Origin of the sequence: Flavobacterium sp. GT3P67, assembly GCF_004349155.1 — a bacterium.
In the GTDB taxonomy this organism is placed as follows: Bacteria; Bacteroidota; Bacteroidia; order Flavobacteriales; family Flavobacteriaceae; genus Flavobacterium; species Flavobacterium ranwuense.
Window position 1 is genome coordinate 57,672 of record NZ_SMLF01000009.1, and the last position, 167,391, is coordinate 225,062.

The window sequence follows — 167,391 nt, forward strand, 5'->3', positions numbered from 1 at the left end:
ATTAAAATACTGAATGTACGTGCAGGAAGTTGTCCTAAGGCTTTCATTTCTAATGTGAAAGGAATCGCGCTGGATAATAGAGCGAGCGCTACACCTAAGCCTAAAAGTTGAGGTGTAAGGTTGCTTAACCCATTTCCTAGAATTCCAAAAGGGACAATTAGTATAGAAGCAAAGAGCATTCCTATGGTAACAGCATCACCACCTTTCATTATTTTTGAAATTTTTCCTCCTAATACGATATAAGCCGCCCAAAGGGCACCAGCCAAAAGAGCAAAAAGTACCCCTAGAATATCTAATCCATTATTTGACCATGGAGCAATCAAAACAATCCCAGCTGCTGCAAGAAGTACCCAGAAAAAATCAATCCTGCGGTTTGAACCAAAAACAGCTACTAATAACGGACCTATGAATTCCAGCGTGACAGCAAGTCCAATTGGGATTCTCTCAATTGAAAGATAAAAAATCAAATTCATTGCACCCAAGGACAAACCGTAAGGAATTACCAATTTCCATTGGTCAGCAGTTATCTTTTTTAGGTTTGGCCTGTAAACTGCCAATAATATCAATGCTGAGATACCAATTCTCAGAGATGCAGTTCCGGCAGCACCAATAGCAGGAAAAAGACCTTTCGCTATAGCTGCTCCAGATTGTACGCTTATTATTGCTAAAAGTACGGCGGGTAAGGGGGGAATGTCGATTAGTTTATGTTTCATATGGAGATTCGGATATGGGTTGCAAAACTACAAAATTTATAATTTAAAAAGATGCCAGATCCTTTAATCTACCAATTGTAAATGATATTGATTTTTAGTTTTTAGCCCAACTTACTGAGATAGAATCATTATAATCCGATAATTATAGAGTTTACTTTTTAATGTAATTATAGAATGTCGATAAGCATGGAATAATTATTATAAATTAATTATGACATTCGAAATAATCATAAAAAAAATCCATTTTACTAATTGTAAAATGGATTCCTATAATTGTGAAGTAGAAAGGACTACAGCCGGACGGCTACTAATATTCCCATCTGACAAAAACCTCCATTGCGGCATAATTAGACAATCCTAATTGTACATATAGTTCTGGTGTTTCTGTATTTCTATTTTCAGCTCTCTGCCAGAATTCTCTAGTATCAGATCCTTGGAATACCACACCGTCTTTCTGGATTGGTATTTAAAGATTCCATGTATTTTGGCTAATACCTGATCAGGACTCATTGGTACAGCCATTTCTACTTCATCAATACTCCATTCCTGCCAAGCGCCTCTATATAACCAAACCCAGCAATCCTTCATGGAATCTTGTGGTTTCAATCGTTTCACTGCTTCAAAAATAGCATCCAAACATACTTTGTGTGTTCCGTGTGGATCTGCTAAATCTCCCGCACCATATATTTGGTGTGGTTTTATTTTTTCAATAAGATCCATTGTCAACTGAATATCTTCTGCACCCAAAGGGTTTTTCTCGATAGCACCCGTTTCGTAGAAAGGAAGTTCCATAAAATGAATTTGCTCATCTGGCAAACCAACGAAATGACTCGTGGCACGCGCTTCCCCTTTTCGGATTAATCCTTTCGTATATCTAACTTCCGGAATATCTATTTCGCTATTCTTTTTATTTTTAAGGAATTCTATCGATTTTTTATAAATATTTTCAGCTTCTAAGCTTTTTATTCCAAATTTCTCGTTGTAATCAATTACAAATCTGGCAAATCGTAACGCCTCATCATCAGCAACCGCAATATTTTCTGAAGTTTGGTAAGCCACATGCACCTCATGTCCTTGTTGTTGCAATCTCATAAAAGTACGTCCCATACTGATGATATCATCATCCGGACGTGGACTAAAAATCAACACTCTTTTTCTTGCAGGCTCTGCTCTTTCCGGTCTGTCGGCATCATCCGCATTGGGTTTTCTTCCAGGCCATGCTGTGATTGTATTCTGTAATTTATTAAATATTTTGATATTGATATCGTAGGCAGGACCTGAATTAGCTAACAAATCGCTCATTCCGTTCTCAATAGAATCAGCATCGGTAAGCCTTAAAATAGGTTTCTTCAAATCCAGTGCCAATCCCAATACTGCTTTTCTGGTTAATCTGTCTGTTCAAACAATTTTCTCAACTAACCCAAGGTCTGTTGATTCTTGTCCGTTTTGAAGACGCTTCTTTGTCTAAAACAATAACCGCATTGTTGTGCTCTTGCAAAAATGAAGCAGGAATTAGATTGGTTACTTCGCCTTCGACAGACTTTTTAATAATATCCGATTTTCCTTCACCCCAAGCCATCAAAATAACTTGTTTGGCTTCCATTATTTTTTAAACTCCCAGCGTGATTGCTGTTCTTGGCGTATTGCTTAATCCTGAAAAATATTTGCTTGCCGCAACTCTGGTAATATGATTTAATGCTACCAATCTTGGTTTGGAATTCTGCAAAGAACTGACTCCTTAAACCTGATATGACCGTTTGCTCCAATTCCAAGAATCTGCAAATCAATTCCATCTAAAGCTTCTATTTTAGTTTCATAAATTAGAACAATAATCCGCAATTTCTTCTTTAGATAAAGTTCCATCTGGAATATGATAATTGGCTGGTAAAATATTTACTTGATCCAACAGCAATTCTTTCATAAACCGCACGTAGCTATTTTTGGAATCCGGTTCCATTGGATAATATTCGTCTAAGTTGAATGTAATTGCATTTTTAAAACTTAGTCCTTCTTCTTTGTGCAAACGAACTAATACAGCATACAATCCTTTTGGCGAAGAACCTGTTGCTAAACCCAATATACAGGATTCGTTGTTTTCTTGTTTTGATTTGATAAGTGTTGCGATTTGTTGTGCAAGAGCTTTAGAGGCGCTAGTTGAATTTTAAAAAACTACTGTGTTAATGTCTTCGAATCTTTTTCCGAAACCTGTTGTTTTATCGATACTACTTTTTAACATTTTCAGTTTATTTTTAATTTATTATCGTATCAACATTATTTTTGTGACCAACTTCTGTATTTATGCCCTTTAAATGCATAAAACAGGATCATAAAGTAAGTAGGTAATAATATCAAATATGCAATTTGATTCCCACTTTTAGCAGTCTCAGCTATACCTTCGGCTTCGTTGGCTATATTAATTGTATCTGCCCAAGAACCATACATTAATGGAAAAATAGCACCTCCTATAATCCCCATAATTAATATGGCACCCGCTATTTTTGTATAGCCACCAAGGTCTTGAAGCGCCATTGGCCATATTGCCGGCCAGCAAAGGGCATTAGCAAGTCCTATTAGAGCCACCAAAATAATTACAAGGGGTAAATTAGGAATTCCTCCGGGTAATTGAATCATAATGGCTGGAGAAATCGTAACAATCAATAACACTAAAATAATTCCTAAAAAGCCTGAAGCTTTCAAAGCAGTAACTTGTGAAACATACTTAGGGATTAAGGTAATTCCCAAAATGTAACCAATTACCATAGCTACCATTGTAAACGAAGTAAGTTTTAGATAAAAATCTCCGTTATCTCCATAAACGCCTAGTTTTTTTCCAAAACCACCTATAGAGTCGCCTGCAATTACTTCGCCAGCTACATATAGCATTAGTGTAATGAAACCAAAAACCAGTTGCGGATATTGGAACGCATTTTTAATTTGTTGAAAAACACTTAAATGTTGCACTTGTCCGTCTTCGTCTAAATCGATTTCCGGTAATGGGGAGAATTTTATCAATACTGCCAAAATCAAGATAATGATTCCAATATAGACGTAAGGAGTTTGCAATTGTAAGGCAAGTGCATCAAGTGCTTTTTCTTTTGCACCAGCATCAAGAAGTGCAATTTTTTCAGCAGTATAGTCTTTCATATTTGAAAGTACCAAAGCAGTTAAGGCAATAGGGGCAATAAATCCAGCGAATTTATTTGCTAAACCCAATACACTAATTCTTGCAGCTGCGCTTTCTCGGGGGCCAATCACAACTACATATGGATTTGCAGCTGTTTGCAAAATTGCTAAGCCTGTACCCATAACAAATAATGCGATTAAAAATAACATAAATGTACGTGCTTCGGCAGCTGGATAAAACGTAAAGGCTCCAATTGCGATTACCACTAATCCTAGTGATAAACCATTTTTGTACCCAACTTTTTCTATCAACCAAGAAGATGGTATTGCCATTACAAAATAAGCAATATAAAAAGCAAAAGCCACAAAATAAGATTGAGACTCTGTTAATTCACAGGCAGTTTTAAAAAATGGAATTAACGGCCCATTTAGCCAAGTTACAAATCCGAAAATAAAAAATAATGCGGTTAAAATAACCATTGGAATTAAGGCGCTTCCTTGATTCTTATTTATGGTACTTTCGATTTTTGACATGTTATTTGTTTTTTAGTAATAGTTAAATTTTGCTTGCAACTTTATTTAGTGTGAGTACTTCTACAATCTAGTTTGGTTTAATTACTAGAAAAAAAGTTGAGAAGTACTTTTACTGATTTTTACATTTTATTTTTTAAGATTGATTTTAGATTATTATGCATTCCAATCCAATTGTGGATAGTGTTTTTTCAAATATTCTTTAACTTCTGCAATATCTTCTTTTGCCGTTAAGTCAGGAACATGTTCTGAAAAAGGAATTCCCAAAGCAGTATTTCCATCCTTTTTTAACGAGTTTAAAAGTACCGTAGGCAACTCTTTTTCATCTCTTTCTGGATTAACAGGACAATTTTTAAGGTAAGGATATAAAATTGCGCCATCAAATTTAAAAGCATTCATACTTACTCTTAATATTCCTTCAGCATCTTTATAGCTGTCTAAAACATCAGCCGTTGGCTTTTCAAGAATATCCAAAAGACAATTGTTTTCGTCCAATTTAGCAATAGCAAAACGAGAAATTCGCTCTAAAGGAAACTCTAATGCATCCCGATTATAGCTTATAAAAGCATTTGGACTTGCTGTTTCTCTAAGCGCATATAAAGCCTTTGCTGAATATAAATTATCACTATTGCAAACGGAATAATACAGCGTATTCAATTCTGGATATTGCTCCACAGCCTGAAATAATGCATCGGCAGTACCAAATGGCTTAACTCTTCCTTCTGGAATATATTGAACTGCAAAAGAAATATTTAAACCATGAAAATCATTGTTCTTATCATCGCTTCCGTAAAATTCTTTAAATAAATCTCCCTGTTCCCCAATAATGATGTATATGTTTTTATACCCTGCTTTTTTAGCATTTAATAAAAGGTAATCTAATAAAGGCCTTCCGTTTGGACCAACACCAATTAATCCTTTACTTCTTTCATTGGCTTGCGCAATTTCTTCTTCGCTTAAATTATCTAATGAAACTTGTTTTTTCATTCTGGAAGAAGCACCACCAGCTAAAATAATTAGATTGTCATGCATAATTAATTCTTTAAAATTTTAATGTTTTCTAATATTCTCACTCCAGGATCAACGGTTACAGTATACGCTTCTACTGCACCTGCTGCGAGTATTGCTGCTACTACAGGAGCTTCATTTCCCGGTTCAGCCATTACTACAATGCTGCCGCCGCCGCCTGAACCAACTATTTTAGCACCATAGGCACCAGCTTTTAATGCGGCATTAATCATAGCATCAATTTTAGGTACCGTTATTTTTAATAAATCTCTTAAAACAGCGTGATGTTGATTCATTAAAGCACCAATCTTTTTTAAATCTGGAGTTGGTTTTTCAAATTCTTTTAAAGCCTTTTTCGTATAATGGTAATTTTTGATGGCGGCTTCAAAATAAGGAATTAGTCGGTCCGGTAAATAATTATGATATGTATCTAAATCTTCTATTTCTGACGTATTTAAATCAAAATCTTTAAAATTTTGTTTTATCATATCTATTGCTATCAAGGCATTTCCTTTTAATTCTCCAATCAAACCAATTGTTTCTTTGGGTACTCCGGAAACGCCGGTAATTAGCCCTTTTAATTCGGTACCTATAATGGTATATGAAAATGGATCTTTGGTATTGATGTGAACAATATTACCCACTCCTATACTGTAATGATCCATCATTCCGCCTGGCTCTCCATGCTCTAAAACTTCGGAAGCATATCCCATTTTTGCTATGAATTCAGGTGTAACTTCCTCATCGACTCCAAAAGCGGTAATCAAAAAATTAATCCAAGCCAATAGTAAAGCCGATGAACTTGAGGTTCCTGAATTGATAGGAATATCTCCTTTTATGGTAATATCGTATCCTACATTTGGAATGCATCCATGTCTTCTCAAAACTCTTAAGGAAGACGCAAAATAATCACGAGGTGCTAATTCCGAAAATGTGGCGTGGATATCAATGACCCTGACTTCATTAATATCTTCCATATTTAATCTAAAAACTTCAGTGTCATTTTGCACTGCAGTTAATTTTATGTTTCTATTAATCGCACATGCAATTACCGGTAAACCTAAATAATCTTGATGATCTCCAAAGAGACACGTTCGTCCCGGTGCTAATGATGTAATTTCTTTCACTTCTTATAGGTGTTAAAGCATTGTAATACTGATGGTTATTATATTTTTTGTTTGTACTTCTAACGGTTTTCTTAGTTTTGACTTTACGAAACTATAGATTAAATTCTAATAAACCAAGTAAAAAATAAAAAATGTGCTCGAACACATATTAAAAATATTATCGAGTACATTTTTAAATTAAATATAAAAGGCATTATTAAAAATAGAGTAGTGGTTCAAAATAAAAGGATGTCATTCATCAACTCAATTCTCTTTTGTTAATTAAGTCTTACAAAATGAAATAAACCAAAGTTTTTATATATTTGTCCATTATGGATAAAAAATATACAATAAAAGATATTGCTAAATTAGCTGGCGTTTCAAAAGGTACTGTTGACAGAGTCTTGCATAAAAGAGGAAAAGTGTCACCATTAGCTCTGGAAAAAGTAAACGAAGTTTTAAAAGTAATAGACTACGAACCAAATCTTATTGCCAGAAATTTAAAAAACAATAAAATTTATCGTATTTGTATTGTGCTTCCCGATCCTAAAATTGATCCATACTGGTTACCGTGTCTAAATGGTATTGATGATGCCAGACAAGAGTTTAAAGCCTATAATTTAGTTATAGAGACTTTTTATTTTAATCCGGAAAAAAAGAAATCTTTTTTAAAAACCAATGAAACCGTACTAGGATTATCTCCTGATGCCGTTTTATTAGCGCCTTTATTTCATAAGGAGACTGTAGATGTTATCGAAGAATACCATTCATTAAACATCATTGTGAATACTTTCAATAACCAAGTTGAATCCAGTTTTGTACAATGTTTTGTAGGTCAGGATTTGTTTAGAAGCGGTCGAATTGCAGCAAAATTATTGGATTCGATTACTGATAAAGGTCAAATTGCTATTGTTCATATAGATGAAACCTACAAAAATGCAATTCACATGCAGGAAAAGGAAAGAGGTTTTAGAAATTATTTTGAAGAAAAAGAAAATTCAGAATATACTATCACAACTCTAAAATTAAAAAATCCAAATGTTGAAATTAGTTTCAATAATTTTCTGAATGAAAATCCAGATGTGTCAGGAATATTTATTACTACCTCTAAAGCGTATCAAATTGCTAAAATAATTAGTGCGTTTAAACATAAAAAAATTAGAGTTGTTGGATATGATTTGGTTGATGAAAATGTTTCTTATTTGAATCAAGGAGTCATAGATTTTATGATTCATCAAAATCAGAAAAGACAAGCGTATCTGGGAATAACCTCTTTAGTGGAATATTTCCTTTTTCATAAAGAAATTCCGGAAATGATTCTTTTACCTATTGACATTGTAAATGCTGAAAATGCGGAGTATTATATTGAATAGCGCCATTCTATTCTTTTAAAACAAAAAACCCGAAGGAAGAAGCAATATGAAAATTAGGTATTTCAGTATTCGGGTTTACCCAAGTGATCCAGTTAGGTTCAAAACATCTATTTTGTCTCTTTGTATATTTTGCTCTAAAAACACCGGTTTCTATTTGTATTGTTTTGAATTAGATTAAAACTTTTTAAAGATTCAACGCTAATAGATCCTTCAACTGTGAATGAATTAGTATTTACAGTTGATTTAACTACTAAATCATTCTTGGGCTAATCCAATTAAAATCAAAGTTCTTATTGGGATGCGCCATAAAATCCATTATTCGACCAGAAGTATCTATCTCTAAATAATAATACGGATTCAGCGAATTATCAGGTCTAAAAAAGAGTTCGACTCTATCGGAGTTTCCAATACTTTCAATACTGTCATTCTGTTTTTCTATGTGGATTTCGGTGTCCAAAACAGTAAAATTAAAAAACAACTTTTCTCGATACCAAAGTGCTTTAAATGTAATTTCTGATCCTTTTTCAGTACTCCAAGGGGAATAAAAATCAGTCAAAATCATAGCAGTATCCCATAATTTATCATCTTCATTTCAAGAGATATTCAATTGTTTTTTCTCGATTAAATTCACTTCGTATTCTTTTATTTCTGGAGCCATTTTATGTCGTATTTAATAGTTGTATAAAACTGTATTTGAGCAAATTTTTCGAAATATTGTTAAAAGAAATTTCAATGAGAAATTCTTCTCTTTTTCTAGTTTAATTGAAACTCTTAAAAGTATCCATTTAGCGTTAAATTCTAGTCTAAATAGATAAAAAAAAATGGCTTTAATGTGTTTCGAATAATACACAGAACTGTTGAATTTGTAAAAAAAAGACTTAAAAATTTCGAATTCTATATTTTTTAATCAATACTATCCCTTGGCTAAATAAATAAAGCAAAATTTAGGAGGTTTCTATTATTGAAAAACTAAAATTTTAGTACTAAAAAAACGTTTTGTATAATATTTATGTGTTCGAGAACATAAATATCGTGTGTTCGAACACATTTTTTATGTTTTTCCTTGTTTAATAAAAATATAATCTATAGTTTCGTCACATATTAAAAAATAACACCTCTTTTATTAGATCAAAATTTAATGCTTTAAAGATTAAATAAGAGGATAAAAAAAGTATAAATCCAGAAATGTGAATTGAAAAATCAGGGGATGATTTGAATAAAAAACAGATCGATTAAGAAATTACAAATCAGTTTTTTCAGAATCAATTTTTCTCAACCCAAAAGGATACATACAAAACAAACATCAAACAATTAATTATTAACCAAAATCATTTAAGAGTATGAAATTATTAACCCAAAAAAAACCAAGGGATTTAGGGATAAACAATCTGTCCCACAAAGAAATAAAACTAACAATTCTTTCTTTGTTAGCTTTAACTTTTCAAGTTTCCACTGCTTCGACTATAAAAACGGTTACATTATACGATACTAATGTATCACTAGTTCAGAAAATTGTAAAAGGTAAAGTGACTGATGAAAGTGGTGCACCTCTGCCTGGAGCTAATGTACTTATCAAAGGGACTACAGTAGGAGTTCAGACAGATGCTGATGGTAATTTTTCTATTGAAGTATTGGGAAATAGCAACACTTTAGTTGTTTCGTTCATTGGAATGGAAGAACAAGAGGTTGTCATTGGCGTTGGACCGTTAAAAATTATTTTAAAAGAAACAGGTCAAAAATTAAATGAAGTAGTTATTGTAGGGTATAGTACGATTAAAAAAGAAAGTCTTACGGGCTCATTGCAAACGGTTACTAATAAGAAGCTTACAGATGCAACAACTCCTTCTGTCGAAAATTTATTGGCAGGTAAAGCTACGGGGGTTCAAGTAACTTCAGGATCTGGTCAGCCAGGATCTTCAGGAAAAATAATCATTCGAGGAAAAACTACTGTAAACGGGAGTACCGATCCTTTATGGGTAGTTGACGGAGTTATTATAGGAAGCAGCGCCGGAAATATTAATCCTACCGATATTGAAAGTCTGACAGTGCTTAAAGATGCAGCTTCTACTGCTGTGTATGGTTCGCAAGGAGCAAACGGTGTTATCGTTGTTACAACAAAAAGCGGGAAATCTGGAAAAACAACTATTAGTTTTTCTACAAAAATGGCTGCTACGACTTTGAATACAGGTAATTTTGATATTATGAACGGTGCTGAATTGTATGATTTATACGATTCATTTTCGAATAAACAAGATTTTTCAACTGCTTGGTGGTGGAATCCGGAATTAAGAAACAAAAACTTTGACTGGTGGGACAATGCCACAACAACAGGTTTAGCAACAGATCATAACCTGGCAATAAGTGGAGGTACTGAAAATTTTAAAAGCTACGTTTCTTTGGGGGTGTATGATGAAACTGCTGCTATAAAAGGATATGATTTTAACCGATACAATCTGCTCTTAAAATTCAGCTATAAAGTAAATAATTGGTTGACAATAAAACCTCAAATCAATGCTTCACGGAGAGATGTGTTAAATAAGCAACATTCTGTAGGGGCAATGTATGGCAATATGCCTTGGGACAATCCGTATTTAGCAGATGGCACTTTGGTGGGAAATCAACCAAATCCAACATGGGTAAACACAACTGGATCTAACTATTTGTATGATTTACAATGGAATTACGGCGAATCGCAATCTTACGATGTTAGAAGTAATTTTGACTTTGATATAAAACTTACGGATTGGTTAACATTTGCTTCTGTAAATAACTATATCTTTTCACATTCTAATTCTATGTACTATTCAGACCCACGTTCTTCCAGCGGATTAGCCGTAAAAGGTAGAATTGAAGACTACATGAGTTCTTATAATAGAGCGTATACCAACCAACTATTCAAATTCAATAAGTCATACGGAAAGCATGATTTTAATGCTATCGCAGGTTATGAATGGAATGAATTCAACTCTAAAAACACAGAAGGAATTGCTACAGGATTTGCGCCAGGATTTATAGTGGGTGATGTAGCTTCAATTCCTGAAAAAGTGAAAGGAAGCAGAGCACAATGGGCCGTACAATCATTATTGTCGAATGTTAATTATACGTATGATAATAAGTACTTAGCACAAGTTTCTTTAAGACGTGATGGGGCTTCAAATTTTGGAGTTAATTCACAATATGGAAATTTCTTCTCTGTAAGTGGTGGATGGAATATTCATAAAGAGGACTTTTTTAAAGCAGATTATATTACAAATTTAAAACTTAGAGCGAGTTACGGATCTGTTGGAAATAGACCAAACAGCCTTTATCCACATTATGCATTGTATTCTTTAACGACAGGTTACAATGAAAATCCAGGGGCTATTATCTCTCAAATCGCGAATCCTGATTTAAGTTGGGAAAAAACGTATACAACCGGAGTTGGTTTAGATATTTCGTTTTTAAGAAGATTCAACCTTACTTTAGACTATTATGATAAAGATACCTCAGGTTTATTGTACCAAGTTCCTTTACCTGGAGTAATTGGAGTTACCAGTATTTGGAAAAACGTAGGAGCTGTAAGAAACAAAGGTTTCGAAGCGGCACTTAATGTTGAAATTATTAAAAATGAAGATTGGCAATGGTCTGTTGATGCTAATATTGGCGTGAATAGAAACAAAGTTACGAGTCTTTATGGTGAAAGAAAACAAATCATTGTTGGAGATGGGTCTGGTATTGCCGGTTCAGCCTCTAAACTATTGACTCCGGGAAAAGATGTAGATACGTGGTACCTTACGGAATGGGCTGGTGTAGATCCAGAGACCGGAAAACCACAGTGGTTTGAAACCAATGCAGCAGGAGAACGCGTTAAAACCTTCAGTTATAGTGCTGCTTCAAAAACACCGATTGCTATGGGAGCATATACTCCTTCTTTCTTTGGTGGGTTTTCAACGAATTTGAACTATAAGAATTTTGATCTTGCTGCCATGTTCTCTTATTCAGTAGGAGGTGAAATTTATAATTATGCCAGAGCAGAATTTGATTCAGATGGAGCATATACGGATCGTAACCAAATGAATCTGCACAGCGGATGGAGTCGTTGGGAAAAACCGGGAGATATTGCTACGCATCCTCAAGCGAGTTATAACAATAAAAGTAACTCAAACAAAGTATCGTCTCGTTTCTTAGAAACTGGAACATATCTAAAAATGAGAAGCCTTTCTTTAGGATACAACCTAAATGTTGAGCGGTTGAACATTTCTAATCTTAGACTATTTGTAGCCGCAGAAAACGTATTTACCATTTCTCATTTCTCTGGAGTTGATCCTGAGATACCACCAGCAACTGTAAATGGTCAAACTCAAATTACAGGAGTTGCAACATCAGTATATCCACAGACACGCAAATTTGTATTAGGACTTAATCTTACTCTTTAAAAAAAAAATCATGAAAAAGATATTTATATTATTTATTACAATGAGTTTCTTATCCTCTTGTGAGCTAGAGAGAGAACCGTTTAATGCTTACACCGAGGACAAAATCCTTGCAGATAAGGAAGCAGCTGTCGAAGTGCTTTTGAATGGGTGTTATGCACAACTTAAAGGTTGGTCAGATGTTATGCACAGAGTAGGGGAATATCCTGGGGATAATATTATGATACGAGGAACTTCTACGGATGCGTTCTATTCCTTTATTTCGTACCAACACATACCGGATAACGGAAGATTATCTGTTTTTTGGAACAACAGTTATAAAATTATTTCACAATCAAGTGACTTAATAAAAATTATTTCGGAAGGAGAAAATGCGCAAATTGATCAGCAATTGGGGGAAGCCTATTATTTAAGAGGAATGATTTATTTTTATTTATCTCGTACGTACGGCAGACCCTATGCACAATCACCTGAATCTAATTTGGGAGTGCCAATTGTAAATGGAATGCCTGCTGATATAGATAATTTACATCTTCCAGACAGATCCACAATTAAAGATAGTTACCAACAAGCTATAAATGATTTGAAAAAAGCAGAAGCGCTAATGACAGTAAAACGTAGTGCGACTTACGCAACCAGAGAGGCAGCGCAAGCGATGCTATCAAGGGTTTATTTGTATATGAGCGGAACGTACCAAAGTCCAAATCAAGAATATGCTACTCTTTCTATAGATTATGCTAATAAAGTAATTGCGAGCGGTAATTACAATTTGCTAAGCAGAGCTGATTTTATGAAATACAACACCTTTGCTCCTGATGCAGCCGGACAAACCGAAACCATCTTTGCAGTAAAACGTGTGGCTTCAGAGTTCTCTGGTTTTGATCATTATTACGGGATTGGTGGTATGTATGCCAATATTCAAGGACAAGGTTGGGGCGAAATGTATGCCAGTGCCAAATATTTAGATTTACTGCGCAAGGCAGGTAAGAAAAATGATGCTCGTTGGGCATTTATTGAGCCTCAATATGTGACTGATGCAACCAAAAATAAAACAGAAGCATTCCGTTTTATCCATGATTCGTTCAATACTGGCGGAACACAAACGGGATATAACTACTTGCAGCAACCGCTTAAACGCAATACTGACGGTACATTTTACATAGATATTGCAAATGTTAAATACAATCTGACAGAAGTTAATGCTGCTGAGAATAGTTATTCAATTGTCTATAAAGGGAAAACGTATATAGGTGAAAAAGATTATATGATGTTGTTAAACCGCGTATATCCAATGTACTATGTCACTAAATGCTCTTTACAGGATAATGATTCTCATCTGCATTCTCCTACCATTTCAAGATTAGCAGAAATGTATTTGAATATGGCAGAAGCGTATGCTAAAAAAGGAGATTACACAAATGCTCGCATCAATCTGAATATAGTAAGAGAAAGATCAATTCCTAGTGCTGGATATACTTCATTAACTAGTGCCAATGCGATCCAACTTATAGATGAAGAGCGTCAATTAGAATTAGCTTTTGAAGCACATAGAGGGTATGATGTATATAGAAACGGACAAACAATGAGCCGTCGTTATCCTGGACCACATCCTGCGATGGAAGATGTTCCTGCAACAAGCCCTCGCGTGGTACAATACATTCCTCAATCAGAAATAAATGCATACCCGGGAACTTTAACTCAGAACCAATAATAAATGCGTTAGCTAATAATGCCCAAAGACTCTCTTTAGAATTCCTCTTAAATAGTAATTTAAGAGGATTCTTTGGAAGTCATCAAGTAAAAAATCACATAACATTGCTGATGCCGTTGGATATGCAAACAAAAAGTAGAGAAAAAGTTAAGCTACATTTTTGTAATTAGTTAATTTATTAAATTCTTCAATGGTTTTATAGTTCAAAGCAGAGTGCCTTCTTTTTTTATTATACCAAATTTCGATGTATTCAAAAATTTCAAGTTCCATCTGCTCTTTAGAAATTAGTTTATTTCCATAAATTAATTCTGTTTTTAATGATTTGAAAAAACTTTCAGCAACAGCATTATCCCAGCAGTCTCCTTTAGGGCTCATACTTCTTGTGACAGTTTTATAAGAGTCGAGCATATTAGTAAAGTTTATATTGGCGTATTGTATGCCACTGTCGGAATGGAATATCAATTCATCTGTGATTTTTCGATTTTTAACCACCATTTTCCAAGCTGATAATGTAGTTTGTTTAGTACTCAATCCATTGCTTAGACTCCAGCCAATTATTTTTCTGTCGAACAAATCCAAAATAATTGTCAGATATAAAAATCCATCCTTTGTTTGAATATAAGTGATATCTGAAACCCAAGGCTTAGGAAGATTTTTCACTGTAAACTCTCTTTTTAAAATATTTGGAACAATAAAATGATTATGTTTTGAATTGGTTGTTACTTTAAATTTACTACTCAATTTACTGTACAACCCCAATTGTTTCATGTATTTGGCTACTGTTATTCTGGATATTTGATATCCTATATTTTGCAGCTCTAAAGTAATTCTGGGGCTTCCATACCGCTGTTTAGCATTAAAATATATACAAGTTATTGCCTCTTTTATTAAAACCACTCGTTTTTGTCTTTCTGAAACAACCTGTTTTTTCCATTTATAGTAACTGCTATTGCTTACTGCTAAAACTTTGCACATCTTTTCAATCGAATATATTTTTTCATGGTCTTTTATGAAAAGATAAATCATCGACCTCCCTTGGAAAAGATGCTTATTGCCTTTTTTAAGATATCACGTTCTAATTCTGCTTCTTTTAATTTTTTTTCGAGTTCATGAATTTTTTCTTGTTCAGGACTTAATTTTAAATTGCCTTTTCCAGGAAAACGTCCTGTTCCAAATTCTTGATAATCTTGTCTCCATTTATATAGCAATGCAGATGATACTCCAAGTTCTTTTGCTAGTTGTGAGATATTGTCTCTTTCATAACTTAATTGGACTGCTTTCTCTTTGAAAATGAGGTCGTAAGTTTTACGATTTTCTTTCATGGTCTAAAGTTAAGGTTTTGTTCTTAACTGGAACTCCACGCTTAGTTAGCACATCCATATCTGGGAATAATATCTTTAGTGGAACATTTTCTCTTTCATAAAGAAATTCCAGAAATGATTCTTTTACCTATTGACATTGTAAATTCTGAAAATGCGGAGTATTATATTGAATAACACCATTCTATTCTTTTAAAACAAAGACTCCGAAGGAAGAAGCGATGTGGAAATTTGGGGTTTCAGTATTTGGGTTTACCCAAGTGATCCAGTTTGGTTCTAAACATTCATTTTGTGCCTTTATATACTTTGCTCGAAAAACACCGGCTTCTATTGTATTGTTTTTGATTAGATTAAAACTTCTTAGAGATTCGATACTAATGGATCCTTCAACTGTAAAAGAATTAGCATTTATGGATGATTTAACTATTAAATCATTCTTGGGCCAATTCCAATTAAAATCAAAGTCCTTATTGGGATGCGCCATAAAATCCATAACCCTTGGTGAAGGATCAATCTCCAAACAATAATACGGATTTAGCGAAGCATCAGATCTAAAAAAAAGCTCAACTCTATCAGAATTATTAATACTTTCAATACTATCATCCTGCTTTTCTATATGAATTTCGGTATCAAAAACAGTAAAATTAAAAAATAATTTTTCTCGATCCCAAAGTGCTTTAAATATAATTTCTGATCCATCTTCAGTACTCCACGGAGAAATAAAATCATCTAAAATAATAGCATTATCCCATAATTTATCATCTCCATTTCCGGAAATATTCAGCTGATTTTTATCTATTAAATTTACCTCATAGGTATTCACTTCTTGTTTCATATCACTTTAGTATTAACTTTTTTTAGTACTCAAATATCAATATTACATCCTCTTTTCGAATGAAATTTATTTAAAGCTCACAGCTATTTATACAGTACAATAGGTCTTGATTCAATATCTAAAAACTGCCTGAAATTTTAGCCAAATATAATTAAAAACTATTGAGAAGTGCAAAGTTTTAAGAATCTTAAAATAGCTTTTAAAAAAAGGGATTTGTCGCCTTAAATAATAGCAATGCTTAATTCATTTCTCAAGAAATTACATCGAATTAGAATGAAATAAAAATAAGATTTATGCGACCCGGTTTTATTTTAAAATAAAACTAAACTAATTCAGTATCAATGTAAAAGATGTTGTTTATATTTTACTTCTTTGAGCATCCCTTAATTAAAGACATTAATTAAACAGGCGTTGTGCTAAGTGTTATTATTACGGAAAGGGCAAAAAATTATAAAAAAAAATGTTTTTTATGTTTTTTTTGTGCTCGAGAACAAAATTATTATGTGTTCGAGCACATTTTTCATGCATTTTATTGTTTTGTAATAAAAAAAAATATACTTTCGGCATAATTAAGAGTTTAATCAATAGATTTCAATCTTAAAAATATTGCTTTTTGATTATTTTAATTAGAAAAATTCTGAAAAAGAATGGATTATTTTATAAAGACAAATAGTCCTAAAAAAGGAAGTGAAATAGAAAAGTGATTGACCTTTTTTTATAATACTATCTAATTGTTTTTCGAAAAAAAAACAGCAACTAATTAAATTTTGCTTTAGTTGGATTTTAGAAAAAAGAGAATGTTAAAGCATGTAAAATATAACGAGTAAAAGAACTCATGAATTCATGTCTTTTGAAAATGAGCAACAGTAGTATGGATTTACATTAATCATAAAAGAACCAAACATTAGATAACAACTTTTATTAACCATTAACCAAACCAAATTTATGAAAAGAAAGTTACACTCGGAAGAGTCCGAGAAGTTTACAAGGCAAAAAAAAATAATTCCTTGGACAACAAAAAAAGCGGCATTTTTATGTCTTATATTTTTTAACCTCACTGCCTTCGCAAACAATGAAAATTTTTCTCTTAACCACGGAAAAGACATCATAAAAAGAGGTTTTGAGAGCATAAAAGTAGTACAAGACATCACCATTACCGGAAAAGTAACGGGAGAATTAGGGGAAAACCTTGCTGGAGCTTCTGTTAAAATAAAAGGATCAACAAAGGCGGTGTCTACAGGACAAGATGGAAGCTTTTCCATCGTAGCTAAAGATACGGATGTTTTGGTCGTTTCCTTTATTGGATATGTCACTAAAGAAATTACGGTAGACAACCAAAAAGAAATCAAAATTAGACTTAAACCAGAACAAAACGAATTAAGTGACATTGTGGTTATTGGATATCAAAAGGCGCATAAAAAAAATGTGAATGCTGCAGTTACCACTATAAGTAGTAAACAATTAGAATCGATACCCGTATTAAGTGTATCTGCTTTGATAGCCAGTTTATCCACAGGGGTCCAGACTCCTAGTCAAAGTGGAGCTCCCGGAGGAAGAGGTTCTGTTGTTATTCGTGGTAACTCGAATATGTCAGGAAGTGTTGATGGTACAGGATATAGCAATCCGCTATATGTGATTGATGGAGTGCAAACTTCCTTGGAAGATTTAGCAGGATACAACACCTCTAATACAGACTTTTTGGCTTCATTGAATCCAAATGACATTGAAAGTATCGATTTACTCAAAGACGCCTCTGCTGCTGCCATTTATGGATCTCGTGGTGCTAATGGGGTAATTATTATTACGACCAAAAAAGGTACTGCTTTAGACAAGCCAGAATTTAATTTTTCGATGAATACGGGTATTTCGCCAATTCCTCAATTGGTTCCTATGTTAGTAGGCTCAGCAGAAAGAAATGCTAAAATGGGTATGATTGACAAATGGTGGAAAACACAATATGCACAAGGTACTCAAGTACCGATGGTGCTATCTGACAGTTTGAATCCTGCATTCAATAACAATGTGGATTATCAAGGGATGTTTTATAGAACAGGACTTACTCAAAAATACAATTTAAGTGTGAGAGGTGGATCTGAAACTTCAAATTACAGAGTGTCATTAGGATATGATAACGCAGAAGGAGTAATTCAAAACTCTGGATTTAAGCGCTATACTTTGGCCACGAATTTAAATTCAAAAGTTGGAAAAAGTTTTGAAAACCAACTTCGAATAAGTTTAACTTTTACGGACAATCAAACAGGGCAAGGGAATCCAGATCAAGGTAATTTTCAATTTAACACTACTTTACCAACGGATCCAGCCAGCTTAAACTCCTCTTTGTTTTATATTTCGGATGAAAAAAAGCAATCATTCAGGGGAGAATTGAACGAGAAATTGAATACTGATGAAGCTATTCTAACTACGATTTCGAACTTTTCCAGGTTTAATCTCTATGATGGACTTACATTCAATACCCAATTTAATTTTGTGTACAGTACCGAAAAGAAAAACTATTACGAACCTTCAACGCTTCGTGAGGAAGGAGATGGTTTAGCCAGTTATGCTTTATATACTCGTAAAAATTTATCGTCGGATATTTATTTAAGTTATTATAAAACGGTTAAGGATCACACTTTTACCGGTATTTTGGGTACTAAAACAGATTATAACAAATACGAAGACATGGGTCTTTGGGCTCAAGGTTTTGGTAGTGATGCTATCCAAGTAATCAATGATCGATATACTAAAGGAGAGATGTATGGTTATACGAGTATAGAATCCAACGCATTGCTGTCTTATTTTGGACGCTTCGGTTACCGATTCAAAGAGCGTTATATGATTGATGGTAGTTATAGTATTGATGGATCTTCCCGTTTTGGTAAAGATGTACGTTGGGCAAAATTCCCATCCGTATCTGTGGGTTGGATATTTTCTGATGAGCCTTTCATCAAACGCAATACTTCAAATATTTTAAGTTATGGTAAGCTAAGAGCCAGTTATGGTGTAAACGGGAAACAATTTGACGCCAACTTTTTAAGATATGGGTCTTATGACCTAGGATACGGAGGAAATCCATTATGGTCAAACACAATGAATGTTTCTACTTATGGAGGAGTGACAGGGGTTGTACCTAATTATAATGCCATTGGAAATTCAAAACTGTCTTGGGAAAATTCAAAACAATGGAACATAGGGGTAGATTTGGATTTGTTTGACAATAGAGTAAACGTAACTTTTGATGCGTATAACAAAAAAACAGATAAATTATTTTTTGATGTACTCTTCCCTGCTTATTCAGGTTATAATAAAGCTAAAGCGAATGTTGCCGGGGTAATGAACTACGGATGGGAAACCATGATTAAATGGCAGGTTTTTCCAAGAGCGAATGATTGGAATCTGGAGTTAACAGCTGGTTTTAGCCAAAACAAAAATTTTGTGACCAAACTTCCTAATGGAAACAGAGATTTCTATGGAGTAGATGTCAATGGCAGAGGTTTTGGATATGTTGTTGGCTTACCGCTTAACCTTCCAGTGTTATTCAGAAACGAATATATATTGGATAACATGAGTCAATTGCCGGTGAACCCTTATACAGGACAACCGCTTCATGGTAAAGGCGCTTGGGCAGCAATAGCCCCAGGTTTTCCTATCTGGAAAGATTATAACGGAGATTATCTTCTATCAGATGAGGACGGACTAAAAGATAATATATTAGACACTAAATTTAAACCTACGCCGGATATTATAGGTTCGTTTAATGTGAACTTAAAATACAAAGGATGGTATTTGCAAGCCTATAGTCAATTCTCATTTGGATCTGATATTATGAATACGGTTCTACAGGGTTATATGGATCGATACGATAGAGGAGATACAGAATGGGCTCAAAAAGGTTTAGCTGATTTAAGCAACCTGACTTTCTGGCAACAACCGGGTGATGGTGCTGCTGGAGTACGTTTCCCGGCACTGTATCCTTCGGTCAATGGTTTACCGCCTTATTATAGATTTAGAGATGGTCAATCTTTATGGATGGAGAGCGGTGATTTTTGGAAAATTTCCAATGCTTCCTTAGGATACACGTTTGATAAAGGTCCTATTTTAGAAAAATTAAATTTATCACGTGTTCGTATTTACGGCTCTGTATTAAATCCGTACCAATGGCAACGATCTAAAACGGTTACAGATGCTTCTCAGGTAGATGAACACGGATATACGTATGGTAATGGGTATCCGCAAGCAAAAACGGTTTCTTTTGGATTGGATGTTAAATTTTAAATGAATTGAAAATGAAAAAAAATATAAAAATTAAAGTAAGCGTCCTGGTTTTGGGTTTGTTCAGCATGATAGGCTGTTCGGACATATTAGACCAAGAACCTTTAAGTATTACAACTCCGGATAACTTTTGGGTTTCTCAACCCAATGCGGAATCGGCCGTTGCCGGCTGTTACGGATTGTTGAAAAATACGCTAACGGATAATTCCGCCTTTCTTTATTGGGGAGAGTTTACCGGCATGACCTTTATGAATAGTAACAACTGGATTTCGAATTATATTGAAGGAAGTGGAAATTATGTATTGGCCTATAGAGACAATACCCGCAACTGGAAAGGTTTTTACAGAGCTGCTAACTGGGCTCTTGCTATTGAAAAACATGTAAGCAAAATGCCAGACAGTAAATTTAAATCGGTAGCCGAAAAAAATAGGATTATTGGTGAGGCTGCATTCATCAGATCGCTGTCGTATTTTTATATGGCACGTATTTGGGGTGATGTGCCTATTATTGATGAGGTTATTGAGTCTTCAGATCAGCTAATAGGAGGTGATGGTTATATCGTTACAAAAGCGAGAGAAGAGGAGAAGAAAGTTTTGGATTATTCTCTGGCAGCGGCCAACAAAGCCATCAGTCTATTGCAATATTCATCACCTGGAAATCCTAAATGGGCCATTACAGCCAATAGAGGAAGTGCTGAGGCCTTGAAAGCGCACATCGCCTTATGGTATGCCAGCAGGGATAATAATAATCCACAAATGATTGCTCAGGCTGTTGCTGCAGCCACTTCGGTAATCAACAATAGTAACGCATCACTTATTGATTATACTACTAATCTTGTTGTAGACCCTATCACAGGTACTGCTACAAATAAAGATTTTGATGAAATGTGTATCGGACAATCGAAAACGAGTCTTTTTGAAATCAATATCAGTTCTGAGATGAATGAATCTTTCAGAGTATCTAGTGATGATAACACGCATACGGGATTAACATTAAATTATCCTGTTTTTAAAGAAGCAAACTATGACAAATCGCCCTATATCGATCCTGAATTTTATGGGTCTAAGATGATGGATAGTGACTCTGACAGAGACAATGATGTGCGTAAAGATTTATTTTTCTCTGATTATAATAGATCAGATGAATCCTATCTTACAAAATATTCGCATCGATCAAAAGATCCAAGTGCGACGGATACCTATGCTAATTTTTCGGAATCCAATATTTTGATTTTCAGATTGGCTGATATTTATCTTCTTAGAGCCGAAGCCAATATGAAATTGAATAATCCTTCAGCGGCTGTTGCTGATATCAATATAATCAGAAGTAAAGCTAATGTTCCTAATTATACCGGAGCTACAGATAGAGCGTCGCTTACTAAAACTATTTTTGACGAACGTGCCATTGAGTTGGTAGGAGAAGCGCAATCAGGATTTGACAGGATCAGAATGAATTATTATACAGGAGTAAATTGGACGAATCCGGCCAGAACCGCCAAGGAAGGCTATTTTTGGCCTGTTGATCCTTCAATTATCTCCATTAATTCAGCAATTATCCAGACCGATTACTGGAAAGGAAGATTGTAAATTATTTAATAACCTAATAAGGATAAAACATGAAAAATATAGTAATACTAATAATCATTCTATTTGGCTTTTATTCATGCTCCAACGACGATTACCTTGTTGATGGGGGTGTAGCCGATCAAAATGTAAAAATGAGTACGTATGACTTTTTAAAGTCTAATAAACAACTAGACACTTTGGCGCTATTGATTCAAAGGGCAAATATGATTGATGTGGTGAATACCAAATCAACAACTTTTTTTGCCCCGAATAATCTTTCGATCAAAAATTATGTCAAAGCAATTTTGGCCAAAAAACTAAAATTAGACCCAACGGCAACCTTTACGGTAAATGATATTCCGGTAGCGGAATTAAAAGTTATGTTGGGAAATTATATTTTCGACCAAACTTTAGATCGTAGTAAACTGGTAAAAGTAGGAAAAGTGTATACTACCCATAGTGGGGAGGAAAGATTGCTTTCACTGGAACCTGTTGAGCAGTATACCGGACAACTGGATAATTTTCCGGAATATGTGTATTACACTTTTAAAGTGGGTGCGACTTGGGATCCTACTGATGCAATTTCTAATGACGTGAAAGAGGCTGACAAGAAAACAGTGGTTAGAACCTCCAATTTACTTTCTACCAATGGGGTCATCCACGTGCTTCAAGGGAACCATATTTTTTCAAATTATATACCAACTCCATAAATTGAAATTGTAAGTTAATCTAATAACCGATAAAGAATATGAAATAGACCGGATTGAAATTATTTTCTCATGGTTTATTTCATATAATCTTTAAAAAATATAAAAAAATTACATATGAAAAAGATAATCTGTTTTTTAATGATTACTGCATTTATATCATCATGTGAGCAGCCCGAAGTGGGCTACATCAGTGATAATATACATGCGTTGCAAGATACGATAACCGTTCCGCGTGGCGTGTTTATGTCTTCAGTGCCTCCTGCTGTCGAAGGATCTACCTATCCGATAGAATGGAAGATCACCGGTATTACGGATAAAGATGGGAAACCAACCACTGAATTGCAAGAGGAACACGAGATTTTAATTTGGAAAAAGTCTTTTGATCCTACTACGGATACTACGCTGGAATTGGCTATGAAAAAATTGGAGCTTTCGAAAAGAGCCTCCATTTTGATGAATCCCGTGAGTGGGGAGTTTATATTTACTCAAGCAACTAAATTTGTTGTAAAAAATAATTTTAATATCAATATTAGTGCTAAAAACGTCCGTGGAGAACGTCAACTAGATAAATTCACACACGTAAAACTGGGGCCATTTAATGCGGTTGAATTCCCTAATGCTACCCGTGTTCAGACACAATTTGTAAATCAAACTACCGGAGCTTTAACTGGTGCCTTAGATTATCAAGTTGTAAATCAATTTGATCCCAAAATTCCAAATGTTCTGAATGGAACGGACAAATATTTTTCCGTTAAGAAGGTAAGTGATGAACCAAAATTAGGGATAAAAGTAAAAATGATTGTTGCAGATAGTAAAAATACTCCCATAGCTCCTTCCAAAGTTATCTTTTTTGTCAACGGAGGTGCTACTTTAGCTAATTTCCACGACAATACGATTACGCCTGAAATAAGTGCAAACGGAACCACATTTGCGCTTCCGGCTCCACCGTTTCCACAATATTCCAGGACGTATAGAGATCCAAACGATCTTAATAGATTTCTAATGTATTATTTAACTACAAATGATGCCTATACTTTTGATAGAGCTGCTTTTGAAGCGGAAAAAGGTGTGAAACCAGATTCATTTTATGCACCTTTTAAGGATGCCAATGGAAATATCGTTGTCAGAGGTTATATCAGATGGGCTATTAAAATTAATGATTCCGGTACGTATGAACTTACGATGAGAAATCCTTATACAATTAAGAAATAGTCTTATTCTAAAATAATATTTTTTTTTGTTAGTTGAAAAGGTGTCATCACATTTATTTATGATGGTGCCTTTTTTAATATGAGTTATTGATTAGGTTTGAAGTAGTGTGTTTGTCATACCTTAAAATTAGCTGATAAACCAAGCAAGTTTACTAGTTCAAAATGGAAAATATAATAATTAACCTGTATAATAGGCTTAATTCATTTACTGCAAGGATTACGTCTCCTTTTTGAAATCCATATTACGAAACCCAAAAAACATATATAACTAAATCAATCATTAAATCACATTCAATTGAAAATTGCAAATGAAAAGAACATAAATTATCGCATGCAAATGATTGAGAATTTATAGATCAGCAGTTTTTTAACAAAAAATGATTGAATCGCTATTACTAACTATAAATAAACCAAAAACTATGAAAAAACAATTCATCCTATTCCTCTCGCTGATTTCCATAATCACATTTCAGTCCTGCTCCAATGATGGCCCTGATCCAGCACCAACACCGGTATCAGAGTTTAATTATACGAGCGACAAAACGCATAGCCTGAACGTTGTTTATTTTATTCCTAATGACGTAACGGCACCAGCAGATTACCATCGCCGTTTAAGCGAGATTCTCTTAAATGTGCAAGATTTTTATGGAAAAGAAATGGAGCGTAATGGATATGGATATAAAACTTTTGGTTTATTAAAAGATGAAGTCAAAAAAAGAATTAAATTGATTGTAATAACAGGAAGCAAAGGAAAATCTGCTTACCCATATGACGGGGGAGCTAGTGCAATTAAACTGGATATCGAAAATTACAAAGCCTCACATTCAACAGAATTTACAGGTGATCATTATTTAGTTATTACAGCTGCAACAACTTATGATGCCAATGGAGAACCGGGCGGAGTTCCTTTTTATGGAACGGGTAAGTATTGCTATGCACTGGATTATGCCGATCAGGACATCAAATATTTAGGAGCTGGAGGAACTTTGGGTATAAGAGCTACCAAATGGATTGGCGGTATGGTGCACGAACTGGGACACGGATTGAATCTGCCGCACAACCGTCAGAAATATTCGTCGGATAGTTCATTGGGGATGGCATTAATGTGGGCCGGTAACAGTACTTGGGGTATTTCAAAAACGTTTTTAACCGCTGCTGATTGCGCGGTGCTGAATACAAACCAAATTTTTAATACCGGCAACAATAATAATTATGATGCTGTTACTGCCTCTATCAAGGAAATACAAGCGAGCTATGATGCCACTAAAGCAGCAATTATAGTTACAGGAAAATACAGCAGTACTTCTCTGGTTAAAGATATATTGTATTTCAATGATCCAAATGTAAATAACGAAGGTACGGGTGTCAACAGAGATTATAATGCCATTACATGGACTTCTAAGTCTGTTAGTACTGATGGATTTGCTGTAGAAATACCTATAGCTGATCTGGAATTCAAAGCAGATAATATTGCTTATGAGTTAAAAGTGAAATTGGTACATCAAAATGGTAGTGTAACGGAGACAATCTATTCCTATACCTTTTTGTCCGGTAAACCGGTACTGAACTTTACCACTCGTAACGAAATAGCTAAGACAGGATGGAGCGTTGTTTCTTTCAGTTCTCAAGAAACCTCTGGCGAAGCAACTCCAAATGGACTGGCTGCGATTTTAATTGACGGGAATGCAGCTACTTATTGGCATTCGCAATGGACAGGTACTGGAGCAATTTATCCGCATCAATTTGTAATTGATATGGGGAGTTCTAAAACAGCCAATGGATTAAGTATTACACAAAGATCTGGTTTACAACGTGCCATAAAAAATGCGGAACTTTTTACCAGCACTGATGGAATCAACTTCACCTCTGCCGGACCTTATACGTTTGCCAACTCAAATGGTCCACAGTATTTTGATTTCGCTGCGCCAAAAACGTTTCGCTATTTTAAAATCGTAGGTAGCACTGCCTGGGATGGTTTGCAATTTGCTTCCCTAGCCGAAATAGGAATGTATTAATCAAGCTATATTGAAAAATGTAGTCTCTTTTTAGTTGTGTGGATGTAATTTTATATATCTAATAGCGGACTTTTGCTTCTTGCAGAAATACCAATTTATTAAAAAGCTCGAACAGTACTGTTCGAGCTTTTTATATGTATCTTATACATGTTATGGAACAAATTCGATTAAAAAAAATACTAATTGATTGCTTTGAAAGGTACCGCAGCCATTTATTATTTGCACTTTTAATACTTGATATTGAATTGGTATTATTAGGTAATTCAAAATAAAATTCAGCACATTTTTTCAATAATCAACTAAAGCTCAAAATGAAATAAATTACGAGTTTAAAACACATTCATCAAATCTATTTCTAGCTCAAAAAGAATATTTAATTCCTTTATTATTAACTTGAATGATTCTTCTTACGAGCTGTTTTCCTCTCCCAATCATTGCAAATAGTGTTAAAAAAAAATACTGATTAGACGAGTGCTACCGTCAATTATCATTTTATGAATACAGCATCATTTTAAATATAAAAAAACATATAAAATATTTTTTCATTGCTCAATAATACAAATATTGTGTGTTCGAGCACATTTCTTGCTGTTTTGCTTGTTTTATAAAAATATAATCTATAATTTCGTCATAAATAAAAAAATAATACTTCTTTTTTTGGTTCAAAATTTGATGCTTTTGAAAATTAGACAAGAATGATGTTTTTAAAAAAAGTCATTTGTTTAAGAGTAAAAAGTATCAGAAAAGGTAAATCCCTGAATAGAAATAAGTATAAAAAATTAAGATGAAAAACAAAATTTTCGCAAAACTAGTAGCAATCACATTATTGATTTCACTTACTTCTTGGAGTGACAGAAGTAGTGCTATTAATGAGGATAATTCCAAAATGATAATTGAATTTTCTTTGCCTCTAGGTGGAAATGCTTTTAGTTCTATCCCTCTTGGAGAAGTTGAAACCATTACAAAAAATGGAATTGAAAAATGGACCAATTCCGAGGAATATTTTACCGCTTATTTTCGAATTTCTGAACCAGGAGTATTCCAATTCTCAATAGATAAAGAATCATTGGTAGTTCTTGGAAAATCAACTTTAGAATTCACCATAAATAGCGAATCCAAAAGAGTTGAATTCAACGATACCAAAAAAGATTCTTATCAAATAGGACGTTGGGAAATTAAAGAAGCAGGTTATGTTGCTTTAAAAATAAAAGGGATCAGCAAGAATAAAAGTAATTTTCCTGCTATTTCAAAATTAACAATTAACAGTTCGATTGCTAAAGATAAAATTGCATTTGTTCAAAATAACGAAGGAAGTTTTTATCATTGGGGAAGAAGAGGACCATCTGTACACTTAAGTTATCAAGTGCCTGTAGATAAAAACATCGAATGGTATTACAACGAAGTTACGGTTCCAAAAGGACAAGATATTATAGGTTCTTATTATATGGCAAATGGCTTTGCAGAAGGATATTTTGGTATGCAAGTTAACTCTGGTAAAGAGCGTAGAATATTGTTCTCCGTTTGGAGCCCATTTGTAACAGATGATCCGAAAAGCATTCCGGAATCTAAAAAAATTAAACTCCTTAAAAAAGGTTCAGACGTAAAAACAGGCGAATTCGGTAATGAAGGTTCTGGAGGTCAAAGTTATTTGAAATACAATTGGATCGCTGGGAACACGTATAAGTTTTTACTTCGTGGAACTCCGCAAAACGATAATTCAACCACTTATACCGCTTACTTTTTTGCACCTGAATTAAACAAATGGCAATTAATCGCCAGCTTTAACCGTCCGGAAACTAGTACTTTTTTAAAACGATTTCATTCATTTTTAGAAAACTTTTCTCCGGAACAAGGGAATATGTCTCGCGAAGTATTATTCAAGAATCAATGGTATTGTGATGATACCGGAAATTGGACAGAGGCAAACTCCGCAAAATTCACAACAGACAATACTGGTACTATTGGCTACCGTATGGATTATTCAGGAGGTTTGTTAAATAATGATTCATTCTATTTGAAAAACGGAGGTTTTTTTAATAATTTCACTAAAACTCAAAGTGTTTTTACAAGACCATTAAGCGATAAAAAGCTTGATATTAATTTAAAAAATTTGCCTTTAAATTAAAACTATTATTGCATCGGTTTTTTAAACCAAGCTGTAAATAAAATGATTTGATTCAAAACAGAACAGCATAAAGTTGATAGTCGATAAGAGACTGTCTTCCCTATTTTTTTTAACTATTTAATTTACCATTAAAATGAAATCTACTATTTTTAAATCACTATTAATTATGTGTTGCCTTTTAGGATGGGTTGGTTCGTCTGCCCAAATGATAAAGACTCCTGCTCCAAAACGTGATAAAGGACAAACGGATGTATTACGTCTTGCTACAGCTCCCATTCCCAATGTTCGTATTGCATTTATCGGTTTAGGTATGCGCGGTCCAGGTGCAGTGGAGCGTATGACTCATATTCCGGGAGTTGAGATTGTTGCGTTGTGTGATATGTTGGAAACCAACACTAAATCGGCAAATGAAATTCTTACTAAAGCAGGACTTCCTAAAGCAAAAGAATTTTTTGGGGATGAAAATGCTTGGAGAAAAGTAACTGCTCTTCCTAATGTAGATCTTGTATATGTAGCAACAGATTGGAAAAACCATGCGAAAATTGGCGTTCAAGCCATGAAAGATGGTAAAAATGTAGCTATTGAAGTTCCTGGAGCAATGACAATGGAAGAAATTTGGGACTTGATTAATACCTCCGAAAAAACACGTAAACATTGCATGCAATTGGAGAATTGTGTGTATGATTTCTTTGAATTGACCACATTAAATATGGCTCAACAAGGATTGTTCGGCGAAATTCTTCATGCCGAAGGGGCATATATTCATGGTTTGCAACCTTTCTGGGGTGAATATTGGAACAACTGGCGTATGGATTATAACAAAAAACACCGTGGAGATATTTATCCAACACACGGGATGGGACCTGCTTGCCAGGCGCTAAATATCCACCGTGGTGATAAAATGAACTATTTGGTTTCTATGGATACTAAAGCAGTTGGTAATCCGGCGTATATTAAAGAAAAATCTGGAATAGAAGTAAAAGACTTTAGAAACGGGGATCATACAATGACCATGATTCGTACGGAAAAAGGAAAAACAATCCAAATCCAACATGATGTTACTTCTCCTCGTCCTTATAGCCGTATGTATCAAGTTAGCGGAACAAAAGGTTTTGCAAACAAATATCCAGTTGAGGGTTATGCATTGGATTCAAAAGCAATTGGGTCTGATATTGCTCCAAATCATGAAAACTTAAGTGCACACAAGTTTGTACCTGCAGAGGTAAAAAAAGCATTAATGGAAAAATACAAGCATCCAATTGTTAAGGGAATCGAAGAACAAGCTAAAAAAGTTGGCGGTCACGGAGGTATGGACTTCATAATGGATTATCGTTTGATCTATTGCCTTCAAAAAGGGCTTCCATTGGATATGGACGTTTATGACTTGGCGGAATGGTCTTGTCTTGTTCCATTAACGGAAATTTCTCTTGATAATAATTCGACTCCTGTTGAAATACCTGATTTCACTCGTGGAGGTTGGGACAAATTAAAAGGTTTAGAGTTTTCTAAATAAGAAAAAATAATTATTTTTTTAAGTAAACCCGCTCCTACCAGAGCGGGTTTTTCTTTGTAGCTGTAGAACAAGTTTTACATAAGCTTTGATAATGTTCTACATTTTGTTGTTATCAAGATGGTTACTTTTGTTGTTTATTTATAAGACCAACAAGTGGATTTTCTGTAAATGAAAAAAAAATGCATGAAGCTAATTTTGGAACCATCCAACAACCTATTTTTCGTTCGGTTTAAACGATAATCTTCCGAATAATTTTCAAGTACTCCCGATAAATGTCTCAGACTTAAAACTTCATTCGCTGTATTCTCACCGCATTCAAAATCGCCAATAAAGCTACACCAACATCGGCAAAGACGGCTTCCCACATGGTGGCTAATCCTCCTGCACCAAGAATTAAAACAATGCCTTTAACCACAAATGCCATTGTAATGTTTTGCCACACTATTTTCTTAGTTTGTTTTCCAATGCTTATGGCTGTAAAAATCTTTACAGGCTGGTCGTTTTGAATGACAATGTCTGCAGTTTCAATAGTTGCGTCACTTCCTAAACCGCCCATTGCAATTCCGGCATCGGCAAGGGCAACTACGGGTGCGTCATTTACACCATCGCCAACAAATGCAATTTTTAGGTTTTGTAATTTCAATTCCTCGACTTTCTCGACCTTGTTTTCTGGCAATAAATCACCATAAGCTTGGTCAATGTTTAATTCTTTTGCAACTGCATCTACAACGGCCTGTTTATCACCCGAAAGCATTACGGTTTTTACGTTTATTTTATGCAAATTCTGAATCGCTTCTTTGGCGTCTTCCTTGATTTCATCGGCAATTAGAAAATAGCCTGCATATTTTTGATTGATTGCAATAACGATAATCGTGAAAGGTGTATTATCGATTTCGACATCATAACTGATATTGAATTTTTTCATCAATTTGACGTTTCCTGCCAAGATTTCATTCCCGTCCACTTTTCCTTTAAGGCCATGACCTGCAATTTCTTCTACAGCAGTAACGGTTGCATTTTTTTCTGCCCCTTTTGCATATTCGATAATAGCAGTCCCAACGGGATGTGTCGATTTGGTTTCGAGCGCGGCTGTATATTTTACTAATTCGGCTTCCGGAATTTCCACAGCAACGACTTTTTGTACTTTGAAAACCCCTTTGGTCAACGTTCCCGTTTTGTCCATAACCACCACTTGAATGGATGCCATTAGATCCAGAAAATTAGATCCTTTAAATAAAATCCCATTTTTACTCGCTGCGCCAATTCCGCCAAAATATCCTAATGGAATAGAAATAACCAAGGCACAAGGGCAGGAGATAACCAGAAAAATTAAGGCTCTGTACAACCAATCATTGAATGCATAATCATCTAAAAATAAAATGGGCAATAGGCAAATGGCAATTGCAAGTAGCACTACAATTGGCGTATATATTTTAGCAAATTTTCTAATGAATAATTCGGTTGGTGCTTTTTTGGCTGTTGCTTCCTGCACCATTTCTAAAATTTTTGATAATTTACTATCGGTGTAAACAGTTGTCACTTCGACCAGAACAACCGTATTCAGATTAATCATTCCGGCAAGAACGGTTTCGTCTTTTTGTTTGGTATCCGGTTTACTTTCTCCTGTTAGCGCTGCGGTGTTGAACGAGGCCGTATCAGAAAGTAGTTTTCCGTCTAATGCTAATTTTTCTCCAGGTTTTAATTGAATAATTTCTCCAATGGCTATTTCAGATGCTTTTTTTATAGTCGCATTTTCTCCATTCATTACTGTTGCTTCATCAGGTCTTTGGTCTAATAATAATTTGATGTTTGTTTTTGCTCTTTGAACTGCCAAGGTTTGAAACACTTCTCCAACGGCATAAAAAAGCATAACCGCAACACCTTCGGGATATTCGCCAATAGCAAATGCACCAATGGTAGCAATACTCATCAATAAAAATTCCGAAAACACTTCTCCTTTGCGAATGCTTTCCAATGCTTCTTTCAAAACAGGGAAGCCTACCGGAAAATAGGCAACTACATACCAAATTATCCTTGCCCAACCTGTAAACCAAGTTTGCGGTAAATAATTATCAAAACCAATGGCAACAAGAAGCAAAACGAATGAAATAATTGCGGGTAAGAACATTTTAATCAAACTGTCATTTCCACCAGAATGGTCGTGTCCATCATCATTAGAATGTTCTGATTTATAGTCAACGTCAACGGTACAACATCCCGTTTGCTTGTCGATTTTGCTTTTTGCATCATATTTCTGTTCCATTATTCCAATCCTTTACAACAATTATCTAGTCTTTCGTAGCCTGCAGGATCTGCTTTTACATCATCGGCATCATAACCCAGTTTTGAAATAGCCACTTTTATAGTTTCTAAATCTGTCTTTTTAGGATTAAAATATACTGTAAATGCCATTGCCTTATCATCAAGAGTGTACATTTTTACCCCATTAATTTTTAACATTTCTGTTTTAAATTTTAAGCCACACGTTTCACATTCCTTGCAATGATCGCAGTTTAATGTTGTTTTGATAACAACTTTTTGATTATTTTTTTGGGCTACAGCCGTATTTGAAATAAAGAATACGGCGATTAACAGGATTGTTGTTTTTAATAATTTTCTCATTTTTAGTATTTTTAAGATTTATAAATTAATTTTTAATGGTCATGACTACCGCCACCTTTCATAGCTGACAAGAGATAGAATGCTCCTTTTACCACAATTTTTGCATCGGCAGGAATTTCTGCTACAAATTTAACTTCGGTGTAGCCTAAATCTGTTGTCCCCGGAATTACTTCAATGGCTTTAAAGTGGACTTCTTTATGTATTTCCTCTTTGCCTATTGCCTTTTGCTTATTGCTGACTGGCACTTCATGATCTTCTTCCTGAATAAAGATAAAATATTTATCCCCATTTTTTACAATTGCCTCTTTTGGCAAGGAGGGAACCGTTGTATTGTGAATGTTGATATTAGCCGAAACATACATTCCGGAAATTAAACCTTTGGCATCGCCCGGATTAATTTTAGCATGCACCGCTACGGTTTTACTCTCATTAGAAAACGATTTATTGATGCCGAATATTTTTCCTTTGATCGATTTATTCGATTGGTTGGTTAAAACAAAATCTATTTCCTGACCTACTGAAATAGTACCTAAATCTTTTTCATATACATTCAAATCCAAGTGCATTTGGCTGTTGTCGACTACTTCAAAAAGTGTAATTCCAGTATCAGCAAATGCCCCTTTTGAGATGTTTATTTTTCCAACGTAACCGCTAATTGGCGATACAATTGGCACTAAAGAACTGCTGCTGTTTGGGCTTACATTCAAGGCGGCTAATTTGGTTTTAGCGGCTTGTGCTCTGGCTTTCTCGACAGCTAGTTTTGATTTTACTTCTTGAAATATTTTTCGGGGATTTACGTTTTCATCGCTTAAAGTTTTTTGACGATTGAACTCTAATTGCAAATATTCTATAGTGGCTGTTGCCGATTTATAATCTTCCTGCATTTCAATAATATCAAGATTTTGTATGGTTGCGAGTACTTTTCCTTTATTTACAAAAGTGCCTTCCAGTATATAAATATCCTTTACAACACCACTAATTAAGGTTGAAATATTCGCCGCATTCTGTGGCGGAACTGTGGTGTAACCGTTGGCTTTTATGACTGTATTTAAATTACGATTTTCCACAATACCAAATTCAATGCCGACTGTTTTGAATTGTGTTGCAGTTAAAGCGACCTCATTTTCGGATTTTTCTTCTTCTTTCACTTCTTCTGTTTTTTTATTGTTACATGAGACCAGAAAAAATATGCAATAGACAATGGGCAATAAAAAATAAGTAAATCTGTTTTGCTGAAAATTACCTATTGTAAATTGCTTATTGCTTATTATTTTGTTTTCAAATATATTTTTCATTTTTTAGATTATTAATTGTTAGAAATGGATGGAAATTGCAGCTGAATAGCACTTTGATTGAATGAATTTAGCGTTTCAGCATGTTGCTTTTTAATATCAATTGCCTGGTTAAGAAAACTGATATAGGTCCAATACGTCATATCGCCGTTGGCATAACTTTTTTGAGCCGTTGTAATAATTTGTTCGGCATATTGCAGACCTTCATTCTGGTAATATTCTAACCCTTTTTGTTGCTTTTCAAACTCGTTTCGTAATTCCTGCATTTGTAATCGCAGCGAAAGTTTGTTTTTATCTAATTCTAATTGCGATTGCGAAATACTAATTGCTGATGCTTTGGCTTTAGCGGTATTCACACCACCAAATAAAGGAATTTGTAAACCTGCCGTAAATCCTTGAAAATAGGATTTCGTATCAATTGTTTGTGCAAAATAACCCAATCCTAATTTTGGCGTTCTTTGTGCTTTAAATGTATTTGCTTCTTTTTGGTACACCGAAATTTGTTGTTGATAATACTCGGTCACTAAACTTTCAACTTTTGATTTATTTGTATCCGTTAGGGATGAAAACTGTAATGGAGTCGCACTGTCCGGAACAATATTTAGTTCCGTTTGAACAAAAAACTGCAATTGTTTTTGATAAATAGCCAAGTCATACGCTAATTGTGCTTTTTGGGTTTCAATTTCTTTAACCTTTGCTTTTGCACTAATGACTTCGATATTTCCACTTTCGCCAGTATTGAAACGAAGGGTTGCATTTTTAAGGAATTTGGTATAAATAGTGTTCAATTCATTGTTTAATTTTTGAATAGAAACACCAAATAGATATTGATAATAGGATAATGTTACGGCTTTCTCTATTTCATATTCTGACAATGCTTTACGCCTTTCGGCAAGTTTTACCAATTCTTCCTGTAGTTGTCGATTGGCTTTGGTAATTTTTCCGATAGGGAAATATTGTTGTATCGAAATATTATGGTCGTAGTCCTTGCTGTTAAACTGTCCGCCTTGATACTGAATCTGTAAAGGATCAACTTGAAAAGCAGTTTTTTTGAGTACGGTCTGTTTTTCAATTGCTGCATCGGCAATTTTTAAATCGATATTGTTTGATTTAGCCATTTCGATAGCTTTTTCTAAAGAAATAGGCAATTGGCAATAAGCAAAATTGCAAGTTAAAAATAATAGGCAAAAAGCAAATTTGCTTCGCAAGGAATTAGCAAAAAGCAAATTTACTTTGCAAGAAATAGACAATGAACAAATTTGCTTCGCAAGAAATTTGAAATCGTCAATTGCCAATTGCCTGCTTTTTTTTATTGCCAATTGCCAATTGCTTATTTTTTTAAATTGCCAATTGCCAGTTTTTTTATATTTTTTCATTGCTTAATATTTTTCAGGATTATTTATCATATGAAATAATAATTTTCCAACTTCTTCATTCTGAGAAATAAGATTTTGTTTTATTTCAACATTTATATATTCACACGCAAATGCAAACTCAATCCAAATTCCTGTTTCAGAATTTTCAGCATCGCAATCGGTTAGTTTTGATATGAAATGTGCCGGATATCTTTTTTTGCGGTAAGCTTCAGCAAGGTTTGTAGATACAATTCTTGAACTTCGACGTACTTGGTCAGTTAAAGAATATTTTTCTTCTTTTGGAAATGATTTACTTATTTCAAAAATTTGCATTGCTAACAAAAACGATTTTTTAAAAACTGTTGTCTCTTTAAAACTATATACACTCATTTTTTTATTGTTTTTTTTAAATTATAATAATCCTTGGAATCACCATCAGCAAAAAACTAATTATTTGTTCCCAATTGCTTATTGCTTATTTCAAATTGCTAATTGCTAATTATTTATTCTTAATTGTTTGTTTCAAATTGCTTATTGCTAAATTTTTCAAATAATAAATACAAAATCGGTAAAACGATTAGCGTTAATAATGTTGCCGAAAATAATCCGCCAATAACAACAGTGGCTAATGGTTTTTGGACTTCGGCACCGCCACTGGTCGATAATGCCATAGGTAAGAAACCTAACGATGCAACCGCGGCAGTCATTAAAACGGGGCGTAATCTTGTTTTTGTTCCTATTAAAACACGTTGCAAGGGGTCGGTTATTCCTTCCGCTTTAAGTTGGTTGAAATAAGAAATCAATACAATTCCGTTTAATACTGCGATTCCAAACAAAGCAATAAAACCTATTCCTGCCGAAATACTAAACGGCATGCCACGCAACCACAATGCAAATACGCCACCAATGGCTGATAATGGAATGGCTGTAAAAATCAATCCTGCTTGTTTGAAACTATTGAAGGTAAAAAATAACAATACTAAAATTAATCCCAAAGCAATAGGTAAGGCTACTGAGAGTCTTTTTGTTGCTTCAATCAAGTTTTCGAACTGACCACCATAAGTGACATAATAACCTGCCGGAAGTTTAAAATCTGTATCTAGTTTTTGTTGAATTTCTTCGACTACACTTTTAATATCACGACCGCGAACATTTAATCCAATTGTAATTCTTCGTTTACCATCTTCACGGCTCACTTGCACCGGACCTTGTTCATAATCGATTGTGGCTACTTGCGAGAGCGGCACTTGTTGCCCGTTTGGTAACGGAATAAATAAATTGCTAACATCGGTAATGTCCGTTCTGTTGGCTGCATCCATGCGAACGACTATATCAAATCGTTTGCTTTCTTCATAAATTTTTCCGGCAGTTTCCCCTGCAAAAGAAGAACGAATAATTTGGTTTATATCCGAAATATTTAGACCATATAAAGCGATTTTGCTGTAATCGTATTTTACCGTTATTTGAGGTAAACCCGTTACTTTATCCGCTTTCAAATCGCCAATCCCTTCTATATTGTTAATTTTCGAAATAAGTTCTGTCGCTTTTGTATCTAAAACTTCTAAGTCATCTCCAAAAATCTTAATGGCAATATCACTCCGGCTTCCTGTCATTAATTCATTGAAACGCATTTGAATGGGTTGCGAAATTTCTATTGTTGCACCAGGAATGGCTTCCATTGCTGACTTCATCAAATTGGCTAAATCTTCCCAATTGTCGGCAGAAGTCCATTCGCTTTTGTCTTTGAGCACAATAATTAAATCGCCACTTTCAATAGGCATTGGATCGGTTGGAATTTCCCCACTACCAATTTTTGTTACGATTGTTTTTATTTCAGGGAATTTTGCTTTTAGGATTTTCTCGTATTCTGTAGTGGTTTTAACCATTTGCGAAAGCGAGCTTCCAGTCATAATAGTGGCATTAATGGCTAAATCACCTTCTTCGATGGTTGGGATAAATTCGCCTCCCATATTTTGAAAGATAACAATAGCCAATACGAACAGCCCTAAAGCAATCGCTAAAACGGCTTTCTTAAATTGTAACGCTTTATCTAAAAATGGAGTGTATATTTTTTCAAACCAAGCCATCATTTTATCACTGAAATTGGGTTTGTGTTCCGTGTTTTTTGATAAAAACATCGCGCTCATCATAGGAACATAAGTCAATGATAAAATAAATGCTCCAATGACAGCAAAGCCTACGGTCATTGCCATCGGTTTGAACATTTTCCCTTCGGTACCCACTAATGCTAAAATGGGCAGGTAAACAATCAAAATTATAATTTCTCCAAAAGCGGCACTGTTCCGGATTTTTGAAGCCGATTTATAAACTTCGCTATCCATTTGCTCCTGAGAATATTTTGAATTGACAATAAGCAAATCAGCTTCGCTGGCAATAGGCAAAGTTCTTTCAGAAGCAATTGGTAATTTTCCTTCATTGCCAATTGCCAATTGTCCATTGCTAATTTCTAATTGCCCATTATTTTTTTTCTTATACAAATGATGCATCGTTGCTTCGACAATGATTACCGCGCCGTCGACTATAATCCCAAAATCGATGGCACCTAAACTCATCAGGTTTCCGCTTACGCCAAAATAATTCATCAGTATCACAGCAAAAAGCATTGCTAACGGAATTACAGAAGCAACAATTAATCCGGCACGAAGATTTCCAAGAAATAAGATCAATACAAAAATCACTATTAAGGCTCCTTCGAGTAAATTTTTAGTGACTGTTCCAATGGCGCTATTGACTAATTTTCCTCTGTCGATAAAAGCTTCGGCAACCACCCCTTCGGGTAATGTTTTGTTAATCTGGATCATTTTTTCATTAATCCGATTGACTACAGCACTAGAGTTTTCACCTTTTAGCATTAAAGCTAAACCACAAACAATTTCACCTTTTCCGTCTTTTGTGGCAGCTCCGTATCTTAATGATATCCCTTCATTTACGGTGGCTACATCTCTCACTAGTACTGGCGAACCATTTCGGTTTTTGACTACCACATTTTCTAAGTCTCTAATGCCGGTAGCCATACCAACACCTCGAATAAAATAGGCATATTGGTCTTTTTCTATGTAGGCGCCTCCGGTATTTTGATTGTTTTTTTCTAAGGCATCAAAAATTTCAGTTATGGTTACGCCCAGACTATTTAAAGTATTGGGATTTACCGAAATTTCATATTGTTTTAGTTTTCCACCCCATGTACTGACTTCTGCAATGCCTTCAATTCCTTGTAATTGAGGTATAATAATCCAGTCCTGAATGGTTCTTAATTGGACTGCATCATATTTATCTTCATAGCCTTTTTTGGCATATACATCGTATTGATATATTTCTCCAAGTCCGGTTGTAATAGGTGCTAATTCTGGTGAACCTGCATATTTTGGGATGTTTTCTTCGGCTTGCTTTAGCCGTTGAAAAATTTGTTCTCTTGCCCAATAAATATCCACATCATCTTTAAAAACAACTGTAACTACCGAAAGTCCAAAACGAGAAATACTACGAAGCTCTATGACTTTTGGTATTGTTTTCACGGCTTGTTCCAGTGGATACGTGATCAACTGTTCTACTTCCTGACTGGCTAATGTAGGGGCGGTAGTAATGATTTGTACCTGATTATTAGTCACATCGGGTAAGGCATCTAACGGTAAATTTTTAAGGGAATAACTGCCCCAAGCTATAAGTACAAGGGTAAGTAAAAGTATAATGAACTTGTTCTTTATACTAAATTGTATGATTTTGTCTAACATTTTTATATTATAATGAATGAGAAAAAGGGACAACTAATTGCCCTTTAAATACTGTGGAAAAACCACAACTTTCTGACCCGAATCCCGAAGTGTCGGGACGGGCATCATTATACTATTTGTGGCGGTTGCCAAATGCTTCCGTAGAAACTGGAAGCAAAAACGGATTTGTAAGAAGGTAGCTGAATGGTTATAACAGCCGAAACTACTGAAAAAGCAAAAGAAATACTTGGCTGATAACTTAATACCTGTGCGCCACAACAATTACAAAAACAAAAGGGCGAACAAGAATCTTTCTCTTTATCGTGGGAATGTTCCTCATTATTTGACGTAAGTTCTGTCAAAGCATGTGCAGGACTATTTACTTCCATATCTGCGCAAGGCAAACAAGAAAGTGCTATCAGGTAAATTGATGCTATAGTTGTAATCCATTTCACAAATGTAAAAGTAGGAATAAAAATTAAATGATTTAAATATTTTAAAGGGCGATTTAAAAAACCAGTAAAATCTAGCAGCTTAACTTGTTCTCTAATGTGACCCTTACAGGAAATTCGCAAATCATTTCGGACAAGATTTAAGGCACTTACTAAGAAGCCTTAAAATACTTAGTTTCCTGAATTTTTCTTGTATTCTTTTGGAGTGGTTCCTGTTAATTTTTTGAAAAGTTTATTGAAATTGGAAGCGGTTTTGTAACCACATTCATAAGCGATTTCAGACATGCCCATATCGGTTTCAATAAGAAATTTGCAGGCATTGGAAACTCGAATTTCGTTGAGGTATTCCACAAAATGTTTTTTGGTTTTTAATTTAAACATTCTGCAAAACGAAGTTGGAGTAAGATTGGCAATTTTTGCAATTGCAATAAGTGAAATGTCTTCCTTATAGTTTTCTTTTACATATTCAAAAACGTCTGAAAGACGATCATTTTTGGTTTGATCATTTACGGTAGTATAAGCCTCACTGTTTACAAAAGAGAGATCGCTACTTTCTGAAAGAATAGACAATATCTCGAAAAGACCAATGATAATTTCGAAGTCCTTTTTTTTAACTAGTTTCTCTAGTTTTTTTGCAATAAGTTCATTTGTTTTTCCGGAAATAGACAAACCTCTAACGCCTTGGTTGAAAAGAGTATTTATTTTTTGGGTTTCTTTCAATTCATAAAAAGCAGGGCCAAATAAGTCTTTATTAAAATAAACTACTATGGCTTTTGCTTTTAGTTTATTAATCCCTTGATAATAGATTTCGTCATTAAGCCATACATGAGGGATATCTGAACCCAAAAAAACCATATCGCCAGACTCAAAAGGTTCCACAGAATTTCCGACAATTCTTTTGCCGTGACTTTCTTTTATATAGACCAATTCGAGTTCGGGATGGGAATGGAATGGGGATTGAAAAAATGATTCTTCACGAGAAATAACAGAAATAGAACTGTTTAAGTAGGAGGTTATTTTTGTTTTTTCAATTTTCATTTATATCTAAAGATAATTAATAATTAAACAAAGATAATAATGAATTAATAAATATACTTTAGTCATTATATCTTTCGAATTCCAAAACAATATAAATTTAATATAATACCTATGGCATTAACATCTGAGTCGGTTTTGCAAAATAAAGCATTTTCTAATGAAAAAAAAAGCTGGATGTTCCCATTTATATTGGTTACCAGTCTGTTTTTTTTCTGGGGATTTGTTCACAATCTGGATCCTATTCTGATTCCTCATTTAAGAAAAGCATTCAATCTTTCGGATTTACAATCTTCCCTGATAGACTCTTCTGTTTTTATCGCTTATTTTGTTATGGCTTTGCCTGCGGGTTATATTATGCGGAAGTATGGTTATAAATCAGGAATCATGATTGGATTGGTCTTGTTTGGTATCGGATCCATATTATTTGTGCCTGCGGCCAATTCATTGCAATATATTTACTTTCTGGGGGCTTTGTTTGTCATTGCCTGTGGATTGACATTTCTGGAAACCGCTGCCAATCCGTATGTAACCATATTAGGACCTGCAGAAACGGCAACCAAAAGATTGAATTTTTCACAGTCTTTCAACGGATTGGCGGCTTTCATAGCTCCAACGTTTATTGGACCAATGATTTTATCTGGTAAAAATTTGACCGAAGCAGAGATGGCAAGTATGTCGTCAACGGAATTAAGCACTTATTTAGCTTCAGAAGCGGCAAGCGTAAAAATGCCGTATCTTATTTTGGGCTTGATTATTCTGGCTGTGGCGGTAATATTTTATTTTACCAATATGCCAGACGTTAAAGACGATGATAAAGAAGGAACCGATGGAGCCAGCTTTGGAGGAGCCTTAAAATCAATGAAATTAAGATGGGGGATTTTGGCCCAATTCTTTTATGTGGGAGCGCAAGTTTGCGTAGGAAGCTTTTTTATAAAAATGGCCACTACTACAGCCGGTCTTGAAGAGGATACTGCAGCAAAATATTTAGGTTTTTTCGGATTGGCATTTATGTTAGGGCGTTTTGCAGGAACTTTTTTGATGCAATACATTCAACCAAGAAAGTTACTGATAGCGTACGCGACCATCAATATTATCTTATCGATATTGGCTATAATGGGAACAGGAATGGTAGTGGTTTATACTTTAATTGCCATCGCATTTTTTATGAGCATTATGTTTCCAACCATTTTTTCTATGGGAATTGACGGATTGGGACATAATACTAAGATTGGGTCATCATTGATTGTGATGTCGATTGTAGGAGGCGCATTATTGCCTCCTGTATTAGGACTAATTTCAGATATGACAGGTAATATTCAATATGGTTATACGGTGCCCTTAACTTGTTTTGCAGTAATACTATTGTTTGCATTCAACGCGCATAAAACAAATAAAGCATAAATTCTATTTATAATAAGATGTTAAAAAACGAAGCAAAAAGATTGGTGGTAAAAATGCACCCAGAGGATAATGTACTGGTGGCTTTAACTGATTTAGCAAAAGAGGAGAAGGTGGTTTTTGAAGAAGAAACTTATGTTCTTCAGGAAGCCATTAAGGCAAAGCATAAATTTTACATGACTAATTTAAGTTTTGGTGATGAAGTAATTATGTATGGGGTATTAGTAGGTAAAGTGCAGAATGATGTTACCAAAGGCAGCCTGATGACTACGGCAAATCTGAAGCATGCTGCTGAACCTTATGGATACCGTCATGTTGATTTTGCATGGCAGGCACCTGATGTTTCGAAATACAAAGACAGAATTTTTAAAGGATATAAAAGAAAAGACGGTCGTGTAGGAACTGCCAATTATTGGTTGTTTGTACCAACGGTATTTTGTGAAAACCGAAACCTTGATGTAATAAAGGAAGCCCTGCATAATGAATTGGGTTATTCAGTGAGCGATAAATACACGCAGTATACCCACCAATTATTGCAGGCTTATCAAAACGGAGAGGACGTTGATTCGGTTAACATGCTGCTTACGCCAACAACCAGCACGAATCGCGTGTTTAAAAATGTTGATGGAATCAAATTCCTGAATCATCAAGGAGGTTGTGGTGGTACGCGTCAGGATTCCGTTACTTTAAGTTCGTTGTTAGCTTCTTATGCTAACCATCCAAATGTAGGAGGTATTACACTATTGAGTTTAGGATGCCAACATTTGCAGGTACAGAATTTTATGAATGACCTTAAAAAACAAAATCCATCTTTCGATAAACCATTACTTGTTTTTGAACAACAGCAATCGGACAGCGAAGAGCAATTGATTGCCGATGCGATCAAAAAAACATTTAAAGGATTAATTGAAATAAACAAACAAGAAAGAACAGCAGCTCCTTTAAGCGAATTGTGTTTAGGGGTTAAATGTGGCGGTAGCGACGGTTTCAGCGGAGTTTCAGCAAATCCTGCCGTGGGTTACACTGCTGATTTACTGGTAGCTTTAGGCGGTAAAGTATTATTGGCAGAATTCCCGGAGTTGTGTGGAGTGGAACAAAATTTAATTGACCGTTGTGTTACGGAAGAGGCTGCGAAAAAGTTCATCGATCTTATGCAATCTTACGATGCTTTGGCACATAAAGTGGGTTCTGGTTTTCACATGAACCCTTCACCAGGAAATATAAAAGACGGATTGATTACTGATGCCATCAAAAGTGCGGGTGCTGCCAAAAAAGGCGGAACAGCACCAGTGGTAGATGTATTGGATTATACAGAAATAGTTTCTAAACCGGGATTAAATTTGGTATGTACACCCGGAAACGATGTGGAGGCAACAACTGGTAAAGCGGCATCTGGTGCAACATTGATTTTGTTTACCACGGGATTGGGGACGCCAACGGGTAATCCTGTTTGTCCGGTGATTAAGGTGGCCACTAATTCAGTTTTGGCTAAAAAAATGAGCGATATTATTGATATTGATTGTGGTCCGGTCATTAGTGGTGAAAAGACCATTGAAAAAATGGGAGAAGATATTTTGGAATATTGCATTAAAGCGGCCAGTGGCGAAATTATCCCGAAAGCGGTATTACTAAATCAGGATGATTTTATTCCTTGGAAACGCGGAGTGTCTTTGTAAAAAAAGCAATAGGTAAAAGTAAAAAGTGTAATAATCTAAAGATCTAAAAATCTAATAATATGTTTTCATTACAAGATAAAAAAGCGGTAATTACCGGAGGTGGTAGCGGAATAGGAAAAGCAATTGCTGCTTTATTTGCAAAACAAGGTGCCGAAGTGCATATTGTAGAATTAACCGAAGAAAGCGCTAAAACAGCTGTTGACGAAATAAAGGCAAATGGTGGAAAAGTGTTTTCACATGCCTGTAATGTGGCCAAACAGCAAGAAGTATTAACGACATTCGAAAAAATAGGGAATTTTAATATTCTGGTAAACAATGCAGGAATTGCTCATGTTGGCAAAGTAGATACTACTCCTGAAGCTGATTTTGACCGTATTATGAATGTGAATGTAAAAGGGGTTTACAATTGTTTGCATGCTGCCATTCCACACTTTAGGAATTCAGGCGGAGGGGTTATTTTGAATATGGCTTCTATCGCGGCTTGGGTTGGGATTCCGGACCGTTTTGCTTATTCTACCGCAAAAGGTGCTGTAATGGCGATGACTTTGTCTGTTGCCAAGGACTATATTAACGAAAATATCCGTTGTAATTCTATTTCTCCGGCTCGAGTACATACGCCGTTTGTGGATGGATTTATTTCTAAAAATTATCCGGATAATCAAGCCGAAATGTTTGATAAATTATCTAAATCACAACCTATCGGACGTATGGGAAAACCAGAAGAAATTGCTGCATTGGCATTGTTCCTTTGCAGTGATGAATCAGGTTTTATTACAGGTTCTGATTATCCTATTGATGGTGGTTTTATAAAATTAAATAATTAATTGAAATGATCATAACCGATAATTGGTCGCAAACACTAATGATGATATGTGAATTACATATTACCGATAAAAAAACAATAAATATCAACATATGAAAGTAGCCTTATTCATACCCTGTTATATCGACCAGTTTTATCCACAGGTAGGAATTGCTACATTACAATTATTAGAAAAACTTGGATGTAATGTTTCATTTCCTTTGCAGCAAACCTGCTGTGGTCAGCCTATGGCCAACAGTGGTTTTGCCAGTTTAAGTAAAGGCTGCGATGTCAATTTTGTTGAAAATTTTTCAGGGTTTGATTATATTGTGGCTCCTTCGGGAAGTTGTGTTTTGCATGTAAAAGAACATTTACGGGATGAGAAGCGTCCTGAAGTGGCTCAAAAAATACGTATCGGAATTTATGAGCTCACCGAGTTTTTAACCGATATTTTGAAAGTAGAAAACATCAATGCCAGTTTTCCTTACAAAGTAGGTTTGCACAACAGTTGTCATGGTCAAAGAGGATTACAACTTTCTTCGATGACCGAAAGAATGTTGCCAGAATTTTCTAAACCAGAACAATTGCTCAGCATGGTGAAAGGTATTCAATTAAGTAAGCCAAAACGCAACGATGAATGCTGTGGTTTTGGTGGGACTTTTTGTGTTTCCGAAGAAGCGGTAAGTGTAAAAATGGGTAAGGATAGAATAAAAGAGCATGATGCAAACGAAGTTGAGTACATCACAGGTGGCGATACCAGTTGCCTGATGCATTTGGAAGGAATTCTGAAAAGACAGGGAAGCAAGGTAAAAACCATTCATATTGCTGAGATATTGAATAGCGGATTATAATGAAGTTGGAAATTAGAGAATAAAGAAAAGAGAATACAGAAAAACTAAACGAATAAAACTCCGTCCAGTCTCCCTCTCCTTCGGAGAGGGCCGGAGAGAGGAAAATATTATGAAAGCAACTCATGCAACATTAGCGGAAAAATTTATAGCTGACGAGCCAAGAACCGACTGGCACGACGAGACCCTGTGGTTTGTTCGTGAGAAGCGGGATAAGGCCGCGCATGGTTTGCCGGAATGGGAGCAACTAAGGGAATGGGGTTCACAGATAAAAAACCACACGCTCTCCAATCTCTCTGATTATTTAAAAGAATTTGAAGAAAAGGCTACCGCCAATGGAATAAAAGTACATTGGGCAGCTGATGGAGACGAGCACAATAAAATCATTCACGAGATTATCCGCAAACACAATATTCAAAAAATTGTGAAGAGCAAAAGCATGCTCACCGAAGAATGTCATTTGAATGAATATTTACAGGAGCATGGTATTGAGGTAGTCGATACGGATCTGGGAGAACGCATTGTTCAATTCAGAAAAGAACCGCCAAGTCATATTGTATTACCTGCTATTCACTTAAAAAAAGAAGATGTAAGCGCCACTTTTCATGAGTATTTACACACAGAAAAAGGAAATAACGATCCACAATATTTAACCGAAGCCGCAAGACAACACTTACGAGATAAGTTTGTTCAGTCACAATTGGCGATTACCGGTGTCAACTTTGCCGTTGCCGAAACGGGCGGTTTTGTGGTTTGCACCAATGAAGGAAATGCCGATATGGGCGCACATACAGCTCCCGTACATATTGCCTGCATGGGGTTTGAAAAAATTATTCCAAAGGCAGAACATCTTTCGGTATTCCTGCGTTTGTTGGCAAGAAGTGCTACCGGACAACCGATAACCACTTATTCGAGCCATTTCCAGAAACCAAGACCCAATCAGGAAATGCATATTGTAATTGTTGATAATGGTCGCAGCCGACAATTGGGTCGGGAAGATTTCAGGAATTCGTTAAAATGTATCCGTTGTGCCGCTTGTTTCAATACTTGTCCGGTATACCGTCGTAGCGGAGGGCATAGTTATCATACCGCTGTGGCAGGACCTATTGGTTCTATTTTGAATCCAAATTTGGATATGAAAGCCAACGCTGATTTGCCATTTGCATCAACCTTATGTGGCAGTTGCACCAATGTATGTCCCGTGAAAATCAATATCCATGAGCAGTTATGGAAATGGAGGCAAGTTATTGTTGCCGAAGGCTATGTTGCCACAAGCAAAAAAATAGGAATGAAAGGAATGGGCTTTTTATTGTCAAAACCAAAAGTGTATCGTTTCGCAGGGAAAATGGGAAGATGGATGATGCGAATAGTTCCTTTTGTGGCAAACAATAAATTAAATGTTTGGTACAAACAAAGAGAAATGCCAGAACCACCGAAGGAATCCTTCAGGGATTGGTATTTAAAAAACGGGAAAACGAACAAAAAATAAGCTACAGTTAAGCATGAGTGCAAGAGAAAAAATATTAAATGCCATAGCAATCAACCAACCGGAATTGACAGCACTTCCTGTGATGGATAGGAATGTACTAATTCGTTATGAGGATGTTTATGCGCAGTTTAAAAAGGTGCTGGAAAGTATTGGCGGTAAAGTGGAATTGATTCAGAACATAACGGAATTAAAAAATAAACTAATTGCTGATAAAGCAAGTGGCAATTTTGTTGTTAATGCCATAGCTGCCATTGGTGAAGTAGACAATCAAGTAGTTTCTTTTACGGCATCAGAATTAGAAAAAGTAGAGAGAGCCTATATTAGAGGAACCGTTGGTGTGGCCGAAAATGGCGCGGTATGGATTTATGAAAGTCAAATGGTAAACAGACTGTTGCCTTTTATTTGCCAGCATTTGATAATAGTAATTGATAAGGCAGCTATTGTGCCAACGATGCATCATGCTTACGATAGTGTTGATGTGGCACGAGAAGGTTTCGGTGCATTCATTGCCGGACCATCAAAAACAGCCGATATAGAACAGTCTTTGGTGATTGGGGCACACGGAGCAAGAAGTGCGACTATTTATGTTATTGAATAAAATTTTAATTTTTAAATAATTTAATAAAATATAAAATGAAAAGCAGAATAGAGTTAGTGTTTTTAATGACAATACTTACAACGGTAGGTTTTGCGCAAACAAAAAATTTTGCACCTGTCAATACCTCAATGTCAGACGAGGAATTAATAAAGATAGCGGCTACAATTACGCCTACGCCACAGCAATTACGTTGGCAGCGTTTGGAATTAACCGCATTTTTTCATTTCGGTATTAACACTTTTACCGGTCGTGAATGGGGAGAAGGAAAAGAAGATCCTAAATTATTTAACCCGACAGCATTAAACGCAAAACAATGGGTAAAGGCCTGTAAAGATGCAGGAATCAAGCAGGTTATTCTTACGGCAAAGCATCACGATGGTTTTTGTTTGTGGCCAAGCAAGTTTACGGAATATTCGGTTAAAAATAGCCCTTGGAAAGACGGGAAAGGGGATGTTGTAAAAGAAGTAGCCGATGCCTGTAAGGAATTGGGAGTAGGTTTTGGAGTGTATTTGTCACCTTGGGACATGAATAATGCTTCTTACGGAACTGAAGCATACAATGAGTTTTTTATCAATCAGTTAACGGAATTGCTTACCCAATATGGAAAAGTAGATGAGGTATGGTTTGATGGTGCCAATGGCGAAGGTCCTAACGGGAAAAAGCAGGTGTATGATTTTGAAAGATGGTATGCTCATATTCGAAAATTACAACCACAAGCGGTTATTGCGGTTTCTGGTCCTGATGTGCGTTGGGTAGGAACAGAAAGCGGGCACGGCCGTGAGGAAGAATGGAGTGTGGTGCCGGTTGGGAAAAAGAATAAATTTAACGAAGGTTCACAAACCAAAGCAGATACACCGCCAGCCGGAGATATGATGGGCAATGTTCTGGGAAGTCGCAGCCAATTAAGGGATGGAGATGCCTTAAAATGGTATCCTGCCGAAACAGATGTATCGATCCGTCCGGGTTGGTTTTATCATGAATCGGAAGATAAAAAAGTGAAAACACCAGAATATCTGAAAGAAATTTATTTTCATTCGGTGGGAAGAAATGGAGTTTTGTTATTGAATATCCCACCGGATAAAAGAGGATTGCTTACTGATTTTGACGTAGCCGCTTTGAAAACTTGGAGAGAGAAATTGGATAATATATTCAAAGTGAACCTTCTGAAAGGGGCAAAAGGAGTTGGGGCAGTTAAGAAAATAAAAACGTTGCTTGACGGGAATGACGCTACACATCTTTCATTTTCTATGAAAGGAAATGATAATGCAATTGAAATGAATTTGAAGGGAGAAAAAACATTTAATGTACTGTCGCTTCAGGAAAACATACGTATTGGACAAAGAGTAGAAAAATTTGTACTTGAATATTGGGATACTAACCAATGGAAAAAAGCAACTGAAGGAACCACAATTGGATTCAAACGTTTATTGGAGTTTCCATCTGTAACCGCATCTAAAGTAAGGTTACGTATTGTATCAGCCAGATTACAGCCAACATTGGCGGAGATGGGATTGTATTTTAACAAAGAAGAGAAAAAATAATGATTATGAATTTTAAACAACATTTGGTGTTGATGGGTTTTATTTTGGGGACCCTACAGGCATCAGCACAGTCCAAAATGACTAAGTCAGACTCGATTTACTTGGCGGAAAAAGTGGTGATGCAACCCTTTATTTCAAAAGGGACTTCAACTTATAAAATGCCAGTTATTCCTGAAGGATATAGCGTACAACTAATAGGATCAGATAATCTTTCGGTAATAAGTAAATCGGGAACTATTTTCACTCCGTTAAATAACATGACGGTTAATTTGTTGTTTAAAGCAATTAAAAAAAATGATGGCTCTTCTATGGAGATTCCTTATTCAGTAAAAGTAGAAGGAACTTACAATAATCAAGGAGAGAATGCAAAACCCTTTGTGATTCCTTCATTGAGAGAGTGGTATGGAGCTAAAGGTAATTTTGTATTGACAACTAAATCAAGAATTGTGATGGATGTAAAGTATGCATCGGTCCTTATGCAGGCGGCAAAAGTTTTTCAAAATGATTTGCTTGAACTATGCAAAATAAAGCCTGCTGTTCTTGTGGGTACTCCAAAAGCCGGCGATATTTTTATTTCTCTAAATGGTAATAAAGAGGAATTGGGAGCGGAAGGGTATTCTCTTTCGATAAAAGATTATATTTCTATCCAAGCGGCCGAATATAAGGGCGCTTTTTGGGGAACGCGTACCATTTTACAAATATTAGAAAAAGATGCACTACACCGTTCTTTGGCTAAGGGAATTTCAAGAGATTATCCTAAATATGAAGTAAGAGGTTTTCTGTTGGACGTTGGAAGAAAATATTTCAAAATTGATTTTTTACGGGATTATGTAAAGTTGATGTCCTATTATAAAATGGGTGATTTTCAAATACATCTAAGTGATAATGCATTTGTGAAACATTTCAACAATGACTGGGATAGCACCTATAGTGGTTTTAGACTAGAGAGTGAAACCTATCCGCAATTAGCTACGAAGGGAGAATTCTATACCAAAAAAGAATTTATTGACTTGCAATTGCTTGCCGAAAGTTATGGAATAAATATTATTCCTGAGATCGATGTGCCTGCCCATTCCTTGGCCATCTCAAAAGCATTCCCGCAAATTGCGAGTAAAGAATTTGGAAAAGACCATTTGGATATAAAAAATCCAGAAACCTATACCATCGTAGAAAACATATTTAAAGAATACTTGGAAGGAAAAAATCCGGTGTTTCGTTTTAAAGAAGTGCATATCGGAACCGATGAATATGCTAAAAAAGAGGCAGAGCCTTTTAGAAAGTTCACCGATCATTTTATAAAATACGTGCAAGGTTTTGGGAAAGAGGTACGGGTTTGGGGTGCTTTAACGCATGCCGATGGTACTACTCCCGTTACTTCAAAAGGTGTTAGCATGAATGCTTGGTACAATGGCTATGCGGACCCTTTGAAAATGAAGGAATTGGGTTATCCACTTATTAGCACGCCCGACGGTTTGCTTTATATTGTGCCTGCTGCGGGATATTACTATGATTATCTAAACCTGAAGCATTTATATGAAAAATGGGAACCGGTTGTCATTGGTAATGTGGTTTTCAAGATGGGAGATCCTTTTATAAGAGGAGGAATGTTTGCCGTATGGAATGATGTTGCCAAAAATGGAATTACCGCTCAGGATGTTACAGACAGAGTGTTTCCTGCAATTCAAGTGTTGAGTGAAAAAATGTGGACCGGTACAGATACGACGGTAAGTTTTAATGAGTTTTCCAGCAAAGCCAAAGCTACAAATGAAGGTCCGGGGCTGAATTTGAGAGGAAAAATGTACGCTAAAGATTCTCTAGTTGTAAATCTTCCGATGAAAGGGAATGATGAAATACGAAAACTAAATCATGCAAGCTATATAACTGATGGAAACAGAAAAGTATTAAGTTTTAAGAACAATGACAGTTATGTGAAACTACCGTACAACGAAATTGGATATGATTATACGGTTAGCTTTAAAATAAATCCTTCTGAAAATAATGATGCCAATGCTGTCCTTTTTCAATCGAATCATGCAACTGTAAAACTAAAACAAGGAAATACGTCTAACCTTGGTTTTTCTCACGAAGGAAAGGATTATGATTTTGGTGTTGCGATTCCTCAAAATGTGTGGAGTACGATTGCTATTACGGGAGATAATAATTCAACAACATTGTTTATGAATGGCAAATTGGTTAAAAAGCTCACGAGGGAAAAAATCCCAACAGGCTATAAAAACGACTCCATTTGGGTTATGAAAACATTATTCTTTCCTTTAAATACAATTGGTGACAGCAGCAATTCTTTTATTGGGAAAATTAAAGATTTGAAAGTATTCAATCAGATTTTATCGGAAACTCAGATTCAAGCGATAAAGGAAGAGGAGTAAATTACACGCCTAATTAAAGTTTCAAAAAATTATAACCTTCAAAAACTATAACCAATATGAGAAAATTATTATCGAGTTTGTTGTTTAGCTGCGTAACTACAATGGCTTTACAGGCGCAAATTTACACACCCTCTGCTGAAAATTTGGCGGCAAGAAAAGAATTCCAGGATATGAAATTAGGAATGTTCATCCATTGGGGGGCATCGAGCGTCTTGGGGGATGGGGAATGGGTAATGAATAACAAGAAAATCGGTGTAAAAGAATACGGTCGCTTGATCAATATATTTAATCCGCAAAACTTTGATGCCAAGAAATGGGTAGCTACCGCAAAGGCCGGTGGGATGAAATACATTACTTTTATCACCCGTCATCACGACAGTTTCAGTAACTGGGACACTAAACAATCTGACTGGAAAATAACCAATACACCTTACGGGAAAGATGCCTTGAAACAATTGGCTGATGAATGTCATAAAGAAGGAATTAAATTATTCTGTTATTATTCTTTGTTGGATTGGTACCGTAGCGATTATCAGTATGAAACAGGAAAAACTGGACAAGGAACTGGCAGGACTCAAAAGAGTGATTGGGAAAGTTACATCCGTTTTATGAAAGCACAATTGACGGAGTTGTTGACCAATTACGGGAAAATTGACGGAATTTGGTTTGACGGACATTGGGATCAATTGGATAATGACCATGACAAAACTTTACAGTCGAAAGTAAACTGGCATTATGATGAAATCTATAAACTGATTCATTCTTTGCAGCCGCAATGTTTAATTTCAAATAATCATCATTTGTTGCCAATTCCCGGGGAAGATTTTCAGGCGTTTGAAAAAGATTTACCTGGAGGGAATTCTACTGGTTTTGGAGGACAATCTATTTCGCAATTACCATTAGAAACCTGTGAAACCATGAATGATTCTTGGGGCTTTAATATTACGGATAAAAAATACAAATCGACCAAGGATTTAATCCATTATATGGTTAATGCAGCCAGTCTTAATGCTAATTTTCTGCTGAATGTTGGGCCAATGCCTGACGGAACCATTCAGCCTGAATTTGTTGAAACGCTAAAAGAAATGGGAGATTGGATGAAAATAAACGGCCAAAGTATTTATGGGACTAGAGGTGGTGTTACGAAAAAGCAAGAATGGGGTGTAGTTACTGCCAAAGACAAAATCTGGTATGCCCATATTATCAAAACGCCAAAAGATTACACTTCTATTTTTATTCCGGAAATGAAAAATAAAATAAAGAGTTGCAATTTATTAAACAGTAAAAAAGCATTAAAATTCAAACAGCAATCAGGAGGAGTGTTTGTACATTTGGATGGAGTACAAGTAGATCCTATTGACACAATTATAGAATTACAATTACAATAAATTTAGATTATGAAACTAATACGTTTTGGAGAAGCTGGTAAAGAAAAACCAGGAATTTTAATTGGAGAAAAAAGATTTGATGTTTCTTCAATTGTTACAGATTACAATGAAGCATTTTTTGAAGAAAATGGTTTAGAAAAATTAAAAGCAGCATTAGCAGGCAATCCATCATTACCGGAAGTAGATGCTTCTATACGTCTAGGTTCGCCAGTGGCAAGACCTTCTAAAATTATTTGCATTGGTTTGAATTATGTAGATCATTGTCTTGAAACAAATGCTCCAATTCCGGCTGAGCCAATTATCTTTTTTAAATCAACTACAGCATTGTGTGGGCCAAATGATAACCTTATCATACCAAAAGGAAGTGAAAAAACAGATTGGGAAATTGAGTTGGCTTTTGTAGTTGGTAAAAAAGCCAGTTATGTTGAAGAAGCTGATGCGATGGATTATGTAGCGGGTTATGCTTTGCTTAATGATTACAGCGAAAGAGCTTTTCAAATAGAGCGTGGAGGACAATGGGCAAAAGGAAAAGGATGTGATACATTTGCACCACTTGGACCCTTTTTGGCAACTCAGGATGAAATAGCAGACGTGAATAATATACCAATGTGGTTAACAGTTAACGGAAAAAAATTCCAAAACAGCAATACTTCTAATTTGGTATTCAAAATACCATTTTTAGTTCATTACCTAAGCCAGTTTATGACTTTGCTTCCAGGCGATATAATCAGTACGGGAACACCTCCGGGAGTAGGTTTAGGTATTAAACCAGAACCAATTTACATTAAGGCAGGTGATGTTATTGAGTTAGGTATGGAAGGATTGGGTTCAAGTAAACAAGTAGCAGTAGCTTATAAATAATAGTTTTATGGCAGCACAAAAATATTGTTTGGCTTTAGACTTAAAAGAAGATCCACAGTTGATGGCGGAGTACAAAGCGTATCATCAAGCCGTTTGGCCTGAAATTATAGAAAGTATCAAGGGTTCTGGGATTGAGGTGCTTGATATTTATTGTATCGGGAATCGTATGTTCATGATTATCGAAGGCAATGAAGATTTTTCTTTTGAAAAAAAATCAGCAATGGATGCCAATAATCCGAAAGTGCAGGAATGGGAAGAATTGATGTGGAAGTTTCAACAGGCGCTTCCATTTGCAAAGTCAGGAGAAAAATGGATGCTGATGGAAAAAATATTTGAATTGAAATGAGGATAGATAGTCATCAACATTTTTGGAATTACCATCCAGTAAAAGATGCTTGGATTAGTGATGAGATGAAAGTGATTCAGCGGGACTTTTTGCCCGCTGATTTACTGCCTTTGCTCGAAGCAAAATATATTGATGGTTGCGTCTCCGTTCAGGCTGACCAAAGTGAAGAAGAAACTCATTTTTTATTGCAATTGGCAAAAGAAAATGAGTTTATCAAAGGAGTTGTTGGCTGGATAGATTTAAGAGCAGAGAATCTGGAAGCAAGGTTGGAGTATTTCTCACAGTATAAAAAACTGAAAGGATTCCGACATATTGTTCAGGCAGAACCAGATGAAGATTTCCTTTTAGAGGAGGATTTTTGCATGGGAATATCAAAATTAGCAAAGTATAATTTTACCTATGATCTTTTGATTTTACCAAAACATTTGCCTTATGCCACTGCATTGGTAATACGCTTTCCTCAGCAATCTTTTGTAATAGATCATTTGGCAAAACCTGATTTCAAGCAGATCGATTTTGCCGTATGGAAAAAAGAGATTAGAGCAATAGCGGCTTGCCCAAATGTGATGTGTAAGGTTTCGGGTTTGGTAACTGAAGCGGATTGGAACAATTGGAGAGCAACCGATTTTACGTATTGTTTAGATGTGGTTACGGCGGCTTTTGGCGTCAATCGTTTGATGTTTGGCAGTGATTGGCCGGTGAGTTTGTTGGCAGCATCCTATGAGGAATCATGTGATATTGTAGAGGATTATTTTTCGAAATTTTCGAATGAGGAACAAGATAAACTCTGGGGTGGAAATGCAATAGAATTTTATCATTTATAAAAAAACGGAAATGAACTTAGATTTAAATAACAAAATAATTATCGTAACCGGAGGAGCCAAAGGAATAGGTTTTGGAATCTGCAAAGTGTTGGCTTCAGAGGGAGCAATCCCTTTTATCATCGGAAGAAGCGAAGAAGATAATAAGGCTGCCGTGAAAGAAATTGAGGCTGCGGGAGGAAAAGCGAAGGCCGTTGTTGCCGAATTGACAAACCCTCAAGACTGTGAAAGAGCCGTAAAACAAGTTGTGGCCGAATGTGGCCGCATCGACGGATTGATTAATAATGCGGGGGTAAACGATGGTGTTGGATTGGAAAACGGCAATTACGAATCTTTCATGGCTTCACTGCATAAAAATTTGGTGCATTATTATCTAATGGGGCATCATGCTTTGCCTGAATTGAAAAAATCAAAGGGAGCGATTGTAAATATAGGTTCTAAAACTGCCGAAACAGGTCAAGGAAACACCTCGGCCTATGCGGCTTCCAATGGAGGGAGAAATGCCTTGACCCGGGAATGGGCGGTGGAATTGTTGCCATACGGCATCCGCGTAAATGCGGTAATTGTAGCTGAGTGTTTTACGCCTTTGTATGAAACATGGATTAAAACATTTGATAATCCCGAGGAGAAATTAAAAGAAATCACGGATAAAATTCCGTTTGAAAAAAGAATGACCACTGCAGAAGAAATAGCTAATATGGTTGCTTTTCTTTTATCCGAAAGATCCAGCCATACAACGGGACAGTTGATTCATGTGGATGGCGGGTATACCCATTTGGATAGGGCGTTATAGAGAAATACCGAAAATGAATTTAATTATCCAATAAACCAATAGCGATGAAATCCACACATCAAATTCTTAGAAAGACAGTAATTTTTTTGTTGTTTTCTTTTATAACAATCAATCTTTCCGCTCAAGAAAAAGAATATTGTCCAGATCCGAATCCTGTTATTCAGCAAAGATTGGAGGAATGGAAAGATTTGAAATTTGGTCTGCTGATGCATTGGGGAACCTACAGCCAGTGGGGTATTGTGGAAAGTTGGAGTATTTGCCCGGAAGATCTTAGTTGGGCTACGGGCGGACAGAAACCAGGCGTGGCCGACAATTATAACGATTATGTAAATGCCTACGAGAATCTTAAAACGACTTTTAATCCGGTGAAATTTAATCCCGAAAAATGGGCGGCAGCTGCCAAGGATGCCGGAATGAAATACATGGTGTTTACCACCAAACATCACGACGGATTTTGCATGTTCGACAGTAAATATACCGACTATAAGATTACCGATAAAGGTTCTCCGTTTTCAACCAATCCGAGGAGTGATGTGACCAAAGAAATTTTTTCGGCTTTTAGGAAGGAGAATTTTTGGATCGGGGCTTATTTTTCCAAGCCCGACTGGCATAGTGATTATTATTGGTGGAAACAATTTCCGCCAAGCGACCGCAATGCTAACTATTCGATTCAGAAGTATCCTGAACAATGGAAAAAATTCGTTGACTTTACCCATAATCAAATTAATGAATTGGCGAGCAATTATGGCAAGCTTGATATTCTTTGGCTTGATGGCGGTTGGGTGCGTAAGAAAACAGATCTGGAAATAAAGGATGCATTATCGGAAGTTTCCGAAGGCAGTCGTTGGGCTCGTAATCCTCAAAGCCAGGATATCGATATGCTACGTTTGGTGAAAGAGGTTAGGGCAAAACAACCCAAGTTGATCGTTGTGGACAGAGCTGTCCCAGGAGAACAACAAAATTATCTTACCCCTGAACAGTATATACCGGATACCGGTTTGCCTTATCCATGGGAAACTTGCATGACTATGGGGAATAGTTGGAGTTATGTACCTAATGATGTTTACAAACCTGCAAACGAAATCATCGAGAAATTAGTTGACGTGGTAAGTAAAGGAGGAAACTATTTGTTGAATATTGGTCCGGGGCCAGATGGCGAGCTGGATCCGGTGGCTTACCAGCGTTTGAAAGAAATTGGAACTTGGATAAAAACAAATGGTGAGGCCATTTACGGCAGCCGAATGTTTACCGTTTTTGGGGAAGGCGAAAAGATTCGTTATACACAAACTAAAAATGGGGATACCAAATATATTTTCCTGTTCGATTTTCCAAAAGAAAAACAGCTGTTAACGAAAATCTCGTTTTCTAAAAACACAAAGTTGCAGCTATTGGGGAGTAAATCAAACCTTTCATGGAAACAAAAAGGAGATACCGTCGAGGTAAATGTTCCGGCTTCTCTTAAATCGGTTACAGACTATGTGTGGGTAATTAAAGTCTCTAATTAACAACTAATATGATGAATAATACCAAACGCTTTTTTAAATAATTTTATTTTAATATTAGAAATAAGCTAAAGTATTTTTTTAACCTGTTTGCTATGTTACTATAAGTTTAGCATAATACTTTACAAACTGGTAGGTACTGTTATGTGATTTGAAAAATATATTCTATTTTCGGAATCTATTTTTGAACGGGAATTTAATCAATTGATGCAAAAGAACGTTCGATGACTCCCAAAAAAGCAATATAGAATGTCATCAATTCCATATTTCGATAAAAAACAAATATTATCTACAAATGAAAAGAAGAGATTTATTAAAATATATTGGATTGACTGTTGGTGCCGCCGCATTGAGCGGAACAACATCAATTGTTTCTGCGGCGGAACAAAGGGATAAACGTAAAAGAGTATTGCGCATTGCGCATATCACCGATGTGCATATCCGACCGGAAGAAAATGCCCCCAACCGGTTTGTAAAATGTTTGGAAGAGATAAAAAAACATAAAGTCGATTTCTTCCTGAATGGAGGAGATACAATATTTGCAGCAGACTATGGTGATATAACCCGTGAGAGAGTAAATGAATTATGGAAGGTGTGGAACGAAACTACCAGAGGGATAAGCGGCTTTGAGATTCATAGTTGCCTCGGGAATCATGATATGTGGTGGGCTGCACCTGATAAACAGGATCCAATGTATGGAAAAGAGTATGTAGTGAAACAATTGGGAATTCCCAATCGGTATTACAGTTTTGATAAAAAAGGCTGGCATTTTGTAATATTGGACAGTAATAACGGCGGAGGTTCATTGGATGATGAACAACGTCTATGGTTGGAAAAGGATTTACAAGCTATTCCAGCCGGTACATCAGTTATTTGCATGAGCCATTATCCTATTCTTGCCGCATGTACCCATGTTGATGGAGGAAATCATACCGATTCAAAATATATCAGCGATCTTTTTTATAAACATAAGGACAAAAAAATTAACTGCTTTAGCGGGCATATTCATTTATTGGACAACGCCGTTTACAATAATGTACATTATTATTGTAATGGTGCCTTAAGTGGTTTTTGGTGGGAAGATGGAGACAAAGACTCGGCAGGGAAAACGTATTATAAACAAACGCCTCCAGGCTATGCTATTGTTGATTTGTTTGATGATGGTTCTGTTGACAATCAATATTTTCCGCATTCTTTTTAAATAATAAAAAATCATAAAAATAATTACACCTTTATCTTTATTGTTGGTAACGTATTATCTCAGGACTGACCTATTAACACAAAATAATGCTTCCTCAACAGATTTTAAAATGGGGGAGAATAATTTTCTCAGTTTGTAAAGTTTTACCAGAATGTTCTGAAGTTATTAAATGACAAAATCGCTCGTTTTTTTAGTATCTATTTTAGGAATGGTAATTAATGATTAAACAAGGATAATATCGCATTAATATAAAGATTGTAATCATTATATCTTTCGATTTCTAAAAAGACATAAATTTAGTAAAAAGACTGAGAGGATGGCTGGTGTATTTAAGTAGGGAATTAAATCATCTTTTTTAGTAAATTGTAATGGTTTTCATTAATATTTTATTTTGTTAAAATGATAAAAAAAGTAATGTTGTTGGCTCTCTTTAGCGGAGCAGTTTTTTGCGGGAATGCTCAACCCAAAATTGATCCTACAACCATTAAGGATAAAATGCAATGGTTTGAAGATGCTAAGCTAGGAATCTTCATCCATGCCGGAATTTATTCGGTGGCCGATGTTTCGGAATCTTGGAGTTTTCATAACGGAAACATTTCAGTTGAAGATTATATGAAACAGCAAAAAAGTTTCACTTTAAGCAATTACGATCCAGCTGCTTGGGCAGAAATGATCAAAGAAAGCGGGGCCAGGTATGCGGTAATTACAACCAAACACCACGACGGTGTAGCGATGTACGACACCAAATTGGGAAAATTGAGTTCGGTAAAAACATGTCCTGCCAAAAAAGACATGATAAAACCTTTTTTTGAAGAACTGCGTAAAAGAGATGTGAAATGCGGAGCCTATTTTTCATTAATTGACTGGACACACAATGATTATCCTGATTTTTTGAAGAATAAAAAGCGTTATGATATCAAAAAAGAACCAGCTCGTTGGGAACGTTTCCAGAAATTCTTTCAGGGACAAGTCAAAGAAATCTCTGACTGGTACAATCCTGATTTGTGGTGGTTTGATGGCGATTGGGAGCACAGTGCTGATGAATGGCAGGCCGAAAAAACACGTAAAATGATGTTAGACAGAAACCCAAATACCATTATCAACGGTCGTTTGCAGGGGTATGGCGATTACGATACTCCAGAACAAAATTTTCCTGTGGTGCGTCCTGCATCCAAATGGTGGGAATTGTGTATGACCATGAATGAAAACTGGGGTTACCGTGTGAGTGACACCAACTGGAAGACACCTTATGAAATAATAACTATATTTGTGGATGCGGTTTCAAACGGAGGAAATTTATTATTAGACATTGGACCAAAACCAGACGGAACTTATCCAGAAACGGTTGTTTCTACATTGAAAGAATTAGGCGATTGGAACAGAAGAAACGGAGAAGGGATTTTCGGAACTATCCCTGGAATTCCACAAGGGCATTTCTACGGACCAACGACACTGTCGAAAGATTCAAAAACACTTTACTTATTTGTTCACGGAAAAACTTCTGGACAAGTAATGTTAAAAGGACTAGATAACAAAATTCAGGGTATTACTGTTTTGGGTTCAAAGGAGAAGTTGACTCATAAAGTAGTGGGTAAAATCTCTTGGAGTGCTGTTCCTGGATTGGTTTACATTGATTTGCCGGAAAATGCTATCGATAAATATGTGACTTGTATCAAAGTAACATTAGACGCACCAATCAAATTATACAGAGGTCACGGTGGCTTCTTAACAAATTAATAAAGAATATGGAAATGCCATCTTCATTTTCTGGGATGACATTTTTCATCAATTTAATTCAAGCGATTTAGTATTAAATCGGCGAATCATTAATGAAGATTTTATTGTTTTTTTTAGAAAAAAAATGGACTAGAATTAGACAATAGACTTGTTGAATTAAATATAAAAATGAATATATAAACAAATAATTAATAAAAATGTAAATATGATAAAGTCATTTTTCTTTTCACTTCTTTTATGTAGCACATTCTCATTTGCTCAGGAAGTAAAAATCATTCCTCAGCCAGCTGAAGTTATTGCAAACACGGGTAGTTTTGTTATTAGTCCTAAAACAAAATTGGTGGTTGCCAACAAAGGAGATAAAGCTACGGCAACTTTCTTCAATAAATATTTATTGGAGTATTATGGATTTGAATTAGAAGTAGTTCAAAAAGTCTCTAAAAACAGCATTGTATTGAAAAGTCTTCAAAATATTGACGGACTTAAAGGAGAAGGTTATAGTTTAAAATCGGACAACGATGGCGTATTGATTGAAGGAAATTCAAATCAAGGAACTTTTTACGGTATGCAAACACTAATTCAATTGCTTCCTGTACAGAAAAGCAACAGTCTAAAGATTGCTTCAGTAACGGTAAAAGACGGACCGCGTTTTGCTTATAGAGGCTCGATGTTGGATGTAAGCCGTCATTTTTTCCCGGTTTCATTCGTTAAAAAGTATATTGATTATCTAGCCTTGCATAAAATGAATTATTTCCATTGGCATCTAACCGAAGATCAGGGTTGGAGAATCGAAATAAAAAAATATCCTAGACTTACTGAAATAGGTTCTAAAAGAAACGGATCTATCGTAGGCAGGTACCCGGGTAAAGGAAGCGACAATACACCTGAAGAAGGGTTTTATACCCAGGAAGAAGTAAAAGATATTGTTAAATATGCTTCGGACCGTTTTATTACGGTAATTCCAGAAATTGAAATGCCGGGTCATAGTAGTGCAGCCATTGCAGCTTATCCGATGTTGAGTTGTTTTCCGAATGAAAAAACAGATATACCTGCGAATATGATTTCTGAAAAAAGCAAGCAGGAATTAGCAAATGGCAGAGTAAAACTGGTTCAGGAAACATGGGGTGTTTTTACCGATGTATACGCTCCAACGGAATATACTTTCAAATTTCTTGAAGATGTTCTAGATGAGGTCATGGCTTTATTTCCATCAAAGTATATTCATGTTGGTGGTGATGAATCTCCTAAAGATGCTTGGAAAAGAAGTGAATTTTGTCAGCAGTTAATAAAAGAAAAAGGCTTGAAAGATGAGCATGAACTTCAAAGTTATTTTATTCAACGTATGGAAAAATACATTAATAAAAACGGAAGAACATTAATAGGATGGGATGAAATTCTTGAAGGTGGTCTTGCGCCAAATGCCATAGTGATGAGTTGGAGAGGCGAAGCCGGCGGAATAGCTGCAGCTAAAGAAAACCATCAGGTAATTATGACTCCGGGGAGTCACGTTTATTTAGATCATACCCAGACTAAAAATGAAAAAGAAGTAACGATTGGTGGGTTTACTAATTTAGAAAAAATTTACAGCTATGAGCCAATTCCTAAAGAATTGAATGAGCAACAGGCTAAATATGTAATGGGTGCCCAAGGAAATGTTTGGACAGAATATATGCAAAATCCAGCTAAAGTAGAATATATGATATTTCCTCGTTTGAGTGCACTTAGTGAAGTATTATGGTCACCAAAGGAAAAGAAAAACTGGTCAGCCTTTCAAACTAAAATTGAAACTCAGAAAAAACGATACGAAATGTGGGGAGCTAATTATTTTAAAGAAAATAATGCGTCAGATTTGGTGCTGCCAAAAAATGGAAATAAAATAAAAATGTAAATCACATATTTGAACTAATTATTAAAGCAGAATGCTCTTCAATTTTATATTGCAAGGGCATTTTTTTTGATAATGTTATTTTTTAACTGGTAACAGTTCAAAATTTGATTCTCAAAAAAATAATTTTTAACCAATTATCAAAGGTTCGACCTCTTCAATTTTTAGGCTCATGTTATTGACAGAATTCCCCGATTGAAACGAACTCATTTTGGAGCTTATTATGCAAATTGCAGTGATATTGACCACCCAATTCCAATTTAAAGGGCACCTGATTCCAATTCAAAATGAGCACCTAATTCCGGAGTAAAATGACCACTCCATTTTTCATTAAAAACTACTTTTTTTCATGTGTTAATTAGTATTCAAATATACTTAAATATTGGACTTTGTTTATCCCTCTTTTTTTTCTCATAGATTCTTCATGTAATTAGAGTCGATGGGATTGATGTATGAGTCTTTCCAAAATGGCATCAGCTATGGTTTTTTTTAATGATATTGTACCAACCTTGGACTGGGATTTGTGATGTTACCATTATAGAACCGTTATTATGCCTGTCTTCAGTGAGCTCTAAAAGAGTAATTCGGTTACTGTTATCTAACGCTTGCAGTCCAAAATCGTCCAATATAATGGCATTTTCCCTTTTTATTTTGGCCAATTCTCATAGGTAAGAACCATCTGCTTTGGCCATTTTTAATTTAGCAAACAGCTTAGAAGTATTAAAATAACTTATTTTACAACCTGTATGCAGGCTTGATAACCTAATACTGTACCTAAATAACTTCTGCCTACACCGGTACTTCCAGTTATTAAAATGCATTCATTTTCTCTACAAATTCACATTCTGCCAGATGCAGTTTGGTGTTTCAATTCAGATTACGGGTTTGGTCAAAATTGATACTTTCAATATTTGATTTGTAAAGGAATCGGGCATTGGTGATACTGCGGGCAATACGCTGATTGTGCCTTTCATCCCATTCGGCATCAATAAGCATCAATACAAACTGATCGAGTGTGTAATGGTCTGTTTTTCTGCTTTCAATGGCGGTTTTAAAAGATTATGCATGCCATAAAGTTTCATCTGTTTCATTTTTGTTGCTGTGGATTCATTGATGATTACTGTGTTTTAATTTAATTATAATAGTGTTTTCCTCTGATATTACCGTGAATAGGGAGTTCTTGCTCGGGTTCATGTTCAAAGTCAATATGATCTAAGTTGTTTTCTAAAATATTTTGTATCGTCTTAAAGTTGTGAATTTTAAAATCCAGTGCCCGTTTACAGGTATTTATTAATCGATCTTTCCCTACCTTTTTTTCGAAGTTTAGTATTCCTAAACAACTTTTATAAGCCTGTTCAGGATGGTTTCTGCTTTTGATTATTTGCAGGATATTTTCTCCAACGGATTCATCAACACTACTGGCCCTATCAATGAAGCGAGCAGCACTCCACTGGGCTACAAATTGTTTTTTTGCATTTTAGTTTTTCTGAAAAAATTTGCAATGTTTCTTGGATTTTAAGCACAAAAAAAAACACTCTGAAATTTAATCTCAGAGTGTTTTTAATTTATTGCATAAAAGTCGGTTTATAGAAACTCACCGTGTTGAGAAATATCTAAACCTAATTCTTCTTTTTCGTCACTTACTCTTAGTGGAGTTATTTTGTTTACAATAAAGAAAAGGAAATAAGATGCTGAAAATGCAAATACTGAAACGATTACTAAAGCGGTTAATTGGTTTAAAAATAATGTAGCATCGCCAAAAATAAGTCCTTGATTATCTCCTACTACTGAATTAACAGATTTAGAAGCAAAAACACCAGTTAATAGCATACCAACCATACCACCAACACCGTGACAAGCGAATACGTCTAAAGCATCATCAATTTTACCTTTAGGGAATTTGCTAACCACTAGATTGCTAACAATACTGGCAAATATACCGATAAACATGGCGTGAGGAATAGTTACGAAACCTGCTGCAGGCGTAATAGCTACTAAACCTACAACGGTACCTATACAAGCTCCCATTGCAGAAAGTTTGTGTCCAAGAATTTTATCAAGAAATACCCAAGCCATTCCGGCAGCTGCAGCAGCTACTGTTGTTGTTCCTAATGCTTGTACAGCTAGACCATTAGACCCTAATGCAGAACCTGCGTTGAAACCAAACCATCCAAACCATAATAAACCAGTGCCTAACAGTACATAAGTAATACGTGCAGGATTAACTTTTTGTGTTTTTCTTTTTCCTAAGAAAATGGCTCCAGCTAGTGCAGCCCATCCCGCGCTCATGTGAACTACTGTTCCTCCAGCGAAATCTAATACTCCCATTTTAAAGAATACACCATCTGGATGCCAAGTCATGTGTGCTAAGGGCGTGTAAACAAGTAGTATGAATAATACCATAAATAATAGGTAAGCCCAGAAACGAATTCTTTCTGCAAAAGCTCCAGTTATTAAGGCAGGTGTAATGATTGCAAATTTTGCTTGGAATAAAGCAAATAACATAAAAGGTATTGTTGGAGCAAGACTCCAAGCTGTATTGGTACCAACACCTTGAAAAAATAAATTAGGTAACGGATTACCAATTATTCCTCCTATTGAAGGACCAAATGATAAACCAAAGGCGATAACGATCCATAAAACGGTAACAATTATCATAGCCATAAAACTTTGAAGCATAGTACTGATAACATTCTTTTTTCCTACCATTCCCCCGTAGAAGAAACCCAACCCAGGAGTCATTATTAATACAAGTGCAGTTGCAACGATCATCCAAGCGGTATCGCCAGTATCAAATTTTACAGCTTCTGTTGGAGCAGGGCTGTCAAGTATGAAATAATTTGAAAAAAGGGTTAATACCAAAATAGTGATTAATAGCACACTTAAAATAATTTTTCGCATTGTTTTTTAGTTTTAAATTTTGATAAAAATAGAAAAACCACCAGTATGCCCCTTTAAAAAAATGGTTTAATATTTTATTTTTGTCATTTTTATAATATGACCCCTATTTTTTTACGGGTATGTTGTAATTTAAAGTTAAAATTTACAATTTGTTAAAGTAAGGTTAAGAGAAATTATCGTTTTAGGAGATTATATGGTAATTATTCTAAGAATTAATAGGACCATATCCTAACGGTTCTATATTTTGAACTAAAAGTAGAATAGCGTTAAAAAAAATGCACCTATTGAAATTAATACAATAGGTGCAATTATTTAAATTTAAGGAATCGATGATTTATTTCAAAGTATGCTGACTCAAAATTTTATATACTTCATTGATGTTGTTGCCTCCTTTTCCAAATTGTTTCACAATTGGATTATTGTCGTGATTCAGCCAAATTTTTAATTCAGCATCCATATCCAATATTCCGGCACTTTCTTTAGAGAATTTTTTGATGCTCGAATAGGGAATTGACATATAATCGACTTTGGTTCCAACCAATTGTTTTTCAACTAAAATCAGTCTTTTATTGGTGAAAATAAACATGTCACGGATGAGTTTGTACGCTTTCTCAATTATTTCCCCTTCTATTAAGATTGGCTCAAATTCATTCGAAACATTTTCAATGTTAACTTCGGATGCATTGCCTAAGATGGCGTTAAATAGTCCCATTATATTAATTTATTTTTGATTGTATTTTGTTTTATATCTGTCGTTCAGCTTGGTTTGATGGGTATCCAGACTAATCATCCTGCCTTGAATAAAAGCATTGGTCAATTTGTTTGTTCTCATATCCAAAGCATCGCCTTCGGAAATGAATAGTGTAGCATCTTTTCCCTGTTCTAAGGTACCACATTGAGCATCAATTCCTAATATTTTAGCAGTATTTGATGTTATTAATTTCAAAGCTTGTTCTTTATCCAGTCCATAAGCAGCACATGTTCCTGCTAAAAATGGTAAATTTCGGGTATTCATTCTTTCATGTGCACCACTATTTTCTAAACCCACCAGAACACCTTTATTCGTTAATAATTTGGCTGATTTATAAGGTAGATCAATATCATGATCGTCATTTTCTGGCATATCATGAACGCGTCTAAGCAATACGCCAACATTATTTTTTTGTAATAATTCAGCTGTTTTATAGGCTTCGTATCCACCAACAATCACCATTTTCTTAACTCCATTTTCTTTTGCAAACTGTACTGCATCAATAATTTGTTTTTCTTCATTGGCATGAATAAATAAGGTTTGATTTCCATCGAATAATCCTTTTGTAGATTCCAAAGTCAAATTTCTCTCTTTTGAACTATCCCCTAAATACGCTTTGGCATTGGATAAAAAAGAAGATAACTCTAAAACTTGTCTAGCATAATCCTTATTGGCTTCAATGCTTCCTGGTTCAAACCAAGAACCACTTCTTCTAAAACTAGAAGGAAAATCTAAATGAATTCCATCATTTTCTTTTATAAGAGCATCTTTCCAGTTCCACGCATCTAGCTGAACAATTGAGGAAGTTCCTGAAATTCTTCCACCACGCGGTGTGATTTGAGCCATTAGAATTCCGTTCGGTCTTACTGTTTCTATTACTTTTGAATCAGCAGTGTATGCTATAATACTTCTTACATGTGGGTTCATGTTTCCAATCTCATCCTCATCATCAGAAGATTTCACAGCATCAATTTCAACTAAACCCAGTGTTGAATTAGGAGCAATAAATCCCGGATAAACATGTTTCCCTGCGGCGTTAATAGTAATATCGTATGCGCCATCAGTAAGTCGAATCACTCTGGCATCTGCTACCAAAGTAATTTTTCCGTCAACGAATCCTATAGCACTGTTCTCGATTACTTCGCCATTTCCTAAATGTGCCGTAGCATTAAGAATTAGAACCGATTTTGATTGCTTAGGAGTAGGTGTTTGTTGTGCTTTTGTAAGTATTGATAAACTAAATACCAATAGCAATATATATGTTTTTTTACTCATTATATTTATATTTTTTTATTTGGAATTGCTTTGCCTTTTTGTAAAAGCGCTTGCAGTGAATTTTAGATTTTATTTTTAATGTTCTAAAGTATCACAGTGGTATTCTTTCTTCTCTGCTTTTTTAGGCTCTTGAGTAATCATTCCTTTATTCTTTTCTTGTAATAATTGACCGATTAACTCATTGCGCTCTTTAGCAATAGCTACTCTTTGTTCTTCATCCTTTTGAACATCGTAATAGACTACGCCTTCGATTAACGTTTTTTCAGCTTTGGCATAAATAGATAACGGATTGGCGTTCCACAATACAATATCGGCATCTTTTCCCACTTTTATACTTCCTACTTTGTCATCGATATGCAATAACTTTGCAGGATTTAAAGTAACAAATTTCCAAGCATCTTCCTCTGAAATATTACCGTATTTCACTGCTTTGGCAGCTTCTTGATTCAATCTTCTTGACATTTCAGCATCATCAGAGTTGTAGGCTACTACAATTCCGGCATTATGCATTATTGGTCCATTGAAAGGGATGGCATCATTTACTTCAAATTTATAAGCCCACCAATCTGAGAAAGTTGATGCTCCAACACCGTGTTCTTTCATTTTATCGGCAACTTTGTATCCTTCAAGAATATGGGTATACGTATTGACTCTAAAATCAAATTTTTCGGCTACATTCATCAACATCAAAATTTCAGATTGCACATACGAGTGACAAGAAATGAAACGTTCTTTATTTAATATTTCAGCTAATGTTTGTAGTTCTAAATCCACTCTTGGCGCTTTCCCTTTTTCTTTTTTACCAGTTGCGTTGTAATTTTTCCATGCGGCATCATATTCTTTAGCACGTTGGAAATAATCCGTAAAAACCTGTTCCACACCCATTCTGGTTTGAGGAAAACGAGTAGGATTAGTGATTCCCCAGTTTGCTTGTTTTACATTTTCTCCCAAGGCAAATTTGATAAATCCAGGTTGGTCTTTGTAAAGCATTTCATCTGCTGAAGCGCCCCATTTCCATTTTACAATCGCTGAACGACCACCAATTGGATTTGCAGATCCATGTAGTAATTGAGAAGTGGTAACTCCACCGGCTAAGTCCCTGTATATATTAATGTCTTCTGAATTCACTACATCTTGAATGGTTACTTCGGCGCTGGAATTGTGCCCGCCTTCATTTACACCATTAGAAATTGCAATGTGAGAGTGCTCATCAATAATTCCGCTGGTTAAATGTTTGCCTTTGGCATCAACAATTGTTGCCGAAGCGTCAGAAATGTTTTTTCCAATAGATGCAATTTTTCCGTTTTTAACCAACACGTCAGTTTCTACTAAAATACCGTCTTTTTCGTTTGTCCAAACAGTAGCGTTTTTAAACAATAATGTTTGTGTAGTTGGTTTTTTCAAATTACCATAAGCAACATTTGGAAATGTTGTAGGCATAATCACATTGTTCTTTTCCAATTTCAAGGAGTCAATTGGTTTTATAAAAGGAGCTGTTCTTACAGCAGACCATTTTACCTCATTTCCATTGAATAAAATTGCTTTTCCTGAAAGTAATTGGATGTCATCGATATATCCAATTAACCTGGAGAAAGTCGTTTTTGTTGAATCCATAGATTTCATTACAGTTGAAATCCAATTATTCGAAACCGTAAGTTTTGAACTAACTTTTTTGGAATCAATTGTCGTAATTGTCGATTTTGGAGCAGTAATATCGCCACTAATTTTCCATTTGTATTGTTGATTAGCTACACTTAAATCGTAATCACCGCGAATGTCTTTAATTGTTATATCAGTTATAACAAATTTGTTCCCCTGAACCCAGTTCTCGTAAAGGATTGTTTTCTCATCAAAAATGGCACCGGATGTAATAACAAAATTGGCTAAACTTCCTGTTTTCAAACTTCCTATTTCATTGCTTTTTCCTAAAATAGCAGCGGGAATAGTTGTCAAAGCTTCTAATGCTTTCGTTTTATCAAATCCGTATTTAATGGCTCTTAATAGATTCGGTCTAAAATCTTCCAGCTTCTTTAACTTATCAGTAGTCAAAGCGAAAACAATTCCATTATCGGATAGAACTTTAAGATTGGTTGGTGCTTGATTCCAAAAACGCAAATCTTTCAATTCCATTTGATTGGCTTGGTTGGGGTCAGAAACATCATAAGCTTCCGGGAAATTGATTGGAATAATAAATTTCGAATTTGTTTTTTTGATTTCTTCAATTCGTTCAAATTCATTTCCATTTCCTTTCAATATATAATTTAAGCCAAATTCTTTTCCTATTTTGGCCGCTCTTAAACTATTCAATTTGTCTTCAGAAGCAAATATTTGAACTAATTTTTCATTATTGGATAATGCTTCCAAGGATAAATCTTTGGTTGTGGCATTTCCTTTTTTGTACCAATCTAAATCTAAATACATTTGACGAAGTAATGCCATCATTCCCATCAATGAACTTGGATAGGCTTGATTTGTAGTTACACTTTTAGTAAATGCAAAATGATTGGTTATTTTATCAGATAATAATTGGTTGCTTTTATCAAAATTATTTAAAGCAATCAGCGTTCCTGATCCGCGAGCAATTCCGTCTTGGACATGAGTTCCCACGATTCCAAATCCTGCTTTTAATAATTCTTCGGCTTTAGTTTGGTCGTATTTAAAGCTTTCATATCCATTTACTTCTGAACGAATACTTTCATTCCAGTAAAGCCCTGATTTTTTGGTATCATATAAAGGATTCCTTTCAGTACTGGAAATTCCTTTTGGTTTTTCGATTCCAAAACTGGTGTACATATCAATAAATGAAGGATAAATTGATTTTCCGTCTAAGTTGATTGTCATGCAATTTTTAGGAATGGCGATGTTATTTCCCGCGCTGATAACTTTTCCGTTTTGTATTAATAAAGTACCTTTTTCAATAATTTGTGTTGGTGTAACATAAATTTTTGCATTGGTAAAAGCGGTAAAGTTGGTGTTTTTGTTTTGAACACTTTCATTATTGGGAAAGTATTCTTGTGCATAGGTTTTTGGTAATAAAACACTGAAATAGAGTAGAAGTAAGATTTTTTTCATAGTATAGTTTCTAATTATTCTCTAAAAGTAAAAAAAGGAATATGTTAAGTAGTATTTTTTTTGATTTTAACATTTGTTTTTTGCAGAATTTAAAAAATAGTGGGAATCTATTCATATTATTCTAATTATTTTGACATAAATCAGTACTATTCTCTATCGTTTTTAAATTTTGTAGGATTAATTACAGTAATTAAAAATGTTTTCTCTAATTTTAGAATCAAATAAGTAAACATGCTAGTTAAAGTTTTTGGAAGCGCTGTTTTTGGAGTGGAAGCCACAACAATTACCGTAGAGGTAAATATTGATAAAGGGATTGGTTATCATTTAGTTGGCTTGCCTGATAACGCTATCAAAGAAAGTAGTTACCGGATTGCGGCTGCACTCAAAAATAATGGTTATGCCATGCCGGGGAAAAAAATTACCATCAATATGGCTCCTGCTGATTTACGTAAAGAAGGTTCTGCCTATGACTTGACTTTAACTATAGGAATTTTGGTAGCTTCTGGGCAAATAAAAGCCGAGGAAATTGATAAATACATCATCATGGGAGAACTTTCCCTAGATGGCAGTCTTCAACCGATACGTGGTGCTTTGCCTATTGCTATTAAAGCCAAAGAAGAAGGTTTTAAAGGCTTTTTTCTTCCAAAGCAAAATGTAAAAGAAGCAGCTATTGTGGCCGGATTGGATGTATATGGAATCGAAAATGTACAGGAAGTGATTGATTTCCTAGAAGGAAAAGGAACGCTGGAACCAACAACAATTGACACCAGAGCCGAATTTTATAAAACATTAGACTTTCCTGAATTCGATTTTTCGGATGTGAAAGGGCAAGAAAGTATCAAGCGTTGCATGGAAATTGCCGCTGCCGGAGGACATAATATTATCCTAATTGGCCCGCCGGGTGCAGGGAAAACAATGTTAGCGAAACGATTACCCAGTATTCTCCCGCCCATGACGTTGCGGGAAGCCTTAGAAACAACCAAAATTCATAGTGTAGCTGGAAAACTGAAGGAAGTAGGTTTGATGAATCAACGCCCTTTTCGCAGTCCGCATCATACCATTTCAAATGTAGCGCTTGTCGGCGGAGGAAGTTATCCACAACCGGGAGAAATATCGATGGCGCACAACGGAGTTTTATTTCTGGATGAATTACCAGAATTTAAACGAGATGTTTTGGAAGTGATGCGTCAACCATTAGAAGATCGGGAAGTAACGATTTCGAGAGCCAAGTTTACGGTTACTTATCCGTCCTCGTTTATGCTGGTGGCGAGTATGAACCCAAGTCCGAGTGGTTTCTTCAACGATCCCGATTCTCCACAAACTTCTTCGCCTCACGAAATGCAACGGTATTTGAGTAAGATTTCGGGACCATTGTTAGATAGAATCGATATTCATATTGAAGTGACACCGGTTCCTTTCGAAAAATTATCTGATGACAGGAAAGCCGAAAGCAGCGTCGATATTCGCAAAAGAGTTACTGCTGCGCGAGAAATCCAAACCGAACGCTTTGAGCAAATGGAAAACATCCATTATAATGCACAAATGAATACTAAACATATTAGAGAACATTGTGCACTTGATGATGTTTCAAAACAATTACTAAAAACCGCAATGGAACGACTGAATCTTTCGGCTCGAGCCTACGATCGTATTTTGAAAGTAGCACGCACAATCGCTGATCTTGATGCCGCTCCAAAGGTTGTTTCTGGACATATCGCTGAAGCGATTCAATATAGAAGTTTGGATCGTGATGGTTGGTTGGGTTGAGATTTCAGATTTTTGATTAACGATTTTTGATTGCAGATATTTAACCTCTGCAAAATTAATGCGATTGCTAGCGCGAGCGTCCCGCTCGTGCCTATTACAAATTTATAGTGATTTACTTTTGTTACTGTTCACGAGCGGGGAAAAAATAAAAGTATAGAAATAAATAAGTCAAAAAAGAGATTTCGATAGAAATCTCTTTTATTTTTGCCAAATGTTAGAAATTCTGTACCAAGACGAATATATTATTGCCATTAATAAACCAAGTGGCTTATTAGTTCACAAATCATTTTATGCGCGCGATGCAAAAGTTTTTGCTATTCAAGAATTGAGAAATCAAATAGGAGGGCAACACGTTTATCCTATTCATCGGTTAGATCGCAAGACATCAGGTGTCTTGTTATTTGCGTTGGATGCAGCCGTTTTAAAAATTATGAATGATCGTTTTGCCACACGCGAAGTCGAAAAAAAATATTTAGCAATTTTACGTGGTTGGTCAGCCGAAGAACTAACGATTGATTATGATTTAACCAATGATGATGGCATTACACAAAATGCAATAACCTACTTTCATCGATTGCAAAGTACCGAAATTGAGTTAGAATTTAACAATCAACCAACGTCACGATATTGTTTGGTAGAAGCGATTCCTGAAACTGGACGTATGCATCAATTACGAAAACATTTCAAACATATTTTTCATCCCATTTTAGGAAGTCGTCCACATGGTTGTAACAAACAAAATAAATTATGGTTGGAGCATTTTGAACTGAAAGGAATGATGCTTCATGCACATCAGTTAATTTTTAATCATCCAATAACAAATGAACAACTTATCTTGAATGCAAAGATTAATGAAGAGTTTAGCAGAGTAGGTACTATTCTTAAGCTAGATTTGGATAAGTATAAATAGAATAATAATTTGTAAAGTATTGCTTTAAATTATTGTTGTATTTTGAAACAACAGTTTTCAGTATAAAGAGGAGCAGAGTTGAGATTTCAGATTTTTGATCAATTCTTGAGACATTTACGAAAAAAGTCGGGAGACTTTTATATCGTTTGTGATTTTTAAGAATATTTAAATTAAAAGCTCAAAGTTGGAGACTTTGCGTAGCGGGGCTGAATGCAATTCTGTGCTATCGGTTTATGCATTCGTCTCTATACGTTCGGTAAACCAATTCGTGACAAAAATGATGCAAATCTGTGTGATATATTTTCTCTAAACAATTCACTTACTTTACAGACAAAATTTTGTTTTTTACTATTGAATAATACATTGTGATTTACTGTAAAATAATGCTTAAAATCAATTACTGAATTTGTAATTTGAATGTCTTCTGGAAAGCCCAAATAGTGAAACCTTGGATTATTGTTTTGTTTCAATATCTTATTATCAGAGCTCGATTCTTTTCGACTGATTATTTGCATTTTTAAATTTATGTCCTCCAAATGTGTTCCATCATAAACGTGTTCAATATTGTATAATGGAGCAACAATTACGGAAATTAAATGCTTATCTTGATTAGTTGCATTTTCATTAACTTTGTTATTGTATTCTTGTTCTAAATCGCAATCTTGTGTTAATACATATACATAAGGGAAAACAATTTTAGAAATTTCAATTTGTCCATTTTTTTCAATTGCATATTCGATGAATTCAACGTTAGCAATTATATCACCTTGGCAAATACGTTTTTCGTCAATTTCCTTATCTATTTTAATCATTTTATAATTGTAGCTTTTATTATAATCCTTTTAGGTTTAGTGATTGTATAGTTCTCTGTTTCAATTGAAAAAATTGTTTCTTCGTTATTTATATTTGATTTATCAATAAAATTTATTGAGTTTTCTTTAGTACTTTCAGTTGAATATTCATCTGAAAACATTGAGTTGTTTTCATTGTCTTCCATATTTATTTTTTAATTTAAGCCAAATTTCTCACGTAATTTTTCAGTTATAGAAAACTCAAATTGTTTTTGAATTTCAGAATGTTGTTTCATAATATAGGTGTCTATTTCGTGATGCTTTAAAATACCAGTAAAAGAAGCATCAAAATCCAAAATAAAACTTTTCTTTTTTATAACTGCTGGATAATCAGGATTATTCATCCCATATTGAAATTTTAACATAATTTCATCATTTTTTATTTCCAAATTATGAAATGCTCTTATAATATTTTTTTGATTTTGAGTAACACGAAAAATAGAGGTTAAATCTGGATTAATGTATTCATTTCATCCCATTCAAAAGGACTTTCTCCATCAATATTTATTTCATTTATATAACGCAAACCAATTCTTCTTGAAAGTAAACCAGTGTAATGACTAAAAAAAACATTAATAATTTCAGATAACACTTGTTTAATTTTCTCGAAAGAAATGTAATTATTAATTAAGATAGCGAAGCTATCTTCTTTAATAATCAATGTTGCATTTCTTTCTTCTGTATGAAAATGCCATTCTTTAACATTTATATTTTTTTCAGAAACATCTGTGTTGGAAATTTGCAATGTGCGAGCAACAACATCTTTAGGTTCTGCAATTGGGAATGAATTTTTTATAACATCCGTTATAGCAACTGGAAGTGATTCATTTAGTTCAGTAACCTTTGCTAAAAAATCAATTCTAAATATTACTTTCTTGATAGGTGTGTTTTTATAGCAAATTTTATCTAAATCCATTATTTGTATTTTTATAATTCTTTAATTTTAGTAAATTTATCAAACTATTTTAAGTGAGCTAATCTCTTAACAAAAAATTGTAAAATAAATGTTGTTATTTACACTTTTTGAAGGTGACTCACAACTCGTATGTATAACAAAATCATATCAAACCCCCAATTTTGGGTAGATATATATGACAACAGCCATACTATATTATCTCAAATATATTCTTTTTTTCTCACAAGTTAGCTGGCTATTGTAGATTTGTGAGATGAATTTACTAAATAGTATTATGAAAGCAAAAACGCTCTAAATAGCCCCGATAGAAACGAAAAACCTTGTGAGGGCTGGCGTTTAGCCCTCACAAGGATTGTAGTGTATAGCGGGAAATACGTTCTTAAAAAACGAAATCATTCTGCTCCTAAAAAAAGAAAATGTATTTTCTTAGTTGTTATCTATTGGAACGTCTGTCATTATTTTGACTCGGACGTCTTGGACCAAAACTGTTGTTGCTGCTACGGTTTGTAGTATCGATTTTTGGTTTCTTAGGAGTTGAATTGCGTTGTTGCCTTCCTTGTCCTTGTTTGATTGGTTCCGTTGACGCGTTAGGATCTGGCTCAAAACCTTTGATGTTTTCTTTCGGCAATTTCAAGCCAACTAATTTTTCTATATCGCGTAAAAAGACAGTTTCGTCTGGACTAAACAACGAAATGGCTTCTCCACTTGCTCCAGCTCTTCCGGTTCTACCAATACGGTGGACGTAATCTTCAGGAATATTAGGCAATTCAAAATTAACCACATGCGGTAACAACGGGATGTCCAAACCTCGAGCGGCAATATCAGTGGCGACCAAAGCCGTTAAGCTTCCGTCTTTGAAACCCGCTAAGGCTTTAGTTCGTGCGCCTTGCCCTTTATTTCCGTGAATAGCTGCTGCTTTGATTCCGGCACTAATCATGCTTTCCGTCAGTTTATTGGCGCCTTGTTTGGTACGGGTAAAAACCAAAATCTGCTTCCAGTTTCCTTCCGTAATCAGTTTAATGATCAGTTCTGTTTTTTTCTCTTTGGCAACAGGATATATTTTTTGAATAATAGCATCCACGGTTGTGTTTTCTGGGGTCGCTTCAACATGAACGGGATGGTGCAAAATGCCCATGGCCAATTTTTTGATGTCTGTTGAAAAGGTTGCCGAAAACATCAAGTTTTGCCTTTTTGAAGGTAATACTTTTATAATGCGCTCAATGTCTCGTACGAAACCCATGTCTAGCATACGATCAGCCTCATCTAAAACTAGGATTTCAACTTTTGCAAGCGATATTAAACCTTGATTTTGCAAATCGATTAATCGACCTGGAGTGGCAACTAAAATATCAACTCCTTGACGCAATTGCGTCACTTGTGGATTTTGGTTTACACCTCCAAAAATAACGGTGCTGCGTAAGTCTAAGAACTCACTGTATTCTTTTATATTGGCAAGTATTTGTGCTGCTAATTCTCTTGTTGGGGTCAATATTAAGGCACGAATAGGTCTTTGTCGCAATTGTTGACCTTGTGATAATATTTGTAAAATAGGCAATGTAAAACCGGCTGTTTTTCCTGTTCCTGTTTGCGCAGATGCTAATACATCTTTACCTTCTAAAATGGGTGGAATTGCTTTCTGTTGTATTGGAGAAGGTGTTGAATATCCTTTTTTGCTGATGGCTTTTAGTAAAGCATCAGATAAGCCTAATGAGTTGAATGACATAAATAGCGTTTATAAAGTAAACACTATTATTTAGGTTACTTTTTTAATTGGGCGCAAAGGTACTGCTAATTTTCCGATGTGGTTTTGATTAGTAAACTTTGTTTCAATAAAGTATCGTACTTCGTTTTAAACCGTAACAAACATTAGTTAGTATTTAGTATTCAGGTTTGACTGACCACCGACCACTGATCACTTTTTTAGTCTATTTCTGCAAATGTATTTCCTAGCGTGATGTCTCCCGATTTATACCCTTTCATGAACCAAGCTTTTCGTTGTGCGGAAGTCCCGTGAGTAAAGGATTCCGGAACAATATGTCCTTGTATTTTAGATTGAATTGCATCATCACCCACAGCATGTGCTGCGCTTAAAGCTTCATCAATATCGCCTTCCTCCAAGAAATTGTTCATTTTTTGATTGTAATGCGTCCAAACTCCTGCGTAAAAATCAGCTTGTAATTCTAAAGCTACAGATAATTTATTGGCTTCGGCTTCACTTTTACCTTCTTGCATTTGCCTCATTTTGTTAGAAGTTCCCAGTAAGGTTTGTACATGATGTCCTATTTCGTGTGCAATTACATAGGCAGTAGCAAAATCACCTCCCTGAGCACCAAATCTAGTTTTCAGCTCTTCAAAGAAAGCCAAGTCCATATACACTTTTTTGTCACCGGGACAATAAAAAGGACCCGAAGCAGATGTAGCATTACCACAGGCAGTTTCTACTGCATCAGTAAACAATAGTAAATTGGGTCTTTCATATTGCATGTTATTTTCCTGAAATATTTTTCCCCAAACATCTTCTGTATCTACTAATATCGCTTCTATAAATTTGCCTTCTTCAATTTCTGCTGCAGTTAAGGCTCTTTGTTCAGTGGGAGCACTTTGTCCTTGATTCATTTGTTCCAATATTGGAGTAAGCATTTGGGCATTTTCTCCACCAAAAATATTCAATAACAAGATAATAATACCGATAATTCCACCTCCTATAATTGTTTTCCCTCCTGAGGACATTCCTCTTCGGTCTTCAAAATTTTCACTTGAACGTCTGCCTATCCATTTCATATTCAGTTGATTTTTAGTTAGCAATGAATTTATAAATATAAAATTACATAATTTAAAACAATAAATATTCTTTTTTCGAAGATGTTAACTGGTCCATTTAGAAATTGCTTCTTCAATGATTCCTTTTATAATTGGTTTTGGAATATAATCATTCATTCCTGCTTTAAGACATTTTTCTTTTTCTTCTTTTTCGGTACCTGCAGTTATTGCAATGATAGGTACATTTTGCCCTGATTTTAAAGTTCTAATTAATTGTGTAGCTTCATACCCATTCATGATTGGCATTTGGATATCCATAAAAATAATATCAGGATTTATCGCTTCAAATTGCTCTACCGCATCTTTGCCATTTATAACTTCAAAAATAGTGGAGTTTACAGTTAAGTTTTTAATGATTGTTTTAAGCAATAGCATATTGATTTTATTGTCCTCAACAATCATTATTTTTATTTTTTTTGAGCTTATATCCGGTTTGCCTACAATCTCATTAGTAATAACAGGAATTGTAATTTGCTTTACATCTTCTGATATTCCATTACTAATTTCTAAATCTAAATAAAAATAAAAGGCGCTGCCAAAATTAACCGTGCTTACTAATTGCAAATGCGAATTCATTAAGCCTAATAACTGGTTTGAAATGGTGAGGCCTAAACCGGTACCACCAAATTTTCTGGTTGTTGAGCTGTCTTCTTGAGAAAAAGCATTGAATATTTTCTTTTTGTTTTCTTCTTGTATTCCAATACCCGTATCAATAACTGTAAAAAGAAAATTGGCTCTGGAATCATCTATTTTTTCAATAATGGAAACATTTAATTTTATAGAGCCTTTTTCTGTGAATTTTACTGCATTAGATAAAAGATTAATTAATATTTGTTTTAAACGAACACCGTCTGTCCAAAAATATTTAGGAACATCGGGTGCTATATTCAGTTCTAAACTTAATTTTTTTTGATTGGATTGATATACTATTAAATCCATAATTTGATTCAATAGTTCCTTAATGTCATATTTTTCAATGTATAAATCTAATTTTCCGGCTTCTATTTTTGAGAAATCAAGAATGTCATTTATGATATATAATAAAGAATGAGCCGATTGATTTATGGTAATCATGTATTTCTCTTGGGTTTTTCCAAGATGAGTTTTCATTAACAAATCAGTAAAACCGATTATTCCATTTAATGGAGTTCTGATTTCATGACTCATATTAGCTAGAAATTCGGATTTTGCTTTGTTGGCTGCTTCGGCTAATTCCTTTTCTTGTACTACGGTCTCAGTATGTTTTCTCTCTGTAATATCAATAAAAATACCTTCTATAAATGCAATTTCCCCCTCTTTGTAAATGGCATCTCCAAATTCTTCTACCCAAACAATACGGTTGTCTTTATGTATAATTCGATAAGTTAAGTGAATGGCTCTTTTATTTTCTATTGCCTTTTTTTGTGCTGCAATTGTATTTATTTTATCCTCTGGATGAATTAAGTCAATGAATGATAATTTATCGGTAAGAAAATTTGATTTTGGGTACCCTGTTAGTTTTTCAATTTCATCATTAATGTAAATTTTAGTGTTTTTCTCATCATATTTAGATAAATAAACCGTCCCAGGAATATTATTCGCTAATAATCTAAATTTCTCTTCGCTTTCATTAATAGCGGTCTCGTTAGAAATACGCTCAATCGAAGATGCGATGTTACTGGCTAATGTTTGTAAAATATTTTCTTCATCTTCTGACCAGTATCTTTCATTTTGAGTATCATCAAATCCCAAAAAGCCATGGAACTTGTTTTTTACGAAAATTGGAAAAAGGATAATTGAAACAGAATCTACATTTTCCAATTTCTTTCTAAGAGAAGGATTTTTTATTTTTGGGATTATTGCTTTGTAAATTTTGTTGTTTAAAAGTGGAGTTAATAGTTCTTCAAAGAACTCATGTGGTAAATTTTGAAGCTTAGTATTGTTTTCCGTTAATCTGATACTATTGATTAACCATCTGTATTTTTGACTTATTAATCCTGTGTTTTCATTATTTTCATAGTAATATGCTCTATGAGATTTAGTTGCTTTGCCCATTATAATAAGCACATCTGAGAAAATGTCGTTAATGTCATTGCTGTTCAAAAATTTCTCGGTACAAAGTGTCATTGCAGATAAAAGTTCACTCTTATATTCTAATTTTTTTTCAGTTTCATATCGACTGTGAGAAATCATAGTCAACGATATAATATCCGAAATAGTTCTGGCGAAAATAATGTCATCATTGTCCCAGTTTCTTTGCGTTTTTGCAGTTTCAAAGCTGATTGTTCCTGATAATTCACCATTAATAAAAATTGGAATATCAAGTAATGATTTGATGTCATTTTTTAAAAAATAACTTTCCGTAAATTCAGACACTTCCCACTTATTAAAAACATCAGGAGCACAGATTTGCGTTTTGTTTTTTATCGACTCAAAATAGATAGGATAATTTTTCTTTTCTAAGACATAGCCTTTAGAATATGAATTATTATCTAAGTTATATAAATTTTCACAGGTGATTGTATCTTCTGTATATTTCCAATAACTTACTCGATTGCTTTTAGAAACTTTTGAAGCAGATTCAATGATTTGCATTATACTACTGTCTAGATTCTTGTAATTACTAAAGTTTGTAGTCGATAGTTTTTTAATCGTTTTGTTATATTCTTCTAATTTTTTCTGACGAATTTTATTTTCAAATTCAATATCCTTGAATTTAGTTATATCTCTAGCAATACCAGAATATCCTACTATTTTTCCTGTCTCATTTCGATTAATGATTACTTTTTGTGAAACCCACAATTCTTCTCCATTCTTTTTTAATAAAGGAAATTCAATCGTTGGAAAGTTTTGCTCATTTTCTAACAAGCTCTGGTAAAAATCCATGATGCTATTGCAGTAATCCTTGCGTATGAATTCTAAATAATGTCTGGTCAGTATTTCTTTTTCTTTGTACCCTAAAGTTTTGATAGTAAATTCGTTAATAAATATGAAATTACCGTTTTCATCTACCTCAAAAATAAGATCAATAGCATTCTGAATTAAATTTTTATATTGATTTTGTAAATGGATTTCATTGGTTACATCCTGACCAATACCTATAATTAAATCCTCAGAAAATTTTTTATCGCTCCATTGAATGTGTTTATATTCTCCATTTTTACATTTAAGTTTACGGATAAAAACCCTGTCATCTTTAAATTCAGTTTGATAATCGTCACTAAAAAACTCAGTATCTTCGGTGACTTTCCAATAACCTAATCCCATGACTTGATCAACAGTATATCCTAAAATTGATTTTACATTTTCACTGCAAAAGACAATTCCGCCTTTTCGGTTTGTTGCAATAATCAACGAGTTTCCTTTATTTACAATTTCATTAGCAAATCTAATTTTATCTTTAATATTTAATAAAGATATGTGTCTTATGTGGTTTATAATCAATGCTATTAGAGAATAATTGAATAAAATAATATTAGATTTGAATGGCACTAACTCAAAAATAAAAAGAATACTTAAAAAAATAAAAATGAATGAGACAAAAATCCAGTATAATTTTATTGGTTTAATAATATTGTATGAAAAGAAAAAGTAGACTAAAAAAGCTACTAGAGGTATAATATCAAGAGGGAATAAAATGATATTTCGAGATATTAAGCTAAAATAGAGTATGAATATTAAAATAAATATATTTTGAATATTTCGATAGATAAATTTTATTTTTGTACTTAGAAAATACAAACACAAGATTGAAAAACCAATACTACAATTCAATATCAATAGGCTTTTTGATCTGATTTTGAAAATTTCAAAACTGATTTCAAGAAAAGGCACTAAAATTCCCAAGAATAATATATACAGTTGATATTCTTTTTGTATGGCATCCAATTCATTGTAATTTGCCGTAATATCTTTGTTCATAATAGTTTTAATTTTGAAAAAATTATAAACTAATGCAAAACCAAAACCGATCAAAAGGGGTAATAAAATCCAAAGTAAAGAAATACTGTCAAATTGGAAAGGGCTAATTAACAGAAATTGATTTAAATTCAAAAGACTTAGTATCCAAGAAAAAGTAAAATTTCGGAATGGTACTGTTAATAGGCTATAGTATAACACCATAGGTTTTTTTTAGGAGGTTTTTTAAAGCGTAGACTTGGGGTCCTATCTTTTTGAGGGTCAATATAGGAAAAAAAAATTATTAAAAACCAAAACAGATTAGTATTTCTTTCTTGGTTTTTTATTCAAAAAGTATATTTTATTTTAGATTTTTTATTCAAATTCCGGTTCACTTTCAAATCCTATAATTTCACTATAAATTGCATAATACAACGAATACATAAATGGAATAGTAAAAACGATTCCGATGCAACATCCAATTAATCCAACCAAAACAGCTATAATTCCAACAACAAATAAACCTAATATAACTATAGGCTGTTTAGAAACAATTAGAATACTGGCTTGAATAGCTTCAACAGCTTTGAGCTTTCCAAAAATAATAAGCGGAATCATTAAAATGGTAAATAAGCCTATCGTTATTGAAACAACAAATTCAAGAACTGGTATTTGTGCATAATTAATTACAGCTGATAGTATGGAGCTAACGATAGTAACCAAAAATGTTGCAATAAATAGTTCTTTAAAATAAGGAGCTTTGTAATATTCAAACATGGTCGATACATGAAATTCTTCATCTCTTTCGGCACAATATGCCATTTTTATTAATCCTGCAGAAAAGGGACTAAGCAAACACGTTATTAAAAGAGAGACTCCTGAGAATATTAACATGGAGTTTAAACTTAAATTTTCTGGTTTTAAATTTTCAGGTTTTAATTTTTCTAAAACAGTTTTGGCATCAAAAATGGAGAAGAGTACAACAATAGCAAAAATACTCATCAGTATCATAAAAACAAAAAATACTAAACCGCCATACAATGCAATTTTTTTATAATTTTCGAATGCATGGTTGAATACATTTCCAAAATCTAAGGTGTAACCATTCTTTTTTATTTCCTCAATTCGGTCTTGTGTAGTTCTAATCATTTGGTTTTGGTATTATTTGGTTTGTTAGTTTTTTATTTTTTAAAATAGACTCTGAATCGTTCCCCGTATGCTCCTTGCTCATCTCTTATTCCGCAGCCTAAAATCATGTTTATTTCTGAAGAAGCCGGTAAATGTAATATTTTTTTAATTCTCAGTGAATCAAAATTTTCCATTGGACACGTATCATAATTTATAGCTGCCATGCTTATCATAAAATTATGCGCAACGAGTCCTGCGCTTACTGGTTTTTTCATTAGTTACAACCATTTTAATACTTTTTGAATGGTTTTTAATTTGTCTTTATAAGGCGCATAACGCATGGGTAAATCCAGCCAAGTTCCTTTTTTTACAATAGCTTTTTTATGAGAAAAAATATCAAAACTTAGTTTTCCATGATAAGCTCCCATTCCGGAATTTCCAACACCGCCAAAAGGCAAACGATTATTAGCCAAATGAATTACCGTATCATTAATGCAACCGCCACCAAAAGAATATTTATGCAACACTTCATCGATAAAAGATTTGTTTTGGGAAAATAAATAGAATGATAATGGTTTTTCAAAGCTTGAAATTATTTTTTCAATATCTGATTTCGATTGATAAGAAAGTATAGGAAGTATAGGACCAAAAATTTCTTCTTTCATCACTACACTATCCATGTTTGGCTCGTCAAGTAAAGTAGGAGCCAGGAATAATGTCTCTTTATTAGATTGCCCGCCAAAAAGTATTTTCTGATTTTCCAATAAACTTAATTGACGCTGCCAGTTTTTCAAATTGATAATTCTGGCAAAATCTGAAGATTCTTCCGGATTTGTTCCTAATGCTTTTTCAATTTCTTGAATCAGTAATTTTACGAAAGTATCCTTCATTTTATGGTGAACCAAAATATAATCAGGTGCAACACAGGTTTGTCCGGCATTTATGATTTTCCCCCACACAATGCGTCGGGCGCTTAATTCTAAATTAGCAGTCTCATCAACAATACAAGGACTTTTTCCGCCTAATTCGAGCGTAACAGGTGTTAGATTTTCGGCAGCAGCTTTCGCCACTATTTTCCCAACGGCAACACTTCCGGTGAAAAAAATATAGTCCCAACGTTGATTTAATAATTCTTGAGCGATTGTTGCATCTCCAGTTACCACAACAACATCTTTTATCGCAAAAGTTTCGCTTATAATTTTTGAAATAATATTCGAAGTATTCGGTGTAAGTTCAGATGGTTTTAAGGTTACTTTGTTTCCGGCAGCAACAGCCGCCACAAGCGGGCATAAAGCCAATTGAAAAGGATAATTCCATGGAGAAAGAATCAATACATTACCGTAAGGTTCACTATAAATATAATCTGATGAAGGAAAATTTAAAAGAGAAGCAAAAACTTTCTTTGGCTTTGCCCAAGAATCGATGTTTTTTATGGTTTCTTTTAAGTCACTAATCACATAATTTGTTTCTGTTAAAACAGCTTCAAAAGCAGGTTTTTTAAAATCATCGTACAAAGCCTTAATGATTGCTTCTTCATTTTCTATAATGTTGTGCAATAATTTTTTAAGAGACTCTTTTCGGAAAGCAATTTCTGTATGATACTTCATTGGATGATTTTAATTTAAAATTACATAATTATTATTTTAATCCAACTCTATATTCTAAAATAAAAAAAATAAATAAAACAGGAATAATTATTCCTGTTTTATAATGTATAAGCCTGTAAAGTATTGTTTTTGTTGCATTTTTAATTGAAACATAGTAATAAGATTAGACTGCATTCCAAATCACATCATCAGGTGTTGGTGCGATGATTTCTATATTTTCTTTGGTAACAGGATGTATAAAAACTAGTTTTCGGGCATGCAAATGGATTCCTCCATCAGGATTGCTTCGGTCAAAACCATATTTTAAATCGCCTTTTATCGGTGAGCCAATAGCCGAAAGTTGTGCCCTGATTTGATGGTGTCTGCCCGTATGAAGATTGATTTCCAGAGCGAAATAATTGTTGAGTTCCTTGATGATTTTATAATCTAAACTGGCTAATTTGCTGTCAGGAACTTCTTTTAAATGCGCTTTTGAAGTATTGTTTTTTTCGTTTCGTTTTAGGAAATGAACGAGTTTATCCTCGGGCTTTGACGGTCTATTTTTAACAATACACCAATACGTTTTTTGAGTTTCACGGTTGCTGAACAATTCATTCATTCTCGTTAACGCTTTACTGGTCCTGGCAAAAACGACTATTCCGGTTGTCGGTCGGTCCAAACGATGCACCACACCTAGAAATACTTCCCCAGGTTTGTTGTATTTGTCTTTGATGTATTCTTTTACTACATCCGATAATGGTTTATCACCGGTTTTATCGCCTTGCACAATATCGCCTACACGCTTGTTTACCACAATAAGGTGATTGTCTTCGTGAAGAATTTGAAGGTTATTTTTATTCGAAACTATTTTCATTTGGATTTTTAGATGGTTGGATTTCTTAGACTTTTAGACATTGAATCTAAAAGTCTAATAATCTAAGAAGTCTAATTTAATATTGTTCGCTGGAATTAGGAAAATCACTTGATTTCACATCAGCAACATATTGACCAATGGCAGTTGTCATTCCTTCGTATAAATTCATGTATCTTCTCAAGAAGCGCGGGCTAAATTCATTGTTCATTCCTAACATGTCGTGAATCACCAAAACTTGTCCGTCAACACCGCCACCTGCACCAATCCCTATTACTGGAATCGAGATACTTTGAGCTACTTTCTCAGCTAAATGAGCAGGAATTTTTTCTAATACTAATCCGAAACAACCTAATCTTTCCAGCAATTTAGCATCTTCTATTAGTTTATCAGCTTCTTCTTCCTCTTTGGCACGAACGGTATAGGTTCCAAATTTATAAATAGATTGTGGGGTTAAACCCAAATGTCCCATAACTGGAATTCCTGCGTTTAATATTTTTTTTATGCTTTCTTTTATTTCTTTTCCACCTTCCAGTTTCACGGCATGACCACCACTTTCTTTCATGATTCTGATGGCAGAGCGCAAGGCTTCTTTCGGATCTGATTGGTAACTTCCAAATGGTAAATCCACGACAACCAAGGCTCTTTCGATTGCTCTCACAACAGATGACGCATGATAAATCATTTGGTCCAAAGTAATTGGCAAAGTCGTTTCATGACCAGCCATTACATTCGAAGCGGAGTCACCCACTAAGATTACATCAATTCCGGCTGTATCAACGATTTTTGCCATGGTGTAATCGTATGCGGTAAGCATCGAAATTTTCTCTCCATTGGCTTTCATCTCAATCAATGATTTTGTAGTAATCCTTTTATAATCTTTTTTTGCTACAGACATATTTGTTATTTTAAGATTGTAAAGGTAATAAAATGTATATTTTTAACTCAAAAATGTAACAGTAATGTTATTTGTTGTACAAATTAAATAAAATAGAAAACATGAAGAAATTTTTATTGATTGTTGTATTGTTTATATCCGCTAATTCCAAGGCTCAAAATCAAGAAATTCAAAAAGTGGTTGAAACTTTTTTCGAAGCTTTTCATGCCAAAGATACTTTGAAATTACAGGCTTTTTGTGAGGATACGATGATTTTACAATCTATTGCAGAAAATGCGAAAGGCACCAAATTATCTAATGAAAAACCGGAAGCGTTTTTTAAATCGATAGCTTCTATTCCTGCCGAATTAAAGTTTCAGGAAAAAATCCTGAGTTATTCTATTCAAGTAGATGGAAGCATGGCACATGCTTGGACACCTTATGAGTTTTATGTAAATGGAAAATTAAGTCACAAAGGAGTGAATGCTTTTACATTGTTCAAAAAAGATAACACGTGGAAAATCATACATCTTATTGATACCCGAAGAAAATAGTTTTGGGTTCATTTTTCATGAGAAGTGAAATAATTTCTACTGGTTTTTACAAGATTTCAAGAATACAAGTTAATAGGTTTCGTCATTCAAGTCTGACTCTTCTTCGTTTGCTTTTTTGTAATCATTGTTTAAAAAATGGGTGTACTTTTTTTTCTCCTTTTGATTTTTTCTAATAAGAAATGCGATCAAAATCACCACAAAAAAGATTACTATGCCAACTATTATCCAATTGATTTCCATTGCTTTTTATTTAAATTAAAAGGTATTGGTTAAATATAGTGTAAATAAGCAAAGTATAGATTATCAGTGTTTTAATTTTAGGTTGTAAAAATAAAAAACTTACTTAAAACAAAAAAACAACCCGCTTAACAATCCGCCATATTCACGGCAATTGCTAATCCACCTTCGGAAGTTTCTTTGTATTTGTTGTTCATGTCTTTGGCCGTTTGCCACATCGTGTCCACCACTTTGTCCAAAGGTACTTTTGCGTTTTTTGGGTCGGTTTCCAGGGCTAATTCAGCGGCATTAATGGCTTTTATGGCACCCATCGTATTTCGTTCAATACACGGAATCTGAACCAAACCGCCAATAGGATCACAAGTCAATCCCAAGTGATGTTCCATCGCGATTTCGGCAGCCATTAAAACCTGTTCGGGAGTTCCGCCCATCAATTCGCATAAAGCGGCGGCAGCCATCGAGGAAGAAACGCCTATTTCGGCCTGACAACCACCCATTGCTGCAGATATTGTAGAACCTTTCTTGAAAATACTGCCTATTTCTCCGGCAACCATCAGGAATTGTTTGATTTCTTTTTCTCCAGCATTGTGGTTTTCAATCACTAAATAATACATCAAAACGGCCGGAATTACGCCCGCACTTCCATTTGTTGGAGCCGTAACTACACGACCTAAAGTAGCGTTTACTTCATTTACCGCAAGGGCAAAACAAGAAACCCATTTCAGGATTTGGCGAAATTTCACTTCGGTTAATCTAATCTGTTCCAACCAAGTTTGTGGTGAATTATAATTGGATAAACCGATTAATTTTTGGTGCATATCAAAAGCACGACGGCGCACGTTTAATCCTCCGGGAAGAATCCCTTCAGAATGACAGCCAATGTACATGCATTCGAGCATCGTTTTCCAAATGCGCATCAATTCATGATCGATAACTGCTTCGGTACGCATCGATTTTTCGTTTTCATAAACGATTTCCGATATGGATTTGTTCTCTTTTTTACAATAATCCAATAGTTCTGCCGCTTTCTCAATTGGATAAGGAAAAGCACATTTTATCTGGATTTTCTTTTTGGCGTTGATGCGTTCTTCTTTAACCACAAATCCGCCACCAATAGAATAAAAGGTGGAGACGTATTGGCTGTCATCAGTCATATAGGCCGTAAAAGTCATTCCATTGGCATGAAAAGGAAGGAAGTTTTTATTGAAAACGATGTCTTGGAGGAAATAAAAAGGAATTGGTTTTTCGTTTCCTAAATTAATTTCGTTTTTAGATTCAATGGATTTGATAATTACATCAATATTTTCTACGGGAATGTACTCCGGATCTTGTCCGCTTAACCCCAGCATTACGGCTAAATCCGTGGCATGTCCTTTTCCAGTTAAGGAAAGAGAACCGTATAAATCTATTTTTACCCTGTTTACAGCATGAATTAAATTTTCGTTTCTCAATTCGCCAAGAAAGCGTTCGGCAGCTCTCCAAGGTCCAAGTGTGTGCGAACTCGAAGGTCCAACACCAATTTTTAGCATGTCAAAAACTGAGATACATTCTTCCATCTGTAGTGTGAATTTTGTTGTCTGCAAATATAATAGAATGTAGCAATGATACTAATCCAAAACAGAATAATATTGTTTTTTTAATAATGAATATTGCTATTATTCTTCAACAAATAATGAATTAATAAAAACTAAGGGTATGGTAAAATCAATATTTCATTAATCTAAAATTTAGCTTGTACAATACTTCGTAAATGGCTATTTTTGAAGCATAACTAACCCAAAACAATATGAGAAAGACCGTTTTTTCTTTTTATCTAATGCTAACTTTGGTGCTGAGTGTTCATTCGCAAGTGCAAAGTCCTTCTCAATTTTTGCCCAATTACGGAAAACAAATAAGCTATTATCATCAGGCTGAAAATTATTTCAAGCATCTTACGGAAAAGTCCACTTTCATCAAACACCAGAAATACGGAGTTACTCCGGAACAAAGGGATTTGAATGTGTATTTTATTTCCAGTCCGGAGAATTTGGCTAATTTGGAACAAATTAGAAACAACAATTTAGCAGCTATTGGTTTATCTGAGAATAAATCCCAAATGATTGGCGATAAGTTAATCGTATGGTTGAGTTTTAATGTTCACGGAAATGAATTTGCCGGAACCGAAAGCGCTATGACAGTGGCTTACGAATTAGTAAATCCTTCGAATGCTGAAACTAAAAAGTGGTTAGAGAACACGATTGTAATCCTTGATCCATGCATTAATCCGGATGGATATTCCAGATACGGGAACTGGTTAAGAGAAATTTCAGGTAAAAAAACGCATCCGGAATTATCAGACAGAGAGCATATGGAAGTTTGGCCGGGCGGCAGATACAACCATTATATGTTTGATTTAAATAGGGATTGGGCTTGGCAAACGCAACCGGAAACGCAACAGCGTATTGCATTGTACAACCAATGGATGCCGCAAGTTCATACGGATGTGCACGAAATGGGATACGATTCTCCGTATTTCTTTCCCCCATCTGCGGAACCGTTGCACGAATATATTGAGAAGTACCAGAAAGATTTCCATTACACTTTAGGTAAAAATATTTCTAAAAAATTCGATGCTCAAAATTGGATGTACAATACCGGTGAACGTTTTGATTTGTTTTATCCAAGTTATGGCGATACGTATCCTACTTATAACGGAGCTGTAGGAATGACATTGGAACAAGGCGGAATAGGAGCAGGAAGAGAAGTTGTGATGAGTAACGGTATCAATTTGACTATAAAAGACCGATTAACGCATCACGCAACAGCAGTTTTAACGGTTGTGGAATCGGCGGCATCTCAAGCGGATGTTTTGTTGAAAGGATTTAGAGGTTTTATGAATAATTCCCGAAAAACAGTTAAAGGAAATTATAAAATGTATGTGATGAAAAACAATCCGAAGTTAGTTCAAATGGCGGATTTGTTAAAAAAAAATAATGTAGCATTCAGTTATGCCGATGCCAGTCAAAAAGCTTCTGGATTCAATTACAACACCAAGTCAGAGAAAGGTTTTACGATTGAACCCAATGATTTAATTGTAAAAGTAGACCAACAAAAAGCCGTTTTTGCGCAAGTGCTTTTTGAACCAAACCAAAAACTGAATGACAGTTTATCGTACGATATTACCTCTTGGGCTTTGCCCTTGGCGTATGGAGTTGAAGGATATGCGTTGAAAAACAGTTTGTCCATCAAAACAAAAGCGTCAATTGAGAGGATGGAAAAAACGATTCCTCAAAATGTATATGCGTTTCATATTCCGTGGAATAACAGAATTTCAGCTCAGGTTTTGTCTTTGTTGCACCAAAATAATATCAAAGTGCGATCGGCTATGAAAAAAGCCGTTTTTGGTGATACAACTGTTGAGCCAGGTGGTTTGCTAGTTACCAAAACAGATAATCCTAAAGTAGTTGACTTTGAAAAAACGATTACTGAGCTCGTGAAAATAAAAACAGATTTTAATTATATCTTAACCGGTTTTTCTTCAAATTCTAAAGATGTTGGCGGTGAAAATTTTAATTTATTGAAAGCACCTAAAATTGTTTTACTGTCAGGCAAAGGAGTTGGTTCTACTGAATTTGGTTCTGTTTGGTATTATCTTGAAGAAACGGTGGGATATCCGGTAAGTGTTGTGGATGCTGATAATTTTAAAAGAATAAAATTATACAATTACAATACATTGATATTGCCTGATGGGTATTACAATTTCTCTGAAGATCAACAAAAACAAATTGGAGAATGGGTTAAAAATGGAGGAAAAGTAATTGCCATGAATAGTGCCCTTAGTTTATTTGAAGGAAAAGAAGGATATGCTTTGAGTCCTTTTGCTACGGATGAGGATAAACTTAGTTCCGAAAAAGAGGCTTCAGAAAATGAATTAAAAGAGCGATTTTTAGATTTTCAGGAAACGGAGCGCAGGTCTATTTCTAAATCGATTCCTGGTGCTATCATTGAGAATTTTTTAAATAAAACGCATCCGATGTCTTTTGGTTTAGGAGATAAATATTTCAGTCTAAAAACGGATGACAGACATTATTCATTATTGAAAAAAGCGACAAATGTTGTTTACGTGCCTAAAGATTATAAGAGTTATGGTTTTGTTGGTAATGAAATCAAAAAGAAATTGAATAATACGGTAAGTTTTGCGGTGGACAAAAAAGAAAATGGAGAAGTAATCTACATGATTGACAATCCGTTGTTTAGAGGTTTCTGGGAAAACGGAAATCTATTGTTCAGCAATGCATTATTCTTGGTGGACTAAATAAGAAATTAAGAATACCTTTTATAAACAAAGAGCACGATGATTTTCGTGCTCTTTTTTTATGCAGACTGTATAGTTTTTAAAAAGGGTAACCAATAGCCAAGTTGAAAATCAAATTTTCTTTTCGCCAAGTGCCACTTCCAAAATTAATTTGATCTAAAACCCAACGATCGCCATCGGGTAAATACGGTTTCCGAATAGGGAAGGCGAAATCCGTTCTAAGAATCAGAAACGAGAAATCGAAACGCAAACCGGCTCCGGCTCCAACGGCTATTTCATTCAGGAATTTTTTTGAAAATTTCGCCCCTGGTTTATCGGAATTCTCATTCAATAGCCAGATATTTCCGGCATCTATAAACAAAGCACCTTTCACCAATCCGTAGATTTTAGCTCGGTATTCGGTATTAAATTCCAATTTTATATCACCGGATTGATCGGGTAAAAAAGCAGTGGTATTCGTTGATGCACCATCAAAACTTCCCGGACCTATAGAACGTGCTCTAAAGGCTCGTAAACTATTGGTTCCACCAATGAAAAACTGCTTTATAAATGGCATTTCAGCTGAATTTCCGTAAGCAAATCCAGCCCCTACAATAATTCGGCTGGCCAATTGTGCATCGGGACTGAACTTATAATAATGTCTGAAATCATTTTCTATTTTGATAAATTGGCTAAACGGAACATCAAATAATTTAATGGTATCCCCTTTTTGAACATTCGCACCTGAAACTAATCCTGCCACGTTTCCAGCTAAGTCGATAGATCCTTTGTAATAAAAAGTATTTTTCTTTCTTTTTTGTAGTGTGTTCGTGTAGGTATAGGAATAGGTTGGTCCAAAAATCAATTGCTTTTCAATTACTTTTCCCAAGGATTCATTTGCAAGAATTTGTTCTTGGTACAAAGCAGTAACATTTTGCGGACTGGCATACGTAATCTCAGTAACATTCAATAAATGTTCTTTTCGTTCATTTTCTTTCCATAAATAACCAAATGAACCTTTGAAAGTTTGCAGGGAATATAAATTGGTTCTGTTTTGGAATTCATATCCTAATGTAGCTTTTGTTTTTGGTACAAAACCACTGGAAGGATTTAGTTCAAAAGGAGCAACAAATCTAGGCCAAACTAAATTGGCTTCGGTTCCGACTCTATAAACATTAAACCCATTATTTTGTCCGGAAACTTGTACTTCAACACCGCCAAAAGCAGAGATAGTAAGCAATTCAGCGCCTCTAAAAGTATTTCGATTGCTCCAGTTTAAATTGAGTTCGGTTCCTGTATAATTAGCGGAATTCGTTTTGGCTAATACTTCCAGTCGTATTGATTTTTTGGGTAAAGGTGTCAGATAATAATACGCATCCAGATAATTTCCAGTCGTATCAGAAACCCTGAATTGATTTTTTACAAATTTGAAAGTTCCAAGATTTACTAATCTATTCAAGGATAAATTATGATCGGTACGGTTGTACAAATCGTTTTTTTTGAAATACAATGCTCTGTCAAAAATACGGGGTTTGAATAAATTCTCCGGATCAATAATGGTTAAATCATTGTATTTTTTGATGGAATCCATATTGGTTTTTACACTGTCAGAACCGATCGAATAGTTTGGATAAACGATAATTTTATTGATTTTGTATGGTGTCTCTGCCAGTTTTGGAGCTTCATCTTTTACTTTTACAATAAGATCTACCTGATGATCTGCAACAGTTGTATCCACTTGTACTTTAAGATAATCGGGATTGAAATAAAAGAATCCTTTTTCTTTTAATCTGGCGTCAATGCGAATTCTTTCTTCTTTGATGGCATCAAGATTGTAACCTTCTTCTTTTTTTAGCAGACTTCTTCGTCTGGTATTGCGAACCGCAGTCGAAATTATAGATGAATCCGTGGGGAATTTTACTTCTTTAATTTTATATTGTTTTCCGGGTTTTACGATATATTCTGCGGTTGCTTTTTTACCATGTCGGGTTGAATCTGCTGCAGTTTTTGTATTGAAATAGCCACTGTTTTCGGCAAAGTTTTGCAAAACACTTTTGTTGTATTCTAAGTCCACTTGGCTGTATAAAACGGGTGCTTCGCCTACTTTAGTTCTCAACCAGTTGCGCCATCCTTTTTCTTTCTTTGGCGTCCCAGCCAAATTGTAGATATATAGTTTAGGTCTTAATCCCAAAATCGAGGAATTAGGCTTTGGTCTAAGTACATCTTTTAATGCCGTTTTTAATGCTTTTTTTTCTTTTTTAGAGGTTTCTTTTCCTTCCACGGTTACTTTAGCACCAATATACAGCAGTTCACCTTCAGGCAGAAATCTGGTATTGCTGCAGGAGGAAACGAACAATCCTAAAAAAAGAAAATATAGTAAATGGCTCTTGTTCATCAATTTTAGTATTTATTAAAAAAAAATTAAACCATTAAGGAATTAAGTTTCATTAAGGAAAATCGATTGGTCTATTTTCTTAACTTCTTAATGGTGCAAAAACTTTTATTTATTTTTTCGTTTTGCTTTTTTTGCTTCACTTTTGCGAAATAATTCACTGAATTTATTGTAATCCATAGTGATAATAAAAGCAATTCCGGTCTCCACAACTTCCCCTTGAAGTGCTACTTGATATTTATTTATGCGATATGCCCTTATTTTATACCTTCCATCTTTTGATAGTTGATAATCTATCGAAACATCACCGGCAATATTATTGGCGTTTTGATTGACTTGCTGCGGTCCTTCAATTCCAAAACTGCTTCCCACAGTTACTTTCAATCGGTCATTTAGTAATTTCTTTGAAATTCCTACGCTCAAATCGGTTTTGTTTTCTCGTTGACCGGTTGTATAATCATCAGAAGTATTCAAATCGAAATTGAGTTCTACACCTTCAATTAAATCACCAGCCAAATTATTAAGTTGTTGCGACAAAATTTTACTGGCACTTTCTCTTGCTAGTGACGAAACGCTTGTTCCTCCGGTTTCACTGGCAAATGGGTTTTCTCCAATAAAACGATTCAGTAGCAGTAAGGCAAAAACCTGTTTGTTTAATTCATCCGGTTGCTGACGCAGTTGCGTCAATTTAGCTTGTGTAGCATTGATAATTTCTGTTGAAACACTATTATTTCCCTCAGGTAAAATGATATCAAAAGAAATGTTTGGTTTCATTAATTCACCATTCATTTTCAATTCGGTTTCAAAAGGAATTTTTTGTTTGTAAGTATTTCTCACTTCGGCAGTGACATCTCCTAATTGATCATTTATCAAATCAATTGGAGCAGCTTCAGTTTTATAAACCGCGGTGATATTGATATCAGCAGTTGTAGGCTCACCAGTCCACAGGATATAACTTCCTTTTTTGATGTCGAATTTTCTTTTGATGGCATTAAAATTCATTTCATAACTCCCTTCGGATAATTCATATCTACCAGTCAGCGTTGTTTTTCCTGACGGATCAATACCGCCGTTCAATTGCGCTTCCCCTTTTAATTTTAGAAAATCTCCGTTGGCTTTGTCAATCACAATCGATATTTCGGCATCTTTATCAATCTCAATATTTACTGAAGCATTGATTCCTTTTATTTCCATTTCACTATTCAATTCATCCATGACAATGGTCTCGACTAATTTCGGATTGTCTTGGTCAATGAATTCTACGATGCCTTCTCTATCCGCAATTGACGGATCTGATTGTGGTAAAACAATAGTGAATTTAGTGTCTTTATTAATTTTGATGTTTCCTTCTACAATAGGATTATCAAAATTACCTGTTACTTTTAAGTGATTGTCCAAGTATAATTCGCCATAATACAAATCATTGTCTTTTGCTTTAGAATTGACGGCCTTGAAATTATCAGCATCGATGGCTAAATCAAACCCAAAATTGCTGAAATTGGCACTGTCAATCTTTCCGTTGATGGCTAAATCATTGTCTTTTTCATCCTTAATAATAAAATTATCGAAAAGAATAGCATTGGGTGTAAATACAATTTTATCGTTTAGTGACTTGAATTTAGCATTGAGCTGCTTCACTTTGAAACCAATTTCATTGAACTGTAATTCTCCAATTACTTTGGGCTGAGTGGTATTTCCGGTTATTTTAAAATCCCCTGTCAAAAATCCAGTGCTTTCTGTAATGTTATCCAATGTAAAGCCCTGAATACTTTTTAAGTTCAATTTATCAATATCGAGATTCATATCAAAACTGCTGTCAGTAGCCTTGTAATTTCCTTCTAAATTGACTTGATTTCCCTGACCAGTAATTGCGATTACGGCATCATATTGGTTGGCAATCGCATTGTTTACTTTGATACTGATGTTTCCGATCGTATCTTTTTTGAAAGTAAAATTCTCAATATTCAAATCCGAAGTAAAAAGAGGTGAGGTACTTATATTTTTTACCAATGCATTTCCATTGATTTTACCACTCATTTGTAAATCATCTTTCTCAACGATACTGGTAATGGTTTTTATATCAAAATCTTTGAAATCAATTGCGATTGGTGCATTTGCTTCCTGAGATTGTGATTGTATAAGGATTTTACTTCCGTCTTTACTCAATTCGAAATTATCAGCATAAATCCCTTTTTTACCAAAGCGAATCAAATTGTCTTGTGCTATTTTCCAAGATTCATAGTTCAGTAACAAATTATTTGGATCAAGATTTATTTCGTTGTTTCCGTTTGTAGCTTTTAATGTTCCTGTAATTAAGTATCTTTCTTTGTCTTTTAAATCTTTTAATTGCAAGGTATAATCCACAATATTATTTTGCACTTTCCCCGAAATATTGGTGTGAGGCAATTGAATTTGTTTGTTTTGAATGTCATCAACAATAAAACTGTAAACAAGTGAATTGTCTTTGGTATCCACTTTAAGGACAGCGTTTGTAATGGTGTTTTCTCCATAAATTAATTTTGGAATTGTGCCATTCATAACAATAGAATCGTTAACAGAGTTGTATCGTCCTTGTATATTAATAGGTTCAAGACTTTTCAACTCAGGAATAAGTTTTAATAGAATTGGACTGTCTTTTACGCCAATTTTAAAAACAAATTCTTGTTTCTCAACTGCTGTTTTTCTTGAATTTGGTTTACTGTCATAATACTTTGCAATAGAATTTGATAATGCAGTCGTTATTTTTGACAACTTGTATTTTCCATTGGCGTCCACATCCAAAAACGGAGATTTTATTACTAATGTATTCTTTTCAGCGGTGGAAGTTGCCACTGCGCTAATAGAATCAATTACAAATTCTTCTTTTGCATTTACTATGGTAATGTTGCGTGCATATACCGTTCCGTTGAGGTAATCAAGATTTACCGACTGAATATCTGCATCTACAACGCCTCTTATTTTTAATGGGCCAGCGTGCAGATTTAGTTTTTCTAAATCAGCGATATCCACATTCAATTTTAATTTTCCGGTAGGATATTTGTCTTTAAAACTTCCGCTGCTCACCAAATCAAAAGTTAGATTAGGATCTTTTGCGAAAGCAGTTGCATTGAAATTTCCGTTGCGAATAGTCCCTTTTACGGCTACATTTTGGTACGTGTATTTATTATAATATGCTTTTAGAATATTTCCGTTTAAAGATGCAGTTGCTGTTTTTGGATCAAATCCAGTCCCTTTTATATTGGCTTTTAAAGTTACTTTTCCAATGGAGTCGTTTTTGATAAATTTCCCTAAATCAAAATTATTAAGTTCCGTTTGGGCATCATATTTCTCGTAGTTTTTTCTGCTTTGGTCGAATGTAGCTTTGATTTTTGCATTTCCAAAGCTACTTGCTATATTCATATTAGTATTGAAATTAGCAATAGTTCCTTTAAAAATTCCTTTGGCGCTAAACTTTGACGGCAACTGAATCGAATTTGGAATGGTTCCTTTAGGCAAAAAGCCAACAAAATCTTTCGAACCGGATTGTAAATCTTTAATATTTAAATCAAAATAGGCTTTGTTGACATCCGGTAAACCGATGATTCTGCCGCTTGCCGCTACTTTTGTAGTTCCAATACCTCTGATCTCAATAGATGGAAATTCAATGTTTTTTAATTTTCCTTTTACAGTTCCATTGACTAGCAATATCGCATTGGGATTGCTCATAAACGGATTTACGTTTACTAGCGTTGGAGCAAAAAGCAAAATATCTTTAATCCCCAATTTGCTTTTTTTCAAATTGGCAATAAGTCCTAATTCTCCCGGATTTCTGGCTAAAGATTCAATGGAAGGATATCCAATTTTAATTTCATCTTTCAGTTCCGTTTGAGGTGTTTTTAAATATAATTTTTTAAGAAAAGCATTCTTTTTGCCATAGAAAAATTCCGCATTAAAGGATTGAATGTTTAAACCGCTTTTGTCTTTAACGGTTAATGAATTGGCAACGCCGGAAATATTTTCGGGATTGTAATTCAGTAAATCCACTTGTAAGTTTAAATTGGTAAGATTTAAATGGTTGTAATCGATTCCTTTTTGAACTGTTACAATAGTATTATTGTCGTAACGGAAATTTACTCGTTTGAATTCCGTTTTCTTTATTTTGACTTCCCAGTTGTTCGATTCGTCATTTACAGTTTCTTTTTTAGGTCTGATTTTATCTAATTTATCAAAAGTCAAAGTACCTTCCACACCAGTTAAATCAAGACTTTCAATAATTGCGAATTGATTGTTAAGGTCAATTTTATCAATTTTAGCGTTTAGTTTTTTCAAATAAAAATTAGTGGATAGCTTGGTTTCCTCGCTTTCATAATCGAAATCAATTTTTGCGAAATCAATTTCACCCAATTTTAATTTTAAGATGGATTCCGGTTCGTTTTTTATCGCTGCTACTTTGGTCGCATTGGATATTTGAACCAAACCTTGCTTTAATTGGAATTTTAATCCATTGATTTTAGCTTTTGGAATTTCAAAGTTCATTTCATCTAAATCGAAGGTTTTAATTTTCGTCTCAAAATGCTTTAGATTGGCATAAATATCATTTTTTGTGACGGCATCGGTATAGTTAAACTTAATACGGTCGAGCTTAATTTCTGCTACAGAAAACTGCATGGGTGGTGAATCACTCTTTTGTTTCTCTGGCGAAGCAAACGCTTTTATGATATAATCAAAATTAAAAACAGCTTTGGAATCTCTATTTAAATAGGCCGAAATTCCTACTAATTCTAAGGAGTTGATTTCGATTTTATTGTTTACCAATTGAAACAGACTGATATCGGCAGCTAACTTTTCTCCCGCAAAAAGAGTGTCTTTTTTTTGATCTTCAAAATAAACGCCTACGAGAATTACTTTTTTGGGAAATTCAATCGCCAGACTATCGACCCTCACTTTGGTTTTAATTTTTCCTTCCAGATAAGCAACCGCTTTTCCTTTGGCATAATTCTGAACGGAGGGAATTTGAATCGTCACAAACAGAATTAAGAACAACAGGATTATGGTTCCTATTATCCAAAGGAAAATTTTTAAACTTTTCTTTACATATGTTTTCAAATGAGGTGTATTTTTTGGTTAAATTTAACCAATTTAAATCAGAATTGCAATCTTGTATACAAATGGGATTACTTACAAAGATTAAAAATGGAAAACGAAATACTTTACAAAATTCAAAAATAATGTTGCAAAATTACTGGAACGAATTATAAGCAAATAAATTGTATTTTATGTTTTATATATGGGAATTTCATTAAAATTTTGAGCTTGTTTTTCATCTAATAGAATATCTTTTACCGCCATTAATATTGCTTTATTTGAAGTAAAAAGTTCTCTGTTGAAGTTTATTACGGTTGTAATGTCAATGTCTTCTATGGGTGCAAGTTGCGCCTCAGTGTAAAATGTATTGAGCGCTGTTGTGTAATTTTTTTGAATGGTATCAAATTGAGTTGTCAGTTCTTCAAAACTTGACTTTTTTTCGGTGTTCAGAAATGCATTTAATTTCATGTAAAGTTCTTCAGTTTCTTTTTTGTGATGAAGAAAAAATTGATATTTAATTTCTTTTGACGAACTGCTGAGGTTAGTAATGTTGCTTCCAATATCTTTTATACTTTTTACAGCATGCATGGAACTTCGCACGGCAGAAATCAATTGGTTCAGTTCGGAATTTTGTTCACTATTCAATTTTACTCTTAATTTCAAATGAAAAGCTTGTAATTCACCTTGCAACTGTTTTAGGAATTCATATTTTTCTTCAGTGGTTTTTGAATCAAAATTTCTTTTATCATTGATTTCCTTATAATTAATTTGTTGGTCAAGTTTGAGAGTTTGGATTTTGAATAATTCCAAATTGAAAAGCATCGAGTTATGAATGAAATATCGAGTCTCTCTTCGGAATAAATCCAACGCTGTTTCGGGTTCTGCGATTGACGCGTGACCTATAAATGCAGCGGTAGAACCATCTGTGTTTTTGAAAAAACGTTCCAAAAATGTTGTAAATAAATCCAAAACTGGAAGAAATAATACAATGGCCAACAGATTTATTAAACTCGAAAAAGTAACCAACCCAATGAGTGGATCTTTAATTTTTAGGATATCAGTTATCAGCAAAAGAATGGGTCTAAGCAATACAAAAGCAATGGCAGTAATAAAAATATTAAACAATAAATTGCCTAGTGCCACTCTTTTTTTGGAAGCATTTCCGCCAATAGCACTCAATACTATTTTAATGATGGTACCTGTTTCACCACCCAGAACGATTGCCGCCGCCATAGGAAATCCAATTGCTCCAGCGTTGAGAGCACTCAATGTAAGTGCCATAGTTACGGAACTTGATTGAACAACCAGCGTAATCAAAAAACCAATAATCAGAAAAATTAGTAGTGGTTTAGAAGCATATTGCGAAAAATCAAAATGTTGAACCTGCGCTTCCATAGCCGTTTTCATGAAAGAAAGACCGATAAACATTAAACCAAATCCCAGAAGAAAATAGGAAACATATTTTATGGTTTTCCGGTTTCCAAGGAGGATTAGCAAAAAACCTCCCAAACAAACCGCCGGATATGCAATTACTTCTATATTGGTTTTAAAACCAAGTGTTGCCACGAGCCAACTGGCAAGTGTTGTACCCAGATTTGCTCCCAAAATAATGGCCATAGCATTTTTCATGGTGAAAACTCCTGCGCCAACAAATGCCAAAACCATCAAAGAAACCATAGAACTACTCTGAAGAATACCGGTTACTATTGTTCCGCCGGCTACTGCACCAATGTTGTTTTTTGTGATACGCTGAAGAAACAGTTTGAAATTTCTCCCTGAAAGATTTTTTAAGGATTCCTCCACAAGATGCATGGCGAAAAGAAACAGCCCTACACCAGCGGAAAGTTTTAATATAGTATTGAGAGTTTCCATAGTTAAAAATAGGACTAAAGATAAGAATAAAATACCCGAACATCAAATTTGGAAGAGTTGCCTTTACTTTATATTAGATAAAAAAATCATTAAGGTTATTACTATAAATCAGAAATAGTTACTTTCGTAATGAATAATTAATAAACAGACAATGAGGTCAATTAGTGTTTTTAGTATCCTTGTTATTTTTTTGCTATCTATTGGTGTAAAGACAGAAGCTTTTTCCCAAGAAGATAAAAACAATCAATGGTTTAATTCGGCTAACCGTCATAAAGACAATAAAGCTCCCGTTAAGGATGCTTCACTGCAAAAGGGGAGTGCTATCTTAGAGCCAACCCAAATCGATTCAACATGGAAAAAAATGCTGGTGGGCAACACGCTTTCTTCGTTTGGTTACCTGGTAAAACCAGAGGGCATTTCAATTGAATTGGGGAAAAAGGAACGCATATTGAATTTGGTTTTGGCACAAGACAAGAAGTTTCTGGTGGTGAAATCAGATGCACATCTGTCAGTTGTTGACGCTGATAATTTCAAAGTAATAAGCCAGAATCCTTTTCCCGATAAAAATGACGGAGGTTCCATGTATGGACTTGCTTTAGATAAAGATGACGCCACGATTTATTATACGGGACAGCAAAAAAACATGTATATAGGAACCCTGAGTAAAAACGGAACTTTCGAACAAACAAAAACAATTGATTTGTCGATTGATAAAAAGTTCACTAATCCACTGGGAATTGGTCTCTGTAACAAATCCAACTTGGCCTTGGTGGCTCTGGCTATTGCCAATCAGGTGGCGGTAGTGGATTTAAAAACCGAAAAAGTACTTCGCAACATTCCCGTAGGGGTTTGCCCGTATGCTGTTGCCATAAGCCATGATGAATCGACTGCTTTTATCAGCAATTTTGGTGGGCCTATTCCCGGAAAATACGATAAAACCGAAAAATCTGCCGGCTCGGATGTGGCAGTAGATAGCTATTCGATTGCTTTTAGGGGTTCCGTTTCGGTAATTGATATAAAAACCAAAAAAGTTATTGCCGAAATCAGTACCCGAGTTCATCCCGAATCGATGGTTTTATCTCCCGATGGCAAACTCTTGTATGTTACCGATGCCAGCGGAGACGGAATTAGTGTGATTGATATAGAAAAACGAAAAGTTATTGAGACTATTGATACCAAACCCAATCCCAACTTGCCTTATGGGAGTTTAACCACCGCATTGGAATTTAGTTCGAACGGAAAAATATTGTTTGCCGCCAATGCAGGAAACAACGCTATTGCTTTAATCAATCCTAAAAAACCGAAAGAAGGACCTTATGGGTTTATCGCTGCGGGTGGTTTTCCGGGAGCCCTTTGTATAAAAAATGACGATTTATTTATCGGTAATGTTGTCCCGCTAAAGGGAGGTTTGCAAAAAGTAGCATTACCATCCAACAAAGCCGAACTCGAAAAATATACCCAGGAAGCCGAAAAAGGCTTTCATCTAATCGATATCATCAGAGCACAAGCCGTGGCCGAATCGGGAGTTGAGCCAAAACCGGTTCCTGCCCGCGTGGGGGAACCTTCGGTGATTAAACACGTAGTTTATATTATCAAGGAGAATAAAAAATTTGATCAGGTATTCGGAGATTTTGGAAAAGGAAATTGCGATCCCAACTTAGTTGAATTTCCAAAAATGGTGACTCCAAACATGCATGCACTGGCCAGTCAATTTGTATTATTGGATAATTATTATTGCAATGGTATCCAGTCCAATGATGGTCATCAATGGGCGGTACAAGGCATAACGACTCCTTATCGCGAAAAGGATTATGCAAGTGTGCACTGTGCCTATGATTTTGGCACGGATCCCCTTTGTTATGCAGCAAGTGGGTTTATTTGGGATCACCTTTTGCGCAAAGGAATTTCTTTTAGGAATTTTGGGGAACTCGATTATCCGGTTTTGGTTAAAGGAAAAACTTGGACTGATTTTTATAGTTCATGGGCCAATAAAACCAATACTGCAGAATTTCAATGTGTTTACAACTCTGATATGCTTCGCAAATACAGCGATTTGCGTTTCCCAGGCTGGCAGATGAATATACCGGATCAAATAAGGGCAGACGCTTTTATCACCGCCTTATCGGAATATGAAAAGCAAGGAAATTTACCGGAATTTATTGTAATCTATATGCCTAACGATCATACTAATGGGTACAGTACAGCCAATCCAACTCCTAGAGCCTATGTGGCCGATAATGATTTAGCCACGGGACGCGTGGTTGATGCGCTTTCAAAGAGTTCGTTTTGGAAAGACATGGTGGTGTTTATCAATGAAGATGACCCGCAAACCGGTACCGACCATGTTGATGGTCATCGTTCCTATTGCTTAGTGGCTGGACCCTATGTAAAACGTGATGCCTTAGTGAGCACTTTTTATAACCAGTCTTCGGTACTGCATACCATTTGCCAGATTTTTGGGGTGCAACCTATGAACCAAACGGTGGCCATGTCTCCGCTAATGACCGAATGTTTTCAAGATATTCCCAATTTTACAAATTACACCTATTTGGAATCCAACATTGCATTAAATGAGATGAATCCTGCCAAGAAAGACATGAAATCTAAAACACAAGCACGATTGGCTCCCAAAACGGAAAAATTAGACTTCTCAAAACCAGATCGGATAGATAAGGACGCCTTGATGTTCAGTAAATATGTATGGTCTACTATTTATGGAGATAAACCGTTCCCTTCCCAATATTTTGGGGATCACGGAAAAGGCCTCAAACAACTGGATTTAAAAATAGACACTAGCGTTAAGGATTTGGATGATTGATTCTAAAGCATCAACAAATAGGATGATTGATTCTTTGATATGGCCTCTTCCATATTCTTCTTGATTATGAACATCTAAATAATAGATTTTTGTTTTGCCAAGTAAGCATAACCAAAAAAAGCCTGCGCTTGGCAGGCTTTATATCAAACAGAAAAACAGTAAATAATTGCTGGTCTTCAATAAAAATTATTATTGAATATTTTCAATTGCATCAGCTCCTGAAGCATTAAAATTAATGTTAGATTGAGCTATTTCTTTTAAAGAAGCATTCGCTTTTTTTTGTTCATTTAATGTCATAGCGAGCAAACTTGCGGCTTTGTTTTCGCCGAGATTTTCTGCAAAGGACTGTAAAGCATCATAAGTAGCAATTTCATATTGTTTTAACTTTTGTCCAGTGGCAATAATTCCAGCATCACGCACAGCACCTATTTCGGTTTTTGCTATTATGTCTTTACTTTCGTTTATTAATCCTTCTATAGCTTGGCTTTTTACCGCAACGACTTTAATACCCTTAGATTCGAATATTTCCTCCAAGCGGGAAACATGCGCTTTCGTTTCAGTCAAATGATTTTTTAAGGTGTTGGCCAATTCGGGTGATGAAGCATTTTCCACCATATTCGGTAAGGTATTCATCAATGCTTTTTCTGCTGAGTAAATATCTTTCAACCCAACTTCAAATAAGTCTCTTAAATTATATGCTGCTTCTGATTTTGCTTCTGCAAATCCTTTAGCTTCTTGTTTTCTATCTGTAGTTCCCATGACAGTTGTTTTTTAAATATTATTTTTCGAGAGGTATAAATTATGTCTAATTATAAATTGACAATTTTATTTTTGTTGTAATTTTAAAATTCATATACCCCGGCTTTAATATTTATACATTGTAAAGTTAGTCAAATTACTAACTAAATGACTGTTAATTAACTAATTGTAAGTACGAATTGTATGATTCTAATAAAAAAAACAGACAGTAATTCTCTTCTGAATGGAAAAGAGATACAAGGATTAAGAAGGATTGCAGGGCTTCATAATTCAGTGTGATCGGGAGGATATATAGGATTTTTTTAGCTTAATGCAAACTCAACTGCTGCTGCCGAATGAATTAATGCCGTATCGAATATAGGGACAGCAATGTCTTCTTGTTGAATCAAAAGGGGAATTTCAGTACACCCCAGAATAATCCCTTCAGCGCCATTTTCTATTAGTTTTTCTATGATATTGATGTAGCGTTTTTTTGTATTGATATCAATGATTCCTTTTCCAAGTTCATGGTATATTGTTTCGTGAATAAAATCCCTGTCTTCTAGTTCTGGGATAATGGTTTCAATATTTTGATTACTGAGTTTAGAGGTAAAGAAATCCAATTCCATTGTGAATTTTGTGCCTAAAAGTCCCACTTTGGATAGATTGCTCTTTTTTATTTCTTTTGCCGTTTCAGTTGCAATGTGAATTACCGGAATATTTACTTTTTGCTCAATCCTGTCTGCTAAAAGGTGCATGGTGTTGGCACATAAAACAATAGCTTCCGCACCGCTTTGTTTTAAGTTTTCACACGCTCCAGAAAGCATATTAAATGTTGTTTCCCAATCATTATTGTTCTTTACAATATCAGCATAATTAAAAGAGTGAATAATGCATTTTGCAAAGTTTACGCCACCTAGTCTTTCGTTAATTCCTTCATTAATAAATTTGTAATAGTCAGCTGTGGAAACCCAGCTAATCCCACCAATAAGTCCCAATGTTTTCATTTTAAAGTCCTTCAAAATTTTCACTTTTAGGAAAAATATTCAAGGCTTCACTGGCGATTTTCGGAGTAGGAGAAGCTAGTTTGCGAAGTTTGGTATCCATCCAAGCACCATCAACAGTTATGGTTGCACAAAGTTTGTTGTCTTCATTCAAAAACTCATGCACAATAGACCAGCGGGAAGCATCGGGTTTCATTTTTGAGGTTTTGGTATGTATAAAAATTTTGTCAGAAAGCTTTATTTCTCTTCTAAAAACACATTCTTCCCTAAAAAGAATAGGTCCAAAATGCTGTGCTTGCATCACCTTCATCGTCAAACCAAGACTTTCCAAAATTTCGATACGGTGCTGTGCTCCAAAGTCATAATAAGCGCTGTGTCGTACATGAAAATTAGGGTCAAGATCAGACCAACGGAAAGATAATTCTTTTATAAATGAAGTCATTGTTGTTTTGTTTTAGTTAATGTCGCTGTCCTTTCGGTTTAATTTAATACGAAAGAAAGACGAATTTACGATTTTGAAATCTCTTCCAATACTTTTTTTCCACTTTCATTATTTGGATCAAGTTCTACTGATTTTTTATAATTCAAAATAGCAAGCTTTTTATCTCCATTTTTCAAATAGGCTTCTCCCAAACTGTCATATGCATTCCCTGATTGAGGAAACGCTTCAATATTTAGCTTGAAAACCTCTATTGCTTCTTTTTCTTTTCCGGTTTGTAATAATTGGTATCCTGCGCTATTCATTTCATTTTCGTTGATAGCATAGATATTTGAATTTTTATTCTCCTTAAAATACGCTAGTCCAGATGCGATTCCCTTTTCCAGAATAACCTCTACTAAAGCATTGGCTAGTGATTTTTTAGGCAAATTGTATGGTTTATTGTAAAGGATATTTCGAATTGCTATATTCATCTCGTTTAATTTTGTACCGCCCGTATTATTTAACAATACCACTAGATTTTTGTCAGCCGGAATGCGGGAAAGCAAGGTGTTAAATCCATTTATTCCTCCACCATGTTCAATAACCGTTAAACTGTCATTCGTTTCTCCATTGGAAGCCTTATTGATAAACCATCCGTAGCCATAATGTCCCGGTCCTGCAGGAATGTAAGAATTAAATAATAAATGGTTGTATTTTGTCGAAAGTAACTGGTCTGTGTAAAGTGCTTGGTCCCATAGATACAAATCGTCTACGGTAGAATACAAAGAACCGGCAGCGTAGGGAATAGACAAATCAAGATAACTGGCATTGCTGTAGTTTTTACCGTTTTTCTCATAACCGGAAGCTCTGTTTTTCAGAATCGTTTCATGATGGTCGAATCCTGTATTTTTCATTTTGAGTGACGTAAGAATATTGTCTTGTAAACACTGCTCATAGGTTTTACCAGAGACTTTTTCTATGATGTAACCCAATAAAAAATAACCGGAATTGCTGTACGCAAATTTTTCGCCTGGTGTAAATTCGAGCGGTAAGTCAGCGAATATTTTTACAAATGCTTCCGGGCTATAAGGATTAAGACTTGTTGTTTTGAAGAAATTAGGAAACGAAGTGTAATTTGGAATTCCAGATGTATGCGTAAGTAAGTGATGAATGGTTATTTTATCACCCGATGTTTTATGATAATCAGGAAGATAGGTTGTTATAGGAGCATCCAACTTTAATTTTCCCTGCTCAACTAATTGAATTATTAGCATGGCGGTAAATTGTTTGGTAACAGAACCCAATCTGTGTTTGGTATCTGGTTGGTTCGGAATATTCCATTCCATGTTTGCCATTCCAAATCCCTTTTTATAAATAACTTTACCTGCGTCAGCGACAAGGATAGAGCCGTTAAATTGCCCGTATTCCGAATATAAATTCATCAACTTATCGATCTGATCCGCTTTGGTTTGCCCAAAGGAAACCGTTATTGTAATTAGGTGGATGAATAGACCAATTAGGATTGTCTTTATTGTAAAATGATTGGAACGTTGTTTCATGATGATTGTTGGTTTTAGTGATTGATGTTATGTGCTGTTTTATTCTTCTAATAAATTTTCAGTTTTTGTCAAAAAAGCGGCTACTGATTCATTAATGTCAATGTCTATTAAGTCTGCAAGGACTGTGAGCTACCACATACATTCGCCCAATTTATGCAGTCGTTCAGGGTTTGTATTTCCTTCTGGTCAACGCCCTTGTTGCGACATGGTGTAACGTCCTATTAATCCCGCATCAGTAAGAAAAGCCAAAGCATCTTCGTCGACCGTCCATTCACTGCCGTGGTGCGTTTTTTCCAGTTGATGATATTGTTTTCTGATTTTTAACGCCCTTTCTTTGATTTCTTTTAAATCTAAATTCTTCATTTGTTATTTATTTGGGCTAATCGGGACATTGGTTTTTGGATGTGTATTTTTAATTAAAACAAGGTAAATAAAGAAATTAAAGCTGTGAATTTGTAATAATAATCGGGGGTTTACTTGAGTATAGACGGGATGTTTTTATACTTTAAATTCTTCCTGCTTCTAAAGTTAATGGGAAATAGTACTTTAAATATTTAAACCCAGATGCCGTATCCTTCGCAAAATGCTGCCGCAACATAATCGTTAGATGCATAAGCATAACCATTATCTCCCCAATCAGTTCCCCAACTGTTGCGAATGATAAAATGATTTTTAGTATAACCTACAATAGCAATCGCGTGTCCTGTATCTGGAACAACGGTTGTTAAATCATAAAAATCCAGTTTTCCACCATTAGCATAGTTTCTAAAGTTCCAGTCGGTATCAGTCATTGCTATTATTGGACCAATACTTGCTAACCACATTCTAAGATGATCTAAATTGACATCGTATTCCTTAATAATGCTGTAATAACTATTGATAGAAAATAGTGAAGCGATCGAATAAAAAGTTTCAGCATCCATTTGTGGGTCAATTATTCTTCCACCAAATGGAAGGTGTTTTTCTAGAACAGCACCATACTTTTTTAAAACATTTAAAGCACCTTTAAGAGGTGTCCCTGAATTTTCAATAAAAGTTTCTGGGTAGGATACAAAATTATCAGTTTCTTTTGCCGCCATCCAAGTAAATTGGACTGAAAGCCTTTCTGTTTCGTGTATTTTCTTAGCTCTTACTAAATGCCATCTCAATAATGAATCTGTAGCAGCCCATGCAGTACAAGAACCTGTATAACCTTGATTGCCTATTTCCCACCAATTATTACCTGTTCGTAAATCTACTTCTTCGGGAAAATCATGCTTTACAATACCATTAACTATTGCATGAATAATGGTCCAATCGTTTTCTTTTTCTCTTGATCTAACACAGTGGGCAATTGGTTTTTTTATAGTTTCTTCTACAAATCCTCCTGTTTTTTCTTTTATACTGTCTTCAGTTTTTCCTCCCGTTCTTCCTCCTGCCAAATCGCTTTCACCACCTCTTGTTCCACCTTTTCCGCCTTTCCCCCCCGATGTGCCTCCTTTTCCTCCCGATGCTCCTCCTTTTCCTCCTGAATTTCCTGCTATTCTTTCTGACATAATAATTTATTTAAGGGTTAAAATAGTTGCTCATTTTTAGGTCGAAACTGTGTGTCAGTTTTATAACTTAATGAATAAAACGGGCAATACGAATGTTTTGAAGTAAATATAGATAATTTTTGCTTTTTGAGAATAATAATTTTAAGATAATTAAGACAAAAGTTCGATAAATAAATGGCGCTATTAACTTAAACAAGGTTGTTTTTATATTGTTCTGATTTAGATTTTTAGAAAAGTTGTGTAACAGTTAGGGATAGTACAGCTTAGTGTGTTATTGCCCCCGCTACTGTAGTTAGTATATCACGAGTTTTTTTTGAAATTTATAACGGAATAGAACAGCTGTAAGTGTTTTTGATCATATTTCTTAGTCCTGATAATAATGGAAATCCTTTTTATTTTTTCTTTAAAAATAAAAAAAATGTAATGAATAGCGGGAAATAGCTCCTGAAATGAATTCAAAATAAATCCAAGCTTCGGCTAGACTTACATTAAGAATGACAACTTCGGTTATAATGACAAACCCCCTGAAATGTCATCTTGTCAGATTTCTTTACGCCAATTTTAACATAAACTGACAATTTAATAGTCGGTTTTGTATTGGCACAAAGATTGACTTATCGACTTCGAGTCATTAAAACAAGTATACAATAAAATTAAATATATTAAAAATGGGTAAAATAATCGGAATTGATTTAGGTACGACCAACTCTTGTGTTTCTGTAATGGAAGGTAATGAAGCAGTTGTTATTCCTAACGCAGAAGGAAAAAGAACAACACCATCTATCATCGCTTTTGTTGAAGGTGGGGAAATTAAAGTAGGAGATCCTGCTAAAAGACAAGCGGTAACTAATCCAACTAAGACTATTGCTTCTATCAAACGTTTTATGGGTCACTCTTTTTCAGAGGTTTCTGCTGAAGCAAAAAGAGTTTCTTACAAAGTAGTAAAAGGGGACAACAATACACCACGTGTGGATATTGATGGTCGTTTATACACTGCTCAAGAATTGTCAGCTATGACACTTCAAAAAATGAAAAAAACAGCTGAAGACTATTTAGGTCAAACTGTTACTGAAGCAGTTATTACTGTTCCAGCTTACTTTAATGATGCACAACGTCAAGCTACGAAAGAAGCGGGTGAAATTGCAGGTCTTAAAGTAATGCGTATTATCAACGAACCTACAGCTGCTGCACTTGCTTACGGTTTAGATAAAAAAGGTGTTGATCAAAAAATTGCTGTTTACGATTTAGGTGGAGGTACATTTGATATTTCTGTTCTTGAATTAGGAGACGGAGTTTTTGAAGTATTGTCTACAAATGGAGACACTCACTTAGGTGGAGATGATTTTGACCACGAAATTATTGACTGGTTAGCTGCTGAATTCTTAACTGAAGAAGGTATTGACTTACGTCTTGATCCAATGTCATTGCAACGTTTGAAAGAAGCTGCTGAGAAAGCAAAAATTGAATTGTCTTCTTCTGCTGAAACTGAAATCAACTTGCCATACGTAACTGCTACGGCTTCAGGACCAAAACACTTAGTTAAAAAATTAACTAGAGCTCAATTTGAAAAATTAACGGACTCTTTAGTAAAACGTTCTATGGCACCAGTTGCTAAAGCGTTGAAAGATGCAGGTTTATCTGTTTCTGATATTGACGAAGTTATTCTTGTAGGTGGTTCTACTCGTATGCCAAGAATTGCTGAAGAAGTTGAAAAATTCTTTGGTAAAAAAGCGTCTAAAGGAGTTAACCCTGATGAGGTTGTTGCTATTGGAGCAGCTATTCAAGGTGGAGTTCTTTCTGGAGATGTAAAAGATGTATTGTTACTTGACGTTACACCTTTATCTTTAGGTATCGAAACTATGGGTGGTGTTTTGACTAAATTAATTGAGTCTAACACAACTATTCCAACTAAAAAATCTCAAGTTTTCTCTACTGCTGCAGATTCTCAACCAACAGTTGAAATCCACGTTTTACAAGGAGACAGAGCTATGGCAGTTGACAACAAAACTATCGGTCGTTTCCATTTAGATGGTATTCCACCAGCTCCAAGAGGTGTTCCACAAATTGAAGTAACTTTTGATATTGATGCTAATGGTATCATCAAAGTTTCTGCAACTGACAAAGGAACTGGAAAATCTCACGATATTCGTATCGAAGCTTCTTCTGGATTAACAGCTGAAGAAATCGAAAGAATGAAAAAAGATGCAGAAGCTAATGCTGATTCTGACAAAATTTTAAGAGAAAGAGCAGAAAAATTGAACGAAGCAGACGGAATGATCTTCCAAACTGAAACTCAATTGAAAGAATTAGGTTCTAAATTATCTGATGAAAACAAAGTTGCTGTAGAATATGCATTAACTGAATTGAGAATGGCACACCAATCTCAAGACATTCCTGCAATTCAAACGGCTCTTGACAACATCAACGCTGCTTGGAAAAAAGCAACTGAAGCGATGTATGCTCAAGGAGAACAAGGTCAAGGTGAAGCACAACCTCAAGGGGATGCTGCTCAAGGAGACAATGTTGAAGACGTTGAATTCGAAGAAGTAAAATAATAATTTCCCGTAGAGACGGACTGCTGTCTGCCTTTATTGTTGATTTAAAAAACCGTTCGCCTTTGGTGAACGGTTTTTTTTTGTGGGATCAAATAAAAACCCGACCTGTTTTAGAAACGGGTCGGGTTTTGTTATTATTATTATTATTATTATGTAGAGACGCACTGCAGTGCGTCTCTACAATGTGCGTTTTTACAATAATGTGTATTTCTATATAATATGCGTCTCTACGTTGAAATCACATCAAATACATCATAAAAAAAAGGGAAAATGTTGTTGAACATTTTCCCTTTTTAATTTATTATTTAGGATTTAAAGCTTCTCCTATTCTAGAAATTAAATCTTGTAAGTGATATCTACTCATTCGATCAGCCATTTTTGACGAGGCTAATTTCATTTCGTTTTTTAAACTATTAAGTTGTCCTCTGGAAATAGAAGGTAAGTCAGTTTGAGCTAAATTTACTCTTCTTGTTGTGAAACCGTAAGTAACACCTACAGGAACCGCTCTAACCATTGCTGTACCTGGTTTTAGTAATTCGATCATTTTGTCAACATACAATTTTTGGATGTTTCTACGATACACATCAATTGAACCACTTCCTTTCAATTCAGAAAAGATCCCATTTTTTAAGTCACTTATTAATTCATCAGCTGAATAGTTGTTTTTATTCACAGAAGAAGTTTCTATAAGGCGAACAATTCTATCTCCAGCTAACAAACTTGATAAGGTAGCATCTTGCATTCCTTTGATCGCTTCAACACCGCTTTCCGGGTTTATTTTCGAAAGGATGTTTTGATCCAATAACCATTTTGGTGTTGTAAACAATTGAGTGTTCAAGAATAAAACTGCATCTTTTTGGATATTTTTTGGAACTACTTCAAATTGATTTCCAGTCATGTCATACGTTTTTGGAGAATCATAGATTCCACCAACGTTTTTAGTAACATGTCCCATATATCTTCTGAATTGCCCTGTAAGTGCGCCATAAAGATTGTCTAGTTCAGCATAGCTTTCTCCGTTTTCTTTAGTCCACTCTAATAAATTAGGTAAAATTCTTTTTAAGTTTTTGATTCCATATTCAGAAGCTCTCATCGCATTATCCCCAATATCCTCAGTTTGATATCTAGGATCATAAGGACTGGTTTCTGTACCAAACCATAAACGGTTATTTTTATAGGCTTCCTTAGTCATTTCATTCAACTTCGCCTTTTCTTCAGTTTCAGTTTTAGCTTCGTCAAAATAAGAATAACCCCATTTAATCGCCCATTTGTCATAATCCCCAATTCTAGGAAATAAGGCTGTAACACCATCTTCTGGTTGTGCCACATAATTAAAACGCGCATAATCCATGATAGAAGAGGTATGTCCGTTTTTCTCTTGGTACTCTTTATCTCTTAGTTTTTCAACCGGAGTGGCAGAACTGGCTCCCATGTTGTGACGTAATCCTAAAGTATGTCCTACTTCATGAGAAGAAACAAAACGGATTAATTCACCCATTAATTTATCATCAAACTTTTTTGATCTTGCAGCAGGATCTACAGCAGCAGTTTGAATTAAGTACCAGTCTCTTAAAAGACTCATGATGTTGTGATACCAACCAATGTGGCTTTCCAAAATTTCACCACTTCTAGGATCATGAACATTAGGTCCGTATGCATTTTGAATCTCAGCAGCAAAATATCGTAATACTGAAAAACGGGCATCTTCCAAGCTCATTGTTGGATCATTTTCGGGCCAATATTCCCCACGAATAGCATTTTTCCATCCCGCACTTTCAAAGGCAACCTGCCAGTCATCGATACCTTGTTTAATGAATTTTTTCCATTTTTCAGGAGTTGCAGGATCAATGTAATATACAATAGGTTTTTTAGGCTCAATTAATTCACCTCTTTTTTGTTTTTGAGCATCTTCTTCAGATTTTGGCTCTAAACGCCATCTCACTGCAAATACTTTGGTGTCTGATTTTTGAGATTCTTCCTCAAAAACATCATATTGGTTTGCAAAATACCCAACACGTGCATCAAATTCTCTTTTGCGCATTGGCGTTTTTGGCAATAAAATCATAGAGGTATTCATCTCAACCGTGATTACTCCAGCATCTAAACCGGATGGTAAATTAACTCCAATTTGTGGTGTTGGAGTAGTTGAAATACGCGGAGGAGTAGTAGTAAATGTTTTTACACTTCTAATCTCAGTATTTATTGGATAACTGCTTATTTTTGAGATGAATGATTTATCCTTTTGAAACGTTTGTATGTTTAACAATTGTTTCTTTATTGGATCTAACGAAAAAGTTTGTACGTCAGCATCGAAAGTGCTCGTCAAGTCGATCACATATCCAGCATTATTTTTTCCGGTTGAATCTTTTTTGAATGCTAAGATATCATAGTTTCCGATAATTGGATCTGAAGTTGAATTCTTAACAGCCTGAGCCATTGGTTTGTCTTCATCTGGAGACATAATAACATAGGTAACAGACCTAAGGAGAATGTTGTTGTTCAGCCCTTTTTCCCAACGAACAACTTGCCTGTTGATTTCTTCTCCTCCAAAAATTCCTCCTCCTGCAGGAGTTTTAGAATATCGGGTTATAGTCATTATTTCACTTCCTAAAAGGGAGTCTGGAATCTCAAAAAGATATTTGTCATTTATTTTATGAATGTCAATTAATCCTTTTTGTGTTACTGCGGTTGAGTCAATAACTTTTTTGTACGGTTTTGGTTCTTTCTTACCGTCTTTGGATTCAGGTGCTTTAGCTTCAACTTTGGCTGAGGCATTTTTGTCTGCTCTTTTCTTTTTCTTGCTTTGTGCAAATGTGCCTTGCGCAAAACAAAATAGCAGACAGGTAATAATTAAGGTTAGTTTTTTGTTCACCATTTAGTCAATGTATTTGATAAAGTTTATAATTGGTTTTGGTTAATAAGTAGCGTTTTTTGTATTTTGTTACTGATTATTGTCAAATTTATTGATATATTTTTAAGAAAATGCTATTTCGAAATGCAATTTTTAATAATTAACACTATTTAAGAATCGTTGATGAATCACTTTTCCGATGGTATAATATGATTTTTCTCAGGAAAGGAATTATTATTTCGAGTTACCTTTGTTTTTAAAATACCAAATTAAACCCGTTTTTTTCATTTTTAGGAATGTCAAAAGTACCGAGAAACGATATTTTTGTAAAAGTTTTTCGTAATATTACTACATAAACAAGTTGGCATGAGAAAAATCAAGTACAAGAAAGGAAGGAAAATGCAACCTTATAATTTAGAATATACGGGCATTCATAAAAGTAAGGAATCGGAGATGCAGTTGTTTGTTTATGATGATTTGAATCTTACCGAATATGAGGATTTTAAGGTTTCGGATTTAGATAAATACATTGATGAACAAAAAACAAACTGGATTAATATACACGGTTTGAATAATGTGGAGTGGTTAAAATCGATTGGAGATTATTTTGAAATCGATAATTTTATGTTGGCAGATATTTTAAATACCACCCGAAGAACAAAACTGGAAGAGTCTCATGATTTTCTATTTTTCAACATAAAATCACTTTTGCCTGCGGAACATTCAGATAATATAAGTGTAGAACAAATCAGTTTTTTGTTAAAAGATGGAATTCTAATTTCTTTTCAGGAAAAGCGAAGTGACTTTTTTACCCACATCCGAGAACGGATTCGAACGCATTCAGGAATTGTCAGAACCAAGAAAGCCGATTATTTGTTGTACATTCTTCTGGATGCTATCATGGGAAATTTCTACATCACTTTAGAAAACGAGGAGGACAAAATAGAGGAATTAATCAATCTTACCAAGGAAAGTGTTGATCCAATAATTTTAGAAAAAATAGAGAAACACAGGGATAATCTGAATTTTCTAAAACGTTCCATCATTCCGCTACGTGATTCTTTGTATGATATAAAAAGTATAAAAGACGATAACATATTTAATGCGATGGAAGCAGATAGTTTTAGCTTTTTTGCGCGATTGCATCAAAAGAGTTTAGAACTTTTAGAACAAATTGAGTCCGATATGGGATCTTTGGAAAGTGCGTCTAATTTCTTTTTCTCGGCACAGACGCATAAGATGAATGAGATAATGAAAACCCTGACCATCGTATCTGCGATATTTATCCCACTTACTTTTATTGTGGGGGTTTACGGAATGAATTTTGAAAATTTACCGGAACTAAAATACCATTATGGGTATCATACCGTTATGGGTGCCATGTTTTTTATAGTTATAGGAATGATTATTTATTTTAAAAAACGCCGTTGGTTTTAGAAATTAAAAAGGAATGCATCCAATTAATCTGGAATTAAATTTAAAAATAAAAAAATGAACAAGGCCATATACATTGCAACAAGCGAACAAAATAGTGGGAAGTCGATTATTACGTTGGGATTGATGAGCATGCTTATTGGTAAAATGGCTAAAGTAGGTTATTTTAGACCTATTGTTGAAGATTTTGAAGAAGGGGGATTTGATAATCATATTGAAACCGTGATTGGACATTTTGGGATGGATATTGAATTTGAAGATGCGTATGCCATTACAAAAAGTAAATTAATCAAAAAGAAGAACAAGGGGAAAATAGGCGAGGTTCTCGATTTGATTATTGAAAAATACAAGAAATTAGAAGAGCGTTTCGATTTTGTTTTGGTTGAAGGAACCAGTTTTACAGGAGAAGGAACTGTTATCGAATTAGATATGAATGTTCTGATTGCCAAAAATCTTGGTATTCCAACTATTATTGTGGGCTCGGGAGTGGGTAAAACATTAGAGGAATTGATAGATAGTCTTTACTTGGCATACGATTCATTTAAAGTCAAAGATGTCGAGGTTTTGGCTGTAATCGCCAATAAAGTCCAACGGGAGAATATTGAATTAGTAACCAACGGTCTAAAGAAAAGCTTACCGGAAGGTATATTAGTGAATTCAATTCCTTTGATTCATAATTTAAATAATCCAACGATACAGGAAATTGTAAATGAGTTAGATGCTAAAGTTTTATTTGGTGCGGCACATTTGAACAATCAAACCGGAAATTTTAGTGTGGGAGCAATGCAATTGTGTAATTATTTGTTGCATTTGAAAGAAAATAGTCTGGTGATTACGCCCGGAGATAGAGCCGATATTATTTTGGGCGCATTGCAGGCCAATGAGTCCGTAAATTACCCTACCATTTCCGGAATTGTACTTACAGGGAACATCTTGCCTGAGATTAGTATTTTGAAATTGATAGAAGGACTTTCGACCATTGTTCCAATTATTGCGGTGGAAGAAGGAACGTATTACATTACCAATAAAATAGGTTCCATTAAATCTAAAATTTACGCGAACAACAAGCAGAAGATTGAAATTTCTATCAATACTTTCGAAAAACATGTTGACTTAGACAACTTGGCTGAAAAGCTAATCACTTTTGAAGCGGAGGGAATGACTCCAAAAATGTTCCAATATAATTTAGTAAAAAGAGCCAGACAACACAGGAAACACATTGTTTTACCAGAAGGAAATGATGAAAGAATCATTATTGCAGCCTCACAATTATTGACGATGGATGTGGTTGATATTTCGATTATTGGCAACAAAAAACAAATTGAAAGTAAAGTTGCTGAGTTGGGGCTTCCTTTCGATTTTTCTAAAATAAAAATCATTAATCCGATAGAATCCGAGCATTATGATGATTATGTAAACACCTATTATGAGTTGCGAAAAGCAAAAAATGTAACTATAGGAATGGCTAAGGATTTAATGGAAGATGTCTCGTATTTTGGAACAATGATGGTCTATAAAGGTCATGCAGACGGAATGGTTTCCGGAGCGGCACATACCACGCAACATACCATTTTGCCGGCTTTGCAATTCATTAAAACGAAACCCAATTCCTCTGTGGTTTCCTCGATATTTTTCATGTGTTTAGAGGACAGAGTTTCTGTTTTTGGAGATTGTGCCATTAATCCAAATCCTACTGCGGAACAACTGGCAGAAATTGCAATTTCCTCTGCCGATTCTAGTTTGGCTTTTGGGATTGAACCAAAAATCGCCATGCTTTCGTATTCATCTGGTTCATCAGGAAAAGGAGATGAAGTAGATAAAGTAAGAGCTGCAACTGAAATAGTGAGAAGAAAACGTCCCGATTTAAAAATTGAAGGACCGATACAATACGATGCTGCAGTTGATATGGCTGTCGGGAAAAGTAAGATGCCAAATTCAGAAGTGGCAGGACAAGCGAGTGTTCTAATTTTTCCGGATTTAAATACAGGGAATAACACCTATAAAGCGGTGCAAAGAGAAACAGGCGCATTAGCAATTGGACCTATGTTACAAGGGTTGAACAAACCCGTAAATGATTTAAGCCGTGGTTGCACGGTAGATGATATTATAAATACGGTCGTGATTACAGCGATTCAAGCACAAGGATTATAAATCAATTATGAATTGTGAATTATTAATTATGAGTTTTGATTCTTTGAGCCTTTAGTGAAAAGACTCAGTAAATCAGACAATTAGTGCCTTAGCAACTTAAAAAAAAATGAAAATAGTAATTATAAACTCGGGGAGTTCATCGATAAAATACCAATTAATCGACATGCCGGCTAATGAAGTTATTTGTTCGGGTATGATTGACAGAATTGGGCTGGAAACTTCAAATCTAACTTATTTGACCAATACTACTAAATTAGAAGAGACGTTGCCTATTGCGAACCATAAAATTGGTTTGGAAAAAATTGCTAAATTACTGATGGATGAAAAAGTAGGGGTGATTAAAAGTACGGATGAAATAGAAGCTGTCGGGCATCGTGTGGTGCATGGCGGAAGCGCTTTTTCGAATACGGTAATCATTACCAGTGAAGTAAAAGATAAAATCAGACAGCTTTTTGATTTAGCACCTTTGCACAATCCGGCCAATCTAGAAGGAATAAATGTTGCCGAAGAAATTTTTAATTCAGCTAAACAAGTGGCTGTTTTTGATACTGCTTTTCATCAAACGATTCCTGTTGTGGCGCACAAATATGCGGTGCCAAATTACCTTTTGACGGAAAATAAAATACGCGTTTACGGTTTTCACGGAACGAGTCACAAATATGTTTCGGAAAATGCGATTCATTATTTGAAACAAAATTTTAAGAATAAAGGCTCTAAAATTATTACGATACATTTAGGAAACGGTTGCAGTATGACTGCTATAAAAGACGGAAAAAGTATCGATCATACGTTGGGTTTTGGCCCAATGAACGGATTGATTATGGGAACCCGAAGCGGCGATGTGGATCAATCCGTAATTTTTTATCTGGTAAATTCTTTAGGATATTCGCTTGAAGCGGTAAACACAATGTTGCAAAAGCAAAGTGGAATGCTGGGACTTACCGGTTACAGCGATTTGAGAGATATTGAAGCGAATGCGGAGAATGGAAATGCTGATTGTCAGTTGGCTTTAGCTATGAATGCCTATCGGATTAAAAAATATATTGGTTCGTATACATCGGTTTTAAACGGACTTGATGCTATTATTTTTACAGCAGGTATTGGAGAAAATTCTTCCTATATTCGAAAATTAGTATGTACAGATATGGATTATTTCGGGATAGAATTGGATGCATCCAAAAATGAAATTCGTTCGAAAGAAATTCGAGAAATTAATACACCCAATTCTAAAACTAAAATATTGGTTATTCCGACTAATGAAGAAATCGAAATTGCCAATCAGGTATTTGAATTACTTACCAATTAGAAAATGTCATCTTCTAAAAAAGCTTCTCTGCAGAGAAGCTTTTTTTATGCTTTTTATTTAATAAATCTGTTTATATTTGGAGATAAAACGCCACATTTTGAAAGCAAGAAGCATATTAATAATCCTATTATATTTTTTTTCATTCCAACTTTATTCGCAAGAATTACTTCCTTTTGTAGAGAATTACAGCAAATCAAATTATCAAGGGGATAATCAGATTTGGAGTGTTGCACAAGGAAATGATAATGCCATGTATTTTGCTAATAATTATTATTTTTTACGCTATGATGGCGTAAAATGGGAGAAATACAGCTTGCCAAACAAAACTATTATTCGTTCTGTAATGGTTGACGGTGACCGTATTTATACAGGTTCTTATAAAGAATTTGGCTATTGGTTCCGAAAACAAGGAAAGATGCATTATGTTTCGATTTCCAAAAACAAGAAGGTTTTTGATGAAAATAACAACGAAGAAATCTGGAAAATATTTAAATTCAATAGTAAAATCTACTTTCAGTCTTTTAATGGGCTTTTTCTATATGATGGGAAAGTAATTAAAGAAAACAAGTTTGATTTTCTGGTTTCCTATTGCTTTCCGGTTGGCAATGAGTTGTTTGTTGCTTCGGTAGAAAAAGGAATCTATAAAATGAAGAATTCCAAGTTTGAAAAGATAGAGGAATGGTCCGTTTTAGAGAATAACGTCATTCATGCTATTGAGAAATACCAAAATAAAACGTATTTTTTTACTAAAAAAAATGGGGTTTATGTGGCAGAAAATGGTAATCTGAGCGCTTGGAACAGCCCGTTAAATGCCATTTTGAAAGCGGCTAATATCAATGTTGCCAAATTCATTAGAAACAAGAAATTAATCATAGGAACAGCTAATAAAGGTGTTTATATTTTTGATTTGAATTCTGGTTCGTATAAAAACATCAATCGAAATAACGTATTGATGAACAATTCAATTTTGAGTATTGGTCAAGACAAAGAGAATGATTTATGGTTGGGTTTAGACAACGGAATTGCTCATATTGAGGTTAATTCCCCTATTTCTATTTTTTATGATAATTCAGGGATTTTAGGTTCCGTTTATTCAGTGGCGAGTACTGCAAAAGGCTATTTGATGGCTTCGAATCATGGTGTTTTTAAATATGAGGACAAGTTGCTTTCGTTAATTCCCAATACTCAAGGTCAGGCTTGGAATATCAGTAAGATAAATAACAAATACCTCATAGGTCATAACGAAGGCACTTTTGTATATGAGAATGGATTGTTCTATAAATTAAGTACTATAAACGGAGGCTGGAATTTAGCCAGAAGCAGCATTAATAATTCCTATTTGCAAGCAACATACAGCGGTGTAATAATTTATAATGACAATAATGATTTGAATCAAAAAATAGTTATAAAAGGAATATTGAAACCTATTAAATATGTTGCGCAAAACAGAAAAAATGAAATATGGGCTGCTGATAATAATAGAGGCTTGTATCGAATTTTGTATAATGATGCATACGAAACAACTGACATCAAAAATGTCACCCAACAGAGTAAAATAGGTAATGATTTTGGCGTGAAAATATTTGAGTTCAGAAATGAAATCCTTTTTTTGATCAATAAATCTTGGTATACTTACAATTCAATCACTAATCACTTAGAAGCAAATGAATTGTTTAATACTAATTTTAAAAATGTATCAAACATTGTATCCATTGATGAAAATCACTTTCTGATACTGCAAGAAGGACTTTTGTACCATATTTATGCGTATGATAATAAATTTATCCGCACTATTATTCAAGAGAAATATTACAAGGGAAAAATCATTAACGACAATTTAAAAGTGTTCAAAAACAAAGACAATTATCTGTTAAATCTGGATGATGGTTTTATTTCGTTACAATTAAAATATGCAAACAAGAAAGAATCGAATATAAGTGTTGAAGCCTTTGTTAATGATGGTTTGGTTGAAAATAAATCAAAGATCCCATACAATTCGGAGGTTCGCATATATGTAATATCAGGTGTTTTTGGAGCAACAAGACCTAATTTATTTTATAAAATAAATGGGACCAAAGAATTTATTCCTGTAAATGAAGGTTTGATTGTTTTGAATAATTTGAATAGCGGTTCCAATGAGATTACTATTTATCTTCACGATGGACTGAATTATGATACAATTTCTAACTTCCAATTTATTGTAGCCAAACCTTGGTATTTTTCTTTTTGGATGATTTTATTATATCTATTTGTAATAGGAGTTATATTATATCTGTATTACAAATGGAATAAAATGCGATACATACAGAAACTGGAATTGAGAGAGGAAGAATTGAAACATCAAAAGAAAATTCTGGAGATGGAATTAAAAGCGGAGAATGAATTGAATATTCAAGAATATGAAAAACACATCCTTGAATTGGAATTACAATCTAAATCTTCGGAAGTTGCAGGTAAATCTCTTTCTATTGCGAAGCAAAGTGAAATGATTGAAAATATTCAAGGAATTCTAGATACAGAAACTGACTTCAATAAATTAAAAAGTGAAATTAAAAAGGCCATAAAAATAAATGCAGTTAACAAGCATGAATGGGAAACCTTTGAAACAAATCTAAATCAAATTCACAATGAATTTATAATTAACCTAACTAAAAAATATCCCAACCTAACGTCAAAGGACATTAAGCTTTGTATTTACTTAAAAATGAATCTTTCGTCCAAAGAAATTGCACCCATGATGAATATTTCTTTTAGAGGCGTAGAACTGCATCGCTATCGTTTGAGAAAGAAATTAAACCTTGTTCAGGACGAAAATCTCTCTAAATTTTTATTAACTGTATAAATAGTATTTATTTTTTATAGATAATATATTATTCCAGTCTATTTATTACGGAATTACAACACATCATTACTACATCATGTAGATGTAGTGTAGTATCTCATAACCACTCTTATCAGCAGTAATACATTGGTTTATGACCATTTTTTACTATTTTGATGTATTCGTGTAGTATCACCGTTTTGCTTACTATAACGTTGTAATTATTTACTTTGGCTCCACTAACTTTAACAAATTATTAATATATGAGAAATATTATTTTTAGCTTTTTAGCACTCATTTTACTACCGGCATACATGTCTGGACAAGTAATTAAGGGAAAAGTATTAGATAAGGATGGAATTGGAATTCCGGGGGCCATGATAGTTGCCGCTGATTCTAAAACTTCAACGGATACCGATTTTGATGGTAATTTTAATATCAATGCCAAAGTAGGTGAGGTATTAAAAATTAGTATGGTAGGTTTTGATGCTTTATCAGTTTCTGCAACAGCAGCACCGATGAACATAAAATTACAAGAATCCAAAGACACGGAATTAAAAGAAGTGGTCATCATTGGTTACGGAACCAGAAAAAAGATTGATAACACTACGGCAATTACTTCATTAAAAGCAGAGGAAATATCTAGGACCAAAGTTTTGAACGCTTCGCAAGCCATACAGGGTAAAGCAGCAGGTGTTCAAGTAATTTCTTCAGACTTGCCGGGAAGTACTCCTTCAGTAATTATTAGAGGTTTGGGTACTGCTTTAGGTGGACGAACTCCTTTATACATTGTAGATGGGATGCCTACGGAGAATATCAATAACATTAATACGAATGATATTACTTCGTACGAAATTTTAAAAGACGCTTCTGCATTAGCTATTTATGGAACCAGAGCTGCAAATGGTGTAATCATTATTACAACCAAAAAAGGTAAAGGCGATAGAGTGACTGTTGAAGTAGAGAGTTTTGCCGGTTTTAGAGAGCCTTTGAAAAAAGTAAAAATGGCAGGAAGTAATAAGTACTCCCATTATTCGAATTCGGCCTTGCAAACCACAACTTTTTCACAGGATCAACCCGTTAATACAGATTGGTTTGATGCCATTACGAGAACTGGATCATATGTTCAAAATAACGTTTCGGTTTCTGGTGCAACGGAGAATATTAAATACTTTTTCAGTTTAGGAAATTATCAAGAGAAAGCAATTCTTAACGGACTGGATTACAGTCGTACCACTTTTAGAAACAATAACGAATTTAAAATTTCTAAAAAACTGACTTTAAATCAAAATTTCAGTTTTGGTTCAGCAAATTCAACTCCAAAACCATTAAGCGCTTTTACTAACGCTTACAAACAATCTCCAATTGTTCCGGTTCGTTTTTCAAATGGGCAATATGGCGTTTCTTATGTTGGTGCTGACGGTTTTGCAGGTACAGCTGGTTCTTCTTTTAACAATGTTGGAAATCCAGTAGCTCAATTAGATTATTTTGATGAAGAGCAAAGAAGCATAACATTACAAGGTGGTTTAAAATTAGATTATGATATTTTGAAATCATTAAAATTCACGTCACAATTTAACGGTGAATATTACTCCTGGAAAAATTACAATTTTGAAGACACAAAAACAATTTGGCAATCCAACAATAATCCAGGTCAGTTAAGCAGTATTATTTATCCAGCTGATAAAAATATTAATTTATTGACTAAAGGTAGAAATCAATATTTCAATTGGAATCTATCTAATTATCTGACATACAATAAAGTTTTTGCAGAGATTCATGATATCGAACTAACAGCGGGTATCGAGACTTCAGTTAGAGGTGCAAGAGAACAATTGACTGTTGCCAGAAAAAATGTAAATGCAAATTCTAATTACTGGTCATTGGCAGGTGTTGATTATGTAGGGACAGTTGTTAATTATAAAGACGAAGTTTTCAACGAAAACAAAATAGCCTCTTATTTTGGTCGTTTCCAATACAAATTAATGGACAGATACTTATTTACAGGTACAATCAGACGTGATGGTTCATCAAATTTTGGTAAAGAGTATCGTTGGGGAACTTTTCCTGCCTTTGGTTTAGGTTGGGTTGTTACTAAAGAGGAATTTATGGCTAATGTAAAAGGAATTGACTTATTGAAATTAAGAGGAGGTTGGGGTAAATTAGGAAACCAAAATGTTCCGCTTAATAATCAAGCTTATACTTCAGGACTTAGTTCTTATTTAGGAGGTTCTATATTGAATGAAGGAACTACAATCAATTCTCAAGTAGATCCAAGTTTATCATGGGAAATTACCGAAGAAACTTCTGCAGGTTTAGATTTTGAATTATTAAATAACAGATTGAAAGGATCATTTGATGTATATGATAAAACAACAACAAATGTTATTTTAAACACAAGACCGTACATGACATCAGGTATTAGTAATTCTTCACCGGCACATGTTGGAGAAGTGTCTAATAAAGGATATGAGATTGCTTTGCGTTGGGACGATAAACTAACGGATAATTTGAGTTACTGGGTTGGAGGAAATTTTTCTAACAACAAAAATGAATTGACAGGTTTAAAAGATGCCACGCTTGCGCCAATTACAGGTGGAGATTTAGGAAATGGACAATGGACAAAACTCTTAGATAATACTTCTGTAGGGAAACCATTAGGTAGTTTTTATATGTATGAATATGCAGGTTTTGATGCTACAAATGGTAAAATGTTATATAATACCGCAGCAGGTACCCAAGTGACTCAAGATGCTTTAGATGCTAATGCTGATAAAAAATATGTAGGGTCTATTTTACCTAATTCTACGTATGGTGTTACTTTAGGGATGAACTATAAAAACTTTGATTTCTCAGTGGACGGATACGGTACTTCTGGAGCAAAAGTATACAATGGTAAAAAAGCACAACGCTTTAGCGGAGAAAATATCGAAGATTCACTGGCAACAGATTTCTGGACAGTAAATAATACAACTGCTTCAAATCCTGGTCCTTTTAATCAAGTTCCGGTAGCGTCTACTTATTATTTAGAATCGGGTGATTTCTTTAGAATCAACAATATTACTTTAGGATACAAAATTCCTTTAAAAGGAGAATTTTTAAATTCTTGCAGAATATATGTGAATGCAATAAACCCATTTATTACTCAAAAATTCTCAGGTTTCTCTCCAGAATTAAATGGTAACGGAGATCCTTATGGAACACAAGGTATTGAGTTGGATGCATACCCAACATTAAGATCAGTTGTTATTGGTGCTAATTTAAAATTTTAATACAATGAAAAAGATATATATATCAATTTTTGCGCTATCCGCATACTTTTTCTCTGGATGTTCAAATGACTATTTAGATGTAGATCAAACAGAATCTATTTCTACAAAAGACATTGAATTATTCAATAATGATGCAGGAGCAGCCACTTTTGTAACAGCAATCTACAGTAAGTTTTTAGATTGGAACATGACTTCATTTTCTTGGATTGGGTTGTCAAGTATTGCTTCTGATGATGCTGACAAAGGATCGTCTCCAGGAGATACAGGTTCAGATAAAGATTTAATGGACGCCTTAACGTATAATGCTTCAACGCCGTCAACTAGTGAGATTTTTGCCGCTAATTACGAAGGAATTAACAGATGCAATCAAGCATTAAGTATAATCCCGCTATTAGACAAAGCGAATCCAGCTTTACGAGCAAGATTATTGGGAGAAGCTAAGTTTTTGAGAGCTTTCATGTATTTCACTTTGGTAAAAACCTATGGTGGTGTTCCAATTATTGATCATTTACCAAATCCTTCATCCGAAGAAGACAGAATTATGCAATTAACGCGTAAATCAAGCGCAGAAGTATATGCTTATATCGAAAGTGATTTGAATGATGCTATTGCGGCATTGCCAAACAAATCAGAATATGCTGCTGCTGAAAAAGGACGAGCTTCAAAAGGAGCTGCTTACGCTTTATTGGCAAAAATAAATTTATACCAAAAAAACTGGCAGAAAGTTGTAGACAACTGTAATTTGGTTACAGGATATACTATTGTTTCAGATTATGCTTCTATGTATAAATTAGCAGGAGAGAATGATGCTGAATCTATTTTTGAAATCCAAGGTACAGGTTCTGTGCCAGCCAAAGGAATTTCTGGATATTCTAATACACAAGGTGCTCGAGGTGCCGGTGGTTGGGGTTGGGGTTTCAATACACCATCTCAAAGTTTAGTAAATGCTTATGAAACAGGTGATGTCAGAAAAAATGCAACAATCATTTTTGCAGGAACTACATTATATGATGGTAGAGTAGTACCATTGACTGTAGAAAATCCGAGATACAATTATAAAGCGTATTCTTCTGCTTTTACAGATGGTTGGGAAACCGATGTGAATATCAAATATTTGAGATATGCTGAGGTGTTATTAATGAAAGCCGAAGCACTAAACGAATTGAATCAAACTCCAGCGGCGATTCCTTTGTTGAATCAAATCAGAACAAGAGCCGGATTAGGCAACACAACTGCTGTTTCTCAAGCAGATGTGAGAATTGCAATTTGGAAAGAAAGAAGAGTAGAAATGGCATTCGAGCACGATAGATTTTTTGATTTAGTGCGTACTGGACAAGCAGTAGCTGCTTTTACAATTCATGGAAAAACATTTGTTGCTGGTAAACATGAATTGTTTCCATTGCCACAAGCTTTCATTACACAAGCAGGCGGATTGTCAATTCAAAATCCTCTTTATAATTAAAAAAAATAGTAAAATGAAAAAAAATAAATATATTTTCTTATTTGCTTCTGTTTTGGCTTCACAATTTTTTGTGAGCTGTAACGAGGATAGTATAGATAAAGTTAATGCCCCAATTGCTTATGAAGCAATTGGCGGGTATGAAAGTTCAGATGATATTGCTGCCGCTAATTTAGTTACTAAATTTAGTTTTGAAAACAGTATTGCAGATTCAAAAAGTGGAATAACTGGTGGAGTAGGGACAAATGTAACTTATGGAAACGGAATCAAAGGAATGGCTTATAAAGGGTCGTCAAGTTCTTTTATTGCTTACAGTGCAGTAGCAAGTTCTTTGGTCGATGTAAAAAGCATTACCGTTTCTATGTGGATCAATACAAATCCACACACAGGAGGAGCACAATCATTATTTATGTTGCCAAAAACAACAGATTTTTGGGGGAATATTTTCTCATTGGTTGAAGGTACAGGTCCAGCAACAACGATGTTAGTAAAAAATCACGTTCAAAAAGATGTAATGCCGAGTATTGCATGGTCTGGTCAGTTTATTGAGCATGCTGGTACTAACGTTTTAACGAATATGTTTGGAAAATGGACACATGTTGTATGGACCTATAGTGGAGCTAGTTCTACATACAGCATGTACATTGATGGAAAAAAACTTGATTTACCTGCTTCAATTGCTAAGAGATATGCAAGTGACCCTCTTGCTGGAGGTGTTGGTTATGGTGATCTTGCCAATTCGAATGTTTCAAAATTCATTATTGGAGGATTTCAACAGCATTTAGGTGCTCCATGGGGCGCTCCTGATGGTTGGATGTTGAATTATACAGGTATGATGGATGAGTTCAGAATATATAATGCTGCACTTTCTGATAATGAAGTTGTCGCTTTATATAAATTAGAAAAAGACAACAGATAACAGCTTTTTATACACCTAGTTTTCTGAAAAAAAACTAGGTGTTTTTTCAATTATTAATACTTTTATTTTATAAAAATGAAAAAGTACTTATACGGACTAATTTTTTTGAATCTTTTTATTTCTTGTTCATCTTCATCTCCTGAAGGAAAAGGTGGAGGTACTCCCTTACCAACGAGTCCGACAGTGCCAACAGTTCCTTTAACGGATACCGAAGCGATGGATCAAGTCCAAAAAGATGCTATCAAATATTTTTGGGAATATGCCGAAACCAATTCGAAATTGGCACGGGAACGTTACCTTACTGAAGATCCTAGTTTTGAAGCTAGTATTATTACAACTGGAGGTTCCGGATTTGGTTTAATGACACTTATTGTAGGTGTGGAACGAGGTTTTGTGCCAAGAGTCGAAGCCGTTTCTCGTCTTACAACGGCAATGACTTTTTTGGAAAATGCAGAACGTTTTCATGGTGCATGGCCTCATTGGATAAATGGAACAACAGGAAAAGTAATTCCTTTTGGGACAAAAGATAATGGTGGAGATATTGTTGAAACTTCTTTTTTATGCCAAGGATTGTTAACCGTTAGAGAATATTTTAAAAACGGAAACACGGCAGAAAAAGCATTGGCTGCGAAAGCAGATAATTTATGGAAAGGCGTAGAGTGGGATTGGTACACAAAAGGAGAAAATGCCATGTATTGGCACTGGTCTCCTAACTATGGTTGGGAAATGAATTTTAAACTGGAAGGTTATAACGAATGTTTGATTACCTATATTATGGGTGCAGCTTCTCCAACACATCCAATTCCTGCAACAGCATATCATCAAGCTTGGGCTCGTAATGGTGCAATTAAAAATGGAAGTTCTCAATATGGTATACCGGTTGTTTTCAATTATAACGGTGCAACAGGAAACGTAGGGCCTTTATTTTGGGCACAATATTCGTATTTGGGAATGGATCCAAGAGGATTAACGGATGCGTATGCAAATTATTGGACAGTAACACAAAATCATTCTAAAATTATTAACCAATATTGCATAGCCAATCCAAAACAATGGGCAGGTTATTCCGATAAATGTTGGGGACTTACAGCAAGTTATACCAGGAATTCCGATGGGACTACAGGATATACTGCCCACCAACCGTTGAATGATACAGGAGTAATTTCGCCTACGGCAGCTTTGTCTTCTTTCCCATTTACACCTGTCGAAAGCATGAAGTTTTTACATTATCTATACGATGAAAAAAAGAGTACTTTAGTTGGAATTGCGGGACCTTATGATGCTTTTTCTCCGCATTATAATTGGGTAACACCACGATATTTAGCTATTGACCAAGGAACAATTGTTCCCATGATTGAAAATCATCGTACCGGATTGATTTGGAAATTATTTATGCAAGCACCAGAGGTAAAAGTGGGGCTAAAAACATTAGGTTTTTCGTCCACTCAATATGGATTTTAAAATGAATTCTTTGATGAAAGGCAAATTAACAATAGTAACGTTATTGTTTTCCATAGCTTCTCTTGCACAAAGGGATGTAATTGGTACAATAAAAACCGAAATCGTACAAAAACGCGAATTAGCTTTTGCTTTACACATTCCAAAGAATACTAAAGAAAAAAAGCCTCTGATTATTTTTCTACACGGTTCTGGTGAAAAAGGAACTGATATCGAAAAAGTAAAAGTGCATGGACCATTCAAGTATTTGAAAAGTCATGAATTAGATGCGTATGTTCTTGCGCCACAATGTCCGGAGAATGAATATTGGGATGAAGAAGTATTGTATCGTTTGATTTTAAAAATTCAAAAAGAGAACAACATTGATAGCAGTAGAATTTATCTCACAGGTCTTAGTATGGGAGCATGGGGCGCTTGGAATTTAGCTTTTGCACATCCTGAAACCTTTGCGGCTTTAATACCTATTGCAGGATTTGTGGATAGAGTTCCGATGATAGAAAACTGTAAAATCGCAGCCATTCCAACTCGAATTTTTCACGGTTTACTCGATGATGTAGTAGATGTAGAGTATTCGATTGTGATGTATAAAAAATTAAAAACCTGTAATACTAATGTTACGCTAACGATTTTTGATGATGCAAATCACGATAGTTGGACAAAAGTATATGACAACCAAGAAATTTATGATTGGATGTTTAAACAAACAAAAAACAGATAAAATGAAAATTAAACTTATTATACTCCTTATTGGCTTTTCACTTTTTGGCTACAGCCAAAAAAAGACAACTAAAAAGACAGTTACAATTAAACCTAAAACGGAATTCGTAGCAGAGTTACTTTCGAAAATGACTTTGGAAGAGAAAATAGGTCAATTAAACTTGCCCACTTCGGGTGATATTACAACTGGTGCTGCCAGTAGCTCTAATGTAGCTAAAAATATCGAAGAAGGTAAAGTCGGTGGTTTATTCAACATCAAATCAGTTCAGAAAATTAAAGAAGTGCAAAAGATTGCCGTCGAAAAAAGCCGATTGAAAATTCCGTTGCTTTTTGGAATGGACGTCATTCATGGATATGAAACAACATTCCCTATTCCGCTTGGATTATCTTGTACTTGGGACATGAAATTGATTGAACGCAGTGCTCAAATTGCAGCTCAGGAAGCCAGTGCCGATGGGATTAACTGGACTTTTTCCCCAATGGTTGATATTTCGCGTGATCCGCGTTGGGGCAGAGTTTCTGAAGGTTCCGGTGAAGATCCATTTTTGGGAAGCCAAATTGCAAAAGCAATGGTACATGGATACCAGCAAGATGATTTGTCAAAGAATAACACCATTTTATCCTGTGTGAAACATTTTGCCTTGTATGGTGCACCGGAAGCGGGACGCGATTACAATACTGTTGATATGAGCCGAATAAGAATGTACAATGATTATTTTCCTCCATACAAAGCGGCTGTTGATGCTGGTGTTGGTTCGGTTATGGCATCTTTCAATGAAATTGATGGAATTCCTGCAACCGGAAATAAATGGTTAATGACTGATGTATTGAGAAAGCAATGGGGCTTTAAAGGTTTTGTGGTTACTGATTTTACAGGAATTCCTGAAATGATAGCACACGGAATGGGTGATTTGCAAACGGTATCTGCTTTGGCTCTAAATGCCGGAGTCGAAATGGATATGGTGGGCGAAGGCTTCCTTAGCACTTTAAAGAAATCATTGGATGAGAAAAAGGTAAGCATCGAGCAAATTGATAATGCAGCTCGTCTTATTTTGAATGCCAAATATGATTTGGGATTGTTCCATGACCCATATAAATATTGTGATGAAAAAAGAGCTAAAACGGAAATTTTCACAAAAAGCCACAGAGCTGAAGCAAGAGCTATTGCTGCACAGTCTTTGGTTTTGCTAAAGAATAAAAATCAGTTGCTTCCTTTGAAAAAATCTGGAACAGTTGCCGTTATTGGACCATTGGCTGATGCCAAAGAAAATATGGCGGGTACTTGGAGTGTGGCTACCAATATGGATAAATCCATTTCATTAATAGCAGGGATCAAAGAAGTTGCCGGTGATGCTACAAAAGTGCTTTACGCCAAAGGGAGTAATTTAGATTATGATACAGCTTTCGAAGAAAAAGCAACCATGTTTGGAAAAACACTGCACCGTGATAATAGAACTTCAGCAGAATTATTGGCAGAAGCCCTGAAAATCGCCAATCAATCGGACATAATTGTTGCCGCTTTAGGTGAATCAGCAGAAATGTCAGGAGAAAGCAGCAGCCGAACTAATTTAGAGATTCCTCAAGCGCAAAAAGACTTATTACAAGCATTATTGAAAACGGGAAAGCCGGTTGTGTTGGTTTTATTTACGGGTCGTCCATTGGTTTTAGTTCAGGAAAATGAAACTGTTCCAGCAATATTAAATACATGGTTTGCAGGAAGCGAAGCAGGAAGTGCTATTGCTGACGTTTTGTTTGGAAATGAAAATCCTTCCGGTAAATTAACGGCTACTTTTCCTAGAAGTGTAGGGCAGGTGCCTATTTATTACAATCAAAAAAATACAGGAAGACCACTTGCTAACAAAGAAGGAAAGTTTGAAAAATTCAGGTCTAATTATATTGACGAAAGAAATGAGCCTTTATATCCTTTTGGTTTTGGATTGAGCTATACCACTTTTGGATATTCAAATTTGAAAATTTCATCAGATAAAATGGATTTCAACGAAAAATTAATGGTTACTGTTGACGTTACAAATACTGGAAATTTTGATGGTAAAGAAGTAGTTCAATTGTATATAAGGGATTTAGTTGGTTCAGTTACAAGACCTTTAAAAGAATTGAAAGGATTCCAAAAAGTAGCCATTAAAAAAGGAGAAATACGAACGGTAACTTTCGAAATTTCTGTTGAAGAATTAAAATTCTATAATTCTGATTTACAATTTATTGCTGAACCGGGCGCTTTTCAAGCCTTTGTAGGTACGGATTCCAGCACTGACAATAAAGTTGATTTTGCGTTGATTAAGTAGATTTTGGTTAGTTTATTTATGATCAGCCCTTCGGTATTTATATCGGAGGGTTTTTTTATAAAAAGCGTATTTGCTAAAAGCGACACGATGATCAACGGCTTTTATTTACTTTTATAGATTGAAAAACAACAAGCATAATTTTTTTTGAATGTGGCGTTAAATATTCATTAAGAATCACGAAATTGCCGTTCCTATTGAAACCAAAAAATTCAAACCATCACCGTATTAAATTATGAGAAAATCAATTTTATGTGTTGCACTATTCCTTAACGGAATTATTCTTTTTGCACAAACCAATGAGGAACAAACCTTGAAGGAAATTTACAAATCATCCTTGACCAATGCCAAATGTTATCCCTGGCTGGACCATTTATCCAATAAAATTGGCTCTCGATTATCGGGTTCAATCGGGGCAGAAAAGGCGGTGCTTTATACCAAAGCGCAATTAGAAACACTAGGATTAGACAGAGTCTATCTTCAGGAAGTGATGGTGCCAAAATGGGTTAGAGGCGAAAAAGAAACCGCTTATATAGTAGATAATAAAACTAAAATAAACGTTCCTATTTGTGCTTTGGGAGGCTCTGTAGCAACTTCAAAAAACGGACTTACTGCCGAAGTGATTGAAGTACAAAGCATCAAAGAATTAACAGATTTAGGAGTAGCAAAAATAAAAGGAAAAATAGTTTTCTTCAACCGACCGATGGAGGATGCGCAGATCGAATCTTTTAATGCTTATGGCGGAGCTGGTGATCAAAGATATGCTGGCGCTAAAGAAGCATCAAAATTTGGTGCCGTGGGAACAATAGTACGTTCTTTGAATTTGCGTTTGGATGATCTTCCGCATACCGGAGCACAAAGTTATGGAGATATACCAAAATCACAATACATTCCTGCGGCAGCTATTAGTACCAATGGAGCAGAATTGTTGAGCAAAACTTTAAAAAGCAACCCGAATTTAAAATTCTATTTCAAGCAATCCTGTAAGCAATTTGACGATGTTTTATCCTATAATGTCATTGGCGAAATAAAAGGAAGCGAACATCCTGAAAATATTATGGTCGTGGGCGGGCATCTTGATTCTTGGGATTTAGCCGATGGTTCCCATGATGATGGAGCAGGCGTGGTGCAAAGTATGGAGGTGGTGAATATCTTTAAAAATTTAGGCTATAAACCAAAAAACACCCTGCGTGTGGTACTTTTTATGAATGAAGAAAATGGACTAAGAGGAGGATTGAAATATGAAGAATTAGCTCAAGCCAACAAAGAAAACCACATTTTTGCTTTAGAAAGTGATTCAGGTGGATTCAGTCCAAGAGGATTTTCTCTTGAAGCAGACGATGCTAATTTTAATAAAATTCAAAGTTGGAAAAACCTATTTGAACCTTATTTAATTCATAGTTTTACTAAAGGGCACAGTGGTTCAGATATTGGTCCATTAACGTCTAAAACCATTGTGAAAGCAGGATTAAAACCAGATTCACAACGCTATTTTGATTATCATCATGCTGCAAATGATACTTTTGATGCCATCAATAAAAGAGAATTAGAATTAGGGGCGGCAACAATGGCTTCATTGCTGTATCTGATAGATCAGAATGGTATTGTAAATACTGTTAAAGCTCAATAAATTTTTCAATATTTGTATTACCAATCTTTTAATAAAGGCAAAAAAACTACAAGTTATAAGCTTGTAGTTTTTTTTATGTTCATTGGGTGGAGTTATGCGATGACATGCACACTTTATTTTATCCTAACTATTAATCATTCCTTTCAGATTAGGATTTTTATTTCTTAGATCCAATCCTCCTTCATAAACAGATTTTAGGTTTAGTAGAAAAAATGACCAACCTGAATCACATCCAAGCCGGATGTTTTCCTTTGAGCTGTCATCTGTCGGAATATTTTTCTGAGTTAATTCAACTATTATATAATCGTCTTGAGTTGAAAATTTAATGTCGACTAAACAGTCTCCAGCAAATGAAAATTGAATAAAATCTTCGCCATTTGTGTTCGTTATTTTTCCTTTTTCAACTCCATCATATAAATACCAATGCCATTCATAGGTAAAACCTTTTTCAATAGGTGTGTTTTTATCAACAAGGTTTTTGTTTGCATCGAAATACTTAGCATTGCTTAAAAACCACTTTTCTATTTCCGCAGCTTTTGTCCAAGCAGCATACATTTCAGGAAGAGTTGATTTTACCGCAATTCGTCTGGTAAATGTTGTCCAATCAAAGTTTTTCATAGCCTTTACAAATTTAATTAATGATGTTTTTATAATTGCCTTTGGGTATAAGTAAAGATACTACATTCAATATCTAAAAGAAATAGTGAATGTAGCACCTTCATTTATTTTACTTTCAACCACAATTCGACCCCCTAAACTAGTGATGTGATTGTAGACTAGATACAATCCTATACCGTTACTGTCAATGTTACTGTGAAATTTTTCATATAAACCAAAAATCTTATCTTTCACTTTATCCATATCAAAACCAAGTCCATTATCAGAAAAAATTAATTGGTTGATTCCATTTATTTTCTGTGATTTAATGTTAATAACAGGCGAAATATGGGGTTTTGAGTACTTAATCGAATTAGTTAATAAATTCAGAAAAATACTTTTAATGTATGCCTTGTTAAAAGCAACATTTTCAAATGCTGAAAAATCAACATGAATAATTGCTTTTGAATCGCGTACCAAGGAATTGATGGATACAAGGACTTCAGCAAGTGATTCATTTAAATTTATCTCTTCAATTTGAGTATTTATGTTCTCATTTTCAACTAATTCGTCAATCGAATCGTTTAAAGTTTGTTTTAAATTTTCGCTGGTTAATTTAAGGATGTTAATCAATTCCAATGTTTCTGGATCATTGATTTTAGAAACATCAATAAGACTAAAAACAGAAAGCATGTTATTAATAGGAGACTTTAAATCATGGGATGTTTTGTGAGATAAAACGGTAAGTTCCTTATTGATTTGTGTAAGATTTGTAAGGAGTAAATTTCGTTCTTCTTCTATTTTTTTCTTGTGAGTGATGTTCTTGGCAATAGCATAAACTAATTTTTCGGACTCGATAGGCATTGATGTCCATGATAGCCAAACAATGGCTCCGCTTTTAGTTAAATACCGGTTTTCAAAATTTAAAAGGGGCTTGTTCTTATATACTTGTTCTCTAGTTTCGATAGTAAGTTTAAGGTCTGGTGCGTATACAAAACTACTGATAGGTCTAGCATATAATTCCTCATCAGAAAACTCCAATAATTTTGAAACAGCGGGATTTATTCTCTTAAAATACCCATCAAATCCTGCAATACAAATAAAATCAGCTGAGATATTAAAAAAATTATCAAAGTGATAGATCCCTTCTGAATCAGGATTACTTTTTTTTACAGTCATTGAGTTTAAAAGTTATTTTTTATTCGGATTTTGGACAAATACAAATTTTATGAATTGTTTAATTTTATTATTTTAGATGAATAACATAATTTCAAATTTAGCTAATAATTACTTATAATAAAGCAATGGTATAAACAAATTTGTTATTTAAATTAACGTATCACCTTCATTAAAATATAAGGAATAGTTAAAAAAAACGAGGCTGTCATTATACAGACAGCCTCGTTTTTTTTATTATTTACACACTATTTATATTTTGAATATTCCTCCCACGGCAATGATTCTCTGAAAAAAGAAAAAATCTTGTGAGGCACTATCTTCAGTGCTTTGTGTAGTTCTAATATTTTGCATATTGATGTAACCACCTTTAAGTTCTCCTTGTATGTAAAAATGCTTGAAAAAAGTAATGTTTAATCCCGCTTTTAAAGAAGTTCCGTAACCTGAAACATGAAAATCATCATGGCGTTCCTTTCCCAATAATGTTGTATTAGTTTTTGGATACAATAGACCAAAACCAACTCCTTCAGTTAAATTAACTTGAATTTTGTCTGTATTTTCAATTTTAAAAATAGAGGAAATATCATCATGTCTTGAAAATTCAGTGTTAACATAATTTAAACCGTCGGTGTGTTCATACATTAGAAACTCTTCAGTCAAAAGCACCTGATTGTTGGGCAATAACTCGTCATACGATCCTGGATTAGGATAATAGCCATCAATATTTACGGCTTTATCTTGCGTCATCACATATTTCATATGATCGACACCTATAGCAACGCTGTAATGATCATTTATAAAATACCCTAATTTAAAATTAGTTTGAGGAATGGTCATTCTGGATGGATTTATATAGTCTACATGCCATCCTTTTGGTTTGTCATGTGCTTGTACATTCTCTAAAGTAAAGTTGTAATCTTTACCACGAAAAGTTATATCAGATTTAGAATAACTGTCTCTGTTTCCGCCCCATGAGACAAAAAATTTCCCTTTGTTATGAGTGGTATATCGATCTTGTATTATTGTTTTTTCCTGTGCAATTGTAGTATTAGTGAATAGTATAATTAGGAATGCGGAATAAAAAAAAAAATGTTTCAATGAATTTGGGGCCTAAATTTAAAATGTATTTATTGTTTTTCTGATAGCTACTAACTTGGTCATTAAGGATTCGAAATAATCCAAATGCAACATATTAGCACCGTCACTTTTTGCATTGGCAGGATCAAAATGGGTTTCAATAAAAATTCCATCCACGCCTACAGCAATACCTGCTTTAGCAATGGTTTCAATCATATCTGGTCTTCCGCCAGTTACACCAGCCGTTTGGTTGGGTTGTTGCAGTGAGTGTGTAACATCAAGAACAGTAGTGGCGTATTGTTGCATAGTAGGAATTCCTCTAAAATCAACAATCATGTCTTGGTAGCCAAACATGGTCCCTCTATCCGTAACCATCACGTTTTCATTGTGACAATCCAATACTTTTTGAACCGCATGTTTCATACTTTCGGGGCTCATGAATTGCCCTTTTTTCAAGTTGACCACTTTTCCGGTATTGGCAGCAGCCACTACTAAATCGGTTTGACGCACTAAAAAAGCTGGAATTTGCAATACATCAACATATTGAGCTGCCATATCTGCATCTTCATTCGTGTGAATGTCAGTAACAGTAGGAACTCCAAATGTTTCCGAAACTTTTCTAAGGATTTTTAATGCTTTTTCATCACCAATTCCTGAAAAACTGTCAATTCTGGAACGGTTTGCTTTCCTGAAAGAACCCTTAAAAACAAAAGGGATTTGTAAATTATCAGTAATACCAACTAATTTTTCAGCAATTCGCATTGCCATTTCTTCCCCTTCAATGGCACAAGGACCGGCTAGTAGAAAGAAATTGCCACTGTCAGTATATTTGATTTGTGGAATATGTTGTAGGTTCATAATATGAATTATTTAGAAAGTGCAAAGGTAGTTATGATTTACGATTTACGATTTATGATTTGCAAATAATTTCTTGGATTAACTTTTTATTAGGAGCTTTTTCCTGCTGTACGTTGCAATCTCCCGAAAAAACGGGAGGATTTCCACTGCCATCAGGGCTAGGAGTTTGGTTTATAAGGATAGTATAGGATTCAAAATCTATTATTTTTTCAATGAAAGTCCCACTGGAACCATCAATATTCCTTTTTCATAGATATTCAGGTAAAGCGTAATAGGTTTTTTCTGTCCTTTCCATTTTAATTCATAAACATCCAAAAATCCGGCACCTAATTCACTTCTTTTTGTTGGGAACGGGCAACAGTTTTCTAGTTTGGTAAACATAATTTTTTCGCCATTGGGTCCCGCTAAAGCATTCAAAAACCGATCTTGATTGATTGTTTCGTTTTTAGTGTTATTAAAGAAAATATTGATTGGATAATCTTTATCATAGCCATATTTTTTATCTTTACTATATTCAATAATCACAAAAGTATTGTCTTTTGAAAGGGTAAGATTGGGCGCATTATCATCTGTGTTTTTCAAAGTAGATTGTGTACTTGAGCAAGAAGCCATACCAATTAGGAAAGCAATAAAAAGGATTGATTTTTTCATGTTTAGGGTAAATTTATCAGGTAAAATTTAAATAGCAATTACAATACCACGTAATTTAAACTATACAAATATAAACAGAACTTTAGACCTTCGTACGAGTTCCCGTAATAATTTGGGGATACACTTCTTAATCGAATGTAGCATTTCTTTCAAAATCTCGGAAAATGCTTCTTATCTTTACACAAAAAAAACAATATGAATGTTATTTTTCAAACATGGTCCTGGTACATTTCTGGGTTTTTGATTGGTATGATTATGCTTTCTTTGATTTATTTCGGGAAGTCTTTCGGAATGTCTTCTAATTTGCGTTCGCTCTGTTCAATGGCTGGTTTAGGAAAACGAGTAGCCTTTTTTGATTTTGATTGGAAAGCACAACGCTGGAATTTAGTAGTCGTTCTTGGAGCTATGTTAGGTGGTTTTGTTGCCGTGCATTTTATGGGTGATGCTTCAAATGTGGATATTAATCCTAAAACAATTGCGCAATTAGCACAACTGGGTATTGAAGCTCCAAACGGAAAATTAATGCCCGATGCTCTTTTTGGAACCGCTATTTTAGAATCTCCAAAAAGTATTTTCATACTGATTATCGGTGGCGTTTTGATTGGTTTTGGCTCTCGTTATGCTGGTGGTTGTACTTCTGGACATGCCATTTCAGGCTTAAGCAATTTACAACTTCCTTCTTTGAAAGCTGTTATTGGGTTTTTCATTGGTGGATTAATAATGGCACATTTTTTATTGCCATTAATTTTAAAATAAGAATTACTAAGCAATCATAATGACCTTAATATTAAAATAAAAAGCATGAAAAATACAGTAAAATATTTATTAGTTGGGTTTGTTTTTGGAATTGTATTGACTAAATCCGAAGCCGTTTCTTGGTATCGTATTTACGAAATGTTCCAATTTCAGTCGTTTCACATGTACGGAATTATTGCTGTAGCTATTTTGACGGGAGTGATTGGCATTCAAATCATAAAAAGAAACAATATAAAAGACATCAAAGGAGAATCCATAGAAATTCCGGATAAAGAAAAAGGCTCCGCACGATATTGGATTGGAGGATTGTTTTTCGGATTGGGTTGGGCATTGGTAGGTTCTTGTCCAGGTCCTATATTTATCTTATTGGGAGCCGGTTTTTGGACTGTTCTGATAGTGCTTTTTGGCGCTTTACTAGGCACCTATTTATATGGATTATTGAAAAATAAATTACCTCATTAATCGAAACATATCTGATATTAAAGTACCATTCTCGTATGAAAATGCTACTTTTTTTTGTTTAATTTCAAAATACCGGCAACAATTAAGTATTGTGCAATTAAGTAGGTTGCCATAATCAGAAATGAGCTGTATTGCAGTGGCGCATAAAACTTATCAAATGCCAGAATAGTATCTGAAGCAACAAAAATAACAGCACCGATTAATATATAGATACTGGCGGGTTTTTGCCAGTTTAAAAAGCCTTTGAGCGCAAATAATAGCATAATGGAAATTGTCAGGGCATAAACAAAAACAGGAATTTTTAAGTCACCTAGACTGGGTAATAAAATCAACATCATTACTATTAAATAAAAGGCAATTGCTGTAACTCCTACCCAGAAAATGATTTTACTTTTCTTTAAATAAATCTTTAATTGTTTGCTGAACAATATAATATAGGAAATATGCGAAAGAAGAAAGGCAATCAATCCTGCTATAAAATATAATTTTCCTTTGTCAGCAAACATCAAAATAATATCACCTATCCATGACAAAGTCAAAGCTGTTAAAAGAATTTTTTTGGTAGTGAACCTTTCATGTAAAAAAACTGCCAGAATTAGAAACGGCAATAAAAATGGTTTGAAATACCAAGCCGTATCTTCATTTCCAAAAAATAGAAATGAAAGATAAACAAGACTAAACCCAATAAAACTATTTAATATTATGTTGCTTTTCATACGTTATTTTTAAGATTGAGCTATAATCATTGTTTCTTTTTCAAAGTTACTGCTGACAAAATAAATGGTCACTATCAATGACAAGATAAGATAGCCTGCAACAACATAACTCGCAAAAGGAAAGAGTTGATCCATTCCAAACCAATCGCCAAAGTAGAAAATTAGCCCAATTCCGAATACAAAACGAATACTTTCCCAGAATACAGAAATTTTCCGGGTATCCATTAATTCAGTATAACTGTAAACGGTCAGGAAAATAAAGGCACCGTAAATAAATACATTTGGCAAACCTATTATTGCTATGGAATTATACATATAACTAATAAGTAACAATGTAATAATAGCTTGAAATAAGGACCAGTACATCAGTTTTTTAGAATGTTGGACTCCATATTTTTCAAAATCATAGACATTGGTGATTTTGGTTACGGGATATTTTTCTTCAAAATTTTCTGGACGCCAGCCCGTTGGTTTAAACCAAATGGTAAACTTGTCTTTCCAGTTTTCGGCACGCCAAGCATCCGTAATTAATAACCATAAATGCTGAAAATTAATCCGAATAGGATTCCAGGTTCTCGCTGGTCTTGTGATTCCAAAAACGGGTGGGACGGTTTCTAATTCTGCTTGAAAAGTACCAAATAACTTATCCCAAATAATAAATATTTGTGAATGATTCTTGTCCATGTATTCAGGGTTGATGGCATGATGAACCCTATGGTGCGATGGCGAAACCAGTATGTTTTCCAGAAAACCAATTTTCTTAATGTGCTTGGTGTGATACCAGAATTGCAGGAATAAATGAATCGGTAAGGTTATCGCAATCACTTTGGAGGGAACTCCCAAAAGAGCGGCTGGAATCAATAAAAAAGTGAAAAGATTCACAAAACTGGAAACGGGTTGACGCAAGGCACATGCCAGATTGAATTCTTCACTACTGTGATGAATCGCATGTTTGTTCCATAAAAAATTAATTTGATGAGACAAACGATGACTCCAATAGCCATAAAAATCAATAGCGATAAATCCAATGAGATAAGTTAAAACGGTTGCTTCAAGATCGAATAAAGCTATTTTGGAGACAATCCAATCGTAGGAAACCAGCGTTATGCTGAGTCCCAAAACATCTTTTAGAGAGTTAATCATTCCAGAACTTACGCTCGAAACAGAATCCATGTTTGGTGCCGTATCTTCCCCTTTATAATGCCCGTATATTTTTTCGATGATAATTAATATCAAAAAAACGGGCATTACAAAAACTAAAATTTTACCATATTGTTCCATAAAAAAGCATTATTTTCATTCAAATATAGAATAAAAGAGAATGTTTTTTGAATTATTCACAGTAATTTATTTCTTAAAGGGAAGTTTTATTAGTCTTAAATTATCTCTGCATTTAATCCTGCTTCTAATAATTGGGTGCATTGTGGTTTTAATTTTTCGTAAGGACCCGTTTTTACGGTACACTTCCCATTATAATGTACAATTAATGAACATTGTTCTGCTTGTTCCGGAGTGTGATCACAAACGCGAATCAAGGTTTCAATAACATGGTCAAAAGTATTTACATCATCGTTGTAAACGACTATTTCATTGTCCAGACTTATAGCTTCCTTAACACTAACTCTTTCTCTTACTTTTTCTTTAGTACTCATTTTGTAGGTTTTTGTACTTTCGTAATTAATAAAAAAATAGTACCACTAATTTACATATTTTAAAGATACCCAATTGTTTCTTTCAAATTTTTTAACATATGTTAGCCCTTTTTCAGTACAAGAAGCATCTATAAATGGTATATCTTCGTGATAGAAACCACTTAAAAGTAGTGTCCCATTAGGATTTAAACTGTCTACATAACTTTGCATATCGTTCAACAAAATATTCCTGTTGATGTTAGCAATAATCAAATCGTATTTTTTACCTTCTAATAAAGCGGCCTCACCTTCATAAACTGTAATGTGCTTACAATTATTGCGTTGTGCATTTTCTATAGAATTCAAGTAACACCAATTATCAATATCAATGGCGTCAATTGGTTGCGCTCCTTTCATCTCGGCAAGTATTGCTAAAATGGCAGTTCCACATCCCATGTCCAGCGTTTTCATTCCAGTAACATCTATTTCTAATAAATGCTGAATCATCATGTGTGTAGTCTCATGGTGACCTGTTCCAAAACTCATCTTTGGTTCGATTATAATATCAAATTCGGCATCCGTTTTTGGGTGAAAAGGCGCACGTACATGACAATTTCCATCGACATCAATCGCTTCAAAATTCTTTTCCCATTCTTCATTCCAGTTTACTTGTTCGATTTCTTCAAATGTATAATCGATTGTAAATTCCTCCGATTGTAAAATATGAATATCTTCTAAAATGGTTTCATCCCACAAATCCTTTTGTACAAAAGCTGAAATACCGCTTTCAGTTTCCGTAAAACTCTCGAATGCTTTTTCTCCTAATTCTGCAATTAATATTTCAGACCCTAATTCTTTAGGTTCAATAGTAAAATGATACCCGATATAAATGTTTGACATGCTTCTTTTTTTTGCAAAGGTACTATTTCTCTTTATTCTCATGAATAATTTAAACTATAAAAAAAGCGATGATTAATTTCACCGCTTTTTATATTGTTAAAAAATGAAATTTATATAGCATTTACAATTGCTACAAAATCATCTGCTTTTAGGGCAGCACCACCAATAAGACCACCGTCTACATCTGGTTTTGAGAATATTTCTTTAGCATTTTCAGGTTTTACACTTCCACCATAAAGGATGGATACGTTTTCAGCGATTTCACTTCCAAAAGCTTTACGAACTGTTTCTCTAATGAATTCATGCATTTCTTGCGCTTGTTCCGGAGAAGCTGTTTCTCCAGTTCCTATTGCCCAAACTGGCTCATAGGCCAAAACAATACTTTCCCAGTCTTTGGATTCAATATGGAATAAACCATCACGCAATTGGTTTTCTACCACATTAAAATGATTTTTTGATTGACGGTCTTTTAATTCTTCGCCGAAGCAAAAAATAACCATCATATCATGTTCCAAAGCCGTATTTACTTTATTAGCAATCAAAGCATCCGTTTCATGAAAAATAGCTCTGCGTTCTGAGTGTCCCAGAATTACAATATCTACACCAACACTTTTTAACATATCAGCTGAAATTTCACCTGTAAATGCACCGCTTTCTGCTTGATGTACGTTTTGTGCAGCAACATCAATATTAGTGAACTCTAAATGATCTACAGTTGAAGCCAAGTTTACAAACGTTGGAGCTACAATTACTTGTGCTTTTGTATCTGTAGGTATTTTTGCTATTAATTCATTCAATAAATCTTCAGTTTGCTCTGCATTTTTATGCATTTTCCAGTTTCCGGCAACAATCTTCTTTCTCATTTTAGTTGTATTATATTTAGTTTTTGGTTTTAGTTTTCCAATATTGTAATTGATTATTACAAAGTGTTATTTTAAATTTTTGAGAGTCTCATTGATTTTATCAAAATCAGTTTCTATAGCACGGTATAAAACGATCTTTCCATTTTTGTCTATAACAATGTATCTTGGGATCCAATCGACATCAACAGCTTTAGCAAATACCCCTTTCATTTGGTCATTTGCCATGAAATGGTCCCCTTTCAATTCGTGCTTTTCGATTCCTAGTTTCCATTTATCGGCAGTTTTATCCATCGAAATAAATAAGTACCCAACATCAGGATTGTTAGCTTGTAGTTCTTTAAATTTAGGCATTGCTTTAACACAATCGCCACACCAGGAAGCCCACACTTCAATTACCAAGGTTTTTCCTTTGTGTTTTTTTAGAATATCCTTAAAAGCAACTTGACTTCCATCAGTGGCTAAAAGGGTTTCGGATAAAGCTTCTTTGGAGAATTTAGTTTTTTGCGCATTTGATGTGCAAGAGAATGTTGCAAACGCAATTAGTAATGCTATTATTCTTTTCATTATAGTAATGTTTTTTAACAAAGTTAAACAAACAATTTGAATGCGTTATACAGAATAAGAAATTTTGAAAGCATTATTCGAAAATGACAAAGCAATATCGTTATAGTTTATAAATAATCGAATGATTTTGATTCACTGGTTTATTTAGAAAGCAGTTGTCATTCTTTCTATGTCTAAAGTCGTAAAGTTTTCTATTCGGACTTTACGACTTTAAACGGTAGAAGTTATTTAGAATTGTAAATCTGAAATATCATTATGATGTACCTTTTGTTTTATCGTTCCTTTTTCAAGTAATACAATACTTGGATTGGCTCTTTCGATAGTTTTTACAGTAATAGCATCACAAAAATAGAAGTCAAATGTCAATCCGAATTGTTTTTTTGCAGCAGCTATTTCTTCCGGTAAAGAAGCCGTCATACCAACTACTTTATAGCCTTTTGTTTTTGCTTCCTGATTCAGTTTTTCCATTTTTGCCATTCCACTGTGATCGGCTTTAACCAAATCGTATGCTGTAATCAACATCAATTTTGGTTCTTCTAAAAACTCGTCTTTGTAATCTGAACCGTCTTTTTCCATGGTGAAATCATGTATAGGAGGAACGTAACCTTCTGTAATGATTTTGTCTTTTCTATCTACAAATACGGCGCCTTCAGGAATTGACATCAAATCCTTTTCGGTAAATTCTTTATCGACACCACCAACTTTGTAAATAAAGACCATTTCTACCACTGATTTTTCTGCTCCGTCAGGAATTCTCATTCCTTTTTGAATATTGTTCCCTACTTTATAAGGTCTGAAATCGATTAATGGTAAATGGTTTAAAACCCAAACTCCCATAAGTGAAGATAAAACGATACTGGCGTAGATAACTATGTTTTGTATGTTGTTGCTAAACAATGGTTTAGCTAATTTTTTATTAAAAAATAATATTAGAATAAAGAAAAGTAAAGCGATATCCTTAGTAAACGATTGCCAAGGCGTTAGTTTTAAGGCGTCTCCAAAACAACCACAATCTTTTACCACATTAAAATAAGCAGAATAAAAAGTCAAGAAAGTAAACAGTACAATCAGTATTAGTAAACTCCAAATTGTGAATTTGGTTTTGTAACCAATGAGCAACATAATACCCAGAACTACTTCAAGAATTACTAAGAACAAAGCGATTCCCAATGCAAATGGAACAAAAAAGGGCATGTTGAAAACAGGTTCACTGAAATATTCAGCCAGTTTGTATGAAAACCCAATAGGGTCATTCAGTTTGATTAATCCGGAGATAATAAATAGGATTCCAACGAAAATTCTAGAAAATTGAGTAATTATATTTTTCATATGAAGATAATATTTGTTTTTTAATGGAATATGGTATCGCCATTCTTGATTCCAGTTTGTGATTTTGGAATCCTGACGATTTCATGTTCAGTTATTGCTTTTTATTATTTATTTCCAAAACCCATTAAAATCAAGGCAAAAATTGAATAATTGATCATGTCCTGATAATTAGCGTCGATTCCTTCAGAAACTAATGTTTTTCCTTTGTTATCTTCAATTTGTTTGACACGAAGTAGTTTTTGCAAAATCAAATCTGTCAGTGAACTCACACGCATATCACGCCAAGCTTCACCATAATCATGATTTTTATCTTCCATTAATTCCTTGGTCAGTTTGACTTTGGCATCGTATAATTCGGTTGCTTTAGCAACGCCTAAATCGGGTTGATCTACAACGCCTAATTCCAATTGAATCAAGGCCATAATTGAATAATTAATAATCCCGATGAATTCGCCTGTTTCATCTTCATCAATTTTGCGAACTTCGTTTTCTTGTAGACTTCTAATTCTTTGTGCTTTAATGTAGATTTGGTCCGTCAATGAAGGCAATCTTAAAATTCGCCAAGCACATCCGTAATCTTTCATTTTGTTGATAAACAGCGCGCGACAAGTCGCAATTACAGTATCATATTCCTTTGAAGTATTCTTCATTATTGGTGTATATTTGTATTCAAATTTTTTCAAAAATAAGATAATTTTTTTGAATGTAGAATTTTGAAGTCTTTAAAACTGTAAACGAATGACTATTAACTGTAAAGGAATACTTGTTGACTTATCAACTCCCAAAGTAATGGGGATTTTGAATGTGACGACCAACTCATTTTTTGATGGTGGAAAGTATAAAAATGAAACCGAAATCCTTTCTCAAGTCGAAAAAATGCTAATGGATGGCGCGACTTTTATAGATATTGGCGCATATTCCAGTAAACCAAATGCAGAATTTGTCTCGGAACAAGAAGAAATTTCTAGAATTGTTCCTGTTATTGATTTAATTCTAAAACATTTTCCAAAAACGATAATTTCGATTGATACTTTTAGGAGTGAGGTGGCAAAAGCTTCTATTGAAAGCGGTGCGGCTATCATCAACGATATTGCAGCAGGAAATTTGGATAATAAAATGGTTGAGATAATTGCAAAATACAATGTTCCTTATATTATGATGCACATGCGAGGCAATCCGCAAACCATGCAAACACTCACGGATTACGATGACATAGTAAAAGAAATGTTGTTCTATTTTTCCGAGAAAGTGGCCGAAGCCAGAAGTTTTGGAATCAATGATTTAATTATCGATCCGGGCTTTGGCTTTGCCAAAGCAATAGATCAAAATTACGAGGTTTTTCAAAAAATGGAATTGTTTAATATGCTGGAACTGCCGATTATTGTTGGGATTTCCAGAAAATCTATGATTTATAAAACGCTAGGCACTACAGTAGAAAATGCATTAAACGGAACGACAGTTTTGAATACTTTAGCATTGAGCAAAGGTGCTAAGATCCTTCGTGTTCACGATGTAAAAGAAGCTATGGAAAGCGTTACATTATGCAATAAAATCAACTAATAAAGATGAGATATTTTACTCTGATTGCTCTTTTTACTTTGTTCTCTTGTGGAAACAAAGAAGATATTTTGTTGCCAAAAGCTAATATTACAATTGTCAAAAATGTAGATGATCTTTCTCCAATCTATATTTTTTTTAGAACAAAAGGCAAAGATACGCTGGCAGAAGTAAACAGGAAAAACAGTATTATTTCTACTAATTGGATTCTAAATGTAGACAAGCGTTTGCCGTTACGAATTGCAATTCCGGAAATCATGAAGTTGCAACAAAAAAAGCGCGAAGAAAAAGCACACAAGAATGAAAAGGCAGAAAATTATTATTCTTATGCTGATACGATTGGTAAAAACGTAGCTTTTATTCCTTTTACCAATGTGTATTACAAACTGGAAAATCCGAAGTCAGGCGTTGTTGTCTTTTTTACTAAAAATAATGAAATTTTAGTAGATTCTATTGCGGTGAAAAGAGAAGAATTACAAACGTATTTAAATAAACTACCAAGTAACACATCAAATCAGTGTGTTTTTTGCTTTGATAAAAACGTAACCTTTGGAAGTTATATTCAAGATAAAATTTTCATAAATAGTTTAAAACTGTCATCGTCAGAATTTAACATGAAATACGAAGAGTTCGTTTATTAATTTTTTTTTAATCTGAACACTGATTACTGAACACTGAAAACTAATCACTGGTGATGATATGGTTCATTTCTCAAAATCGTGAATCCGCAGTACAATTGTTCAATAAAAGCAAACGCACCATTTGATGTGAGAATGTCATTAAAGACAACGATATTTTGCCTTGTGCTTTGGCATAAACCGTGTCCGAAAAACCATAAGGATCACCAATTACGAAGACAAAAGTTTTCAAAACCAAGACTGGAATTAATAGTTTTTAATCAGGAGTTTGTTTACTAACCAGAAAACAATAAAATTTAGACCTTCAAAAAGGTTAGAATAATCTAGTAACGCTCATTTTTACTGGTTTTATTGTTGATATAATATATAAAATTACGGTTTAATAGCCTCCGCCTCCGCCAGAGCCTCCAGGATTTGTTGTGATAAGTTGGCCTCTTATTTCACCACCTGTGAATGCTGCACTATGTAAGTTTACATAATAAAGATTGGCAAGAAGATCTGCTTGCTGACTTGCACTCAAAGCAGGGCTTGTATAGGTTATTGGAGAGATTGAAGTAGTAAGAGGAAAGACAACTGGTCCGTCAACTGTTACGGCTCCTACATGAATATGTGAGTCAGTGACTGTTAAACCACTGTATGTTACTGTTAAGGACATTGCTTTTGTAGTTTTATTATAATAAAGCACCGCAGTTCCAGTTGCTGTTGAATTATTTGTAGGCACTTCATTTGTACCTTTTAATGTAGCATTAAAAGTTACTATAACTGGTGTTGGGGCAGGGTCATCGCCATCGCACGAGACTAAACCTAATAAAATGATAAAAACAGCTAAAAATCGAATAGAACATTTCATAATAAAATATTTAAAGGTTAAAATATTGAAACAAATACTATTAAAAAGTCATGTAATCTCGTAACGATTTTATATTTAATGATGTTTTTTAGAAAAAAAACGGCTTTAGTGAAATATAAAATTAAATTTTTAAAACCAAAAAAAATATAATTTTAAGTTAAAAAGCTGATTTATAATGTTTTATTTTTTTTATAAATATAGGTTTGTGTTTTATCTCCTGAGTTTTTGGATAGGATGACGTGTCTATATTGGTTAAGAAAGACGAAGTGAAAAATGTTGTTTTTAGACTCAATACTGAACTTTATTGATGATGATAGGGTTCATTTCTCAAAATTGTAAAGCCACGATACAATTGTTCGATAAAAAATAAACGTACCATTTGATGCGAAAAAGTCATTAAAGACAACGATATTTTACCTTGTGCTTTAGCGTAAACCGTTTCCGAAAAACCATAAGGACCACCAATTACGAAAACCAAAGTTTTTACTCCGGAGTTCATTTTTTTCTGTAATTCCTCTGAAAAACCGACGCTCGAAAAGTTTTTCCCGTTTTCGTCCAATAAAACGAGTTGGTCTGTTGGTGCCATTTTAGATAAAATCAGTTCGCCTTCTTTTTCTTTTTGCTGACTTTCGGATAAGTTTTTTACGTTTTTGATATCAGGAATAATATCCAAATCAAACTTGATATAAAAAGACAAACGCTTGGTATAATCGTCTATTAAAGATTGTAAGGCTTTGTTATCGGTTTTACCAATGGCAATCAATTTGATGTTCATTTTTCCAGTGTTTCAAAGATGCAAATATAGAAAATTAGTGTTTTTAACTTTGTTTTTTTATTCAATAAAACGGCCTGTTTCATTTCGAACAACTTATAGCTATTTTTGAGTTTAAGTTCTATTTGAAACAGGCCGTTATTTTTTATACTGTTGATTAATTCTCTATGATAACTAAATCATCAATTACTAAATCAGAGTCTTTACCATTCAGTTTTTCGATTCCGAACCATGAATTTCCACTCTCAGATCCCAAGAAAGTAAAGGAAGTTTGGGTTGGAGTGTTAACTGGATTGATAGCAATAGCTATTTTGGTACTGGTTCCATCACCCATCACTAAAGCATAATCAGCTCCTGATGCTTCATAATTAAAGGTTATTGTATAGGTTTTCCCCGCTTTGAATCGAACGGTTTGTGGGATTGTTTGAAGCAATAGTCCCGGTTCTTCACCATGGGCTTTTAGTGACCAGTTTCCATTGATTACATCATCTATTGGTTTTTCATTCCATCCTTTTTGAGTATAAGGAGCATGCAATTCAGCCAAATGCGTTCTTGGGTCATTTACTCCTCCAGAAGGTCCTTTGATGAAAGGATAAAGTCCGTCAGGAATATTTTCAAAGTTTTCTGCAAAAAATACATTCGCAGGTTTCGCTGTTTGTTTTATTGCTGCCACACGCAGATCATCAAACAAAACTTGTGAAGTGCCTGCTTCTGTACGAAGGAATAAATTTGCTGTGGTTTGCCCTTCTGAAACTTTAAAAAACACATACATACGTTGCATGTTGCTATCGTGTTTCGAATCAGCAGCAATATAGTTTTTCCACAAAGTATTATTTGCATACGTGCTTACTTCTTGTCCTCCATAGTTGCTAACGCCTAGATAGGCTCTTCTATCGGAACTTGTAGCTACATAAACGGAAGCATAATACGTTCCGGCAGTTAATCCGGTAATGGTTTGACTTACTGTTACTGGAGTTGTTCCGCTAACTTCAAGTTCATATTGTCCAATTTTATTGCGAACTACAGCAACTCCGTTACCATCCACTTTCCAGTTTTTTAAGTTTCCGCTGTTGAAACCCGGATCTTTTATAAAAGTTCCTTCTCCAAAACTGGACAAAGTTTTGGAAGCATTTTTCGTTTTGTCTAAAACATAAGGCGTTTTAGAATCAGCTAGTATGGTAAGCTGACCGTTTTTCACTTCAATTTGTTGTACAAATTCTCTTCCTTGATCGGTTAATTTATACAGTTGAACTGTTTTCAAATTCTCCCAACTTTTTGGCAATTCCCAAGTAGTAGTTCCTCCGGTTTGGCTCCAATGATATAATTTTTCTTCCGTATAAGGATTCCAAGGTAATAAGTAGCTATCGCCATTTAATACTGTTTTGCCGTCTTTGGTAATGGTTCTTTTGCCGGAAACTAAACTTACAGTTACATTTTTTTCTAGAGAAATAAAGTTTTCCTCCCATTTAAGAATTGGGAAATGTTGCAAATATTTTGTTGATAATCCAGTCCCGAAAGTCATTTCGATGGTTTTATCGATATTGTTTCTCCCTTGCCAACCTTCAAAGTCATCCATTTCAGTTCCGCCTAATAGAGGATGTCTGGCAATCCAAGTGTCTTTTTGGTGGTTGCGAATGAATCTAACAATTTGACTGTTGAATCCTTTGATGTCTTTTCCTCCATAATTGTAATCAACAGCCCAGTGATTCCAAATTGCATCATATTCATGGTCATTAGGGAATTCAGTTGTCAATGTTAATCCCAAAGAATGAATTTCGCTACCTAATTTTCGGCTGTCCCAACTTCCTTTGGCATACCAAACATCACAATAGATAAAAGCCAATGAAGGGACTTGATCCTTTAGTGATTTAAGGCGAAGCATTCTGTTGTTACTACTGGCATCATAACGCTTATTGATATAGTAAGAAGGGTCAAGCCAATCCCAGCCTTTTTTGGTTTTGTCAACTAATGAATCGTCAAAAGCCGTGGCTTCAGGATAAGATTCTGTTCCATTGATATGTACACCCATAAAAGCATTGTATTTAATCGCTTGCTTGCAAAGCATTTCCATGTCTTTGGCCCCGCCTTGTCTTTTTCCTATATCTCCGTAGTCGGGATGTTTAGAATCATGACCCTCAGATCCGTAGCCTTTTAGGATTACATATTGGCCCAAACCATCTGTATTAAGGAAAATTCTTTTGGTTTCGTCCAGCGTTTTTGTAAACGGATTTGTTGCCTGACTGGCAAAATTCATTGGGATACGTTGTACCACTAAATCTTTGATTTTATCACTGCCCATCGGGTTGTTCATGATACTTCTAAAAGCTATTGCACCATCCTGCCAGTCCACTTTATTATCTCCGTTTGCATCATTGGTAATGACAATTTTGGCTACAGGAAGCGGATCAGTTGCTTTCATTCCTTTGGCTCGGTAAATCCATGAACCACTCCATATTCCTGTGCGAGCATAATTTTTTGTCACAACTGTCTGTTTTTGAACTCTGCTATCGTCATTTTTTTCCGTAACGGAATTACTCCATATGCTTGCCGCTAATTGCGCTGTATTGACAATACCATACAAATAATTTTTTAAGATGCTGTCTTTTGCCATTGTTGCTTTAAGCGGCAGGAATTCGTCTCCGGTTCCTTTTACTGCAGTAAACATTTTTGCACCAGCAAAAGAAGCTTCAGTTTGTGAGCTTCTTACGGAAACTAAATTATGGTTGGGTATTTCAAAGGTACTTACCTTGAAAGTGCCGTTTTCAGTAATTTGAGTTACATTGAATTCAACAATATTGGCAACCACTTTGATTTGAATTTTTACCGAAACTTTGATTTCAGGAATGTCTAATACGTAGTTTGCTGTGTTTTTTGCTATTGAAAATGTGGTTTTCGGGCTATATAATTTCCCGTTAATTAGCACTTGTGATAATTGATCTTCTTGCCCGTAAAGAATAGTTCCGTTTGCAATCCAGTTGTATTGAATTATTCTTGGGAACGATGAATCCAGTGTGACTTTAATAGTTTTTGATTCTATGGTTTTTATGGCATTCGTATCATCGGGAAAACCTTTCTGTTCGGTTGCGTGGGTTTGTATTGAAAGCAGTTGAAAGGTTAAAATCAAAAGAGCATTGTGAAGTAATTTCATTTGTAAAATGGTTAATTTAGAGTTTTTATGTTTTGTCAAGGTATAGTTTTTTATTTTCAGTTTGATACTACTGAATTTAGTTTTGTTATGATTTAAGACAAAATATGAAAAATCGAAATTAGAATATTTTTTTTGGATAACAGGACAGTGCCTACCAGTTTGTATAAATTCTTAGAAATAGAAAAGTATTAGCCTTAAAGTTTAAAACTAGACAATAAAATAAAAAAACAGGGTAGATCTAATTTTTTAAATAGGAGGAGACACAGAATTAAAGGTACTTTTTTAGGTATTTTTGCTAAAAGTTATCAGCAGTAATAGTCTTTGTACAGTTTATTATTTACTCATTAAGTTCCTTTGGAAATCTGTCTGAAACTAAATTAAGCTCAATGTTGTGTTCCAAATAGGCTTTTAAACCTGCTAAAACTAATGTAAATCCCTCTGTTGAATCCCGTATTTGAGAGATAAGTTTTTCTGTTTCGCCATGAAATCCAGTATTAACAATGCTTACAAAAGTTCCAACTTCGCCTAAATTTTTAAATGTCCATTCCACGGTTGAAATTTCATCGTGGTTTCCCCATTCAATTACAATTTTTTTATTCAGTTCTATGTTTTTAGTTCTAACCAAAATGGAATGATTGTAGATTTCCCAAGTCCATTCTGTTTCTTTTCCTTCTTCAAGTTTTCCGGAGCTTTTCGTAAACCAAAATTTAGTTGTGATTTCTGGATTTATAAATGCCTGAAAAACGTCTTCGATGGGTTTTCTAATTAGCATTTCAGCTTTTGCATAATATTTTGTTTCTGTAGTCATAATAGTGATTTTCAAACGAATTCATGCCAGTTTTTAATGGATATTTGAGTGGTTCATATTATGATTTAGGTAATGGTGCTCCTACTGCAATATCACATCGGTGATTGGTTTGACCGTGTGGCGGGTTCATTCCTTCTGGTGTAGGTGTCGTAGCAACTGGCGTTTGAGTAGTGGTAGCAGGAACAGGTTGATTCTGTTGCTGAACTGCTGGTTTACTTGTACTTGCAGCGGGTGGAGAATTCAATGGAGCGCCTACGGGAATATCACAACGATGCGATGGCTGACCGTGTGCTGGATTCATTCCGGCTGCTACAGGACTGGAAGTTGCCACAGTATTATTTGGATTTACTGTATTTGTGGGTGTAGTTTGTTGAATCTGAGTTGTTGTTGCCGCTCCGCTCTTCATTTGTTTGCCCACTTCAGTAAAGGGAACTACATTTGTTGGAGTTGCGTTATTTTGTGGTTCAATTTCTTTTTTGCAAGAAGTCAATAGTATTGAGGATACAAAAAGAAGGCTTAAAAAAGATTTCATAATCAGTGTTTTAGTTACTAGTTCAAATATAAGATTTTAAATAATACAGTACTATATAAAATAATTGATTTTATTAGATGAAAATGACAGATTACATGATGGTTGCTAAATTAATGACAATGATATTTTTATCTTAATTAAGGGTGTGATCTTTGTTAAAACACATTCATTTACCTCTTTTTTTTAAAGAACCCAGCGTACATATTTTCAAATCCACAAAATAAATCTTACTTTAGCATTCCATAAATTTCCTATAAAATGATTAGCGACATACAGTTTAAAAACGAGTTAGACATACTGATACAAAATGCCATTCGGGAAGATATTGGTCCGGGCGACTATAGTTCTTTGGCTTGTATTCCAGCTACAGCAACAGGAAAAGCGAAGTTGCTTGTAAAAGAAGACGGAATTATTGCGGGTGTGGCTTTCGCCAAAATGATTTTTGAGTATGTAGACCCTAATTTGCAAATAGAAACTTTTATCAAGGATGGAACTCCGGTAAAAAAAGGAGATGTTGTTTTTCATGTTTCGGGAAGTTCGCAATCTATTTTGAAATCGGAACGTGTAGTTTTGAATTCAATGCAAAGAATGTCAGCCATTGCTACTAAAACCAAAGAATACGTTCGTTTATTAGAAGGAACCAAAACTAAAATTCTCGATACGCGTAAAACGACACCGGGATTTAGAGCTTGTGAGAAATGGGCGGTGAAAATTGGCGGAGGCGAAAACCATCGTTTTGCTTTGTATGACATGATTATGCTCAAAGACAATCACAACGATTTTGCCGGTGGAATTACTTTGGCTATAGCCAAAACCAAAGCTTTTTTAAAAGAAAATAATCTAGATTTAAAAATCATTGTTGAAGCCAGAAATCTGGATGAGATCAAAGAGATATTGGAGAGTGAAGGCGTTTTTAGAATTTTAATTGATAATTTCAATTATGATGATACTAAAAAAGCAGTAGCTTTGATTGGGGATAAATGTCAAACAGAATCCTCGGGAAATATTAACGAAAACACCATTCGGCATTATGCAGAATGTGGCGTAAATTATATTTCGTCTGGAGCCTTGACACATTCTATTTATAACATAGATTTGAGCTTAAAAGCGATATGAGTAAAGAAATAGAAGTTAAATTACAAAGAATCCCAATAGTACGGAATCTGGTTAATGTGCTAAAAAAGATAGAGCTTCCTTGGCTGCAAGGATTGTCGTTGTATGATTTATTGGAACTTTACGGGTTAGGAATTGTCGAAAGTGCGCTAACATATCATGCCAGTGCGATTGCATTTAGTTTTTTTATGGCATTATTTCCTTTTGCGCTGTTCATCTTAAATCTTATTCCATACATTCCTATTGAAGGTTTTCAGGATGATTTTCTTCAATTTGTTAGGGATGGAGTGCCGCCCAATACGTACGATGCTATTTATAAAATCATCAATGATATTCTTAATAACAGTCACTCAGGATTAGTGTCTTATGGGTTTTTATTATCGATTTTGTTGATGGCAAACGGTTTAAATGGAATCCTTGGCGGATTTGAATCTTCCCGCCATGTTCTCATAAAAAGAGGGTTTATAAGGCAATATGTAGTTGCTTTGGGAATGTCCTTATTGTTATCCTTTTTGTTGATTGTGACTGTGGCTACAATAGTGGTTTTTGAAGTTTTTATTCAAAAAACAATACTGAGTGATCAAGTTGCGTTAATTGTTTTAGGAAGATATGCATTTGTAATTTTAATGATTTTAGGCATAACGTCTATACTTTTCAAGTTCGGTACAAAACACGATAAAAACAGAGCATTTATATCGATAGGTTCCGTGTTTACTACCATATTGATTCTTTTGGATTCGTATGTTTTTGGTATATGGGTAATAAAGTTTTCTAAATACAATGAATTATATGGATCAATAGGAACATTATTGATCTTGATGTTTTACATTTGGATTAACTGCATGATATTGCTGTTAGGTTTCGAATTGAATGCCACAGTAAATAAATTAAAAGCAAAAAAAGAGTAAAGTATTAAATTAAAATAGTTTCAAAATTAGGAGCTATTTCCTGCTATTCGTTCCAATCTGTCATTTGCGAGGAACGAAGCAATCTTACGATTTGATTGCTTCGTTCCTCGCAATGACAGGATTTCCACTTCTATCAGGGCTAAAAAAGTGCAACAATGAAAAAAAGCATAACAATACTCGCATTATTTATTTCGATGACATTCTATAGTCAAAATCATACTGTTGTGGGGAAATGGAAGACTATTGATGATGAAACTGGAAAAGCCAAATCAATCGTGGAAGTCTATGAAAAATCCGGAAAAATCTATGGTAAAGTAGTTGAGATTCTGGAGGAAGAAAATAAAAATAGGATTTGCGAAAATTGTTCGGGAGAGGATAAAAACAAACCGATTCTAGGCATGGTTGTCATAAAAGGACTTTCAAAAGTAGGAAAGGAATATAAAAAAGGTAAAATCCTCGATCCCAAAAACGGAAAACTCTACCAATGTTTTATTACACTAGATGGTAATGGCAAACTGAAAGTTCGCGGTTTTGTCGGAATTTCATTGTTTGGACGAACCCAATACTGGTATAGAGTAAAAGATTAATTATTGTCATTCATTTGTTTGAGTGAAAATTTGGTAGGAGATATTATTTAGAGAATATAATTTAATATAATAAAAATGATAAATAAAAGTAATGTGTTAGGTCTGATGTTATTTTTTATGACGACTTTATGTGTGCAAGGTCAAGGTGTTATCGGAAAATGGAAGACGATTGATGATCAAACAGGAAAAGCCAAATCAATCGTGGAAATCTACGAGCGTTCTGGAAAAATTTATGGAAAAATCATCGACATATTTGATGTTGAAAAGAAAAAAAACTTGTGCGTAAATTGTCCTGGTGACGAAAAAAACAAACCGGTTTTAGGTCTTGTAATTATTAAAGGGCTTACAAAAGATGGTAATGAATACAATGCAGGAAAAATTCTTGATCCGACATCAGGGAAATTATACAAATGCTTTTTGGCTCTCGAAGGAAATGACAAATTAAAAGTGCGCGGATATGTCGGCGTAGCATTATTTGGAAGAACACAAACCTGGAACAGAGTGAAATAATTATAAATTGTGAGTTATGAGTTCAAAAAAAGAACCAGCATAACTCAAAATTCATAACTCATAATTAAATAAAAATGCATTTCGTCGAAGTAATTTTACCACTTTCTTTAGCCAAAACCTTTACTTATAGCATCTCTGAAGCAGAGTTCCATTATATAAAAATTGGAATGCGGCTGGCGGTTCCTTTTGGTAAAAGTAAAATTTATACGGCATTAGTAATTGAAATTCATCAAAACAAACCCAGTTTATACGAAGCCAAGGAAATTCATCAAATTCTGGATGAAAAACCCATTGTAACCGAAATCCAAATTGCACACTGGCAATGGATTGCTTCCTATTATATGTGCGCCATTGGTGATGTGTATCGTGGTGCCATGCCGAGTGCACTTTTGCTGGAAAGTGAAACTGTAATTTCTCAAAAAACAGATTTGGATATAGATGCAAGCCTGCTTTCGGATGATGAATTTTTGGTTTACGAAGCTTTGCAACAACAAAGTTCTCTGAAAGTACAGGATATTATGGATATTTTAAACAAGAAAAATATCTTTCCCGTTATTCAAAAATTGATAGACAAAAACATATTAGTACTTCAGGAAGAAATACAGGAAACCTATAAACCTAAGTTGGTGCGTTATGTTCGTTTGCATGCTAAATATGAATCAAACGATGGGTTGAGTGAATTGTTAGAAACACTTAAAAGTGCTAACAAGCAAAAGGAAATTGTACTGAGTTATTTTCAATTGAGTGCTGTGGAAAAGAAACCTATAACAGTAAAAAAACTGGTAGAAGCAGCTAATTCTTCTTCTGCCATTGTTAAGGCATTAATAGAAAAAGAGATATTCGAAGATTATTTTCTTCAGGAAGACCGAGTAAATTTCACAGGAAAAATACGCGAAGATCAATTGCAGTTGAGTTTGGCTCAGCAAAAAGCTTTTGAAGAAATCAAAGAGAGTTTCGCTCAAAAAGAAGTGTGTTTGTTGCATGGTGTCACTTCGAGCGGGAAAACAGAAATCTATATTAAGCTCATCGAAGAATATCTGGAAACCGGAAAACAAATCTTGTATTTATTACCGGAGATTGCTTTGACTACTCAATTGGTTGGCAGGCTGCGAACTTATTTTGGTAATAAAGTAGCTGTTTTTCATTCGAAATATAATAATAATGAACGTATCGAAGTTTGGAATCAGGTTTTGGTAAATTCAGAGAAAGCACAAGTGGTGATAGGAGCGAGGTCGTCCTTGTTTTTACCATTTTATAATCTGGGATTCATAATTGTCGATGAAGAACATGAACAGACTTTTAAACAAGTGGATCCTGCGCCGCGTTATCATGCACGGGACGCTGCCATAGTTTTGGCTCATTCGCATAAAGCAAAAGTACTTTTGGGTTCGGCTACGCCAAGTATTGAAACGTATTTCAATGCTAAATCGGATAAATTTGGTCTGGTCGAAATTTCAGAGCGATTTGGAAATGTCATGATGCCGAATATTGAATTGGTGGATTTGAAAGATAAATACTTTCGTAAAAAAATGACGGGGCATTTTAGTGATGTTTTGATCGAGGAAATCAATATCGCTTTGTCATTGGGTGAACAAGTGATTTTATTTCAAAACAGACGCGGATATTCTCCTGTAATAGAATGTATGACTTGCGGTCATGTACCACAATGTCAACAGTGTGATGTGAGCTTAACCTATCATAAGCATAAAAACCAGTTGCGCTGTCATTATTGTGGATATACAATGGCAAAACCTACGCATTGTCATTCCTGTTCCAGCGTTGATTTGACTACAAAAGGCTTTGGAACCGAACAAATCGAACAAGAGTTAGTGTCTATTTTTCCAAATTCAAAAATTGGAAGAATGGATCAGGATACTACCAGAGGGAAATTTGGATTCGAAAAAATTATCGATAGCTTCAAGAATAGAGAAATGGATATTTTAGTAGGAACGCAAATGCTGGCCAAGGGATTGGATTTTGATAACGTGAGTTTGGTAGGAATCATGAATGCGGATAATATGTTGTATCATCCTGATTTTAGGGCTTTCGAGAGAAGTTTCCAAATGATGACTCAAGTTGCAGGAAGGGCAGGACGTTCTGAAAAACAAGGGAAAGTTGTTATTCAGACGTATAATCCCAATCATAATACAATACAGCAAGTTACAAATAATGATTATTTGGGCATGTACAAAGAACAGTTGTATGACCGCCAAATATATAAATACCCACCGTATTTCAGGATTATAAAACTTACTTTGAAACAGCGTGATTTTGATAAATTAAAAGAAGGCTCGATGTGGTTGTATCAAGTGATGAGCCAGAACCTTAATATGCCGGTACTTGGACCTGAAGAGCCTGCTATAAGCAGAATTAGAAACGAATACATTCGTACGATTATAATTAAAATTCCACAGAATACGTCAATTGTAAGCACAAAAAAAACTATCCAGAAAATATTGAATAGTTTTGAAGCTGTGGCTCAATACAGAGCTATAAAAGTTACGTCAAACGTTGATTTTTATTAAAATTCAGTTGTCTATGAAAAGGCAAGTGCTCTTACTAAATCTTCTTTTTTGTGTCTACTCAAAGGAATTTTTGTAACTCCAATTTCAGCAAATTTACTATTGAAACGTTCTACTTTATCAATGTTGATAATATAGGATTTGTGTACACGTACAAATTTTTCTTTTGATAGATCATTTTCAAAAGATTTCATGGTAGAAAGCACAAGATTGCTATCTTCTTCAGTAACTACTCTAACATAATCACCAAAAGCTTCAATCCATTTTATTTTAGAAGTAAAAATTTTCAATTTTTTCAAATTGCTTTTAATGAAAATATGTTCCCCTTCTTCTTCTTTGTTTTCTTTTTTAAGCAGATGTAAGTCAATGGCTCTTTTAACCGAAGAGTTGAATCTGTCGATTGCAATTGGTTTCTGAAGGTAGTCTGTAGCATCATAATCAAACGCTTTCATAGCATACTCAGCTTTTGAGGTTATGAAAATAATTTGAGGTTTTACTTTTAAACCATCCAAAAAATCAAAGCCACTAATTACCGGCATTTCAATATCTAAAAAGATAAGATCTACATTGTGTATAGACATACAACTTCTAGCTTCGATTGCATTAGAAAAATCACCTATTAAGTGTAAATTTTGATGATTATTAACTAACTTTGCGATAATCATTCTTTGAATAGAACTATCATCTACTACGACACAGTTTAGTTTCATAATTTAGTATTTTAGATTTGGCAGAGTAAATATATTACTTTTTTATTTTAAAAAAAACTAATTGAGCCGATTTTTTTACCATACGTCGAATAAAATGAAATATGACTTGTTTAATCAGATTTATTGATTACTTTTGCACCCAAAATAACAAATAAATATATATTTATGAATCATTATGAAACTGTTTTCATTTTAAATCCCGTTTTATCTGAAGTTCAGGTAAAGGAAACAGTAAGCAAATTTGAAGATTTTCTTACTAGTAGAGGAGCAGAAATGGTGTCGAAAGAAGACTGGGGCCTTAAAAAAATGGCTTACGAAATTCAAAACAAAAAAAGTGGTTTTTACCATTTATTCGAATTCAAAGTAGCTGGAGAAGTTCTTATTGCTTTTGAAACTGAATTTAGACGTGACGAAAGAGTAATGCGTTTCTTGACTGTAAGTCTTGATAAACATGCTATTTCTTGGGCTGAAAGAAGAAGAACTAAATTAAAATCTACAAAAGCTTAATTATCATGGCAACATTACAACAATCGGCTTCAGGAAAAAAAGACGGAGATATCAGATATCTTACGCCTTTGAATATAGAAACTAACAAAACTAAAAAGTATTGTCGTTTCAAAAAATCAGGAATCAAATATATTGATTATAAAGATGCTGATTTCTTATTGAAATTCGTTAATGAGCAAGGAAAAATTCTTCCTCGTCGTTTAACTGGAACTTCATTAAAATACCAAAGAAAAGTGTCTGTAGCTGTGAAAAGAGCACGTCACTTAGCTTTAATGCCTTATGTGGCTGATTTACTAAAATAATAAAAATTAACAGTTGTTGGTTTTCTGAAACATGAAACCTAACTTCTATAAAAAAGGACAACAACATGGAACTTATTTTAAGACAAGACGTTCAAAATTTAGGATTTAAAGATGATGTAGTTACAGTGAAAAATGGTTACGGTCGTAACTTTTTGATCCCAACTGGTCAAGCACATTTAGCAACTTCTTCTGCAAAGAAAGTATTAGCTGAAAACCTAAAACAAAGAGCACACAAAGAAGCTAAAGTAGTTAATGATGCAAAAACATTGGCTGAAGCTTTGAAAGCTATCGAAATTAAAATCTTTGCAAAAGCAGGTGGTGAAAAATTATTCGGTTCAATCACGAATATTGATATCGCTGAAGCTTTAGCTAAAGGTGGACAACAAATTGATAGAAAATTCATCACAAGCGGAATTGTTAAACGTACGGGTAAATATAATGCCAACGTTCGTTTACACAGAGATGTAATTGTTGAATTGGATTATGAAATTGTTGCTGAAAAAGCATAAATTAGTTAACATATTGTTAACAAATTATTAAAATCACTCTTAGGAGTGATTTTTTTTTTGGTTATTTTTGCAACCAAAATAAAACATTTATACAAATGAAAAAAATTATTACTTTATTATTAATTGTATGTAGTTTTAGTGCTGTCATTGGGCAAACTACCACTTCAAGTATAAAAGGGATTGTGCGAGGTTCTGACAATGAGACACTTCCCGGAGCAACGGTTCAGGCAATACATATTCCAACAGGGTCTAAGTATTCAGCGTTATCGAATGCGGATGGAAGAATCAGTATGTTGAATATGAGAATTGGAGGTCCTTACAAAATTGTAGTAACCTATGTAGGATATAGAAGTGAAGAGTACAATGATGTTTATCTTGATTTAGGTAAAGTATTCAGTTTAGATGTTGTCTTAAAAGATGAAAGTCAGAAACTAGAGGAAGTAAAAGTAGTTGGTTCTAAAAACAGAGTTTTTCAAAGTGGAAGAACGGGCGCAGAAACCACTATTGGTCGAAGAGAATTATCAGCATTGCCATCTATTTCAAGATCAGCTGATGATTTTACCCGTTTAGAGCCGACAGCAAGTGGAGGGTCGTTTGGAGGTAGAAACGATCAATACAATAGTTATTCACTTAATGGTGCAGTTTTTAACAATCCATTTGGATTAGATGCTGCAACTCCAGGTGGACAAACTGGCTCTCAGCCAATTTCATTGGATGCAATCGAGCAAATTCAAGTTGCAACTGCTCCTTATGATGTAACATTATCAGGTTTTACTGGAGCTTCTGTAAATGCAGTTACAAAATCAGGGTCAAACGAATTTCATGGTACTGCTTATAGTTTCTATAGAAATCAGGATATGACAGGTAGTAAAATTAAAGGAGAAAAAATATTTGTTCCTTCATTAGAGCAAACACAAACCGGTTTTAGTCTTGGTGGTCCAATTGTTAAAAATAAATTATTTTTCTTTACCAATTTTGAAATTGATAAAAGAAGCGATTTAGGATCAAATTTTGTTGCTAATGATGGAAATGGAACAACTGGAGTGAATGAATCCAGAGTACTAGAAACCGATTTAATGCATGTTTCTACTGAGTTAGGAAAGTTAGGCTATAATACAGGTGCTTATCAAGGATTTACACACAATTCTAATTCAAGTAAAGGAATTGTAAAGTTGGATTGGAACATTAATGACAATCATAAATTAGCTGTTATTTATAATTTTTTAGATGCTTCGAAGGATAAACCTGCGCATCCTACCGCTATTATTCGTAGAGGAATTGATGCAAATACGTTGCAATTTGAAAATTCAGGATACCAAATCAACAATCAAATTAGTTCTTTCTTAGTAGAATTAAATTCTAAATTTAGTGAAACTGTTTCTAATAAATTACAAGCGGGTTATACTCATTTTAATGATTTTAGAAATCCTTTTTCTACTCCAGCGCCAGTAATTACAATTACTAAAGATGGTTCTCCTTACATTATTGCCGGTCATGAACCTTTCTCTATTAATAATAAATTAGATCAAAAAGTAATTCAAATTACAGATAATTTGAATATTGTCAGAGGAAATCACACTTATACAATAGGTTTCTCTTTTGAAAAGTTTATTTTCAAAAATTCATTTAACCTTAAAGGATATGGTTTTGATGTTTTTGGAAGTACAGATATGGCTGGTTTTAATACGAATATTGCAAATGGTTATTACAGTACTGCAATAAAAAATGCACAAACAATTTTTGATACAAAAAATGCATTGAAAGATGGTGTTGATGGAGGTTGGAACTTAGCTGAAACGACAGTAGGACAATTAGCTTTCTATGTTCAGGATGAATGGAATATTAGTGATGATTTTAAATTAATTTATGGATTAAGAGCTGATAAGCCATTGTATTTCAATACATCTGAATTAGCTCAAAAATTTATTGACACAGATAATTCAGAAGGGTATTTGCCAAATATTGACTATTATAACCCAGCTGATGGAAGTGTAAAGAATTTTGATTCAACTAAATTACCCAATAACAATTTACTTTGGTCGCCAAGAGTTGGCTTCAATTGGGATATTAATGGAGATAAAAAACAACAATTGCGTGGAGGTACTGGAATTTTTACCGGTAAACTTCCTTTTGTATGGATTGGAAATCAAGTAGGCGGTATAGATCCATTTTTCTATCAAGTAGTAGACGAGGATTTTAAATTTCCACAGGTTTGGAGAACGAGTTTAGGATTTGATCACAAATTTGAAAATGATTATATTGTAACCATAGACATGTCTTATAATAAAGATTTAAATGGGGTTCATATCCAAAATTGGGGATTGAAAAGGCCAACAAGTCAGTTGGCAGGTGCTGATAACAGAGCCATATACGGTAGTTCTGATTATGGTACTTGGACAGACTATGGTTTTCCAGCAAGGACTAATGGGTATGTATTAACTAACACAAATAAAGGAAGTGCATTCAACTCTTCTATCAAAGTGCAAAAGACTTTTGACAATGGATTGTTCGCAAGTTTAGCCTACAACTATTTAAAGTCACAGGATGTTAATTCTATAGAAGCAGAAATTACGGGTGATGCTTTTGCTTTTAATCCGGCTTTGGGGAATGTGAATGATGCAGTTTTATCTGATTCTAAGTATGGCGATACGCACCGTTTTATAGGCGTAGCTTCAAAAAAATGGAAATACGGTAATGACAAATGGGCTACTACAGTGTCTACTTTCTTTGAGTACGCACAAGGAGGTCGTTTTAATTATACTTATGGTGGTGATATTAACAATGATGGGGCAACTGGGAATGATTTAATTTATATACCAACTACAGCCGAAATTAGCACGATGGTATTTACTGGTGGGGTTAGTCAAGGTGTAGCATTTGATGCCTTTATCAAGCAAGATAACTATTTAAGTGATAGAAGAGGTCAGTACGCAGCGCGTTATGGAGCGTTATCTCCATGGAGAGGAAAATGGGATTTTAAAATAATGCAAGATTATAACTTTAAAATTTCATCAGCTTCTAATAAAACGAATACAATTCAATTTAGTATCGATGTATTGAACTTAGGTAATTTGATTAATTCTGATTGGGGATTGGTTCAAGTGCCAACAAGTGTACAGCCAATTGGAGTATCTGTTGATCAAACTACAAAAATACCAACCTATACTTTTAACGGTACTCAAACCAAAACCTTCAACTATGATGCAAGTTTATTATCAAGATGGCAGGCGCAGTTTGGAATTAGATATATTTTCTAAAAAAAGATAAAAAATATATATTAAATTTGCCCTCTCGTTTGAGAGGGCTTTTTTTTGTTTTAAAATTCAAAAAATAGTTAAAAGCAATAGTTAAATATTAAAACGCAATAATGAAATACTCAAGATTAACAAAAGAACAATTTGAGGAATTGAATCAGGAATTCAGTACTTTTTTAGCAACCCAGACTATCGATAAAGCCGAGTGGGATAAAATAAAAGCAGAAAAACCAGAAGTTGCAGAACAGGAATTAGATGTGTTTTCTGATTTGGTTTGGGAAGGAGTACTTTCAAAAGCAACCTACTTAGAACATTTTTCTAAAAATCATATTTTCCTTTTTCATTGTTTTGATACTCATGTACAGTCAATAGTCTTGAAATCTTTAGTTCCAGAAACTGATTTCTTGACCAAACAAGGATTGCAATGGCTTAGTGACAACATGTTTACGGATACTATTGAAATGAAAGTAGGGAAAAAAGAGTTTACAGAAGAACGTAATACTTCGATTTTTGAATTAATACAACAAGGTTCGTTTTTGAGTGATGGTCTTTTATACCAGCAAATAAATACTATTATAGCGTCGTAATTGTATTGCTATTTATTTTTAATTGGTTATTTTAGTACACTTTTTCAAAACTAAAATAGCCAATTTTTATTTTCTATGGACATTCAAAATGCGATTCAAAAATTAAGGGAGGAATTAAATCAGCACAATTACAATTATTATGTGTTAGATAAACCTATAGTTTCTGATTATGAATTTGATTTGAAATTAAAAAAACTGCAAGATCTTGAAAGTCAGCATCCGGAATACTTTGACGAGAATTCTCCTTCGCAACGCGTAGGAGGAACAATAACGAAAAACTTCCAAACCGTTCCTCATGAATATAGAATGTACTCTTTGGATAATTCCTATTCCAAAGAAGAATTAATCGATTGGGAAAAACGCGTTCAGAAAGTTTTAGGGGATGTTCCATTAGAGTATACTTGTGAGTTGAAATATGACGGGGCATCCATCAGCATTACCTATGAAAATGGAGAACTGAAACGAGCCGTAACCCGAGGTGATGGTTTTCAGGGAGATGATGTGACTAATAATATCAAAACGATAAGATCGATTCCCTTAAAACTGAAAGGTGATTTTCCTGCTACATTTGATGTTCGCGGTGAGATTATTTTGCCTTTTACAGGATTCGAGAAAATGAATCAGGAATTAATTGAAATTGGAGAAACGCCCTATTCTAATCCTAGAAATACAGCTTCAGGAAGTCTAAAATTGCAAGATAGTGCCGAAGTAGCCAAGCGTCCATTAGATTGTCTGTTGTATTTTTTAATTGGAAATAATCTTCCTTTCAAATCTCAATTTGAAGGATTAGAATCTGCTAGAAATTGGGGTTTTAAAGTTCCTAAAGAAGCAAAATTAGCTCATAGTTTAAACGAAGTTTTCGAGTTTATCGACTATTGGGATAGTCACAGACACAACCTTCCTTATGAAACGGACGGTGTAGTGGTTAAAGTAAATTCTTTTCATTATCAAGATGAATTGGGCTTTACCGCTAAATCACCTCGTTGGGCTATCGCTTATAAATTCAAATCAGAACAAGCTGCAACACAATTAAACTCTATTTCGTATCAGGTAGGACGAACAGGTTCTATAACACCAGTGGCTAATTTAGAGCCAGTGCAATTAGCTGGAACCATTGTAAAAAGGGCTTCATTGCACAATGCGGATCAAATAGAAAAGCTGGATATTCGTGTGGGAGATACTGTTTTTGTTGAAAAAGGGGGTGAGATTATTCCCAAAATAATTGCGGTTGATTTGACGAAACGACCAGATAACTCGGAGCCCACAAAATACATTACCCATTGCCCTGAGTGTAATACAGAATTAGTGAGAAGCGAAGGCGAAGCCAATCATTATTGTCCTAATTTTTACGGTTGTCCACCTCAGATTATTGGAAGAATTCAGCATTTTATTTCCAGAAAAGCCATGGATATTGAAGGCCTTGGCGGAGAAACAGTAGCTTTACTTTTCAATAATGGATTAGTTCATAATTATGCCGATTTATATGAATTGACTGTAACGCAGATTTTACCCTTGGAACGAATGGCACAAAAATCAGCGGAGAATTTGGTAAATGGCGTAGCTAATTCAAAAAATATTCCTTTCGAGCGTGTTTTGTTTGCACTTGGAATCCGCTTTGTAGGAGAAACAGTGGCTAAGAAGTTGGCTAAACATTATAAAAGTATCGATGCCTTGAGTCAGGCGACTTTGGTAGATTTGATTTTAGTAGACGAAATTGGTGATAGAATAGCACAAAGTGTACTTGATTTTTTTGCAAACGAGGAAAATAAAGTTAGCATCGAAAGACTTAAAAAGTATGGACTACAATTTGAAATTATTGAAAAAATAAATCCAAATGCTACAGATAAACTTGCTGGGAAAATTTTTGTAGTTTCAGGAGTATTTGAGCAATTTTCCAGAGACGATTTGAAAAAAGCAATTGAAGAAAATGGTGGAAAAGTGGGAAGTTCAATTTCAGCAAAGACAGATTATGTTGTTGCAGGAGACAATATGGGGCCCGCTAAATTAGATAAAGCCAATAAACTCAACATTTCGATAATTTCCGAGGATGATTTTATGGAATTGCTAAATGAAGGCTAACACACCTTCACTGATACTTTATTTTCAGCTTGCTTCGCCACTATTTTATTTAATAGGTCAAGAAGAGTATGTGTTTTATGCAAAGTCCTTAGTAGTACCATCCAATTTTATTTATTATTTAACTACAAATAATTATAAAATTAATTGTAACTATTCAGCCTGTTCTAAAAAAACATAGTTAGGAACAATTTTGGCTTTCTATTTTTAGAAAAATAGTTTTATTGTAAACACTTGTTCCTTGGTGTCAAATAAATAGAAATTGAACTCCGACAAAGAACGTGTTGCTGAATTAGAGACCAAAGTTATCCGATTAGAATGATTAATTGAAAAATTACTTGATAAAATCGATGGCTTAACGCATCGCAAAAACAGCCGAAATAGTTCATTTTTTTCATCAGAAGACGAAAATAGGCCTTTAAAAACCAAAAGTCTTAGTGCCAATCAAGGTAATAAAGTAGGTGGGCAACCAGGACACGAAGGCAGTACCTTGGAAATGATTGCAAACCCAGATAGCATCATTGAACATAAACCAGAATTTTGCAACCATTGTGGTCATGATTTGTCTGATGAACCAACAACATTTATTCTGCGCAGACAAGCGGTTGATATACAGCCTATTATTTCTGAATTTACTGAGCACCGTATATTTCAAAAAATTTACGCTTGTGGTCATCACACCAAAGCTTTATTCCCCACCGGAGTTAATTCGTCTATCAGTTACGGAGCTAATATTCAAGCTATAATTGCTTATATGTACACTAGACAATACTTGCCTTTTGAGAGAATGAGCGAGTTTTTCAGTGATGTTTGTAATTTAAATATCTCACGAGGCTCTCTTTGTACCTTACTGAAATATTTTGCCCAAAAAGTCCAACTTGCCTACGAGTTGATTGCTCAAAAGGTAGAACATAAAAAAATGGTTGGAGGTAATGAAACAGGCGTTAAAGTCAATGGAAAAAAGGGATGGTTCTGGACTTTCCAAAGCCAAGTTGCTACTTATTATTACACTTTCAAACAATAGAGGACTGCTAATATAGATGGGAATTTCCAAAACGGCTTTGTAAACTCCTTACTCGTTCAAGATTGTTGGCGGAGTTATTTTCAAATAAAATACAAAACTCATCAAATATGCATTCTTCATTTACTTTGGAAATTTGTTTTTTTCGAAGATCGTTATGAATCTCAATGGGCAATAAACTTCAAGGAATTACTATACGAAGCAATAGAACTTAAACGGAATTTGACCCCAATTCAATATCTCAATCCAATACTACAAAGAGACAAAATCATTGAACGATTGTCCGTTTTGCTGCTAACTTCTGTTCCAAAAAACAGGAAGGATCTTTGTACGTTCCATAAGCGGATAGATAAATACAAGGAATATGTTTTCACTTTTTTATTCCATGACCAAGTTCCCCAGACAACACTGCTTCTGAAAGAGTAATTCGAAATGTGAAAGTGAAACAAAAGTATCCGAACAATTCAAAACCGAAAACGAGGCGCAATTCTATGCTGTCATTCGTTTAGTAACATATAGCTGTATCAAAAACGGACAAAATGTTTTAGCTGCTTTTAAAACTATTGCTGTATTGCAACCTGAATAGATGTAAACCTCGAAAGTGAAACTCCCAAGGTTTATAATTATTTAATATAAGTTGACTATTTTTAAGTC

General features: G+C 34.5%; 122 protein-coding genes and 3 pseudogenes (1 of these 125 cut by a window edge). 60 read left to right on the top strand and 65 right to left on the bottom strand.

The window, feature by feature from the left end; genetic code table 11:
* From E0H99_RS14035 to E0H99_RS14055, 5 genes and pseudogenes are all read right to left on the bottom strand, one after another.
* Window positions 1-713, bottom strand: partial view of an EamA family transporter gene (locus E0H99_RS14035; RefSeq protein WP_131996834.1) — the 5' portion only. The gene continues 133 nt to the left of window position 1, outside the view; 713 of the gene's 846 nt are visible here — the first part of the coding sequence; its start codon is at window positions 711-713; its stop codon lies beyond the left edge, outside the window.
* Between the two features lie 307 nt (window positions 714-1,020).
* Window positions 1,021-2,949, bottom strand: a pseudogene (locus tag E0H99_RS14040) (glucosamine-6-phosphate deaminase).
* Window positions 2,950-2,984: 35 nt separating this feature from the next.
* Window positions 2,985-4,370 (bottom strand): sugar MFS transporter, encoded by a 1,386-nt coding sequence (locus E0H99_RS14045; RefSeq protein WP_240723488.1) that lies wholly within the window; start codon window positions 4,368-4,370, stop codon window positions 2,985-2,987.
* Window positions 4,371-4,523: 153 nt separating this feature from the next.
* Window positions 4,524-5,399, bottom strand: coding sequence for a sugar phosphate nucleotidyltransferase (locus E0H99_RS14050; protein ID WP_131996837.1), 876 nt, complete (start codon window positions 5,397-5,399; stop codon window positions 4,524-4,526).
* 2 nt (window positions 5,400-5,401) lie between these two features.
* Window positions 5,402-6,502, bottom strand: a complete 1,101-nt coding sequence (locus E0H99_RS14055; RefSeq protein WP_131996840.1) for a mevalonate kinase — start codon at window positions 6,500-6,502, stop codon at window positions 5,402-5,404.
* A gap of 311 nt (window positions 6,503-6,813) precedes the next feature.
* Between E0H99_RS14055 and E0H99_RS14060 the strand changes: the two genes are divergently transcribed.
* Window positions 6,814-7,854: a substrate-binding domain-containing protein gene (locus tag E0H99_RS14060; protein WP_131996843.1), complete on the top strand. Its 1,041-nt coding sequence runs from the start codon at window positions 6,814-6,816 to the stop codon at window positions 7,852-7,854.
* Between the two features lie 250 nt (window positions 7,855-8,104).
* Here the strand turns inward: E0H99_RS14060 and E0H99_RS17470 are convergent.
* Window positions 8,105-8,425 (bottom strand): annotated as a pseudogene (locus tag E0H99_RS17470) (sugar-binding protein); the annotation flags it as partial.
* 769 nt (window positions 8,426-9,194) lie between these two features.
* On the opposite strand from E0H99_RS17470, the gene E0H99_RS14070 reads away from it, so the two are divergent.
* Window positions 9,195-12,269, top strand: coding sequence for a SusC/RagA family TonB-linked outer membrane protein (locus tag E0H99_RS14070; RefSeq protein ID WP_131996846.1), 3,075 nt, complete (start codon window positions 9,195-9,197; stop codon window positions 12,267-12,269).
* Between the two features lie 10 nt (window positions 12,270-12,279).
* On the top strand, window positions 12,280-13,977 hold the full coding sequence (locus E0H99_RS14075; protein WP_131996849.1) for a RagB/SusD family nutrient uptake outer membrane protein: 1,698 nt from the start codon (window positions 12,280-12,282) through the stop codon (window positions 13,975-13,977).
* Window positions 13,978-14,124: 147 nt separating this feature from the next.
* On the opposite strand, the gene E0H99_RS14080 is transcribed toward E0H99_RS14075, so the two are convergent.
* Both E0H99_RS14080 and E0H99_RS14090 read right to left on the bottom strand, forming a co-directional pair.
* Window positions 14,125-15,299, bottom strand: a protein-coding gene (locus E0H99_RS14080) for an IS3 family transposase (RefSeq protein ID WP_240723489.1) whose coding sequence is annotated in 2 segments (ribosomal slippage) — window positions 14,125-15,044 and window positions 15,044-15,299 — 1,176 coding nt in all. Because the reading frame shifts where the segments join, the coding sequence is not laid out codon by codon here.
* A 181-nt stretch (window positions 15,300-15,480) separates the two neighbouring features.
* Window positions 15,481-16,131, bottom strand: coding sequence for a sugar-binding protein (locus E0H99_RS14090; protein WP_131996852.1), 651 nt, complete (start codon window positions 16,129-16,131; stop codon window positions 15,481-15,483).
* A gap of 945 nt (window positions 16,132-17,076) precedes the next feature.
* Here E0H99_RS14090 and E0H99_RS14095 point away from each other — a divergent pair.
* The 7 genes from E0H99_RS14095 to E0H99_RS14125 all read left to right on the top strand — a co-directional run bounded on the left by E0H99_RS14095 (window position 17,077) and on the right by E0H99_RS14125 (window position 29,542).
* Window positions 17,077-20,406, top strand: coding sequence for a SusC/RagA family TonB-linked outer membrane protein (locus E0H99_RS14095; protein ID WP_131996855.1), 3,330 nt, complete (start codon window positions 17,077-17,079; stop codon window positions 20,404-20,406).
* An 11-nt stretch (window positions 20,407-20,417) separates the two neighbouring features.
* Window positions 20,418-21,989 (top strand): RagB/SusD family nutrient uptake outer membrane protein, encoded by a 1,572-nt coding sequence (locus E0H99_RS14100; RefSeq protein ID WP_131996858.1) that lies wholly within the window; start codon window positions 20,418-20,420, stop codon window positions 21,987-21,989.
* A gap of 29 nt (window positions 21,990-22,018) precedes the next feature.
* Window positions 22,019-22,678 (top strand): fasciclin domain-containing protein, encoded by a 660-nt coding sequence (locus tag E0H99_RS14105; RefSeq protein WP_131996861.1) that lies wholly within the window; start codon window positions 22,019-22,021, stop codon window positions 22,676-22,678.
* A 114-nt stretch (window positions 22,679-22,792) separates the two neighbouring features.
* The gene (locus tag E0H99_RS14110) at window positions 22,793-23,890 is read left to right on the top strand and encodes a DUF5007 domain-containing protein (RefSeq protein WP_131996864.1); all 1,098 of its coding nucleotides are present in this window, start codon (window positions 22,793-22,795) and stop codon (window positions 23,888-23,890) included.
* 418 nt (window positions 23,891-24,308) lie between these two features.
* Window positions 24,309-25,904: a discoidin domain-containing protein gene (locus E0H99_RS14115; protein WP_165930305.1), complete on the top strand. Its 1,596-nt coding sequence runs from the start codon at window positions 24,309-24,311 to the stop codon at window positions 25,902-25,904.
* Between the two features lie 784 nt (window positions 25,905-26,688).
* Window positions 26,689-28,029 carry a DUF3472 domain-containing protein gene (locus E0H99_RS14120; RefSeq protein ID WP_131996870.1) on the top strand — a complete coding sequence of 447 codons (1,341 nt, stop codon included), beginning with the start codon at window positions 26,689-26,691 and terminating at the stop codon, window positions 28,027-28,029.
* Between the two features lie 166 nt (window positions 28,030-28,195).
* Entirely contained in the window at window positions 28,196-29,542 is a 1,347-nt protein-coding gene (locus tag E0H99_RS14125; protein WP_394346064.1) for a Gfo/Idh/MocA family protein, read from the top strand.
* A gap of 283 nt (window positions 29,543-29,825) precedes the next feature.
* Here the strand turns inward: E0H99_RS14125 and E0H99_RS14130 are convergent, their stop codons facing one another.
* The 8 genes from E0H99_RS14130 to E0H99_RS14165 all read right to left on the bottom strand — a co-directional run bounded on the left by E0H99_RS14130 (window position 29,826) and on the right by E0H99_RS14165 (window position 40,032).
* On the bottom strand, window positions 29,826-31,805 hold the full coding sequence (locus tag E0H99_RS14130; RefSeq protein WP_131996876.1) for a heavy metal translocating P-type ATPase: 1,980 nt from the start codon (window positions 31,803-31,805) through the stop codon (window positions 29,826-29,828).
* Complete coding sequence (locus E0H99_RS14135) at window positions 31,805-32,164, bottom strand: heavy-metal-associated domain-containing protein (protein WP_131996879.1); 360 nt, start codon at window positions 32,162-32,164, stop codon at window positions 31,805-31,807. Before E0H99_RS14135 ends, E0H99_RS14130 begins: the two co-directional genes overlap by 1 nt.
* Window positions 32,165-32,196: 32 nt before the next feature.
* Complete coding sequence (locus tag E0H99_RS14140; RefSeq protein WP_131996882.1) at window positions 32,197-33,459, bottom strand: efflux RND transporter periplasmic adaptor subunit; 1,263 nt, start codon at window positions 33,457-33,459, stop codon at window positions 32,197-32,199.
* A gap of 11 nt (window positions 33,460-33,470) precedes the next feature.
* The gene (locus tag E0H99_RS14145) at window positions 33,471-34,832 is read right to left on the bottom strand and encodes a TolC family protein (protein WP_131996885.1); all 1,362 of its coding nucleotides are present in this window, start codon (window positions 34,830-34,832) and stop codon (window positions 33,471-33,473) included.
* A 3-nt stretch (window positions 34,833-34,835) separates the two neighbouring features.
* Window positions 34,836-35,201, bottom strand: coding sequence for a four helix bundle protein (locus E0H99_RS14150; RefSeq protein WP_131996888.1), 366 nt, complete (start codon window positions 35,199-35,201; stop codon window positions 34,836-34,838).
* 119 nt (window positions 35,202-35,320) lie between these two features.
* On the bottom strand, window positions 35,321-38,563 hold the full coding sequence (locus E0H99_RS14155; protein ID WP_131996891.1) for an efflux RND transporter permease subunit: 3,243 nt from the start codon (window positions 38,561-38,563) through the stop codon (window positions 35,321-35,323).
* A gap of 107 nt (window positions 38,564-38,670) precedes the next feature.
* A complete protein-coding gene (locus tag E0H99_RS14160) occupies window positions 38,671-38,997 on the bottom strand; it encodes a DUF6660 family protein (RefSeq protein WP_240723490.1) in 327 nt (108 codons plus the stop codon).
* A 168-nt stretch (window positions 38,998-39,165) separates the two neighbouring features.
* Window positions 39,166-40,032: an AraC family transcriptional regulator gene (locus E0H99_RS14165; protein WP_131996894.1), complete on the bottom strand. Its 867-nt coding sequence runs from the start codon at window positions 40,030-40,032 to the stop codon at window positions 39,166-39,168.
* A gap of 111 nt (window positions 40,033-40,143) precedes the next feature.
* On the opposite strand from E0H99_RS14165, the gene fucP reads away from it, so the two are divergent.
* From fucP to E0H99_RS14250, 17 genes are all read left to right on the top strand, one after another.
* Window positions 40,144-41,433 carry an L-fucose:H+ symporter permease gene (gene fucP / locus E0H99_RS14170; RefSeq protein WP_131996897.1) on the top strand — a complete coding sequence of 430 codons (1,290 nt, stop codon included), beginning with the start codon at window positions 40,144-40,146 and terminating at the stop codon, window positions 41,431-41,433.
* Between the two features lie 17 nt (window positions 41,434-41,450).
* A complete protein-coding gene (locus E0H99_RS14175) occupies window positions 41,451-43,106 on the top strand; it encodes a UxaA family hydrolase (RefSeq protein WP_131996900.1) in 1,656 nt (551 codons plus the stop codon).
* A gap of 59 nt (window positions 43,107-43,165) precedes the next feature.
* Window positions 43,166-43,930 (top strand): SDR family NAD(P)-dependent oxidoreductase, encoded by a 765-nt coding sequence (locus E0H99_RS14180; RefSeq protein ID WP_131996903.1) that lies wholly within the window; start codon window positions 43,166-43,168, stop codon window positions 43,928-43,930.
* A 91-nt stretch (window positions 43,931-44,021) separates the two neighbouring features.
* Window positions 44,022-44,759, top strand: a complete 738-nt coding sequence (locus tag E0H99_RS14185) for a (Fe-S)-binding protein (RefSeq protein ID WP_131996906.1) — start codon at window positions 44,022-44,024, stop codon at window positions 44,757-44,759.
* Window positions 44,760-44,868: 109 nt separating this feature from the next.
* Entirely contained in the window at window positions 44,869-46,245 is a 1,377-nt protein-coding gene (locus tag E0H99_RS14190) for a lactate utilization protein B (RefSeq protein WP_131996908.1), read from the top strand.
* Window positions 46,246-46,258: 13 nt separating this feature from the next.
* A complete protein-coding gene (locus E0H99_RS14195; RefSeq protein ID WP_131996911.1) occupies window positions 46,259-46,843 on the top strand; it encodes a lactate utilization protein C in 585 nt (194 codons plus the stop codon).
* Window positions 46,844-46,878: 35 nt separating this feature from the next.
* Complete coding sequence (locus tag E0H99_RS14200; protein WP_131996914.1) at window positions 46,879-48,384, top strand: alpha-L-fucosidase; 1,506 nt, start codon at window positions 46,879-46,881, stop codon at window positions 48,382-48,384.
* 5 nt (window positions 48,385-48,389) lie between these two features.
* Entirely contained in the window at window positions 48,390-50,771 is a 2,382-nt protein-coding gene (locus tag E0H99_RS14205) for a family 20 glycosylhydrolase (protein ID WP_165930306.1), read from the top strand.
* A gap of 56 nt (window positions 50,772-50,827) precedes the next feature.
* On the top strand, window positions 50,828-52,159 hold the full coding sequence (locus tag E0H99_RS14210; RefSeq protein WP_131996920.1) for an alpha-L-fucosidase: 1,332 nt from the start codon (window positions 50,828-50,830) through the stop codon (window positions 52,157-52,159).
* A gap of 9 nt (window positions 52,160-52,168) precedes the next feature.
* A complete protein-coding gene (locus tag E0H99_RS14215; protein ID WP_131996923.1) occupies window positions 52,169-53,020 on the top strand; it encodes a fumarylacetoacetate hydrolase family protein in 852 nt (283 codons plus the stop codon).
* A gap of 7 nt (window positions 53,021-53,027) precedes the next feature.
* On the top strand, window positions 53,028-53,366 hold the full coding sequence (locus tag E0H99_RS14220) for an L-rhamnose mutarotase (protein WP_131996926.1): 339 nt from the start codon (window positions 53,028-53,030) through the stop codon (window positions 53,364-53,366).
* A complete protein-coding gene (locus tag E0H99_RS14225) occupies window positions 53,363-54,190 on the top strand; it encodes an amidohydrolase family protein (RefSeq protein WP_131996929.1) in 828 nt (275 codons plus the stop codon). Before E0H99_RS14220 ends, E0H99_RS14225 begins: the two co-directional genes overlap by 4 nt.
* A gap of 10 nt (window positions 54,191-54,200) precedes the next feature.
* Entirely contained in the window at window positions 54,201-54,980 is a 780-nt protein-coding gene (locus tag E0H99_RS14230) for an SDR family oxidoreductase (RefSeq protein WP_131996932.1), read from the top strand.
* A 44-nt stretch (window positions 54,981-55,024) separates the two neighbouring features.
* Complete coding sequence (locus E0H99_RS14235; RefSeq protein WP_131996935.1) at window positions 55,025-56,485, top strand: alpha-L-fucosidase; 1,461 nt, start codon at window positions 55,025-55,027, stop codon at window positions 56,483-56,485.
* A 292-nt stretch (window positions 56,486-56,777) separates the two neighbouring features.
* Window positions 56,778-57,683, top strand: coding sequence for a metallophosphoesterase family protein (locus E0H99_RS14240; RefSeq protein WP_131996938.1), 906 nt, complete (start codon window positions 56,778-56,780; stop codon window positions 57,681-57,683).
* Window positions 57,684-58,082: 399 nt separating this feature from the next.
* Window positions 58,083-59,420 carry an alpha-L-fucosidase gene (locus tag E0H99_RS14245; protein ID WP_131996941.1) on the top strand — a complete coding sequence of 446 codons (1,338 nt, stop codon included), beginning with the start codon at window positions 58,083-58,085 and terminating at the stop codon, window positions 59,418-59,420.
* Window positions 59,421-59,625: 205 nt separating this feature from the next.
* Window positions 59,626-61,308 (top strand): beta-N-acetylhexosaminidase, encoded by a 1,683-nt coding sequence (locus E0H99_RS14250; RefSeq protein ID WP_131996944.1) that lies wholly within the window; start codon window positions 59,626-59,628, stop codon window positions 61,306-61,308.
* A gap of 470 nt (window positions 61,309-61,778) precedes the next feature.
* Here E0H99_RS14250 and E0H99_RS17650 read toward each other — a convergent pair whose 3' ends face one another.
* From E0H99_RS17650 to E0H99_RS14275, 5 genes are all read right to left on the bottom strand, one after another.
* Window positions 61,779-61,964, bottom strand: a complete 186-nt coding sequence (locus E0H99_RS17650; protein ID WP_205728696.1) for an ATP-binding protein — start codon at window positions 61,962-61,964, stop codon at window positions 61,779-61,781.
* A gap of 925 nt (window positions 61,965-62,889) precedes the next feature.
* Entirely contained in the window at window positions 62,890-64,206 is a 1,317-nt protein-coding gene (locus E0H99_RS14260) for an ammonium transporter (protein WP_131996947.1), read from the bottom strand.
* A gap of 334 nt (window positions 64,207-64,540) precedes the next feature.
* Window positions 64,541-64,918 (bottom strand): PH domain-containing protein, encoded by a 378-nt coding sequence (locus E0H99_RS14265; protein ID WP_131996950.1) that lies wholly within the window; start codon window positions 64,916-64,918, stop codon window positions 64,541-64,543.
* A 9-nt stretch (window positions 64,919-64,927) separates the two neighbouring features.
* Complete coding sequence (locus E0H99_RS14270) at window positions 64,928-66,232, bottom strand: amidohydrolase family protein (RefSeq protein ID WP_131996953.1); 1,305 nt, start codon at window positions 66,230-66,232, stop codon at window positions 64,928-64,930.
* Window positions 66,233-66,307: 75 nt separating this feature from the next.
* Window positions 66,308-69,304 carry an amidohydrolase family protein gene (locus E0H99_RS14275; protein WP_131996956.1) on the bottom strand — a complete coding sequence of 999 codons (2,997 nt, stop codon included), beginning with the start codon at window positions 69,302-69,304 and terminating at the stop codon, window positions 66,308-66,310.
* A 231-nt stretch (window positions 69,305-69,535) separates the two neighbouring features.
* On the opposite strand from E0H99_RS14275, the gene E0H99_RS14280 reads away from it, so the two are divergent.
* Both E0H99_RS14280 and E0H99_RS14285 read left to right on the top strand, forming a co-directional pair.
* Window positions 69,536-71,071, top strand: coding sequence for a YifB family Mg chelatase-like AAA ATPase (locus E0H99_RS14280; RefSeq protein WP_131996959.1), 1,536 nt, complete (start codon window positions 69,536-69,538; stop codon window positions 71,069-71,071).
* A gap of 211 nt (window positions 71,072-71,282) precedes the next feature.
* Window positions 71,283-71,981 carry a pseudouridine synthase gene (locus E0H99_RS14285; protein WP_131996962.1) on the top strand — a complete coding sequence of 233 codons (699 nt, stop codon included), beginning with the start codon at window positions 71,283-71,285 and terminating at the stop codon, window positions 71,979-71,981.
* A 245-nt stretch (window positions 71,982-72,226) separates the two neighbouring features.
* On the opposite strand, the gene E0H99_RS14290 is transcribed toward E0H99_RS14285, so the two are convergent.
* From E0H99_RS14290 to panB, 12 genes are all read right to left on the bottom strand, one after another.
* Window positions 72,227-72,793: a hypothetical protein gene (locus E0H99_RS14290; RefSeq protein ID WP_131996965.1), complete on the bottom strand. Its 567-nt coding sequence runs from the start codon at window positions 72,791-72,793 to the stop codon at window positions 72,227-72,229.
* The gene (locus E0H99_RS14295) at window positions 72,790-72,978 is read right to left on the bottom strand and encodes a hypothetical protein (protein WP_131996968.1); all 189 of its coding nucleotides are present in this window, start codon (window positions 72,976-72,978) and stop codon (window positions 72,790-72,792) included. The genes E0H99_RS14290 and E0H99_RS14295 overlap by 4 nt, the downstream gene beginning before the upstream one ends.
* Window positions 72,979-72,987: 9 nt before the next feature.
* On the bottom strand, window positions 72,988-73,293 hold the full coding sequence (locus E0H99_RS17575) for a TIGR04255 family protein (protein ID WP_131996971.1): 306 nt from the start codon (window positions 73,291-73,293) through the stop codon (window positions 72,988-72,990).
* Window positions 73,278-73,748, bottom strand: a complete 471-nt coding sequence (locus tag E0H99_RS17580) for a TIGR04255 family protein (protein WP_131996974.1) — start codon at window positions 73,746-73,748, stop codon at window positions 73,278-73,280. Before E0H99_RS17580 ends, E0H99_RS17575 begins: the two co-directional genes overlap by 16 nt.
* Window positions 73,749-74,181: 433 nt before the next feature.
* The gene (locus tag E0H99_RS14310) at window positions 74,182-75,471 is read right to left on the bottom strand and encodes a DEAD/DEAH box helicase (RefSeq protein ID WP_131996977.1); all 1,290 of its coding nucleotides are present in this window, start codon (window positions 75,469-75,471) and stop codon (window positions 74,182-74,184) included.
* A gap of 197 nt (window positions 75,472-75,668) precedes the next feature.
* Window positions 75,669-76,529, bottom strand: coding sequence for a neutral zinc metallopeptidase (locus E0H99_RS14315; RefSeq protein ID WP_131996979.1), 861 nt, complete (start codon window positions 76,527-76,529; stop codon window positions 75,669-75,671).
* Between the two features lie 84 nt (window positions 76,530-76,613).
* Window positions 76,614-80,669 carry a PAS domain S-box protein gene (locus E0H99_RS14320; RefSeq protein ID WP_131996982.1) on the bottom strand — a complete coding sequence of 1,352 codons (4,056 nt, stop codon included), beginning with the start codon at window positions 80,667-80,669 and terminating at the stop codon, window positions 76,614-76,616.
* A gap of 150 nt (window positions 80,670-80,819) precedes the next feature.
* Complete coding sequence (locus E0H99_RS14325; RefSeq protein WP_240723491.1) at window positions 80,820-81,593, bottom strand: hypothetical protein; 774 nt, start codon at window positions 81,591-81,593, stop codon at window positions 80,820-80,822.
* Window positions 81,594-81,625: 32 nt separating this feature from the next.
* A complete protein-coding gene (locus E0H99_RS14330) occupies window positions 81,626-81,847 on the bottom strand; it encodes a nitroreductase family protein (protein WP_240723492.1) in 222 nt (73 codons plus the stop codon).
* Window positions 81,848-81,850: 3 nt separating this feature from the next.
* Entirely contained in the window at window positions 81,851-83,179 is a 1,329-nt protein-coding gene (locus tag E0H99_RS14335; protein ID WP_131996985.1) for an aldehyde dehydrogenase, read from the bottom strand.
* A 163-nt stretch (window positions 83,180-83,342) separates the two neighbouring features.
* On the bottom strand, window positions 83,343-84,032 hold the full coding sequence (locus E0H99_RS14340; protein WP_165930308.1) for an RluA family pseudouridine synthase: 690 nt from the start codon (window positions 84,030-84,032) through the stop codon (window positions 83,343-83,345).
* Window positions 84,033-84,108: 76 nt separating this feature from the next.
* Window positions 84,109-84,927, bottom strand: a complete 819-nt coding sequence (gene panB / locus E0H99_RS14345; RefSeq protein ID WP_131996991.1) for a 3-methyl-2-oxobutanoate hydroxymethyltransferase — start codon at window positions 84,925-84,927, stop codon at window positions 84,109-84,111.
* A 101-nt stretch (window positions 84,928-85,028) separates the two neighbouring features.
* Between panB and E0H99_RS14350 the strand changes: the two genes are divergently transcribed.
* On the top strand, window positions 85,029-85,460 hold the full coding sequence (locus E0H99_RS14350) for a nuclear transport factor 2 family protein (RefSeq protein WP_131996994.1): 432 nt from the start codon (window positions 85,029-85,031) through the stop codon (window positions 85,458-85,460).
* A 69-nt stretch (window positions 85,461-85,529) separates the two neighbouring features.
* Here the strand turns inward: E0H99_RS14350 and E0H99_RS17265 are convergent, their stop codons facing one another.
* Entirely contained in the window at window positions 85,530-85,700 is a 171-nt protein-coding gene (locus tag E0H99_RS17265) for a FeoB-associated Cys-rich membrane protein (protein WP_165930218.1), read from the bottom strand.
* A 125-nt stretch (window positions 85,701-85,825) separates the two neighbouring features.
* Window positions 85,826-87,253, bottom strand: coding sequence for an L-serine ammonia-lyase (locus E0H99_RS14355; RefSeq protein ID WP_131996997.1), 1,428 nt, complete (start codon window positions 87,251-87,253; stop codon window positions 85,826-85,828).
* 230 nt (window positions 87,254-87,483) lie between these two features.
* On the opposite strand from E0H99_RS14355, the gene E0H99_RS14360 reads away from it, so the two are divergent.
* Window positions 87,484-89,991, top strand: a complete 2,508-nt coding sequence (locus E0H99_RS14360; protein ID WP_131997000.1) for a M14 family zinc carboxypeptidase — start codon at window positions 87,484-87,486, stop codon at window positions 89,989-89,991.
* Window positions 89,992-90,070: 79 nt separating this feature from the next.
* On the opposite strand, the gene E0H99_RS14365 is transcribed toward E0H99_RS14360, so the two are convergent.
* The 3 genes from E0H99_RS14365 to E0H99_RS14375 form a co-directional block, all read right to left on the bottom strand.
* Window positions 90,071-92,365: a BamA/TamA family outer membrane protein gene (locus E0H99_RS14365; RefSeq protein WP_131997003.1), complete on the bottom strand. Its 2,295-nt coding sequence runs from the start codon at window positions 92,363-92,365 to the stop codon at window positions 90,071-90,073.
* A 105-nt stretch (window positions 92,366-92,470) separates the two neighbouring features.
* Window positions 92,471-97,447, bottom strand: coding sequence for a translocation/assembly module TamB (locus tag E0H99_RS14370; protein ID WP_131997006.1), 4,977 nt, complete (start codon window positions 97,445-97,447; stop codon window positions 92,471-92,473).
* Window positions 97,448-97,615: 168 nt separating this feature from the next.
* Window positions 97,616-99,298, bottom strand: a complete 1,683-nt coding sequence (locus E0H99_RS14375; protein WP_131997008.1) for a Na/Pi cotransporter family protein — start codon at window positions 99,296-99,298, stop codon at window positions 97,616-97,618.
* A 151-nt stretch (window positions 99,299-99,449) separates the two neighbouring features.
* Between E0H99_RS14375 and E0H99_RS14380 the strand changes: the two genes are divergently transcribed.
* Window positions 99,450-102,116, top strand: a complete 2,667-nt coding sequence (locus E0H99_RS14380; protein WP_131997011.1) for a bifunctional YncE family protein/alkaline phosphatase family protein — start codon at window positions 99,450-99,452, stop codon at window positions 102,114-102,116.
* A 189-nt stretch (window positions 102,117-102,305) separates the two neighbouring features.
* On the opposite strand, the gene E0H99_RS14385 is transcribed toward E0H99_RS14380, so the two are convergent.
* From E0H99_RS14385 to E0H99_RS14410, 6 genes are all read right to left on the bottom strand, one after another.
* Window positions 102,306-102,875: a ferritin-like domain-containing protein gene (locus tag E0H99_RS14385; RefSeq protein ID WP_131997013.1), complete on the bottom strand. Its 570-nt coding sequence runs from the start codon at window positions 102,873-102,875 to the stop codon at window positions 102,306-102,308.
* Window positions 102,876-103,177: 302 nt separating this feature from the next.
* The gene (locus E0H99_RS14390; RefSeq protein ID WP_131997015.1) at window positions 103,178-103,861 is read right to left on the bottom strand and encodes an aspartate/glutamate racemase family protein; all 684 of its coding nucleotides are present in this window, start codon (window positions 103,859-103,861) and stop codon (window positions 103,178-103,180) included.
* Window position 103,862: 1 nt separating this feature from the next.
* Window positions 103,863-104,300: an acyl-CoA thioesterase gene (locus E0H99_RS14395; RefSeq protein ID WP_131997017.1), complete on the bottom strand. Its 438-nt coding sequence runs from the start codon at window positions 104,298-104,300 to the stop codon at window positions 103,863-103,865.
* A gap of 65 nt (window positions 104,301-104,365) precedes the next feature.
* Window positions 104,366-105,838 (bottom strand): serine hydrolase, encoded by a 1,473-nt coding sequence (locus tag E0H99_RS14400; protein WP_131997020.1) that lies wholly within the window; start codon window positions 105,836-105,838, stop codon window positions 104,366-104,368.
* A 186-nt stretch (window positions 105,839-106,024) separates the two neighbouring features.
* Complete coding sequence (locus E0H99_RS17480; protein ID WP_240723493.1) at window positions 106,025-106,201, bottom strand: hypothetical protein; 177 nt, start codon at window positions 106,199-106,201, stop codon at window positions 106,025-106,027.
* A 191-nt stretch (window positions 106,202-106,392) separates the two neighbouring features.
* On the bottom strand, window positions 106,393-107,373 hold the full coding sequence (locus E0H99_RS14410) for a C1 family peptidase (protein WP_131997022.1): 981 nt from the start codon (window positions 107,371-107,373) through the stop codon (window positions 106,393-106,395).
* 668 nt (window positions 107,374-108,041) lie between these two features.
* On the opposite strand from E0H99_RS14410, the gene dnaK reads away from it, so the two are divergent.
* Window positions 108,042-109,928 (top strand): molecular chaperone DnaK, encoded by a 1,887-nt coding sequence (gene dnaK / locus E0H99_RS14415; protein WP_131997025.1) that lies wholly within the window; start codon window positions 108,042-108,044, stop codon window positions 109,926-109,928.
* Between the two features lie 301 nt (window positions 109,929-110,229).
* On the opposite strand, the gene E0H99_RS14420 is transcribed toward dnaK, so the two are convergent.
* Entirely contained in the window at window positions 110,230-112,803 is a 2,574-nt protein-coding gene (locus E0H99_RS14420; RefSeq protein ID WP_131997028.1) for a zinc-dependent metalloprotease, read from the bottom strand.
* Window positions 112,804-113,145: 342 nt separating this feature from the next.
* Here E0H99_RS14420 and corA point away from each other — a divergent pair, with 342 nt between their 5' ends.
* The 11 genes from corA to E0H99_RS14475 all read left to right on the top strand — a co-directional run bounded on the left by corA (window position 113,146) and on the right by E0H99_RS14475 (window position 132,246).
* The gene (gene corA, locus E0H99_RS14425; RefSeq protein WP_131997031.1) at window positions 113,146-114,216 is read left to right on the top strand and encodes a magnesium/cobalt transporter CorA; all 1,071 of its coding nucleotides are present in this window, start codon (window positions 113,146-113,148) and stop codon (window positions 114,214-114,216) included.
* 54 nt (window positions 114,217-114,270) lie between these two features.
* Complete coding sequence (gene pta / locus E0H99_RS14430) at window positions 114,271-116,364, top strand: phosphate acetyltransferase (RefSeq protein ID WP_131997034.1); 2,094 nt, start codon at window positions 114,271-114,273, stop codon at window positions 116,362-116,364.
* A gap of 106 nt (window positions 116,365-116,470) precedes the next feature.
* Window positions 116,471-117,670 (top strand): acetate/propionate family kinase, encoded by a 1,200-nt coding sequence (locus E0H99_RS14435; RefSeq protein WP_131997037.1) that lies wholly within the window; start codon window positions 116,471-116,473, stop codon window positions 117,668-117,670.
* A gap of 97 nt (window positions 117,671-117,767) precedes the next feature.
* Window positions 117,768-120,512 (top strand): histidine kinase, encoded by a 2,745-nt coding sequence (locus E0H99_RS14440; protein ID WP_240723494.1) that lies wholly within the window; start codon window positions 117,768-117,770, stop codon window positions 120,510-120,512.
* Window positions 120,513-120,754: 242 nt separating this feature from the next.
* Window positions 120,755-123,763, top strand: coding sequence for a SusC/RagA family TonB-linked outer membrane protein (locus E0H99_RS14445; RefSeq protein ID WP_131997043.1), 3,009 nt, complete (start codon window positions 120,755-120,757; stop codon window positions 123,761-123,763).
* A 4-nt stretch (window positions 123,764-123,767) separates the two neighbouring features.
* Window positions 123,768-125,225 carry a RagB/SusD family nutrient uptake outer membrane protein gene (locus E0H99_RS14450; protein WP_131997046.1) on the top strand — a complete coding sequence of 486 codons (1,458 nt, stop codon included), beginning with the start codon at window positions 123,768-123,770 and terminating at the stop codon, window positions 125,223-125,225.
* A 13-nt stretch (window positions 125,226-125,238) separates the two neighbouring features.
* A complete protein-coding gene (locus E0H99_RS14455) occupies window positions 125,239-126,141 on the top strand; it encodes a LamG domain-containing protein (protein ID WP_240723495.1) in 903 nt (300 codons plus the stop codon).
* 75 nt (window positions 126,142-126,216) lie between these two features.
* Window positions 126,217-127,602, top strand: coding sequence for a glucoamylase family protein (locus E0H99_RS14460; protein WP_131997052.1), 1,386 nt, complete (start codon window positions 126,217-126,219; stop codon window positions 127,600-127,602).
* 13 nt (window positions 127,603-127,615) lie between these two features.
* Complete coding sequence (locus E0H99_RS14465) at window positions 127,616-128,317, top strand: prolyl oligopeptidase family serine peptidase (protein WP_131997055.1); 702 nt, start codon at window positions 127,616-127,618, stop codon at window positions 128,315-128,317.
* A gap of 1 nt (window position 128,318) precedes the next feature.
* Entirely contained in the window at window positions 128,319-130,619 is a 2,301-nt protein-coding gene (gene bglX / locus E0H99_RS14470) for a beta-glucosidase BglX (RefSeq protein ID WP_131997058.1), read from the top strand.
* Window positions 130,620-130,851: 232 nt separating this feature from the next.
* Entirely contained in the window at window positions 130,852-132,246 is a 1,395-nt protein-coding gene (locus E0H99_RS14475; RefSeq protein ID WP_131997061.1) for a M28 family peptidase, read from the top strand.
* Window positions 132,247-132,369: 123 nt separating this feature from the next.
* Here E0H99_RS14475 and E0H99_RS14480 read toward each other — a convergent pair whose 3' ends face one another.
* The 5 genes from E0H99_RS14480 to E0H99_RS14500 all read right to left on the bottom strand — a co-directional run bounded on the left by E0H99_RS14480 (window position 132,370) and on the right by E0H99_RS14500 (window position 136,605).
* On the bottom strand, window positions 132,370-132,864 hold the full coding sequence (locus E0H99_RS14480) for an SRPBCC domain-containing protein (RefSeq protein WP_131997064.1): 495 nt from the start codon (window positions 132,862-132,864) through the stop codon (window positions 132,370-132,372).
* 66 nt (window positions 132,865-132,930) lie between these two features.
* Window positions 132,931-134,022 (bottom strand): PAS domain-containing sensor histidine kinase, encoded by a 1,092-nt coding sequence (locus tag E0H99_RS14485; protein WP_131997067.1) that lies wholly within the window; start codon window positions 134,020-134,022, stop codon window positions 132,931-132,933.
* Window positions 134,023-134,271: 249 nt separating this feature from the next.
* Window positions 134,272-135,117: a hypothetical protein gene (locus tag E0H99_RS14490; RefSeq protein ID WP_131997070.1), complete on the bottom strand. Its 846-nt coding sequence runs from the start codon at window positions 135,115-135,117 to the stop codon at window positions 134,272-134,274.
* A gap of 18 nt (window positions 135,118-135,135) precedes the next feature.
* Window positions 135,136-135,954 carry a 3-deoxy-8-phosphooctulonate synthase gene (gene kdsA, locus E0H99_RS14495; protein WP_131997073.1) on the bottom strand — a complete coding sequence of 273 codons (819 nt, stop codon included), beginning with the start codon at window positions 135,952-135,954 and terminating at the stop codon, window positions 135,136-135,138.
* A 201-nt stretch (window positions 135,955-136,155) separates the two neighbouring features.
* Window positions 136,156-136,605, bottom strand: coding sequence for a 2-dehydro-3-deoxyphosphooctonate aldolase (locus tag E0H99_RS14500; protein WP_131997076.1), 450 nt, complete (start codon window positions 136,603-136,605; stop codon window positions 136,156-136,158).
* 195 nt (window positions 136,606-136,800) lie between these two features.
* Between E0H99_RS14500 and E0H99_RS14505 the strand changes: the two genes are divergently transcribed.
* Complete coding sequence (locus E0H99_RS14505) at window positions 136,801-137,361, top strand: YeeE/YedE family protein (protein ID WP_131997079.1); 561 nt, start codon at window positions 136,801-136,803, stop codon at window positions 137,359-137,361.
* A 45-nt stretch (window positions 137,362-137,406) separates the two neighbouring features.
* Complete coding sequence (locus E0H99_RS14510; RefSeq protein ID WP_131997082.1) at window positions 137,407-137,823, top strand: DUF6691 family protein; 417 nt, start codon at window positions 137,407-137,409, stop codon at window positions 137,821-137,823.
* Window positions 137,824-137,867: 44 nt separating this feature from the next.
* On the opposite strand, the gene E0H99_RS14515 is transcribed toward E0H99_RS14510, so the two are convergent.
* The 8 genes from E0H99_RS14515 to E0H99_RS14550 all read right to left on the bottom strand — a co-directional run bounded on the left by E0H99_RS14515 (window position 137,868) and on the right by E0H99_RS14550 (window position 144,476).
* Window positions 137,868-138,539: a lysoplasmalogenase gene (locus tag E0H99_RS14515; RefSeq protein WP_131997085.1), complete on the bottom strand. Its 672-nt coding sequence runs from the start codon at window positions 138,537-138,539 to the stop codon at window positions 137,868-137,870.
* Window positions 138,540-138,548: 9 nt separating this feature from the next.
* The gene (locus tag E0H99_RS14520) at window positions 138,549-139,820 is read right to left on the bottom strand and encodes a sterol desaturase family protein (RefSeq protein ID WP_131997088.1); all 1,272 of its coding nucleotides are present in this window, start codon (window positions 139,818-139,820) and stop codon (window positions 138,549-138,551) included.
* A gap of 95 nt (window positions 139,821-139,915) precedes the next feature.
* A complete protein-coding gene (locus tag E0H99_RS14525; RefSeq protein ID WP_091170920.1) occupies window positions 139,916-140,191 on the bottom strand; it encodes an ATP-dependent Clp protease adaptor ClpS in 276 nt (91 codons plus the stop codon).
* A gap of 45 nt (window positions 140,192-140,236) precedes the next feature.
* On the bottom strand, window positions 140,237-141,070 hold the full coding sequence (prmA, locus tag E0H99_RS14530) for a 50S ribosomal protein L11 methyltransferase (RefSeq protein WP_131997091.1): 834 nt from the start codon (window positions 141,068-141,070) through the stop codon (window positions 140,237-140,239).
* Between the two features lie 110 nt (window positions 141,071-141,180).
* The gene (gene tpiA, locus E0H99_RS14535) at window positions 141,181-141,933 is read right to left on the bottom strand and encodes a triose-phosphate isomerase (protein WP_131997094.1); all 753 of its coding nucleotides are present in this window, start codon (window positions 141,931-141,933) and stop codon (window positions 141,181-141,183) included.
* Between the two features lie 66 nt (window positions 141,934-141,999).
* On the bottom strand, window positions 142,000-142,497 hold the full coding sequence (locus tag E0H99_RS14540; protein WP_131997097.1) for a TlpA family protein disulfide reductase: 498 nt from the start codon (window positions 142,495-142,497) through the stop codon (window positions 142,000-142,002).
* 228 nt (window positions 142,498-142,725) lie between these two features.
* Window positions 142,726-143,826, bottom strand: coding sequence for a BT_3928 family protein (locus E0H99_RS14545; protein WP_131997100.1), 1,101 nt, complete (start codon window positions 143,824-143,826; stop codon window positions 142,726-142,728).
* Between the two features lie 104 nt (window positions 143,827-143,930).
* Complete coding sequence (locus E0H99_RS14550; RefSeq protein WP_131997103.1) at window positions 143,931-144,476, bottom strand: DUF1599 domain-containing protein; 546 nt, start codon at window positions 144,474-144,476, stop codon at window positions 143,931-143,933.
* Window positions 144,477-144,564: 88 nt separating this feature from the next.
* Here E0H99_RS14550 and folP point away from each other — a divergent pair, with 88 nt between their 5' ends.
* Both folP and E0H99_RS14560 read left to right on the top strand, forming a co-directional pair.
* Entirely contained in the window at window positions 144,565-145,386 is an 822-nt protein-coding gene (folP, locus tag E0H99_RS14555) for a dihydropteroate synthase (RefSeq protein ID WP_131997106.1), read from the top strand.
* Window positions 145,387-145,391: 5 nt separating this feature from the next.
* Window positions 145,392-146,024, top strand: a complete 633-nt coding sequence (locus E0H99_RS14560; RefSeq protein ID WP_131997109.1) for a hypothetical protein — start codon at window positions 145,392-145,394, stop codon at window positions 146,022-146,024.
* 44 nt (window positions 146,025-146,068) lie between these two features.
* On the opposite strand, the pseudogene E0H99_RS14565 reads toward E0H99_RS14560, so the two are convergent.
* The 6 genes and pseudogenes from E0H99_RS14565 to E0H99_RS14590 form a co-directional block, all read right to left on the bottom strand.
* Window positions 146,069-146,253, bottom strand: a pseudogene (locus tag E0H99_RS14565) (23S rRNA (pseudouridine(1915)-N(3))-methyltransferase RlmH); the annotation flags it as partial.
* Between the two features lie 147 nt (window positions 146,254-146,400).
* Window positions 146,401-146,871, bottom strand: a complete 471-nt coding sequence (locus E0H99_RS14570) for a CHRD domain-containing protein (RefSeq protein ID WP_131997112.1) — start codon at window positions 146,869-146,871, stop codon at window positions 146,401-146,403.
* A 301-nt stretch (window positions 146,872-147,172) separates the two neighbouring features.
* Window positions 147,173-147,646 carry a 23S rRNA (pseudouridine(1915)-N(3))-methyltransferase RlmH gene (rlmH, locus tag E0H99_RS14575; protein ID WP_131997115.1) on the bottom strand — a complete coding sequence of 158 codons (474 nt, stop codon included), beginning with the start codon at window positions 147,644-147,646 and terminating at the stop codon, window positions 147,173-147,175.
* A 154-nt stretch (window positions 147,647-147,800) separates the two neighbouring features.
* On the bottom strand, window positions 147,801-150,791 hold the full coding sequence (locus tag E0H99_RS14580) for an endo-alpha-N-acetylgalactosaminidase family protein (RefSeq protein ID WP_131997118.1): 2,991 nt from the start codon (window positions 150,789-150,791) through the stop codon (window positions 147,801-147,803).
* A gap of 337 nt (window positions 150,792-151,128) precedes the next feature.
* Window positions 151,129-151,599 carry an SRPBCC family protein gene (locus E0H99_RS14585; RefSeq protein WP_131997121.1) on the bottom strand — a complete coding sequence of 157 codons (471 nt, stop codon included), beginning with the start codon at window positions 151,597-151,599 and terminating at the stop codon, window positions 151,129-151,131.
* A 58-nt stretch (window positions 151,600-151,657) separates the two neighbouring features.
* A complete protein-coding gene (locus E0H99_RS14590; RefSeq protein WP_131997124.1) occupies window positions 151,658-152,131 on the bottom strand; it encodes a hypothetical protein in 474 nt (157 codons plus the stop codon).
* A gap of 258 nt (window positions 152,132-152,389) precedes the next feature.
* Here E0H99_RS14590 and nadC point away from each other — a divergent pair, with 258 nt between their 5' ends.
* The 5 genes from nadC to priA all read left to right on the top strand — a co-directional run bounded on the left by nadC (window position 152,390) and on the right by priA (window position 157,774).
* The gene (gene nadC / locus E0H99_RS14595; RefSeq protein ID WP_131997127.1) at window positions 152,390-153,247 is read left to right on the top strand and encodes a carboxylating nicotinate-nucleotide diphosphorylase; all 858 of its coding nucleotides are present in this window, start codon (window positions 152,390-152,392) and stop codon (window positions 153,245-153,247) included.
* A complete protein-coding gene (locus E0H99_RS14600; protein WP_131997130.1) occupies window positions 153,244-154,152 on the top strand; it encodes a YihY/virulence factor BrkB family protein in 909 nt (302 codons plus the stop codon). The genes nadC and E0H99_RS14600 overlap by 4 nt, the downstream gene beginning before the upstream one ends.
* A 155-nt stretch (window positions 154,153-154,307) precedes the next feature.
* A complete protein-coding gene (locus E0H99_RS14605) occupies window positions 154,308-154,739 on the top strand; it encodes a DUF2147 domain-containing protein (RefSeq protein ID WP_131997133.1) in 432 nt (143 codons plus the stop codon).
* A gap of 75 nt (window positions 154,740-154,814) precedes the next feature.
* Window positions 154,815-155,249, top strand: coding sequence for a DUF2147 domain-containing protein (locus tag E0H99_RS14610; RefSeq protein WP_131997136.1), 435 nt, complete (start codon window positions 154,815-154,817; stop codon window positions 155,247-155,249).
* A 74-nt stretch (window positions 155,250-155,323) separates the two neighbouring features.
* The gene (gene priA / locus E0H99_RS14615; RefSeq protein ID WP_131997139.1) at window positions 155,324-157,774 is read left to right on the top strand and encodes a primosomal protein N'; all 2,451 of its coding nucleotides are present in this window, start codon (window positions 155,324-155,326) and stop codon (window positions 157,772-157,774) included.
* Between the two features lie 11 nt (window positions 157,775-157,785).
* Here priA and E0H99_RS14620 read toward each other — a convergent pair whose 3' ends face one another.
* The gene (locus E0H99_RS14620; RefSeq protein WP_131997142.1) at window positions 157,786-158,481 is read right to left on the bottom strand and encodes a LytR/AlgR family response regulator transcription factor; all 696 of its coding nucleotides are present in this window, start codon (window positions 158,479-158,481) and stop codon (window positions 157,786-157,788) included.
* Window positions 158,482-158,646: 165 nt separating this feature from the next.
* Between E0H99_RS14620 and rpsF the strand changes: the two genes are divergently transcribed.
* The 7 genes from rpsF to E0H99_RS17655 all read left to right on the top strand — a co-directional run bounded on the left by rpsF (window position 158,647) and on the right by E0H99_RS17655 (window position 166,740).
* The gene (gene rpsF / locus E0H99_RS14625) at window positions 158,647-158,988 is read left to right on the top strand and encodes a 30S ribosomal protein S6 (protein ID WP_035671622.1); all 342 of its coding nucleotides are present in this window, start codon (window positions 158,647-158,649) and stop codon (window positions 158,986-158,988) included.
* A gap of 5 nt (window positions 158,989-158,993) precedes the next feature.
* Complete coding sequence (gene rpsR / locus E0H99_RS14630) at window positions 158,994-159,290, top strand: 30S ribosomal protein S18 (RefSeq protein WP_007138295.1); 297 nt, start codon at window positions 158,994-158,996, stop codon at window positions 159,288-159,290.
* A 65-nt stretch (window positions 159,291-159,355) separates the two neighbouring features.
* On the top strand, window positions 159,356-159,799 hold the full coding sequence (rplI, locus tag E0H99_RS14635; protein ID WP_131997145.1) for a 50S ribosomal protein L9: 444 nt from the start codon (window positions 159,356-159,358) through the stop codon (window positions 159,797-159,799).
* Between the two features lie 95 nt (window positions 159,800-159,894).
* Window positions 159,895-163,056, top strand: a complete 3,162-nt coding sequence (locus tag E0H99_RS14640; protein ID WP_131997148.1) for a carboxypeptidase regulatory-like domain-containing protein — start codon at window positions 159,895-159,897, stop codon at window positions 163,054-163,056.
* A gap of 110 nt (window positions 163,057-163,166) precedes the next feature.
* On the top strand, window positions 163,167-163,640 hold the full coding sequence (locus E0H99_RS14645; protein WP_131997151.1) for a DUF6495 family protein: 474 nt from the start codon (window positions 163,167-163,169) through the stop codon (window positions 163,638-163,640).
* 75 nt (window positions 163,641-163,715) lie between these two features.
* Window positions 163,716-165,719, top strand: a complete 2,004-nt coding sequence (gene ligA / locus E0H99_RS14650; protein WP_131997154.1) for an NAD-dependent DNA ligase LigA — start codon at window positions 163,716-163,718, stop codon at window positions 165,717-165,719.
* 493 nt (window positions 165,720-166,212) lie between these two features.
* Complete coding sequence (locus E0H99_RS17655; protein WP_410503713.1) at window positions 166,213-166,740, top strand: IS66 family transposase; 528 nt, start codon at window positions 166,213-166,215, stop codon at window positions 166,738-166,740.
* Window positions 166,741-167,391: the final 651 nt, after the last annotated feature.

Coding starts and splice junctions, on each gene's coding strand:
- E0H99_RS14045 (WP_240723488.1), bottom strand. CDS start 4,370: ATGTCAAAAATCGAAAGTACCATAAATAAGAATCAAGGAAGCGCCTTA.
- E0H99_RS14050 (WP_131996837.1), bottom strand. CDS start 5,399: ATGCATGACAATCTAATTATTTTAGCTGGTGGTGCTTCTTCCAGAATG.
- E0H99_RS14060 (WP_131996843.1), top strand. CDS start 6,814: ATGGATAAAAAATATACAATAAAAGATATTGCTAAATTAGCTGGCGTT.
- E0H99_RS14070 (WP_131996846.1), top strand. CDS start 9,195: ATGAAATTATTAACCCAAAAAAAACCAAGGGATTTAGGGATAAACAAT.
- E0H99_RS14075 (WP_131996849.1), top strand. CDS start 12,280: ATGAAAAAGATATTTATATTATTTATTACAATGAGTTTCTTATCCTCT.
- E0H99_RS14090 (WP_131996852.1), bottom strand. CDS start 16,131: ATGAAACAAGAAGTGAATACCTATGAGGTAAATTTAATAGATAAAAAT.
- E0H99_RS14095 (WP_131996855.1), top strand. CDS start 17,077: ATGAAAAGAAAGTTACACTCGGAAGAGTCCGAGAAGTTTACAAGGCAA.
- E0H99_RS14100 (WP_131996858.1), top strand. CDS start 20,418: ATGAAAAAAAATATAAAAATTAAAGTAAGCGTCCTGGTTTTGGGTTTG.
- E0H99_RS14105 (WP_131996861.1), top strand. CDS start 22,019: ATGAAAAATATAGTAATACTAATAATCATTCTATTTGGCTTTTATTCA.
- E0H99_RS14110 (WP_131996864.1), top strand. CDS start 22,793: ATGAAAAAGATAATCTGTTTTTTAATGATTACTGCATTTATATCATCA.
- E0H99_RS14115 (WP_165930305.1), top strand. CDS start 24,309: ATGAAAAAACAATTCATCCTATTCCTCTCGCTGATTTCCATAATCACA.
- E0H99_RS14120 (WP_131996870.1), top strand. CDS start 26,689: ATGAAAAACAAAATTTTCGCAAAACTAGTAGCAATCACATTATTGATT.
- E0H99_RS14125 (WP_394346064.1), top strand. CDS start 28,196: ATGTGTTGCCTTTTAGGATGGGTTGGTTCGTCTGCCCAAATGATAAAG.
- E0H99_RS14130 (WP_131996876.1), bottom strand. CDS start 31,805: ATGGAACAGAAATATGATGCAAAAAGCAAAATCGACAAGCAAACGGGA.
- E0H99_RS14135 (WP_131996879.1), bottom strand. CDS start 32,164: ATGAGAAAATTATTAAAAACAACAATCCTGTTAATCGCCGTATTCTTT.
- E0H99_RS14140 (WP_131996882.1), bottom strand. CDS start 33,459: ATGAAAAATATATTTGAAAACAAAATAATAAGCAATAAGCAATTTACA.
- E0H99_RS14145 (WP_131996885.1), bottom strand. CDS start 34,832: ATGAAAAAATATAAAAAAACTGGCAATTGGCAATTTAAAAAAATAAGC.
- E0H99_RS14150 (WP_131996888.1), bottom strand. CDS start 35,201: ATGAGTGTATATAGTTTTAAAGAGACAACAGTTTTTAAAAAATCGTTT.
- E0H99_RS14155 (WP_131996891.1), bottom strand. CDS start 38,563: ATGTTAGACAAAATCATACAATTTAGTATAAAGAACAAGTTCATTATA.
- E0H99_RS14165 (WP_131996894.1), bottom strand. CDS start 40,032: ATGAAAATTGAAAAAACAAAAATAACCTCCTACTTAAACAGTTCTATT.
- fucP (WP_131996897.1), top strand. CDS start 40,144: ATGGCATTAACATCTGAGTCGGTTTTGCAAAATAAAGCATTTTCTAAT.
- E0H99_RS14175 (WP_131996900.1), top strand. CDS start 41,451: ATGTTAAAAAACGAAGCAAAAAGATTGGTGGTAAAAATGCACCCAGAG.
- E0H99_RS14180 (WP_131996903.1), top strand. CDS start 43,166: ATGTTTTCATTACAAGATAAAAAAGCGGTAATTACCGGAGGTGGTAGC.
- E0H99_RS14185 (WP_131996906.1), top strand. CDS start 44,022: ATGAAAGTAGCCTTATTCATACCCTGTTATATCGACCAGTTTTATCCA.
- E0H99_RS14190 (WP_131996908.1), top strand. CDS start 44,869: ATGAAAGCAACTCATGCAACATTAGCGGAAAAATTTATAGCTGACGAG.
- E0H99_RS14195 (WP_131996911.1), top strand. CDS start 46,259: ATGAGTGCAAGAGAAAAAATATTAAATGCCATAGCAATCAACCAACCG.
- E0H99_RS14200 (WP_131996914.1), top strand. CDS start 46,879: ATGAAAAGCAGAATAGAGTTAGTGTTTTTAATGACAATACTTACAACG.
- E0H99_RS14205 (WP_165930306.1), top strand. CDS start 48,390: ATGAATTTTAAACAACATTTGGTGTTGATGGGTTTTATTTTGGGGACC.
- E0H99_RS14210 (WP_131996920.1), top strand. CDS start 50,828: ATGAGAAAATTATTATCGAGTTTGTTGTTTAGCTGCGTAACTACAATG.
- E0H99_RS14215 (WP_131996923.1), top strand. CDS start 52,169: ATGAAACTAATACGTTTTGGAGAAGCTGGTAAAGAAAAACCAGGAATT.
- E0H99_RS14220 (WP_131996926.1), top strand. CDS start 53,028: ATGGCAGCACAAAAATATTGTTTGGCTTTAGACTTAAAAGAAGATCCA.
- E0H99_RS14225 (WP_131996929.1), top strand. CDS start 53,363: ATGAGGATAGATAGTCATCAACATTTTTGGAATTACCATCCAGTAAAA.
- E0H99_RS14230 (WP_131996932.1), top strand. CDS start 54,201: ATGAACTTAGATTTAAATAACAAAATAATTATCGTAACCGGAGGAGCC.
- E0H99_RS14235 (WP_131996935.1), top strand. CDS start 55,025: ATGAAATCCACACATCAAATTCTTAGAAAGACAGTAATTTTTTTGTTG.
- E0H99_RS14240 (WP_131996938.1), top strand. CDS start 56,778: ATGAAAAGAAGAGATTTATTAAAATATATTGGATTGACTGTTGGTGCC.
- E0H99_RS14245 (WP_131996941.1), top strand. CDS start 58,083: ATGATAAAAAAAGTAATGTTGTTGGCTCTCTTTAGCGGAGCAGTTTTT.
- E0H99_RS14250 (WP_131996944.1), top strand. CDS start 59,626: ATGATAAAGTCATTTTTCTTTTCACTTCTTTTATGTAGCACATTCTCA.
- E0H99_RS14260 (WP_131996947.1), bottom strand. CDS start 64,206: ATGCGAAAAATTATTTTAAGTGTGCTATTAATCACTATTTTGGTATTA.
- E0H99_RS14265 (WP_131996950.1), bottom strand. CDS start 64,918: ATGGGACTATTTAACGCCATCTTAGGCAATGCATCCGAAGTTAACATT.
- E0H99_RS14270 (WP_131996953.1), bottom strand. CDS start 66,232: ATGAGTAAAAAAACATATATATTGCTATTGGTATTTAGTTTATCAATA.
- E0H99_RS14275 (WP_131996956.1), bottom strand. CDS start 69,304: ATGAAAAAAATCTTACTTCTACTCTATTTCAGTGTTTTATTACCAAAA.
- E0H99_RS14280 (WP_131996959.1), top strand. CDS start 69,536: ATGCTAGTTAAAGTTTTTGGAAGCGCTGTTTTTGGAGTGGAAGCCACA.
- E0H99_RS14285 (WP_131996962.1), top strand. CDS start 71,283: ATGTTAGAAATTCTGTACCAAGACGAATATATTATTGCCATTAATAAA.
- E0H99_RS14290 (WP_131996965.1), bottom strand. CDS start 72,793: ATGATTAAAATAGATAAGGAAATTGACGAAAAACGTATTTGCCAAGGT.
- E0H99_RS14295 (WP_131996968.1), bottom strand. CDS start 72,978: ATGGAAGACAATGAAAACAACTCAATGTTTTCAGATGAATATTCAACT.
- E0H99_RS17580 (WP_131996974.1), bottom strand. CDS start 73,748: ATGGATTTAGATAAAATTTGCTATAAAAACACACCTATCAAGAAAGTA.
- E0H99_RS14310 (WP_131996977.1), bottom strand. CDS start 75,471: ATGTCATTCAACTCATTAGGCTTATCTGATGCTTTACTAAAAGCCATC.
- E0H99_RS14315 (WP_131996979.1), bottom strand. CDS start 76,529: ATGAAATGGATAGGCAGACGTTCAAGTGAAAATTTTGAAGACCGAAGA.
- E0H99_RS14320 (WP_131996982.1), bottom strand. CDS start 80,669: ATGGTGTTATACTATAGCCTATTAACAGTACCATTCCGAAATTTTACT.
- E0H99_RS14325 (WP_240723491.1), bottom strand. CDS start 81,593: ATGATTAGAACTACACAAGACCGAATTGAGGAAATAAAAAAGAATGGT.
- E0H99_RS14330 (WP_240723492.1), bottom strand. CDS start 81,847: ATGAAAAAACCAGTAAGCGCAGGACTCGTTGCGCATAATTTTATGATA.
- E0H99_RS14335 (WP_131996985.1), bottom strand. CDS start 83,179: ATGAAGTATCATACAGAAATTGCTTTCCGAAAAGAGTCTCTTAAAAAA.
- E0H99_RS14340 (WP_165930308.1), bottom strand. CDS start 84,032: ATGAAAATAGTTTCGAATAAAAATAACCTTCAAATTCTTCACGAAGAC.
- panB (WP_131996991.1), bottom strand. CDS start 84,927: ATGTCTGTAGCAAAAAAAGATTATAAAAGGATTACTACAAAATCATTG.
- E0H99_RS14350 (WP_131996994.1), top strand. CDS start 85,029: ATGAAGAAATTTTTATTGATTGTTGTATTGTTTATATCCGCTAATTCC.
- E0H99_RS17265 (WP_165930218.1), bottom strand. CDS start 85,700: ATGGAAATCAATTGGATAATAGTTGGCATAGTAATCTTTTTTGTGGTG.
- E0H99_RS14355 (WP_131996997.1), bottom strand. CDS start 87,253: ATGGAAGAATGTATCTCAGTTTTTGACATGCTAAAAATTGGTGTTGGA.
- E0H99_RS14360 (WP_131997000.1), top strand. CDS start 87,484: ATGAGAAAGACCGTTTTTTCTTTTTATCTAATGCTAACTTTGGTGCTG.
- E0H99_RS14365 (WP_131997003.1), bottom strand. CDS start 92,365: ATGAACAAGAGCCATTTACTATATTTTCTTTTTTTAGGATTGTTCGTT.
- E0H99_RS14375 (WP_131997008.1), bottom strand. CDS start 99,298: ATGGAAACTCTCAATACTATATTAAAACTTTCCGCTGGTGTAGGGCTG.
- E0H99_RS14380 (WP_131997011.1), top strand. CDS start 99,450: ATGAGGTCAATTAGTGTTTTTAGTATCCTTGTTATTTTTTTGCTATCT.
- E0H99_RS14385 (WP_131997013.1), bottom strand. CDS start 102,875: ATGGGAACTACAGATAGAAAACAAGAAGCTAAAGGATTTGCAGAAGCA.
- E0H99_RS14390 (WP_131997015.1), bottom strand. CDS start 103,861: ATGAAAACATTGGGACTTATTGGTGGGATTAGCTGGGTTTCCACAGCT.
- E0H99_RS14395 (WP_131997017.1), bottom strand. CDS start 104,300: ATGACTTCATTTATAAAAGAATTATCTTTCCGTTGGTCTGATCTTGAC.
- E0H99_RS14400 (WP_131997020.1), bottom strand. CDS start 105,838: ATGAAACAACGTTCCAATCATTTTACAATAAAGACAATCCTAATTGGT.
- E0H99_RS17480 (WP_240723493.1), bottom strand. CDS start 106,201: ATGAAGAATTTAGATTTAAAAGAAATCAAAGAAAGGGCGTTAAAAATC.
- E0H99_RS14410 (WP_131997022.1), bottom strand. CDS start 107,373: ATGTCAGAAAGAATAGCAGGAAATTCAGGAGGAAAAGGAGGAGCATCG.
- dnaK (WP_131997025.1), top strand. CDS start 108,042: ATGGGTAAAATAATCGGAATTGATTTAGGTACGACCAACTCTTGTGTT.
- E0H99_RS14420 (WP_131997028.1), bottom strand. CDS start 112,803: ATGGTGAACAAAAAACTAACCTTAATTATTACCTGTCTGCTATTTTGT.
- corA (WP_131997031.1), top strand. CDS start 113,146: ATGAGAAAAATCAAGTACAAGAAAGGAAGGAAAATGCAACCTTATAAT.
- pta (WP_131997034.1), top strand. CDS start 114,271: ATGAACAAGGCCATATACATTGCAACAAGCGAACAAAATAGTGGGAAG.
- E0H99_RS14435 (WP_131997037.1), top strand. CDS start 116,471: ATGAAAATAGTAATTATAAACTCGGGGAGTTCATCGATAAAATACCAA.
- E0H99_RS14445 (WP_131997043.1), top strand. CDS start 120,755: ATGAGAAATATTATTTTTAGCTTTTTAGCACTCATTTTACTACCGGCA.
- E0H99_RS14450 (WP_131997046.1), top strand. CDS start 123,768: ATGAAAAAGATATATATATCAATTTTTGCGCTATCCGCATACTTTTTC.
- E0H99_RS14455 (WP_240723495.1), top strand. CDS start 125,239: ATGAAAAAAAATAAATATATTTTCTTATTTGCTTCTGTTTTGGCTTCA.
- E0H99_RS14460 (WP_131997052.1), top strand. CDS start 126,217: ATGAAAAAGTACTTATACGGACTAATTTTTTTGAATCTTTTTATTTCT.
- E0H99_RS14465 (WP_131997055.1), top strand. CDS start 127,616: ATGAAAGGCAAATTAACAATAGTAACGTTATTGTTTTCCATAGCTTCT.
- bglX (WP_131997058.1), top strand. CDS start 128,319: ATGAAAATTAAACTTATTATACTCCTTATTGGCTTTTCACTTTTTGGC.
- E0H99_RS14475 (WP_131997061.1), top strand. CDS start 130,852: ATGAGAAAATCAATTTTATGTGTTGCACTATTCCTTAACGGAATTATT.
- E0H99_RS14480 (WP_131997064.1), bottom strand. CDS start 132,864: ATGAAAAACTTTGATTGGACAACATTTACCAGACGAATTGCGGTAAAA.
- E0H99_RS14485 (WP_131997067.1), bottom strand. CDS start 134,022: ATGACTGTAAAAAAAAGTAATCCTGATTCAGAAGGGATCTATCACTTT.
- kdsA (WP_131997073.1), bottom strand. CDS start 135,954: ATGAACCTACAACATATTCCACAAATCAAATATACTGACAGTGGCAAT.
- E0H99_RS14500 (WP_131997076.1), bottom strand. CDS start 136,605: ATGAAAAAATCAATCCTTTTTATTGCTTTCCTAATTGGTATGGCTTCT.
- E0H99_RS14505 (WP_131997079.1), top strand. CDS start 136,801: ATGAATGTTATTTTTCAAACATGGTCCTGGTACATTTCTGGGTTTTTG.
- E0H99_RS14510 (WP_131997082.1), top strand. CDS start 137,407: ATGAAAAATACAGTAAAATATTTATTAGTTGGGTTTGTTTTTGGAATT.
- E0H99_RS14515 (WP_131997085.1), bottom strand. CDS start 138,539: ATGAAAAGCAACATAATATTAAATAGTTTTATTGGGTTTAGTCTTGTT.
- E0H99_RS14520 (WP_131997088.1), bottom strand. CDS start 139,820: ATGGAACAATATGGTAAAATTTTAGTTTTTGTAATGCCCGTTTTTTTG.
- E0H99_RS14525 (WP_091170920.1), bottom strand. CDS start 140,191: ATGAGTACTAAAGAAAAAGTAAGAGAAAGAGTTAGTGTTAAGGAAGCT.
- prmA (WP_131997091.1), bottom strand. CDS start 141,070: ATGTCAAACATTTATATCGGGTATCATTTTACTATTGAACCTAAAGAA.
- tpiA (WP_131997094.1), bottom strand. CDS start 141,933: ATGAGAAAGAAGATTGTTGCCGGAAACTGGAAAATGCATAAAAATGCA.
- E0H99_RS14540 (WP_131997097.1), bottom strand. CDS start 142,497: ATGAAAAGAATAATAGCATTACTAATTGCGTTTGCAACATTCTCTTGC.
- E0H99_RS14545 (WP_131997100.1), bottom strand. CDS start 143,826: ATGAAAAATATAATTACTCAATTTTCTAGAATTTTCGTTGGAATCCTA.
- E0H99_RS14550 (WP_131997103.1), bottom strand. CDS start 144,476: ATGAAGAATACTTCAAAGGAATATGATACTGTAATTGCGACTTGTCGC.
- folP (WP_131997106.1), top strand. CDS start 144,565: ATGACTATTAACTGTAAAGGAATACTTGTTGACTTATCAACTCCCAAA.
- E0H99_RS14560 (WP_131997109.1), top strand. CDS start 145,392: ATGAGATATTTTACTCTGATTGCTCTTTTTACTTTGTTCTCTTGTGGA.
- E0H99_RS14570 (WP_131997112.1), bottom strand. CDS start 146,871: ATGAAATGTTCTATTCGATTTTTAGCTGTTTTTATCATTTTATTAGGT.
- rlmH (WP_131997115.1), bottom strand. CDS start 147,646: ATGAACATCAAATTGATTGCCATTGGTAAAACCGATAACAAAGCCTTA.
- E0H99_RS14580 (WP_131997118.1), bottom strand. CDS start 150,791: ATGAAATTACTTCACAATGCTCTTTTGATTTTAACCTTTCAACTGCTT.
- E0H99_RS14585 (WP_131997121.1), bottom strand. CDS start 151,599: ATGACTACAGAAACAAAATATTATGCAAAAGCTGAAATGCTAATTAGA.
- E0H99_RS14590 (WP_131997124.1), bottom strand. CDS start 152,131: ATGAAATCTTTTTTAAGCCTTCTTTTTGTATCCTCAATACTATTGACT.
- nadC (WP_131997127.1), top strand. CDS start 152,390: ATGATTAGCGACATACAGTTTAAAAACGAGTTAGACATACTGATACAA.
- E0H99_RS14600 (WP_131997130.1), top strand. CDS start 153,244: ATGAGTAAAGAAATAGAAGTTAAATTACAAAGAATCCCAATAGTACGG.
- E0H99_RS14605 (WP_131997133.1), top strand. CDS start 154,308: ATGAAAAAAAGCATAACAATACTCGCATTATTTATTTCGATGACATTC.
- E0H99_RS14610 (WP_131997136.1), top strand. CDS start 154,815: ATGATAAATAAAAGTAATGTGTTAGGTCTGATGTTATTTTTTATGACG.
- priA (WP_131997139.1), top strand. CDS start 155,324: ATGCATTTCGTCGAAGTAATTTTACCACTTTCTTTAGCCAAAACCTTT.
- E0H99_RS14620 (WP_131997142.1), bottom strand. CDS start 158,481: ATGAAACTAAACTGTGTCGTAGTAGATGATAGTTCTATTCAAAGAATG.
- rpsF (WP_035671622.1), top strand. CDS start 158,647: ATGAATCATTATGAAACTGTTTTCATTTTAAATCCCGTTTTATCTGAA.
- rpsR (WP_007138295.1), top strand. CDS start 158,994: ATGGCAACATTACAACAATCGGCTTCAGGAAAAAAAGACGGAGATATC.
- rplI (WP_131997145.1), top strand. CDS start 159,356: ATGGAACTTATTTTAAGACAAGACGTTCAAAATTTAGGATTTAAAGAT.
- E0H99_RS14640 (WP_131997148.1), top strand. CDS start 159,895: ATGAAAAAAATTATTACTTTATTATTAATTGTATGTAGTTTTAGTGCT.
- E0H99_RS14645 (WP_131997151.1), top strand. CDS start 163,167: ATGAAATACTCAAGATTAACAAAAGAACAATTTGAGGAATTGAATCAG.
- ligA (WP_131997154.1), top strand. CDS start 163,716: ATGGACATTCAAAATGCGATTCAAAAATTAAGGGAGGAATTAAATCAG.
- E0H99_RS17655 (WP_410503713.1), top strand. CDS start 166,213: ATGATTGCAAACCCAGATAGCATCATTGAACATAAACCAGAATTTTGC.